General features: G+C 60.3%; 194 protein-coding genes and 5 pseudogenes (1 of these 199 cut by a window edge). 113 read left to right on the forward strand and 86 right to left on the reverse strand.

The features are described 5' to 3' along the window. Positions 1 to 473: 473 nt before the first annotated feature. From ACP7A2_RS00005 to ACP7A2_RS00070, 14 genes are all read right to left on the reverse strand, one after another. Positions 474 to 1,889 (reverse strand): efflux transporter outer membrane subunit, encoded by a 1,416-nt coding sequence (locus ACP7A2_RS00005; protein WP_426132546.1) that lies wholly within the window; start codon positions 1,887 to 1,889, stop codon positions 474 to 476. Next, positions 1,886 to 5,065, reverse strand: coding sequence for an efflux RND transporter permease subunit (locus tag ACP7A2_RS00010; protein WP_426132547.1), 3,180 nt, complete (start codon positions 5,063 to 5,065; stop codon positions 1,886 to 1,888). Before ACP7A2_RS00010 ends, ACP7A2_RS00005 begins: the two co-directional genes overlap by 4 nt. Positions 5,066 to 5,080: 15 nt before the next feature. Continuing rightward, positions 5,081 to 6,322, reverse strand: coding sequence for a multidrug efflux RND transporter periplasmic adaptor subunit MexE (gene mexE / locus ACP7A2_RS00015; protein WP_426132548.1), 1,242 nt, complete (start codon positions 6,320 to 6,322; stop codon positions 5,081 to 5,083). Positions 6,323 to 6,531: 209 nt separating this feature from the next. Beyond that, a complete protein-coding gene (locus tag ACP7A2_RS00020) occupies positions 6,532 to 7,863 on the reverse strand; it encodes a TolC family outer membrane protein (protein ID WP_426132549.1) in 1,332 nt (443 codons plus the stop codon). A gap of 23 nt (positions 7,864 to 7,886) precedes the next feature. Further along, positions 7,887 to 9,404, reverse strand: a complete 1,518-nt coding sequence (locus tag ACP7A2_RS00025) for a DHA2 family efflux MFS transporter permease subunit (RefSeq protein ID WP_426132550.1) — start codon at positions 9,402 to 9,404, stop codon at positions 7,887 to 7,889. Beyond that, entirely contained in the window at positions 9,401 to 10,468 is a 1,068-nt protein-coding gene (locus ACP7A2_RS00030; protein WP_426132551.1) for an HlyD family secretion protein, read from the reverse strand. Before ACP7A2_RS00030 ends, ACP7A2_RS00025 begins: the two co-directional genes overlap by 4 nt. Before the next feature lie 40 nt (positions 10,469 to 10,508). Beyond that, a complete protein-coding gene (locus ACP7A2_RS00035) occupies positions 10,509 to 11,315 on the reverse strand; it encodes a DUF3050 domain-containing protein (protein WP_426132552.1) in 807 nt (268 codons plus the stop codon). Positions 11,316 to 11,375: 60 nt separating this feature from the next. Next, complete coding sequence (locus ACP7A2_RS00040; RefSeq protein ID WP_426132553.1) at positions 11,376 to 12,326, reverse strand: fatty acid desaturase family protein; 951 nt, start codon at positions 12,324 to 12,326, stop codon at positions 11,376 to 11,378. Between the two features lie 10 nt (positions 12,327 to 12,336). Next, entirely contained in the window at positions 12,337 to 13,164 is an 828-nt protein-coding gene (locus ACP7A2_RS00045) for an SDR family NAD(P)-dependent oxidoreductase (protein WP_426132554.1), read from the reverse strand. Continuing rightward, positions 13,161 to 14,303: an acyl-CoA dehydrogenase gene (locus ACP7A2_RS00050; protein WP_426132555.1), complete on the reverse strand. Its 1,143-nt coding sequence runs from the start codon at positions 14,301 to 14,303 to the stop codon at positions 13,161 to 13,163. Before ACP7A2_RS00050 ends, ACP7A2_RS00045 begins: the two co-directional genes overlap by 4 nt. Before the next feature lie 3 nt (positions 14,304 to 14,306). After that, positions 14,307 to 14,750: a type II toxin-antitoxin system RatA family toxin gene (locus ACP7A2_RS00055; protein ID WP_426132556.1), complete on the reverse strand. Its 444-nt coding sequence runs from the start codon at positions 14,748 to 14,750 to the stop codon at positions 14,307 to 14,309. Positions 14,751 to 14,764: 14 nt separating this feature from the next. Then, a complete protein-coding gene (locus ACP7A2_RS00060; RefSeq protein WP_426132557.1) occupies positions 14,765 to 16,024 on the reverse strand; it encodes an aspartate aminotransferase family protein in 1,260 nt (419 codons plus the stop codon). Continuing rightward, on the reverse strand, positions 16,021 to 17,085 hold the full coding sequence (locus tag ACP7A2_RS00065; protein WP_426132558.1) for an SDR family oxidoreductase: 1,065 nt from the start codon (positions 17,083 to 17,085) through the stop codon (positions 16,021 to 16,023). Before ACP7A2_RS00065 ends, ACP7A2_RS00060 begins: the two co-directional genes overlap by 4 nt. A gap of 184 nt (positions 17,086 to 17,269) precedes the next feature. Next, on the reverse strand, positions 17,270 to 17,998 hold the full coding sequence (locus ACP7A2_RS00070; RefSeq protein ID WP_426132559.1) for a helix-turn-helix domain-containing protein: 729 nt from the start codon (positions 17,996 to 17,998) through the stop codon (positions 17,270 to 17,272). A gap of 191 nt (positions 17,999 to 18,189) precedes the next feature. Here ACP7A2_RS00070 and ACP7A2_RS00075 point away from each other — a divergent pair, with 191 nt between their 5' ends. The 5 genes and pseudogenes from ACP7A2_RS00075 to ACP7A2_RS00095 form a co-directional block, all read left to right on the forward strand. Continuing rightward, on the forward strand, positions 18,190 to 19,083 hold the full coding sequence (locus tag ACP7A2_RS00075; protein WP_426132560.1) for a LysR family transcriptional regulator: 894 nt from the start codon (positions 18,190 to 18,192) through the stop codon (positions 19,081 to 19,083). Positions 19,084 to 19,189: 106 nt separating this feature from the next. Continuing rightward, positions 19,190 to 20,200 (forward strand): aldo/keto reductase, encoded by a 1,011-nt coding sequence (locus tag ACP7A2_RS00080; RefSeq protein WP_426132561.1) that lies wholly within the window; start codon positions 19,190 to 19,192, stop codon positions 20,198 to 20,200. Between the two features lie 340 nt (positions 20,201 to 20,540). Further along, positions 20,541 to 22,565 (forward strand): methyl-accepting chemotaxis protein, encoded by a 2,025-nt coding sequence (locus ACP7A2_RS00085; RefSeq protein WP_426132562.1) that lies wholly within the window; start codon positions 20,541 to 20,543, stop codon positions 22,563 to 22,565. 266 nt (positions 22,566 to 22,831) lie between these two features. Next, positions 22,832 to 23,515, forward strand: a pseudogene (locus ACP7A2_RS00090) (PAS domain-containing protein); the annotation flags it as partial. Positions 23,516 to 23,620: 105 nt separating this feature from the next. Continuing rightward, positions 23,621 to 24,055 (forward strand): annotated as a pseudogene (locus ACP7A2_RS00095) (methyl-accepting chemotaxis protein); the annotation flags it as partial. A gap of 41 nt (positions 24,056 to 24,096) precedes the next feature. Here ACP7A2_RS00095 and ACP7A2_RS00100 read toward each other — a convergent pair. After that, the gene (locus ACP7A2_RS00100) at positions 24,097 to 24,699 is read right to left on the reverse strand and encodes a cupin domain-containing protein (RefSeq protein ID WP_426132563.1); all 603 of its coding nucleotides are present in this window, start codon (positions 24,697 to 24,699) and stop codon (positions 24,097 to 24,099) included. 160 nt (positions 24,700 to 24,859) lie between these two features. Between ACP7A2_RS00100 and ACP7A2_RS00105 the strand changes: the two genes are divergently transcribed. The 3 genes from ACP7A2_RS00105 (at position 24,860) to ACP7A2_RS00115 (ending at position 26,768) form a co-directional block, all read left to right on the forward strand. After that, positions 24,860 to 25,555, forward strand: a complete 696-nt coding sequence (locus ACP7A2_RS00105) for a B3/B4 domain-containing protein (RefSeq protein WP_426132564.1) — start codon at positions 24,860 to 24,862, stop codon at positions 25,553 to 25,555. 41 nt (positions 25,556 to 25,596) lie between these two features. Next, a complete protein-coding gene (locus ACP7A2_RS00110; RefSeq protein ID WP_426132565.1) occupies positions 25,597 to 26,007 on the forward strand; it encodes a hypothetical protein in 411 nt (136 codons plus the stop codon). A gap of 287 nt (positions 26,008 to 26,294) precedes the next feature. Continuing rightward, the gene (locus ACP7A2_RS00115; RefSeq protein ID WP_426132566.1) at positions 26,295 to 26,768 is read left to right on the forward strand and encodes a hypothetical protein; all 474 of its coding nucleotides are present in this window, start codon (positions 26,295 to 26,297) and stop codon (positions 26,766 to 26,768) included. Positions 26,769 to 26,870: 102 nt separating this feature from the next. Here the strand turns inward: ACP7A2_RS00115 and ACP7A2_RS00120 are convergent, their stop codons facing one another. Further along, positions 26,871 to 27,785, reverse strand: a complete 915-nt coding sequence (locus ACP7A2_RS00120) for a LysR family transcriptional regulator (RefSeq protein WP_065873157.1) — start codon at positions 27,783 to 27,785, stop codon at positions 26,871 to 26,873. 247 nt (positions 27,786 to 28,032) lie between these two features. On the opposite strand from ACP7A2_RS00120, the gene ACP7A2_RS00125 reads away from it, so the two are divergent. The 4 genes from ACP7A2_RS00125 to pgm all read left to right on the forward strand — a co-directional run bounded on the left by ACP7A2_RS00125 (position 28,033) and on the right by pgm (position 34,363). Continuing rightward, positions 28,033 to 29,055 carry a zinc-dependent alcohol dehydrogenase family protein gene (locus tag ACP7A2_RS00125; RefSeq protein ID WP_426132567.1) on the forward strand — a complete coding sequence of 341 codons (1,023 nt, stop codon included), beginning with the start codon at positions 28,033 to 28,035 and terminating at the stop codon, positions 29,053 to 29,055. Positions 29,056 to 29,773: 718 nt separating this feature from the next. Continuing rightward, positions 29,774 to 31,207: a hypothetical protein gene (locus tag ACP7A2_RS00130; RefSeq protein ID WP_426132568.1), complete on the forward strand. Its 1,434-nt coding sequence runs from the start codon at positions 29,774 to 29,776 to the stop codon at positions 31,205 to 31,207. Continuing rightward, complete coding sequence (locus ACP7A2_RS00135) at positions 31,204 to 32,610, forward strand: PLP-dependent aminotransferase family protein (protein ID WP_426132569.1); 1,407 nt, start codon at positions 31,204 to 31,206, stop codon at positions 32,608 to 32,610. The genes ACP7A2_RS00130 and ACP7A2_RS00135 overlap by 4 nt, the downstream gene beginning before the upstream one ends. A gap of 106 nt (positions 32,611 to 32,716) precedes the next feature. Beyond that, entirely contained in the window at positions 32,717 to 34,363 is a 1,647-nt protein-coding gene (gene pgm / locus ACP7A2_RS00140; RefSeq protein WP_426132570.1) for a phosphoglucomutase (alpha-D-glucose-1,6-bisphosphate-dependent), read from the forward strand. A 132-nt stretch (positions 34,364 to 34,495) separates the two neighbouring features. Here pgm and ACP7A2_RS00145 read toward each other — a convergent pair whose 3' ends face one another. Continuing rightward, complete coding sequence (locus ACP7A2_RS00145) at positions 34,496 to 35,191, reverse strand: pirin family protein (protein ID WP_426132571.1); 696 nt, start codon at positions 35,189 to 35,191, stop codon at positions 34,496 to 34,498. 270 nt (positions 35,192 to 35,461) lie between these two features. On the opposite strand from ACP7A2_RS00145, the gene ACP7A2_RS00150 reads away from it, so the two are divergent. Beyond that, positions 35,462 to 37,858, forward strand: a complete 2,397-nt coding sequence (locus ACP7A2_RS00150) for a UvrD-helicase domain-containing protein (protein ID WP_426132746.1) — start codon at positions 35,462 to 35,464, stop codon at positions 37,856 to 37,858. A gap of 153 nt (positions 37,859 to 38,011) precedes the next feature. On the opposite strand, the gene ACP7A2_RS00155 is transcribed toward ACP7A2_RS00150, so the two are convergent. Continuing rightward, entirely contained in the window at positions 38,012 to 38,266 is a 255-nt protein-coding gene (locus tag ACP7A2_RS00155; protein WP_218174717.1) for a DUF1652 domain-containing protein, read from the reverse strand. Positions 38,267 to 38,537: 271 nt separating this feature from the next. Between ACP7A2_RS00155 and ACP7A2_RS00160 the strand changes: the two genes are divergently transcribed. From ACP7A2_RS00160 to ACP7A2_RS00215, 12 genes are all read left to right on the forward strand, one after another. Next, positions 38,538 to 39,347, forward strand: a complete 810-nt coding sequence (locus ACP7A2_RS00160; RefSeq protein WP_426132572.1) for a helix-turn-helix domain-containing protein — start codon at positions 38,538 to 38,540, stop codon at positions 39,345 to 39,347. A gap of 49 nt (positions 39,348 to 39,396) precedes the next feature. Beyond that, positions 39,397 to 40,803, forward strand: coding sequence for an NAD(P)/FAD-dependent oxidoreductase (locus ACP7A2_RS00165; RefSeq protein ID WP_426132573.1), 1,407 nt, complete (start codon positions 39,397 to 39,399; stop codon positions 40,801 to 40,803). A gap of 26 nt (positions 40,804 to 40,829) precedes the next feature. Continuing rightward, the gene (locus ACP7A2_RS00170) at positions 40,830 to 41,171 is read left to right on the forward strand and encodes a cupin domain-containing protein (RefSeq protein WP_426132574.1); all 342 of its coding nucleotides are present in this window, start codon (positions 40,830 to 40,832) and stop codon (positions 41,169 to 41,171) included. A gap of 60 nt (positions 41,172 to 41,231) precedes the next feature. Further along, a complete protein-coding gene (locus tag ACP7A2_RS00175; RefSeq protein ID WP_426132575.1) occupies positions 41,232 to 42,311 on the forward strand; it encodes a polyamine ABC transporter substrate-binding protein in 1,080 nt (359 codons plus the stop codon). A 678-nt stretch (positions 42,312 to 42,989) separates the two neighbouring features. Further along, the gene (locus ACP7A2_RS00180; protein ID WP_426132576.1) at positions 42,990 to 44,423 is read left to right on the forward strand and encodes a serralysin family metalloprotease; all 1,434 of its coding nucleotides are present in this window, start codon (positions 42,990 to 42,992) and stop codon (positions 44,421 to 44,423) included. Positions 44,424 to 44,471: 48 nt separating this feature from the next. Continuing rightward, positions 44,472 to 44,840: a protease inhibitor Inh/omp19 family protein gene (locus ACP7A2_RS00185; protein ID WP_348057148.1), complete on the forward strand. Its 369-nt coding sequence runs from the start codon at positions 44,472 to 44,474 to the stop codon at positions 44,838 to 44,840. Between the two features lie 103 nt (positions 44,841 to 44,943). Continuing rightward, positions 44,944 to 46,695 carry a type I secretion system permease/ATPase gene (locus tag ACP7A2_RS00190; RefSeq protein WP_426132577.1) on the forward strand — a complete coding sequence of 584 codons (1,752 nt, stop codon included), beginning with the start codon at positions 44,944 to 44,946 and terminating at the stop codon, positions 46,693 to 46,695. Next, positions 46,692 to 47,993, forward strand: a complete 1,302-nt coding sequence (locus ACP7A2_RS00195; protein WP_426132578.1) for an HlyD family type I secretion periplasmic adaptor subunit — start codon at positions 46,692 to 46,694, stop codon at positions 47,991 to 47,993. Before ACP7A2_RS00190 ends, ACP7A2_RS00195 begins: the two co-directional genes overlap by 4 nt. 2 nt (positions 47,994 to 47,995) lie before the next feature. Then, entirely contained in the window at positions 47,996 to 49,330 is a 1,335-nt protein-coding gene (locus tag ACP7A2_RS00200) for a TolC family outer membrane protein (protein ID WP_426132579.1), read from the forward strand. A 30-nt stretch (positions 49,331 to 49,360) separates the two neighbouring features. Next, entirely contained in the window at positions 49,361 to 52,318 is a 2,958-nt protein-coding gene (locus ACP7A2_RS00205; RefSeq protein WP_426132580.1) for an autotransporter domain-containing protein, read from the forward strand. A 72-nt stretch (positions 52,319 to 52,390) separates the two neighbouring features. Next, entirely contained in the window at positions 52,391 to 55,498 is a 3,108-nt protein-coding gene (locus ACP7A2_RS00210; RefSeq protein ID WP_426132581.1) for an autotransporter outer membrane beta-barrel domain-containing protein, read from the forward strand. A gap of 107 nt (positions 55,499 to 55,605) precedes the next feature. Next, complete coding sequence (locus ACP7A2_RS00215; protein WP_426132582.1) at positions 55,606 to 57,036, forward strand: polyurethane esterase; 1,431 nt, start codon at positions 55,606 to 55,608, stop codon at positions 57,034 to 57,036. A gap of 15 nt (positions 57,037 to 57,051) precedes the next feature. Here the strand turns inward: ACP7A2_RS00215 and ACP7A2_RS00220 are convergent, their stop codons facing one another. Continuing rightward, positions 57,052 to 57,306 (reverse strand): hypothetical protein, encoded by a 255-nt coding sequence (locus tag ACP7A2_RS00220; RefSeq protein ID WP_426132583.1) that lies wholly within the window; start codon positions 57,304 to 57,306, stop codon positions 57,052 to 57,054. Between the two features lie 176 nt (positions 57,307 to 57,482). On the opposite strand from ACP7A2_RS00220, the gene ACP7A2_RS00225 reads away from it, so the two are divergent. After that, a complete protein-coding gene (locus tag ACP7A2_RS00225; protein WP_164487936.1) occupies positions 57,483 to 57,647 on the forward strand; it encodes a hypothetical protein in 165 nt (54 codons plus the stop codon). A 254-nt stretch (positions 57,648 to 57,901) separates the two neighbouring features. Here ACP7A2_RS00225 and ACP7A2_RS00230 read toward each other — a convergent pair whose 3' ends face one another. After that, positions 57,902 to 58,126, reverse strand: coding sequence for a YgdI/YgdR family lipoprotein (locus ACP7A2_RS00230; RefSeq protein WP_426132584.1), 225 nt, complete (start codon positions 58,124 to 58,126; stop codon positions 57,902 to 57,904). A gap of 188 nt (positions 58,127 to 58,314) precedes the next feature. Here ACP7A2_RS00230 and ACP7A2_RS00235 point away from each other — a divergent pair, with 188 nt between their 5' ends. The 3 genes from ACP7A2_RS00235 to ACP7A2_RS00245 all read left to right on the forward strand — a co-directional run bounded on the left by ACP7A2_RS00235 (position 58,315) and on the right by ACP7A2_RS00245 (position 63,235). Beyond that, positions 58,315 to 59,961, forward strand: a complete 1,647-nt coding sequence (locus tag ACP7A2_RS00235; RefSeq protein WP_426132585.1) for a VRR-NUC domain-containing protein — start codon at positions 58,315 to 58,317, stop codon at positions 59,959 to 59,961. After that, positions 59,958 to 62,213, forward strand: a complete 2,256-nt coding sequence (locus tag ACP7A2_RS00240) for an ATP-dependent DNA helicase (protein WP_426132586.1) — start codon at positions 59,958 to 59,960, stop codon at positions 62,211 to 62,213. Before ACP7A2_RS00235 ends, ACP7A2_RS00240 begins: the two co-directional genes overlap by 4 nt. 80 nt (positions 62,214 to 62,293) lie before the next feature. Continuing rightward, positions 62,294 to 63,235: an alpha/beta fold hydrolase gene (locus ACP7A2_RS00245; protein ID WP_426132587.1), complete on the forward strand. Its 942-nt coding sequence runs from the start codon at positions 62,294 to 62,296 to the stop codon at positions 63,233 to 63,235. On the opposite strand, the gene ACP7A2_RS00250 is transcribed toward ACP7A2_RS00245, so the two are convergent. Further along, complete coding sequence (locus tag ACP7A2_RS00250) at positions 63,198 to 64,664, reverse strand: sensor histidine kinase (protein WP_426132588.1); 1,467 nt, start codon at positions 64,662 to 64,664, stop codon at positions 63,198 to 63,200. The two genes, ACP7A2_RS00245 and ACP7A2_RS00250, sit on opposite strands and share 38 nt — an antisense overlap. Then, positions 64,661 to 65,371, reverse strand: a complete 711-nt coding sequence (locus ACP7A2_RS00255) for a response regulator transcription factor (RefSeq protein WP_426132589.1) — start codon at positions 65,369 to 65,371, stop codon at positions 64,661 to 64,663. The genes ACP7A2_RS00250 and ACP7A2_RS00255 overlap by 4 nt, the downstream gene beginning before the upstream one ends. A gap of 192 nt (positions 65,372 to 65,563) precedes the next feature. On the opposite strand from ACP7A2_RS00255, the gene msrB reads away from it, so the two are divergent. The 3 genes from msrB (at position 65,564) to msrA (ending at position 68,701) form a co-directional block, all read left to right on the forward strand. Further along, positions 65,564 to 66,064 (forward strand): peptide-methionine (R)-S-oxide reductase MsrB, encoded by a 501-nt coding sequence (gene msrB / locus ACP7A2_RS00260; protein WP_426132590.1) that lies wholly within the window; start codon positions 65,564 to 65,566, stop codon positions 66,062 to 66,064. 35 nt (positions 66,065 to 66,099) lie between these two features. Further along, positions 66,100 to 67,860 carry a cytochrome c biogenesis protein DipZ gene (locus ACP7A2_RS00265; protein ID WP_426132591.1) on the forward strand — a complete coding sequence of 587 codons (1,761 nt, stop codon included), beginning with the start codon at positions 66,100 to 66,102 and terminating at the stop codon, positions 67,858 to 67,860. Positions 67,861 to 68,005: 145 nt separating this feature from the next. Then, positions 68,006 to 68,701, forward strand: coding sequence for a peptide-methionine (S)-S-oxide reductase MsrA (gene msrA / locus ACP7A2_RS00270; RefSeq protein WP_426132592.1), 696 nt, complete (start codon positions 68,006 to 68,008; stop codon positions 68,699 to 68,701). A 55-nt stretch (positions 68,702 to 68,756) separates the two neighbouring features. On the opposite strand, the gene ACP7A2_RS00275 is transcribed toward msrA, so the two are convergent. From ACP7A2_RS00275 to ACP7A2_RS00285, 3 genes are all read right to left on the reverse strand, one after another. Continuing rightward, positions 68,757 to 69,191, reverse strand: a complete 435-nt coding sequence (locus ACP7A2_RS00275) for a nuclear transport factor 2 family protein (protein ID WP_426132593.1) — start codon at positions 69,189 to 69,191, stop codon at positions 68,757 to 68,759. Between the two features lie 108 nt (positions 69,192 to 69,299). Further along, positions 69,300 to 70,250: an alpha-E domain-containing protein gene (locus ACP7A2_RS00280; RefSeq protein ID WP_426132594.1), complete on the reverse strand. Its 951-nt coding sequence runs from the start codon at positions 70,248 to 70,250 to the stop codon at positions 69,300 to 69,302. Between the two features lie 2 nt (positions 70,251 to 70,252). Further along, entirely contained in the window at positions 70,253 to 71,662 is a 1,410-nt protein-coding gene (locus ACP7A2_RS00285; RefSeq protein WP_426132595.1) for a circularly permuted type 2 ATP-grasp protein, read from the reverse strand. Between the two features lie 373 nt (positions 71,663 to 72,035). On the opposite strand from ACP7A2_RS00285, the gene ACP7A2_RS00290 reads away from it, so the two are divergent. The 3 genes from ACP7A2_RS00290 to ACP7A2_RS00300 all read left to right on the forward strand — a co-directional run bounded on the left by ACP7A2_RS00290 (position 72,036) and on the right by ACP7A2_RS00300 (position 73,019). After that, entirely contained in the window at positions 72,036 to 72,581 is a 546-nt protein-coding gene (locus ACP7A2_RS00290; RefSeq protein WP_426132596.1) for a hypothetical protein, read from the forward strand. Positions 72,582 to 72,660: 79 nt separating this feature from the next. Continuing rightward, positions 72,661 to 72,873, forward strand: coding sequence for a hypothetical protein (locus ACP7A2_RS00295; RefSeq protein ID WP_375064320.1), 213 nt, complete (start codon positions 72,661 to 72,663; stop codon positions 72,871 to 72,873). A gap of 11 nt (positions 72,874 to 72,884) precedes the next feature. After that, a complete protein-coding gene (locus tag ACP7A2_RS00300) occupies positions 72,885 to 73,019 on the forward strand; it encodes a hypothetical protein (RefSeq protein WP_014718417.1) in 135 nt (44 codons plus the stop codon). On the opposite strand, the gene ACP7A2_RS00305 is transcribed toward ACP7A2_RS00300, so the two are convergent. Together ACP7A2_RS00305 and ACP7A2_RS00310 are read right to left on the reverse strand one after the other, a co-directional pair. Then, entirely contained in the window at positions 73,010 to 74,362 is a 1,353-nt protein-coding gene (locus ACP7A2_RS00305; RefSeq protein WP_426132597.1) for a cation:proton antiporter, read from the reverse strand. The genes ACP7A2_RS00300 and ACP7A2_RS00305 overlap by 10 nt on opposite strands. A 74-nt stretch (positions 74,363 to 74,436) precedes the next feature. After that, complete coding sequence (locus ACP7A2_RS00310) at positions 74,437 to 75,348, reverse strand: LysR family transcriptional regulator (protein ID WP_426132598.1); 912 nt, start codon at positions 75,346 to 75,348, stop codon at positions 74,437 to 74,439. 113 nt (positions 75,349 to 75,461) lie between these two features. Between ACP7A2_RS00310 and ACP7A2_RS00315 the strand changes: the two genes are divergently transcribed. From ACP7A2_RS00315 to ACP7A2_RS00345, 7 genes are all read left to right on the forward strand, one after another. Beyond that, positions 75,462 to 76,445: an aldo/keto reductase gene (locus ACP7A2_RS00315; RefSeq protein WP_426132599.1), complete on the forward strand. Its 984-nt coding sequence runs from the start codon at positions 75,462 to 75,464 to the stop codon at positions 76,443 to 76,445. A 64-nt stretch (positions 76,446 to 76,509) separates the two neighbouring features. After that, positions 76,510 to 77,265: a CDP-diacylglycerol diphosphatase gene (locus ACP7A2_RS00320; RefSeq protein ID WP_426132600.1), complete on the forward strand. Its 756-nt coding sequence runs from the start codon at positions 76,510 to 76,512 to the stop codon at positions 77,263 to 77,265. Positions 77,266 to 77,677: 412 nt separating this feature from the next. Further along, a complete protein-coding gene (locus ACP7A2_RS00325) occupies positions 77,678 to 79,672 on the forward strand; it encodes an aminotransferase class I/II-fold pyridoxal phosphate-dependent enzyme (protein WP_426132601.1) in 1,995 nt (664 codons plus the stop codon). Positions 79,673 to 79,738: 66 nt separating this feature from the next. Then, positions 79,739 to 80,551 (forward strand): transporter substrate-binding domain-containing protein, encoded by an 813-nt coding sequence (locus ACP7A2_RS00330; protein ID WP_426132747.1) that lies wholly within the window; start codon positions 79,739 to 79,741, stop codon positions 80,549 to 80,551. Continuing rightward, positions 80,551 to 81,255, forward strand: coding sequence for an ABC transporter permease (locus ACP7A2_RS00335; protein WP_426132602.1), 705 nt, complete (start codon positions 80,551 to 80,553; stop codon positions 81,253 to 81,255). The genes ACP7A2_RS00330 and ACP7A2_RS00335 overlap by 1 nt, the downstream gene beginning before the upstream one ends. A gap of 7 nt (positions 81,256 to 81,262) precedes the next feature. After that, complete coding sequence (locus ACP7A2_RS00340) at positions 81,263 to 81,961, forward strand: ABC transporter permease (protein WP_426132603.1); 699 nt, start codon at positions 81,263 to 81,265, stop codon at positions 81,959 to 81,961. Next, positions 81,958 to 82,956, forward strand: a complete 999-nt coding sequence (locus ACP7A2_RS00345; protein ID WP_426132604.1) for a DMT family transporter — start codon at positions 81,958 to 81,960, stop codon at positions 82,954 to 82,956. Before ACP7A2_RS00340 ends, ACP7A2_RS00345 begins: the two co-directional genes overlap by 4 nt. On the opposite strand, the pseudogene ACP7A2_RS00350 reads toward ACP7A2_RS00345, so the two are convergent. Next, a pseudogene (locus ACP7A2_RS00350) lies at positions 82,912 to 83,451 on the reverse strand (TetR/AcrR family transcriptional regulator); the annotation flags it as partial. The gene ACP7A2_RS00345 and the pseudogene ACP7A2_RS00350 overlap by 45 nt on opposite strands. 90 nt (positions 83,452 to 83,541) lie before the next feature. Here ACP7A2_RS00350 and ACP7A2_RS00355 point away from each other — a divergent pair. Together ACP7A2_RS00355 and ACP7A2_RS00360 are read left to right on the forward strand one after the other, a co-directional pair. After that, positions 83,542 to 84,540 (forward strand): succinylglutamate desuccinylase, encoded by a 999-nt coding sequence (locus ACP7A2_RS00355; protein ID WP_426132605.1) that lies wholly within the window; start codon positions 83,542 to 83,544, stop codon positions 84,538 to 84,540. Between the two features lie 352 nt (positions 84,541 to 84,892). Then, positions 84,893 to 85,657: an N-acetylmuramoyl-L-alanine amidase gene (locus ACP7A2_RS00360; RefSeq protein ID WP_426132606.1), complete on the forward strand. Its 765-nt coding sequence runs from the start codon at positions 84,893 to 84,895 to the stop codon at positions 85,655 to 85,657. A gap of 136 nt (positions 85,658 to 85,793) precedes the next feature. On the opposite strand, the gene ACP7A2_RS00365 is transcribed toward ACP7A2_RS00360, so the two are convergent. Genes ACP7A2_RS00365 through ACP7A2_RS00375 form a run of 3 tightly spaced genes read right to left on the reverse strand, consistent with a single transcriptional unit; the run spans position 85,794 to position 88,780 of the window. After that, positions 85,794 to 87,047 (reverse strand): EAL domain-containing response regulator, encoded by a 1,254-nt coding sequence (locus ACP7A2_RS00365; protein WP_426132607.1) that lies wholly within the window; start codon positions 87,045 to 87,047, stop codon positions 85,794 to 85,796. A 9-nt stretch (positions 87,048 to 87,056) separates the two neighbouring features. Next, positions 87,057 to 87,440: a response regulator gene (locus ACP7A2_RS00370; RefSeq protein ID WP_375064329.1), complete on the reverse strand. Its 384-nt coding sequence runs from the start codon at positions 87,438 to 87,440 to the stop codon at positions 87,057 to 87,059. After that, the gene (locus ACP7A2_RS00375; RefSeq protein ID WP_426132608.1) at positions 87,425 to 88,780 is read right to left on the reverse strand and encodes a sensor histidine kinase; all 1,356 of its coding nucleotides are present in this window, start codon (positions 88,778 to 88,780) and stop codon (positions 87,425 to 87,427) included. Before ACP7A2_RS00375 ends, ACP7A2_RS00370 begins: the two co-directional genes overlap by 16 nt. Before the next feature lie 344 nt (positions 88,781 to 89,124). Here ACP7A2_RS00375 and ACP7A2_RS00380 point away from each other — a divergent pair, with 344 nt between their 5' ends. Genes ACP7A2_RS00380 through xylB form a run of 5 tightly spaced genes read left to right on the forward strand, consistent with a single transcriptional unit; the run spans position 89,125 to position 95,087 of the window. Then, complete coding sequence (locus tag ACP7A2_RS00380; protein ID WP_426132609.1) at positions 89,125 to 90,657, forward strand: sugar ABC transporter ATP-binding protein; 1,533 nt, start codon at positions 89,125 to 89,127, stop codon at positions 90,655 to 90,657. Continuing rightward, complete coding sequence (locus ACP7A2_RS00385; RefSeq protein WP_426132610.1) at positions 90,650 to 91,627, forward strand: ABC transporter permease subunit; 978 nt, start codon at positions 90,650 to 90,652, stop codon at positions 91,625 to 91,627. The genes ACP7A2_RS00380 and ACP7A2_RS00385 overlap by 8 nt, the downstream gene beginning before the upstream one ends. A gap of 34 nt (positions 91,628 to 91,661) precedes the next feature. After that, positions 91,662 to 92,594, forward strand: a complete 933-nt coding sequence (locus ACP7A2_RS00390) for an ABC transporter substrate-binding protein (protein ID WP_426132611.1) — start codon at positions 91,662 to 91,664, stop codon at positions 92,592 to 92,594. Between the two features lie 24 nt (positions 92,595 to 92,618). Then, positions 92,619 to 93,611 carry a LacI family DNA-binding transcriptional regulator gene (locus ACP7A2_RS00395; protein WP_426132612.1) on the forward strand — a complete coding sequence of 331 codons (993 nt, stop codon included), beginning with the start codon at positions 92,619 to 92,621 and terminating at the stop codon, positions 93,609 to 93,611. Between the two features lie 15 nt (positions 93,612 to 93,626). Beyond that, on the forward strand, positions 93,627 to 95,087 hold the full coding sequence (xylB, locus tag ACP7A2_RS00400; RefSeq protein ID WP_426132613.1) for a xylulokinase: 1,461 nt from the start codon (positions 93,627 to 93,629) through the stop codon (positions 95,085 to 95,087). Positions 95,088 to 95,309: 222 nt separating this feature from the next. Here xylB and ACP7A2_RS00405 read toward each other — a convergent pair whose 3' ends face one another. Beyond that, on the reverse strand, positions 95,310 to 95,753 hold the full coding sequence (locus tag ACP7A2_RS00405) for an Lrp/AsnC family transcriptional regulator (protein WP_348059703.1): 444 nt from the start codon (positions 95,751 to 95,753) through the stop codon (positions 95,310 to 95,312). Positions 95,754 to 95,862: 109 nt separating this feature from the next. Here ACP7A2_RS00405 and ACP7A2_RS00410 point away from each other — a divergent pair, with 109 nt between their 5' ends. After that, positions 95,863 to 96,768, forward strand: coding sequence for a DMT family transporter (locus tag ACP7A2_RS00410; RefSeq protein ID WP_426132614.1), 906 nt, complete (start codon positions 95,863 to 95,865; stop codon positions 96,766 to 96,768). Here ACP7A2_RS00410 and ACP7A2_RS00415 read toward each other — a convergent pair. The 3 genes from ACP7A2_RS00415 to ACP7A2_RS00425 all read right to left on the reverse strand — a co-directional run bounded on the left by ACP7A2_RS00415 (position 96,746) and on the right by ACP7A2_RS00425 (position 100,727). Further along, complete coding sequence (locus ACP7A2_RS00415; protein ID WP_426132615.1) at positions 96,746 to 98,725, reverse strand: peptidase U32 family protein; 1,980 nt, start codon at positions 98,723 to 98,725, stop codon at positions 96,746 to 96,748. The genes ACP7A2_RS00410 and ACP7A2_RS00415 overlap by 23 nt on opposite strands. A 226-nt stretch (positions 98,726 to 98,951) precedes the next feature. After that, entirely contained in the window at positions 98,952 to 99,332 is a 381-nt protein-coding gene (locus tag ACP7A2_RS00420; protein WP_375064349.1) for a RidA family protein, read from the reverse strand. A 72-nt stretch (positions 99,333 to 99,404) separates the two neighbouring features. Further along, positions 99,405 to 100,727, reverse strand: coding sequence for an OprD family porin (locus ACP7A2_RS00425; RefSeq protein ID WP_348059695.1), 1,323 nt, complete (start codon positions 100,725 to 100,727; stop codon positions 99,405 to 99,407). Between the two features lie 459 nt (positions 100,728 to 101,186). Here ACP7A2_RS00425 and ACP7A2_RS00430 point away from each other — a divergent pair, with 459 nt between their 5' ends. Further along, positions 101,187 to 103,796: a hypothetical protein gene (locus tag ACP7A2_RS00430; RefSeq protein ID WP_426132616.1), complete on the forward strand. Its 2,610-nt coding sequence runs from the start codon at positions 101,187 to 101,189 to the stop codon at positions 103,794 to 103,796. 45 nt (positions 103,797 to 103,841) lie between these two features. Here ACP7A2_RS00430 and fumC read toward each other — a convergent pair whose 3' ends face one another. The 3 genes from fumC to mqo are packed head-to-tail and all read right to left on the reverse strand — an operon-like array spanning position 103,842 to position 108,030. After that, on the reverse strand, positions 103,842 to 105,272 hold the full coding sequence (gene fumC / locus ACP7A2_RS00435; RefSeq protein WP_426132617.1) for a class II fumarate hydratase: 1,431 nt from the start codon (positions 105,270 to 105,272) through the stop codon (positions 103,842 to 103,844). A gap of 3 nt (positions 105,273 to 105,275) precedes the next feature. Next, positions 105,276 to 106,538: a threonine/serine ThrE exporter family protein gene (locus tag ACP7A2_RS00440; protein ID WP_426132618.1), complete on the reverse strand. Its 1,263-nt coding sequence runs from the start codon at positions 106,536 to 106,538 to the stop codon at positions 105,276 to 105,278. Beyond that, on the reverse strand, positions 106,531 to 108,030 hold the full coding sequence (gene mqo / locus ACP7A2_RS00445; RefSeq protein WP_426132619.1) for a malate dehydrogenase (quinone): 1,500 nt from the start codon (positions 108,028 to 108,030) through the stop codon (positions 106,531 to 106,533). Before mqo ends, ACP7A2_RS00440 begins: the two co-directional genes overlap by 8 nt. Before the next feature lie 646 nt (positions 108,031 to 108,676). On the opposite strand from mqo, the gene ACP7A2_RS00450 reads away from it, so the two are divergent. Next, positions 108,677 to 109,846 carry an MFS transporter gene (locus ACP7A2_RS00450; protein ID WP_426132620.1) on the forward strand — a complete coding sequence of 390 codons (1,170 nt, stop codon included), beginning with the start codon at positions 108,677 to 108,679 and terminating at the stop codon, positions 109,844 to 109,846. Between the two features lie 58 nt (positions 109,847 to 109,904). Further along, a complete protein-coding gene (locus ACP7A2_RS00455; protein ID WP_426132621.1) occupies positions 109,905 to 111,005 on the forward strand; it encodes a LacI family DNA-binding transcriptional regulator in 1,101 nt (366 codons plus the stop codon). Between the two features lie 49 nt (positions 111,006 to 111,054). Here the strand turns inward: ACP7A2_RS00455 and ACP7A2_RS00460 are convergent, their stop codons facing one another. The 3 genes from ACP7A2_RS00460 to ACP7A2_RS00470 are packed head-to-tail and all read right to left on the reverse strand — an operon-like array spanning position 111,055 to position 115,148. Further along, positions 111,055 to 112,644 (reverse strand): GMC oxidoreductase, encoded by a 1,590-nt coding sequence (locus tag ACP7A2_RS00460; protein ID WP_426132622.1) that lies wholly within the window; start codon positions 112,642 to 112,644, stop codon positions 111,055 to 111,057. Between the two features lie 18 nt (positions 112,645 to 112,662). After that, positions 112,663 to 114,450, reverse strand: a complete 1,788-nt coding sequence (locus ACP7A2_RS00465; RefSeq protein WP_426132623.1) for a thiamine pyrophosphate-binding protein — start codon at positions 114,448 to 114,450, stop codon at positions 112,663 to 112,665. Then, positions 114,447 to 115,148: a ThuA domain-containing protein gene (locus ACP7A2_RS00470; protein ID WP_426132624.1), complete on the reverse strand. Its 702-nt coding sequence runs from the start codon at positions 115,146 to 115,148 to the stop codon at positions 114,447 to 114,449. Before ACP7A2_RS00470 ends, ACP7A2_RS00465 begins: the two co-directional genes overlap by 4 nt. A gap of 310 nt (positions 115,149 to 115,458) precedes the next feature. Between ACP7A2_RS00470 and hisD the strand changes: the two genes are divergently transcribed. Beyond that, the gene (gene hisD / locus ACP7A2_RS00475) at positions 115,459 to 116,742 is read left to right on the forward strand and encodes a histidinol dehydrogenase (protein ID WP_426132625.1); all 1,284 of its coding nucleotides are present in this window, start codon (positions 115,459 to 115,461) and stop codon (positions 116,740 to 116,742) included. 826 nt (positions 116,743 to 117,568) lie between these two features. Here the strand turns inward: hisD and ACP7A2_RS00480 are convergent. The 4 genes from ACP7A2_RS00480 to ACP7A2_RS00495 all read right to left on the reverse strand — a co-directional run bounded on the left by ACP7A2_RS00480 (position 117,569) and on the right by ACP7A2_RS00495 (position 121,654). Next, positions 117,569 to 118,648, reverse strand: coding sequence for an ABC transporter ATP-binding protein (locus tag ACP7A2_RS00480; RefSeq protein ID WP_426132626.1), 1,080 nt, complete (start codon positions 118,646 to 118,648; stop codon positions 117,569 to 117,571). Positions 118,649 to 118,653: 5 nt separating this feature from the next. After that, positions 118,654 to 119,445, reverse strand: coding sequence for an ABC transporter permease (locus tag ACP7A2_RS00485; protein WP_426132627.1), 792 nt, complete (start codon positions 119,443 to 119,445; stop codon positions 118,654 to 118,656). Positions 119,446 to 119,473: 28 nt separating this feature from the next. Continuing rightward, positions 119,474 to 120,409, reverse strand: a complete 936-nt coding sequence (locus ACP7A2_RS00490; RefSeq protein WP_426132628.1) for an ABC transporter permease — start codon at positions 120,407 to 120,409, stop codon at positions 119,474 to 119,476. Positions 120,410 to 120,493: 84 nt separating this feature from the next. Next, on the reverse strand, positions 120,494 to 121,654 hold the full coding sequence (locus ACP7A2_RS00495; protein WP_426132629.1) for an ABC transporter substrate-binding protein: 1,161 nt from the start codon (positions 121,652 to 121,654) through the stop codon (positions 120,494 to 120,496). 451 nt (positions 121,655 to 122,105) lie between these two features. On the opposite strand from ACP7A2_RS00495, the gene ACP7A2_RS00500 reads away from it, so the two are divergent. Next, a complete protein-coding gene (locus ACP7A2_RS00500; protein ID WP_426132630.1) occupies positions 122,106 to 123,095 on the forward strand; it encodes a thiamine pyrophosphate-dependent enzyme in 990 nt (329 codons plus the stop codon). Here ACP7A2_RS00500 and ACP7A2_RS00505 read toward each other — a convergent pair. Beyond that, complete coding sequence (locus tag ACP7A2_RS00505) at positions 123,086 to 123,952, reverse strand: XRE family transcriptional regulator (protein WP_426132748.1); 867 nt, start codon at positions 123,950 to 123,952, stop codon at positions 123,086 to 123,088. The two genes, ACP7A2_RS00500 and ACP7A2_RS00505, sit on opposite strands and share 10 nt — an antisense overlap. A gap of 487 nt (positions 123,953 to 124,439) precedes the next feature. Here ACP7A2_RS00505 and ACP7A2_RS00510 point away from each other — a divergent pair, with 487 nt between their 5' ends. Genes ACP7A2_RS00510 through ACP7A2_RS00525 form a run of 4 tightly spaced genes read left to right on the forward strand, consistent with a single transcriptional unit; the run spans position 124,440 to position 128,987 of the window. After that, a complete protein-coding gene (locus ACP7A2_RS00510) occupies positions 124,440 to 125,468 on the forward strand; it encodes a glycoside hydrolase family 3 N-terminal domain-containing protein (RefSeq protein ID WP_426132631.1) in 1,029 nt (342 codons plus the stop codon). Then, positions 125,458 to 126,477, forward strand: a complete 1,020-nt coding sequence (locus ACP7A2_RS00515) for a glycoside hydrolase family 3 N-terminal domain-containing protein (protein ID WP_426132632.1) — start codon at positions 125,458 to 125,460, stop codon at positions 126,475 to 126,477. The genes ACP7A2_RS00510 and ACP7A2_RS00515 overlap by 11 nt, the downstream gene beginning before the upstream one ends. A 9-nt stretch (positions 126,478 to 126,486) precedes the next feature. Beyond that, entirely contained in the window at positions 126,487 to 127,356 is an 870-nt protein-coding gene (locus ACP7A2_RS00520; RefSeq protein ID WP_426132633.1) for a sugar phosphate isomerase/epimerase family protein, read from the forward strand. 44 nt (positions 127,357 to 127,400) lie between these two features. Then, positions 127,401 to 128,987, forward strand: coding sequence for a GMC family oxidoreductase (locus tag ACP7A2_RS00525; RefSeq protein ID WP_426132634.1), 1,587 nt, complete (start codon positions 127,401 to 127,403; stop codon positions 128,985 to 128,987). 21 nt (positions 128,988 to 129,008) lie between these two features. Here the strand turns inward: ACP7A2_RS00525 and ACP7A2_RS00530 are convergent, their stop codons facing one another. The 6 genes from ACP7A2_RS00530 to ACP7A2_RS00555 form a co-directional block, all read right to left on the reverse strand. Then, positions 129,009 to 129,188, reverse strand: a complete 180-nt coding sequence (locus ACP7A2_RS00530) for a hypothetical protein (protein WP_426132635.1) — start codon at positions 129,186 to 129,188, stop codon at positions 129,009 to 129,011. Positions 129,189 to 129,407: 219 nt separating this feature from the next. Next, complete coding sequence (locus ACP7A2_RS00535) at positions 129,408 to 130,277, reverse strand: isocitrate lyase/PEP mutase family protein (protein ID WP_375064357.1); 870 nt, start codon at positions 130,275 to 130,277, stop codon at positions 129,408 to 129,410. 139 nt (positions 130,278 to 130,416) lie between these two features. After that, entirely contained in the window at positions 130,417 to 131,403 is a 987-nt protein-coding gene (locus tag ACP7A2_RS00540) for a nucleoside hydrolase (RefSeq protein ID WP_426132636.1), read from the reverse strand. A 15-nt stretch (positions 131,404 to 131,418) separates the two neighbouring features. Further along, positions 131,419 to 132,447, reverse strand: coding sequence for a LacI family DNA-binding transcriptional regulator (locus tag ACP7A2_RS00545; protein ID WP_426132637.1), 1,029 nt, complete (start codon positions 132,445 to 132,447; stop codon positions 131,419 to 131,421). A gap of 185 nt (positions 132,448 to 132,632) precedes the next feature. Then, positions 132,633 to 133,961 (reverse strand): OprD family outer membrane porin, encoded by a 1,329-nt coding sequence (locus ACP7A2_RS00550; RefSeq protein ID WP_426132638.1) that lies wholly within the window; start codon positions 133,959 to 133,961, stop codon positions 132,633 to 132,635. A gap of 126 nt (positions 133,962 to 134,087) precedes the next feature. Then, the gene (locus ACP7A2_RS00555; protein ID WP_426132639.1) at positions 134,088 to 135,482 is read right to left on the reverse strand and encodes an MFS transporter; all 1,395 of its coding nucleotides are present in this window, start codon (positions 135,480 to 135,482) and stop codon (positions 134,088 to 134,090) included. A 442-nt stretch (positions 135,483 to 135,924) separates the two neighbouring features. On the opposite strand from ACP7A2_RS00555, the gene ACP7A2_RS00560 reads away from it, so the two are divergent. Beyond that, positions 135,925 to 136,308 (forward strand): c-type cytochrome, encoded by a 384-nt coding sequence (locus ACP7A2_RS00560; protein WP_426132640.1) that lies wholly within the window; start codon positions 135,925 to 135,927, stop codon positions 136,306 to 136,308. 190 nt (positions 136,309 to 136,498) lie between these two features. Beyond that, positions 136,499 to 137,431 (forward strand): cupin, encoded by a 933-nt coding sequence (locus ACP7A2_RS00565; RefSeq protein ID WP_426132641.1) that lies wholly within the window; start codon positions 136,499 to 136,501, stop codon positions 137,429 to 137,431. 1 nt (position 137,432) lies between these two features. Here ACP7A2_RS00565 and ACP7A2_RS00570 read toward each other — a convergent pair whose 3' ends face one another. After that, the gene (locus tag ACP7A2_RS00570) at positions 137,433 to 138,338 is read right to left on the reverse strand and encodes a LysR family transcriptional regulator (protein WP_426132749.1); all 906 of its coding nucleotides are present in this window, start codon (positions 138,336 to 138,338) and stop codon (positions 137,433 to 137,435) included. Positions 138,339 to 138,491: 153 nt separating this feature from the next. Here ACP7A2_RS00570 and ACP7A2_RS00575 point away from each other — a divergent pair, with 153 nt between their 5' ends. The 3 genes and pseudogenes from ACP7A2_RS00575 to ACP7A2_RS00585 all read left to right on the forward strand — a co-directional run bounded on the left by ACP7A2_RS00575 (position 138,492) and on the right by ACP7A2_RS00585 (position 140,971). Continuing rightward, positions 138,492 to 139,100: a dTMP kinase gene (locus ACP7A2_RS00575; protein WP_426132642.1), complete on the forward strand. Its 609-nt coding sequence runs from the start codon at positions 138,492 to 138,494 to the stop codon at positions 139,098 to 139,100. A gap of 242 nt (positions 139,101 to 139,342) precedes the next feature. Continuing rightward, positions 139,343 to 140,113 (forward strand): annotated as a pseudogene (locus ACP7A2_RS00580) (MCP four helix bundle domain-containing protein); the annotation flags it as partial. Positions 140,114 to 140,242: 129 nt separating this feature from the next. Continuing rightward, positions 140,243 to 140,971, forward strand: a complete 729-nt coding sequence (locus ACP7A2_RS00585; protein ID WP_426132750.1) for a methyl-accepting chemotaxis protein — start codon at positions 140,243 to 140,245, stop codon at positions 140,969 to 140,971. A gap of 103 nt (positions 140,972 to 141,074) precedes the next feature. On the opposite strand, the pseudogene ACP7A2_RS00590 reads toward ACP7A2_RS00585, so the two are convergent. Continuing rightward, positions 141,075 to 141,290, reverse strand: a pseudogene (locus ACP7A2_RS00590) (LysR family transcriptional regulator); the annotation flags it as partial. Here ACP7A2_RS00590 and ACP7A2_RS00595 point away from each other — a divergent pair. Further along, complete coding sequence (locus tag ACP7A2_RS00595; protein ID WP_426132751.1) at positions 141,281 to 141,433, forward strand: heme-binding protein; 153 nt, start codon at positions 141,281 to 141,283, stop codon at positions 141,431 to 141,433. The pseudogene ACP7A2_RS00590 and the gene ACP7A2_RS00595 overlap by 10 nt on opposite strands. Before the next feature lie 75 nt (positions 141,434 to 141,508). Here the strand turns inward: ACP7A2_RS00595 and ACP7A2_RS00600 are convergent, their stop codons facing one another. From ACP7A2_RS00600 to ACP7A2_RS00615, 4 genes are all read right to left on the reverse strand, one after another. Then, complete coding sequence (locus tag ACP7A2_RS00600; protein WP_426132643.1) at positions 141,509 to 142,282, reverse strand: carboxymuconolactone decarboxylase family protein; 774 nt, start codon at positions 142,280 to 142,282, stop codon at positions 141,509 to 141,511. Positions 142,283 to 142,506: 224 nt separating this feature from the next. After that, entirely contained in the window at positions 142,507 to 143,217 is a 711-nt protein-coding gene (locus ACP7A2_RS00605; RefSeq protein ID WP_426132644.1) for an SDR family NAD(P)-dependent oxidoreductase, read from the reverse strand. Between the two features lie 36 nt (positions 143,218 to 143,253). Continuing rightward, a complete protein-coding gene (gene folE, locus ACP7A2_RS00610; RefSeq protein ID WP_426132645.1) occupies positions 143,254 to 143,814 on the reverse strand; it encodes a GTP cyclohydrolase I FolE in 561 nt (186 codons plus the stop codon). Positions 143,815 to 143,874: 60 nt separating this feature from the next. After that, entirely contained in the window at positions 143,875 to 144,339 is a 465-nt protein-coding gene (locus tag ACP7A2_RS00615) for a thiol-disulfide oxidoreductase DCC family protein (RefSeq protein WP_426132646.1), read from the reverse strand. A 196-nt stretch (positions 144,340 to 144,535) separates the two neighbouring features. Here ACP7A2_RS00615 and ACP7A2_RS00620 point away from each other — a divergent pair, with 196 nt between their 5' ends. Then, positions 144,536 to 145,000: a DUF3429 domain-containing protein gene (locus ACP7A2_RS00620; RefSeq protein ID WP_426132647.1), complete on the forward strand. Its 465-nt coding sequence runs from the start codon at positions 144,536 to 144,538 to the stop codon at positions 144,998 to 145,000. Positions 145,001 to 145,128: 128 nt separating this feature from the next. Here the strand turns inward: ACP7A2_RS00620 and ppk2 are convergent, their stop codons facing one another. Continuing rightward, complete coding sequence (ppk2, locus tag ACP7A2_RS00625; protein ID WP_426132648.1) at positions 145,129 to 146,046, reverse strand: polyphosphate kinase 2; 918 nt, start codon at positions 146,044 to 146,046, stop codon at positions 145,129 to 145,131. 189 nt (positions 146,047 to 146,235) lie between these two features. Between ppk2 and pstS the strand changes: the two genes are divergently transcribed. From pstS to ACP7A2_RS00655, 6 genes are all read left to right on the forward strand, one after another. Beyond that, positions 146,236 to 147,267, forward strand: coding sequence for a phosphate ABC transporter substrate-binding protein PstS (gene pstS, locus ACP7A2_RS00630; RefSeq protein WP_426132649.1), 1,032 nt, complete (start codon positions 146,236 to 146,238; stop codon positions 147,265 to 147,267). Between the two features lie 74 nt (positions 147,268 to 147,341). Beyond that, positions 147,342 to 148,307 (forward strand): phosphate ABC transporter permease subunit PstC, encoded by a 966-nt coding sequence (gene pstC, locus ACP7A2_RS00635; RefSeq protein WP_426132650.1) that lies wholly within the window; start codon positions 147,342 to 147,344, stop codon positions 148,305 to 148,307. After that, positions 148,307 to 149,200, forward strand: a complete 894-nt coding sequence (gene pstA / locus ACP7A2_RS00640) for a phosphate ABC transporter permease PstA (RefSeq protein WP_426132651.1) — start codon at positions 148,307 to 148,309, stop codon at positions 149,198 to 149,200. The genes pstC and pstA overlap by 1 nt, the downstream gene beginning before the upstream one ends. Positions 149,201 to 149,276: 76 nt before the next feature. Further along, positions 149,277 to 150,038, forward strand: coding sequence for a phosphate ABC transporter ATP-binding protein PstB (gene pstB, locus ACP7A2_RS00645; protein ID WP_218192528.1), 762 nt, complete (start codon positions 149,277 to 149,279; stop codon positions 150,036 to 150,038). Positions 150,039 to 150,142: 104 nt separating this feature from the next. Beyond that, complete coding sequence (locus tag ACP7A2_RS00650) at positions 150,143 to 150,841, forward strand: hypothetical protein (RefSeq protein ID WP_426132652.1); 699 nt, start codon at positions 150,143 to 150,145, stop codon at positions 150,839 to 150,841. Continuing rightward, complete coding sequence (locus tag ACP7A2_RS00655; RefSeq protein WP_426132653.1) at positions 150,841 to 151,476, forward strand: hypothetical protein; 636 nt, start codon at positions 150,841 to 150,843, stop codon at positions 151,474 to 151,476. The genes ACP7A2_RS00650 and ACP7A2_RS00655 overlap by 1 nt, the downstream gene beginning before the upstream one ends. 28 nt (positions 151,477 to 151,504) lie before the next feature. Here ACP7A2_RS00655 and ACP7A2_RS00660 read toward each other — a convergent pair whose 3' ends face one another. Next, complete coding sequence (locus ACP7A2_RS00660) at positions 151,505 to 152,455, reverse strand: DNA/RNA non-specific endonuclease (protein ID WP_426132654.1); 951 nt, start codon at positions 152,453 to 152,455, stop codon at positions 151,505 to 151,507. A gap of 137 nt (positions 152,456 to 152,592) precedes the next feature. Between ACP7A2_RS00660 and ACP7A2_RS00665 the strand changes: the two genes are divergently transcribed. Further along, positions 152,593 to 153,654 carry a M4 family metallopeptidase gene (locus tag ACP7A2_RS00665; RefSeq protein WP_426132655.1) on the forward strand — a complete coding sequence of 354 codons (1,062 nt, stop codon included), beginning with the start codon at positions 152,593 to 152,595 and terminating at the stop codon, positions 153,652 to 153,654. 28 nt (positions 153,655 to 153,682) lie between these two features. Next, on the forward strand, positions 153,683 to 153,988 hold the full coding sequence (locus ACP7A2_RS00670; protein WP_426132656.1) for a protealysin inhibitor emfourin: 306 nt from the start codon (positions 153,683 to 153,685) through the stop codon (positions 153,986 to 153,988). A gap of 307 nt (positions 153,989 to 154,295) precedes the next feature. Here ACP7A2_RS00670 and ACP7A2_RS00675 read toward each other — a convergent pair whose 3' ends face one another. Beyond that, complete coding sequence (locus ACP7A2_RS00675) at positions 154,296 to 154,625, reverse strand: hypothetical protein (protein WP_426132657.1); 330 nt, start codon at positions 154,623 to 154,625, stop codon at positions 154,296 to 154,298. Between the two features lie 744 nt (positions 154,626 to 155,369). Between ACP7A2_RS00675 and ACP7A2_RS00680 the strand changes: the two genes are divergently transcribed. From ACP7A2_RS00680 to ACP7A2_RS00700, 5 genes are all read left to right on the forward strand, one after another. Next, positions 155,370 to 156,140, forward strand: a complete 771-nt coding sequence (locus ACP7A2_RS00680; protein WP_426132658.1) for an alpha/beta fold hydrolase — start codon at positions 155,370 to 155,372, stop codon at positions 156,138 to 156,140. A 96-nt stretch (positions 156,141 to 156,236) separates the two neighbouring features. Next, a complete protein-coding gene (locus ACP7A2_RS00685; RefSeq protein ID WP_426132659.1) occupies positions 156,237 to 156,926 on the forward strand; it encodes a type 1 glutamine amidotransferase domain-containing protein in 690 nt (229 codons plus the stop codon). An 83-nt stretch (positions 156,927 to 157,009) separates the two neighbouring features. Beyond that, positions 157,010 to 158,479, forward strand: a complete 1,470-nt coding sequence (locus ACP7A2_RS00690) for an NAD-dependent succinate-semialdehyde dehydrogenase (RefSeq protein ID WP_426132660.1) — start codon at positions 157,010 to 157,012, stop codon at positions 158,477 to 158,479. Positions 158,480 to 158,509: 30 nt separating this feature from the next. Continuing rightward, a complete protein-coding gene (locus ACP7A2_RS00695) occupies positions 158,510 to 159,667 on the forward strand; it encodes an alkene reductase (protein WP_426132661.1) in 1,158 nt (385 codons plus the stop codon). Then, the gene (locus ACP7A2_RS00700; RefSeq protein WP_426132662.1) at positions 159,664 to 160,404 is read left to right on the forward strand and encodes an SDR family oxidoreductase; all 741 of its coding nucleotides are present in this window, start codon (positions 159,664 to 159,666) and stop codon (positions 160,402 to 160,404) included. Before ACP7A2_RS00695 ends, ACP7A2_RS00700 begins: the two co-directional genes overlap by 4 nt. Positions 160,405 to 160,604: 200 nt before the next feature. Here ACP7A2_RS00700 and ACP7A2_RS00705 read toward each other — a convergent pair whose 3' ends face one another. Then, positions 160,605 to 161,267 (reverse strand): NAD(P)-dependent oxidoreductase, encoded by a 663-nt coding sequence (locus ACP7A2_RS00705; protein ID WP_426132663.1) that lies wholly within the window; start codon positions 161,265 to 161,267, stop codon positions 160,605 to 160,607. Positions 161,268 to 161,365: 98 nt separating this feature from the next. Between ACP7A2_RS00705 and ACP7A2_RS00710 the strand changes: the two genes are divergently transcribed. Continuing rightward, a complete protein-coding gene (locus tag ACP7A2_RS00710) occupies positions 161,366 to 162,328 on the forward strand; it encodes a LysR family transcriptional regulator (protein WP_426132664.1) in 963 nt (320 codons plus the stop codon). Between the two features lie 23 nt (positions 162,329 to 162,351). Here the strand turns inward: ACP7A2_RS00710 and ACP7A2_RS00715 are convergent, their stop codons facing one another. Together ACP7A2_RS00715 and ACP7A2_RS00720 are read right to left on the reverse strand one after the other, a co-directional pair. Beyond that, on the reverse strand, positions 162,352 to 163,377 hold the full coding sequence (locus ACP7A2_RS00715) for a membrane dipeptidase (RefSeq protein ID WP_426132665.1): 1,026 nt from the start codon (positions 163,375 to 163,377) through the stop codon (positions 162,352 to 162,354). Between the two features lie 29 nt (positions 163,378 to 163,406). After that, positions 163,407 to 164,357 (reverse strand): ornithine cyclodeaminase family protein, encoded by a 951-nt coding sequence (locus tag ACP7A2_RS00720; RefSeq protein WP_426132666.1) that lies wholly within the window; start codon positions 164,355 to 164,357, stop codon positions 163,407 to 163,409. Positions 164,358 to 164,435: 78 nt separating this feature from the next. Here ACP7A2_RS00720 and ACP7A2_RS00725 point away from each other — a divergent pair, with 78 nt between their 5' ends. Continuing rightward, positions 164,436 to 165,176 (forward strand): helix-turn-helix transcriptional regulator, encoded by a 741-nt coding sequence (locus ACP7A2_RS00725; RefSeq protein WP_426132667.1) that lies wholly within the window; start codon positions 164,436 to 164,438, stop codon positions 165,174 to 165,176. 221 nt (positions 165,177 to 165,397) lie between these two features. On the opposite strand, the gene ACP7A2_RS00730 is transcribed toward ACP7A2_RS00725, so the two are convergent. Next, a complete protein-coding gene (locus ACP7A2_RS00730) occupies positions 165,398 to 165,865 on the reverse strand; it encodes an Lrp/AsnC family transcriptional regulator (protein ID WP_426132668.1) in 468 nt (155 codons plus the stop codon). Positions 165,866 to 166,072: 207 nt separating this feature from the next. On the opposite strand from ACP7A2_RS00730, the gene ACP7A2_RS00735 reads away from it, so the two are divergent. Beyond that, on the forward strand, positions 166,073 to 167,458 hold the full coding sequence (locus tag ACP7A2_RS00735; protein WP_426132669.1) for a tryptophanase: 1,386 nt from the start codon (positions 166,073 to 166,075) through the stop codon (positions 167,456 to 167,458). Between the two features lie 60 nt (positions 167,459 to 167,518). On the opposite strand, the gene ACP7A2_RS00740 is transcribed toward ACP7A2_RS00735, so the two are convergent. Further along, entirely contained in the window at positions 167,519 to 168,202 is a 684-nt protein-coding gene (locus ACP7A2_RS00740; RefSeq protein ID WP_426132670.1) for an NAD(P)H-binding protein, read from the reverse strand. After that, on the reverse strand, positions 168,199 to 169,029 hold the full coding sequence (locus ACP7A2_RS00745; RefSeq protein WP_426132671.1) for an inositol monophosphatase family protein: 831 nt from the start codon (positions 169,027 to 169,029) through the stop codon (positions 168,199 to 168,201). Before ACP7A2_RS00745 ends, ACP7A2_RS00740 begins: the two co-directional genes overlap by 4 nt. A 72-nt stretch (positions 169,030 to 169,101) precedes the next feature. On the opposite strand from ACP7A2_RS00745, the gene ACP7A2_RS00750 reads away from it, so the two are divergent. From ACP7A2_RS00750 to ACP7A2_RS00760, 3 genes are all read left to right on the forward strand, one after another. Beyond that, positions 169,102 to 169,734 (forward strand): TetR/AcrR family transcriptional regulator, encoded by a 633-nt coding sequence (locus ACP7A2_RS00750; RefSeq protein ID WP_426132672.1) that lies wholly within the window; start codon positions 169,102 to 169,104, stop codon positions 169,732 to 169,734. 110 nt (positions 169,735 to 169,844) lie between these two features. After that, a complete protein-coding gene (locus ACP7A2_RS00755; RefSeq protein WP_426132673.1) occupies positions 169,845 to 171,053 on the forward strand; it encodes a multidrug effflux MFS transporter in 1,209 nt (402 codons plus the stop codon). 179 nt (positions 171,054 to 171,232) lie between these two features. Continuing rightward, positions 171,233 to 172,090 (forward strand): glucose 1-dehydrogenase, encoded by an 858-nt coding sequence (locus ACP7A2_RS00760; protein ID WP_426132674.1) that lies wholly within the window; start codon positions 171,233 to 171,235, stop codon positions 172,088 to 172,090. A gap of 83 nt (positions 172,091 to 172,173) precedes the next feature. Here the strand turns inward: ACP7A2_RS00760 and ACP7A2_RS00765 are convergent, their stop codons facing one another. Continuing rightward, a complete protein-coding gene (locus tag ACP7A2_RS00765) occupies positions 172,174 to 173,088 on the reverse strand; it encodes a site-specific integrase (RefSeq protein ID WP_426132675.1) in 915 nt (304 codons plus the stop codon). Positions 173,089 to 173,196: 108 nt separating this feature from the next. Continuing rightward, positions 173,197 to 174,015, reverse strand: coding sequence for a M949_RS01915 family surface polysaccharide biosynthesis protein (locus tag ACP7A2_RS00770; protein ID WP_426132676.1), 819 nt, complete (start codon positions 174,013 to 174,015; stop codon positions 173,197 to 173,199). Between the two features lie 470 nt (positions 174,016 to 174,485). On the opposite strand from ACP7A2_RS00770, the gene arnC reads away from it, so the two are divergent. The 12 genes from arnC (at position 174,486) to ACP7A2_RS00830 (ending at position 187,490) form a co-directional block, all read left to right on the forward strand. Then, positions 174,486 to 175,520 (forward strand): undecaprenyl-phosphate 4-deoxy-4-formamido-L-arabinose transferase, encoded by a 1,035-nt coding sequence (gene arnC / locus ACP7A2_RS00775; protein ID WP_426132677.1) that lies wholly within the window; start codon positions 174,486 to 174,488, stop codon positions 175,518 to 175,520. Then, a complete protein-coding gene (gene arnA, locus ACP7A2_RS00780; RefSeq protein ID WP_426132678.1) occupies positions 175,517 to 177,508 on the forward strand; it encodes a bifunctional UDP-4-amino-4-deoxy-L-arabinose formyltransferase/UDP-glucuronic acid oxidase ArnA in 1,992 nt (663 codons plus the stop codon). The genes arnC and arnA overlap by 4 nt, the downstream gene beginning before the upstream one ends. After that, positions 177,508 to 178,392 carry a 4-deoxy-4-formamido-L-arabinose-phosphoundecaprenol deformylase gene (gene arnD / locus ACP7A2_RS00785; RefSeq protein ID WP_426132679.1) on the forward strand — a complete coding sequence of 295 codons (885 nt, stop codon included), beginning with the start codon at positions 177,508 to 177,510 and terminating at the stop codon, positions 178,390 to 178,392. The genes arnA and arnD overlap by 1 nt, the downstream gene beginning before the upstream one ends. Then, positions 178,389 to 180,044 (forward strand): lipid IV(A) 4-amino-4-deoxy-L-arabinosyltransferase, encoded by a 1,656-nt coding sequence (gene arnT / locus ACP7A2_RS00790; protein WP_426132680.1) that lies wholly within the window; start codon positions 178,389 to 178,391, stop codon positions 180,042 to 180,044. The genes arnD and arnT overlap by 4 nt, the downstream gene beginning before the upstream one ends. Continuing rightward, entirely contained in the window at positions 180,041 to 180,388 is a 348-nt protein-coding gene (gene arnE / locus ACP7A2_RS00795; RefSeq protein WP_426132681.1) for a 4-amino-4-deoxy-L-arabinose-phosphoundecaprenol flippase subunit ArnE, read from the forward strand. Before arnT ends, arnE begins: the two co-directional genes overlap by 4 nt. Beyond that, complete coding sequence (gene arnF, locus ACP7A2_RS00800) at positions 180,385 to 180,798, forward strand: 4-amino-4-deoxy-L-arabinose-phosphoundecaprenol flippase subunit ArnF (protein WP_348055172.1); 414 nt, start codon at positions 180,385 to 180,387, stop codon at positions 180,796 to 180,798. Before arnE ends, arnF begins: the two co-directional genes overlap by 4 nt. Next, a complete protein-coding gene (locus ACP7A2_RS00805; protein ID WP_426132682.1) occupies positions 180,795 to 182,174 on the forward strand; it encodes a UDP-glucose dehydrogenase family protein in 1,380 nt (459 codons plus the stop codon). The genes arnF and ACP7A2_RS00805 overlap by 4 nt, the downstream gene beginning before the upstream one ends. A 3-nt stretch (positions 182,175 to 182,177) precedes the next feature. Then, on the forward strand, positions 182,178 to 183,800 hold the full coding sequence (locus ACP7A2_RS00810) for an ArnT family glycosyltransferase (RefSeq protein WP_426132683.1): 1,623 nt from the start codon (positions 182,178 to 182,180) through the stop codon (positions 183,798 to 183,800). A 209-nt stretch (positions 183,801 to 184,009) separates the two neighbouring features. Then, positions 184,010 to 184,225 carry a hypothetical protein gene (locus tag ACP7A2_RS00815; RefSeq protein ID WP_426132684.1) on the forward strand — a complete coding sequence of 72 codons (216 nt, stop codon included), beginning with the start codon at positions 184,010 to 184,012 and terminating at the stop codon, positions 184,223 to 184,225. Positions 184,226 to 184,389: 164 nt separating this feature from the next. After that, complete coding sequence (locus tag ACP7A2_RS00820; RefSeq protein ID WP_426132685.1) at positions 184,390 to 185,100, forward strand: HPP family protein; 711 nt, start codon at positions 184,390 to 184,392, stop codon at positions 185,098 to 185,100. A 131-nt stretch (positions 185,101 to 185,231) separates the two neighbouring features. Further along, positions 185,232 to 186,335 (forward strand): enoyl-CoA hydratase/isomerase family protein, encoded by a 1,104-nt coding sequence (locus ACP7A2_RS00825; RefSeq protein WP_426132686.1) that lies wholly within the window; start codon positions 185,232 to 185,234, stop codon positions 186,333 to 186,335. A gap of 3 nt (positions 186,336 to 186,338) precedes the next feature. Next, positions 186,339 to 187,490 (forward strand): acyl-CoA dehydrogenase family protein, encoded by a 1,152-nt coding sequence (locus ACP7A2_RS00830; RefSeq protein ID WP_426132687.1) that lies wholly within the window; start codon positions 186,339 to 186,341, stop codon positions 187,488 to 187,490. Positions 187,491 to 187,656: 166 nt separating this feature from the next. On the opposite strand, the gene ACP7A2_RS00835 is transcribed toward ACP7A2_RS00830, so the two are convergent. Genes ACP7A2_RS00835 through ACP7A2_RS00855 form a run of 5 tightly spaced genes read right to left on the reverse strand, consistent with a single transcriptional unit; the run spans position 187,657 to position 193,214 of the window. Continuing rightward, positions 187,657 to 188,430 (reverse strand): enoyl-CoA hydratase, encoded by a 774-nt coding sequence (locus tag ACP7A2_RS00835; RefSeq protein ID WP_426132688.1) that lies wholly within the window; start codon positions 188,428 to 188,430, stop codon positions 187,657 to 187,659. An 11-nt stretch (positions 188,431 to 188,441) separates the two neighbouring features. Further along, positions 188,442 to 189,569 (reverse strand): acyl-CoA dehydrogenase, encoded by a 1,128-nt coding sequence (locus ACP7A2_RS00840; protein ID WP_426132689.1) that lies wholly within the window; start codon positions 189,567 to 189,569, stop codon positions 188,442 to 188,444. A 9-nt stretch (positions 189,570 to 189,578) separates the two neighbouring features. Continuing rightward, entirely contained in the window at positions 189,579 to 190,763 is a 1,185-nt protein-coding gene (locus ACP7A2_RS00845; protein ID WP_426132690.1) for an acetyl-CoA C-acyltransferase, read from the reverse strand. A gap of 12 nt (positions 190,764 to 190,775) precedes the next feature. Then, positions 190,776 to 191,543 (reverse strand): SDR family NAD(P)-dependent oxidoreductase, encoded by a 768-nt coding sequence (locus tag ACP7A2_RS00850; protein WP_375064472.1) that lies wholly within the window; start codon positions 191,541 to 191,543, stop codon positions 190,776 to 190,778. Between the two features lie 21 nt (positions 191,544 to 191,564). After that, on the reverse strand, positions 191,565 to 193,214 hold the full coding sequence (locus ACP7A2_RS00855) for an AMP-binding protein (protein ID WP_426132691.1): 1,650 nt from the start codon (positions 193,212 to 193,214) through the stop codon (positions 191,565 to 191,567). Positions 193,215 to 193,560: 346 nt separating this feature from the next. On the opposite strand from ACP7A2_RS00855, the gene ACP7A2_RS00860 reads away from it, so the two are divergent. The 3 genes from ACP7A2_RS00860 to ACP7A2_RS00870 all read left to right on the forward strand — a co-directional run bounded on the left by ACP7A2_RS00860 (position 193,561) and on the right by ACP7A2_RS00870 (position 197,937). Further along, positions 193,561 to 194,619, forward strand: a complete 1,059-nt coding sequence (locus ACP7A2_RS00860; protein WP_426132692.1) for a hypothetical protein — start codon at positions 193,561 to 193,563, stop codon at positions 194,617 to 194,619. Between the two features lie 148 nt (positions 194,620 to 194,767). Next, a complete protein-coding gene (locus ACP7A2_RS00865; RefSeq protein ID WP_426132693.1) occupies positions 194,768 to 196,270 on the forward strand; it encodes an ATPase domain-containing protein in 1,503 nt (500 codons plus the stop codon). A gap of 44 nt (positions 196,271 to 196,314) precedes the next feature. Continuing rightward, positions 196,315 to 197,937 (forward strand): ATP-binding protein, encoded by a 1,623-nt coding sequence (locus tag ACP7A2_RS00870; RefSeq protein ID WP_426132752.1) that lies wholly within the window; start codon positions 196,315 to 196,317, stop codon positions 197,935 to 197,937. A 25-nt stretch (positions 197,938 to 197,962) separates the two neighbouring features. On the opposite strand, the gene ACP7A2_RS00875 is transcribed toward ACP7A2_RS00870, so the two are convergent. The 5 genes from ACP7A2_RS00875 to ACP7A2_RS00895 all read right to left on the reverse strand — a co-directional run bounded on the left by ACP7A2_RS00875 (position 197,963) and on the right by ACP7A2_RS00895 (position 204,530). Next, complete coding sequence (locus ACP7A2_RS00875; protein WP_049713300.1) at positions 197,963 to 198,340, reverse strand: response regulator; 378 nt, start codon at positions 198,338 to 198,340, stop codon at positions 197,963 to 197,965. Between the two features lie 78 nt (positions 198,341 to 198,418). Further along, entirely contained in the window at positions 198,419 to 199,612 is a 1,194-nt protein-coding gene (locus ACP7A2_RS00880) for a hybrid sensor histidine kinase/response regulator (protein WP_426132694.1), read from the reverse strand. Continuing rightward, complete coding sequence (locus ACP7A2_RS00885; RefSeq protein WP_426132695.1) at positions 199,606 to 200,205, reverse strand: chemotaxis protein CheB; 600 nt, start codon at positions 200,203 to 200,205, stop codon at positions 199,606 to 199,608. Before ACP7A2_RS00885 ends, ACP7A2_RS00880 begins: the two co-directional genes overlap by 7 nt. Beyond that, positions 200,202 to 201,032 (reverse strand): CheR family methyltransferase, encoded by an 831-nt coding sequence (locus ACP7A2_RS00890; protein WP_426132696.1) that lies wholly within the window; start codon positions 201,030 to 201,032, stop codon positions 200,202 to 200,204. The genes ACP7A2_RS00885 and ACP7A2_RS00890 overlap by 4 nt, the downstream gene beginning before the upstream one ends. Continuing rightward, positions 201,033 to 204,530: a response regulator gene (locus ACP7A2_RS00895; protein ID WP_426132697.1), complete on the reverse strand. Its 3,498-nt coding sequence runs from the start codon at positions 204,528 to 204,530 to the stop codon at positions 201,033 to 201,035. A 276-nt stretch (positions 204,531 to 204,806) separates the two neighbouring features. Between ACP7A2_RS00895 and ACP7A2_RS00900 the strand changes: the two genes are divergently transcribed. The 3 genes from ACP7A2_RS00900 to ACP7A2_RS00910 all read left to right on the forward strand — a co-directional run bounded on the left by ACP7A2_RS00900 (position 204,807) and on the right by ACP7A2_RS00910 (position 210,815). Continuing rightward, positions 204,807 to 208,610 carry a hypothetical protein gene (locus ACP7A2_RS00900; RefSeq protein WP_426132698.1) on the forward strand — a complete coding sequence of 1,268 codons (3,804 nt, stop codon included), beginning with the start codon at positions 204,807 to 204,809 and terminating at the stop codon, positions 208,608 to 208,610. Between the two features lie 199 nt (positions 208,611 to 208,809). Further along, positions 208,810 to 209,175 (forward strand): response regulator, encoded by a 366-nt coding sequence (locus tag ACP7A2_RS00905; RefSeq protein WP_426132699.1) that lies wholly within the window; start codon positions 208,810 to 208,812, stop codon positions 209,173 to 209,175. Between the two features lie 239 nt (positions 209,176 to 209,414). Beyond that, positions 209,415 to 210,815, forward strand: coding sequence for a DUF1254 domain-containing protein (locus ACP7A2_RS00910; protein WP_426132700.1), 1,401 nt, complete (start codon positions 209,415 to 209,417; stop codon positions 210,813 to 210,815). 66 nt (positions 210,816 to 210,881) lie between these two features. On the opposite strand, the gene ACP7A2_RS00915 is transcribed toward ACP7A2_RS00910, so the two are convergent. Beyond that, the gene (locus tag ACP7A2_RS00915; RefSeq protein ID WP_426132701.1) at positions 210,882 to 211,553 is read right to left on the reverse strand and encodes a DUF3313 domain-containing protein; all 672 of its coding nucleotides are present in this window, start codon (positions 211,551 to 211,553) and stop codon (positions 210,882 to 210,884) included. Between the two features lie 87 nt (positions 211,554 to 211,640). Further along, the gene (locus tag ACP7A2_RS00920) at positions 211,641 to 212,135 is read right to left on the reverse strand and encodes a hypothetical protein (protein WP_426132702.1); all 495 of its coding nucleotides are present in this window, start codon (positions 212,133 to 212,135) and stop codon (positions 211,641 to 211,643) included. 175 nt (positions 212,136 to 212,310) lie between these two features. On the opposite strand from ACP7A2_RS00920, the gene ACP7A2_RS00925 reads away from it, so the two are divergent. Further along, positions 212,311 to 213,003 carry an aspartate/glutamate racemase family protein gene (locus tag ACP7A2_RS00925; RefSeq protein ID WP_426132703.1) on the forward strand — a complete coding sequence of 231 codons (693 nt, stop codon included), beginning with the start codon at positions 212,311 to 212,313 and terminating at the stop codon, positions 213,001 to 213,003. Here ACP7A2_RS00925 and ACP7A2_RS00930 read toward each other — a convergent pair. The 3 genes from ACP7A2_RS00930 to ACP7A2_RS00940 form a co-directional block, all read right to left on the reverse strand. After that, on the reverse strand, positions 213,000 to 213,512 hold the full coding sequence (locus ACP7A2_RS00930) for a GNAT family N-acetyltransferase (protein WP_426132704.1): 513 nt from the start codon (positions 213,510 to 213,512) through the stop codon (positions 213,000 to 213,002). The two genes, ACP7A2_RS00925 and ACP7A2_RS00930, sit on opposite strands and share 4 nt — an antisense overlap. A gap of 49 nt (positions 213,513 to 213,561) precedes the next feature. Next, positions 213,562 to 214,707 (reverse strand): glycerate kinase, encoded by a 1,146-nt coding sequence (locus ACP7A2_RS00935; protein WP_426132705.1) that lies wholly within the window; start codon positions 214,705 to 214,707, stop codon positions 213,562 to 213,564. 91 nt (positions 214,708 to 214,798) lie between these two features. After that, complete coding sequence (locus ACP7A2_RS00940; RefSeq protein ID WP_426132706.1) at positions 214,799 to 215,905, reverse strand: sugar diacid recognition domain-containing protein; 1,107 nt, start codon at positions 215,903 to 215,905, stop codon at positions 214,799 to 214,801. 161 nt (positions 215,906 to 216,066) lie between these two features. Here ACP7A2_RS00940 and ACP7A2_RS00945 point away from each other — a divergent pair, with 161 nt between their 5' ends. The 7 genes from ACP7A2_RS00945 (at position 216,067) to moaE (ending at position 226,183) form a co-directional block, all read left to right on the forward strand. Continuing rightward, positions 216,067 to 217,377, forward strand: a complete 1,311-nt coding sequence (locus tag ACP7A2_RS00945) for an MFS transporter (protein ID WP_426132707.1) — start codon at positions 216,067 to 216,069, stop codon at positions 217,375 to 217,377. 579 nt (positions 217,378 to 217,956) lie between these two features. Continuing rightward, positions 217,957 to 219,081 (forward strand): polysaccharide deacetylase family protein, encoded by a 1,125-nt coding sequence (locus tag ACP7A2_RS00950; protein WP_426132708.1) that lies wholly within the window; start codon positions 217,957 to 217,959, stop codon positions 219,079 to 219,081. 345 nt (positions 219,082 to 219,426) lie between these two features. Then, positions 219,427 to 220,821, forward strand: a complete 1,395-nt coding sequence (locus ACP7A2_RS00955; RefSeq protein WP_426132709.1) for a PhoH family protein — start codon at positions 219,427 to 219,429, stop codon at positions 220,819 to 220,821. Between the two features lie 309 nt (positions 220,822 to 221,130). Further along, positions 221,131 to 224,868, forward strand: a complete 3,738-nt coding sequence (locus ACP7A2_RS00960; RefSeq protein WP_426132710.1) for an autotransporter domain-containing protein — start codon at positions 221,131 to 221,133, stop codon at positions 224,866 to 224,868. A gap of 150 nt (positions 224,869 to 225,018) precedes the next feature. Then, on the forward strand, positions 225,019 to 225,492 hold the full coding sequence (moaC, locus tag ACP7A2_RS00965; protein ID WP_426132711.1) for a cyclic pyranopterin monophosphate synthase MoaC: 474 nt from the start codon (positions 225,019 to 225,021) through the stop codon (positions 225,490 to 225,492). Continuing rightward, positions 225,489 to 225,731 (forward strand): molybdopterin converting factor subunit 1, encoded by a 243-nt coding sequence (gene moaD, locus ACP7A2_RS00970; RefSeq protein ID WP_426132712.1) that lies wholly within the window; start codon positions 225,489 to 225,491, stop codon positions 225,729 to 225,731. Before moaC ends, moaD begins: the two co-directional genes overlap by 4 nt. A 2-nt stretch (positions 225,732 to 225,733) precedes the next feature. Continuing rightward, on the forward strand, positions 225,734 to 226,183 hold the full coding sequence (moaE, locus tag ACP7A2_RS00975; protein ID WP_426132713.1) for a molybdopterin synthase catalytic subunit MoaE: 450 nt from the start codon (positions 225,734 to 225,736) through the stop codon (positions 226,181 to 226,183). A 695-nt stretch (positions 226,184 to 226,878) separates the two neighbouring features. Here moaE and rhlB read toward each other — a convergent pair. Continuing rightward, entirely contained in the window at positions 226,879 to 228,354 is a 1,476-nt protein-coding gene (gene rhlB / locus ACP7A2_RS00980; protein WP_426132753.1) for an ATP-dependent RNA helicase RhlB, read from the reverse strand. Between the two features lie 96 nt (positions 228,355 to 228,450). Further along, on the reverse strand, positions 228,451 to 229,107 hold the full coding sequence (locus tag ACP7A2_RS00985) for an alpha/beta hydrolase (RefSeq protein ID WP_426132714.1): 657 nt from the start codon (positions 229,105 to 229,107) through the stop codon (positions 228,451 to 228,453). Positions 229,108 to 229,453: 346 nt separating this feature from the next. Here ACP7A2_RS00985 and ACP7A2_RS00990 point away from each other — a divergent pair, with 346 nt between their 5' ends. Together ACP7A2_RS00990 and ACP7A2_RS00995 are read left to right on the forward strand one after the other, a co-directional pair. Continuing rightward, positions 229,454 to 230,485 carry an amino acid ABC transporter substrate-binding protein gene (locus ACP7A2_RS00990; RefSeq protein WP_426132715.1) on the forward strand — a complete coding sequence of 344 codons (1,032 nt, stop codon included), beginning with the start codon at positions 229,454 to 229,456 and terminating at the stop codon, positions 230,483 to 230,485. A gap of 72 nt (positions 230,486 to 230,557) precedes the next feature. Then, positions 230,558 to 230,686, forward strand: partial view of an amino acid ABC transporter permease gene (locus tag ACP7A2_RS00995; protein WP_426132716.1) — the 5' end (the start) only. It continues 1,053 nt past the right edge of the window; the window shows 129 of its 1,182 coding nt (coding positions 1-129); its start codon is at positions 230,558 to 230,560; the stop codon falls past the right edge of the window.

Here is a 230,686-nt window from a genome sequence, read left to right on the forward strand (position 1 = left end):
CAGTTCCCACACAATCTGCTTTTGATCCAACCACTCAGGTCGGCTCTCAGGCCGCCGTGCTCTTGCTTTTGATTTTGCTTTTGACTTTGATCTCAGACGCCCCGTTAACCACGCTGGCCGAACGCAGGCTTGAAACCGTGGGTAACCCGGCAGGACGCCGGGTTAGCCGCACTGGGCCAAGGATGGCCCATTGCGGCGGCCCACGGTCCAAAGCCGGAGTGAGGGCACACCGAGCCATAGCGAGGTGCCGAGTGGTGGGGCAAGAGCCCTTTTGGTTACTTTTGGCTGGGCCGGCATTCCGGGCTCTTTTCCAAAAGTGACCCGCCGTAAGGGCGGAACCCATATCAGCCGTAACCGCAGCAACGGATATGCCCCCAGCAAACCAACACACAGGCCAAAAAAAAGCCCCGTGACCGAATGGATCACGGGGCTAAAAATTGGCTGGATGCGACCAACCAAAGGAGCTCTTTACATCACTTACTGCTAGCCACCACCGTGTCCGGCTGCCAGCCGCCACCCAACGCTTTGTAGATGGCCACAATCCCGCGATACAGATCCACTTCCGCCTGAGCCTGTGAATCCTCGGCCGCCAGACGCTCACGTTGGGCATCCAGCAATACCAGGAAGTCCACCGTCCCTTCGCGATAACGAATCGCCGCCAGGTCAGCCGCCGCACGGCTGGATTCACTTTGACGAATCAGCGAGACCAAACGCTGTTGGCGTTTGCCGTAATCACTGAAGGCATTCTCTGATTCTTCCAGTGCCAGCAACACTTGCTGCTCATAGGTCGCCAGCGCGCCGTCGGCCTCGGCATTCGCACCGCGCAACCGCGCACGTACGCTGCCCAGGTCGAACGCAGCCCAGGTAATGCTCGGGCCCAGGGACCAGGCATTCGCCGCTGCCGAACCAATCTGCGAACCCCGCCCGGCGGTAAAGCCAAGGAAGCCGCTGAGGCTCACCCGTGGGAACAGGTCGGCCTTGGCCACGCCGATACGCGCGGTGGCGGCGGCGAGTTTGCGTTCGGCACTGAGAATGTCCGGGCGACGTTGCAGCAGTTGCCCCGGGTCGCCAATCGGCAGCGCCTTGGCAATCGCCGGCAGGGCTTTGGGGCTCAGGTCCACGCTCAGCTTGTCGGGGCGCTGGCCGAGGAGAGTGGCGATGCGGTTACGCTCGCGCACTTGCTCGGCTTGCAGTTGCGGCACGCTGGCTTCAACCGCCGCCAAACGCGCGTCGGCACGTTCCACGTCGAGCTGATCACCCACGCCGGCATCGCGCAGGCTGACGGTGATGGTGCGCGATTCCTGCTGGTTCTTCAGGTTGTCCAGGGCAATGCGTTCGCGCAATTGAGCGCCGCGCAGTTGACCGTAGGCGTCCACCAGCTCGGCAATCATGGTGACTTGCAGTTGGTACAGGTCGGCTTCGGCTACTTGTTGGTCAGCGTCGCTGGCCTCCAGGTTGCGGCGGATACGGCCGAACAAGTCGACTTCCCAAGCCATGTCCAGGCCCAGGTCGTAGCGTTCACTGTTGACGCGCTGGGTGGTCTGGCCGGGAATCTGGCCTTTGCCCACATCGCTGCTGACCCGGCTGGTGACCACCGGCATGATGTCGTTGGCCGCGTCATCACGGATGGCGCGTGCCGCCCGCAGACGGGCAAATGCCACACGCAGGTCACGGTTACCGTCCAACGACTGGGTCACCAACTGGTCGAGGGTAGGGTCGTCGAACTGCTGCCACCAGATGCCTTCGTACTGGGCGTGGTCATAGCTTTTGGTGTCGGCGGCGGCCGTGATATTGGCCGCCTCCAGTTTTTCGGTTTTGTAGTCCGGGCCTACGGCACAGGCGGCGAGCGCCAGTACCAGCAGGCTCGGCAGAAAGACTTTCACGCTCATTGCTGTGTCTCCAGCTTCAAGGCCTTGGCCGCTTTGCGCGCTTCCTGGCGCTCCACATAGCGACGGATCAGTACGTAGAACACAGGCGTCAGCAACAGACCGAAGAAGGTCACCCCGATCATCCCGGAGAACACCGCCACGCCCATGGCATGACGCATCTCGGCACCGGCACCGCTGGACAACACCAGTGGCACCACACCCATGATGAAGGCGAACGAGGTCATCAGGATCGGCCGCAGACGCAGGCGGCAGGCTTCGAGTACCGCAGCGAGCGGGTCCAGGCCTTCCTGCTGTTTATCCTTGGCAAACTCGACGATCAGAATCGCGTTCTTACACGCCAGGCCCACCAGCACGATCAGGCCGATCTGGGTAAAGATGTTGTTGTCGCCGCCCGAGATAATCACCCCGGTAATGGCCGACAGCAGCGTCATCGGTACGATCAGGATCACCGCCAGCGGCAGGCTCCAGCTTTCGTATTGGGCGGCCAGTACCAGGAACGCCAGCAGTACGCAGAGCGGGAACACAAACAGTGCGGTGTTGCCCGAGAGGATTTGCTGATAGGTCAGGTCGGTCCACTCGTAAGTCATGCCGTTGGGCAGTTCGTCTTTCAGCAGTTTTTCAATCGCGACCTGCGCCTGGCCAGAGCTGTAGCCCGGCGCGGCGTTGCCGTTGATTTCAGCGGTGATAAAGCCGTTGTAGTGCATCACGCGGTCCGGGCCCGAGGTGTCGCTGACCTTGATAAAGGTCGCCAGCGGGATCATCTCGCCTTTGTTGTTACGCACTTTCAGCTGGCCAATCTGGTCTTCATCGAGGCGGAACTGCTGCTCGGCCTGCACGTTGACCTGGTAAGTACGGCCAAAGCGGTTGAAGTCGTTGGCATACAACGAACCCAGGTAGATTTGCAGGGTGTCGAAGATGTCGCTGATCGCCACGCCGTGGGTCTTGGCTTTTTCGCGGTCGATGGCCGCATCGACTTGCGGCACGTTGACCGTGTAGCTGGTGAACAGGCCAAACAACTCAGGCGTGGTGCGGCTCTTGGTGATGATGTTCTGCACTTCTTTGTACAGTTCGTCATACCCCAGGTTGCCACGGTCTTCGATTTGCAGGCGGAACCCGCCGATCGTACCCAGGCCCTGTACCGGCGGCGGTGGGAAGATCGCCATGTAGGCTTCCTGGATGTCGCTGTATTTGCCATTCAGCGCACCGGCAATCGCACCGGCCGACAGGCTCGGGTCTTTACGCTCGTCGAACGGCTTGAGGGTCACGAACACGATGCCGCTGTTCGGGCTGTTGGTGAAACCGTTGATCGACAGGCCCGGGAAGGCCACGGCTGCTTCCACACCCGGTTGTTTGAGCGCGATGTCAGACATACGCGTGATCACGTCTTCGGTGCGGTCCAGGCTCGCGGCGTCCGGCAATTGGGCGAAGGCCACCAGGTATTGCTTGTCTTGGGCTGGTACGAAACCGGTTGGCGTGTGAGCAAAACCGAACCAGGTCAGCACCATCAAGCCGGCGTACAGGAACAGCGCGATACCACTGCCGCGAATCACACGGCGTACGGTGCCGACATAACCGTGGCTGGCTTTTTCAAAGAAGCGGTTGAACGGACGGAACAACCAGCCGCCGAAAAGCTTGTCGAGGATTTTGGAGAAGCGGTCCTTCGGCGCGTCATGGCTGCGCAGCAACACCGCAGCCAGGGCTGGCGACAAGGTCAGCGAGTTGAAGGCCGAAATCACCGTCGAAATCGCAATGGTCAAGGCAAACTGCTTGTAGAACTGCCCGGTCAGGCCGCTGATAAAGGCCGCTGGAATGAACACCGCGCACAGCACCAGCGCCGTGGCGATGATCGGGCCGGTCACTTCGCTCATGGCCTTTTCAGTGGCCTGGAACGGTTCAAGCCCCAGTTCGATGTTCCGCTCGACGTTCTCCACCACCACGATGGCGTCATCCACCACAATACCGATGGCCAGTACCAGGCCAAACAGCGACAGCGCGTTAAGCGAGAAGCCAAACAGGTGCATTACCGCAAACGTACCGATCAACGATACCGGCACCGCCACCAACGGAATGATCGAGGCGCGCCACGTTTGCAGGAACAGAATCACTACCAGTACAACGAGAATCAGTGCTTCGAACAGGGTGTGAACCACCGCTTCGATGGAACCACGCACGAAGATGGTGGGGTCATACACGATGCTGTAGTCCATCCCTTGCGGGAAGCTCTTTTTCAGCTCGTCCATCTTGCCGCGCACTTCGTTGGAGATATCGATCGCGTTGGAACCCGGACGCTGGAAGATCGGGATCGCCACCGCCGGCTGGTTGTTCAGCAACGAGCGCAGGGCATATTGGCTGGAACCCAGCTCGATCCGTGCGATGTCTTTGAGGCGCGTGATCTCACCGTTATCGCCTGCGCGAATGACGATGTTCTCGAACTCTTCCTCAGTCACCAAACGGCCCTGAGTGTTTACCGACAACTGGAAGCTGGTGGCACTGGGTGCAGGTTGCGCACCCAGGGCACCGGCGGCGACCTGGCGGTTTTGCTCGCGAATGGCGTTGACCACATCGGTCGCGGTCAGGTTGCGCGAAGCGGTTTTGTTGGGATCCAGCCACACACGCAGCGAGTAGTCGCCCATGCCGAACAGCTGCACGTCACCCACACCGCCCAGGCGTGCCAGCTCATCCTTCACGTTTAGCAAGGCGTAGTTGGACAGGTAAAGCATGTCGTAACGCTGATCCGGGGAGGTCAAGTGCACCACCATGGTCAGGTCTGGCGAGGCCTTGTCCACGGTAATACCGATGCGCGTGACTTCCTCAGGCAGTTTTGGCTGAGTACGCGTCACCCGGTTTTGCACTTGCACCTGCGCGTTGTCCAGGTCGGTGCCCAGGGCGAAGGTGATGGTCAGGGTCAGCTTGCCGTCGGCGGTCGACTGCGAGGACATGTACAGCATGTTCTCGACGCCGGTGATGGCTTGCTCCAGGGGAGCGGCCACGGTTTCACCGATGACTTTGGGGTTGGCGCCGGGGAAGTTGGCACGTACCACAACCGTCGGCGGTACCACTTCCGGGTATTCGCTGATCGGCAATTGGAACAGCGAGATCGCGCCGGCGATCAGGATCAACAGCGACAGCACCGCTGCGAAGATCGGCCGCGAAATGAAGAACTTGGAAAAATTCATCTTGAGTTGTATCCCTTAACCGCGTGGGGCCGCGACAGCTGCGAGCTTGGACGCGGTTTTTTCCGGCGCCACTTGCTCCAGGTTGCTGGCTTCAAGCGCTTGTCGTTGTTGTGCCAAGGCGGCGAGGGTTTCCTTGCTGGCCATCGGGATGGTTTCCGGTGAGACCGGCGACCCCGGACGAATACGCTGCAAGCCCTTCACGACGATGGTGTCGTCCTTGTTCAAGCCGCTGCGCACGATGCGCAGGCCTTCGATCTTCGGCCCCAGTTCGACCGCGCGATAAGCCGGCTTGTCGCCGTCCATCACCAGTACGAACTTCTTGCCCAGGTCGGTGCCGACGGCTTCGTCGTTGATCAGCACGGCAGAGTAGGTGCCGCTGCCAACCAGCTTCAGGCGCGCATACAGGCCAGGGGTGTATTCGCCCTTGCTGTTATCAAACACGGCGCGACCACGAATGGTGCCGGTGGCCGGGTTGACCTGGTTGTCGACGAAGTTCATCTGGCCCAGGTGCGGGTTGCCGGTTTCGTTGGACAGGCCCAGGTACACCGGGGTCGTCGCGCCACGACGGCCTTCACGCGCCAGTTCGGTGTACTTGAGGTACACGCGCTCATCGGCGTCGAAGTAGGCGTAAACCTTGTCAGTGGACACCACGCTGGTCAGCGCGGTGGTATCGGCGGTGACCAAGTTGCCGGCGGTGATCTCGGCACGGCTGACGCGGCCGCTGATCGGCGAGGTCACGCGGGTAAAGCTCAGGTTGAGTTTGGCCAGGTCCAGTTGCGCCTGGATGCCGGCGACAGCGGCGCGGGCTTCCTGGGCGGCGGTGGTGCGCGAGTCGGCCAGCTCGGCGGAGATCGCGTTGCTCTGACGCAGACGCTCGCCACGTTGTGCTTCGTTGTCACTGCGGCTGGCGGCGGCTTTGGTTTGTGCGAGCTGGGCTTCAAGGCGACGCACTTCAGCCTGGAACGGACGCGGGTCAATCTGGAACAGCAGGTCGCCTTTTTTTACCAGGGCGCCTTCGGTGAACGCGACCTGATCGATCTGGCCCGACACGCGCGGACGAATCTGCACGGTTTCCGGGGCTTCGAGGCGACCGGTGAATTCATCCCACTCGTTGACCGGTTGTTCAAGCACCTTGGCCACACTGACTTTTGCAGGGGGCATGGCGGCCGCTTGTTCCGGGCTCTTGCCGCATGCGCTCATCACCACCACGGCCAAAATCGCCAGGGGGAAGCGCAAATGTTTGAGTGACTGTTCCATGAGGTGCATCCGCCAATGTATTTGAGATGGGCGGATCATGCGCGGCGAGGTGCTATGTCACGAATCGAATGAACCAAAGGTAACTATCATTCGGAATGATATAAGCGGCAGATAAGCCCCCCACAATGGGGGTTTCGTTAGGGAGCTATCAATGGCCTTGATGACAAAAGACTGTTGCGCGGGCTGCAAGAGACACCGCGCAGGTTTTATCAATTGAGCAGACGGCTGACTTCCTGCAGCCGCAGGTCGTTCAGATTTCCGGTGGACGCCAACAGGTTCAGTTGCGCCAGCAGAATCGCATAGCGCTGCTGAGCCAAACGCTGCCGGGTGTCGGCGACTTTTTGCTGGGCGTCCAGCACATCGGTATTAATCCGCGAACCGGCCTCGAAGCCGTGGGTCACCGAGGTGAGGTTGACCTGGCTGGATTTCAGCGCCTGTTTGAGGGCCTCGAACTGGCTGATACCGCTGGTGACCTGCAGGTACGCCTGGCGGGCCATCAAGCCGGCACTGCGGCGCGCGTCTTCCAGTTCATCCAACGCTTTGGTCTGCAACGCATGCGCCTCACGCACGCGGCTGCTGGTGCGGCCACCGCCGTAAAGCGGCACGCTCAATTTCACCCCCACCACGGTCTGGGTATAGCGGTTTTCCGGCAACGTGACGTCGTAGACATCGCCGCCCACCGAGGCGAAGCGACCATGGGCGGCGATCAGGTCCAGGGTGGGCAAGTGGCCGGCCTGTTCCTTGTCGATGTCCATTTCTGCCAGGCGTTGGGCAATTTGCGCCTGCTGCACGGCGAGGTTGCCCTGTTGCGCCGTGGTCGCCCAGTCGCCGATGGCGGCGGGCACCGGAGCGCTGAACGGCGGCTCTTTGCCCGACCACGGGCGCGCCTGGGCGGCGGTCAGTTGAGTCAGCGTTTCGGTGGCGATGTCCAGTGCACCACGGGCGGCAATCTGTTCGGCAAACGCCTGGTCGTATTTGGCCTGTATCTGTTCCAGCGCATTCGTGGTGGTGGCGCCGTCGGCCAGCAAGCGGCGGCTGCGGTCCTGGTTTTCGCGCAGGGTCTGCAGCTGTTGCGTGCGGGTGTTCAACAGTTCCTGATTGAGCAGCACGTCAAAGTAGGCGCGGGCCACGCGCAGCATCAAGTCCTGGCGCGCCTGTTCGGTCTGCACCTCACTGGCGCTGATCAGCAGTTTGCTCTGGTCATGGGCGATCACGTTCTGCCAGCGCAGCAGCGGTTGGGTGAGGACCACGGCGTAGGCATTGGTGTTATTGCGGTTGCGGCGGATATCGTTGGACTCGTCGGCATCGACCCAGGCCGCGCCGCCCGTGACGGACAGGTCCGGCAGCAGGTTGGCGCGGCTTTGCGGTTCCTTTTCTGCCGTGGCCAATTGTTGCGCCTGAGCGGCGGCGAACTTCATGTCATGGGTCAGCGCCTTCTGGTACAGCTGGTAAAGGTCGTCCGCCCAAACCTGTGCCGGCAGGCAGAACAGGGCCAGCCAGAACAAGGACGGGTGTTGGAATTTCAGCCCTGAAATACGCAAGGGGGTGTGCTCCACTGAAAAAATTATCGGCTGAGGGTGCTTCTGCGCATCATCAGCACCATGGGAATACCGATGGCCATGACCGCGCCCAACGTGCCGAACAGCATGCTGAAGGCGAGCATTTGCGCTTGTTCACGCGCTTGCAGGTAAGGCATCAAGGCCAGGGCTTGTTGATGGCTGGCAAGGCCCAGGGAGAGAAACAGCGGGTTGGTTTCCACGCCCCCCCAGCCGCCGGCAATCAAGCTCGATTCGGTGACGTGTTCCGAGAGCAGGCGATAGCGCTCCCACGAGAACCGCGTGAGCAGGGTGGCAGCGATTGCGATGCCGACGCTGCCGCCCAACTGGCGCATCAGGTTCAACACGCCCGAGGCGCCGGAGATCAACGTCAGCGGCAAGCGGCGCATCGCCAGGTTGGTCAGTGGCACAAAGATCATGCCCAGGCCCAGGCCACGAATCACCAGCGGCCAGTAAAGCGAGTCGGGGTTGCTGTCGAGGGTGAACTGGGTGTGCAGGAACATCGCATAGCAGTACATGACGATGCCGAGGGTGACGAACACACGCTCGTCGATCTTGTTTTCCTGGGACAGTTTGCCGATGACCAGGGTGCTGATGGCGCTCGCCACCGCGCCGGGGAAAATCACCAGCCCGCTTTGGTAAGCGCTTTGCGCCAGCAGTGTCTGCAAGAATAACGGCACCATGAACAGCGTGCTGTACAGCCCGAACCCCACGCAAAACGCACAGATACACCCCATCAGGAACTCGCGGTTCTGAAACAGCGCGACGTTGACGATCGGGTTGGCGACACGTCGCTCCCACCAGAAGAACCCGACCAAACTGAAACTGCTCAGCAGCAGGCAGGCGACCGTCCAGTTGGACTCCATCCAGTCCCAATGCTCGCCACGTTCCAGCAGGATCTGCAGGCTGCCGACCCCCAGGGCCAGCAGGCAGAAGCCGCTGTAGTCAACGCTGGTGGGTTTGCTTTCGTTGGGCGAATCGCTGATGCACAGCCAGCTGAGTAGCAGCGCCACAGCGCCGATCGGCAGGTTGATCAAGAAGATCCAGTGCCACGACAGGGTGTCGATCAGGTAACCACCGACAGTCGGCCCCAGAGTCGGCCCCATCATCACGCCGACGCCGTACAAGGCCATGCCGCTGCTGACTTTTTCCTTGGGGAACACGTCGTAGATGATCGCCTGGGAAATCCCCAGCAACCCGCCGCCCGCCAGGCCTTGCAGCACGCGAAAGGCCACCAGTTGCCAGAGTTCGGTCGACATTGCGCACCCCAGTGACGCCAGCACGAATACGGCGGTGGACACCAGGTAATACGTGCGCCGGCCGAACCACGCCGACAGCCAGCCGCTGACCGGCAAGATCACCACGTTGGCGACCACGTAGCCGGTGGACACCCACGAAATCTCATCGACCGAGGCGCCGTAAGTGCCCATCAAGCTGGGAATGGCGACGTTGACGATGGTCACGTCGAGCAACTCCATCATCGACACCAGCGTCACGGTGAACGCAATCAGGTACGGCGACCTCATAGCGTTTGGCTGCCGTGCTGCTGTGTGGCGACTTCGACGAACGCGCTCATGCCAGGGCTCAATAACGCCTTGTAGTCATCCGGCACGTCCTTGAGGGCGATGCGCACCTGCACGCGCTGCACCACCTTGGTGAAGTTACCGGTGGCGTTCTCCTGCGGCAGCAAGGAAAACTTCGCCCCGGTGGCCGGAGCCAGGCTTTCGACGACTCCGTTGAAGGCATGCTCGGGAAACGCATCCACGGTGACTTTGGCGGCTTGACCGACGCGCACGCGCCCGACCTGGGTTTCCTTGAAGTTGGCGGTGATCCACAGCGGGTCAGTGGCGATCAGGCTCAACAGCTTTTGGCCGGCGACCACGAACTGGCCAGGCTCCACCTCTTTTTTCGAGACGATACTGCGCACGGGCGCGGTCTGGCGGGCGTCGCGCAGTTTGATTTTGGCCTGTTCCAGTTCGGCTTGGGCCGCCGCGATGCGATAGTCCTGCACCTTCAGCTCGGCCTTGCCTGCCAGGGTACTTTGCGCTGCGGCCTGGGCGTTGCTGCGCGCTGCTTCCTGGGCATGGCTGAGCGCCTCGAAATGCGCCTTGGCCACTTCCAGGTCCTGGGTGCTCAACACACCCTGGGCGGCCAGGCGACGCGCGCGCTGGTAGTCGTTGCGTGCCTGCTCAAGGTTCGCGCTCGATTGCGCCAGAGCCGCCTGCGCCGCCTGGCGCATGGCTATCGCGCCGAGGATCTGGCTGTCCAGCGCCCCCGGGCTGCCACTGCGCCCGGCGGCAGAGAGCAACGCTTGCCATTGCGCCTCACGCTGCTCTACCTGGTACTGATATTCGCTGTCGCGAATCTGGTACAGCAGGTCGCCGCTTTCCACCGTGGTGTTGTCCATCACCGGCACGCTCATCACCACGCCGGACAACTTGGCCCGTACCGGAATGATCACCCCGTCGAGCTCCGCGTTATCGGTGCTCACGTAGGCGCTGGAGTACTGCCAGCGCTGCCAGCCGAGCAACAACAGCCCCCCGACCACGACGCCGCACAGTGTCAGTTTTACAAGCTTGCCTTTGGTCATGTTCCGGTTCCTGTGTTTGCGCGTCACTGTTCAAGCGGGTTCAGAAGCTGTGTTCAGCCTGGCGCACAGGGCGCTGCGCAGTGCGACGAGCTTTTTCCAGGAGGAACTGATTCACGCCGTCCCACAGGTCGATGCGCGAATTGATAGCGGTTTTGGCGCTCTCGACCATGTGCTGGTGTTGCTCGGGGGTGGTGACGATTTCGGCGATGATGCGTTTGGCCGCCGGGCCGTGTTCGTCGCCATCCATTTCGATGTGGCGCTTGAGGTAATAGGTGAGCATCGGCACCTCGGTTTCGCTGACCGACCATTGCGCGAGCAGGCGACCGAACATGTCGGGGATGATGTCTTCACGGCCAAAGAAAAAGTACGCGAGCACCGCCTCGGTGGAGCCGTGCTGCGCGATGTCGAGGGTCTGGCACATGAACACCTTGGCGGCCAGCGGAATCTCGCTGTCATTGAGGGCTTTGGCCAACGGCACCCTGGCCTGGATGGCCGCGAGGAAGCGGCGGAACACGCTGCTGTCGGCGCCGATTTCATCCATGGCGATGAGGTACAGGTCCAGGTGGCTGATAAAACCGCCGTCGGGGTGTTCGTCGGTTTCTTCACCCACCACAATTTCATTGATCAGGCGTGCGGCGGTGATGTGCACCGGCGGCACCCAGGGCAACTCCACGCAGGTGAGGTCGCGCTGGATACGCTTGAGCAACGTCATGAAGTCCCACACGGCAAACACGTGAAACTCCATCAGCGTGCGCACGTCTTCGACGGTACGGATATTGGCGAACAGCGGGTGGCTGAAGAGTTGTTCGCGTTCGACTTCGATGTGGCTATCAATATCAAATGACATAGGTGCTCCTGCGGCCTGAAACGTCAGGCGGGAAATCCATAGGGAAATTAGGCGGTAAGGTCAGTCGTTTACCGTGTCTCCACGGTAAGGGTGGCGGCCGGTGGCGTACTTGAAAGACGCGACGAAGCGCCTTTCCAGCAGGTAGTGCTTGTCGGCGTACCATCCCGAATCCAGCAGTTGACGGTGCACGCGGGGCAGTCGCCAGCACGGCACGGCCGGGTAAAAATGGTGTTCCAGGTGAAAGTTCGAGCCAGCGTGCAGCCAGGTACTCAGGCGCGAGGTGCGTGAGCGGGCAGGTGGCTGCTGCGGGCCGGCACTGAACGCGTGTTCCTGATACGCGTTGACCGCCGACAGCAGAAACGCGACCGCCAGCGTCAGGCCAAACCCCAACAGCAAACCGTCGACCCACACCATGGCGAGCGTGTAGAGGCCGAGCCAGCCGAGCTGGCACGCCAGGTTGCAGCGCGCCAGCCACTGAACTTGCGCCGCGCTCAAGGGCAACGGCGAAGGTTCGTTCAGCGGCCCGAACGCCAGGCGCAGCGTGGCGTGCAGGTAATTGGACGTGGCCGCCAGACGCGACACGGCAATGCGGCTCGCCAGGCTGCGATAGCGTGAAAAGTGCCGGTAGTCCGGGTCCTTCGCGCTGTTGTTGAAGCGATGGTGCTGCCAGTGATCGACGAAGTAGCCGGTCACACAGAACCCCGGCAGCAGCGAACTGGTGAGAATGCCCAGGTAGCAGCTGCGCATCGGGTTTGCGCTCAGGTTGAAGTGAAAGCCTTCATGCCCAAGGATCGCTTGCAGAAACAAGCCATAGCCCGCCAACACCAGCAGCGGCGCGCTCAGCAGCAGCCAGCCGGTGGAGGCGTTGTTGGCCACCCACACAAACAGCGCGAGCGGCAGCACGTAGAGGCTCAAGGCGTAACCGATGACCAGCAGGGACTCGCCCGGCCGGGCCTTGAACAGGGCACGGTCGAGGCGAACCTGCGGCTTGGAGTGAAGTTGACTGGCCATTGGCGGCGCGTTACTCGATCAATTCAGGTTTGAGCGCCAAGTGCCCGCCACGGGTCAACGTGCGCAGGCGCAGAGCGATGAATGCATCGACCACACTCGGCAGGCTGCGCGCGGTGTACATCGCCAGCGTGCCCATGAAGGTCAACCCACGGTTGCGCAGGCCGTCTTTCTGGCAGGCGCGCACCAGGCCGTCAGAGGCAGCGTCGAGTTTTTCTTCCAGGGACAGCAGGGTCTTGTCACCCCACATGAACGTCACCAGGCGCTTGACCGACAGGCCAACCCGCTGGGCCGGCAAATGAATCGCGGTGTCGATAAAACCGGGGTACACCGTGACCACATCGAGCTGCCCGCGGTACTGCATGCGCAGCACGTCGGAATACGCGCTCAGCGCCCGTTTGCTGGCGGCATAGGCGGCCACATACGGTGCATTCACCAGCGCAAACAGCGAGGACACGTTGACCACCTTGCCGCGCTTGCGCAGCAACCCCGGCAAGAACCCGGAGACCAGTTGCCACGGCGCAAACAGGTTCACATCAACCGCCCGCGTGACCTCATCGGTCACCCCGGTTTCACCGCGTTCGAGGGTCAAGGTGCCGGCGTTGTTGATCAGAATGTCGATGTCGCCGAAGTCGGTGCTGATGGCGCCAATCACCTCGGCCAGGGCGCGGCGGTCGCCCAGGTCAACCTGGTAAAACGCATCCAGCAGCTCAGGCGTTTGCGGCGCCAGAATGTCCAGGCCGATCACCGTGGCGCCCTGGCGCTTGAGCTTGCTGGCGGCAGCATGGCCCAGGCCGCGCGCGGAGCCGGTGATAACGATGATTTTTCCAGGCAGGTTCATGGGTGCGCTCCGGCGATGCTGAAGGTTGAGTGGGACAAATAGGTGTCGAGGTTGCTGGCCATGGAGATCTTCGCCGGCGGGTGAAATTGCAGGCCACGGACGGCCATCACCCAGTTCGAACTCTGGTTGCCGGCGATAAACGCCATTCCGCCGAGCATGGCGTGAGCCTGGTCGGAGAGCTGGGTGAGCAGTTGCTCGATGCCGTAGCGCACCAGCAACAGGCGGGCGAGCACGTTTGGCAGGTCGTTAGGGTTACGCTCGATGTCCAGCGCTGCGCCTTCCAGAGCGCTGATTGCCAATTGCAGGTTGGCCGCCAGGTCGACGCGGTGATGGGCGGTCCAGCGTGCGGCGTCGGTCACGGATTCGATCAGGCCGGCGCAGGCACCTGCATAGGACGCGCAGATCAACAGCTCGAACCAGATGAAACCCACGGTTTGCACATCGCCCAACAGGTGTTTGTAGCCGGCGGAAAACAGCATGCGCTCGGGCACAAACACTTCATTGAGGCGCACCTCGATGCTTTCGGCGGCGGCCAGCGCGCTGTTCTGCCAGAACGGCAAGCGGCTGATGCCCGCAGCGTTGGCAGGAATCAACGCGACCATCAGCTCTTCGCCCTCGGGCCCCTGACGGATGTAGCTGGCAGTGAGCAAATCCATCGACTGCCCGAGGCAGCAGGGCTTCTTGCTGCCGCTGAGCAACACGCCTTCCGGGGTGTGCACCGCCTGCATGGCCGAGTCGAGAATACCGGCGCCCGAATGGCCCTCGGCAAATCCCGAGGCCAGCAGCAAGCGGTTTTGCGCGACCGCGGCCAACAACAGGCCCTCGGCGCCTCCACCGTTTTGCGTCAGTGCCAGCAGGCTGGCCACGGAAAACTGGTGCATGGTGCTGGCGACTGCCAGCGACGGCGAGCGCGCACCGAGGGCGATCTGCACATGCACCGCTTCCAGAATGCTGGCGCCCAGCCCACCGGCCGCGCGGCTGACCAGCAGGCCAACCGGGCCGTGCTTTTTGAACAGTGCGATGACTTCACTGTGGGGGCCTTCGCGGTCAGCAAACGCAATGGCCGCCAAGCGCTCGTCAAACTCCGGCGCAGCGCTGTGGAGCAGGGCGCGTGAGCGGTTTAACAATGACAGTGACATGGCTCAGGCCTTCAGGTAGCTCGCCGGAAACAGACCGGTGATGATCGAGTGAATGTTTTCGCGGATGGCCTGCTGGGCCACCGGGTCGAGCATGTCGGCGAGCATCGGCAGGCCCAGGTCAAAGCGCGATTCGAAGGTGATGATCGAGTCCTTGCCGTCGGGCAGCACTTTCCAGGTACCCGAGAAATGGTCCACGTCGCCGGCCATTTGCTCAAAGTGGATTTCGCGGGTTTCGGGGTTGAACGTGTCGCGCTCTTGCCATTTGAGAATGCCGCTGTGGAAGTTGACTTCCCACGAGGTGAACGACACCAGGTCGCTGACCTTGTTGATCGTGATGGTGCGCACCGAGTCGCACAGCTCGACGTAGTTGCTGAAGTCGCTGATCACGGCGAAGACTTGATCAGCGCAGGCATGGGGGATGTGTGCCTGTACATTGACTTGTTGCATGGGGCGGATTCCATTCAAAGGGTAGGGACGGAGGAGGTGAGCGCGCTCGCGAACCCCTCGATCAACCGGGTGCAGTCCTGGGCGGTCAGCAGCGGCGAAGGCGTGAGCCTGATCACTCGGTGATCATTGAGTGAGTGGCACACAATGATGTGCTGTTCGATCAAGGCCATGACCATGTTGGCGGCGATGGAGGCCTCGGTGAATTCGAAGCCCAGCAGCAAGCCCGCGCTGCGAAACTTGACGCGCTCGGCCAAGCCCATTTGCGTGAGCAAGTTGGTGAAGCGGGCGTGCAGTTCCTGGCCCATCAGCCGGGCGCGTTCCACCAGGTTCTCTTGCTGCATGACTTGCAAGGTGGCCTGCACGGCCGCCATCGCCAGCGGGTTGGCGCCGAAGGTGGTGGTGTGCACCGTGGGGTTGCGATTGAACGGCGCGTAGATCGCCGCGCTGGCCACCATTGCACTGACAGGCACGCAGCCGCCGGACAGGCTTTTGCCGACCAGCATGATGTCGGGCACCACCTGTTCCCTGTCGCACGCCCACCAATGGCCGGTGCGGCCCAGGCCCGACTGGATTTCATCAAAAATCAGCACCGCGCCGTAGTAATCACACAGTTCGCGCACGCGGGTCAGGTAACCCGCCGGGGGCAGGATCACACCGGCTTCGGCCTGGACCGGTTCGAGAATCACGCAGGCCTTTTCCGGCGAGGCGCTGAGTTGCTGTTCCAGCGCAGCGCTGTCGCCGAAGGGCACAAAGTCGGTGTCGCCGAGCAGGCCACTGAAGGGCTCGCGGTAGCTGTCGCGACCGGTGACGGAGAGTGCGCCGAGGGTTTTGCCGTGGAAACCGCCGAGGGTCGACAGTGTGCGGCGGCAGCCGTTGAGCCGGGCGAGTTTCAAGCCGGCCTCGGTGGCTTCAGCTCCCGAATTGCAGAAAAATACATAGTCCAGGTTGTCCGGGCAGCACGTTGCCAGAGCGTGTGCGGCCAAGGCTTGTTGCGGGTTGAGCAACAGCTTGCTGGACAGGGCGTTTTGTTGCAGTTGGCGCGTCACGGCTTCCACCACCACCGGGTGGCCATGGCCGAGGAAAAACACGCCGTAGCCACCCACGTCCAGGTACTCGCGGCCCTGGCTGTCATAAATGTAGACGCCACGGCTGGACTGCTCGATCGGCAAGTTCATCAGCGCGGCGAGGCGTGCGTAGCCCGAGTTCACGTGCTGGCGAAAAAACTGATCGATCTGTTCGGCGTCGGGTGCAGGTTCGACGGGACGCCGGTTCATGCCGGGCTCGCTTCTGTCGCGGGTGGCACGGGCTGCTTGAGCATGCGGGTCAGCGCACCTAACTTGGGGGCCAGGTGGTTGAGTGACAGCAGTAATTCACGGCTCACATCCCGTGCGCTGAACGCCTGCTCGCCGAGCAGCTGCGGCAATGAGGTCGGCAGTGGTGTGCGCAGGCAGGCATAGCGGCACAGCTGGTTGGCGCGGCCCAGCGCGGCCTGGATGTTGCCGGACAGCGCTGGCAGGAATACCGGGCGGATCAACCGCTCATAAATATCCGGTGCCATGCAACGTGGCCGGGTGAAGGCTTGCGCCTGGGTTTGCATCGACTGGCACATCAGGTCCAGCAGGCGGGTGAGGTCCAGGGACTGCGGGCCGCTGGTGAGGAAGTAGTCCTCGCCAATCAAGCGCTGGTGCAGCGCATTGGCGATCGCCTGGGCGGCCACGTCCCGAGCGATCAGGTCGACATAACCTGCCGGTGGGCAAGGAATGATCGGCAGCACGCCGGACATCATCAGCCCCATGGTCATGTGAAAACCCTGGAAGTTGGGCATGTGCCCGCTGTCCGAATTGCCGATGATGATGGACGGGCGGAAGATCGACACGTCGATCCCGGACGAGCGCACCAGGGTTTCGGCCTGGCGCTTGGCAACTTCGTACGGCGTTTCAGCCTGCACGCCTTCGTAGTAATCGCACGGATGGGCGAAGGCTGTGCTGACGTGATAAAGCGGCACTTTGGCCTGCTGCACAAACCTCACGATGTTTTCGGTGCCGAGGTAGTTCACCGAAAAAATCTGGTCGATGTCGCCATCCATACGGGTGACTGCAGCGGCGTGGATCACCCAATCCACACGGTTGAGCAGCGCTTCGTAATCAGCGGCGGCCAACCCCAGCCGAGGGCTGCAGATATCGCCCTTGAGCACTTCAACCCCTGGGTGGCGGATGCGGCTTTTGCGCGCCAGGCACACCAGGTGAACGTCCTTGGCCAGGCAGTCGATCAGTGAATCACCGAGTACGCCTGAGCCCCCTGTGAGCAGGACGGTTAATTTTTGCGGTTCTGACATGTAGGATGCTTCCTGCGGACTCATCGAAAGAATTAACGGTGCGTTCCGCCGAATCCCAGGCACAGATGCCCCTGGCGAACACTCTTGTATTCACCTTCAGCCGCGCTGAGGGGCTCTGTGGAGGGAGACGATCAGCACTTAGCGTGTTGGCGAATAAGATGCGATCGATATTGGCGTTTTGATATCAGTGCGTCTTGAATGAAACGCTTGTCTTGCGCAATACCTTGGCTGCGGTGCGGGGCGTCATGCCAATCATGCGGCGCATCATGCGGGCCAGGTGCGCCTGGTCGGAGAAGCCGCCGTCTGCGGCAGCGTCCGACAAGCTGGAACCACCGGCAAGGGATTTGGAAGCGCGTTCGAGTTTGTTCCAGATGATCCATTGGGACAGCGAAACGCCCATCTGGTGGGTCGCCACACAACGCAAGCGCGGGCTGGACAAGCCCACCGCATTGGCGGCGCGGCCAACTGAGCCGGGGCCGTCGCGGTCCAGGCGCAAAATGTTCAAGGCTTTATAGAGGCGTTGGTCGATGGGCGCGGAGATCGCCAGCAGGCGTGCGAGCGCTTCGACGAACTGGGGCAGGGAGGTGGTGCAGCGAAAACATTCCAGCAGTTCATCGCTGGCCAGGGCGATGCCGTTGTCCTGCAGCAGCGCATTGAGTGCGCGGCCCAGCGGGGTGTCAGGGTTGATGTAGACGAAGGCGACCGGATGACAGTCAGGCACTGCACGGTGTTCGACATTGGGGCCGATAATCACGCCCGCCGCGCGAATTAACTGCCCTGGAAGCTCCAGGGTGACCGGGTGATTGACGCCGATGCACAGCTGGATCGCAACATGGGAATGGGCAGTGTTTTGATCCGCACGGCCAATGTAACCGGCCCATGAATCACCGAAGGTAACGTTGCCATCCCACATGTAAGGTCGTCCTGACTCGAAGGGTAAATACTGCGTGTGCAGGTTAGGCCTGCACGGGTTTCGATTCAAGCACCGCACGGCGCCTGCACGTCAAGACCGCGGGATACAGGGCTGAATGCTGCACGCTGCGACACCTTCCCATTGATGTGAGATAGGCTATCGAGCGATCAGTCTATGAATGAGGTTCATAAATGGCGCGTGAAGGTTACGGTGACCTGTTGGCATTTATTGCGGTGGCTCGGGAGCGCAGCTTTACCCGCGCGGCTGCCCAGCTCGGCGTTTCGCAGTCGGCGCTGAGTCATACCATTCGCGCGCTGGAAGCCCGCCTTGGCGTGCGTTTGTTGACCCGAACCACGCGAAGTGTGGCGCCGACCGACGCGGGAGAGCAGCTGTTCAACAAGCTGGCGCCGCGCTTTGAAGAGATTGAGGCGGACCTGGCCGAAGTGGTTGAGTTGCGGGATTCACCTCGCGGCACGGTGCGCATATCGGCGACTGATTACGCTGCAAACGCGGTGCTGTGGCCACGTCTGGCAGCATTCATGCCGCGCTTTCCCGATATCAACATCGAGATCACCACCGACTACGGCCTGACCGATATCGTTGCCGAGCGTTATGACATTGGCGTGCGTTTGGGCAATCAGGTTGCTCAGGACATGGTCGCCGTCAGAATCGGCCCCGACCTGCGCATGGCGATGGTCGCGTCGCCAGCGTATTTGCATGCGCACCCGGCGCCGCAGGAGCCGCAAGACCTGGCGGCGCATAACTGCATCAACCTGAGGCTGCCTACCCATGGAGGTTGCTACCCCTGGGAGCTGGCAAACGGTGAGCGCGAGGTGCAGGTTCGGGTGCAGGGCCAACTCACCTTCAACGGCACGTACCCGATGCTGGCGGCTGCCCTGGATGGCTGTGGCGTGGCTTATCTGCCAGAGGATCTGGTGAAGGAGCACGTTGCCTGCGGCCGTCTTTGTTGGGTGCTGGAGGCATGGTTTCCGACCTTTCCCGGGCTGCACATTTACTACCCGAGCCGGCGGCAGTCGTCACGGGCGCTTAGCCTGGTGGTGGATGCGCTGCGCTACAAGGCGTAGGCCATTCATGAATCAGCCTCATGGCCGTATCCTTTTTTAGCGCCTTAATCACTTAATCGAATGCGGCTAGGATCAATTAGTCTTTTCAACGCCTTTGGGGTGAATGATGAATTACCGTTACCTGGGCCGCAGCGCCCTGAAAGTATCGCCGTTGTGCCTGGGCGCCATGATGTTCGGCGGCGAGACCGATGAAGCGACAAGTCAACGCATCATCGACAAAGCCGGTGCTGCCGGCATCAACTTCATTGACACGGCGGATGCCTACCACGCGGGGCGCTCCGAAGAGGTCGTCGGCCGTGCCATCGCGGCCCAGCGTGACCACTGGGTGGTGGCAACCAAGTTCGGTTATCCGTCGTCGGCCGATGCTGGCCCCAATCAACAGGGGCAGTCGCGTAAATGGATCATCCAGAATGTCGAGGCCAGCCTGAAACGTTTGGGCACCGACTATATCGATATTCTGTATTTCCACCGCACCTTGAGTGATGCGCCGATGGAAGAGGGCTTGCGCGCGATTGACGACCTGATTCGCCAGGGCAAGATCCGCTATTACGGCGCTTCGAATTTCCACGGTTGGAAAATCGCCGAGATGGTGCGGATCGCCGATGCGTTGGGCATTCAGCGGCCGACCGTCAGCCAGCCGTTGTACAACATCGTCAATCGTATTGCCGAGGTCGAGCAATTGCCCGTCGCCGGCAATTACGGCATTGGGGTTGTGCCCTACAGCCCGCTTGCCCGTGGCGTTCTCAGCGGTAAGTACCCAGTGGACGCACCGCCGCCGGCGGATACCAGGGCGGGTCGCGGTGACAAGCGAATCCAGCAGACAGAATGGCGGCCCGAGTCTTTAAAAATTGCCCAGGCCATCGCCCGGCACGCCACCGATCGCGGCACCACTTCAGTGGCCTTTGCCATCGCCTGGGTGCTGAAGAACCCGCTGATCAGCGCGGCAATCGCAGGCCCGCGCACCGAGGCTCACTGGGACAGCTACCTGGACGCGCTAGGGCTGGAACTGGGGCCGGATGACGAAAAACTGGTGGACAGCCTGGTAGTGCCGGGGCATGCATCGACCCACGGTTTCACGGACCCGGGCTACCCGGTCGAAGGTCGCAAAGTAAGCTGAATCGATGGGCGCAGGGTATCGGGATTCAGCAGTTAACGTTCTTGTGTCAATCGGCAGGATAGCGATCACCCACGACCTTCCGCACACCGGCCAGCCAAAGGGTTGGGTGGTGGCGCGGTGACATCACTGCGCTCAAGGCGTTCCAATGTTGTACAAAAATAATTAAATGTACAACTTTTCATAAAGTTCTTAATCTCGATGCCGAAAGGTTACTGAAACGTTTAATTACATAAAACGTGATCAGCCGAATGAGCCAGACAGAGCCAGGCATTCGAGAAATGGAGAGTTCTCAACTAGAAAACCAACGACAAAACGCCCCGTTTCGGGCTGTGAGAACTCCATGAATATCCTTGCTCCTGCCGTACACCTGGCTAACCGATTACGCTTCTCCACGAAATTCGGCGTGCTTGCAATCATCGTCCTGATCCCTCTGGGTCTGCTCGGGACGCGTGTCCTCTATCAGATCAACGAAAGCCTTGGGGTCATTCGCTCGGAACAATTGGGCCAGCGCTATTTATTGGACGTGACGCCTGTACTGCGCTTATCGATGATGCAGCGTGCGCTCACCAACCGCCTGCTCAGCGGTGATAAAACCGCTCAAGCCGATCTGGCGACCAACCAGGTGAAGTTGGAGGACGCTTTTTCGAAACTGACCGCAACTGACCGGCAATACAACACGCAGCTGGAGACCGGTGATCGAGTGCAGCGTCTGCACGACGGTGCACAGCGGTTGATTGGGCTGGCAAAAGCCGATGCCAACCAAGCCGCCATGTTCGACGACTGGAGCGATCAGCTCAACGAGACGTTGAACTTCGTGTACTACGTATCGGCCACGTCCGGCATGGTGCTGGATGAGGATTACGCATCGTTGTTCATGATCGACCAGAGCACCTTGAGGCTGCCGCGCCAAATCAATATCGTCGGCCAATTGCGCGGGCTGGCCAGCGGGCTGCATGACGGGCAAACGTTGAGTGCGGGTACGCGCAGCGTCATCAAGTCGATGCTCAAAAATGAGTTACTCATCCACAAAGAGCTACAGCAAAGCCTGGCACTGTTGCGCCGCAGAGAACCCGCTCTGGCCGATAGTATTCAGGCCCCGATTACCCGTGCTTTTGCCAGCCTCGACAGCTTCCGCGCCGACCTCGAAGTATTAATTGACGCGCCCACCGACGTCATCAGCGGCGTGCAGAACTTGCCAGCCCAGGGCAATGCGGTGGTGGCGCAGTTGTACAAAGCCCAAGACACACTGCAAGACGCACTGTTGAATGCACTTGAAGACCGAGTTCAGGAAAAAACCTCGGAACGGCTATTTATTCTAGGCATGTTTGTCGTTCTAGGCCTGCTGCTGGTGTATGTGTTCAGCGGCATCTACAGCGCCATGCGCCGCACTATCAACGACGTGTTGGTGGCCACCCAACTGATTGCCCAGGGCGACCTGAGCGCTCGCATTCAAGTGCGCGGCAAAGATGAAATGGCCGACGTGGGCAACGGCCTTAACCATATGGTGCAAGCCTTTGGCTCCTCGCTTGCTCAGGTCGAGCGCAGTTCCCAATCGGTCTCCGATGCAGCGCAGCGCATTGGTGTGTCGATTGACCGAGCCAAACGCTCGATGAGCAACCAGCAAAGCGAAACCGAACAAGTTGCCACAGCCATTAACGAGATGACTGCCAGCGTTGCGGACGTGGCGCAAAATACCGAGGGCGCTGCCCACGCCGCCGAGCACGCCAGCCAGTCCTCCAGCGCCGGCCTGGCGAAAATGCAGGAAACCCGCGTGACTATTGAAGCTCTGGCCGACGAGGTTGAGCGCAGCGCGCAAAAGGTTTCGGCGCTTGCGCTACACAGCCAGCAGATAGGTGGCGTTATAGAGGTGATCCGTAACATTGCCGATCAAACCAACTTGCTTGCGTTGAACGCCGCCATTGAGGCCGCCCGCGCCGGTGAGCAGGGTCGAGGTTTTGCGGTGGTCGCGGACGAGGTCAGAACGCTGGCCTCGCGCACACAAACTTCCACCGAAGAGATCCGCCGGATTATCCAGGAACTACAAAGTGCAACGGGTGCTGCGGTCGAGCAAATGAAAGCGGGCAAACTGCGCGCTCAGGCCTGTATTGAGTCTGCCGACCAGGCCTCCACCAGCCTGGACGCAATTAATGAGGGGGTTGAGCAAATTGTCGGCATGAACACGCAAATAGCCAGCGCGGCGGTTCAGCAGCATGCCGTCTCGGAAGATATCAACCGTAATGTGACCGAGATACGCAATGGCAGTGTTGCACTGATGGAGGGCATAGAGGACAACGCCGTAACGGCGCAAGAGCTTTCGCTGCTGGCAGGGGAACTGCGTACTGTCGTTTCGCGTTTCAAACTGTGAGGCGGTACAGGTTACGGTCGGTAGGCCAGAGCCGCGTCAGGTAAACCTGCTTTACTTCTTTTTATGGCGCTCTTCGGAGCACCTTTTCTTATCAAGTTTGCCTTACGTCCGTCGGCTCCCCTTAATTTATAGGGGCAAATGCCGATAGCCTTTCATAACCCAAGAGGCGGTTGTCCATGTTTAATACCAAGCTCAAAAGCCGGCTAATTTCCCAGGAAGCGGAACTCTCGGAGCTACGCCAATTACGCGATGGCCTTGACCGTGAAATGCTCACGCTGACTATCGATTCAACCTTTAAAATCATTGCCTGTAACGACAATTTTGCAGAGGCGTTGGGCTATACCCAGGATCGTCTCATTGGGCGCGCCATGTCGGATATTGTTCCGCATTACGTATCCAAGCTCCCTTGTTTTCACAACTTTCGCGATGCAGTCACTTCCGGAAAATCAATCACGGACGATTACCGGTATTTGCATGCTGATGGCTCCCTGGTGTGGATCCGTGCCCATTGGCAACCTATCGCAGACGCAGGTGGCAGCCTAAGCCACATCACATGCTATGGGGCGAATATTACCTCTCGCCGGGAACAGGCTTCGGAGAACGCGTCATTCATCGATGCATTACTTCGTTCAACCGCGGTCATCGAGTTTGACCTCTCAGGGCACGTACTCAAGGCGAACGATCAGTTCCTGAAAGCGATGGGCTACAACCTGGGGCAAGCGAAAGGCAGCCATCACCGCATCTTCTGCAAGCCAGAAGAAACCGCGTCCCAACGCTACAAGGATTTTTGGCTGACCTTGAACAAGGGTGAGTTTGTCGCGGGTCGATTTGAGCGCGTTGACAGTCGCGGTCAGACCGTATGGCTGGAGGCTACCTACAACCCGGTGTATGACACTGAAGGGACGCTGTGCAAAGTGGTCAAGTTTGCCACGGTAGTGACTGACCAGGTTGCCCGAGAAAAAGAGGTCAGTGATGCAGCCCGAACTGCATTTGAAATCTCCCAGCAGACGGATGTCAGTGCTCAGCACGGAGCAGTCGTCGTAAACGACACGATGCACACCATGCGCAAGATCGCCGTGGATATGCAGGCTGCCTCTGGCGGGGTCGAGGCGCTTGGCAAACAGTCACTGTTGATAAGCTCGATCATTCAGACGATCAGTAGTATTGCTCAACAAACCAACCTGTTGGCCTTGAACGCTGCGATTGAAGCTGCCCGCGCAGGCGAACAGGGCCGAGGCTTCGCCGTCGTCGCGGATGAAGTCAGGCAATTAGCGGGACGCACCAGCAGCGCGACGGAAGAAATTGCCTCTGTCGTCTTGCAGAACCAGAAATTGGTCGATGAAACCGTGGGTGAAATGGCGAACAGTAAGTCCCAGGCAGAACAGGGCCTGGCACTGGCTACGCAGGCAGGCGAAGTTATAGTGGAGATCCAGGATGGCGCTAAAAGAGTCGTCGACGCGGTAGGCAAATTCGCTAATCAGTTAGGTTGAAACGCGACGGGCAAGGCCACTGGCGAACAGTCTGCCAGTGCCTACTGATGCATCTCCGTCACCGACATCGTGAATACCAACCTGGATCTCCCCGCGTTGGAATAAGAATGGGGAACATCGGTTTTGGCCACTGCCGAGCTCCCCGCAGGGATGACCAACTCCGTTTCCCCTACCACGCATCTCAGCGTGCCTTTTTCCACATGAAACAGTTCAAGCGTGCCCTGAGGATGCCCCTGTGAAGCAAAGGATTCTCCTGGGTGCATTTCCCAACGCCACAGCTCGATCATGTCAGGGCCGGACGTTCCAGCCAGAAGGCGCGCCGTTCCTCCCAGCTCGCCGTTCCAGAGCGTGGGGATGTCTTGACTGTTGATGATATGGGCGCAAGGCGCTTCGGTCACATTGACAATGTCTGCAACGGACAAGCCAAGCGCGGCGGCGATTTTGCAAAGGATGCCGATACTGGGGTTCGCCGTGCATTTCTCTATTTCGACGACCATCCCTTTGCTCACGCCGGCGCGTCGGGAAAGCTCATCCAGCGTGATCTTCTGTGCCTTGCGCGCCTGCTTGAGCGTGCGCGCAACGGCCAGGCTGACAGCTTGAGCATCAGCACCAGGGGTAGTCGACAGGCTGGTATTCGTGGTCATTGATGAGGTTCACGCGGCAAAATGTGCCGGGATTCTCAGCCTTTATCAGCCGCTGCGTCAATCGGATCATCCGTTATAGTGGGTAATATTGGTCATTATATTGACTTTTGCGGTCGTCGCTGACTAGCATGAAATGACATTCAGTTTGCTGGAGGTTTTGATGCTGTCCGTACTGCCGTTAATCGATCAAGCCGTTGCCGAGCTGGCCCCGCAGTTCAGGGCCCTGAGCATCGTGGTGCAAGCGGCGCCACTGACCCACCCTGAGGTGGCTCAGGCCGCGCTGGACCGGGCTTGCAAGGCCGTGCAGGAAGGTGGGCCAAGCTGGGGAGAAGCCCATTTGGCCGCATGGGCTGAGACATTTCGAGCGTTCGGGGCCAAGCCGCAGCGCACGCCTTGTTCAGCCGAGGCACTGCGTAAACGGGTGTTACGCGACGGCTGCTTGCCGAGCCTGGATCCCATCGTCGACCTCTACAACGCAATCAGTATTGAGTACGCGATCCCGGTGGGCGGGGAAAATATTGATGCCTATGTGGGCTCTCCACGGCTGGCAATTGCAGATGGCACCGAACCTTTTGACACCATGAAAGAGGGCGCTCCTGCTTTCGAGTATCCAGACGCCGGCGAGGTTGTCTGGCGCGATGACAAGGGAGTGACCTGCCGCCGCTGGAATTGGCGGCAAGGTGTCAGGACCCGTCTTGGTGCTGACGCGACGAACATGTGGTTCATCCTGGAGAGTCTGCCAGCGATGCCGCTTGAAGCCTTGACGGAAGCGGGGGACAAACTGATCGAAGGGTTGCAGCAAATGATGCCAGGCGTGCAGATCGAAAGCTCGCTGATTGGTCCTGGGGGCAACTAGTCGACAGGCCACTGCACAGCTAGACCTGTGGATTTCTAACTATGAAAAATTTTGGATATTACGCAGCGCTGCCAGATTTCATGACCCGCGAAGAGCTTGAAACGGCGTTTTCCGGGTTGTTGGATGAGTTCGACTCTAAAAAAATCGGTAGCGCGGAGCTTGTAAAGTCGTTAGTGCAATTAAGTGATAGGCAGTGGCATACCTATAGTTTGTTAGACAACCGTCTCAGAGAACGAATTGAACATTGCGTGTTGTCTTTATGGAATGGTCATGATCTGGAACAGGCTGAACAGGTTATTAGCATCATGGCGAGCTTGGGGCTTGAGGCGATCAATACGTTCCTGGCCTCTCGCTCGCCTAAAGACGTGTCACCGGAAGTTTTTAATGAGATTTCACTCGCGCTCTCTGAGTTTGGTGACTCCGTAGCAGACCCCTATAGTGGTGTGTCCTGAATTGCGGCGATATGGTTGCGAATAACTGCCTGGGATTTTAAGGAATATCAAGTTTGAAGTCCCTGCTGCCTGGTAGATCGGCGCAACTGACCCCCTACTCAAGGTTGGTCAGGCGCCCGGTAACTACAGGGTGTTCGACTTCACACCGTTTTACGTTCCGGCACGCCATGACGTTGTGCCGGTCATTCAGGTGACTATGCTCGCAACAAGTTGCCAGACGGAGTGATCGGAGTACAATTTTCGTCGGGCAAAAAACCTCCACGAAGCATCAGTGCAGAAGAAACTTCATGAAGATCATTAAGGTTGTAGATTCTGTCAGCTCTACAAAGTACGAGCGTTGGAAAAGCCAATGGGCGGATCAGTCGGAGCTGGATGAGTTTTCTTATATTAGTGATGTTGTTCACCCTGAAGATGCCTTGATGTTTTGTAAGGTTTTATTCCCCGATTTTGTTGTTCACGAATCGGGTGTGTTTCTGGAAAGCAGTTTTACTGTTGAAGCATTCGTGAGTTGGATGGAACCTTGTAATAATGATGTGGTGGCCGTTGAGAAGGTTTTGAATCATCTGCATCTGTATGATGTTTTTGCGGGCTGCGGGAGCAGGGTGGAGGATGCTGTTTATGAACAGCTGTGCAGGATTGTTGCTCAGTCATGGAGGATGCTGTTGCTGAGTAAATTTCCAGAAAAGAAATTTTGTGTGCAAGCGATAGTGTCTGATCAGGAATATGGTCCAGTCGTTACTTTCTCTCAGGTCAGAGAGTAGGTTTTACCTTGCGCACGATCCAAGGCCGCATCGATCAGCACGTAGCGCGGTTACACCGCGGTCATGCGCAATGACCGGGCTGAAGAGCCTGCCCGACGACGCCTAAAGGCTCTCAGGGTCGCCAAAAAACATCTGAATCCGCGACCGCAACCACCGCTCTCCCGGATCGTTGTCCTGCGACCCGCGCCACGCCATGTGCAACTCGAACGAGCGCACGGGCAGCGGCGGGTCTTCAGCGCGCAAACCGCCTGCCGAGGTCAGCGCTTCCGCTGCATAGTCCGGTACGGTGGCGAGGATGTCAGTGCCGGCCAGCAGCGTGCCGAGGCCATTGAACTGCGGCACGGCCAGCACCACGTGGCGCTTGCGGTCGAGTTTTTCCAACTCTTCATCAATAAACCCGCTCAGGTCACCCGCGAAGGACACCAGGGCGTGCGGGCGCGCGCAGAAGTCATCCAGGCTCAATGAACCCGGCACGCTGTCGGCGCGCAGCAGTTTGGGCAGGCTGCGGCGCAATACCTTGCGCTTGGCGTTGGCTGGCAGGTCGGCGGTGTAGCTGACGCCGATGGAGATCTCGCCGGAGGCCAGCAGGCCGGGCATCAGGATGTAGTTGACGCGGCGCACCACCAGCACGATGCCCGGGGACTCGGCGCGCAGGCGTTTGAGTAATTGCGGCAACAGGGCAAACTCGACGTCGTCGGACAGGCCGATACGGAATACCGCGGTGCTGGTGGCCGGGTCGAATTCAGCCGCGCGGCTGACGGCGGTGGAGATCGAGTCCAGTGCCGGGGAGAGCAGGGCGAAGATTTCCACGGCGCGGGCGGACGGTTCCATGCTGCGCCCGGTGCGGACGAACAGCGGGTCATCAAACAACCCACGCAGGCGCGACAGGGCCGCGCTGATGGCTGGCTGGCCAAGGAACAATTTCTCGGCGGCGCGGGTCACACTGCGCTCGTGCATCAAGGTTTCGAATACGATCAAGAGGTTAAGGTCGACACGACGCAGGTCGTTACGGTTCATCTTGTGTCCTGGAAGAGTCAGCAAGCTTGACGAGATCGGCCATGTAAGAACGATGACCAGCATGAATCTTACGGGGAAAGGCTGGTACTCTGCACAAGATAATTGAGTTTTCCTACAACACTTGAGGTCTATTCCTCAGTTGCGGAATCAATGACAGGCATGTCGACTATTAATGGCGACCGGTGGTCTTACCTGGAAAGCCCAGATAGAGTTCATGGCATTAGAGGTTACTTTGACGAGGTTTGCGATGTCCCGCACGATTCGTTTTCACAAGTTTGGTCCGGCCGAGGTGCTCAAGTGCGAAGAGCACGCAGCCGCGCAGCCTGCACCCGGCGAAGTGCAGGTGCGTGTCGATGCGATTGGCATCAGCTGGTACGACATTCTGTGGCGCCAGAACCTGGCGTCCTCCCATGCACGCCTGCCCTCCGGCCTTGGCCATGAGATGGCCGGGGTGGTTATCGCCCTCGGCGACGGCGTGGATGACCTGGCAGTGGGCGATAAAGTGGCCAGTTTTCCGGCCGAGAGCCCTAATGATTACCCGGTGTATGGCGAACAAATCGTCCTGCCCCGTTCGGCCCTGACCCGTTACCCGGATGTCTTGAGCCCGATTCAGGCCAGCGTGCACTACACGCCGCTGTTGATTGCCTACTTTGCCTACATGGACCTGGCGCGGGTCAAACCCGGCCAGTTTGCGTTGGTGACTGACGCCAGCCACTGTGCCGGCCCCTCGTTCGTGCAACTGGGCAAAGCCCTGGGCGTGCGGGTGATTGCGGCTACCAAGGACGCCTCAGAACGCGAGTACCTGCTGTCTCTGGGCGCGGAAAAAGTGATCGTCACCGAAGAACAGGACCTGTTGATGCAAATCAACAAGTTCACCGACAACCGTGGCGTTGACGTGGTGTTCGATGGCTTGGGCGGCCCGCAGATGTCGTTGCTCGGTGACGTGCTGGCACCTCGAGGCAGCCTGGTGCTCTACGGCCTGCAAGGCGGTAACCAGACGCCATTCCCGGCCTGCGCGGCGTTTCAGAAGAATATTCAGTTCTTCGTGCACTGCATTGGTAACTTCACCGGTAAACCCGAACTGGGCATCATCCAGGACCAGGTTGCGATGCAACGTGCCCTGCGTGACATCAATCAACTGACGGCTGATGGCGTGCTGGTGCCGCTGAAAACCACGGTGTTTCCGTTCAACCAGTTCGTCGAGGCGCACCGTTATATGGACGAATGCCCGTGCCGCGAGCGCGTTGCTTTGCAGGTTGAAGCTGTTTGAGATGTAGGAATATTCGCAAACGGACCGTCCAACCCCTTGGCGCATGGGGTAAATGCGCCATTTGGCATGACTTAAACCGTGTGCCACCTCACGCGCACAGTCATTCCTCAATCCTGTAAACGATACCTTCCTCCCAGACGCCGCGCTGAATCCCAGCGCGGCGTTTTTGTGTGCGTGTTATCCGTTCACTGCCTGATATTTATCTGAACTGGTTTTAGGCCAGCTTCTGTATCTGTTAATCATTATTGCAGTCCCGATAATTGGCAGTTCATGTTCATCTCAAGGACTGAGAAATGATTGAGTGCTTGATAGTGCTGCAGGCAATTCCTGCCATTCACAGTGACTGCAATGCACGGCCCCGAGAATACGGGCGCCTTCAGGGCGAGTTTCAACATGCAGGTCGGCGCGGAACACAGCGTCGCGGTTTTTATTTGTCGGAAGGATCTTATTGTTGCCAGTTAAATAGGTGTAGGAAGTTGTCGGAACGCTCCTAGGAAGGCTTTCGCAACTGGCTTTAAGGCCCGTCGCAGAGCCTTCGTGCGCCGTGAGAATCTGGTGTTGGCCAAGTAAGCGGCCAATCTCTTTTTGTTGCGGGATGCTAATGTTGACTTATCGCGACGACACTGCGCCTCAGCGACCTTTCTCACCGCCGTAATACAGCGAGCAAATACTCTCAGCAGTTGCTTGAAACTGATACTTCAACTCAGGTAGTAGAACAATGAGCGCTATTCACGACCAGGCTATGAATTATGTTTACCAGCAAGTTTTGCAACGGTTGGTCGGGCATTTCAATCGGACAGAACGTACTGCACTTCAATTGTTGATCCAGCGCATTGTTGTGGCGGCGGGCGGAATGGAGCAGATGGGCGATTACAAAATACTGGTGGCCCACGGCGGCGGTGAAGTCAGCAGCTACACCCTGGCGCTGCTGCGCGCCGCACAATTGACCATTGCCGCTCGGGCGCCGAGGACATTTCACCTGCGGGTGGCCACGTTGCGCCACGCCAGCATGACCCAAGGCACCCTCGATACACTTCATCGTGGCTACAGCCGGCTGTTTTTCCACGATGATCCGCGTGTCGAGCTGCTGATGGTGGAATATGGCCAGGTGCTGCCTTTCAATCACCAGCGCCCGCCGTCTACTACTGGCCGAGAGACCACGCAGCGCAACAGGCAGATGGTCGGCCACCTGACCTCCGGTGATATTCGCGCAACCCTGTGTAACGACACCTACCTGGCCCTTGGGGATTTTTACCAGCGCGTCACCGCCTGGAACGGCGGGGTGCATGCCGTGGTCAGCGGCGACTCTGTGCGCAAGCAAAGCCAGTTCCTTGCCTGGTTAAAAAAGACCGTCCAGGCCACAGGCGCCGCGGTTACGCAGGTCCGGCCTGCCTCGCTCAATGGGGTGTTCACGCGCATGGATCAATGGAGCGAAGACTTCTACCGTGGCCTGTACGGCGAACACTTCACCCCGAAGGCTGACAGCAGCCCCGGCGGTCACCGGCACTTGGCTTACATCGGGATCGCGGACCTGCTGAAGGGAATCGACCGCAACAACACGCCATTGCTCGCGGAGTTCATGGACTACGCCCCCGACCCGCTGGGCTTTCACTTCAGCCATCCGGCCTTTGCCAACCCGTTGTTGATGGCCCACCTTCGCGGCCTGCAGGCTGAATGCCTGCGAGCGCGGGAGTATGAAGAGGGCGTCGAAGGCTTTCTTTTTCAGGCGTCGACCTACCTGCGCCGGCTGCACCTCCCGGACGACGCGATGACCCAGGCGGTCAGTCGTGAAGGGCGGGCATTGTCGGTGACGCGCGCCCAGGATTTTTTTGGCCTGGATGAAAGCCAGCTGATCTGCCTGTTGTTTTCACCCTTCATTCATCACGGCGAACGGCTGGAAGGCTACTTGCGCCAATGCTGCCCCGGCATGCTGGTGGCACTGCCCGAACTGCACAAGGTGCTGCAGGGCAAGCCGGCCGCCGAGATGCTGCAGCAGTGGCTGACCGACGCCAGTGGATTGCCGTTGCCGTTGCTTCAGCACCTGTACCACACACGGCCGATGAACCTCGACCCGGTGCGTGTCGCCCGTAGTGATCGCGACCCAAGCTCAATGTGCGACGCAGACATGGCCTTCCAGCTGTCCGGACAATGACATCGCGCGGGGCGAGACAGGCAGGTTTCGCCTATCAGGCGGTGTATCGCTACATGATTAACCTTATAAACGAGGTCGGTACGCAGAACCGCGTAAAGCTGCCGTCTTTGCGCCAGTTATCTCAGCGGTTGAACGTATCGATTTCGACCATCCAGTACGCCTATTCGCTGCTGGAAAAAGAGGGGCGGGTGTATTCGGTGGCCAAGTCGGGCTATTACGCGTGGCCCCTCGCCGAGAATCCCGAAGCGTTGCCGAGTGGGGACTTGCTCGAAGGCCTCTACCTGGCCGCTCGCCGACCGGGCATGGTGGTGCTCAGCGGCGATGAACCGGCGTTGCTGGCCTCGCTTGACAGCACCTTGTTGCGGCTGGAGCGGGAGTTGCTTCGCCAGTATCCGCACCCGTCGCAGCCGTGGTCCCAGCCTTGCGGTGTATGGGAGCTGCGGGCAGCGCTGGCGGCGCGCTACACCACCTCACCGACGCAGTGCTGGCACGCCGACGACGTCTATATCGGCGCCGACCTGCGCGGCGTGCTTGAAATGCTGATAGAGGTGCTGGGCCTCAAGGGCGCCTCGGTGATTGTCGAGTCGCCGTGCGACTGGATGATCCTGCGCCTGTTGCAGGATGCCGGGGTGAAAATCATCGAGTTGGAACTGACGGCCGATGGCGGCCTGGACTTAATGCGGCTGGAAAACTTGCTCCGTGACGAACCGGTGCAGGCGTTGCTGCTCTCACCCCTGATCTGCCTGCCATCGGGGGTTGCCCCGCCCGCGTGCAACCCGCTGGAGGTGGCGCAACTGCTCGAGCGTTACGGCTGCTGGTTGCTGGAAAACGACAGCCGCAGTGAGTTGAATTTCAACCCGGCCCACGTCGCGCTGCGCGACCTGGTCAACCCTGAGCGCTTGGTGGTGTTTTCCACCTTCGAGAAAATTCTCGGGCCAGAGGCGCCCCACGGGTATGTGCTGTGCCGGCCCATGAGCAGCCAACTGCAGCGCCAGTTCCTGCTGCGCTCGTTTCGGTTGTCGTCGATTCGCCAGCGCGCCATCGCGCGTCTTTATCACAGCGGGCGAATCGACCAGCACTTGCGTGCCCTGCGCCAACGGCTGGGTGAGCAGGCCGAAACAGTAGGCGAGCGGCTCGACCAGCACCTGGCGGGCCTGGTCAGCTATACCCTGCCCACCGGCGGGGCAACGTTCTGGCTGAAGTCCACCTGCACCGTGGACATGCGCCAGGTATTCCAGCATTTGCTGGCCCAGCAGGTGCTCATAGCGCCCGGTGAACTGTTCAGCATCAGCGGCCTGCATCGCCAGCACTTGCGCGTGAGCCATGGGTTTCAGGGGCAGCCTGAGCTGGACAGGGCACTGGCGGCGGTGGGCGAGGCGCTGCGTCAGGCGCAGTTAGGCTGAGCGTCTGAAATTTCTCTACCTGCTGTAGGATCGATACCGTCGCGCAACAGTCCAACTCTCAGTAAACTGGTTCTTTTTTCCAAATCCTTCTTTTCGAGGTTTATGCATGACAATCAGTCCTTTTGCGGGCAAGCCGGCGCCAGCTCAGTTGCTGGTGGATATCCCGCGACTGGTGACGGCCTATTACACCGGCCAGCCTGATGCAGCGATCTCCACCCAACGCGTGGCCTTTGGTACGTCCGGGCACCGTGGCAGCTCGTTCGAGCTGAGCTTCAACGAATGGCACGTACTCGCCATCAGCCAGGCCATCTGCCTGTACCGTGAAGCCCAAGATATCAACGGGCCATTGTTCGTCGGCCTGGACACCCATGCACTGTCGACACCCGCTGGCGCAAGCGCCCTGGAAGTGCTGGCCGCCAACGGTGTGCACGTGATGCTGGCCGAAGGCGATGAATACACGCCGACCCCGGCGATTTCCCACGCCATCATCTGCTACAACCGTGGCCGTACCAGCGGCCTGGCGGATGGCATTGTCATCACGCCGTCGCACAACCCGCCACAAAGCGGCGGCTACAAGTACAACCCACCCAACGGTGGCCCAGCCGACACCCACGTTACCAAGTGGATCGAAGCCAAGGCCAACGAACTGCTGGCGAACAAGCTGGCCGGGGTCAAGCGCATCACCCATGCCCAGGCGCTCAAGGCAGACACCACCCACCGTCATGACTACCTCAACACTTACGTGGCAGACCTGGGCAATGTGATCGACATGGACATCATCCGCAGCGCTGATCTGCGCCTGGGCGTTGATCCGCTGGGCGGAGCAGGGGTGCGCTACTGGTCGGCCATTGCCGAACATTACCGTTTGAACCTGGACGTGGTGAACACCGAAGTCGACTCCACTTTCCGCTTCATGAGCGTGGATTGGGACGGCCAGATTCGCATGGACCCGTCTTCCAGCTACGCCATGCAAGGGTTGATCGGCCTCAAGGACCGTTACGACGTGGCCTTCGCCTGTGACCCGGACCACGACCGCCACGGCATCGTGACCCCGTCCGGCGGCCTGTTGGCGCCGAACAACTACCTGGCAGTGTCCATCGATTACCTGTTCCAGAACCGCCCGCAATGGCGTGCCGACGCGGCCGTGGGCAAAACCGTGGTCAGCAGCGGTCTGATCGATCGTGTGGCTGCGCGTATCGGTCGTCGCCTGTTTGAAGTGCCGGTTGGCTTCAAATGGTTTGCGGACGGTTTGTTCGAAGGTTCACTGGGCTTTGGCGGTGAAGAAAGCGCCGGTGCCTCGTTCCTGCGTAAAGACGGCAGCGTCTGGAGCACCGACAAGGACGGCCTGATCCCGGCCTTGCTCGCAGCCGAAATGACCTCGCGCAAAGGCCAGGACCCAAGCCAGATCTACCGTGGCCTGACGGATGCCCTGGGCGAGCCGTTCGCCATTCGCGTGGACGCCAAAGCCACACCCGCGCAGAAAGCCTTGCTGGGCAAGCTGTCGCCGGAGCAGGTCACCAACACGCAACTGGCCGGGGAAAGCATCCAGCAAATCCTCAGCCACGCGCCGGGCAACAACCAGGCGATTGGCGGCTTGAAAGTGATGACCGAAAACGGCTGGTTCGCTGCACGGCCTTCCGGTACCGAAGACATCTACAAGATCTACGCCGAGAGCTTTATGGGTGAAGATCACCTCAAGCAACTGGTGGAAGAGGCACAAGTGCTGGTAGACGGCGCAATCAGTGCCAACTGACCCTAAAAACGACGTTTGAAATGTGGGAGCTGGCTTGCCTGCGATAGCATCACCTCGGTCTCACAGACAGACCGTGGTGCCACCCTCGCAGGCAAGTCAGCTCCCACAGTTTGATGGGGGCAAGGCTACAGCTCAGGCCAAATCGACCAACACGATCTCGCTGTCTTCAACCGCCGTCACCCGCAACACGCACTCATCCTCAACCGCCACACCGTCTCGCGCTTGCGCACGCAAGCCATTGACTTCAATCACCCCCGTCGCCGGCACCAAATACGCCCGACGCCCGCTGTCCAGCCGATACTCGACACTTTCCCCGGCTTTCAAATTAGCCGCCACCAGGCGTGCATCTGCCCGAATGCGCAGGCTTTCGCTGTCACCGGCCTTGCCGCTGGCCAGGGTCACAAAACCCTCGCGATCACCTTTTGGAAACGGCTTGGCACCCCAGGAAGGCGGCAACCCGGCTTCATTCGGGATAATCCAGATTTGAAAGATCTCTGTCGGCGTGGCCTCCAGGTTGTACTCACTGTGAGCAATCCCGGTGCCTGCGCTCATCACCTGCACGTCGCCGGCTTCGGTGCGGCCTTTATTGCCCAGGTTATCGGCGTGGCTGATAGCGCCTTTACGCACATAGGTGATGATTTCCATGTCGCGGTGCGGGTGCAGCGGGAAACCGGTGCCGGGCGCGATGATGTCGTCGTTCCACACCCGCAGGTTGCCCCAGTGCATGCGCTTGGGGTCGTGGTACTCGGCGAACGAAAAGTGGTGATGGGCGTCAAGCCAGCCGTGATGGGCGCCGCCCAAGGTGTTGAAAGGTCGAAGTTCAAGCATGATCGTCTCCTGTGGATGGTGACCATGATCCAGCAGTGCAAGATCGATAAAAAGCGTAAAAAATGCCGGTTTACTATCCAGTAATTCGATTGATAAGTGGCGTTTTGACTTTCACTTCATCGCCTAACTGTATGACACGAAAGTAATTGGCTGGAACTTGGCGTCGATTCCGGCGACCATGGCGCATTCGCCAAAACCATCCTCATCGCTGGAGTCCGCGTGTCGCAACACAACTCTGAACTGCCTCCCGAACTGCGCCCCCTTGCAGAAATGCCGCTGTTAAAACGGCTGGCCGCTCGCCTGTTTGGCCACGGTCTGACGCGTTTGCGTGCCCAGCATCGGTTCTCTTGGTTGCATGGTCAGGCTGACGGCTTTCGCAGCGGGCACGAAGCGGGCGTTGAGTATGGCTATCAAGAGGGCAAGGCTGACGGCATCGAAGAAGGCCGGCAGGTCTTGCTGATCCGCGACTTCCGCTCGGACGAGCACCGCGCGCCGGGGGTGGATGACAGCCTGTTCGATGATTGGCGCCTGCCGCTGAGCGCCGACGTGAAAAAGCGCATGAAGGCTGACGTGGCGCGTTTGCTGCCAGCCCATGCCCAGCCCAGCGCCGCGCAATGGAAGATGATCTTCAGCGACACGCCTTCGACCTCAGTCATTGCCGGCGCCGGTGCCGGTAAATCGACCTCGCTGGTACTGCGTATCCTGCTGCTGACCCATTACCTAGGCTTTGAACTCAGCTCGATGACCGTGGTGACCTTCACCCGCGAGTCGCGCAAAGACTTCATCAACAAGCTCATGGAGATTCTCGGCCTGTGGGGCCAACCCCTTGGTTTCAAGGAAGCCCAAGCCGTGGTGCGTACCTTTCACTCGCGGATTCTGCCCATGGTGCGCAGCCTGCCTGGGTTCGAGCGGCTGCAAGCCTTTGAAAACCTCGGCAGCGGTGTGGAAGACGCGGACAGCAACCCGTTCGACCTGCGCATCAGCGATGCTCAGCGCCAACTCATGAATGCCTGCTATCACCGGTTGCATGGCCGCCATGCGCGTTTTCGCGAACTGATCACGCCCCTGGCCCGCCATGGCTTGCAACTCAAGGAGTTGGAGCGCGACCACCCGGACGTACAGAAGCGCATCGCAGTGACCGAACTGGCCGCCAAGCGCGATGAAGAACTGTGCGATGTGATTGAAGACCTGTGGTTGCGCGCCGGTGCCTGGCCGATCAAGGGCATTGAGCCCAGCCGCCAGACCTTCGAAATCAACGGCGCGCAGTTTCACTGCCACGGCTATGTCCCTGAGCTGGATGCCTGGGTGGTCCTGGGCTTCGACCCTCGGGAAAACCCACAGATCAGTCGGCCGAACTCGAAACTGTCGGTGCGCGCAGAGTGGGCTGTCAAACGCACCCTGTTTCAAGCTTTATGTCGTAAGCCATTGATATGGATAGATAGTTACGAGTCATCAAAGCGTCTGTTAAGCAGCCTGGCGGGCGAGGCTGCTGCCGGGCCTGGCTTTGATTACAAGGTTAAAGGCGAGCTGGCGTCGGCGCCGTTGCTGGACAGTTTCGTGATGGCTGCGGGGTTTATTGAAAACCTCGGGCTGGATGTGCCGACGGCTGTTGGCCAAATGAGCTTCGCCAGGGACGACCCGGACCGCTGCTACTTTGAAGCCTTGAGTATTTTCTGGAAGGCGCTGGAGGACCATTTGCTCGACCAGTCGCCGCCGGTCATGACCTACAACCGGATGTTCTCGCTGTTCGGCGAAAACACCCCGGAAAACCTCAAGCTGCTCAGCGACCCGTTGCTGCGGCCAATGTCACACTTGATGATCGATGAATTCCAGGACGTCTCGCCGCAGATCGTCTCGTGGGTTCGCGCCAGCCTGCGTGAAATCCGTAGCCGTGGCCCGGCGATGCACGTGGGCCGTGGGGCGCAGCGGTCATCCCTGCTGTGCGTGGGGGACGACTGGCAGTCGATTTACGGTTGGCGCGGCAGTTCGCCCAAGTACTTCATGGAATTCAACAAGGAGTTCGTGTCGCCGAGCACCACACGCGTGATGCTTAGTGAGAACTATCGCAGTCACCAGCACATCATTGACGCTGCCGAACATATCGTGCGCGCGGCCCCGGCGATTACCGGTAAAAAGGCCAAGGCCAGTGGCGTGCCCAAGGCGTTGGTGCCGGTTACGGTACTGGAGCGGGACGATGCCGCGCTGGGTCGCCAACTCCTGGAGCATTATCAGAAGGGCGATTCGGTATTAATGTTGTATCGAAAAAGTAGCGATAAGCTGTTGATTCAAGAGCATATTCAGTCAGTAGTTAATGTGGATTCAAGCTTGCCGCCACAGTCCCGCAGGTTGAAACAACTGACGTATCACAGTGCCAAGGGGCTGCAGGCGGATGCGGTTTTTCTGCTGGGCGATTGTCAGCACCTCACCAGCTCGCCTTACAAGAATCAGGTCTACCGCATGGCCGGCCTGGGCAACGCCGGCGACAGCGAACCGTACGACACGGCCCAAAAAGACGAAGTGCTGCGCCTGGCCTACGTCGGGATAACCCGGGCCGTGAGCCATTGCTACTGGTATGTGGAAAAGCCGGAAGGTCAGGGCGTGAATGTGCCCAGGGCGTCGGAGCGGGTCGATGGCAAGAAGCCCTTCTTCGATGATCGGCGCCGCTAGAAAGCGAACGCAGTACCCCTGTGGGAGCGGCATTGTGTGGGAGCTGGCTTGCCTGCGATAGCATCAACCGGGTGAGGCTGATACACCGAGGTGCCTGCATCGCAGGCAAGCCAGCTCCCACATTCAGAGAGTTGTCGCCTGACTGATTTGGTATCAGGCCCGCAACGACAGCGGCGGCACAAAACACTCCAGCTCATCTTCCACCGCCTCGATGATCCGCTCTACATCGGCGGCGTTCATCACGGTGGCGCAAGGGATGCCGGCGATGGCAATCAGCGTCTCGCCGCTGGCGCGGTCAAACAGGCGGGCAACCATGCTGCCGGGGGCGTCCATACTCCCCTCGAAGCCCATCGGATGAAAATGCCAGCGCATCAGCTGGCAAGCGTTGGGAAATGTGACTTTATTCATGTTGCCCACCTGTTTCGTTGAGCGCTTCCTTTGGCTCGCGGCAGGGCCAGACCTTCACTGGTCATGGCGTCGACAAGGTTCAAAATAGCACTCGATCCTGCGCCAGAGGTGGGTTTTTTCGCTCCGTTGGGCGGTTCTTTTCCAGTGCCTTGATGTGAGTCATATCCTGAGCAAATTCAGGCAAAAGGCCATTAGTCAGAAGTTCCACTGTGCCATTGAACGCGCCGCTAAAATTCGGCAATCTCAGCCGTTTATTCGCCAAGAGCTGCACATGCCAGACATCGCCCCAGCCGATGATTGCCAAAACACCCAGGCCACCGGCGAGTTGGTCTTGCGTCATCACCTGTGTTGGCGCCATCGCGACCTCGATGGGGTGATGTCCTACTACCATCCCGAGATTCAGTACCACGATTTCTTCCAGAACCGTGTGGTGGGTTACGCCGAACTGCGTGACTACCTGCAAGCCAGCATGCCCCGTGGCGCAGAAGAGGCCATCGAGCACACTGACCGCATTCGCGCCGACGGAGATACCGCGTTTATCCAGTACCGCATCACCCTGCGGGGTGGCCAGGGGCTGGTCTCGTTTCGCACCAGCGAAGCCATCACCGTGCGTGACGGGCTGATCTGGCGGGTCAATGAATACGCATCGCTGGTGCACGAACAGCCGACCCAGACGATGCGCCCAACCGTCAGCCGCCTCGGCCTGTCGCCCCAGCAACTGGGGCACATGGCCAAGGACCTGCAGCAATACTTCGAACTCAAGCAACCCTACCTTGACCCGGAACTCGACCTGCAACGGGTCGCCAAGGAATGTGGCTACAGCCGCAACCAGATTTCCTACCTGTTGAACCAGGTGCTGGGGCAAAGCTTCTATCGTTACGTTAACAGTGCCCGTCTCCAGCATTTGCTGGGGTCACTGGACAAGGCTGCGCCGCCGATCAAAATCGATGATTTAGCTTTTGCGGCCGGTTTCAATTCACTGTCAGCGTTCTACAGCGCGTTTCGCCAGCACACCGGCCAGTCGCCCAAGGCTTACGTCAAACAAATTTCCCTGCGTGCACGCGCGCAAGACAGCCCCTGACCCGGCGCTCTAGGATCCAGCCTATCGAAACAGGGTTGGGGAGCTTGGCATGCCGGCATGGCGCAACATCAGTTTATGGATGGACCAATTGGACGACCCGCTATTGGCGCGGCCGTCCCTGGAACATGACCTGGACGTCAACGTGGCCATTGTCGGCGCCGGTTACACTGGTTTGTGGACGGCTTACTACCTGAAGCGCCAGGCGCCCGAGCTGAACATCGCGATTATCGAAGCACAGACCGCCGGTTTCGGTGCGTCGGGGCGCAATGGCGGCTGGCTGATGGGCAACCTGCTCGGTGAAGACCGCTTGTTGGCCGGCCTCAACCCCGAGCAGCGCCGCGCCTCGTTCGACTTGCTGCACGCCATCCCCGACGAAGTGGCCCAGGTTCTGGCCCGCGAAGGCATCGATTGCGACTACCGCAAGGGCGGCGCGCTGTATTGCGCCGCGCGCTACCCCGAACAGGAAGGCAGCCTGCGCCGTTACCTGGACAAACTCCACGCCCAGGGGCTCACCGAAGACGATTACCGCTGGCTGAGCCCCCAACAGTTGGCCGAGCAAATCCGCATCGCCAAGCCCTATGGCGGTATTTATGCACCCCATGTCGCGACCATTAACCCCGCCAAACTGGTGCGTGGCCTGGCGCGAGTGGTTGAGCGCATGGGCGTGACGATCTACGAAAACAGCCCCGTCACCCAGTGGCAATCCGGCAGTTTGCGCACGGCCAAGGCCAGTGTGCGTGCGGGGTGGGTGGTGCCGGCGGTGGAGGGTTACGCCAACACCTTGCCGCCGCTGGGGCGTTATCAGTTGCCCGTGCAAAGCTTGATCGTCGCCACCGAACCGCTGCCCGCCAGTACCTGGGATGAAATCGGCTTGAGCCACGGCCAGGCCTTTGGCGAAAGCAGCCGCCAGGTCACCTACGGCCAGCGCACCGCAGACAACCGCTTGGTGTTCGGTGCCCGTGGCGGCTATCAGTTCGCCGGTAAATTGCGGCATGACTTCGATCTGACTGACAGCGAAGTGGAGCTGCGTCGCTACCTGTTCGGCGAACTTTTCCCACAGCTCAAGCGGGTAAAGATTACCCATTCCTGGGGCGGCAACCTTGGCATGTCGCGCAATTTCCGACCGCACATGCTCTGCGACCACACAACCGGCATCGCCCTGTCTGGCGGTTATGGCGGGGAGGGCGTGGGCGCCACGCATCTGGGAGGCCGCACCCTGGCAGACCTGATCCTGGGCCTCGACACGCCGCTGACGACGCAGCCATGGGTGATCCGCGAGCGCGGCTTGGACGCGCTCAGGGCCTGGGAGCCCGAGCCATGCCGTTGGCTGGGCTACAACGCGATCATTCGCAGTTTTGTGCATGAAGACCAAGTGTTGGCAAACCCCAACACCGCGCCCTGGCGTCGCAAATTGGCGACGGGCGTAGCCGGGTTCATGGAAGGCTTCATGCATTAATTCGTTTCACTCACACGAGAAGTCCCATGAGCATCACTCACTTTAAAAACGCGCTGAATGCCCACCTGCCGGATTCTTCACCGGTGCTCGTGCCCTTGGGCGAACCGGTCGCCGTGGCATCGACCTTCAGCGTGGAACGCACCGACGGCGTCGAAACCGGCATCTGGGAATGCACGCCAGGCCGTTGGCGTCGGCAGATCAAATCCCAGGAGTTCTGCCACTTCATCAGTGGTCGCTGCACCTTTACCCCCGACAACGGTGAACTCGTCCACATAGAAGCCGGTGATGCACTGATGTTGCCGGCAGACAGCACCGGTATCTGGGATATCCAGGAAACCGTGCGCAAAACCTACGTACTGATTCTGTAACGCTTTGATCCTTGATCGCCTGCCATAAAAACAGCCCTAAAACCGCCAGGAAATCGAACCATGAAAGCCATTGCCCTGTTGCCCTTGATGTTGGTGGCCTCTATCAGCCAGGCCGCCGAGACGGTGAAGATCTACAACTGGTCGGATTACATCGCGCCGGACACCACCAAGAACTTCCAGAAAGAGACCGGCATCGGTTTCACCTATGACGTGTACGACAGCAACGAAACCCTCGACGGCAAGTTGATGACCGGCAAATCCGGCTATGACGTGGTGTTTCCCTCCAACCATTTCATGGCCCGGCAGATTCAAGGCGGCGCGCTGAAAAAACTCGACAAGAGCCAGTTGCCGAACTGGAAAAACCTCAACCCGGTGCTGCTCAAGGCCCTGGAAAACAACGATCCCGGCAACGCCCATGGCTTCCCGTACCTGTGGGGCAGCACGGGCATCGGCTACAACATCGACAAGGTCAAGGCCGTGCTGGGCGACAACGCGCCGGTGGATTCCTGGGACCTGATCTTCAAGCCCGAGCACATGGCCAAGTTGCAGAAATGCGGCGTGGCAATCCTCGATAACGGCCCCGAACTGCTGCCGGCCGCGCTGAATTACCTGGGCTTGCCGCACCACAGCAAAAAGGCCGAGGACTACAAAAAGGCCGAAGACCTGCTGATGAAAGTGCGGCCATACGTGGCGTACTTCCACTCCTCGAAATACACCGCAGACCTGGCCAATGGCGACATTTGCGTCGCCGTCGGTTTCTCCGGCGACATCCTGCAAGCCGAAAGCCGTGCCAGGGAAGCCAAGAATGGCGTGAACATCGGCTACAACATTCCCAAGGAAGGTGCCGCGATCTGGTTTGACATGGTCGCCATGCCCGCCGATGCCCCGGACGAAAAAGCCGGTTACGCCTTCATGAACTACCTGCTGCGCCCGGAAGTGATGGCGAGCATCACCAACTACGTGCACTACGCCAACGGCAACAGCGCAGCCGACAGCCTGGTGGACCCTGCGATCAAGTCGGACACCAAGGTGTACCCGAGCCCGGAAATGATGGGCAAGCTGTTTGCACTGGAGGCGATGCCGTTGAATGTCGACCGTATTCGCACGCGGGTGTGGAACACCATTCGGACCGGCAGATAGGTCTGAGGCAGCGGGGTAAAGCTGTTGTGGTGAGCAGGCTTGTTGTGGCAAGTGGGATTGTTGTGGCGAGCGGGCTTGTCGTGGCGAGCGGGCTTGCCCCGCGTTGGGCTGCGAAGCAGCCCCAATCAGCCTGAGCGCGGTGTATCAAGTTGTACTCTATCGCCTGGTTTCAGGGCCGCTTCGCGCCCCAACGCGGGGCAAGCCCGCTCGCCACGACAGTCCCGCTCACCACAACAAGCTCACTTGCCACAACAAGCCCACTTCCCACAGGTGTCGCATACCCCAAACCAGATGGCACTATGTCCCGGTAATAGGGGGCAAGTTTAATAACTAGTGTAAGTAGTGGCTCTTTAATGTTGCCAATGACACCGTGACAATATATTGGATCCATTATCTAAGTGCGCCATCCGGCAAGGGCGGCTTTAGCGCTATTTAATATTTAAATATCAGTGCGCAGAATTCTCTCGGGCAAACCCAGTAGCCCCCAATAAACATTGCGCGCGACTTCCTCAAGTTGAATCTACGTCACATTTTCAGCACGGAAATATGTGTAGACGAAAGATTTCAAGTTGTGTCAGTTTCGATACGCCTTCAAAAGAGGCGAGTGATAGGACGATCTCGCCCGCGAGGTTCCTATCGATCAAAGACTGATGCACTTGCAAACAAGGAAGTACGTTTATGTCAAAAGTAAAAGACAAAGCTATTGTTTCTGCTGCGCAAGCCAGCACTGCTTACTCGCAAATCGATAGTTTCAGTCACCTGTACGACCGTGGCGGTAACCTCACGGTCAATGGCAAACCGTCCTACACCGTCGACCAGGCAGCGACTCAGCTGCTGCGTGACGGCGCCGCGTATCGGGACGCTGATGGCAACGGCAAGATCGATCTGACCTACACCTTCCTGACCTCGGCGTCCTCGGCCACCATGAACAAACATGGCATCTCCGGGTTCAGCCAGTTCAACACCCAGCAGAAAGCACAGGCCGCACTGGCCATGCAATCCTGGGCGGATGTCGCCAAAGTGACCTTTACCGAAAAGGCCACCGGCGGTGACGGGCACATGACCTTCGGCAACTACAGTGGTGGCCAGGACGGCGCGGCGGCCTTCGCCTACCTGCCCGGCACCGGTGCAGGCTACGACGGCACGTCGTGGTACCTGACCAACAACAGCTACACGCCGAACAAGACCCCGGACCTGAACAACTATGGCCGCCAGACCCTGACCCACGAAATCGGCCACACCCTGGGCCTGGCTCACCCTGGCGACTACAACGCCGGGAATGGCAACCCAACCTACAACGACGCGACCTATGGACAGGACACGCGCGGCTACAGCCTCATGAGTTACTGGAGCGAGAGCAACACCAACCAGAACTTCAGCAAAGGCGGGGTTGAGGCTTACGCTTCCGGCCCGCTGATCGACGACATTGCCGCGATCCAGAAGCTCTACGGTGCCAACTACGCCACCCGCGCCAGCGACACCACCTACGGGTTCAACTCCAACACCGGGCGTGATTTCCTCAGCGCCACCTCCAACGCCGACAAACTGGTGTTCTCGGTGTGGGACGGTGGCGGCAACGACACCCTGGACTTCTCCGGTTTCACCCAGAACCAGAAGATCAACCTCAATGAGACCTCGTTCTCCGACGTTGGCGGCTTGGTGGGCAACGTGTCCATCGCCAAAGGCGTGACCATCGAGAACGCCTTCGGCGGTGCGGGTAACGACCTGATCATCGGCAACAACGCTGCCAACCTGATCAAAGGCGGGGCCGGCAACGACCTCATCTACGGCGGTGGCGGGGCGGACCAACTGTGGGGAGGCGCCGGCAGCGACACCTTCGTGTACGGTGCCAGCTCCGACTCCAAGCCGGGTGCCGCCGACAAGATCTTTGACTTCACCTCGGGTTCGGACAAGATCGACCTGTCCGGTATCACCAAGGGTGCAGGCCTGACCTTCGTCAATGCGTTCACCGGGCATGCCGGCGATGCTGTGCTGAGCTATGCCTCGGGTACCAACCTGGGCACCCTGGCTGTCGACTTCTCGGGTCACGGCGTGGCGGATTTCCTCGTCACTACCGTTGGCCAGGCAGCCGTCAGCGACATCGTGGCGTAATGTAAAACGCGCGGCGCTCCGGCGCCGCGCTCCGGGATGGAGCCCCAAATGCCGCGTTTTTCTCATTTGATCGCCTGTGTCACACAGGTGTTGTTCGTATCGGCAGGAGCCCAAGCAATGGCGAGCAGTCTCGTATTACCCACCACGGCCCAACTGGCCGGGCACTGGGAGTTGAAGCAGCAGGGCCAGGTCTGCGCCCTCGACCTGCTGGAGCAGGCAAATGCCTTGGCCGGCGATGTGGCCTGCGTCGAACAATGGCTGGGCGATAAGCCCCTGACGTGGTCGCCGACCCCGGACGGCATCTGGCTGATGAATGCCGAAGGCAGCGGCATTACCCATCTAAATCGCCAGAAAGAAGGCGAATATAAGGGCCGCACGCCGTCAGGCACAGAAGTTGTACTGCAACGAACACCCTGATTAACAGTTATAACCTTATAACTTGATTTATTAGTTGGCCGTCCCTTATTCAGGGGCCTGGGCAACTATTGCGCGTCATTCGCTTCAAGGAAGACAAAAAGATATGGCGAAGTCCCGTGCCGTTGCGCCCTTATTCAAGGCGTTGGGTGAATACAAGAGCATTTTGATCAGCGTTGGCTGTTTCACGGCATTAATTAACCTGCTGATGCTGGTGCCGTCGATTTACATGCTGCAAGTGTATGACCGTGTGCTGTCCTCCCAGAATGAAACCACCCTGGTGATGTTGACGCTGATGGTCGTGGGCTTCTTTGCCTTTATCGGCACGCTGGAAGTCGTTCGCAGTTTTATCGTGATCCGTATCGGCAGCCAGTTGGAGCGGCGTTTCAACTTGCGCGTGTACAAGGCCGCCTTTGAACGTAATTTGAAAAGTGGTCAAGGGCACGCCGGGCAATCCCTGGGCGACCTGACCCATATCCGCCAATTCATCACCGGCCCGGCGCTGTTCGCGTTTTTCGATGCACCGTGGTTTCCGATCTACCTGTTCGTGATTTTCCTGTTCAACGTGTGGCTCGGGGTGTTGGCCACGGCGGGGGCGGTGCTGTTGATCGCACTGGCGTGCCTCAACGAATACCTGACCAAAAAGCCCCTGGGCGAGGCCAGCGGTTTTTCCCAGCAGTCGACCCAGTTGGCCACCAGCCACCTGCACAACGCCGAGACCATTCAGGCCATGGGCATGCTTGGCGCGCTGCGCACACGCTGGTTTGCCGTGCATTCGCAGTTTCTCGGCTTGCAGAACACGGCGAGTGACACCGGTTCGGTGATCACATCACTGAGCAAGAGCCTGCGCCTGTGCTTGCAGTCTTTGGTGTTGGGCTTGGGCGCCTTTCTGGTGATCAAGGGTGAAATGACCGCCGGGATGATGATTGCCGGCTCCATTCTCATGGGCCGTGTGCTCAGCCCCATCGACCAACTGATTGCCGTATGGAAACAGTGGAGTTCGGCCAAGCTGGCGTACCAGCGGCTTGACGAATTACTGCGCGAATTCCCGCCTGAAGCCGAGCAGATGGCATTGCCGGCGCCACAGGGCCACGTGAGTTTCGAGCAGGTCAGCGCGGGCCCGCCGGGCAAGCGTATGGCGACGTTGCACCAGGTGAGCTTCAACCTCGGCGCGGGCGAAGTGCTCGGCGTGCTGGGCGCCTCGGGCTCGGGCAAATCTACCCTGGCCCGTGTGCTGGTGGGCGTGTGGCCAACACTGGGCGGTACCGTGCGGCTGGACGGCGCCGATATCCATCGCTGGGACCGCGATGACCTCGGCCCGCATATCGGCTATCTGCCCCAGGACATCGAACTGTTCAGCGGCAGCATCGCCGACAACATCGCGCGCTTTCGTGATGCCGACCCTGCGCGGGTCGTGCAGGCGGCGCAACAAGCTGGCGTGCATGAACTGATCCTGCGCCTGCCTCAGGGTTACGACACCGTGCTGGGCGACAACGGCGGCGGCCTGTCGGGCGGCCAGAAACAGCGGGTTGCCCTGGCCCGCGCGCTGTATGGCGGGCCGCGCCTGATCGTGCTGGATGAGCCCAACTCCAACCTCGACACCGTCGGCGAGGCCGCCCTGGCCAGCGCCATCATGCAGATGAAAGCCCAGGGCAGCAGTGTGGTGCTGGTCACCCACCGTTCCTCGGCGTTGGCCCAGGCAGACAAGTTGCTGGTGTTGAACGAAGGCCGTTTGCAGGCGTTCGGGCCAAGCCAGGAAGTGCTGCGCGCGTTGTCCGGGCAACAAGAAGCCCCTCGAGAAAAGGCTGGCGTGAGCCTTAGCCGTCAGTATTCAGCCGGAAGGAATCCAGGCGCATGAGTAGCCTTACTTTTGAACAGCGTGACGCCGGGTTTTTCGTAAAAATGGGCTGGCTGCTGACGATCGTCGGCGCCGGTGGCTTCTTCCTCTGGGCCAGCCTGGCGCCTCTGGACCAGGGCATCCCGGTGCAGGGCACGGTGGTGGTGTCCGGCAAGCGCAAGGCCGTACAAACCTTCAGCCCCGGCGTGGTCAGCCGGATTCTGGTGAAGGAGGGCGAGTTGGTAAAGCAAGGCCAGCCGCTGTTTCGTCTGGACCAGACCCAGAACAAGGCCGACGTGCAGTCCCTGCAAGCCCAGTACCGCATGGCCTGGGCCAGCGTGGCGCGCTGGCAGAGCGAGCGCGACAACCTTTCCAGCATTACCTTTCCCGCTGAGTTGAGCGCCAACCCCGACCCTGCGCTTGCGCTGGTGCTGGAAGGCCAGCGCCAACTGTTCAGCAGCCGCCGCGAAGCCTTTGCCCGTGAACAGGCGGGGATCCGCGCGAACATCGAAGGCGCCACCTCGCAACTGGGTGGCATGCGCCGTGCTCGCAGTGATTTGTCGAATCAGGCCCAATCCCTGCGTGATCAACTGGCCAACCTGCAGCCCTTGGCCGACAACGGCTATATCCCGCGCAACCGCTTGCTCGATTACCAGCGCCAACTGTCCCAGGTGCAGCAGGACCTGGCGCAAAACGCTGGCGAGAGCGGCCGAGTGGAGCAGGGCATTCTGGAATCACGCCTGAAGTTGCAGCAGCACGGCGAGGAGTATCAGAAGGAAGTGCGCAGCCAACTGGCCGACGCGCAACTGCGCAGCCTGACCCTGGAGCAGCAACTCACCTCGGCGGGCTTTGACCTGCAACACAGCGAAATCAACGCACCGGCCGACGGCATTGCAGTCAACCTGGGCGTGCACACCGAAGGCGCCGTGGTGCGTGCCGGTGAAACCCTGCTGGAAATCGTGCCCCAGGGCACGCGCCTGGAAGTTGAAGGGCATCTGCCGGTGCACTTGGTGGACAAGGTCGGCGCTCATTTGCCGGTGGATATCCTGTTTACCGCCTTCAACCAGAGCCGCACCCCACGCGTGCCGGGTGAAGTCAGCCTGATTTCCGCCGACCAGATGCTCGACGAAAAAACCGGCCAGCCTTACTACGTGCTGCGCACCACCGTCAGCGAGGACGCGCTGGCCAAACTCCACGGCCTGGTGATCAAGCCCGGCATGCCCGCCGAGATGTTCGTGCGCACCGGCGAGCGCTCCTTGCTCAATTACCTGTTCAAGCCGCTGCTCGATCGCGCCGGCTCCGCGTTGACCGAGGAATGAGCATGAAGTCAGTGTTCATTTCCCTGCTGTTGGCCTGTGGCAGTGCCCAAGCAGCCATGGGCCCGTTCGATGTGTACGAGCAAGCCTTGCGCAACGATCCGGTGTTTCTGGGCGCCATCAAGGAACGCGACGCGGGCCTGGAAAACCGCACCATCGGCCGCGCCGGGCTGCTGCCCAAGCTGTCGTACAACTACAACAAGGGCCGCAACAATTCCGAAGCGCACCTGCCGGACGGGCGCGGCGGCAGCTATCGCGACGACCGTAACTACAACAGTTACGGCTCGACCTTCAGCCTGCAACAGCCGCTGTTCGACTACGAAGCCTATGCCAACTACCGCAAGGGCGTGGCGCAGGCGCTGTTTGCCGATGAAAGCTTTCGTGACAAGAGCCAGGCGTTGCTGGTGCGGGTGTTGAGCTATTACACCCAGGCGCTGTTTGCGCAGGACCAGATCGACATCGCCCGCGCCAAGAAGAAGGCTTACGAACAGCAATTCCAGCAAAACCAGCACCTGTTCAAGCAGGGCGAGGGCACGCGCACCGACATTCTGGAGGCCGAATCGCGCTATGAACTGGCCACCGCCGAAGAGATTCAGGCGCTGGATGAACAGGACGCGTCCTTGCGGGAATTGGGCGCGTTGATCGGCGTGCAGAGCGTCAACATCAACGACCTCGCGCCGCTGAACCAGAGCTTTGCCGCCTTCACCCTGACCCCGGCCAATTACGACACCTGGCACGAACTGGCGATCAGCAATAACCCGACGCTCGCGTCCCAGCGTCAGGCCGTGGAAATAGCGCGGTATGAAGTCGAGCGCAATCGCTCCGGGCACCTGCCCAAAATCACCGCCTACGCCAGCTCGCGCAAACAGGAGTCGGACAGCGGCAACACCTATAACCAGCGCTACGACACCAACACCATCGGCATCGAAGTCAGCATGGCGCTGTATGCCGGTGGCGGTATCTCAGCCTCCACCCGCCAGGCCAGCCGTGGCATGGAGCAGGCCGAGTACGAGCTGGAAGGCAAGACCCGCGAAACCCTGATCGAGCTGCGTCGCCAATTCAGCGCCTGCCTGTCGGGCGTGAGCAAGCTGCGCGCCTACCAAAAGGCCCTGACCTCCGCCGAAGCGCTGGTGGTGTCGACCAGGCAAAGCATCCTCGGCGGCGAGCGGGTCAACCTCGATGCGCTGAACGCCGAGCAGCAGCTTTACAGCACCCGCCGCGACCTGGCGCAGGCGCGTTACGACTACCTGATGGCCTGGACCAAATTGCACTACTACGCGGGCAACTTGCGCGACACCGAGCTGGCCAAGGTGGACGAGGCTTTTGGCCCAGTGAAATGAGCACCTATAAAAACAATAAGGATGGTTTAAATGATCACCGATTCACCACGCTTCAAACCCTTCACCGCAGGCTCGTTGCTGCTGTTGTCCGTTGCGGCACAGGCGGCTTACACCGAGACCGGTCAGCCGGGTAACCCCGCCAGCTGGCGTTCCGCCGAGTTCCAGAGTGACTGGGGCCTGGGTCGCATGAAGGCAGATGAAGCCTACGCCGCCGGCATCACTGGCAGTGGTGTCAAAATCGGCGCCCTGGATTCGGGCTTTGATCCCACGCACCCGGAAGCCTCCAAAGAGCGTTTTCACGCGGTCACCGCCACTGGCACGTATGTCGACGGCAGTGCTTTCAGCACCACCGGTGCGCTCAACCCGAACAATGACTCCCACGGCACCCACGTCACCGGCACCATGGGCGCGGCGCGCGACGGCGTGGGCATGCATGGCGTGGCCTATAACGCGCAAGTCTATGTGGGCAACACCAACGCCAACGACAGCTTCCTGTTTGGCCCGACCCCGGACCCCAAGTACTTCAAAGCGGTGTACAGCGCCCTAGTGGATTCCGGCGCGCGCGCGATCAACAACAGTTGGGGCAGCCAGCCGCCGAATGTTAGCTACCAGACCCTCGGCGACCTGCACGCGGCCTATGCCCAGCATTACAACCAAGGCACCTGGCTCGACGCGGCAGCGGACGTGGCCAAGGCGGGCGTCATCAACGTATTCAGCGCCGGCAACAGTGGTTACGCCAACGCCAGCGTGCGTTCGGCGCTGCCGTATTTTCAGCCGGAGCTGGAGGGCCACTGGCTCGCCGTGTCGGGGCTGGACAAGGCCAATAACCAGAAATACAACAAGTGCGGCATCGCCAAGTATTGGTGCATTTCCACCCCCGGTGCGCTGATCAACAGCACGGTTCCTGGCGGTGGCTATGGCGTGAAATCCGGCACCTCAATGTCGGCGCCCCATGCTACCGGCGCGTTGGCGCTGGTGATGGAACGCTACCCCTACATGACCAACGAGCAAGCGTTGCAGGTGCTGTTGACCACCGCGACCCAGCTCGACGGCTCGATCACCCAGGCGCCGAATGCCATTGTCGGTTGGGGCGTGCCGGACCTGGGCCGCGCAATGCGCGGGCCGGGGCAATTGCTCGGTGCCATGAACGTGAATCTGGCCGCAGGGCAGGGCGATGTGTGGAGCAATGGCATCACCGATCAGGCCTTGATTCAGCGCCAGGCAGAAGACCGCGCCGAGCACGCCGCGTGGCAGCAAACGCTGATCGACAAAGGTTGGCAAAACGGCGTGGGCGCGGCTGCCAGCCAGCAGGATCAAACCGATTACGCCGTCGGCACGGCGCGTGACTTGGCTGGCGCGAGCCGCGTGTATGAAGGCAGCCTGATCAAATCCGGCGCGGGCAGTTTGGTGTTGAGCGGCGACAGCACCTATCGCGGCGCCACCACGGTTAACGGCGGCTTATTGGCCGTGAACGGCTCGCTGACCTCGGCGGTGACCGTGAACAACAGCGGCACCCTCGGTGGCTCCGGGCGTATTGGCGCGTTATCGGTGAATAACGGCGGCACCGTGGCGCCGGGCAATTCCGTGGGCACCTTGCAGGTGGCGGGCGATGTGAACCTCGGCGCGGGCTCCACCTATGCGGTGGAACTGACGCCCACCAGCAGTGACCGCATTGTTGCAGGCGGCAAGGCTGTTCTGGGCGGCGGGGCGGTGACCCTGGCGCTGGAAAACAGCCCGACCTTGCTCAGCCAAAGCCAGGCCCAAAGCCTGATCGGCCGCCAATACAACATCCTGCAAGCGGCGGGCGGCATTCAGGGGCAGTTCGGGCAAGTGCTGCCTGACTACCTGTTCATCGGCGGTTCGCTCGACTACGCGGCCAATGGCGTGCAGCTCAATGTGGGGCGCAACGACACCCGCTTCGCCAGCGTCGCGGCCAATCGTAACCAGCGCAATGTCGCAGCCGCCGCCGAGCAATTGGGCGCGGGTAATCCGGTGTACGAAAGCGTGCTGCAGTCGGATTCCATCGCCACCGCGCAACAGGGTTTGCAGCAGCTCTCCGGTGAAATCTATCCGGCGATGGGCGCGATGCTGATCAACGACAGCCTGCAGCTGCGCGAAGCCGTGGGCGAACGCCTGCGTCATGTGCCGGTCACCGGTGAAAGCAACCTGTGGCTCAAGGCGCTCGGCGCCTGGGGCAAGGCCGACAGCCGCAACGAAACGGCAGGTTCCACCACCTCCATCGGCGGCCTGTTGGCCGGTGTGGACGGCGCGCTGGACGAGCAAACCCGCGTGGGTGTGGTCGCTGGCTACAGCGACAGCTCACTGAACATGGGCAGCGGCACGCATTCGTCGGCCTCCGTCGACAGCTACCACTTTGGCGCGTACGCCGGGCGTGAACTGGGCGACTGGCGCGTCAGCGTCGGCGGTGCCTACAGCTGGCATCGCGGCGACGTGAAACGTGACCTGCAATACGGCGAAGTCAGCGGCAAGCAAAAAGCCAAACTGGACGCGCGCACGGCGCAGTTGTTTACCGAGGCCGCCTACCGCATTCACCTGCAACCCCTGGCGCTGGAACCGTTCGCCAACCTCGCTTACGTGCACCTGGACAGTGATTCGTTCCAGGAAAAAGGCGATGCCGCCGCGCTGGAACGTGGCAGCGATCGACGTGATGCGCTGCTCAGCACCCTCGGTATGCGCGCGTTGAAAACCCTTCCCTTGAATGACCACCAGCGGCTGGAACTGTCCGGCTCGCTGGGCTGGCAGCACAGCCTGACCGCTGTTGAATCCGAGGAGCACCTGGGGTTTGTCGCGGGCGGGCCGTCGTTTGCCGTGCGCAGTACGCCGTTGCTGCGTGACGCCGCCCTCGTCGGCGTGCAGGCCAGCCTGGCGCTGAGCCCGAGCACCCGGGTGAACCTGGATTACAACGGCCAGTTGGGTGGCCGCGAGAAAACCCAGGGCGTGGGCTTGAGCCTGAACTGGCAGTTCTAAACAACACTGCTTCCACAGTTGGGTGGAGATGATTTTCAAATAAGTGCAATAAGAAAACTAAGGAAGGTCACCGTGAACAAACGCAAGTCAGGGTTAACTATCGCCACTCACACAGGCCCGGGCTACCCGCTCAAGGCTTTGAGCTGCGTGCCATACGGCGCGCTGCTGTGCTGCCTGGCAAGCCTGGGGACCGCCCAGGCCGCACCCTATGTGGAAACCGGAAAACCGGGCGACGCCGCGAGTTGGCGCAGCAACGAGTTCAAGGCCGATTGGGGCCTGGGCGCGGTGCATGCAGACGACGCCTACGCCGCCGGCTACACCGGCAAGGACGTGAAGCTGGGGATCTTCGACCAGCCGGTGTACGCCCAGCACCCGGAATTCGCCAGCCCAAACAAAGTGGTGACAGTGGTCACCGAGGGCATTCGCCAGTACACCGACCCGTACATCCCGGTGAAGGCGGGCGATGCGTTCCGGTATGACGGCACGCCGTCCAAAGACTCCAACGGCAAGTTGGGTAACCACGGCACTCACGTCGGCGGGATTGCCGCCGGTAACCGCGATGGCGGGCCGATGCACGGCGTGGCGTTCAACGCGCAAATCATCACCGCGGAAAACGGCGACCCGGGGCCGGAAGACGGGATCATCCTCGGCAACGACGGCGCGGTGTACAAGGCCGGTTGGGACGGGCTGGTCGCCAACGGCGCGCGGATCATCAACAACAGCTGGGGCATCGGCATCGGCGATCAGTACGCCAAGGGTGGTCGCGATCCGGCCTTCCCGAACTTCACGGTGAATGAAGCGCAGGCCCAGTTCAACGTCATCCGGCCGCTCCTCGGCACCCTCGCCGGCGGTGCTTATCAGGGGGCAATCGATGCGGCGCGCAGTGGCGTGCTGACCATCTTTGCGGCGGGCAACGATTACAACCTGAACAACCCGGATGCGATGTCGGGCCTGGCGTACTTTGTACCGGAGATCGCGCCGAACTGGCTGTCGGTCGCGGCCTTGCAGCAAAACCCGAACACCGCGAGCCCTGATCCCTACGTAATCAGCACGTTCTCTACGCGCTGCGGTTATGCGGCGAGCTTTTGCGTGTCGGCGCCGGGCACCAAGATCTTCAGTTCGATCATCAACGGCACCGACCTGAACAACCTCACCAATGACTGGGCCAACAAGAACGGCACGTCCATGGCCGCGCCCCATGTGGCCGGCGCTGCGGCAGTGCTGATGGAGCGCTTCCCGTACATGAGCGGCGAGCAAATCTCCACGCTGCTCAAAACCACCGCCACTGACCTGGGCGCACCGGGCATCGACGCGCTGTACGGCTGGGGCATGATCAACCTGGGCAAGGCGGTCAACGGGCCGGGAATGTTCGTCACCGCTGAAGACATTCCGGCCGAGTTCCGCATCGACGGTGCGTATGGCAGCGGGCAGTTTGTCGCCGACTTGCCAGGGGTTGGCGCTGTGGTGGACGCCGGCAAGCCGACTCAGCGCCTGTGCACCGACGTGCATTGCGGGCGCGATGTGTGGAGCAATAACATCGCCGGGCATGGCGGCCTGACCAAGCAAGGTATTGGCACGCTGGTGCTGACCGGCACCAACACCTACAGCGGTCCGACGCTGGTCAACCAGGGCTTGCTGGCGATTAACGGGTCGGTCATCTCCGACGTTACCGTCAGCCAGAGTGGCGTGCTGGGCGGCTCCGGGCGCATCGGTTCGCTGAGCGCGAAAAGCGGCGGCACCGTGGCGCCGGGCAACTCCATCGGTACGCTGAATGTGGCGGGCAATGTGACCTTCGACGCGGGCTCGACCTATGCGGTGGAATTGTCGCCGACAAGCAGCGACCGCATCGTCGCGGGCGGTACCGCCACGCTCAACGGCGGCACCGTGACCCTGGCCCTGGAAAACAGCCCGACGCTGTTGACCAATGCCCAGGCGCAGAGCCTGATCGGTCGTCAGTACAGCATCCTGCAAGCAGCGGGCGGGGTGACCGGCAGCTTTGCGGCGGTGGTGCCGAACTACCTGTTTGTGGGGGGCACATTGAACTACGCGCCGACCGGCGTGCAGCTGGATGTGGTGCGCACCAACAGCTTTGCCAGTGTGGCCACCACGCCCAACCAGCGTGCCGTGGCAGCGGCGGCCGACCAGTTGGGCGCAGGTAACGCGGTGTATGAAAGCCTGCTGCTGGCGCCGACGGCGGCCTCGGCCCAAGGGGCCTTCCAGCAACTCTCCGGTGAAGTTTACCCGGCGCTGGAAAGCGCGCTGGTCAACGACAGCCGTTACGTGCGTGAAGCCGTGGGCGAGCGCCTGCGCAATGGCGAGATGGGCGCGAGCAGCCAAACCGTCGACAGCCGTGGCAACGTCTGGGTCAAGGCGTTGGGCGCCTGGGGCAAGACCGATAGCCGCAGCGACACGGCGGGCTACACCACGTCCATCGGCGGCATGCTCGCGGGTGTGGACGGCGCGCTCGACGACTCAACGCGCATCGGTGTCGTGGCGGGTTACAGCGATACGTCGCTGAACATGGGCAGTGACACCCACAGCCGTGCCTCGGTGGACAGCTACCACTTTGGCGCGTACGCCGGCCATGAAATCGGTGCCTTGCGTTTGAGTGGTGGCGCGACCTACAGCTGGCACCGGGGTGACGTAAAACGTGACTTGCAATACGGCGACGTCGCCGGCAAGCAGAAAGCCAAAGTCGACGCGACCAGCACTCAGGTGTTTGGTGAAGCGGCGTACCGCGTGAACCTGCAACCGCTGGCACTGGAACCGTTCGCCAACCTGGCCTACGTGCACCTCAATACCGATGGTTTCACCGAGAAGGGTGATGCTGCCGCGCTCAAAGGCCACGACGATACCCGCGATGTGGTGCTGAGCACCTTGGGTGTGCGCGCGCTGAAAACCTTCAATGTGAATGACCATCAGCAGCTTGAAGTGTCCGGCACCCTGGGCTGGCAGCACAACCTGAGCAGCACCGATTCGGAGCAGCACCTGGCGTTTGCCTCGGGCGGCCCGTCATTTGCGGTGGAAAGTGCGCCGATGGTGCGTGATGCGGCGCTGGTCGGTGCACGGGTGAGCCTGGCGTTGAGCAAAGACGCACGGCTGAACTTTGACTACAACGGTTTGCTCGCAAGCAAGGACAAGGTACACGGGGTGGGGTTGAGCCTCGACTGGGCGTTCTAAAAAAACTGTGTGTGGGAGCTGGCCAGCTCCCACACAAGTCCTGTTCCCAAACAAGCTAATCAGTGTTTTCGCTTTCTCTACAAATCCAACAAAAGAGAGGCACTACCATGGGTATCTTTGACTATAAAAACCTCGGAACCGAGGGCTCGAAAGCATTGTTCGCCGATGCCATGGCGATCACGTTGTATTCCTACCACAACCTGGATAACGGCTTTGCCGTAGGCTATCAGCACAACGGCCTCGGGCTTGGCTTGCCGGCCACGCTGGTGGGTGCGCTGCTCGGCAGTACGGATTCACAAGGTGTGATTCCCGGCATTCCCTGGAACCCCGATTCGGAAAAAGCCGCGCTTGATGCAGTGCACAAAGCCGGATGGACGCCGATCAGCGCCAGCACCCTGGGCTACGCCGGCAAGGTGGATGCGCGGGGGACTTTCTTCGGCGAAAAAGCCGGCTACACCACGGCGCAGGTCGAGGTGCTGGGCAAGTACGACGGTGCGGGCACGTTGCTGGAAATCGGCATCGGCTTTCGCGGTACCTCGGGACCTCGGGAAACCCTGATCAGCGATTCCATCGGCGACCTGATCAGCGACTTGCTCGCGGCCCTGGGACCCAAGGATTACGCGAAAAACTATTCCGGTGAAGCGTTTGGCGGCTTGCTCAAAAACGTCGCTGACTATGCCAGCGCCCACGGCCTGAGCGGCAAGGATGTGGTGGTCAGCGGCCACAGCCTGGGCGGGCTGGCGGTCAACAGCATGGCGGACTTGAGCACCCACAAATGGTCGGGCTTCTACAAGGACGCCAACTACGTGGCCTATGCCTCGCCGACCCAAAGCGCCAGCGACAAGGTGCTGAACATCGGCTACGAGAACGACCCGGTATTCCGCGCGCTGGATGGCTCATCCTTTAATCTGTCGTCGCTGGGTGTGCACGACAAACCCCACGAGTCGACCACCGACAATATCGTCAATTTCAGCGACCACTACGCCTCGACGCTGTGGAATGTGCTGCCGTTTTCCATCGTCAACCTGCCAACCTGGGTCTCGCACTTGCCCACCGGTTATGGTGACGGCATGACGCGGATTCTCGAATCGGGTTTCTACGACCAGATGACCCGTGACTCCACGGTGATCGTCGCCAACCTGTCCGATCCGGCGCGGGGCAACACTTGGGTGCAGGACCTCAACCGCAACGCCGAGCCCCACAAGGGCAACACCTTCATCATCGGCAGCAACGGCAATGACCTGATCCAGGGTGGCAAGGGCGCCGACTTGATCGAAGGCGGCAAGGGCAACGACACGATCCGCGACAACAGTGGGCATAACACCTTTCTGTTCAGCGGCCACTTCGGCAATGACCGCGTGATTGGCTACCAGGCTAGCGACAAGCTGGTGTTCAAGGATGTGGAGGGGAGCACTGCACTGCGTGACCACGCGAAAGTGGTCGGCGCCGATACAGTGCTCACCTTTGGCGCCGACTCGGTGACGCTGGTGGGCGTCGGGCATGGCGGCTTGTGGGCGGATGGCATTTCCATCAGCTGATAAAACACGCAGCCCCTACCAGCCGCGGTGCCAGTACGGTCGGTGGGGGTAGCCATAACCATATCCGTAGACGTGATGCGGGTAGTAATAAGGCCGTGGCGCGTAGCCCCAATGCCCGTAATACACCGGCGGCGGCGGGCCTTGCACCACGACCACCCGTGGCGGCTGGCGAATAATGATGGTGTCTGCAAACGCTGGCGCGCTCGCCAGCGCTGCCAGGGTCAGAGGGATCAGGAAAAGGGCGCGTAGTGCTCGGGGCATGCGTGCCATGGCAGTGGTTCTCCGTTCTGCGCCTTCAGAGATGAAGGCGGCTTGACGGTTAAACGGCGCAGCGCAGGAAATCCTTCGGTAAATAAAACTTCACTGAACAGGGCGACGGATTGCAGCGGCTCGGACGTTCAATCACTAACCGCGAGAGGGTTCGCGCGTCATGTGAGGAGCTGAGTATGTCCCGACTTCGATTATTGCTATGCGCCCTGGTACTGCTGGGGCTTGGTGGATGTGCGGTGTACCCGGCCTACCCAGGCCCGTGCTGTTACCGCCCGTACTACCATTCGTACTATTACCATCCCTACTATCACCCGTATTACCACCCGTACTACCGGTATTAAAAGCCAGCCCAGGTAGAACCGGCGACAAGCCACCCCCCTGTGGCGAGCGGGCTTGCCCCGCGTTGGGCTGCGAAGCAGCCCCAAAACCAGTTGCCGAAGAGTGCCTGACTCACCGCATTCATCCCTTGGGGCTGCTTCGCAGCCCAACGCGGGGCAAGCCCGCTCGCCACAACGAAGGTGTCGGCCTCAACAGGCCAATTCGGCTGCGACTGAGACCCAAAAAAAAGCCCCGCATTTGCGGGGCTTTTTCGTTGTCAGTCTGCTTTGCGTACCGTCGCCACGTCATCGGCCTTGATGCGTAAGTGCTTGCCAGCGATGTCGGTGAATTCGTAAAAGCCATCAGCTGTTTTGGTCTTCGGCGAATCCTTGGTCAAATACTGCGTGCCGTTTTGCAACGTGACCACGGTTTGCGTCGAGCAACCGGCCAATACCAGAAAAGTGAGTGCAACCAGTGGCAGACCCAAATTCTTCATGTTCATAACCCTTACCTTTAACCCTGAATTGTCCTGCAGCCATAGGCCGCAAGCAGCAAATGTTACGTGATCAACCCCCACATCTGATCATTTTTATACAGAAAGTTGCGTGCGCCACTTATCTATTACCGATTGCAACAAGACGGTTGCAACGGCACTCTGTATGCATAACCAGTACTTGAACAGCGCGCGACATGGCCAACCCACTCGACGACCCCCTGTATTACCTGCATAACTTCCGCCAAGTGCTGTCGTGGCTGGGGCAGCGTTATGCCGATTTGCTTGATGCGGACGAATCGCGATTTATTCAGCAATTTGACAGGTTGCCCCAGGCCTCCCAGGCGTTGCTGGTGCGCATGGTGATGCGCAAAGGTGCGCATTTTCGCGCGAGCAAACTCAATTACCTTGAAATTGGCTGCACCCGCACGGCCGCGCTGGCGTTGGTGGAACTGGGTTGGGTCGATGACAGCGGCCTGCTCACGTTTGACGAGCTGTTCACGCTGTTGCAGAAAGGCGAAATTCTCGGGACGTTCAAACCCTGGATTGACCAACCCAAGGGCAAAAAGGCGGATTGGCTGGAGACGCTGGCGACACACTTCCCCGACCGCCGCAGTTTCGCCCAATGGTGCCCGCAGTTGAGTGATGCGCTGTACAGCCTTACCGTGATGGACCTGTGTGACCGACTGCGCCTGATGTTCTTCGGCAACCTTTATCAGGATTGGTCGGAGTTCGTACTGGCTGACCTGGGCATCTACACCTACGAAAAAGTCGAGTTCTGCGCCGAATCCCGTGGCCTGCGTAACCGCGATGACGTGCACGGGTTTCTGTTCCTGCACGGGTGCCAGCAGGCGTATGAGGCGGGTGAAGCGCTGGAGGGCGTGCTGGCGCAAATCGCCACGTTGCACACCGACAACCCCTGGCTGGAAAAACGTCGCGCCAAACTGCTGTTTCAGGTTGGCCAATATTGCGAGCGCAGTGCCGAGCTGGATCTGGCGCAGCAGATTTACCGCCAGTGTGCCTACCCCGGCGCGCGCTCGCGGCTGATCCGCGTGCTGGAACGCCAGGAACACTATGCCCAGGCCATGGCCCTGGCGTGCACCGCGCAACAGGCTCCGGAAAGCGCCGCCGAAGCACAGCATGTGTTGCGCGTGTTGCCCCGCCTGCGGCGTAAGTTGGGTGAACCGGCGCTGCCAAAGACCAAGCCCCGGGAGGTCACGCGCCTGGACCTGGCGCTGGCGATCCCTGAGCCGCTGATGTCGGTGGAATACTGCGTAAAGGCGCACTTGAGTGAGCCGGATGCGCCCGTGCATTACGTCGAAAACGGGCTGATCAATTCACTGTTTGGCCTGCTGTGCTGGGAAGCGATTTTCGCGCCGCTGCCGGGCGCGTTTTTCCACCCGTTCCAGCGCGGGCCGGTGGACCTGCACAGTGAGGATTTCCATCAGCGCCGCGCCGACCTGTTCGCAGCGTGCTTCGAGCAACTGCAGGATGAGCGCTACAAGGCCACCATCCGCCAACGCTATGCGGACAAATGGGGCATCCAGTCGCCCTTCGTGTTCTGGAACCTGTTGGGCGAAGAGTTGCTGGAGCAAGCCCTGGAGTGTCTGCCCGCCGAACACCTGCGCTATTGGTTTGAACGGTTGCTGCTGGATATTCGCGCCAACCGCACCGGCATGCCGGACCTGATCCAGTTCTGGCCCGCGCAAAAAACCTACCGCATGATCGAGGTCAAAGGCCCCGGCGACCGTTTGCAAGACAACCAACTGCGCTGGCTCGAGTTTTGTGGTGAATACCAGATGCCGGTCACCGTGTGTTACGTGCGCTGGGCAGAACCCGCTTGAGTTACAGCGTCGCCGTGCGGGCGCTGTGTGAGTTCACGGCCAAGGTCGGCGACCTCGACCTGCGCTTTACGCCGTCACCCAGCGCCCAGGAAGGCATCGTCGGGCACCGCACGGTCGCGTCCCGGCGCAGCGCGCATTATCAGAACGAGGTGGCCCTGGAAGGTGAGTACCAGCAGCTCAAGGTGCGGGGCAGGGCGGACGGCTACGACCCGGACAGCAACCGCCTGGAGGAAGTGAAAACCTATCGCGGCGACCTCGACGCCCAGCCGGCCAACCACCGCCAATTGCACTGGGCGCAGGTCAAAGTGTACGGCTGGCTGATGTGCCAGAAGCTGGGGCTCAGTGAAATCGACTTGGCGCTGGTGTATTTCGACATCGTCGGCGAGGGTGAAACCTTACTGAACCAGCGCTTTCAGGCTGCGCAGCTCGAACTGTTTTTTAATCAGCAATGCGCGCTGTTTCTCGGCTGGGCCGAGCGCGAAATGCAACACCGCGACGCGCGTAATGCCGCCGCCCAAGGCCTGGCGTTCCCCCATGCCGCGTTTCGCCCCGGCCAGCGTTCTTTGGCCGAAACCGTCTACAAGGCCGTCAGCACCGGCCGCTGCCTGATGGCCCAGGCGCCGACCGGCATCGGCAAAACCGTCGGCACGATTTTCCCGATGCTCAAGGCCCTGGCGCCCCAGCAGTTGGACAAAGTGTTTTTCCTCACTGCCAAGACCCCCGGCCGCAAATTGGCGCTGGATGCCGCCCAAGTGCTGTACGACAGCAGCCCCGAGTTGCCGCTGCGCGTGCTCGAACTCGTCGCACGGGACAAGGCATGCGAACACCTGGATAAAGCCTGCCACGGCGACTCCTGCCCGTTGGCCAAAGGCTTTTACGACCGCCTGCCCGCCGCTCGCACAGCCGCTTCCAGCGTCAGGTTGCTCGACCAGCGCAACCTGCGCGACGTAGCCCTGGCCCATGACGTGTGCCCGTATTACCTGAGCCAGGAAATGGCGCGCTGGAGCGACCTGGTGGTCGCCGACTACAACTACTATTTCGACTTTGGCGCCATGCTGTTCGGCCTCGCCCAGCTCAACGGGTGGCGCGCCGCCGTGCTGGTGGATGAGGCGCATAACCTGGTGGAACGTGCGCGCTCGATGTACAGCGCGAGCCTGGATCAGTATCGTCTCAAGACCCTGCGCGACGCCGCGCCCGAGCCGCTCAAGAAACCCCTGCAACGCTTGAACCGCGAATGGAATGCCCTGCACAAGGACCAGCTCGCGCCGTATCAGGCTTACGCTACTCGGCCGGAAAAACTGCTGCAGGCCTTGAGCCTGTGCGCCAGCGCCATGGGCGATTATTTCAACGACCACCCCGAAGCCCTCAGCGGCGACCTGCAAGCCTTCTATTTCGACGCGCTGCAATTCGTCAAAGTGGCCGAGCTGTTCAATGAACACTTCATCTTTGATATCAGCAAGCGCGAGTTCGGCGGCAAGCGCAGCGCGTCAACCCTGTGCCTGCGCAACGTGGTGCCCGCCGAATTCATCCGCCCCAGGCTGACCGCCGCGCGCAGCAGCGTGCTGTTTTCCGCCACCTTGAGCCCCCGCCATTACTACGCCGACTTGCTCGGCCTGCCGGCCGACACCGCATGGGTGGATGTGGAGTCGCCCTTCAAGGCCGAGCAACTGCAGGTGCGCATCGTCGATGAAATCTCCACGCGTTTTGTGCATCGTCAGGCCTCGCTGGAGCCCATCGTTGAACTGATCGCCCGGCAATTTGCACAACGGCCCGGCAACTACCTGGCGTTTTTCAGCAGCTTCGATTACCTGCAACAGGTGGCGCAATTGATGGCCGAGCGGCACCCGCAGGTGGCGCTGTGGCTGCAATCACGCGGCATGGCCGAGGCCGAGCGCCAGGCCTTTCTCGACCAGTTTACCCAGCACAGCCAGGGCATCGGCTTTGCGGTGCTGGGCGGTGCGTTTGGTGAAGGCATCGACTTGCCCGGCGCTCGCTTGATCGGCGCGTTTATCGCCACCCTGGGATTGCCGCAACTGAACCCGGTGAATGAGCAGATGAAAGCGCGCATGGGCATGATTTTCGGCTCCGGCTACGACTACACCTACCTGTATCCCGGTATTCAAAAAGTCGTGCAGGCGGCGGGCAGGGTGATCCGCAGCCAGCAGGATGAGGGCGTGGTGATGCTGATCGATGACCGCTTTGGCGAGTCGCGCGTGCGCCAGCTATTGCCTCGGTGGTGGGCGGTAGACTGAGTTATTCCTGCCATCAATGATGCTGGCTGCGCCACGCGCAATCCTGCACGCTGCTTGAAACCCTCAGAAAGGCTACGCCCATGAGCCCCTTGAACGAGCAAAAGATTGCCGTCAACGGCATTGAATTGAGTGTCCACATTGCCGGCCCTGAAGACGGTAAACCGATCTGGCTGCTGCATGGTTTTCCTGAATGCTGGCATTCCTGGCGTCAACAGATCCCGGCGCTGGCCGCAGCAGGCTACCGGGTCTTCGCCCCGCAAATGCGGGGTTATGGCCAATCGAGTTCGCCCGCAGCAGTCGCTGACTACGATGTGCTGACCCTGTGCGCCGATATCCAGCAGGCCATGGATTATTTTGGCCATGAACACGTGGTGATGGTCGGCCACGATTGGGGGGCGGTGATCGCCTGGCACTTGGCGTTGCTGGAGCCTGCGCGCGTGATGCGCCTGGTGACGATGTCGGTGCCGTTTGCCGGACGCGCCCGCAGGCCGGTGATTGAAATCATGCGTGAGCTGTACGCCGACCGGTTCAATTACATCCTGTATTTTCAGGAACCCGGTGTGGCCGAGCAAGAGTTGAACGCTGACATCGAGCGCACGTTGCGGCTGTTCATGAGTGATCAGGACGTGTTTTTACAAAAGAAGCCGCCCACCGCCACACTGCTCGAAGGCGTCACCGCGCCGGGGGCGTTGCCGGGTTGGTGCAGCCAGGAGGACCTGGACGTCTATGTGCAAACCTTCGCCGAACATGGCTTTCGCGGCCCGTTGAACTGGTACCGCAACTTCGAGCGCAACTGGCAGCGCAGCGAATTTCTGGCTGGCCGGCAGGTGCTGCAACCCACGCTGTTCCTGATCGGTGACCGTGACCCGGTCGGTGTGTTCGAAGCGCACACCCTCAAACGCATGCCCGACGTGGTGCCTCAACTGGAACGTCATGTATTGGCCAACTGCGGCCACTGGATCCAGAACGAGCAGGCTCAGCAGGTCAACGCGCTGATGCTCGGGTTTCTAGGCAAAAGCTGAACGTTGCGCCATGGCCTGGGCGGTCCACCAACTGGATGCTGCGCCCGTGCAATTGCAGGATGCGGTGCACGATGCGCAGGCCGAGGCCGCCATCGCGGCGCGCGCCGCCAATGGTAAAGGCGCGCAGGAACAAACCTTCGCGCAACTCGGCGTCGATGCCAGGGCCGCTGTCGCTGACCGTTACGGTCACGCCACTGGCTGCGGGTGCGAGGATCACCTCGACTTCACCGTTCATTGGCGTGTGGCGCAAGGCGTTGTCCAGCAGGTTGGTCAGCACCCGTTCAATCAGCCCCAGATCAGCCAGCACCGTCGGCACCTGCGGCGGCAGGGTGGCGGTGAGGGTGATGCCACGGGCTTCGGCGGTCAGTTCGAACTTCTGGAAGATGTCTTGCACCAGGTCCGGCAGCGAGAAGCCTTCGATCACGGGCTGCACAAAACCGTGTTCCAGGCGTACCAGTTCGAGCAATGACTGGGCCAGACCGCCGACCTTGCGGCTTTGGTCCAGGGCGATGCCGAGGTAACGGCGGCGCTCTTGCGGGGTCAGGCTGGCGTCCTTGAGGGACAGGGTTTCCAGGTAACCGTGCAACGAGGCGAGTGGTGTGCGCAGGTCGTGGGAAATATTTGCGACCATCTCCCGGCGTTCCTGGTCCTGATGGGTGATGGCCCGCCATTGTTCGCCCAGGCGGTTTTCCATTTGCACAAAGGCGTGGTCGAGCACGGCGATTTCATCGCTGCTGTCGAGGGCCGGCGTGTGGGGTTGGGCGGGTTTTGGCGCGCCGTTGATGTCGAACTTGCCGACCTTGTCGGTCAACTGGCGCAGCGGCCGGGTGATCCAGGCAAAGGCGATCAGGCCGGCCATCAGGCACAGTAACGCCACCAGGCCAATGGACCACAGGGCGATTTTCAGCGCCATGCCGGTGGCGTCCTTGGCGTCGTATACGTCGTGCGCTTCGCCCAGCAGCACCACGTACAAAAAGCCGGTTTGCTGGCCGTTGGCTTTAAGCGGCGCGGCGCTGAACACCTTGCGCCCATCGACGCTGCGCGGGTCGTCACCGAGAATCGGCAACATGGCGCCGCTCAAGAAGCGCCGGACCGGCGCGAGATCGACCTGGTCACGCAACAAGTGCCCGCTGGGGGCGGCGTTGCCGACCACGCGACCATTGATATCGAGCAGGTACACCTCGACGCTCGGGTTCACCAGCATCAATTGGCTGAACAGGTTGCGCACTGCATCGGGCTTGAGGCCGTCGGCGTCCATCAATTGGGTGTCGCGGGCAATGTGCGCGGCCAGGTCGCGGGACAGGCCTTGCACCACTTCCAGCTCGTGCATGTGGTTGGAGCGTACCTGCAGCCATGCCGAGGTCCCGCTGCAAATCACCAGCAACACCGCGAACACCAGCGACAGGCGTTGGGTCAGGGTCAGTTTCATGGTGGGCTCTCGGCAAACTTGTAGCCACGGCCCCACACCGTGAGGATGCGCGTCGGGTTGGCCGGGTCGGCCTCAACCTTGGCGCGCAGGCGGTTGATGTGGGTGTTCACGGTGTGTTCATACCCTTCGTGGCTGTAGCCCCACACAGCGTTCAGCAGGTCCATGCGTGAAAACACTGTGCCTGGCTGGCGTGCGAAGAAGTACAGCAGGTCGAACTCGCGCGGGGTGAGGTCCAGGCGCTGGCCTTGCAGGGTGACGTCGCGGGTCAGCGGGTTGATGAACAGTTGGCCCAGGTCGAGGCTGCCGGCGTCCATCTTCAGGTTGCGCGCCATGGCGTCGACCCGGCGCAGCAGGGCCTTGACCCGCGCCACCAGCTCCGGCATCGAGAACGGTTTGGCCAGGTAATCGTCAGCGCCCAGCTCCAGGCCGAGGATGCGGTGCAATTCGCTGGAGCGGGCGCTGGTGATGATGATCGGCGTGTAGCGCGTCATGGCGCGGGCGCGACGGCAGATTTCCAGGCCGTCAACGCCCGGCAGCATCAGGTCAAGGATCAGCGCATCCCAGCCGCCTCTCTCAAGCAGGCGCAAACCTTCGTTGCCGTCGGCGCTGTGCACCACTTCAAATTGCTCGTCGCGCAGGTGCAGGCAGATCAAGTCGGCGATGTGCGCATCGTCCTCGACCACCAGGACACGTTTGGGCTGATCCATGTAGAGAAACCTTCACTTGTAGTCTGCGCATTGTGCGGGTTTTGCAGCCGTGTAGTTATCACGAATTGTTTAACTCTGCGTGAGGATTTCGCGACCGCCAAACGCGCAGGATGGGTTATCGCAAGCAGTGAGTTGCTGCTCGCCACAGAAGGTTCGCTGCCAGTCATCCACTTTTGGGTTGAGGAGAAACATATGTACTCACGTCGACAAATACTGCTGGCCGGTGGCGGCCTGGGTGTCGCCGTCCTGGCAGGCGGCTTACTCAAGCAAGTCAACATGATCACCGTAGCCGAAGCCGCCGAAACCTTCGAGGTCACTCACACCGAAGCCGAATGGCGCAGCCTGCTCAGCGCCGAACAATTCGATGTGCTGCGCGAAGAAGGCACCGAACGCCCCTTCACCAGCCCACTCAACGACGAACACCGCACCGGCACTTTCGCCTGCGCCGGTTGCGCGTTGCCGTTGTTTTCCTCGACCACCAAGTTCGACAGTCACACCGGTTGGCCCAGCTTCTGGCAGCCGCTGGCCAACGCCGTCGCCAGCCACACCGACACCTCCTACGGCGTGGTGCGCAAGGAAATCCACTGCCGCCGTTGCGGCGGCCACCAAGGGCACGTGTTTGACGACGGCCCGGCACCCACTGGCCTGCGCTACTGCATGAACGGCGCAGCCATGACGTTTACGGCGGCTTAAGCCGATGAATTTTTATTTGTATAAGGGAAGATCCCATGTGGCTTCTGGTTCTCGCGTATCTGGGCGGCGTGCTGACAATCGTCAGCCCGTGCATCCTGCCTGTTCTGCCTTTTGTCTTCGCTCGCACCGGGCAGCCGTTTATGCGCAGTGGCTTGCCGCTGTTAGCGGGGATGGCGGTGACGTTCGCCCTGGTCGCCTCACTGGCGGCGGTGGGCGGCGGTTGGGTGGTGCAAGTCAATCAGTACGGGCGTTGGCTCGCGTTGCTGTGCGTTGCCCTGTTCGGACTCACGCTGTTGCTGCCGCAACTGTCGGAGCGCCTGACGCGACCGCTGGTAGCCGCCGGCAGTCGCCTGTCGGAAGCCGCCGGGGCCGATGCCAAACCGCGTCCGGGCGCTTCGTTCCTGATCGGCGTGGCCACCGGTTTGCTGTGGGCGCCGTGCGCCGGGCCGATTCTGGGCCTGGTGCTGACCGGCGCCGCGCTGCAGGGCGCCAGCATCGGCACTACCTTGCTGTTGCTGGCCTACGCCGCCGGTGCTGCTACGTCCCTGGCCCTGGCCCTGTTGGTCGGCGGTAAAGTCTTTGGCTTCATGAAAAAATCCCTCGGTGCCGGTGAATGGCTGCGCCGTGGCCTCGGTGCGTTGATGCTGGCCGGTGTGGCGGCCATTGCGCTGGGCCTGGACACGGGCGTGCTGTCACGCTTGTCGACTGCTTCCACGGGTGGCCTGGAACAACGCCTGGTCGACCAGTTGAACGCCAAGCCCGAGCAGAAGGGCGGCGCGATGATGGCCGGTGGCGCGATGATGGCGGCCGCCAACCACGGCGACACGCTGCCGATTGAAGGCGCGTTGCCGCCGCTCGACGGCGCGGTGCAATGGCTCAACAGCCCGCCGCTGACCGCCGAAGCGCTCAAAGGCAAAGTCGTGCTGGTGGATTTCTGGACCTACTCCTGCATCAACTGCCTGCGCACGTTGCCGTACGTCAAAGCCTGGGCCGAGAAGTACCACGATCAAGGCCTGGTTGTGATTGGCGTGCACGCCCCGGAGTTTGCGTTTGAGCGCGACGTCAGCAATGTGACCAAGGCCATGAAAGACCTGGGCATCACCTACCCGGTGGCGATCGACAACAATTACAAAATCTGGCGCGCCTTCAATAACCAGTACTGGCCGGCGCATTACTTCGCCGATGCCAAGGGCCAGATCCGTTACCACCACTTTGGCGAAGGCGATTACGCCGAGTCGGAGCGGGTGATCCAACAACTGCTGCGTGAAGCCGGTGCCAAAAACGTTGCCGGTGGTTTGATCGAAGCCGACGCCAAAGGCGTGCAACAGGCGCCAGACAGCAATGAAGTGCAGTCGCCGGAAACCTACCTGGGCTTTCAGCGCGCCGAGAACTTCGTCACCACCGGCACCCTGGCCACCGACAAGGTGGTGAACTACCCGGCGGCCGGTAAGCTGGCCTTGAACAACTGGACCCTGGAAGGCCAATGGAACGTCGGCGGCCAGCAGGCGAGCCTTGACGGTGCCGGCGGGCGCATCGTCTACCGCTTCCACGCCCGTGACCTGCACCTGGTGCTGGGCCCTGGCGCAGATGGCAAGCCGGTGCGCTTCAAAGTCAGCATCGACGGCCAGGCCCCGGGCGATGCCCACGGCACCGATGTGGCGCCGGACGGCAGCGGCACGGTGACCGAACAGCGCTTGTATCAGTTGGTGCGTCAGCCGGGGGCTGTGCAGGACCGAACCTTCAGTATCGAATTCCTCGACCCGAATGTGGCGGCCTACGCCTTCACCTTCGGCTAACCCGATTTCCTGACCTGACAACCCAATCACTGTGGGAGCTGGCTTGCCTGCGATAGCGGCGGGTCAGCCAGCTTATCGGGTGCTGACACACTGCCATCGCAGGCAAGCCAGCTCCCACAGTCGACCGCGTACTGGAGTGACATTGATGAAACTACTCAAAATTTTGCCCGCTCTTGCCTTCGCTGCTTTCGTCGGCCAAAGCTCGGCGTTCTCTTTCGGTGGCGCCGAAGACGCGGTGATGATCGCACCGCCTGCCATGGACCTGCCCGCCGAGTCCGGCAACCTGCAAACCGCCGTTTTCGCCGGCGGCTGCTTCTGGGGCGTCCAGGGCGTGTTCCAACACGTTCAGGGCGTCAAAAACGCCGTCTCCGGCTACGACGGCGGCGCCGCGAACACCGCCCAATACGAATCCGTCAGCGAGGGCGATACCGGCCACGCCGAATCCGTATCGGTGACCTACGACCCGAAACAAGTCAGCTACGGCAAACTCCTGCAGATCTACTTCTCCGTGGCCCACAACCCCACCGAGCTGAACCGCCAGGGCCCGGACAGCGGCACGCAGTACCGCTCGGAAATCTTCGCGCAGAATGCTGAGCAGCAAAAAGTCGCCCAGGCGTATATCGCGCAGCTGGATGCGGCCAAAGCGTTCGACAAACCGATTGTGACCAAGGTGGAAATGGGCAAGTCGTTCTTCCCGGCGGAGTCCTATCATCAGGATTTTCTGACCGAGAACCCGTCCTACCCGTACATCGTGATCAATGACCTGCCGAAGGTGGCGCAGCTCAAAAAGCTGTTCCCGGACCAATACCGCGCCGAACCGGTCTTGGTGAAAAACCAATAATCACCACAAAACCCAATGTGGGAGCTGGCAAGCCAGCTCCCACATGAGTGCTCCACTAGGCTTGAGATTTGGCTTTGGCCAGGAAAGGCGCCAACCGTCGGCCCATTTCCTCACCCAACGCCTGCAACCCGCTTAAAGGGCGGACCATCACCTCAAACTCGACAATTTGCCCCTGTTCATTGAAGCGGATCATGTCGATGCCCTTCAGTTGCTTTTCACCCACCCGCGCACTGAACTCCAGCACCACGTTAAGCCCGTCAGCACTGGCCAGTTCACGGTGATACGCAAAGTCTTCAAACACGGTGATCACGGTATTGAGGATCATCGACACCACGGGCGCGCCAGGGTAGGGCGTGTGGGCCATGGGCGAGCGGAACACTGCGTCGGGTGCCAGCAGGTCGGGCAGGGATTCAAGATCGCGGTTGGCCAACATTGCGTGCCAACGCTGCAGGGTGTGGGCGGCGGCCGGGGCCAGGTTTAACTCGGACATGGTCTGTACCTGTTCTTATGAGGGGAAGGCGTTTCACCTGCCCAACATAAGAGCGGCACAGAAGAGGGGTCAATCACCCGAACTGACAGATCAGTGACTGCACTGCACTCAGACCATTTCCAGGTACGAGCTTTGAATCGCCCGTGCCAGTTCGCGCACATTGTCGATAAAGTCAGTCAGGCGGCTGTGCAAGCCTTCTTCCAGGATTTCGTCGATACCGGTGTAGCGCAGCCGCGCCTCGAACTCAGCCGCCAGGCGCTGGGCGGTGCGCCCGTAACTGCCGGGCAAGTCTGCAAGGATATGGCTCAGTTCCTCGATGCACGCGTGCAATGAACGCGGCACGTCACTGCGCAACAGCAGCAATTCAGACACGGAGCGCGCATTCAGCGCATTCGGGTACAGCTCGGTATACGCCTCGAACGATGACAACGCGCGGAGCAGGGCGCTCCACTGGTAATAACCACGGGCCGACAAGTCGCTGACTTCTTCCGACTCCTCGCCAAACATCTCATAGCGCGCATCCAGCAAGCGCAAGGTGTTGTCCGCGCGCTCGACAAAGGTGCCCAGGCGAATGAACCGGTAGGCGTCATTGCGCATGATGGTGCCCGAGGTCGCGCCGCGGAACAGGTGCGAGCGCTGCTTGACCCAGTCACAGAAGTGGCTGATGCCATGGCGCCCCAGGCCGCCGGCGGCGATGCTGCGCATTTCCAGCCAGGTGGCGTTGAGGTTTTCCCACATGTCGGCGGTGATACGCCCGCGCACCGCGTGGGCATTGCCGCGGGCGGCGCGCAGGCAGTTGTAGATGCTGGCCGGGTTTTCTTCGTCAAGGGCGAAAAAGTGCAGCATACGCTCGGCGTCCAGTTGCTTGTGGCGTTCGAGGTAGCTATCGAGGGTGCCGCTGCTGAGCAACGACATTGCCAGTTCGTCCAGGCCATCGCTGCGCCCGGCCTGGGGCATCAGCGACAGCGAATAACTGACCTCGAGCATGCGCGCCAGGTTCTCGGCGCGCTCCAGGTAACGGGACATCCAGTACAGATCTGCGGCGGTTCTACTCAACATACTCAGCCCTCCACCACCCAGGTGTCCTTGGTTCCGCCGCCTTGCGACGAGTTCACGATCAACGAGCCTTCCTTCAGCGCTACGCGGGTCAGGCCGCCGGGCACCAGGCGAGTTTCCTTGCCCGAGAGCACGAACGGCCGCAGGTCAATGTGCCGTGGCGCGATGCCGTTTTCGACAAAGGTGGGGCAGGTGGACAGGCTCAGGGTCGGTTGGGCGATATACGCGTGCGGCCGCGCCTTGATGCGCTGGCGAAAGTCCTCGATCTCGGCGGCAGTTGAAGCCGGCCCGACCAGCATGCCGTAGCCGCCGGAGCCCTGGGTTTCCTTGACCACCAGTTCCGGCAGGTGCGCCAGCACGTGGGACAGCTCGTCCGGCTTGCGGCACTGGAAGGTCGGCACGTTTTGCAGCACCGGTTCTTCGTCGAGGTAGAAACGGATCATCTCCGGCACGTACGGGTAAATGGATTTGTCATCCGCCACGCCGGTGCCGATGGCGTTGGCCAGCACCACATTGCCCGCGCAATAGGCGGCCACCAGGCCGGGAACGCCGAGCATCGAATCCTTGTTGAAGGCTTTGGGGTCTAGGAAGGCGTCGTCGATGCGCCGGTAAATCACGTCCACCGGTTTGGGGCCGTCGGTGGTGCGCATGAATACCTTGAGGTCGTGCACAAACAGGTCGGCGCCTTCCACCAGTTCCACGCCCATCTCGCGGGCGAGGAACGCGTGCTCAAAGAACGCGCTGTTGAAGCGGCCCGGCGTCAGCACCACCACGTTGGGGTTGTCGAGGCGGCTGGAGCTTTTCAGGGTTTTGAGCAACAGGTTGGGGTAGTGGTCAACCGGCGCGATGCGCTGTTTGGCGAACACTTCGGGGAACAGGCGCATCATCATCTTGCGGTCTTCGAGCATGTAGCTCACGCCGCTGGGAGTGCGCAGGTTGTCTTCAAGCACGTAGTAAGTGCCGTCGCCGTCGCGCACCAGGTCCACCCCGGAAATATGCGAGTAGATGCCACGGTGCAACTCCAGCCCGACCATCGCCTTCTGGTAACCCTCGTTGCCCAGCACCTGTTCGGCGGGAATGATCCCGGCCTTGATAATGCGCTGGTCGTGGTAGATGTCGGCGAGGAACATGTTCAGCGCGTTCACGCGCTGGACGCAGCCGCGTTCGATCACGGCCCATTCACTGGCGGGGATGCTGCGCGGGATGATGTCGAAGGGGATCAGGCGCTCGGTGTCCTGTTCGTCACCGTAGAGGGTGAAGGTGATCCCGGCCCGGTGGAACAGCAAATCGGCTTCGCGACGCCGTTGGGCCAACAGTTCCGGCGGCGTGTTGGCCAGCCAGCGGGAGAAATCCTGATAGTGCTCACGGCACGCGCCGTCTGCGTCATTCATTTCATCAAAGAAAGATCGAGCCATTCCAGTACCTTGTCAGTGCCCAGCGTTGCATGGGTGGCACTGCCGCTAAAAAAAACGCATTTTTTTATGAGCCCGTAGCGCAGGGTGCCACTGGGCCTGGTCCTTACTTTCTTATGGGGTCGGCTCTGGGTCGGGGGGTAACGAATGCTCCTGAATCCGGGCAGATGAATGGTTAAAGCAATGGTTGTGCCGGAACGGCAGATGAGCTGCCGAAAAAACCTTGTGGCGAGCGAGCTTGCTGTGGTCAGGGGGCTTGCTGTGGCCAGGGGCTCGCCACAGGTGCATGCCGTGTTCCAAATTGGTGCACGAACAAACTGAACTTCACATCCTCCCGTTTCTTCTAACGTGACTCGTTCCCGTATGGAGCACCGTCGTGCCCAGAATCATCTCCCCTGACACCCCCGAGTCGGCCCTGACCGACCACAGCGAGCACACCGCCAAGATTTTCGGCTCGCCCAAGGACCGCCTCGATTTCTATCGCCGCGAGATCCAGTACGAAACCTCCATCCTGGCGAACCGCACCGACGCCTACCTCACCGCTCAGTCGTTCCTGGTCATCGCCTTTGTCTCGGGCATGGGCAATCTCAACCCGGAATGGGGCAAGCTGTTCACCGTAGTGGTGCCGGTAATCCTCGCGGCGCTGGGGATTCTCAGCTCGCTGAACGCCTGGCCGGGCATCCGCGCAGCGTACGACATCATTGATCACTGGCACTTCAAGCAAAGCGAATTGCTGCGCAGTGAGCCTGTCATGGGCATGGCCTATGACGAGTCGCCGCTGTTTTCCGAGGTGGAGTCCTCGCACAAGGGCTACCGCAAGTCCCTGCTGTTTTCAGTGCGCACACCCTGGATTTTCATGGTGTTCTGGGTAGTGCTCGGTGCCTATGCGTTTTATATCCAGGTGGATAACCCAGGCTCGTAAGTGTTTTGAACTTCACGCCACCGCGCGCGACCTTAACCTTACGCAGCACACGTTTTCAGACGCTGCGAAGAGGTGACCCATGAGCACAGACAACGATCCCCAAGTCAGCGGTCGCAACGACCCGGCCATCGACGGCGGCGAGCCGGCCCCCGGTACTGCTGCCGATGCGCCAAAAGACCCGACGCCCGCTCCCGACCCCAAGGCCGAGGAGAACGACTACAGCCCGGACTTCGAGCCTGAGCCTGAGGCCAAGCCGCAAACCGATGCCGATATCGATACCCAAGGCGGTTAGAGGAGACGCACATGTCAAAAGAACTCGATGACGAGCTCAACGACCCTGGCAACGAAGACCCAGGCTCGCTGATGGACGATGCTGAAGTGCCGCTCAATGATCTGGATGAAGCGGCTGACGTCGGTAATACCGAAAATCAGGACTGACCTTTCACCCCGGCGCGTCGTTCATACCAGGCCAGCATGGGCTGGGTACTCAACCCATGAACGACGACGCTCAGGGCAATCACCGACAAGGTAAGGTTCACCGCCACCGCGCTGCTGGTGCCAATCAGCCCGTGGTTAAGTGCGTAAAACAGGTAGTAAATGCTGCCGATCCCACGGATGCCGAACCAGCCCATCAACCCGCGTTGTTGCCGATTGATCAGGCTACCCCAGGGCATGGCGAACACGCTGATCGGGCGAATCACGCAAAACAGCAACGCGGCCACTGCCAAGGCACGCCAATCCCAGTGGCTGGCCAGGACGATCCCCAGCACCGTCACCAGAAACACTTCCATCGAGCGTTCCACCAAACCACCGAATGCGAGCATGTCGCCCATCATCACCCCGGCCGCAATTTGCGTGTCCGCCAGGTGAGCAGTGTCGCCTTGCAGGGCATTTTTCGGCTCGACTTCCAGATGGCCCACCACGGGCAAGGCCAGGTGTTCGGAGGGGATTTCAGCTTTGCCGCTGGACTTGAACTCGGCCTGTCGCAGGCCCAAGCCGGCGGCGAATACCGACAGAAAGCCGTAGCCACCCACGGCCTCGGCGACCACATAGGCCAGGGCAATCAGCGCCAGCGTGAGGTAGTCGTTGGGTGACAACGTGCTGTCGGCATTGGTGATGCGCATCCACAAGGTCACGCGGCCAATGCCCCGGCCCATCCAGTAGCCAATCAATAACCCGGCCGGTACCGCCCACAGCAGGTTTTTCAGGACCCAGCCGCCGAGCCAGTCGCCGTCGAACCCGCCGTGCTGCATAAACAGCAGGGCGAAGATCACAAAGGGGAAGGCAGTGCCATCGTTCAAGCCGGCTTCACCGGACAGGCCAAAGCGCAGCGCGTCGTAGTCCTGCGCGTTGTTGACCTGCACCAGGCCCGCCAGCACCGGGTCGGTGGGCGCAAGCAGCGCGCCCACCAGCAGCGACACACCCCACGACAGTTCAAACAGGTAATGCAGCGCCAGGCAGGTGCCAAGAATGGTCAGCAGCATCACCGGCCCGGCCATGCCAAACGCGATGCGCCAAGTGCGATGGCGCAACGGCAGCCGCAGTTTCAAGCCGCTGACGAACAGCGAAAACAGCACCGCGACTTCGGTCAAGTGCTCCATCCAGCGTGCGGAGTCTTTGATATCCAGGTGCAACAGGTCCACACCGAGCGGGCCGATGGCCACGCCAAGCAGCAGGCACACCGCCGAGGTGGTCACTGGCATCCAGCGCAGGTACGAGGAGGTGAGGGCGAGGGTCAGCAATACGGCGCCGAGTACGGCCATCCATAGAATAAACGTCATCGAGCATGTACCGGGGGCCGTGGTCTATCCGCCTTGGAGGCCAGCCGACGGGCACAGGTTCAATGTGTTTCCATTCATTGCGGGTCGATGGTTTCGCGGCGAATCATGTCGATCAGTTGGCGCAAGCCCGGCTGCGACTGGCGGCGGCTCGGGTAATACATGCACAGCGGCTCGCCGATGCACGCCCAGTCCGGCAACACTTCCACCAGCCGGCCCTCTGCCAGTTCCCGCTGCACGCGGTTGGATAAACAATAGGCAACCCCCACACCCTGCAGCGCGGCATTGACGACGGTTTCAGTGTCAGCCGCGCTGAAGTGGCCCGGCACGTCGAGGCGTTGTTGGCGCGCGCCGTTGCCCAACTCCCACTTGTAGGTGGTCTTGTCGCCCAGGTACATGCGAACACAGGAATGCTGCAGCAAGTCTTTGGGTTCCTGCGGCGTACCCCGGCGGGCGAGATAGGCGGGCGAGGCGACCATGATCCAGCGCAAATCACCGGTGAGCTTTACCGCGACCATGTCCTGGGGCACGGTTGCGCCGTAGCGGATCCCGGCGTCGTAGCCCTCGGCAACGATGTCGATCATCTGGTCTTCGACGATCAGGTCCAGGCGCAATTGCGGGTAGGCGTCGGTGAATTCGCCGAGGATCGGCGCCAGCAGCAACACCGCCGCATCCCGTGGCACGTTCAGGCGCAAGCGGCCGATGGGGGCTTCACGGTGCAGATCAAGGGTGTCGAGGCCGTCCTGGATCGTGGCAAAACCCAGGGCGAGTTTTTCGGCCAGCAGGCTGCCGGCGTCGGTGGGCTCCACGGCGCGGCTGGTGCGGTAGAGCAGTTTCACTCCCAGGCGGGTTTCCAGATTGCGCATGGTGTGGCTCAGTGCCGAGGTGGTCACCCCCAGTTCATGGGCGGCATGGCGAAAGCTGCGACGGCGGATAATTGCCATGAACACATTCAGGTCTGCCAATTCGGAACGATTGAACGCCGCCATTTCAAGCCTCATTTACAGGAGTTCGGTTGAATGGGGCGTTGAGCCCTATTCAACATCGGATGATCTAGAGTAATTGCTTTTGTGGCCAATAGCGTGGGCAGAGGAATTTTTTTATGAGTATCGAGACGATCCGGATTTCCGGCATCCAAAAGGCCGTTTCGCGGATTGCCCTCGGTACCTGGTCCATGGGCGGCCACCTGTGGGGCGGCGCGGATGACGAGCAGTCGATCAAGACCATTCGCCATGCGTTGAACTGCGGCATCAACCTCATCGATACCGCGCCGGTCTACGGCCTCGGGTTGTCCGAAGAACTGATCGGCAGAGCCTTGCGCGGCGTGCGCCACAGTGCGGTGATCGCAACCAAGGCTGGCCTGCAATGGGATGACGGCACCCCGCGCCGCAACGCCACCGCCCAGCATATTCGCAAGGAAGTCGAGGATTCGTTGAAGCGCCTGGAGACTGACTACATCGACCTCTATCAGGTTCACTGGCCCGACCCGTTGGTGGCGCAACAGGAGACCGCCGAGGCCCTTGAGCGCCTGCGCCGCGAAGGCAAAATCCTCGCCGTGGGGGTGAGCAACTATTCCAGTGCGCAGATGGATGAATTCAGCGCACACACGGCGCTCGCCACCGTGCAGCCACCGTACAACCTGTTCGAACGCGCCATCGACACTGACATCCTCCCGTATGCCAGGCAGCACGCGCTGGTGGTGTTGGCGTACGGCCCGCTGTGCCGGGGGCTTTTGACCGGCAGCATGCATTCTGCCACCCGCTTTGCCGGTGACGACGTGCGCAAGCTCGACCCCAAGTTCAAGGCGCCGCGTTTCGAGCAATACCTGGCCGCTGTGGCGGCGCTGGACATGTATGCCCGCGAATGCCACGGCAAGTCGGTCCTGGCGCTGGCGCTGCGCTGGGTGCTGGACCAGGGCCCGACCATCGCCCTGTGGGGCGCGCGCCGGCCGGAGCAATTGAAGGGGTATGAAGAAGCGTTTGGCTGGCACCTGACGTCCGACGATTTGTCGCATATCGACCGTATCGTGGCCAGCACGGTAAAAGATCCGATCGGGCCGGAATTTATGGCCCCCGCAAAACGTTAACCCTTACGACAGGGATGTCGGCAGCAACACAATAAATGACATCCCTGCACGTTGAGGTTTTTGCATGAAGCGCAGTGCCGTATTCACAATCGCTGGTGGTGTGTTCTGTGGGCTGTTGGTGGCCGGCATCTGGAAGTGGCGGGGCAGCCCCGATGCCCTGTGGCACATCGTCAGCCAGCAATGCGTGCCCGGCCAGCAGCAGCGGCAAAACCCCAGCCCTTGCCTGGCGGTGGACCTGGACCGTGGGTACACGCTCTTCAAGGATCAAAAAGGCCCGCTGCATGACCTGTTGATACCGGTGGACAAGGTCAGCGGCATTGAAGACCCGGCCCTCGGCCGGCATTTGCTGCCGCATTACTTCGCCCAGGCCTGGCGGCACCGCAGCGTGTTGTCCGACGGCCTGAAAAAACCGATCCCGGACGCGTTTGTCTCGGTGGCCATCAATTCCCGCTACGGGCGCAGCCAGAACCAGTTGCACGTGCACATCGCCTGCCTGCGCCCGGACGTGTTCAACGCCCTCAGCCAGCAGGCCAATGCCCTCGATACCCAATGGCGCGTGTTGCCGACGCAATTGAAAGGGCACACCTACGCCGCCCGCACGCTTTCGGCGACGGATGCCGACGCGCTCGACCCCTTGGAAATACTGCGTGAATACGTGGATGCTCACGCCGACCTCATGAGCCATTACAGCCTGCTGATGACCCCGCGCGCCGATGGCAGCCTGGTGCTGCTGACCACGCACCTGTCCTTGACCGACCTGAACCTGGGGTCTGCCGGAGAACTGCAGGACTACCGTTGCGACCTGATGACCCCGCTCTAAGCCCCAGCCTTTCAAGGACAAGTATCCGTGGCGAGCGGGCTTGCCCCGCGTTGGGCTGCGAAGCAGCCCCATCACCACCGACCAAGGAGTATCTGACTCACCGCATGCTTCCTTTTCAGGGTCGCTTCGCAACCCAACGCGGGGCAAGCCCGCTCGCCACAAGATACTTATCGCCTGTTCTACCTGACGCTGATTTTTCCAGGGTGAACTCGGATTAAAGTGTGGGAGCGGGCTTGCCCGCGAATACGGCGTGTCAGTCGATAAATTTCATTCACGACCTGTTTGGCCAATAAACGACACCCCCTCAATCTTACCCATTGAACGACTGTTCAGTTTGAACTATGTTGACCGCATCCACTCGATTGCACGCAAACGGGTTCGCGCTTTTTCTTCTTGAACGAGAGGCTCTGGCATGCGGTTTTCCCCCTTCGTCGAACGAATTGCAGGGCAGGGCGTTGCCGCCTGGGACATCCACCATGCGGCCTTCCACGCAGCAAGCCAGGGCGAAGACATCATCATCCTCAGCGTCGGCGATCCTGATTTCGCCACGCCGTCGTTCATCAGCGACGCCGCCGTCAACGCCCTGCGCAGTGGCGACACTCACTACACCGAAATTCCCGGTCGCCCGATGCTGCGCGAGGCGATTGCCGCCCGCTACAGCAAGACGCTGTCACGCCCGCTCAACGCCGCCAACGTCATCACTGTCGCCGGAGCGCAAAACGCCTTGTTCGTCACCTCGCTGTGCCTGTTGCAGGCGGGTGATGAAGTGCTGGTGCTTGACCCGATGTACGTCACCTACGAAGCCACGCTCAAGGCCAGTGGCGCAACACTGGTGCGTGTGCCCTGTTCACCGGAATCGGGCTTTCGCCTCGACGCGCAGTTGCTCGCCGCCGCCATCACGCCGCGCACCCGGGCAATTTTTTTCTCCAACCCGAACAACCCGACCGGCGTGGTGCTAAGCCCCACAGAGCTGCAAGCCATCGCCGAACTGGCCATCGCGCATAACCTGTGGGTGGTGGTGGATGAGGTCTACGAAAGCCTGGTGTTCGACGGCGAATACCACAGCCTCGCCGCGCTGCCGGGCATGGCCGAGCGGTGCATCGTCATCGGCAGTTTGTCCAAGTCCCACGCGATGACCGGCTGGCGGATCGGTTGGATCGTTGCCGCGCCGGAAATGGTCGTGCACGCCGAAACCCTGGTGCTGAGCATGCTCTATGGCTTGCCGGGGTTTGTGATGGAAGCTGCCACGGCGGCGGTGCTTGCCCATGACGATGTGACGGCGGGCATGCGCGACATCTACCGCCGCCGCCGTGATCTGGTGGTGTCCGGACTCAGCACGTGCCCGGGGATCAAGGTACAGGCGCCGCAAGCGGGGATGTTTGTACTGGTGGACGTGCGCGGCACTGGCCTGGGCTCGCTGGATTTTGCCTGGCGGTTGTTCCGCGAAGCCGGGGTTTCCGTATTGGACGCCGCCGCATTCGGTGAGCCGGCCCAGGGCTTTGTGCGGCTCTCCTTCACATTGGGTGAAGACCGGCTGGCCGAAGCCTGCCAACGCATCGCCGGGTTTGTCGCCAAGCTGGCCGGCGAACCCCGTATCGCGGCGGCGCCCAGAATTGAAGCGGTGCAACCCGCCCAAGCCAGGAAAATGATTGAGGTCATCGACCTGCACAAACGCTTCGGCAATATCGAGGTGCTTAAGGGCATCTCCCTGACGGCCCACGAAGGCGAAGTGATCTCGCTGATCGGTGCCAGCGGCTCGGGCAAAAGTACCTTGCTGCGCTGTATCAACATGCTTGAAGTGCCCGACCAGGGCAGCATCCATGTGGATGGCGAAAGCATCAAGCTCAACTATGGCCGCCCCGGTGCGCCGCTGGTGGCGGACGCCAAGCAGCTGGTGCGCATCCGTTCGACCCTGGGCATGGTGTTCCAGAACTTCAACCTGTGGCCCCATCGCACCGTGCTGGAAAACCTCATTGAAGCGCCGATCCAGGTACTGCGCGAAAGCCGTGCCGAGGCCATCGAGCGCGCCGAAGCCTTGCTCGACCGCGTGGGCCTCGCCGCCAAGCGCAACGAGTACCCGGCGTTCCTTTCCGGCGGCCAGCAGCAGCGCGTAGCGATTGCCCGTGCGCTGGCCATGCGTCCCAAAGTCATGTTGTTCGACGAACCCACCTCCGCCCTGGACCCGGAGTTGGTGGGCGAAGTACTGCGGGTGATCCGCTCTCTGGCCGAGGAAGGCCGCACCATGATTCTGGTGACCCATGAAATGGCGTTCGCGAGGGACGTGTCGTCCAAAGTGGCTTTTCTGCACCAAGGCATGATCGAGGAAAGCGGCTCGCCGGACTCGGTGTTTATCGACCCACGCAGTGAACGTTGCCGACAGTTCGTCAACGCGCACCACACTCGCTAACTCCATAAAAAGACGGGGCAAATCATGAAACTGAAAGCATTGGCAAGCCTGTTGGGCTGTGCAGTGATGATGGTGGCCGCAGGTGTTGCGCAGGCTGCAGAAAAACCCATCGTGTTCGCCGTGGCAGCGGAACCCTATCCACCGTTCACCGTAAAAGGCGGCAATGGTGAGTGGTCCGGCTTTGAAGTGGACCTGATCCACAAGCTGTGTGAGGGCATGAAGGCCGAATGCCAGATCAAGGAAGTGGCGTGGGACGGCATCATCCCGTCATTGCTGGCGAAGAAAATCGACGTGATTTTTTCCTCGATGTCAGTCACCGACGAGCGTGAAAAACAGATCGCGTTCAGCCGCGCGTATTACGATTCTTTGCTGGGCGTGGCAGGGCCAAAAGGCAGCGAAGTAGAAATTTCCCCAGCGGGCCTCAAGGGCAAATTGATTGGCGTGCAAATCTCCACCGTCAGCGCCAATTATCTGAAGAAGTACTACGAAAACATTGCTGACCTTAAGTATTACGACACCCAGGAATCGGCCAATGCCGACCTCATCGCCGGGCGCATCGACTACATGATGGCCGACGACACGGCCATCGCCATGATGGTCAAAACCCCGGAAGCCAGCGGCCTGGCGCACATCGCCAGCGTGCCGTATGACCCGATCATCGGCCGTGGCGTCGGCGCCGGGTTGCGCAAGGAAGACACCGCGCTCAAGGCCCGGCTGGACAAAGCCATCGGTGAGCTGTTGGTCAGCAAGGACTTTGACGACCTGTCCCAGCATTACTTCGGCGTGTCCGTCAGCCCGTGCAAGCGCGCTGAAACCCCGGCGTATGTGAGCAAGGTCTGCGACAGCCCGTACCCGCAAATCGCCCAGAAGAGCGAATAATGTTCGAGCTCTTAAGCTTCGGCGAACAAGGGTGGGGCAATGCGCTGCTCAAAGGGTTATGGATGACCCTGCAAATCTCCGCCGGCTCCTTTGCGGTGGGCTTGTTGATCGGCCTGGTGGTGGCCTGCGCCAAACTGAGCGCGCCGCGCCCGATTGCTCTGCTGATGCGCGGCTACACGACGGTGTTTCGCGCGGTGCCCGAATTGCTGCTGATTTTGTTGCTGTATTACGCAGGCTCCATGGGCCTGAACGTGCTGATGCTGTGGCTGGGGTTTGAGCAGGTCAATATCAGCGGGCCGCTGGTGGCGATTCTGGTGTTGGGGCTGGTGCAGGGCGCCTACGCTTCGGAGATTTTTCGCGCGGCGATCCTGGCGATTCCCCACGGCCAGATTGAAGCGGCGCGGGCCTTTGGCTTGAGCGGTTTTGGCCTGTTTCGCCGGGTCACGCTGCCGATCATGGCGCCTTATGCCCTGGCCGGCATGTCGAACCTGTGGATCAACCTGATCAAGGACAGCGCCCTGATCAGCGTGGTCGGCACCAACGAGTTGCTGTACACCGCCAAGCAGGCGGCGGGCTCGACCCGACACTACTTGCTGTTCTACCTCACGGCCGCCGCCCTGTATTACCTGGTGACGCTGGCTTCCAACTACCTGTCCGGGCGCCTGGAGCGACGTATTCGTCGCTGGATGCCGGTTGTCGAGTGAGGGATTCATGCCTGAGTGGATAAGTTATTACGCGGCGCTGATCGCCAAAGGGCTACAGACTACGTTGTCGCTGCTGGCGATCTCGGCGGTGCTCGGTTTTGCCTTGGCGGTGCTGGTGGCATTGGCGCGCTTGTCACGGCGCAAATGGCTGGCCCGCAGTGCGCTGGCGTACACCAGCGTGTTGCGCGGCACGCCGCTGCTGATTCAGATCTACATTTTCTACTACGGCCTGGGCAGCGTGTTCGCGCAGTTTCCGATGATTCGCGGCAGCTTCGTTTGGCCGTTTTTGCGCGATGGTTACTGGTACATCGTGTTCGCTCTGGTGCTGTCAGTGGGCGCCTATGTCGGTGAAGTGATTCGCGGCGGCTTGCTCGCCGTGCCCAAAGGCGAGATGGAAGCTGCCTCCGCGTTTGGCATGACCCAGCGCCAGGCGCTGCTGCGGGTGCGTTTGCCACGGGCGATGCGCCTGTTGCTGCCAACGCTGGCGGGGGAGACGGTGATGCTGCTCAAGTCCACGGCGCTGGCCTCGACCATCGCCGTGGTGGACCTGCTCGGCGCGGCCAACGTGGTGCGCGCGCAAACCTTGCAGATCTATCAGCCGTTGCTGCTGGTGGCCGGTGTTTACCTGTGTTTGACCTTCCTGATTGAAGGCGTGTACACCATCGCCGAACGACGCGGCACGCCGCTGCGCAGGTCAGTCGGATGACCCAGAACCGCGCGTTGCAAGGGGTTGCCCTGTGTTCGCTGGCCTACGCGTTTCTGGCCTTGCAGGACGCTGTGATCAAGTGGCTGGTGGCCGATTATTCGGTGTTTACCATTTTGTTCTGGCGCAGCCTGGTCGTCGTCGGCGCCTGCGTCATTGCCGGGCGCATGGGGCTGTTGCGTCGTGCCTGGACCTCGGTCAACCGCAGGCTGTTGATCATTCGCGGGCTGTTGTCGTTGCTGGCCTGGCTGCTGTATTACACCGCCGCCAGGGACCTGACCCTGGCGGAAATGACCACGCTGTATTTCTCTGCGCCGATCATGGTCACCTTGCTCGCGGCGCTGATCCTCAAGGAGCGCGCCAGCCGTGGCCAGTGGGTCGCGTTGATCATCGGCTTTGTCGGCGTGGTGATTGCCTGCCGCCCGAGCAACATGGTCGACCCGTTGCCCATCGCCCTGACCCTGGCCGCCGCGTTGTGCTGGGCGTTCACCTACATCCAGCTGCGCCAGGTTGACCCGACCAGTACGGTGCTGGAACAGATGGTGATCACCAACGTGGTGTTTGTGGTCTGCATGGCCGTCACCTTGCCGTGGACCCATACCCCGGCGCCGACACCCGCCTGGCTGGGCATGCTGGCGGCGGGGCTGGTGGGGGGCATCGGTCAGTTTTTGTTGTTCGCCAGCTTCCGCCGCGCCACGGCGACGCTGCTCGCGCCGTTCGAATACACCGGGCTGATCTGGGCGTTCATTTTGTCGAGTGTGGTCTGGGGCACGCAGATGGATGGCTCGCTGATCATCGGCGCCGTACTGATCGCGGTGAGCGGCACCCTGGCGATGCTCAGCGCACGTCACCCCGAATCACAACACGTGGTCGGCGCCGAATGCTCCGTGACGCAGCCCTTGAACCCAGCAGCGGCAGATGTGCAGGCCGTTGGCGGGGCTGAAAGTACCGGGGTTGAGGCACCCTTCAAGCCAGAGCCCGTCGAGCATCGCCGATAGGCCGATAGCGGCCAGGTGGCTGTCGTGGATCACCAGGTTTTCGCTGCGGGCCAAATCGTCGAGCAGCGCCTGGATCAGCGCGAGGTAGGCGCGGTAGCTGTTTTCGTGGGACCTGTTTACGTGGGGCGAGTGGCGGATCAGGCTCCAGAACACCACCCACACACCGAGCAGGTCCGGGTCCATGACCCGCGGTGAGAAAGACGCGCTGAGGAATGCATCGAGGCGCGCGGCGGCGCCTTCGACGGGCTCGACCTGCGCCCACAGTGCGGTCGTCAGTTCGTTGGCCAGCTTGTGGTAAGTCTCGGCAATCAAGGCGTCGATGCTGCCGAAATGGTGGTTGAGCAACCCCACGGACACCCCGGCTTCGGCCGCGATGCGCCGCACGGAAATCCCCGCATGGCCGTCGCGCGCGAGGCTGGTGAGGGTGGCGGCAATCAGCAGGTCGCGGCGTTCATCGGGGTCGGCGCGGCGCAGTTTTGGAGTGTCGATGCTCACGGGTATGCCTTGGGTAAAAGTCCAGAGCGTCAAGATTAGTTGAACGTGTGTTCAATCTCTACCGATTAAATCATCAGAGGAGGGCCAGGCATGGCAAAAGACCTTTCGTGGCAAGTGGCAGGCGATGCCGGCAACGTGCTGCACATCGGCGCCTGGCGTTTTGAAGGCGCCGGCAGTGGGCCTTCGGTGCACCTGCAAGCCGGTGTGCACGCGGATGAAATCGCCGGCATGCTGGTGTTGCACCAGTTGCTGCCGCGCTTGCAGGCCTGCAAGGATCAGGGCCGGCTGCGCGGCACTGTCACCGTCGTGCCGCAAGCCAACCCCTTCGGCATCGGCCAGTTTCGCCAGGGTAAATTGCTTGGGCGTTTCCATGAAGCCACTGGCCAAAACTTCAACCGCGCCTTCGACCATTCCCTGGCCATGGAGCGCCCGGCCAGCAACCTCGCACAGTGGCAGAAAAGCCTGGTACAACTGGCCGCCAGCGCCGATCTGGTACTGGACCTGCACACCGACGACGAAGCCTTGCCCTACCTCTATATCCACCGCAGCTTTTGGCCGGAGCAGGGCCTGGCGCTGGCAGCGGCGTTGCAGGTGGACGTGGTGATTGTGTGGGACGAAGGCGGCGACGGTTCCTTTGAAGAAACCATCATCAATCACGGCGCCCCGCGTTTGGCCGCGACCATTGAACTGCGCGGGCAAGCGGACGTGAGTGACGCCCTCGCACAGCAGGACGCCGATGGGTTGTGGGCGTGGCTGTGCGTGAATGGCGTGATTGACGAAGTGGCTGCGATCAGCGAATGGCAGGGCGACGTGGTCGACATGGGTTGCATGGAAACCACGCTTGCACCCTGTGCCGGCGTGCTGGTGTTCGAGAAGGGCCTGGGGGATGAGGTCGAAGAAGGCCAGCGCTTCGCCCGGATTATCCGACGCCCCGGCGACCCCGGCTCTGAAGTGGCCCTGCACGCCGCGCAGACAGGGCGCATGGTCACTCGCCACCGTGAACGCCTGGTAGCCCAGGGTTCGGTGGTGGCCAAATTCACCGGCACGCGACCGTCCGACAGCTATAGCGGCGGCGTGCTGGATCCATAACTCAACGTGAAAGGGCTTCGACGCACTGATGGTCTGCGCATCGTTGCCAGCATTAATGACGCGCCTGAGGCTAACGCTCAATAACTCGGCAAGTGCATGCGCAGAAGCAAGTTTGCGGCTCAAGTTAGCCGGGGAGTGCAGTTATCTCGAAAAAATATAAAGAACTGTTATTCCTGACAGGTGTGGCACCTCAGTCAAACAGATACGTTAGCTAAACGCCGCCTGCCACGCGCCTGCTGCGGATTCAGTTGACGCTTCAGATCGATTGCCGCACCGCTAGCTACCACGGTGGGTTGTGATGATGAGGCCGTCTTCTAACTCACTGTTGCTGGCTTAAATAAAGGGAATTCTTATGTATAAGCTTGACACCACCACCTATCGCGCTGTTAAAGGATTTAACAGTCGAATTCGCTTTCTCTTACTGCATTACACAGCTTGCAATTTGCCAACCGCGGCAGCCGCACTTACTGGAGGCCAAGTGAGCGCGCATTACCTGGTGCCAGACCCTACCGAAAAAACCTACGTTGACGCAGGATTCAAGGGCATGACTATTTTTGGTCTGGTCGACGAAAAGGAACGGGCGTGGCATGCGGGCGTCAGCAGTTGGGCCGGACGCAGTAACCTTAACGACACATCCATTGGCGTCGAGATCGTTAGTTTGGCAGTTGATAATAAAGGGGTATTTACGTTTCCGCCTTATGACCCCGTACAGGTGAATTCAGTGATAGAACTGGCAACAGACATCCTGTCCCGCTACCCCGATATCACCCCCACCCAAGTACTCGGACACAGTGATATTTCAGCGGGAAGGAAATCCGACCCGGGGGCTGAGTTTCCGTGGAAAAAACTGCATGACGCGGGGGTTGGAGCCTGGTACGACGAGGCAACGAAGCAAAATTACGAAATGCGATTTGAAAAGGTCCTGCCAACGAACGTGGATGTCCTGGCTAAAATGAGCCGATACGGGTATGACGTTTCTGGAGCAAGCGTTCAACAAAACTGCACTAATCTGATACGCGCCTTTCAACTTCATTTTCGCCCTAAAAAGTACGATGGCGTTCTGGACGCTGAAACAGCTGCCATTCTTTACGCGCTGGTCGAGAAGTATTTTCCATGAAACGAGCGCGCAGCGTTTGGGTGAAAATGGGCGACCTCAAGGTGGCTGCCCTGTAGCCGGTTCTGGCGCTGATCAGCCGCACCAAACGCTTGAGTGCTGCCCATCGCGGCTTGATCAAAGCCTGCGCGCGCCTGATTCACGGCCCTTTGAGACGCTCCAGTAGCAGGCGTTCCAGGGTTGTGACGGGCAATGGTCGACTGAACAGATAGCCCTGAATCTGATCGCAGCCGGCCTCTTTTAAGAAGGCGAGTTGCTCCTGGGTTTCCACGCCTTCGGCTACCGCTCGCAGGTTGAGGCTGTGGGCCAGTTCGATGATGGTACGGGCAATGGCCGCGTCCTGCGGGTTGGTGGTGACTTCACGAATAAACGCGATATCGATCTTTAGCGTATCGATAGGGAAACGCCGCAGGTACGCCAGGCTTGAATAGCCGGTGCCGAAGTCGTCGATGGAGATTTTCACGCCCATGGCGCGCAGCCGCTGCAGGCTGTCGATGGTGTGCTGAGTGTTTTCCATCAGCGAACCCTCGGTCAGCTCAACCTCCAGCCAATGCGCCTCAACCCCGGTTTGCGCAAGGATGCGCGAGATATCCGAAATCAGGTCGCCCTCGATCAATTGATGGCCGGAGACGTTTACCGAGACTTCAACCGGGCCAATCTCGCCACGCTGCCACTCGGCAATTTGTTCGCACACGGTTTTGATGACCCAGCGGCCCACGGTGACAATCAGCCCGAGGCTCTCCAGTATCGGCACAAACACCGCCGGGGACACCGCGCCGTAGCCTGGGCGCTCCCAGCGCAGCAGGGCTTCAAGGGCACATATCTGGCCGCCCGCCAGTTCAAGTTTGGGCTGGTAATGCACGGTGAAGTCACCCTGGTCAACGGCCAGGCGCAGCGCCGCCTCCAGGTCCTTGCGGGCGAGGTCATGCACGTTCATGCCCGCCACCGCGCCGGTGTTTTGTTGCAGTTGCTGCTCCAGCATCAGGCTGTGGTTTTTCAGTTGATCGCCGCGCGCCTTCAGCCTGAGCAGGTTGCGCACGCGCAGCCATAACTCGACACGCTCCACCGGTTTGCTGAGAAATTCCTCCGCGCCGGTTTCCAGCCCGCTGACACGCGCGCTGGACTCGCTCAGCGCTGAAAGCATGATGATCGGGATGTTCGCCGTGGCTTCATCACTTTTCAGCTGGCTGGCGACTTCGTAGCCGTCCATGCCTGGCATCATGATGTCCAGCAGGATCAGGTCGGGCGGCTGTTGCGCCACCAGCTGCAGGGCTTCTTCGCCGCTGCTCGCAGTCAGGGTCAGGTAGCCCTCATGTTGCAACAAGGTTTCCAATAACTTGCGAACCTGGGGTTCATCATCAACGATTAATAACGTTGCGGGTTGGCTGGCCATGGAGAGGACTCATGTGAGAGGGCTGATGTTCGTTTGCAGCAAGGTGTCGATCACCTGATACAGCTCTTTGTAGCGCAGCGGTTTGATGATGTAGGCATCGCAGCCGGCCAGTCGGGTCTTCTCGCGGTCTTCTTTCATGGCCATCGCAGTCAGGGCAATCACCGGAATGTGCGCGGTCAACGGGTCCTGTTTGAGCAGCAAAGTGGCCGCCAGGCCGTCCATCCCCGGCAGTTGAATGTCCATCAGGATCAGTGCCGGTTGCTTGTCCCGGGCCAGGGTCAGGCCCGTCTCCGCATCCGCTGCCCACAGCACGCTGTGGCCGGCATTGACCAGCAGCAAGCGCGCCAGGCGCATGTTGGCCTCGTTGTCTTCGACGATCAGGATTTCGGCCATGGGGCCTCCGTGAGTGGCGCGCGATGCAGCGGCAACCACACCACGAAGCGCGCGCCCAAACCTTCGCGACTGGCCACGGCAACGCTGCCGCCATGCAGGTCGGTCAGTTGCTTGACCATCGCCAGCCCCAGGCCGGTGCCTTCGAATTTGCGCGCCAGGCTGCTGTCGATCTGGCTGAACGCCTTGAACAGCTTGCCCATGTCATCTTCGGCAATGCCAATGCCCGTGTCGCTGACGCTTAACTCCAGAAAACGCTGGTGCGTACTGGGTTGCAGCGCAAAGCCGTGGGCCGGCCAGTCTCCGGGAATCTGCCCGACCTGCTCGCGGTCCACTTCGCGCACCGCCAGGGTCACGCTGCTGCCGTGTGCGCTGAACTTCACCGCATTCGCCAGCAGGTTGTAGACGATCTGCTTGGTCTTGCGCTGGTCCAGTTCCAGGCTGCCGACATCGTCTGCGTATTCGAGCTTGAGCTGGATGCGTTGCAGGGCGGCCTTTTCGCGCACGATCAACAGGCTGTTGGCCAACAGCCCCGCGAGTTCCACTGGCTCCAGTTCCAGCTCCATCATGCCGGCCTCGACCTTGGACAGGTCGAGAATGTCGTTGATCAGCGACAACAGATGCTGGCCGCTGGTGAAGATGTCGCCAATGTATTCGCGTTGAGTGTCGCTCATGTCGCCGACCAGGCCATCCTTGAGCGCCTCGGAAAACCCGATCACCGCGTTCAGTGGCGTGCGCAGCTCATGGGACATGGTCGCGAGGAATTCCGACTTCATGCGGCTGGCGTGTTCGAGCTCCAGGTTTTTTTCTTCCAGCGCACGTTCGAAGCCTTTGCGCTCGGCTTCTTCCTGTTTGCGCGCGGTGTTGTCGGTGCCGATCAGCAGGTAGCCGATGATCGTGTCATGCCGGTTGCGCAGGGCGGTCACCGAGACCATCGCCGACAACCGACTGCCGTCCTTGCGGATGTAGGTCAGTTCGTAAATGTCTTCGATGCCCCGTGAGGCCTTGAACACCAGCGCTTCGAAGCCTGGGGTGATGGGCGTGTCGAGTTCCAGGCTGAGGGCGTCGGCGCGGGTGATCAGTTCAACAGGGTCGGAAATATCGGCAGGGGTGATGCGGTTGACGACGTCGGCGGCGGCATAGCCGAGCATGCGTTCGGCGCCGACGTTGAAGATTTGAATAACGCCTTTTTCATCGGTCGCAATGCTGGAGAAGTACGCGCTGTTGAAAATCGCGTCTTGCAGGGCACCGGTCTTGAGCAGGGTTTTCTGGCGTTTGAATTCGACTATTTTTTCAGCCCGCGACTGCGGTTCGGGCGGTTGGTCGGTTGAGCGTGTATCCATCGCAAGACATCCGTGCACTTCAGGCCCGCCATCGTCAACAGAGGATGGCGCAGAGCATGCTCACAGAAGGTCGCGCGAGCGCGACGAGGAGGAGATGAGGTCTTTGGACAATAGCAGACATTATGACGTTTTGAGCATTGAAGGTGTCCATCTGCCAGCTTAATCCACGGTCATTTACCATTCCTTGCGTGCAATGACCGATTTTTCCGGCCTTGCGACTTAAACGCATGATGAAACGTTTCATCAGACGATAAACGGCGCACGCAAGCGCTTGCGTAAGGAAATGTAACTGACTAGAGTCGGCGGCACTCGACTACAAAAATAATAATGCCAGGAGCTCATCCATGAGCCTTGAACCCTTGCTTGAGATGCAGGGCATCAGCAAAACCTTCAACGGGTTGCGCGTGCTCAAAAATGTCGGCCTGAAGGTCTACCCAGGTGAAATCCACGCCTTGATGGGTGAGAACGGCGCCGGCAAATCGACCTTGATGAAAATCCTCTCCGGCGCTTACCAGGCCGACCCCGGCGGTGAAATCCGCATTGACGGCCAGCCCGTCGCCACCTTCAATCCCGCCACTGCCAAAGCCCTCGGCATCGCCGTGATCTATCAGGAACTGAGCCTGTGCCCGAACCTGAGCGTGGCCGAAAATATCTATTTGGGCCGTGAACTGCGGCGTGGCTGGACCATCGATCGCAAGGGCATGCAGGCCGGTTGCGAGGAAGTGCTGCAACGCCTGGGTGCTGAATTCAAGCCCGCGACACGGGTCAGCAGCCTCTCGATTGCCGAGCGCCAGTTGGTCGAAATTGCCCGTGCCCTGCATGGTCAGGCCAAAATCCTGGTGATGGACGAGCCGACCACGCCGCTGTCATCGCGCGAAACCGACCGCCTGTTTGCATTGATCAAACAACTGCGCAGCCAGGGCCTGGCGATCATCTACATCAGCCATCGCATGGCCGAGATTTATGAGTTGTCCGACCGGGTTTCAGTGCTGCGCGACGGCCAATACATCGGCGAGCTGACCCGCGATGCGCTGTCGGCCGAAGTGCTGGTGAAAATGATGGTGGGCCGCGACCTCTCCGGTTTCTACAAAAAGGAGCACGCCGCCTACAACCCCGGAAACGTGGTGATGCGCGTGCGTGACATGGCCGACGGCAAGCGCGTGCGCAACTGCAGTTTCGACCTGCACGCCGGTGAAGTGCTGGGTATTGCCGGGTTGGTGGGGGCAGGGCGTACCGAGCTTGCGCGGTTGATTTTTGCTGCCGACCCGCGCACCAGCGGCACCCTTGAAGTGGTCGGCAAGAGCGTTACCCAACTGCGCACCCCGGCGGACGCGATTCGCGCCGGCGTGGTGTACCTCACCGAAGACCGCAAGGCCCAGGGCCTGTTTCTCGACATGAGCGTGGCGGACAACATCAATGTCTGCGCCTGTGTGCCGGACGCACATGCCGGTGGCGTGCTCGACCGTGGCCACGCCTTGCAGCGTTCGACTGACGCGATCAAGTCGCTGTCGATTCGCGTGGCGTCGGGCAAGGTTAACGTCGGCGCATTGTCCGGCGGCAATCAGCAGAAAGTGCTGCTCGCGCGCTTGCTGGAGGTCAAGCCGCACGTGCTGATTCTCGACGAACCCACACGCGGCGTGGACATCGGCTCCAAGTCCGAGATCTACCGCATCATCAATCAACTGGCGCTGGCCGGTGTGGGCATCGTGGTGATTTCCAGCGAGCTGCCGGAAATCATCGGCACCTGCGACCGTGTGCTGATCATGCGTGAAGGCCAGTTGGTCGCCGAAGTCGGCGGGGCGTCCGGCCACGTTATTTCCCAGGAACGTATTATTGACCTCGCCACCGGTGGCGATCAGGTGGTTGCCAATGGCTGAGTTAAATGTTGCAACAGTAGGTAAAGCTGAGCGGGTTCGCGAGTTGATGCGCACGGTCGGCATGCTGCCGGTGCTGATCCTGTTGCTGGTGGGTTTCGCCCTGGCCAGCGAGAACTTCCTGACCGTGCAGAACCTGTCGATCATCACCCAACAGGCCTCGGTCAATGTGGTGCTGGCGGCGGGCATGACCTTCGTAATCCTTACGGCGGGCATCGACCTGTCGGTGGGCGCGATTCTGGCGGCGTCGGCGGTGGTGGCCCTGCAAGCCTCGATGTCGCCGCAATTCGGCATGTTCGGGATTGCCGCCGGCATCGGCTTCGGCCTGTTGCTCGGCCTGGTCAATGGCGGCTTGATCGCCTTCATGCGCCTGCCACCGTTTATCGTCACCCTCGGCGCACTCACCGCCATGCGCGGTCTGGCGCGCTTGCTGGCCGATGACAAAACCGTGTTCAACCCCGATCTGCCGTTCGCGTTTATCGGCAATGATTCTGTGCTCGGCGTGCCCTGGCTGGTGATCATCGCCGTGGCCGTGGTGGCGCTGTCGTGGTTCATCCTGCGCCGCACGGTGATGGGCGTGCAGATCTATTCGGTGGGCGGCAACCCCGAAGCGGCGCGGCTGTCGGGGATCAAGGTGTGGAAAGTGCTGCTGTTCGTCTACGCCATGTCCGGTGCCCTCGCCGGGCTCGGCGCGGTGATGAGCGCATCACGCCTGTTCGCCGCCAACGGCCTGCAACTTGGGCAATCCTACGAGCTGGATGCGATTGCTGCGGTGATCCTCGGCGGCACCAGTTTTACCGGCGGCGTCGGCACCATCGGCGGCACGCTGATTGGCGCGCTGATCATCGCGGTACTCACCAACGGCCTGGTGCTGCTGGGCGTATCGGATATCTGGCAGTACATCATCAAAGGCATCGTGATCATTGGCGCGGTGGCGCTGGATCGTTATCGCCAGTCCGGTGCGCGGACTTGAATTCACTCAAACAACAATCACAAGAGAGACCCGCATGAACGTCAAACGCCTCTTTCCCGTTATCGCCCTGGCTGCCCTGATGTCCCAGGCGGTCGAAGCCCGTGAATTGAAAGCCCTGGGTATCAGCATGGGCTCGCTCGGCAACCCGTACTTCGTGACCCTGGCCGACGGCGCCACGGCCCGCGCCAAGGAGCTGAACCCCAACGTCAAAGTCACCTCGGTGTCGGCGGACTATGACCTGAGCAAGCAGTTCTCGCAGATCGATAACTTCATCTCGTCCAAGGTCGACCTGATCCTGATCAACGCGGTCGACCCTTCGGCCATGGCCTCGGCGATCAAGAAAGCCCGCGACGCCGGTATCGTCGTCGTTGCTGTGGATGTAGACGCCAAAGGCGTGAACGCCACGGTGCAAACCGACAACGTCGAAGCCGGCAAACTGGCCTGCCAGTTCCTGGTGGACAAGCTCTCGGGCAAAGGCAACGTAATCATCCAGAACGGCCCGCAAGTCACCGCCGTCACCGACCGCGTAAAAGGCTGCAAGGCGGCACTGGCCGGTGCGCCGGACATCAAGGTGCTGTCCGATGATCAAGACGGCAAAGGCTCGCGCGAAGGCGGCTTGAACGTGATGCAGGGCTACCTCACACGCTTCCCGAAAATCGACGGCCTGTTTGCGATCAACGACCCGCAAGCCATCGGCAGCGACCTGGCGGCCAAGCAGCTTAAACGCAGCGGCATCATCATTACCTCGGTGGACGGCGCGCCCGACATCGAGAATGCGCTGAAGACCGACACGCAGATTCAGGCCTCCGCCAGCCAGGACCCGTGGGCCATGGCGCAAACGGCCGTGAACGTGGGCAATGACATTCTCAATGACAAAGCCCCGGCCGAAGCGGTGACCCTGCTTGCGCCAAAACTGATCACCCGTGACAACGTCGGCAGCTACAGCGGCTGGTCGAGTAAACGTTGAGTCACTGAAAAAGGGAGCAGCGCTGTGGTCACCACTGAGGACGTGGCAATCCGGGCGGGGGTCTCGACCTCAACGGTGTCGCACGTGCTGAACGGCACCCGCAAAGTCAGCCCGGCCACGGTGCAGGCGGTTCAGCGCGCGATTCAGGAACTGGGTTACATCCCCAACACCCTGGCGCGCTCGCTGGCCCGTTCCAGCACCAGCACGATTGGCGTGGCGATTTCGGCGCTGTCCAACCATTACTTCAGCGAAACCGTGCATGCCATCGAAACCGAATGCGCCAAGCACGGCTACATGATGCTGTTTGTGGACACCCACGACGACCCGGAGCAGGAGCTGCGGGTGGTTACAGCGCTGCATCACCGGCGCGTTGACGGGATTTTACTGGCGCCGTCCACCGGCTCATTGGCCCTGGAGTATTTGCAGGCCAACGAGATGCCGACGGTGCTGGTGGACCGCATGACGAGCGAGCGGTTTGATCAGGTCGGCGTGGAGAATACCCAGTCCACCCAGGCGCTGGTCGCGCATTTGATTGAACACGGGCACCGACGCATCGGTTTTATCGCCGGGCGTGCGGGGCTGGGCACTACCGATGAACGCGTGGCCGGTTATCGCACCGCGCTGCAGGCGGCAGGCCTGGCATTCGACGCGCAGTTGCTGGTCAACGGCGGCTCCAACAGCCAGCCGGCGCGCGTTGCAACCGCACAGCTGTTGGCGTTGCCGTTGCCGCCCACGGCGATCATGGCGGGCAATAACCTGATGACGTTAGGCGCCATGCATGCCCTGCGTGATGCACACATTGAGGTGCCAGGGCAGATGTGCCTGGTCGGCTTTGATGATTTTGACTGGGCGGATTTTTTCGTGCCGCGCCTGACCCTGATCGCCCAGCCGGTCAAGGCGCTGGGCGCTCGCGCGGTGCAGATGTTGTTGCAGCGCATGGCAACGCCAGACGCGCCGACCCAGAGCGTGCGCCTGGCGCCGAACCTGCAACTGCGTAACTCATGTGGCTGTATCTGATTGGAAGACTTGCGTATGAACAGCCCCGTATCCCTTGGCATTGACCTCGGCACTTCTGAACTCAAGACGATCCTGATGGATGCCCGCGGTGCCGTATTGGCTCACGCCGGTGTGCGCTTGAACGTCTCGCGGCGCCAGAGCGGCTGGTCCGAACAAACCCCCGAAGACTGGTGGCAAGCCTGTTTGCAGGCGCTGGACGTGTTGCGCGCCCATGAGGCTTTTGGCCGGGTGGCGTGCATTGGTCTGTCCGGCCAGATGCACGGCGCGGTGCTGCTGGGCGCCGATAATCGTGTGTTGTACCCGGCGATTTTGTGGGATGACTCCCGCGCGGTCGCCGAAGCCGAATGGCTTGGATCAGGCTTTGCCGATGTCACCGGCAGCCTGCCCATGGCGGGCCTGACCGCGCCGAAACTGCTGTGGCTGCAAGCGCATGAGCCTGACGTGTTCAAGGCGATTGATTGCGTGCTGTCGCCCAAGGATTACCTGCGGCTGCGCTTGAGTGGCGAGCGCATCAGCGAGATGTCGGACGCTGCCGGCACGCTGTGGCTGGATGTGGCGCGGCGCGAGTGGTTTACGCCGATGCTGCGTGCCACGGGGCTGACGCCTGCGCAGATGCCGAGGCTGGTAGAAGGCGGCGCGGCCAGTGGCCTGTTAACCGCCACCGGGTTGGGTTTGTCGCCTGAGGTGGTCATCGCGGGCGGTGGTGGCGATAACCCGGTGGCCGCCGTGGGCATCGGCGCGATCAACGCCGGTGACGGTTTTATCACCCTTGGCACCAGCGCTGCGATTGTGGCGATTACCGATCGCGCCGCCGGCAACCCGGCCAGCGCCGTGCACAGTTTTTGCCATGCATTGCCAGACCGCTGGTACACCATGGGCGCCATGCTTGCCGGCGCCAGTTGTTTGCGCTGGGTGACACGGCTCACCGGCACGGCGGATGAACAGACATTGTTGGACCAGGTGCAGGCGCAGCTGCCAATCACCCAACCCGTGCCGCTGGACACGCCGTTGTTTCTGCCGTACCTCGCCGGTGAACGCACGCCGCACAACGATCCCTTGTTGCGCGGCGGCTTTATGAGCCTCGGCCACGACTGCACACCGGCGATGCTCGGGTATGCGGTGATGGAAGGCGTGGGTTTCGGCCTGCTCGACGCCCTGCACGCAGTGCAATCGGCGGGCGCCGACGTAGGGGCTTGCGCCCTGGTTGGCGGCGGAGCGCGCAGTGAATACTGGGCGCAGTTGCTGGCGAATGTCCTGCAACGGGAGATTTTCACGCTGCACGGCAGTGAATTGAGCGCGTGCATTGGCGCGGCGAAGCTGGGGTTTGTATCGATCGGGCAGGGCGCGGAGTTGCTGCAAGCGGGGCTGCCGGTCAAGGCTCGGTACTGGCCGGATGTGACGCAACAGCCAGTGTTGCAAGCGCGGTATCGCAAGTTTCGGGGGTTGTTGGCGGCTGCCGCAGGGCTGCATGACTGAGGCGCTGGCAAGCGGGCTTGTTGTGGCGAGCGGGCTTGCCCCGCGTTGGGCTGCGCAGCGGCCCCAAACCTGACGATGAAATATATCTGGAAAAACGCGGTGACTATTTTGGGGCTGCTGCGCAGCCCAACGCGGGGCAAGCCCGCTCGCCACAACAAGCCCACTTGCCACAACAGGCGCCCACTTGCCACAACAAACCCGCTCGCCACGGTGAGCGGCGGATCACTCATCCGCCAACGGCGGCAACCGGCGCTTTACCGGGGTTTTCTTGACGATGGCGGTGTTGGTTTCGGCGTAGGCATTGAGGCGGTCGAGCAGGGTGTCCAGCTGTTCCATGGTGCGCACATGCAAACGCGCGATGAAGCAGTCCTCGCCGGTGACCTTGTCGCACTCGGTAAACTGCGGGATCGCCTGGATCTGGCGTTCCACTTCCTGCAATTTGCCGGGCAATGGCCGAATGCGCACGATGGCTTGCAGCAGGTAGCCGAAGTGCCTGGGGTCGATGTCGACGGTGTAGTGGGTCAACACGCCGCGCTCTTCAAGGCGGCGCAGGCGTTCGCCGACGCTGGGCGAGGACAGCCCGGTAATGCCTGCCAACGCCTTGAGCGACAAGCGCGAGTCGTCCATCAGGGCGGCGATGAGTTGCCTGTCGATAGTGTCAATCATGCTGTATGCCTAATAAGAAAAGGTATTTGCCGGGTTTTGCCTTTTTTTGTCGCTGGAGCCGGCTGTGTGCAGATTGCCATAATTGGGCCTCACTTGAGGAGCATAAAACGTGGACACATCTATCCGTCGCGGGTCGTGGGAAATGATCGCCGCCATGCTGATCTCGGGCACCATTGGCTGGTTTGTGCTGGTGTCGGGTGTGTCGGTGATCGAAGTGGTGTTCTGGCGTTGCGTAATTGGCGGGCTGACGCTGCTGCTGGTGTGCGCGGTGCTGGGTTACCTGCGGCTGGACCTGTTGACCTGGGCCAGGTTCGGCCTGGCCATGCTCAGCGGCGTGGCCATTGTCGGCAACTGGCTGTTGCTGTTCGAATCCTATTCCCATGCCTCGATTGCTATCAGCACGGCGGTGTACAACGTGCAGCCGTTCATGTTGGTGTTGCTGGCGGCGGTGTTCCTGGGTGAACGGATCACCGTGCAGAAAATGGCCTGGTTGAGCGTCGCGTTCCTGGGCATGTTGGCGATTGTTACCGCCCACAGTCAGGCGCATAGCAGTGGCGAAAATTACCTGGCGGGTATCGCGCTGGCCCTGGGCGCAGCGTTTTTGTACGCGATTGCCGCGCTGATCATCAAGCGCTTGAAGGATGTACCGCCGCATTTGATGGCATTGATCCAGGTGACCACTGGCGCGCTGTTGCTGGCGCCGCTGGTGCCCTGGAACAGCCTGACTGCCTCGACGAATGCCTGGGCGGCGCTGGTCACGCTGGGGGTGGTGCACACCGGTTTGATGTACGTGTTGCTGTATGGCGCGATCCAGAAGTTGCCAACGGCCATCACCGGCGCGCTGTCGTTTATCTACCCCATCGCCGCCATCTTCGTCGACTGGTTTGCCTTCGGCCATCGCCTGGGCTGGCTGCAATGGCTGGGGGTGGCGGCGATTCTGCTGGCGGCGGCCGGGTTGCAGCGGGGCTGGTGGTGGCCCCGCTCCCGGCGGGTTAGTGCGTGCCCTGGAAGATAATATTTTCCGGGTTGAAATGCTCCACAGCGCTGCCCGGCTGCGGCAGCCCGAGGATATGCCCCTTGATCTTGCCGACCACGTGCATTTCGCAAGGCTTGCAGTCGAACTTCAGGGTCAGGACTTCATCGCCGTGGATCAACTGCATCGGCGCCACTTTGGTTTTCACGCCGGTCACGCCCTTGGCCTGTTTCGGGCACAGGTTGAACGAGAAACGCAGGCAGTGCTTGGTGATCATCACGGGCACTTCGCCGGTTTCTTCGTGGGCTTCGAAGGCCGCATCGATCAGCTTCACGCCGTGACGGTGGTAGAAGTCACGCGCTTTCTGGTTGTAGACGTTGGCCAGGAACGACAAGTGCGCTTCCGGGTAAACGGGCGGCGGTGAGGTTTCGGCTTTACGCCCACCACGGGGGTGAGCGGCGACGCGGGCGGCGGTCAGCGCTTCGATCACTTCGCGGCGCAAGGCCTTGAGCTGCGAGTTGGGGATGAAGAACGCTTGCGGTGCATCCAGTGCGATGCCGGTGGCGTGGTACTCGGTGGTACCGAGTTGGCCGAGCAGGTCGCGCAGGGTGTCCAGCGCTTGTTCGGGCTTGTTGGCCACGCCGAACGGGCCGGGCAGGGTGACGCTGGCGCTGATGCCTTCTTCGCTGGTCGCGGTCACGTCCAGGCCTTCTTCACGCAGGCGTACCGCCCAGGACAGGCCAATACGGCGCTCGGCAGAGGTCTTCTGCAAGGCCTGTTGCCAGTTATGGTCCAGGTTGCGGTTCAACGGATGGTTGGGGCGCAATTGATGCAGGCCGGCCGGCATTTCGTTGGGCTCGACGCGGTAGCGGTAGCGCTTCTCGCCGTCTTCCTCGAACTCGCCTTTAGGCTCGGCAATGTTGGCGCGGAAGCCGACGACTTCGCGTTTGACCAACACATTGAGGCCGTCGCCATTGGACAGCGGCTCGTGGGTCACCACTTGCAGGTCGCGCTTGCCGGCTTTTTCCACCACGCCTACCGGCAGGCCGGTAAAGGTCGGAGTGTCAAAGGCGCCGATGTCGATCTTGCGGTCGCTGACAAAGTAGTCGGTGCTGCCCCGGTGAAAGGTTTTTTCCGGGTCCGGCAGGAAGAAATGCGCGGTACGGCCGCTGGAAGCGCGGGCCAGGTCCGGGCGGTCTTCGAGGATTTCGTCGAGGCGCTGGCGGTAATAGGCGGTGATGTTTTTCACATAGCCCATGTCCTTGTAGCGACCTTCGATCTTGAACGAACGCACGCCGGCTTCAACCAGCGCACGCAAGTTGGCGCTCTGGTTGTTGTCTTTCATCGACAGCAGGTGCTTTTCAAAGGCCACGACGCGGCCCTGGTCATCTTTCAACGTGTACGGCAGGCGGCACGCCTGGGAGCAGTCGCCACGGTTGGCGCTGCGGCCATTTTGCGCGTGGGAGATATTGCACTGCCCGGAAAACGCCACGCACAGCGCGCCGTGGATGAAGAACTCGACGGCGGCCTCGGTTTCATCGGCAATCGCGCGGATTTCCTGCAGGTTCAGCTCGCGGGCCAATACCAACTGCGAGAAACCGGCCTGGTCGAGAAATTTTGCGCGGCCCAGGGTGCGAATGTCGGTCTGGGTACTGGCGTGCAGCTCGATGGGCGGAATATCCAGCTCCATCACGCCCAGGTCTTGCACGATCAATGCGTCAACGCCGGCGTCGTACAGCTGATGGATCAGCTTGCGCGCCGGTTCCAGCTCGTTGTCATGCAGGATGGTGTTGATGGTGGTGAACACCCGGGCGTGGTAACGGCGCGCGAATTCCACCAATTGAGCGATATCGCTCACCTCGTTACAGGCGTTATGACGGGCGCCAAAGCTTGGGCCGCCGATGTAGATGGCGTCGGCGCCATGCAAGATAGCCTCGCGCGCGATGGCAACATCACGGGCCGGGCTGAGCAATTCCAGGTGGTGCTTGGGCAAGGACATAGTTTTTTTAGTCAGGCTTGTCACGGTTGAGGCGCGCATTGTAGCTGTGAAATGCCTGACCGGCATCTACCGCAGGGCTGTGGGGCGCAATGCGGCAAGGCAGCGCCGATTCAATGTGGGAGCTGGCTTGCCTGCGATGCGGGCGGCGCGGTCGTTCAGCAACCTTGCGGTGAGGCAATCGCAGGCAAGCCAGCTCCCACAGTTGATCGGCAGTGGTGATGAAAACTCAGGCCTTGGCAGCCATCGCGGTGACTTCCACGCGCATGCCTTCCACGGCCAATGCGGCCACACCCACGGCTGCACGCACCGGCCATGGCTTGGCGAAAAAGCGCTTGTAGACGTCGTTGAACGCGGCGCGATCGGCCATGTCGGTGAGGTAGATGGTCAGGTGCATCACACGGTCCATCGAACTGCCGGCTTTTTCCAGTGCGACTTTCAGCGCCTGCAGGGTGCATTCGCTTTGCAGGGTGATGTCGCCCAGTTCCAGGCTGCCGTCGGCGCGCGTCGGGATTTGGGTAGAGACCAGAATACCGTTGAAGCCGATGACGTCGGAGGAGATCGAGTCGGCATCCGGATCGGGGGTGAAGGACAGGTCGTGGTTGGCCATGGGCGCCTCTTGTTTACAGGAACAGAAAGGCGCCCATGGTCCGCGAAAATCACAGCAGGGGCAAACTGCCGGTCACAGCAGGGTGAACGGGTAGTCGACGATCAATCGCAGCTCATTGAGTTTGCCATCGCCCTGATCGGCGTTCGATGAAATCATGGCGTCACGCACACGGAACGAAAGGTTCTTCGCCGGGCCGCTTTGCAGCACATATTTGGCCTCCACGTCGGTCTCGTGGTGGTCGCCATCGGCGCCATAGTCGCCGACATACGCGCTGTTGGCCGGGGTGTGGGTGCCGTTGATGTCCGAGCCATTGACGTAGCGGGTCATGAAGCTCAAGCCCGGCACGCCGTAGCTCGCCATGTTCAGGTCATAGCGCACGCCCCAGGACTGTTCGCCCGGGCCGTTGAAGTCGCCCCACTGGATCGAGTTGGCCAGCAGCACCGAATCGCCGCCTTCACCCGCGCCGTTGTTGCCGGTGCCGATGTAGTCGAACGGCGTGTCGCCGTGCACTTTCTGGAACGACAGCGTCAGGGTGTGAGCGGCCAGGAACGAGTAGGCCGCCGCCACCGAGTAGGTGGTGTTGTTGATCGCACCGGCCTTGGCGCTGCCGGTGTCGAGGGTGCGGTACAGGTTGCCGTCCAGTGCCAGCGACTGGTCATGGCCCATCGGGATGACGTAGTTGAGGTTGGTGTAGTACTGGCGCCAGATGTCTTCCAGTTCGCCGGCATACACCGTTGCACTCAGGGACGGCGTAAAGGTGTACTTGCCGCCGACGAAACTCGCGCTGTTGGCCGCCACATTGGCGTAGGTCGCGTAGATATCGTGGTCATGGTTGCTGGTCATGCCGCTGTTGGTGCTGGTGAAGTGCCCGGCCTCCAGGTCCAGCCCGGCGATTTCGCTGCTGGTCAGGTCAAAACCGGTGGCGGTCTGCGGCAAAATACGCGTGCCACCGGTGGCGAACACCGGGGCAGTGGGCTGCATGTCACCGAATTTCAGTTGTGTCTTGGAGACCTTGATCTTCACCGCAGCGCCGACGGAGCCGTAGCCATCTTTGGGGTCGCCGTTGCGGTCGGTCGGCAGGTTGCCGGTGTTGTTGTCTTCGTGGGTAGCGTCCAGCTTCATCGCGCCGTAAGCGTAGGCATCCACGCCAAAACCGATGGTGCCCTGGGTGAAGCCCGAGGCGTAGTTGAGCATGGCGCCCTGGGTCCAGTCACGGTTGTCGGCCTTGCCGCTCTGCCGGTCCCGGTCAAAATAGTAATTACGCAACAACCCGGTGACACTGCTGCCTTCAATAAAACCCTTGGAATCCGCCTGGTCGGTGACGGCGTCGGCGAGGGCGACTTGGCTGATACCGGCGCACACCGCCAGTGTTAACAGGCTCCACTGTTTAATCATGTTTTTACTTCCCCGGAATAATTAACGCGCGCACAGAAACACCGCACTTTATTTGGATAATGCATCGGTTTTTTGGGCAGGGTTTTGAAGTGAGGCGTTGCCGTTTTTATTGTAGTCGGCGTGTTTGCCGTGGCTGATTCTAAGCACAGTTTGCGCGGCCTGCAGCCGTGAAATTAATTAAACTCGATTAATTAAACTTCACGTCTTTTAATCGGCCCCCGGTGTAGCGTTGACAGGGTCTTAGCCGCTCTGCTTCGACAAAAACCTTTGGTTTGCCGCCGCAGGCTCTGCGGCGGATTTTTTAAAAAAAGTTAAACTAAGTTAACTAAAAGTTTATCCGTGGCGCTGCTGTCCAGTAGTGGCAGTGTGACTCTACGGATGTCAATTGTTAGCGTGTAACAAGACTGTTGCACTTGCCGTCCAATAATCCTTCTCCCATGCCCAAACAGGAGAAAGGTTATGCAGGTGAAACCGGTCGACAGCACGCCCAAAGCGGGCACCAACCCTAACTGGAATACAGCGGTTTCCAGGGCGGTGGACAATCAGGCCGGTGACAACCGTCTCGGGCCGGATACAAAGCGGCCTCAAGGCGACTTTCGCACCGCGCAGCAGATCATTGATGACAACCCGCTGTTGAAAAACCTGGGTAACCAGAGTGGCGTCAAAGACAAGCTGCGTGAACGCGTGGGCGATTTCGAGCATGACCCGGACGCTGCCTACCGCGCGAGCCGGGTGCTGGAACACATCGAAAAGCTCGACGAAAACGGTAAAACTCCGCTTAAGCGGGCTGAGCTCAACGACGCCGGCAACGGCAAGATCGACGGTTTCACCAAAGGCGGCGACGCACGCCACGGTACCGAAGCCGGGCGCCTGCAGGATTTCGGCAAGTACGGCTGGGACACCCTCAAAGGCGATTTGCCGGTCAGCAAACCCAAGACCCCACCCAAAGGCGATGCCCCGTCCAATCACCTGCCTTTGCCCGGCGAAGGCCGCCCGGTGGGCGACACGCGCAGCGCGCAACAGATCATCGACGACAACCCGTTGTTGAAAAACCTCGGCAACCAGAGTGGCGTAAAAGACGCGCTGCGCGAGCGCGTCGGCGACTTTGAGCACGACCCGGACGCCGCCTGGCGCGCAGCCCAGGTGCTCAATTACGTGGAAAACTACGACGAAACCGGCAAGCACATTGACGGTGGCGATGTGGGCAATGGCCGCATCGACGGCTTCACCAAAAGTGGCGAAGCGCGCCACGGCACGGAAGCGGGGCGCCTGCAGGATTTTGGTAAGTACGGCTACGACAACCTCAAGGGCTTGGACGGCAACAGCGCCGACGACCAGATCAAGGACCTCAACGCCAAGGCCACCGAAGACGCCGTGAAGGCCGCTGGCGGCGACGCCTCCAAGGTTGGCGCCGACTATTTCGTCAGCGGCAACAGCAGCGCCAGCGGCGCGGATAAAACCGCCGCGATCATCCAGCTGTCCACCGGGCTGGCCAACTACAAGGCGGGTGCTGACGCGTTCGCCCATCAGGGGCCAGACGGCGCCAACGAGTGGTCGGGTGACGGCAAGTCGCCGGGCCAGCAACGTGAAGATTTCATCAACGACGTGCAAAGCCGCATCGACAAGCTGAGCAAGGACCCGGACGTCCAGCAGTTCCTCAACACCCAGGGCACCGAGCAACTGCAGAAAATGGTCGCCGCCGACCCGTCACTGAAAGCCGAGATGGAACGCCGCCTGGCAGCGTCCTCCAGCACCGACGCCCTGGAAAGCGCGTTTGCGGTCAAGGGCGCGAGCACCACGGACGCGCTGTCGAGCTTTATCAAATACCCCGACTTTTACGCCCAGGCGCTTGGCAAGCAGCCGGACTACAAGAAAGCCCTGGAAAACGCCCCGCAAGACATCAAGGACAAGGTCAAGGCCGAGTACCAAAACATCACCTCCGGCAAGCAAATGAACGACCTGATCGCCAGCGGCGTGCCGGCGGACAAGGCGGTGATTCAGTCCGGGGTCAACAAAGCGGTTTTCGACGCTGTGCTGGACGACCAAACCGTGCAAGCGGGCAGTTCAAGTTTCAATGACGCCGCCGCCAAGCTGGGCCGCGAAGACTTGCTCAAGGGCCAGTCCATCGACGATTTCTACCGTGGCCTGGGCGTCACCGGCGCCAACGACCCGCGCCTTGAGCAAGTCATCAACGACAACATCGCCGCCTTTACAGCCCCCGGAGAAGCACCGCCAAAGACCGCCGATATCATCAGCGGCATTCGCGCGGTGGAAGACGCCATGCGCGGCGGCGCCAAGTTCGACGACGCGATCAAGAAGGTGCAAAGCACGTGGGGCGGCAAGCTGCCATCCGGGGTGAGTGCGGCGTACAAGGCCGGGGTGATGCACGGCGTGTCCGGCGTGCTGCTGGCGGGCGCCATTGGTACGCGGATCGCCAGCGGCAAGGGCGGCAGTACGGCACAGACCGTGGGCCAGTCGTTTCAGGCGGCCGGCTTGTTCATGGAAGGTGGCGCCAAGTTCGTCCAGGACCAGTTCGACCGCACCAAACAAGGCACTTACAAGTTCGATGCACCAAAATTTGTGAAGGATGTGGAGAACGTCGGCAAGAGCCTCGGCGGTGTTGCGGGTAACGTGCTGGGCTTGGTCACCGGGGCGATTTCTGCAAAGAACTCGGCGCAGAGTGGTGACAAGGTCGCAGCGGGCTTTCAGGGAACGTTTGCGGGCTTGAATGGCTTGTCCGCTGTGGCCGGTGCCGTGGAAGTCGCCACTTACGTGGTGCCGCGCATTACCACCGTCGCAGCCGGTGTGGCCGAGGCGGCGGGTGTGATTGGCGGTGCGGCCGGTGCGTTGGCCGGCGCCGTGGGCGGGATTGCGGCGGTGGGCGGGCTGATCTACGCGATCATTGCCGACATCAAGGCCGACAACGCGCGCAAAAAGCAGCAGGAGGACTGGTACAAGGGGCTGACGGAGCAGCTCAATGGTTTCGGCGTCACGCCGCCGCCACTGGACGTGATTATCGCGCCGAAAAACGGTTATGTGGACGTAGGCAACCCCAGCGCGAACTACTGATCGCGCTTGACCTGTGCCGGCGCCCGGCACAGGTTTTTCACGCCATCAAGCGCCCGCAACCCCTTCACCGACCATGTCGCCCGGCACGATGATGCGCGCGTAATCCTGCTCGCTGACCTTGCCGGATTTCAGCGCCGCCGCCTTCAGGGTCGAGCCCGTCGCCTGGGCGTCTTCGGCAATGTGCGCCGCGTTCTGGTAGCCAATTACCGGCGACAGCGCCGTCACCAGCATCAGGTTGTTGTCCAGGTAACCCTGGATTTTCTCGCGATCAATCTCTGTGCCTTCCACTGAATACGTGCGGAATTTCTCGCAGCCGTCCGCGAGGATGGTCGCCGAGTGCAGGAAGTTATTGATGATGATCGGGCGCATTGCATTCAGCTCGAAGTTGCCCTGGCTGCCGGCGAAGGCAATCGCGGTGTCGTTGCCAATCACCTGGATCGAAATCATCACCATCGCTTCGCATTGGGTCGGGTTGACCTTGCCGGGCATGATCGACGAGCCGGGTTCATTGGCTGGCAGTTGCAGTTCGCCAAAGCCGCAGCGCGGGCCGGAGGCGAGCCAGCGCATATCGTTGGCGATTTTCATCAGTGCCACCGCCGCGCCGCGCAAGGCCGCACTGGCGCGCACCATGGCGTCGAGCGAGCCTTGGGCCATGAATTTGTTTGGCGCCGTGACAAAGGGTTTGCCGGTGATTTCGGCAATTTTCGCCGCGACAGTGGCCGAAAAACCGCTGGGCGCATTCAACCCGGTGCCCACGGCGGTGCCGCCCAGCGCAAGTTCATAGAGGCCTTCACGGCTGTGTTCAATTTCGGCGCTGCAACGGCGAATTTGTGCGGCCCAGCCGCTCCATTCCTGGCCCACCGACAGCGGCGTGGCGTCCTGCAGGTGGGTGCGACCGACCTTGATCACGTCCATCCAGCCCGCGGCCTTTTTCTCGATAGTGTCGGCCAGCCGGCTCAGCTCCGGCACCAGGCGCTCATCGATCAGGTTCACGGCGGCGATGTGCATGGCGGTGGGAAAGCTGTCGTTGGAGGACTGGCCCATGTTTACGTCGTCGTTGGGTCCAACCGGCTGCTGGCTGCCGAGTGTGCCGCCGAGCAACTGGATCGCACGGTTGGACAGCACTTCATTGACGTTCATGTTCGACTGAGTGCCCGAGCCGGTTTGCCACACGTACAGCGGGAAATGCTCGTCGAGCTTTGCGGCGATGGCTTCGTCGGCGGCTTGCACAATGGCGTCGGCTTTCCATTGCGGCAGGCGCCCGGCGGCGGCGTTGACCAGCGCGCAGGCTTTTTTGACCACGCCGTACGCGTGATACACGGCTTTGGGCATGCGGTCATCACCGATGCAAAAGTGCTGCAGCGAGCGCTGGGTTTGCGCGCCCCAGTATTTGTCGGCAGGGACTTCAACGCTGCCCATGCTGTCGAACTCGTTACGTTTGCCGGTGGCATCAAGGCCGATGGGAATGTCCGTCATAACTTACCCCTTCAATAAATGCTCAGATAAATGGCGTTCAGGTCTCACTGCCAGCGCGAGTAACACACCCACGGCGATGGCGGCGCTGACGATCGCCGTGGTGATGGCCAGCGACGTGGTTTGTGCGATCAACACCGCCGGTGAATCAGCGCCGAGGGACATCAACTGCAACGCGCCGATACCGGCGCGAAACCCATAGGAACCGGGGATCAGCGCGACGATGCCGGGAAAGGCAAATGCCACCGGTGGCACTCGAAAACGTGCTGCAGCGATTACCGCCACCAGGCCGGCGGCGAACGCACCGAGCAGCGACGCACAGGCCAGGTCCAGCCCGTATTGCTGAGCCAGCGTGCGAACGCCGTGAGCCGCCATGCCGCAGAGCACGCACACCCACAGCACACGCCAGGGCACATTGAAAAACACCGCGTAACCCAAGGCGGCGGTGGCGGCAAACAGCACGTCCTGGCCCAGCGGCAGTGAGCCCGGCCCGCTGCCCACCGGCAGGCGGTCTCCCGCAGCGGCGCCCGCGATAAACAGCGCAAAGCTGATCACCAACACGGTCAGCGCACCGGTCGCAATGCGTGCAAGGCCACTGCCGGGGTGCCCGCTGACCAGGTCGCGCACGCCGTTGATCAACGGCACACCGGGCACCAGAATCATGCCGGCGGCCGTGAGGCACAGGGCCGGCGAAACACCCGGGCACGCCCGCAGCACCAGGATGCTGCCCAGGCCACTGAGGCACGCGGTCATAAATACCGTCGCCACGCTGTTCAGCGAATACCGGCCCATCAGGCGCCGCAGCACAACGCTGAGCACGCCCGCCACAAACGCCGCCACCACCACGGACCACTGCGCACCGAACAGGCGTGCCAGCGAGGCAGCCGTGATGGCCATGCCCAGGGTCATGACCATCGGGGAGTGCTGCGGTGGCGCGTGTTCCACGGCGTCCAGTTGTGCATCGATCGCCTGGGCCTTCAGCGTACCCAGGCAAATGCCGTCGACGACCTGTTGCAGCGCCATCAGCGTGCCCATGTCCACCGTTGTCCCGCTCAGTGCATGGCCCACCGTGGTCTGGAAATGCGCCTCGCAGCCCACCGTCACCAGCAGCGCCTCGGCCGTGCCCATCACCTGCACCGGGTGGCCCAGGGCACGTGCCAGCTGCGCGAGGATGCGTTGGGTGTGCTGGGTGTCGGCGCCGTAGGTCAGCAGTATTCGCCCGATGCGCGCCGTCATATGGGCCACGCGTTCGAGTGACACCTCAGACATTTTGCAAACCCAGCACCTGCGCGGTATCGGCGCGGGAGGCGCGGCAGGCATCGCCGTCGGTTTTCAGGTCAATGCCATAAGTCGGAATGATTGCCTGCAAACGTGGCAGCCAGGCCTCCGGCGTGAGTTTGTCGGCAAAGCATTTTTGCAGCACTTGCAGCGAGATGTGCGCGGCAGTGGAGGCGCCAGGTGACGCGCCGAGCAAGGCCACGATGGAGTTGTCCTGCGCGGCAATCAGCTCGGTGCCGAACACCAGTTCGCCGCCGCCATGGCCAGTCGGCTTGATGATTTGCACGCGCTGGCCGGCCACGGCTTCTGTCCAATCGGCCTGGGTGGCATTCGGGAAGAACTCTTTGAGCGAGGCGAAGCGTTCATCGGCGGTCTGGGTGACCTGGCTGATCAAGTATTTTTCCAGGTCCCAGCTGTGCACGGCCACGTCCAGCATCGGCGCGAGGTTGGCGGGGCGGATGGACTTGAACAGGTCCAGGTAGGAACCGGACTTGAGGAATTTGCTGGAGAACCCGGCGTACGGGCCGAACAGCATCGAACGTTTGCCGCCAATGATGCGCGTGTCCAGGTGCGGCACCGACATGGGCGGCGAACCGTGGGGGGCCTTGCCATACACCTTGGCCTGATGACACGCCGCGACCTCGGCCACATCACACCGCAGCCAGATGCCGCTGACGGGGAAGCCCGCGTAGCCATGACCCTCGGGAATGCCGGATTTCTGCAACAGCTCGATGGAGGCGCCACCGGCCCCGATAAACACGAATCTGGACTGAGTGATTTGCGTGTTGCCGGTGGCGAGGTCTTTCACTTTCACCCGCCACTGGCCGTCGTCACTGCGGCTCAAGTCGACGACCTGATGCCCATACTGCACGCTGAAATTCGACTGTTTCGCCAGCTCTGCCACCAACAGGTGGGTGAGGGCGCCGTAATCCACATCCGAACCGGTAGCCATGCGCGTGGCGGTGACGATTTCCTTGGGGTCGCGGCCCTCCATGACCAAGGGCGCCCAGCCGGCGATGACGTGCGGGTCTTCGCTGTACTCCATGCCGTGGTAGCAGTGGTGGGCCGACATGGCTTCAAAGCGTTTGCGCAGGAAGTCGCGGTTGTCTTCGCCGGTCACAAAGCTCATGTGCGGGCAGGCATGAATGAACGCCGCAGGGTCGGCAATCGCGCCTTTGCGCACCAGGTACGTCCACAACTGGCGCGAGATATCGAACTGCACATTCACTTCCAGGGCATTGCTGATGTCCACGCTGCCGTCAGGCTTGAGCGGCGTGTAGTTCAGCTCGCAATTGGCCGCGTGGCCAGTGCCGGCGTTGTTCCAGCCATCGGAGCTTTCCTGGGCGCAATCGTGCAAGGACTCATACATCGCGATTTCAAGGCCGGGCTCCAACTCCTTGAGCAGGGTGCCAACGGTCGCACTCATGATGCCGGCACCGATCAGTACCACATCGGCTGTTCGCGTAATCGTTGCTTTGGACATAAGGAATTACCTTCGTTAAAAGAGTTCAGGCTTTGACATCGAAAGCGATGCTGCACTAACGGTGAATACTTTTAAGTTGTGTGCGCGCGAATAAACAGTCAGGGCGAGCGCGCACTGACTATTGATGCGTGATCCTTGATGGCTGGGCTGAAGCGCCCGTTTTCCCTGAGTTCAAGTGAAACAATGTAACGGATTGTATGACAATAGAGTGTTGTTGGAAGTGGCGTCAAGTATATCTGCGCAGACGCTGATCCTATTCAGTGGATATTCAGATCTAATAATCCTGATAAATAAGTCATCCAGCTGACAGAGCATGATATGAACTTAAATTATTGTTTACTTAGTTAAAAAATATTCAATGTTAATCCCCAGTATGCCGGCGTGGAGTACGACGCATGGCACGCGCTTTTATTCCTTCGAGCCGGGGGGCGATGAGTTGATTGCCAGCCTGTTGCCTGGAGACAACGGCTGCGTCAAGGCTGCCCGCGCATCAGCAGCGGGCCGAAGCCTGGAGTTATACGTATAACTCCTGAAAAATAACACTGCCGGCCGATGAGCTGTCAGCGCGAGCAAAACAACAGTTTGGCGCGGCTGAATATTTTGAGTTATACGTATAACTTCAATTAAGCCAGCACAGAGGATTGCCGTGTCGTCTCAAGCCTTGCAACTGCCCAGCAGCACCCCGGATATGGTCGCCTACCGGTTGACCTTCCTGATGTCCGGCCTGTGCATGGGCGCCTGGGCGCCGCTGGTGCCGTATGCCCGCAGCCGCGTCGGCGTGGAGGACGGTGCGTTGGGCCTGTTGCTGCTGTGTCTGGGGCTGGGTTCACTGGTGATGATGCCGCTGGCGGGCATCTTGAATGCGCGCAAGGGTTGCCGCTTTACCATGCACGTGGGCATTGCCCTGGTGCTGCTGACCTTGCCGGTGCTGTGCAGCACGCAGTCGTTCGTCGGTTTGATGCTGGCCCTGACCGTGTTCGGCGCCGGGTGTGGCGCGGTGGATGTGACCATGAACGTGCAGGGCGTGATGGTCGAGCGGGCGACACGGCGCTCGCTGATGTCCGGCTTTCACGGCCTGTTCAGCCTGGGCACGATTGTCAGTGCCGGCGGGATCACTGCCTTGCTCTGGTCTGGCGCCACGCCCTTGGTGGCGAGCGGCGCGGTGATGGCCGCATTGGTCGCTTTTGTGCTGACTTACGGTCGGCAGATGCTGGGGCGCAGTGGCGAAGAAGGCAGCCCGATTTTTGTGCGGCCCACAGGCAAGGTCCTGGTGCTGGGGGTGCTGTGTCTGTTTGCCTTTCTGGCAGAAGGCGCGATTCTGGACTGGAGCGCGGTGTTCCTGACGGAAGTGCGCGGCGTCGAACATTCGATAGCGGGCCTGGGTTATGCCGCGTTTGCCGTCATGATGGCGCTGGGACGCTTGAGTGGTGACCGTATCCTGCAAAAGCTCGGTGCGCGGACAGTCCTGATCGGTGGCGGGCTTATTGTGATGTGCGGCTTTGTGGTGGTGGTGCTCGCGCCCAACTGGCGGGTGAACCTTGTGGGGTTTGCGGTCATCGGCATCGGCCTGGCCAACATTGCCCCGGTGTACCTGTCGCTGGCTGGCGCGCAACGCACGATGCCGGGAGAGCTGGCGATAGCTGCCGCGACGAGCCTGGGTTACCTCGGCATTCTGATGGGCCCTGCGGTGATCGGGCTGTTTGCCCATGCGACGAATTTATCCTGGGCGCTGCTCGCCGTGGCGTCGTTGATGATCGCGATCATGCTCAGTGCCACACGGCTGGTTCCGAAGGTTTCACCGCAACAGGTACACTGAGTGCATTGTTTTTTCACAGACCTCGTCTGAGGTGTTTAAAGAGATCGGGAAACACGCGATGGCAGCCGTATCAATGAAAGACGTCGCACTGGCGGCGGGGGTGTCCCAGCCGGCGGTGTCTTACGCCTACAACCGTCCCTCCAAACTGTCCCCGGCCCAGCGTGAGCACATCCTTGAGGTGGCCGCTTCGCTGGGTTACCCCGGCCCGAATGTGCTGGGGCGCAGCCTGCGTTCGGGCAAGATCGGTGCGATCGGGCTGATGATGATGGACAAGCTGTCACTGGCGTTTGCCGACCCTTGCACCATCGCGATGTTGCGCGGCATCAGTGAAGTGGGCGAGCTGGAAAATGTCGCGCTCACCCTGTTCCCGCTCAACAACAACCGCCTGGTCGGTCGCGCCCAGGCCGCCAGCCACAGCAGCCTGGCCCTGCGTGGCCTGGTGGATGGCCTGATCATCTCGACCTTGCCCGATGACCACCCGGCCGTGTTGGCGGTGGTCAAGCAGAACCTGCCGTTTGTGGTGATCGACTCGCCGCTGGTGGAGAACGCGTTTTTTGTCGGGATCGACGACCGCGCCGCTGCGCGTGCGCAGGTGCAGCATCTGCTCGATCTGGGCCACCGCAAGATCGGCGTGATCATCGACCGCCTCAACCCGGACGGTTATCGCGGCCCCATCGACCGGCAGCGCTTCAAGAGCGCCAGTGAGCGCATTGTGCGCGAGCGCCTGACCGGCTATGTGGAAGCGGCCAATGCCGCCGGCCTGTCGTTTGAGGATTTGTGCGTGATCGAGGCGGGCGGCCTGGACTCGACTTCCGGGCAAACAGCGGCCTTCACCTTGCTGACATCCAATGACGTCACTGCCGTGGTTGCCTGCTCGGACGTGATGGCTATCGCCTGCATGAAAACCGCCCGTGCGCTCAATCGGACTGTGCCGCAGACGCTGTCGGTGATTGGCTTTGACGACATTCCGGAGGCGGTTCAACTGGGCCTGACCACCATCGCCCAGCCAATGGTCGAGAAGGGTGTTTACGCCGCGCGGCTGTTGACCGACCAACTCAACGCGCCGGTTGACGCGCCGTTGGCGCCCGAGCAGAAAATCTTCGCCACCAAGCTGGTGGTGCGCACCTCAACCCAGGCCCTCACGCCGACTGAGGTGTAACCAACCCTGACGAACAGGCGGCAATGTGAACCTCACATCGCCGCCTTTTTTATTCACCGTTTTTGAAGTGTGCCGCTACACGCAAGGCGTTGGCGGCGATGGTCAGCGCCGGGTTAACCGCCGCCGATGAGGGGAAAAACGAGCTGTCCACCACCCACACATTGTCCAGGTCATGCAGCTTGCAGTGGATGTCCAGCACGCTGCTGGCCGGGTCGGTGCCCATCACGGCGGTGCCGCATTGGTGGGAGTTGGTGGCGATACCCATGCGCGCCTTGAGGATCAGCGGGTAGCCGGCTTTGCGCAGCACTGTTCGGGTGTTGTTGACCAGGTCTTCGTGGGCCTTGAGGTTATTGGGCGTCCACTGCACCTTGATCGCCCCGCGAGCCTTGTCATACGTGACGCGGTTTTGCGCCATCGGCAAGTCTTCGGACGTGAGGTACAGGTCGACGCTGTGGTCGGTGAGGTAGCGCGAGACAAACCGTGGCAGCCAGGGACGCATCGCGCTGATCATCGGTTCGCGGATTTTCCCGAGCATCTGCACATTGCCCAGGGGAAACGGGTTCTGCGGGCCGCTGCCGTACCAGTCGTTGATGGCCAGGGTTTTCTGGAAGGTCACCGGGTTCTTGCGCCGTGGGTCCACGGCCAGCATGAAGGTGCTGTTGTGCACCATGTAATTGCGGCCCAGTTGCCCTGAGCTGTTGCCCAGTCCGTCCGGGTGCTGCGGGGTGGCTGACTTGAACAACAGCGCAGCACTGTTCACCGCGCCGCAGGCCAATACGAAGCGTCTGGCACGCAGGGTAATGTCGCGACCGTCCAGTTGGCCGTGGGCCTCGGTGACACGGCGGCCATCGCTGACCAGGCGTTGGACGGTGGTGCGGGTCAGCAGGCGCACACCGCCGAGCAGGGCCGGGCGCAGCGCCGAGACTTCGGCGTCGGCCTTGGCGTCCACCAGGCACGGGTAGCCATCGCAGGTTGAGCACAGTACGCAAGCGCCGCCGTCGCCGTAGTCGACCGCAGCCGGCATCACGAACGGTGTGAGGCCCGACAACCGCAGGCTGTGCGCCAGCGACACCAGCGCAGGATCATGCGCCAGCGCCGGTTGCGGATAGGGGCCGGAACGCCAGGGCTCACTGGGATCAACGCCGGCCTGGCCATGCACGCGGTAGAGTTTTTCGGCTTCGGCGTACCACGGCTCGAACTCGGCGTAGCTGATCGGCCACGCCGGGGAGACGCCTTCGGCATGCCGAATTTCACCGAAGTCCGCCTCGCGAAACCGGGGCAGCATGGCGCCGTAGAATTTGGTGTTGCCGCCGACGTAATAAAACACGCCGGGGGAAAATGCCTGGTTGTGGTGGTCCAGCCACGGTTCGGCGTTGCGGTAACGGCCTTTGCCGAACACCGCTTCAGCGCTCCAATTCTGGATTTCTCGCGGCAGGAAGTCGCCGCGTTCGACGATGACGATATCCAGCCCGCTGTCGCGCAGGGCGTGGGCGAATGTTGAACCGCCCATGCCCGAGCCGATAATCACCACGTCGCAATTGACAGTGCCATCTGCATCAGGTGTCACCACGTCGAGGGCGCGGGGCGCCCTCGGTTGTGGTTTCAGCTCTGCATGATGCGAAATCAATGCATCACTCATGTTGAGCTGCTCCAGCGCTTACAGGTGCTGTTCGGAATTACGGATTTGCCAGTATTCATCCTGGCGCTCGTCGGTAATGTATTCCGGGATCGGGAAGTCCCACCAGCCCGGCACCCACGGGCCTGCAGCGTCGCGGTCGGTGGGCACTTCGATCAGCACCGGCACGTTCAAGTCCAGGGCTTCCTGCAGGATGGGTTCGAGGTCTTCGGGACGCTCGACGCGGTAGGATTTGAGGCCGAAGGCTTCGCCCACCGCCTTGAAATCCGGGCTGTATGGCGTGCCGTCCGGGTGGTTGAACTCGGTGCCGATATGGCGACTGGTCTGCTTGCGCTGACCACCGCGAATCGACATGTAGCCCGCGTTGTTCTGGATCAGGAACACCACCGGAATATTGTTGGTCACGCAGATCGCGATTTCCTGGGAAGTCATCAGGAAGTCGCCGTCACCGAGGATGCACACCACCGGTTGGTTCGGCGCGGCGAGCTTGGCGCCGATGGCCGCCGGCACCGCCCAACCCATCGACGAAAAACCGCCGGAAGTGAGGTGTGTGCGCGGGGTGTACACCGGGAACGTCTGCTTGACCGCGCCCTGAGTGTTGCCCGAGCCGACCACCACGATGGTGTCGCGCGGGAAGATCTTGCGCAGTGCGCCCAGTGGGCGTTGCGAGGTGAACGGAAAGCGCTCTGAGTCACGACGGCCAGCGAGTTTGGTTTCCCATTCCTCCTGATAACCGCGCAGGTCGCTGAGGTAAGCGTCGCGGTCAACGGTTTGACCTTTGAGGCCTTCGACGATTGCGGCCAGCGCGTGCCTGGCGTCGGCGCAGATGCCCACGGTCACCGGGTAGTTCTTGCCGATTTCGTGGGGGTCGATGTCGATGTGGATCAGCTTGGACGGCGGAATCGCAAAGGTCACGCCCTTGGCATAGCTGGACGACGACCAATCGGTAAAACGGCAACCCACAGCGATGATCACGTCTGCAGTGGACGCGACCTTGTTGCCGCACAAGGTGCCGGTCTGGCCGACGCTGCCGGCGAACAACGGGTGGTCTTCGGGGAAGCCGCTTTTGCCGTTCCAGGTGGTCACCACCGGGATTTTCCAGGCTTCGGCCAGGGCCAGAATCTGCGCGCTGGCTTCACCAGTGATCACACCGCCGCCAATCACCAATACCGGGCGCGTGCTCAGTTTCAACTCTTCCACGGCCCGTGCCGTAGCCGCTGGGTCCGGGAAGGATTTGCCGATTGGCGTACGTTCTTCCAGGGCATGCAGGGTCACTTCAGCCGCTTCGGCTTGCACATCCATGGGGATTTCCAGGTGCACAGGGCCAGGGCGGCCGGTGACCATGGCGCTCCAGGCGCGGTGCATCATGAACGGCAGTTCTTCCACGCGCGTGGCGACCCAGTGACGCTTGGTCACTGCTTCGGCGATTTTCGGGAAGTCGTTGTCGGTGTAACGCTCCAGCTCTTGCAGCAAACCGTGGCCACGCATGTGGGTGGGCGGCCCGCCGGTGATCAGCATCAGGCTGGTGGAGTCGGTGAACGCGGTGGCCATGCCGATCACCGTGTTGGCGGCACCTGCGCCGATGGACGTGACCGCCGCCATTGGTTTGCCGCTGACCCGGTAGTAGCCGTCGGCAAGGTGCACCGCACTTTGTTCGTGGAATACCTGGATGAACTTGAGCTTCGAGTCTTCCTCAAGGAAGGCGTCGGTGAGTGTCCAGATACCGTGGCCAGGAATACCGGCGACGTACTCCACGCCATAATTTTTCAGGGTTTGCGCGACGATCTGGCTGCCAGTCAATTTGGTCATGACAGGACTCCTTGGGTTGAAGAAACGGAAGGCTGTGCACGCCCGCGCGTGGCCCAGTTCAGGCCTTGCTTGGTCAGGCGCCGGATATTCGGGTCGGCGAGGTTGCTGGTGTCGTGGCCGATCGAGTGATAGAACACCCGGCCCTGGCCCCACTGGCGTACCCAGGCTACCGGGCTGCGGTGGCCGTTGAGCCAGGGGAACGGGTTGCCGTCAAAGGTGGTTTGCGCCAGCACATGAATGTTCGGGTCGACCTGCATGTAGTACTGCTCGGAGCGCACCTCGAAATCCTCGACGCCTTGTGTCACCTCGTGGTCGCGGTCGATAAAGTTGACCTGATACGGGTGCGGGAAACCTTCGCCCATCGGGTGTTCCAAAAAGGAGCCGCCCAATACCCAGTGGTACTTGAGGCTGGCGCGAAACGCAGCGCCCGCACCGTGCCAACCGACGAGGCCGGTGCCGCTTTCGATGGCTTCGAGCAAGCGGTTTTCCTGGGAGGCGGTGAGGGTTTCGGTGGTGACGGCGTTGTTCCAGCCGATCACGATCAAGTCATAGCCGGTCAAGTCCCTGTCCAGCGTGAAGATGTCGGTGGACTCTTCGACGTCGAACGCCAGCTCCTGGAAAACCGTGCGCGCCCAGGCCGCGATTTCGTAGGGGTAATGGCCGGGCCAGCCACCGAACAGATACAAGACTCGACTCACGGTTGTTCACCTCTTCAGGTTGGGTGTGATTATTAGGTTATACGTATAACCGTCTTTTTAAGCTAACACTCCGCCGAACCAAGTCAATGGTTGCTGAGCGGTTTCTTAGGCGATTTTTTGGGGTTATATAAATTGGTTATACGAATAACGTCAGTTGCCCGGGCGAGTGCTGCAGCGGTGCGTCTGAGCTGCGTCAGGGTGCGTCACCTATAAGCCGCCTGCGAAATTGTCCGGGGCTGGGGGGTAGGAAAAGATGGCGGTGAATGCTGGGGCATGTCGCGTGCCCTCTAGAACCACCTGGAGTCCATTGATGATTCGTTATCTGAAAACAAGTAAACCGGTAGAAGCCCAGGCCGAGATCGCCGCCCAAGTCCGCGAGACGGTTGAGCAAATCATCGCCAACGTCGCGCGCAACGGTGATGCCGCTGTGCGTGAGTATTCAAGCCGGTTTGATCACTGGTCGCCGCTGTCTTTTCGGCTGACCGATGCGCAAATCGCGGCCTGCGTGGCCAGCCTGTCCGAGCAGGAGCTGGGCGATATCACCTTCGCCCAGGCCCAGGTGCGCCGGTTTGCCGAGGTGCAAAAGGCATCAATGCATGATGTGGAAGTCGAAACCTTGCCGGGGGTGATCCTTGGCCACCGCAATATTCCGGTGAACTCGGTGGCTTGCTACATTCCGGGTGGCAAATACCCGTTGCTGGCCTCGGCGCACATGAGCGTACTGACGGCCAAGGTCGCCGGGGTTAAACGCGTGGTGGCCGCCGCGCCGCCGTTCGATGGCAAGCCGCATCCGGCGATCGTCACGGCCATGTACCTGGCGGGTGCCGATGAGATCTATTGCCTGGGCGGTGTGCAGGCGATTGCCGCATTTGCCTTGGGCACCGATACGTTCAAGCCGGTGGATATGATTGTCGGTCCGGGGAATGCGTATGTGGCGGAAGCGAAGCGCCAGTTGTTCGGCAAGATTGGTATCGACCTGATAGCCGGGCCGACGGAGACGCTGGTGATCGCCGATGACAGCAGCGACGTTGAAATCATCGCTGCCGATTTGCTGGGCCAGGCCGAGCACGGTGTGAATTCGCCGGCGGTGTTCCTGACCAATAGCGCGGCCCTGGCGCAAACGCTGCCGGCGGAAATCGAGCGTCAGTTGGCGATTTTGTCTACCGCGCCTGTCGCCTCGGTGGCGTGGCGTGACTACGGCGAAATCATTCTTTGCGACACGGTTGAAGAGTTGGTGCAGGAAGCGGACCGGATTGCTTCCGAGCATGTGCAGGTGATGACCCGTGAGCCGCTGTATTTCCTTGAGCACATGACTAACTACGGTGCGCTGTTTCTGGGGGAGCGCACTAACGTGTCGTATGGCGACAAGGTCATTGGTACCAACCACACGCTGCCTACCACGGGCACGGCGCGGTATACCGGTGGGTTGTGGGTGGGCAAGTTTATCAAGACGTGCACGTATCAGCGTGTGCTGACAGATGAGGCGTCGGTGCTGGTGGGTGAGTATTGCTCGCGGTTGTGTGGGATGGAGGGGTTTGCGGGGCACAAGGAGCAGGCGGATATTCGGATTCGGCGTTACAAGAAGTCTGTTTGAGGGTTTGGTTGGGTTTGAACGGTGGGGGCGGGGTTGTGTGTGAGGGTGGGGTGTCAGTCGCGGGGTTTGGTGGCTGATGTTGCGTCTTCGCGGGCAAGCCCGCTCCCACATTTTTTTGCGGAGTCTGTGGTATCGCGATCTTAAGGTGGGAGCTGGATTGCTTGTGATGGCGGGCTGTCAGTCAGCCCAATCTCACTGCTGCACCGCGATTGAAATGTGGGAGCTGGCTTGCCTGTGATGGCGGGCTGTCAGTGAGCCCATTGTCACTGCTGCACCGCGATCAAAATGTGGGAGCTGGCTTGCCTGCGATAGCGGGCTGTCAGTGAGCCCATTGTCACTGCTGCACCGCGATCAAAATGTGGGAGCTGGCTTGCCTGTGATGGCGGGCTGTCAGTGAGCCCATTGTCACTGCTGCACCGCGATCAAAATGTGGGAGCTGGCTTGCCTGCGATAGCGGTCGGTCGGTGTGCATATCCGTTGCTGTGGTAACGGCTGCTTATGGTTCCGCTCTTACAGCGGGTCACTTTTGGAAGGACCCAAAAGTAACCAAAAGGTCCTCGCCCCACCACTCGGCACCTCGCTGTGGCTCGGTGTGCCCGCACGCAGGCTTGAATCCGTGGGCCGCCGCGATGGGCCATCCTTGGCCCAGCGCGGCTAACCCGGCGTCCTGCCGGGTTACCCACGGATTCAAGCCTGCGTGCGGCCAGCGTGGTTTACGGGGCGCCTGAGATCAAGGTCACAAGCAGGGCAAAAGCAACGGCTTCAGTGCGGTGTTTGAATTCACCAAAAAAAACGCGGGGTCAGATGATGACCCCGCGCTGATTTATCAGGCTGGCATTACGACGAAGCTCTCTGGCTTGCATGTCAGCGCCACATCCGTACCGGGGGGGAGCGCGTGGCTGCCGGGGGTGGGGAGTTGCTGGCATTTGAGGTCGAGTGTGCCGCCGGCAACGGCGACGCGGTAGATGACGCGGTTGCCGATGAAGGAGGTGTCTTTGACTTTGCCGGCGAATGCACCGTCGGTGAGGGGGGCGCCGAGTGCGGGTTGGAGGCCGATGGTTTCGGGGCGGATCGAGACGTTGACCGGGCCGCTGCCGATGCTGGCTTTGGCGCTGTGGGCGTAGCGTCCGAAGGGCAGCTCTACGTAGCCTTCGCGGGTGTCGCCCAGGCCGTAGGTGCCGTTGACGATGTTGGTGTCGCCGAAGAACTTCGCCGCGAACAAGGTGCGGGGCGACCAGTACATTTCCTGCGGGCCGCCGATTTGTTCGATGCCGCCTTTGTTGAGCAGTACCACGCGGTCCGAGAGGATCATCGCCTCGTCCTGGTCGTGGGTGACGTAGACGAAGGTGGTGGAGGTTTCTTCGTGGATGCGTTTGATCTCGTTGAGCATGTGGTGGCGAATCTTCAGGTCGAGGGCCGCCAAGGGTTCGTCGAGCAGCAACACGGCCGGGCGGTTCACCAGTGCGCGTGCGAGGGCTACGCGCTGCGCCTGGCCGCCGCTGAGTTCGGAGATCCAGCGGCTCTTGAAACTTTCCAGTTGCACCAGCTCGAGGGCCTTGGTCACTTCACGCTTGATTTCGTCCCTGGGCTTTTTCTTCAGGCGCAGGCCGAAGGCGACGTTGTCGAACACGTCCAGGTGTGGGAACAGTGCGTATTTCTGGAACACCATGTTCACCGGCCGGTGTTCGGGGGCGAGGGCGGTGGCGTCCTTGCCATCGATCACCACCTTGCCCGTTGTGGGTTCTTCGAAGCCGGCGATGATGCGCATCAGGGTGGTCTTGCCGCAGCCGCTGGGGCCGAGCAAGGTCAGGATTTCGTTACGCTTGACGGTCAAGTCGACCTTGCCCAGGGCGGTCAGGTTGCCGTAGCTCTTGGAGATACCGGTGAGTTCAATGCTGTTGGTCATGGTGATTACTCTGCAGTTTCTGCACGTTCAAGTTCAAGGCGGCGACGGCGCAAGGTCATGACCAGGCCGGCAACGGCGATAATGGCGATGGTCACCACCAGCATGAACACCGAGGCGGCGTTGATGGTGGGGCTGACGGCGCGGCGCATCATCGAAAGAATCATCAGCGGCAGGGTGGTGTCGCTGCCGGTGACAAACACAGTGATCAGGAATTCGTCCATCGACAGTGCCACCGCAAGGATCGCGGCGCCGGCGATGGTCGGGCCGATGATCGGCAGGGTCACCAGCCAGAACGCCTTGAGTGGCGACGCCCCGAGGTCACGCGCCGCCTCTTCGAACGACAGGTCGAAGTACTCCAGGCGCGAGCGCACGGACTCCACGAAAAACGGAAAGGTGAACAGCGTATGGCCAATGATCACCGTCAGCAGCGAACGCGGCAGGCCGATCAACGAGAAGAAGATCACCAGGGCGATCCCGAGAAATAACCCCGGCAAGGCAATCGGGGCAAAGTTCATGAAGGCGAAGACCCGCTTGACCCGGCCCTTCATGCGCATCAGGGCCATAGCCGAAAACGTCCCCAGCAGGGTCGTCAGCGTCGCCGAGCCGAGCGCGACGATGGCGCTGTTGGTGAGGGCGGTCATGAAATCCGAGCTGTTGAACAGCGCTTCGTACCATTGGGTCGAGAAGCCTTCGAACGGAAACGACAGCGAGGGCGATGAGTGAAAGCTGAACAGCGCAATAATCGCGATCGGCGCATAGAGGAACAGCATGTAGGTGTAGGTAAATAGCCTGAGCATGACAAGTGACCTTTTTGATGGGCGGTATTCAGTCGTGATAACGCTTGCCGGGCGCCAGGTTGGCCACTCGCAGCGTCGCCAGCAGCAGCCCGTAGACCAGCATGAATACAATCAGCAGCAGGTAGGCCATCGCCGCGCCCAATGGCCAGTTGCCGACCGAGCGGAACTGGTTGGCGATCACCAGCCCTGTGGTCATGGCGTCCCGGCCGCCGAGCAGTTGCGGGGTGACGTAGTCACTGGCGGCGAGGACGAAGGTGAACATGAACGAGCTGACGATGCTTTTGTGCGCCATGGGCATAATCACCCGCCACAGGATCGTGACCCCGCCAGCGCCGAGGTCGGCAGCCGCCTCCAGGTAGTCACGCTTGATGTCCCGCAGGCCCGAGACCAGCAGCAACAAGGTGAAAGGCAGCATGATGTGCACCAGCGTCAGCACCACGGAAAACTTGCTGAACACCAGCCATTCCATGGGTTGGTCGATCAGCCCGAAGTGCAGCAGGGTCGAGTTGATCACGCCGTTGGTGCCAAGGATCGAACGCCACGCGTAAACCCGCACCAGGTAGCTGGAAAACCACGACACCAACGCCAAATACAGCACCGCGTTGGAACGGGTGCGGTACACGATGTAATACGCCACCGGGGCGCTGATCACGGTCGACAGCAGCGCGGTCCAGAAGCCGTTTTGCAGGGCGATCCACAGCGAATCGTAAAACCCGCTGGCACTCAGCGCGCGCGCGTAGCTGGCCACGGTCGCGGCGGGTTCCATGCTGAAGGTCTTGGCGGTCCAGAAGCTGGCCACCAGCAGCAGCAACGACGGCACCAGGAAGAACACCAGCAAAAACAGCAGTGGTGGTGACGCCAGCCAGTAGCCGCTGAGGGTTCTCTTGTCGACTTTCATGGATCTCCTGGCCGGTGCATCCCCGGTATCGAGGGTGATAGGCTCGCTGTTATTGACTACGGTCATGATGAAATTGCCTGTGCTTTATTCGATAACGGGGTCGCTGTAGCGAATGAGGCACGCGGTGTGCACGCCTCGCAGTTCGCCGCTCTAGAACGAGCCTTTGAAATTTGCCCACTGATCGATCCACTCAGCATAGGTAACGTACTGGGTGGAGTTCAGGGGCGGCTGGCCATAGAGCTTGGACTTCTCGAAAAAGCTGTCCAGGTGGGCGTAGTCGAAGGTCTCACGCAGCTCTGCGGAGAGCAGTGGGATGGCCTTGGGGTTGACCACCCCGGAGAACATGGTGGTCGCCATCCTGGCCTGGGTATCGGCTTCCAGCACCGTGTTGATGAACTCCAGCGCCAGCGGGATATCCTTGGCGGTTTTTGGAATGAACAGGGCATCGCACCACAGCGCCGCGCCTTCTTTGGGCACCGACAGCAGAGTGGTCACGCCGCGCTTGGTGGTTTCGCTCGGCGTGTTGGCGGAGGCGGAGAACACCACGTCGACTTCACCCGACACCAGCAGCGACACCGCATCACCGGAAGAGGCAGCGAACACGCGGCACTGATCGCGATAAGGCTTGAGTTTTTCAAAGGCGTCGTCGAACTCGGCACGGGTCAGGTTGGGGTACTTGTCGCCGTAGCCGGCAATGATCGCGATCAGCGACCAGTTGGAAGTGCCGTCGTCCACGAAGGTCAGCTTGCCCTTGTATTTGGGGTCGAGCAGGTCGCTGTATTGGGTCGGTTTTTTCACGCTCTTCGGGTTGTAGACGATGGTGTTCATGCCCCACAGCAGTGGCACGCCCCATTGCTTGCCATCCCAATACCAGCGGCTGCCCTTGTAGAACAGCGGCAGGGTGTTGTCGGGTGAATAGTTGGGGATTTTCGAGGTGTCGATGGCCTTGAGCAGGCCCATTTCCTTATAGATGATCTCGTAGCCCAGGGCGTACATGGTCAGGTCCAGCTGCACCGGGTCGGAACCGGCCAGCCGCGCGGTGATGTCGTCCTGGTTGCTGGCATAGCTGGAGCGCACGGTGATGCCCTTTTGCTTGCGCCAATCGGCGAGCTCCGCATCGCCGGTTTCGCCCTCCCAGCCGAGTATTTCCAGGTGGCCGCCAGTGGCCGCAAACACGCTCGGCACAAATGAGCCGACGTACAGCCCTGCGGCAGAAGCCGCGGCACCCAGCAGAAACGAGCGTCGTTTCAATGTGATGGCGTTCAGATCAATGCCGGTCAAACCATAACCCGTTTGTTTTTCTTCGTTCATGTCGAGTTCCTGCCTGGGATAGTTGTGTGCAAACGCTGTGAGTACAGTCGTGTAGATCGGCAGTGTTATGGCCAGCATTGTTTCCATGCTGCTGGGAGGGGCTAAGCCTCCACTGTTCCGATTGACTCTTCCTTGGCGGGGCGACACCGGCCTTTTCCACGCTTGCAACCGCGTGTGTTCAGGTGGTTCGCCCAGCGCTTGATAGGCTCGGCTTGTTGTTTTCATGGCTTGAGTATTCGCCGGGCGGGCAGGGCACTCAATTTCGCAGCCCCGGCAAAAGCGACGCACACTGACGCATCTAAGTGACTTAAACGGCGCAGCCCATGCCGTTGTGCGGGCGCCAGAGCGGCTGCGTCACCCTGCGTCTGTTTTGCGCGGTGTGCGAAATTGAGCATAGCGGGCTGCAGGCCAATACTGCGTGGGTGATCCTTGAACCAGGCGCGGTGCATCCATGAAATTCACGGGCAGCCAGATTGTTGCGAAAGCGCTGAAAGCCAACGGTGTCGACTATGTGGCTGGCATGCCGGGCGATGGCGCGTGGGCGCTGGTCGAGTCGTTGTTGGCACCGGGAACGGACATTCCGTTTATTCACGTTATGCAGGAACACAGCGGCGTGCACCTTGCCGACGGGTACTTTCGCGCCTGCGGGCGCCCGATGGCGGTGGTGTTGGCAGGGCCGCTGCGGCGCTCCAAGGCGATGGGCGCGGTCGCTGTCGCGCAGGCACAGGCCTCGGCGCTGCTGGTGATCAGTGGGGTTCACGACGACACCGCGATAATGACCATCGAGCAACTGCCGCAAGCCTTGCGCCAGGCGTTTGAGACGATGCTCAGTGATCGAGCACCGGTCAACCTGGCCATCGATGTCACCGTGCAGGCAGCCACCCTCCAGACGCGCCTGCCTCCTGCCAGCTTGCGGGCCGAACAGCCACCGCTGGTGCCGACCAACATCGCGGTACTGCGTCAGGCGCGGGTGTCGCGGTCGGTACTGGAAGCGGATGCAATTGTGGTGGTGGGCGCCGGCGGCGTTCAGGCCAGGGTCGGCGAGCTGTTTCCCAACCACCACCCGGCCAGCCACCTCGGCGCCGAAACCCTGGGCTGGGCGGTTCCCGCGGCGATTGGCGCCAGGCTTGCCATGCCCGCGCGCCAGGTCGTGTGCGCGGTGGGCAGCGCGGACTTTTTGCAGTCGATGCAAGAGATGGCCGTGTGCGTGATGCACAGCATTCCGGTGGTGTTCCTGGTGTTCAACGGTACCGGTGAATTCAACCTGCCGGACGGCAAACCGTATGCCCCGGACTTTGCCGGCATTGCACGCAATTTCGGCCTGGAGGCTTGGCGGGTCGAACACGCTTCGCACTTCAACCAGACCTTTACCAAGGCGCTCAACAGCACCGGCCCGTCCCTGGTTGAGGTGATGCCGGCTGCGCGCGCGCCTCAGTCCTGACCGCCCCACACGATCGTGGCGTTGTCGCCGGTCATGTACTCGCGCACATCCAGCGGGATCGACAGGTCGCTGGGCAGCACCACGGTGGCGTTGCGCAGGTGGTGCTTGCGGATCTTGCCTTTCTCCACCAACCCCAGCGCCATGCGCGTGGAGAACGGCTGGCGGAAGGATGACGACGCCACGCCCGTCACCAGGCCGTAGAGAAAGCGGATCGGCCGACGGTGCTGCGGGGTGAGGATCGAAAAGGTCATCTCGTTGCGTTGCTTGCCTTCAAAATCGACCATGAACAGGCGGTCGCCGAGCAGCAGGCAAAAGCCGTGGTAGGTGAAGGAATAGCCGATCTTGCCGCTGCCATCGCGCAACGGAAAGCGTTCTATCGTGACGTATTGCACCATGGAGTCGGCGCGATACAGGCAGGTGACGGAGCGCAGTATCCGGCCTTTATAAATAGACGAGTTGTGATAGCGGTAATACACGCCCAGGTAGTCTTCGAGCAGGTCGGCGGATTGCTTGGCCAGTGGCAGGAAATGATTGAATTGCTCCGACCCGCGCAAGTCGGTTGGCAGTTCGTTTTCATAGCCTTCATAGAACTTCTTGAACTCGGCGGGCGGGCGAAACAGGTCTTCGGCCTCCATCATGAAATAGCGCCCGATCTTTTGCAGGATCTTCTGGGACGGCACGTGCTGGCCCACCAGGTACTTGTTGAACTGCTGGCGGTTGACGTCGACCTTGCGGCACATGTCGGCCACCGAACGACAAGACTCCACCAGGGTGCTCAGGTTCTTTTGCACGTTGGCCTGCAAGTCGCTGCGCAGTTGTTGCCGCTCAGGGTGCGAGGTGGCGGTGGCTAACGACAGGGCGGGTAAATCAGCGCGACTGGGCATGGTGATCTCGACGTGTCTGCTTCGGTTATAGCGCCAGTTATTGAAGTTATAGCGCAGTTATCAAATAACTTGCTGCATAACTGCTATAACCACTCAACTGTTTGATTCTTATATTAATTAGTCAAGCATGTTCCATGCCGAGCAGGCGTTATTGCCGGTCACTTTCAGCCGCGCCCAACTGCGTCAGTTTGTAAGCAGTTTCCTTGAATAGCCGGTGCACATGAAGTTGCCTTTTTTTGGGGCGGCCCGTTTTTTTTGCGCATCGTTTGGGTAACGCGCAACGCCGGTCAGTAACACATTCAAACCGTGCGGGTAACACCTCCTGATCGGGGCAAAAGTGCTTCGGTCCGCGTCACCTATCCTCAGGTGTGCGAAATGGAGAAAAACCGCTGGGCGCTGAATACTCGGGGCAGGGCGTTTGCGTTGGCAGACGCAACGATCACGTTATCGAGGACACGCAATGTCAAGTGAACTGCAACGAGCCGCCTATTCGGTTCTGCTTCCGGCCTTTGGCGATTTGCAGCTGGATGACACCGTGCGTCGGTACCTGAGCCGTGGCGGTGTGTCGATTCTGCTCGGTGAAACCCGCGACGAATACGTGGGCCGGGGCATGAGCCCAGCGCGCAGGGCCGCCGAGCGTGCGTCCGACTTTATCAACATCACCCGTGAGGCTGCGGCATTGGCCGGGGCGCCGGTGCTGGTGGCGGTGGACCAAGAGCTGGGCGGGATCGAACGCCTGCATCAACTGGTACCCGCCGTGGCAAGCCGCAGTGAGCTCGCAGACCTTGGGGCGCAGGTGATCGAGACGCGCTGTTTTGAAATGGCCAGCGTGGCCCACAGCCTGGGCGTCAACCTGTTCCTGGCGCCGATTGTGGATGTGGTGACGGGCGCGAACCCATGGTTGCAAAATCGCCATTTGGGCGCTGACCCATTAGAAGTCAGCCGTGTGTCCTGCGCGTTTATCCGTGGGGTTCAGCGTGCGGGTGTGATTGCCACCGCCAAGCATTTTCCAGGGCATTACCTGACCGAGCACGACCCGGCAATTGCCGAAGCCACAGTGCCTGGGCCGTTGGCGTTGCTGACGGATAACCTCGAAGTGTTCAAGCAGGTCATCGCCACGGGTGTTAAAGCCGTGATGCCCGGGCCTGCGGTATTCCCAGCCCTGGACCCTGAGCATTCTGCGTCAACCTCATCAAAGGTTATCGGGTTGCTGCGTGACACCCTCGGCTTTGAAGGCCTGATCATTTCTGACGACCTGGATGCGGTGTCGATCCTGCGGGGCAATAGCGTGCCGGGCACTGCCGTCGCCGCGTTGGTCGCCGGTGCGCATTTGCTGCTGGTGTCGAGTGAATCGGGCCTGGATGAGATTGCCGAGGCGATCGTCAGCGCGGTGCACGAAGGCGTCTTGAACCGCCAAGTGCTGCTGGATGCCGCTGAGAAGGTGCGCACCCTGGCGATCAGCACTCATGGGGCCGCTCATGAGCAGTAATCAGCGCAAGGCGTATGGCGTGCTGTTCCCGGTGGTGCTCGACCTGGACATGACCGACGACGTGCGCCGTTTTCTCGATAATGGTGGGCGCAGCCTGCTGTTTGGCGAGACCGCGGAGGAGTACGTCAGCGGCCTTATGAGCGCCGAACGCCTGCAATCGGAAACCCTGGAAAAATGGCAGCGCTATACCGCTGCGGCCATCGAACTGGGCGGGCCGTTGCTGCTCGCGGCGGATGCGGATATCTCGGCGGTGCATCGCTTGCAAGGCGTTGCGCCGCCGCTGCCCGCACCTGACAAGGCTCGTTCGATGGCGGTTACCGAGCTCGAAGAGGCCTGCTTTCAGGTGGCCTCGGCGGTGCGCGCTGCCGGGGTCAACCTGCTGCTGTCACCCACGGCCGATGTGGTCGGCGGCACCAATGTGTGGCTCGCCGGGCGCACGCTGTCCGATGACGTCCAGCAGGCCGCAACGATGGCTGGCGCCTATGTGCGAGGCGTGCGTCGGGCCGGAGTGGCCAGCACGCTCAAGCATTTTCCGGGGCACCCGGTGTTGCTGCGTCAACCGGCAGTCGAAGAGGCGTCTGTCAGTGAATCCATGGCGCAGCTACGCGGGTATTGGCCTGCATTCCAGGCCGGCATCGACGCCGGTGCCGACGCGGTGATGATGGGGCCGGCGATCTTTGCGGCCTGCACGCCTGCGGTACCGGCGTCGATCTCGCCGGAGCTGATCAGCGTGTTGCGCGAGGAATTGGGGTTCAAGGGCCTGGTGATGACCATCGACCTGGACCATCGCTCTGTCATCGGCCAGCGCTCTCTCGCCGAGGTGGCGGTGGCAGCCCTGAATGCCGGCGCTGACCTGCTGCTGATTTCCGCCAAAGCCTTGCCACAACTGTCGCAAATCGCCGAGGCAATTGCCGACGCCGTGGCCGCAGGGCGTTTGCCCCAGGCGCGCCTGGATGCCGCCGCGCTGGCGGTTGCTCGGCTGGCAGATCGTCTTTCAACAACTCATTAGGAGCGTGCAATGACAACCCTGACCCTGCATTCCACGGTCGCCAAACACTCGACGTTGGCGATGGACATTGATATCGCTAAAACCGTGGGTTTTGACGCGCTGGAGATTAACAGCAGCAAGCTCGAGGGCTATCTTCAGGCCGGTTATTCCGATGCCGAGTTACGCGCATTGCTTGGCTCTGTGCAGGTGCCCGGTATCGGGTACTTGCGCGATATCGAACGCCAGGGTGCCGAGCGCGACGAGCTGTTCAAAGAGGCAGAGCGTCTGTTTCATCTGGCCAACCTGGCCGGTGCCAAGGGTGTTCAAGTACTCACTGGCCCGATCAATGTGCAGGCGGTGCACGATGTTCATCGCACGGGCAGCAGTGCGTATTACACCGGCCTGTTGGGGCAAGACCTGGCCGAGCAGTACCGGCTGACGGCGAACAACCTCGCCGCGCTGGCTGACCTGGCGGCGCACTATGACGTGCTGCTGTACCTCGAAGCCTTGTCGTGGACGCCGTTGAACAGCCTCGCGCACCAGGTGCAACTGATCGAGCGCACTGAGCGCAGTAACGTGAAGATGGTCGTCGATTACTGGCACTGCTTCACCTGCGGCAACACGCCGGAGGATGTCGCCAGGCTCGACAAAAACCTGATCTATGGCGTGCACGTGTGCGACTCGTTGCCCTTTGACGGCGGCATTGCCGATGAAGCGGTGTTGCGCGACGTACCGACCGGCAGCGGGATACTCGACCTGTCTGCGTGGACGGCGGCAGTCAAGGCCACGGGCTACGTGGGCTGGTGGAGCTGCGAGCTGTTCTGCAAAAAACAGCAGCAGCAAAACAGCTACGCCGTGGCAGCCGACTTGCACGCGTTGCTGCGCCGGCTGGTGGGCTGATCCGGCGCTTCACTTTCCGACTACTAAAAATAACCGAGGTCGTCATGGTGGACTACATCGTGATCGGAGGCGGCTCCACAGGCTGCACGGTCGCATCGCGCTTGAGTGAAGAAACGTCTGCATCGGTGGTGGTGTTTGAAGAGGGGCCGCGAGACCGCAGCCCCTATATTCACATTCCCGGCGCGTACTATAAAACTGCCCAGGGGCCGCTGCTCAAGCGCTATGCCTGGGAGCCAACCGAAGATCAGCACCGCAGCGAAACACCCACCATGGTTCAAGCCAGCGTGCTGGGCGGCGGCAGTTCGGTGAACGCGATGATCTACATTCGCGGCGTCCCGGCGGACTACGACGGCTGGGCCGAACAGGGAGCGGCGGGCTGGTCGTACAACGAGGTGTTGCCGTACTTCAAGATGGCCGAGGACAACGAGCGATTTTGCAATGATGCCCATGGCGTGGGCGGGCCGCTGGGGGTGTCGGACCCGATCAATATCCACCCGCTGACCAAGGTCTGGCTGCGCGCGTGCCAGCAGTACGGCTTGCCCTATAACGAAGACTTCAACTCGGGCAAACCCGAAGGCTGCGGGCTCTACCAGATCACCGCCAAAAACGGCTTGCGCAGCAGCGCCGCCGTGGCTTATCTCGGCCCGGCCAGGCGTCGCAAGAACCTGACGGTGAAGACCGGCTGCCGGGTGCTGCGTATTGTGTTGCAGGGTGACAAGGCCGTGGGCGTGGAGTACCTCGAAAATGGCGTGCGCCGGGTGATGCATGCGGGCAAGGAAGTGGTGCTGTGCGCCGGCGCCATCAACTCGCCGCGCTTGCTGATGCTCTCCGGCATCGGCCCCGCCGCCCATCTTGAAAAGCACGGTATTGCGGTGGCCAAGGACCTGCCGGGGGTGGGGCAGAACCTGCAGGACCACATCGAAATCTCGCTGGTCTACGAACTGACCGGGCCTCACAGTTACGACAAGTATAAGAAACCCTGGTGGAAACTGCTGGCGGGCTTTCAGTACGCACTATTCAGGCAAGGCCCGGCCGCCTCCAACCTGATTGAAGGCGGGGCGTTCTGGTGGGGCGACACCACCGCAGCCCATCCGGATATTCAGTACTTCATGGTGGTGGGCGCAGGCATCGAAGAAGGCGTGGATTCAGTGCCGGGAGGCAACGGCTGCACCTTGAACCTGGGGCAGATACGGCCACGTTCCCGGGGTTATGTGGAGTTGTATTCAGCCGACCCGCTGGCGCCGCCGCGCATCGTACCCAACTATTTTTCCGACCCCTATGACATTGAAAGCCTGGTGGACGGTTGCCTGGTGGGCGAGGCAATCATGGCCCAGGCCGCCTTCAAACCTTACGTCGCGAGGCGGCATGTGCCCGACCTTGCCGTGCGCACACGAGCTGCGATGAAGCAGTTTTGCCACGAACAGGCTCACGCCGCGTTGCACCCGGCAGGCACCTGCCGCATGGGCGTTGATGACAGGGCGGTGGTGGGGCCGGATTTGAAAGTGCGGGGTATTGAGGGGCTGCGCGTGGCCGATGCGTCGATCATGCCGACGCTGATCTCGGGCAACCCCAATGCGGTGTGCATCATGATTGGCGAAAAAGCCGCCGATTTGATCAGGCAGGCCCGCTAGGTGCACCGTTTTGGTTCGGCTTCACACACCCAGCAACCACAGCACGACACAGCCACCGAGGGCACACAGCGACAGGGCAATCGCCAGCCGCGCTTGCCATTCAAGGGACAACAGGCTCTCGCTGTGAGGTTGTTCATTTGCATCAAGGGGCTGTACCCGGCTGCTGATGACTTGGCCGGTGGCAAAAAACAAACTGTGCATGGCATGTACCCCTGGGTCGTTTCTGCTCAAGTCGAGGGGCTTGTTGCCCTCTGACTACACAGCAGCAAACGGCATGCCAGCCCATGCCTGGGAGTTTCCCCTGACGTGCGTTATGTGCTCAACGTAACGTTGGGAAATTGATAAATCGAGGCATGTGCAGCGGGGAGAGAGGCCAGCCCTGCAATTGAAGGCATTGCAGGGCGAATACAGAGAGGGGCCTTACTCTTTGACGTCCATGAACTCTTGCGCCCAGGCTACGTAGCTTTCCGGCCGCGTGTAGGTATGCGTCAGCTCTGTAGCACCGAGGTTGTCGGTGCTGTGGGTTAGTTTGCGCTGGGCGCGCAGGCTGTCGTAGGTGGCTTTGATCGACGCAAAGTAGGCGCCATGGCCGGCGACCACGATGCGCACGCCGAGCTTGGCCAGGCGCTCGCTGTCGTTGAGTTTCGGATTGCCGTAGGTCACCAGCATCAGCGGCACGGTGAGGTTTTCGGCGATCTGCTCGAGGTGGTCGAAGTCTTTGACGCCCACCATGCAGATGCCATCGGCGCCGGCCTGTTCGTAGGCCCTGGTTCGCTCAATCACTTCTTCGGTCGGCAACACGCCAGCGTTGGTGCGAGCGATGATCGACAGCTCGGGATCGACACGCGCTTCGAGTGCCGCCTTGACCTTGCCAATGCCTTCTTCAATCGAGATCAGGTCAGTGGATTTGCGGCCAAATTGCGCCGGCAACAACGTGTCTTCAATCGTCAGCGCTGCCACTCCGGCGCGCTCAAGCTCTTCGACGGTGCGCATTACGTTGAGGGCGTTGCCGTAGCCGTGGTCGGCGTCGGCAATAAACGGCAGCTGGGCGACGCGGCCGATGCGGGTGGCCTGCTCAACGAACTCACTCAATGTAATCAGCGCAAAATCCGGGGCTGCGAGTACCTGCAAGGAGGCGACGGAACCACCGAGAATCCCGACTTCAAAGCCCAGGTCGGCGGCGATGCGCGCGGACATGGGGTCAAAGACGGAGGCGGTTTCAACGCAGATGGGCTTTGCAAGCAGTTCACGGAAATTGCGGCGCAATGCTGAGTGAGAGATTTTCGGCATGTTCTTTCCTGGCTCTGGTCATCGTCGAGTGACGATCAATGTCTATTCGTGGTGGCGCGAGGTTACCACGCAGACAGGCCGGGCATTATGACGTTTGAGCATGAGGTATGCGTCAGCTACATGGATCTTCGCTTTACGGTCAGGGCATGGAAGCGCCCAAATACCTTTCTATCAGTGCCAGCAGCCGACCGTTGTCCACGGTTTGCATTACGTTGATCGGGCGGCCGGTGGGCTCCGATATGCCGATATCGAGGCGCAATGGCTGCTTGTAGCGCCAGGTTTTACCGCGTGCGCGGCCTTCGCGCAGCTCCACTTCGGTAAAATAGGCACTGGCCGTGGCAACCTCGGGATCCAGCAGCCAGGCAATCACCAGTGCATCGTGAATCCAGCACCCCGCCAGGCCACGGGTGGTCATCGAGTAGTCGATCCACGGCCGGAAGGTTTCGCAGATAAATTCAGCGAGTGGTGTACCCGGCGCAGCGATGCGATTCAGGTCGGTGTGGGTCATCAGGGTTTGGGTGGTGACGTCCAGTGGCACCAGGGTGATGTTCGCGCCGCTGGTCAGCACCTGGTGGGCGGCTTCGGGGTCGAAGCCGAAGTTGGTGTCCTTGATGTAGTCGTCGAGGGCAAACACGCCGCCCATGATGACGATCTGGCTGACGGCGGTGGCCATGGCGGGGTAGCGTTGCAGCGCTAGCGCAACGTTGGTCAAGGGGCCGATGGCCACGAGGGTGATGTCGCCGGGGTTGGCGCAGATCAGTTGGCCGATTGCGTCTGCCGCGTGCAAGGCGGGTGGCTGAAAGGCTTGCGGGGCGCGTACGTCTTGCCACATATGCGCGAGTTGGCGTTTGTGCACGCTGTTGTCCAGTGCGTCGCGCCACAGGGCGTCGGGTTCTTGCAGTGCCTGGGTGCTGCCTTGTACGACGGGAATCGCGCGGCCGACGCGGGCCATCAGGTCTTTGGCGACGTTGTAGCCCACGGCGCTCGGCGTGTTGCCTGCGACGGTGGTGACCAGTTCAAGGGACAGTTCGGGCGCTGCCAATGCGAGCGCCAGTGCCAGGCCGTCGTCAACATTTGCCCCTGCAATCCCGTTGCCGGGGTCGCAATCAATGATTAAACGCTTCATTTCACCTTCTTGTTTTCAGGCTCGCGGTGTTTTTACCGGCGTGCATCCGCAGGATTCGCCGAGTACCAGGCGATGGGAAAACTCCTGCAACTTCACGTCGCCATCCCAGGCGAGCAGCATGGCAATGGCGGCTTTGGCCATGTCTTTGACGGGCTGGCACACGGTGGTCAATGACGGGGTGCAGAACGCCGAGGCTTCGGTGCCGTTGAAGCACACCAGCGCGATGTCTTCGGGCACCTTGAGGTTGTGTTCCGACAATGCCCGCACGCAGCCGATGGCTTGGGCTTCGTTGGAGCAGAACAGCGCGCGGGGAGGGCGACCGTTGGCCAACATCTGTCGCGTGGCGTCATACCCACCCTGGCGGGTGTAGCTGGCGGGGAAGATCCATTCGGGGTGTTCTTCAAGTGCGGCGTCGGCCAATGCGTCGCGCCAGCCGTTGAGACGGTCCTGGGCGTTGAGCATTTCCGGCTCGCCACTGATGATGCCAATGTCGCGGTAGCCGTGGCTGAGCAGGTGCGCGGTGACTTGCCGGGCTGCGGCGCGCTCGTCCACGCGCAGCATGTTCACGCGCAGTTCGGGGTCGACGCGGTCGAGCATCACAAACGGTGTGCCGCTGGCCTGGATCAGGTCGATATGCGGGTGGCGGTCGACGCTGGTGTAGAACAGGCCGTCGACGCGCTGGCTGAGCAGGCTGTTGATCAGGCTCAGTTCGCGGGTGCGGCAGTCGCCGGAGTCGCCCAGCAGGATCACCAGACCGTTGTCCAGCGCTTCTTGTTGCAGGGCATGAGCAAAGGAGGCGATGAAGGTGTTGGAGATGTTCGGCACGATCAGCCCGTAGGTTTTGGTCTTGCCGGAGGCCAGCGCCTGGGCCACGCCGTTGGGGCGGTAACCGGTGGCTTTGATGGCGTCCAGTACGCGTTGGCGTGTGGCTTTGGCGACGGGCCTGGGGCCGTTGTTGACCACGTAGCTGACGACCGCCACTGAGGTGCCGGCTTCACGGGCGACATCATCGCGGGTGGCGCGGCTTGCGTGTTGTTTGGTCAAAGTGACCTTCCCGTTTAGAGGCGTTTGGCGAGGGGTCTACCCGCGTAGACCCGTGCGTTAAAAAAATAGAAAAGGGCTTGAAGGTGAAGCCTAAAACCGGCTTTTCATAAGCGACATTATCCCTTCGGTTTTATTGCAGTTTGATGACCGGCGATGCGTTTGCGTGATCACCCGCAGCCCTTTTTTCAGAAGATCGCGTAGGTGTAGCTGAAGACCACGCGCGCCTGATCAACCGCGCCGACGTTGGGGATGCCGCTACGGAAGCTGCCTTCGCGCAGGGACGCGCCCAGGCCTTTGAGGGCGCCGCTTTGCACCACGTAGTCGATGCGCGCATCGCGCTCCCATTCCGAGTAGCGCTCGCCACCGGCGGAGCGGATGTTGTCGCCGTGCAAGTAGAGCACCGACGTGGTCAGGCCGGGAATGCCGAGTGCGGCGAAGTCGTAGGAATATTGACCGAAGTTGGTGTTTTCGCCGGCGCGGATGAAGGAGTTGTCCATCACGTCGGTGATCAGGTACACGCTCGCGCCGCCATTGCCTTCGTTGTTGCCGGCGCCGTCGAGCACGCTGCCCTGGTTGAGGTAGACCACGCCGCCTGAGTCAGAGACTTGCTGGCGGCCCAACATGACCGCGTGGCCGCCCAGGGAGTAGGTGAACGCAGCGCTCCAGGTGGTGTTGTCGACTTTGCCGGGGTTGCTGGCGTAGCCGCCGTTGTTGTTGAACACGTAGCCGGGCTGACCGTTCTTGCCTTGAGCGGTGCTGTTGAAGTAGCGCAGATCGGTTTTGAAGCGTGAATTGACGTCGAGCTGGGTGGTATTCAGCAGGCCGAGAAAGGTCTGGTTGTAATAGTCGCTGAGGTTGGCGCGGTACAGCTGCACGGTGGTGTCTTTGTTGAGTTTCCAGTCGGCGCCGGCGTAGGTGAACTTGCTGCCTTCGGTGCCGCCTGCGACGGCGAGCTGAGTGGAGTTGGACGAAGCGCGGCCGGTGGAACGGTCGAGCTGCCCGGCGTTGATGGTCAGGTTGTCGATGTCTTTGGAGGTCATGGTCACGCCTTCAAAGGTTTGCGGCAGCAGGCGACCATCGTTGGCGACGAGGATGGGCAGGTTGGGGGAGAGCGCACCGCCTGCGTGAAACTCGGTTTTGGAGAGGCGCACTTTGGCATTCCCGGCCAGGCGGCTCCAGTTATCGACCGGGCTGCCGTCGGAGCTGACCGGAGCGAGGGAATTCTGGGTGGTGGCATTCGGGTGCTGGGTGCCGCCCGACAGGTTGAACGCCTGCATCGCCTGCAGATCGATGCCAAAGCCTACGGTGCCCTGGGTAAACCCTGACAGGTAGTCGAGCTTGAAACCCTGAGTCAGTTCGTTTTGATCGACGCCGGGGGTGTTCGGGTTATCACTGCGCAGGTAAAACGTGCGCGCTCTGATGGCCGCGCTGCTGTCATCGATAAACCCTGCGGCCAGTGCCTGCTGGGTCAAGGCGGTGGCTGTTATAGCGAGTGCGAGAGTGGATCTTTTCATGACGAAGCTCCTGTCAAATGGCCGTTTTTCAGGCATGGCTTTGCCCGGCTGTGGGTTCACAGTCGTGCGGGTTGACGCCTTCTATGAGGCGTTGGCAGTGCGGGTGTTTACGAAAGGGGAGTGGCGTTAGATGGCATCTTCCACGGCGTTGAGATCGCGCCCTCGGGTTTCCGGGGCGATAAAGGTGGTGAAGAAACCGACGCCGGCCATGGCGGCAAAGTAGGTTGCGATCGGCCACCAGTGCCCCGTCCAGGACAACAGCGCTGCCGCAATTAACGGCGCGGTGCCACCGGAAAGAATCGAGCCGAGTTCCTTGGCCATCGCCAGCTTGGTGTAGCGATTTTTTACGCCGAACATCTCCACGCCCCACGCGGCTTGCACACCGAAGATGCCGAGTGAAGCCAGGCCCATGCCAACCACCATGGTGGCGGTGACGATCATGGGGTCACGGGAGTCGAGCAACATGAACGCCGGGAATGCGTAGAGCATCAGTAACAGGCAGAACCAGCGGTACACCACGCGACGGCCAAAGCGGTCGGACAGCCAGCCGGCGAGCGGGATGATCAGGAAACCAAGAATCGAAGCAATCAATACCGCCTGAGTCGCGACTGACTTGTTTACTGTCAGCACTTTCACCACGTAGCCAACGATAAAGCCCTGAGCCAGGTAGGACGGGCCGTTTTCACCGATGCGCAAACCGACCATGGTCAGGAACGCGCGGCTGCCTTTCCAGAACCCGGCTGAGGGTGCGCTTTGGGGCAGGGCGGCTCTGCTGCTGTCGCGCTGGGCTTGCAGCTCGGCTTTTCGTCGCTCGAACACCGGCGTTTCACGCAGGTTGCGCCGCAGCCACAAAGCGGCCAGCGCGATCAACGAACTGCACAGGAACGGAATGCGCCAGCCCCAGTCCTGCAGGTGCTGTTGATCCATCTGTATGACCGCCAGCCACACCAGTGAGGCCAACAGCGTGCCGCTGTTGGAGCCCAACGCGACGACCGAAGACACCAACCCTCGGCGCCTGGCCGGTGCGAATTCGCCCAGCATCACCGTGCCCGCCGCCAGCTCGGCGCCAGCGCCAAAGCCTTGGGTAAACCGCAGCAGCACCAGGCACGCTGGTGCCCAGATACCGATGGAGGCGTAACTGGGGATCAAGCCGATCAGGGTGGTAGAAGCGCCCATCAGCACCACGGTGTACACCATGACCACTTTGCGGCCCTTGCGGTCGCCCAGCCAGCCAAAGAACAACGCACCGATGGGCCGCGCCACAAAGCCGACCGACCAGGTAGCGAAGGTCGAGAGCAAGGCCATGGCCGGGGTGACGTTAGGGAAAAACACGTCGCCGAAAATCAGCCCGGCCGCCAAGCCATACAGAGCAAAGTCGGCGTATTCCATGGCCGTGCCAAGCCAGCAGGCGAGGGTCGCGCGGTACATCTCTCGGCGCCCGCGCGGTGTTGCCAAACTTTCATCCGCTGCGCCACGGCCTGCATACGCGGCGGGGTGGGCGGTATTTTCTACCGTGGACATCACTGAACTCCTGATCTGAGGATGTGCCGATCACCGCTCGATCCCTGTGTTCCACAGCTATCTACGCGCGTAGATTTCAGTCCTTGAAAAACGGCCCGAAGATGAACCTCAAAGGCCGGTGCTGATATTCGATGGAGCGGTGTTCGATAAGGGGTTGACGTGTTGGCGTCAGGGGAAGGCCCGTGTGGCTGGTCTCCGGCCGGGATTCTAGGCTGGGAAATGTTGCGAGCGGATGACAGGCGTTGAGGCGCGTAAACAGCAAGCGTCAAGTGGCGCTGAATACGTGGGTCTATTTGATTTGCGTCGTTGACAGGTACTGCGGCAAAACCGAAAGTGTCCGGCGCTGAACAGTCAGCGCCGTTTTTCAGCCCCGAAAAAAGATAACCGCTAAAGGAATTAGCATGATCAGCCTTCGCTGTACGTCGACACTGTGATGGGTGTAATGACCCTGAAAACGCCAGGTATGGCAATACTAGGCCTGTTGGCGTTGATGCAAACATCACTGTCCCTGGCGGACGTGAATAATGGCAAAAACCTCTTTGTACAGCGATGCGCCATGTGCCACGGCGCCGACATAAAAGCGTCCGGCCCTCTTGCAGCGAAGAGCAACCCCCCTACGCCGGACCTCACCACGGTTGCGTTTAAAAAACGGCTCAATGATTACCCGGGCGTTATCGTGTCTTCGGTAATCCTTCGCCCCAATGGCAACCTGATTCCGAAAACCCTGCGCGAGAATGGTGTAAAGGTCCCGCCACACGCCTGGACGGTGGATGATTTTCGCGATTTGGATCAGTACATGCGCGGCGTGATAGCCAACACCCGATGACGCTGGGGCGCAGGAAACCCTCTGTTCACGCTTGATACTCCGGCAACCAGAAGCCATCGATTCCCCGTTTGGCATAACTGCTGTGCAGGCCGGGGGCTTAATCCAGTCAGGGGCACTGCCTATAGTGAGTTCACCACCGCAGTCGGTTCCAGGCCGCTGCGGGACACAGCACAAGACTGAGGTGAACCTGATGAACCGTGAATTCCAGCCCGCATTGACCGATAGTCACCAGATAGACGCCGAGTATTTCGAGTACAGCAAAGCGGCCAACCCCATCAGTGCCAACCTGATCCCGCGAATTCCTTACCACAGCTTTCCCGCCTCGCTGTATGACAGCGGCCCCTCTCGCGTCGTACCGCTGGACCTCAGTGAAGCCCTGGGCTGTGAGGGGCCGGCAACGGGACCCGGGCTTTGCGCGAACTTCATGCGTCTTAACGGCGGCGACACGCTCACCCTGCAACCCGACGCGACCTCGCAAGTGTTTTATGTGATCGCCGGGGAGGGCCGTGTCACTCAGGGCGAGCATGAGATTGAATGGTCCAGGGGCTGCTTTATTGCGTTGCCGGGTTTACAGGCGGCGCAGTTCAGCGCCGCCCAGGATGCGCGCCTTTACTATGTGCATGACGAGCCGCTGCTGCGCTATCTGGGAGTCACCGCCAGCACAGATCGCTTCGCCCCGACGCTGTATCCCGCCGAGCTGGCGAACGCGAAGCTGCGTGAGGCGGCTGATGATCCTCGTGCACAGGACCGCAGTCGCATCAGTATCCTGCTGGGCAATCGCCACTTTCCACAGACGCGCACGGTGACTCATGTGCTGTGGGCGATGTATGGGATTTTGCCGCCGGGCTCTGTGCAAAAGCCCCATCGGCATCAATCGATTGCGCTGGATTTCATCATTGATTGCCCGGTGGGGTGTTACTCATTGGTGGGCACCGAGCTTGCGGCAGATGGGCAAATCCGTAACCCGGTGCGCGTCGACTGGTCGCCCGGCCTGGCGTTTGTGACGCCACCGGGTTATTGGCATGCACACTTTAATGAATCCGACACCGAGGCGTTCCTGATCCCTATTCAGGATGCGGGGCTGCAAACTTACCTGCGAGCACTGGATATTCGCTTCAGCTGAGTCATTTCCAATCCGGCGTTTCGCCCAATCGCTCGACGATAAAGTCGATAAAACACCTGACTTTGGAAGACACGATGCGCTTGGGCGGGTAGACAAACCACACGGCAAACTCCCGCTCAACGCTGCGGATGCTCCATGCCGGCAGCCAGACCACCAGGTCGCCGGCCTGGATACTTCGCGCAACCAGCCAGTCCGGCAACAGGGCAAAACCCAAGCCTTGGCGCGCTGCAATCAGCTGCGCGTCCAAGTCATTTATGCGGATACAGCCGGCATGCACGAGCGGTGACACCTGAGGCCCGCAGACGAAAGTGATATCGCCCGCAGCACCGGTACCCAGTACGGCGGGTACACCAGCAAGGTCGGCTGGCGTTACCGGCGGCGGGTGCAGGTTGCAAAAGGCCGGACTGACCACCACGCGGTACTCGCCGTCGCTGAGCTTGCGCGCTTTCAACGTGGAATCGGCCAGCGCGCCAATGCGGATCGCCAGATCGACGCCGGCATGAATCAGGTTGACCTGGGTGTTATCCAGAACCAGTTCGACGCTGATCTGCGGGTAGCGCACCAGAAAGTCGTTCAAGGCCGGAAGAATATGGTGACGGGCAAATGCCGGCGGCAAGTTGAGTTTCAGCACGCCACGAGGGTGCTGGTTCAACGCCGACGTGGCGGCCTTGGCGTGCTCAAGCTCATCCAGCACGCGGCGGGCGTGCACCAGAAACGTCTGGCCACCCTCGGTCAGGTGAAGCGTGCGCGTCGAACGATTGAACAGCGCAATGCCCAGATCCTGTTCGAGGTCTTTCACGTAGCGCGAAACGGTGGAGGCCTTGATGCCAAGGCGATCGGCCGCGCGGGAGAAGTTATTGCCTTCGGCGGCTTCGACGAACGCGGTGAGGGCGGCGAAGTAATCCAGTTGAGACCTCGACAGGGAGCAGGGTGGAAGGCTCGGTTGCATGGGAGAGAGTGGGCGACAGACGCGGGTTTGTCGAATCAGCCACTGATTCAGTTAAAGTGTTCGTCACTGCCTGTTCACCAGGGCTCTCCACTCTCAATCATTACGTGAAGCATGAATCGTCCGCTATTTATTTCTCTGGATGGGCCAAAGGGCACGGGTAAAACCACGCTATTGGAGGCGGTTACCACAGCACTGAGGGCGGACAACAAAAAGGTCATCCGCCTGTGCGAGAAAAAAAGCGACCCCTACCGAAGTGAAACCATGGCCCTGGTGAACACACTCGTCAAAAATCCCTCCCGGGATTTGGAGTGGCAGGTATGCGAACGTCTGGCCGACAGTCGTCACTGGATTTCCCGGCACGTACTCACCAAACAACCCGCCGACAGCATCATCTTGATCGACCGCTGGTACCCCTCAGACGCAGCCTTTCGCCGCACGGTGCCGTTTGCAGAGATTTTGCAGTTAAACAGAGATCGAAACGTGCAAGTGCCGGACCTGCATGTGGGGGTTGTGACCGACCCTGAAATTTCATGGGCGAGGGCAGCGCAACGCCAGCGTGGGCTGGGCAGTACGGTGATCCATCGGCTGGAAGAGCATGTCGCGTGTACCCAGGCGTTCGAGCGCGCGGCTGCGCAACACGGTTGGGTTTTATGCCGTAACGAAGGGACGCTTGAAGAGGCGACGATGCAGGTGGTTTCCGCGATTTATGGGGTTGTTTGAGGCCACGTGCGCTGACGGAGCCGAGGGTCGAGGTGACAAGAATGGCTGGCCCAACTGGCAATCCCGGTTCTCGAGTTTGCACGTGCGGTAGCGCTCCTCGAATCAACAGCGGTCACATTCGGCTACATATTTTTAGCCTGTGAAATCTCGTGTTTATTGGCTGTAGTCCCTGAGGTGACGAACGGCAGGTTCAGACCTGCTCGCAAGCGTCGAGACAGGTAAAAACCGAGAGAGATATTATTATGATATTGCGCAAGCTGAACCTCGCTCCACGCTCGGCGCTATGCTTCGGATTCTTCTGCCTGATGATTATTGCGTTGGGGCTCATCGCCCTCAAGCAGGTGGGAAGTTTGAACGAATCTGAAAAGTTTTTGGAAACCAACGTACTGCCCAGCATATCTTTGCTGGGCACGATCGACAGGGAGTTTATAAGTATTAGAGGCGGCAACGCGCGGTTGCGTAATCCTGTAGAGCCAGCAGAGCGTAAGACTCAAGCGCTTGAGGACGTCAGGAAAGCTCGTGCAAACGTCCAGGAACTTCTGTCGAACCTTCAGACGCACATAGTGACTGTTATGGGAAAACAGATGTTTGGTGAGCTGTCCCAAAGCTATGCCGCTTATCAGCAAGTACAGGATCAGTACCTGTCACTGATTGCTTCCGGCAGCCTGGATGACGCTGTCAAGTTGTCCAACGAAGCAATGAAGCAAACGGCAGATGCCGTAGAGCGTGATATTAAAAAACTCATCGTGCTGAACAATGACAAAGCTAAAAAGGCCGGTGAGGAAGCCTCTCGTATTCACGCCCAGGCACAACTGATTGTGGGTGGCTTTATTTTGGTCAGTACCCTGGCAGCCATTGCTCTGGCTCTCATGTATACCCGTAGTATCACGAGCCCCGTTAGTCAGTCACTGGCCATCGCTGAGCGTATTGCCAAGAACGATCTCAGTGTAGTCATCGACGTGCAGGGGCATGATGAAGTTGCCAGGCTCATGCAGGCGCTGAAGGCGATGCAACAAGGTCTGCGAGGTACGCTTTCCTTGATAACTGATTCGTCCAATCAACTCGCATCGACTTCTGAAGAAATGCATGCCGTCACTGAGGATGCCAATAAAGGCATGCTGCGTCAGAACAACGAAGTGGAGATGGCCGCTACTGCCGTCACCGAGATGAGCGCAGCTGTGGAAGAAGTGGCTAGAAATTCCTCAGCAGCCTCTGAAGCAGCCAATCGATCCAATTCCGCCGCCTTGGCGGGTCGTGCACGCGTAGATGAAACCGTTAAGGCCATCAGCTTGATGGTCGCAAATGTCGAAGACACGTCTTTAGAGGTACAAGGGCTCGCCGTTATGGCAACCGACATCAGCAAGGTTCTGGATGTGATACGCGCGATCGCGGAGCAGACCAACCTTCTTGCCTTGAACGCTGCCATTGAAGCGGCACGTGCCGGTGAGGCCGGTCGAGGCTTCGCAGTAGTGGCGGATGAGGTGAGGGCGTTAGCTCATCGTACGCAGCAATCCACCAGTGAAATTGAGCAGATGATCAGCTCGATTCAGAAAGGAACAGGGGCGGCTGTATCGGCAATGACTCACACCAACGCCCAAGCTCAAAGAACACTTGAAACTGCGCAAGGGGCAGGCAGTGCATTGGTGGAAATCACTGAATCCATTGATAACATCACCGAGCGAAACGTGTTGATCGCTACCGCGTCGGAAGAGCAGGCCCAAGTGGCCAGGGAAGTGGATCGCAGCCTTGTCAGCATTCGAGACTTGTCAAATCAAGCGTCAGAGGGATCCAGTCAGACAGCCATTGCCACCTCTGAACTGACTAAACTTGCGGTCGAGTTGAATCGGCTGGTCAAGCAGTTTCAAATGTAGAACGGCCAGTGTGCGTGCGAGGGAACGGTGTCAGTTGACGGTGCAATACTGCGCAATGAGTCGGCGCGCAAGTTCCCACGCGCCGACGGGGTGATTCCACCACTTAAAGAGAATGAATTTTGGGCCCATTTCTGCCTTGTAGATCTTTGGAGGCACCTTCCAGGTTTTTCCATAAACTACGCATGGTGGGATTTTCATTGGTTAAGGAGCAGTAGGAGCGTATCTCCAGTCGCGTGCTCCACTCGTCACCACCTGCTCTTACCAATTGACCGCGCTGCAGTTCCTCACTCACAGCGCTTTGCGGCAACCATGCTACCGCGGCTGCTTGCAGTTGGGGGAGGGCACCCGCTTGTAGTCGATGGCAAGTTGACGGGTGGGATTGGCATTTCCGGAGGGACCTACGTCCAAGATCAGCACATTGCAGAAGCGGCCCTGAAGGCTGTAGGGTTCGATTGCCCATGAGCTGAGGTAACATTTTCGATAGCACGGCTAATGGCCGAACAGCTCCAATACGTTAGTCGGCTTATCGCAATAAGCTCACAGGCGCGAAGCGAAACTGTCCTTGAGCACTGGCACGGCGGACATCGCCTTCGGCCAGACAACATAGAACGCCAAATGGGTAACCACTTCGGCGGCCTGGGCTTGGCTCAGGCCGTTGTCCATGGCTCGGTTGAGGTGGAACGGCAACTGCGCAACCTGGCCTTGGGCAATAAGCGCCGCCACGGTAACCAGGCTGCGGTCACGGGCACTCAGATTGCTTTGTCGCCAGAGGTCGCCGAACACCACATCATTGGTGTAACGGGCCAGCTCCGGAGCGACCCCACCAACCCCCGCCTCGACTGCGGCTCGTCGTTTTACCTCACTCTCCGGGTCAAGTGTAAGGGGCGTGCCAGCGGGTGGTGAAATCTGATCAGCAGGAATATTGCGTTCACTGAATATCTGCTTTGCGACCCCGACCGCCGACATCGCGTTAGGCCAGCCTGAGTAGAACGCCAGATGAGTGATCAAGGCGCTGATCTCACTGGGCGCCAGACCATTGTCGAGCCCCAGCTTGATGTGCTCTGTGAGTTGCGGGATCTGGCCGCTGGCGATCAGGGCTGACAAGGTGATCAGGCTGCGGTCTCGCGGTATCAGCTCTGCGCGCTTCCAGACTTCGCCGAACAGCAGTTCGGTGGTGTATTTGTAGAGCTGCGGGGTGACTTCAAGCGTGTCGGAAGATGGCTTCGGGTCGGGGCGCGGCAGACCTTGGTCTGCATCCACGGCAGCGGCGAGGAGGAGGGGGGCGAAAGTCATAGCGGTGAGCATTTTCATCGAGCGCTCCAATTGGGATCTGGAGGTGTTCACGGGCCAAATCGGTTACCCGCACACCTGGTCAGTCCATGGTAGGGAACCGAGATCCATTGATTAAGAGGCATAACCTGCATGGCGTCATGAGCCAGCTTCATGAATGCGGCGGATGCTGTGACACATGCTTTAGTGGCGTCGGGCGAGGGTGTTGGAATTCAGCGGTTAACGTTCTATACAAATCTCCCTGTCTACCAAGGAAGGCGTTCTCCGTTATAGGAGAAAAAATTGCCGCTGTCAGCAGGGGTCAAGCGGTCAATCAGGCATAACAGCTCATGTGCCGCAATGCTTGCCGGCCTGGCTTCAGAGGCGCCACGAAAGGGTTGTGACAGGCCCGAAATAACGGTGCCGGGATGAAGGCTCAACACTCGGATCTGAGGCCGCGTTCGTGCCAGTTCGATGGCAGCCGTTTTAATCATCATGTTCAGTGCTGCCTTGGAGGCGCGATAGGAGTACCAGCCGCCCAGGCGGTTATCGCCGATGCTACCCACCTTGGCAGAGAGCATCGCCATCGCGCCACGAGGATCAAGCAATGGCAAAAAATGACGCAGAACCAGCGCAGGCCCGATTGTATTGACTTGAAATAGCGCCTGGAGCGTACCCGCTTCAATAGCGGAGTAACTTTTTTCGGGTTTGATTTCGTCGCGATGGAGCAGGCCGGCAGCATGCAAAATCAACTGGTAGGGGGCTTCTTGAGCTAATTCGGAGGCCGCCCTGGCGATACTGTCGGCGTCCTCTAGATTGAGGTTTGGAGAACTGCTGCGCCCCAGCTGGCGAACAGACGCACACCGTGGATCCTGACTGAGCAACTCACAAAAAGCCGAACCCAGTGCGCCACTGGCGCCAATCACCAAGGCACGATAGCCGTCGCCAAAGGAGTTCATCTTGAAGGCACTATTCATTTAGCCTCACCCACAGTGTGATGCGATTTTTCGGTATTAACCTATTCGCCCTATCAGTTGCAGAAACTCTTGACGAGAAGCGGACGACTCGCGAAAAGCTCCCAGCATCACCGAAGAGGTCATCACTGAATTTTGTTTCTCCACGCCGCGCATCATCATGCACATGTGCTTCGCCTCAACCACCACCGCCACCCCTGCGGCACGGGTGACGTGCTGAATGGCGTCGGCAATCTGTTTTGTAAGGTTCTCCTGTATCTGTAGGCGGCGGGCGAACATGTCCACCACTCTGGCGACCTTCGACAGGCCAAGTACCCTTCCTGTGGGAATGTACGCGACATGCGCCTTACCGATGAAGGGCAGCATGTGATGCTCACACAATGAGTACAGCTCGATGTCGCGCACGATGACCATTTCATCGTTTTGCGATTCGAACAAAGCGCCATTGACCACTTCGTCCAGACTCACCGTGTAGCCATTGCACAGGTACTGCATCGCTTTGGCTGCGCGCTTGGGTGTGTCCAGCAGCCCTTCACGCTCTGGGTTCTCGCCTACGCCCACGAGAATGTCACGGTAATACGCGGCTAATGATGAGTTCATCTTGATTCCTCGCAGCCATGCTGCGCGTTATGGGGCGGCGATCCCTGAAAGCGAACCTTTCTATTTCTGCTTTTTTTCCGACGAGGATTGCTCGTCTGACCCGGGTTTTGACGCCGGCACCGCGCAACGGTTATCGACACAGCGGCGGCCATTATCGGGGTGAGGTAACCACGCCAAATGGGGACGTAAGCGGCAAAAAAGGCGATAACCGACTTCAAGCAGCGGGCGCAATACACTCCACGTCAGTGGCGTTGCCCAAACACCCAGACCGGCGGCTCGCCAGCTCCACAGGGTGGCATCCAGACCGGTTACCCAGCGTCCATCAGGAAAGCGGGCGTGCAGTGAGGATTGCATGTGCTCCAACGTGAACCCGAGCGCCTTGGCGTCGAATGCACGGCTGCTGATGTCCACAAAAAGCAGTCGATCCTTGACGGCATGTCCGCGCAGGAGCTTGATTTCGCGCGCACACAGAGGGCATTCACCGTCGAAGTAGAGCGTCAGCGGCCAGTTCGTTTTGTTGTACATCTACCATGCTCTTGTATAAGGTTTGTACACCATATGCTGAAAGAAACGGACTGACAATGGGCGCTATGCAGTAGCTGCGCGATGGACTCCCGCGCCAAGCTTCGTGAACCGCATGCACCACCTCGCCATCAATCTCTCGCCCAAGCGTGGCTTTTGCGCCTACAGTCTTGAGCGTCGCTCACTGCAAGGAATACAAATGAACGCGTTCCCTTCAACCTCTCTGCCAAAGCATGTCGGGCTGCTGGGTTATGGCGGTTTGTTGCCGTTTATTTTTCTGGCGCTGCTGATCCCATTCTCTCTCGACTATCGGCAGTTGTTTGAGGTCGCGCTTGTTAACTACGGCGCAGTCATCCTGAGCTTCGTCGGCGCCTTGCACTGGGGCTTCGCCATGACCGTGCAAGGCATGAGCGCCAGGCAGGGCAGCGACGTGTTCATCTGGAGTGTCATTCCCGCGCTTATTGGCTGGATTGCCACATTACTGCCAATGCCTTTGGGTTGCGTGCTGTTGGTCTTCGGCTTCGTTGCCCATCTGCGGCAGGACAGGCAGCTATCTCGGGTTATGAGCTTGCCCGCGTGGTATATGCCGATGCGATTACGCCTTACCCTCGTGGCTAGCGTCTGCTTGCTGCTTGCCGCGATAGTTAAGGCCCTGCATTCATGACATCTCGTGTGCCCGGCTCGTTGCCAGTGACTTTGCGATTTCTGACCTGGCCGTAAGCCCGTGTGAATATAGAAAAAGCGCCACTCATGGAGGGGCGCTTTTTTTTTGCGCGCTCAGTTCGGCCCGTATCAATAAACCTGAGGCACGATAAGTTCCGGAGGTGTTGGATTGCGGGAATAGTCCTCCTGCCTGTCGCGTTGCGGCAGTTCGATGACCGGTAGCTCCACTTCTTCATAGGGCATCTGCCCGAGCAGGTGATTGATGCAGTTGAGCCGGGCTTTCTTCTTGTCATCGGCTTGTACCACCCACCACGGCGCTTCGGCGATGTGGGTGCGCTCGAGCATGATTTCCTTGGCCTTTGTATAAGCTTCCCAGCGACGACGCGACTCCAGGTCCATGGGGCTGAGTTTCCACTGTTTGAGCGGATCGTGAATGCGACTAAGAAAGCGCAGATGCTGTTCCTGGTCGGAAATGGAAAACCAATATTTGATCAGCTGGATGCCGGATCGGGCGAGCATGCGCTCGAACTCGGGTACGGAGCGGAAGAACTCCTCGTACTGCCCTTCGTTGCAAAACCCCATGACGTGTTCAACACCTGCACGGTTGTACCAGCTGCGGTCGAACAGCACGATTTCACCGGCCGCCGGCAGATGGGAAACGTAGCGCTGAAAGTACCATTGCGTCTGTTCGCGGTCGTTGGGTGCAGGCAGCGCGGCGACGCGACAGACTCGAGGGTTGAGGCGTTGGGTAATGCGCTTGATGACACCGCCTTTGCCGGCGGCATCCCTCCCTTCAAACAGAATCACGACTTTGTGGCCCGTCTTGCCCACCCAGCTTTGCAGCTTCACCAGTTCGCCTTGCAGGTGGAACAGTTCGCTGAAGTAAATCCTTCGAGCAGCCTTCTCGTCGCTTTCCTCAACGTGCTCATCAAACAGGGTATTGAGGTCATGCCCGTCTTCGCTTAACTCCAGTTCCAATTCTTCGTCACTGTGATCAAGCAGCTCACGGTGGATGCGCTGTATCAAGGCGTCTTCGATTGAGTACATGGGAGGAACTCGCGTCGGGGAGGGGAGTGGCAGAGTGTTAGTTGCAACTTGTTACGAAGTAATTACACGCGCACGCGCTGCTGCGGGGGCGGTAAAAGGGGACAAAAGCGCTTCGCCCCTCAATTTTCATAAAAACGTAACAATCCTATTGCAGAGTGCGGGAGCCCGTTATCACAAGGAGTTTCCTGAATGAAAAGCTTGATAAAGTCTGCTGCACTCGCCGTTGCGGCTTCTCTTTGTGCCAGTTCCATGGCGTTTGCTGAGGAAAGCGTACGTCTGACAGGTTCCGGTGCCAGTTTTCCGGCACCGATCTACCTCACCTGGTTCAAGGATTTCAGCAAGAAAACTGCGGGTGTCACTGTGGATTATCAATCCAAGGGCAGTGGCGCAGGCGTGCAGGACTTCCTGAATAAAACTGTCGATTTCGCCGCCAGTGACTCGGCCATGAAAGATGAAGACATCGCCAAGGTTGCCGAGGGCGTGCAGTTGCTGCCGATGACGGCGGGTGAAATCGTGCTGGCGTTTAACCTTCCGGGCAATCCTAAAGAGCTTAAGTTACCTCGCGACGTTTACTCCAACATCTTCTTGGGCAAGATCACCAAGTGGAACGATCCGCAGATCGTCGCAGCCAACCCGAGCCTGAAACTGCCTGACATGCCGATCACCGTTGTGGTGCGTGCAGACTCCAGCGGTACCACCGCGGTATTCACCAAGCACTTGTCGGCCATCAACCCGGCCTTCCAGAAGGACCTGGGTGAAGGCAACACCGTCAACTGGCCTGCCAGCGACAAATTCATCAAATCGCCGAAAAACGATGGTGTGACCGCCACCGTGCGCCAGACTCCGGGCGCTATCGGCTACATCGAATACGGCTTCGCCAAGCTGGCTAAGGTTGACTTCGCCCAGTTGCAGAACAAGGCCGGCAAGTACGTTGTACCTAACGCCGAAAGTGGTGCCGAGGCTCTGGCAGCAGTGAAAATGCCGGAAAGCCTGGTGGCCTGGCTGCCGGATCCGGACGGTGCCAAGTCCTACCCGATCACTTCCTACACCTGGATGATCTTCCGCAAGGACAACGGCAACCCGGCCAAGGCCAAAGCCATGCGCGAAATGGTTGAATACAGCCTGACCGAGGGGCAGAAAATCGCTGACTCGATGGGTTACATCCCTCTGCCGCAATCGGTTGTCGATCAGGTTCGCAAAGCGTCCGCCAACATCAAGTAACGCTCGTGAGGCCTCTCTCGGTGTACGCGCTCAGCCACGCCGGGGGAGTTTCCCCCCTGTTCCGGAACTAGCCAATGAACTCACCTTTTGTCGTACCGGTTAACCCGGATTCCGCCTGCCAGCCGCCCTCTACAAAGGATTTCCTGGTTGATCGCACCTTCCGTGCGCTTGCGCGAATAGGGGTGGTTCTAATTCTGGCGTTGGTCTTCGCCTTGGTCTTCGAGGTAGGACGCAAAGCCCTTCCAGGCATGGAAAAGCACGGTTTTGACGTGATTTTCGGCAGTGTCTGGGATGTTAATCAAGGCAAGTACGGCATTTTGCCGGCTATTTGGGGCACGCTGTACAGCGCCCTGATCGCATTGCTGATCGCAGGCTTTTTCGGCGTCAGCATGGCGATTTTCCTGACCCAGGATTTCCTGCCGGCGAAGCTGGCAGCTGTGTTTCGTACCATCGTCGAATTACTCGCGGCCATCCCCAGCGTGGTGTATGGCCTGTGGGGCATCTACGTGGTGATCCCGGCGATTCGACCGCTCACTGCGTGGTTGAACAGTGAACTGGGCTGGATACCTTTTTTCGGCACGTCGTTGAGCGGGCCGGGGCTGCTCCCTGCGGCACTGGTACTGGCCATCATGATTCTGCCGACCATCGCCGCCGTATCCCAGGACGCCCTCACCGGCGTACCGATGAAAACCAAGCAGGCCGCCTACGGCATGGGCACCACCCACTGGGAAGCGATTCTCAAGGTGATGGTGCCGTCTGCTGCCACGGGCATTTTCGGCTCCCTGGTCCTTGGCCTTGGCCGCGCGCTGGGTGAAACCATGGCGCTGGCCATGCTGGTGGGTAACGCAAACAACATTTCGCTTTCTCTGTTTGCGCCGGCCAATACGTTGGCGGCCTTGTTGGCGCTGAACTTCCCCGAAGCCGGGCCCAACGAGATCGAGGTGTTGATGTATGCCGCGCTGGTGCTGATGTTCATCACGCTGCTGGTGAACATCATCGGTTCGATGATCCTGCTCTACGCCCAGCGGGGTACCAAATGATGACTAACCTCACCTCTCCTGCAGCCGCCGTCCCCAGCCTGCAGCGCAAGTTCGAAGGCCGCGCCCTGCGTAGCCTGGTGTTGACCACACTGGTCTGGTTTGGCGCGCTGCTGGCCAGCGTGCCGCTGATTTCCGTGCTCTACATGCTGATCACGCGTGGCGGGGCACGGCTGAGCCTGGAGGTATTCACCGAGCTGCCGCCCACTGGTTTCGAGACGGGCGGCGGCTTCGGCAACGCGATGGCAGGCACCTTCGTGATGGTCGGTATCGCGGCCGCGATCGCGGTGCCGGTCGGCATCATGGCCGCCATCTTCCTGGCTGAACTGGGGCCCGACAGCAAGCTGGCAAACGCCGCGCGTTTTGCCGCCAAGATGCTCACGGGCCTGCCGTCCATTCTGGCCGGCGTATTTGCCTACGCCCTGGTTGTCATGACCACCGGTACCTACTCGGCACCGGCAGGTGGCGTGGCACTGGCGGTGCTGATGTTGCCCATCGTCGTGCTGACGGCTGAAGAGTCGATGCGGATGGTGCCCAAGATCATGAAGGACGCCGCCTACGGCATGGGCTGCACGCGCTCGCAGGTCGTCTGGAAAATCATTCTGCCCACCGGCATGCCGGCCATCCTCACGGGCGTGATGCTGGCCGTGGCACGCGCTGCGGGCGAAACAGCGCCGTTGTTGTTTACCGCGCTGTTCAGCAACTACTGGATCTACCACGACGGCAGCCTGGCGGTAATGAATCCGACGGCATCGCTTGCCGTGCTGATTTACAACTTTTCCGGCATGCCCTTCGATAACCAGCTCGAACTCGCCTGGGCAGCTTCGCTGGTGCTGGTGATGATTGTGCTGGTGGTGAACATTGTGAGCCGCATTTTCGGCAAGCCCAAGTATTGAGAACGGGAGCACCTGAACTTTGAACGTATCAACTGCGCAAATAGCTGCTCCGTTTGTCACCCAGGAGCCTGTGGTCATGGACTGCAAGCTCGACAAGATTTTCTACGGCAACTTCATGGCGGTGCGTGATAGCCATGTGCCGATTGAGAAAAACAAGATCACCGGCTTTATCGGTCCTTCCGGCTGCGGCAAAAGTACCGTGTTGCGCAGCCTCAACCGGATGAACGACCTGGTGAAGGGTTTTCGCTTTGAGGGGCATGTGCATTTCCTCGGGCAAGACGTCTATGGCAAGGGCGTAGACCCGGTGGTCGTGCGCCGATATATCGGCATGGTGTTTCAGCAGCCGAACCCGTTCTCGATGAGCATCTTCGACAACGTCGCTTTCGGCCTGCGCCTCAATCGCTACAAAGGCGACCTGGGCGACCGCGTCAAGCACGCCCTGCAAGGCGCCGCGCTATGGGATGAAGTCAAGGACAAGCTCAAGGTCAGTGGCCTGTCACTTTCCGGTGGCCAACAGCAACGGCTGTGTATTGCGCGTGCCATCGCCACCGAACCTGAAGTGCTGTTGCTGGATGAGCCCTGTTCGGCGCTCGACCCGATCGCCACTCGCCGGGTTGAAGAGTTGATGGTCGAGCTGAAGAAGGACTACACCATCGCCCTGGTGACCCATAATATGCAGCAGGCCATTCGCGTGGCTGACACGACTGCCTTTTTCTCGGTGGATATTTCCCAGGGCTCGCGCACCGGCTACCTGGTTGAGATGGGCCCGACCGCTGAGATTTTCGGCAGCCCGCGCGAAAAAATGACCGAGGATTACATCAGCGGCAAATTCAGCTAGTCAACACAGGTCCCATCAAGGCCGTATGCCACCAATGCGGAAAAACAGCGTTGGCTGGCATCCGGTCGTTTTACTTTCTTCTCTACTGTTTCGCAGGGTCGCCAATGTCTGCAACGCGTCGTCTTGATTTACCCGCGATTGAACGCGCACTGCGTAAAGTGCAGGGCCGCTTTGCCGAGCTCAGCCGGGACTTTACCGAGCAGCGTGACCCCTTGACCGACGAGGTGTTGCAGAATGTGCTTGAAGGCTATGCGCTGATTGATGACTACGTCGCACGCGGCGTCGACCTGTTCGACCTTCAGCAACTGAACCTGATGCTGGAGATCAATGCCACCGTGCTCTGCGGCAAGGACCCGGTACGTCGACTGGAATACGCTCAGCACCTGGCGGCTACCGAGGAACACTTCTTCAACAACGTTGAGGGGGGTATAAAGGACTTGTACAACTGGTATTGCGCCTATCGCAGCGAGTCCGTCTGGAAGCGCGCGGCTGGTGTCTATGTGCGCATCCTCAGCAAACCGCAATTGTTCATTGAAGGTAACAACCGCAGCGGGTCGCTTATCGTCAGCTATTTGCTCATGCGTGCAGGCTTGCCGCCGTTTGTGCTGACGCTGGAAAACGCCGAGGGCTACTTCAACCCCTCATCGGTGATACGCAACTCCGCCAAGCATGGTGTAAAGGCTTTGTACGAATTGCCCAAGATCAAGAAAAAATATGCAGCCTTCCTGGAAGAGCAGGCGCCCGATCCCAAGGTGTTTTTCCTGGGCGAAACATCGCTGCCTGCCTATAAGGGATCCCACTGATGAGCCGGTATCCAACCCTGCAGACATGCCAGGTTTACTGCACGCGGGCGTGGCAGGCCATCAAGTCTTGCATGCCGGCACTCCTGTCCACGCGTCCGCGCATCCGTATTTCGTTTGATATCGATGACACCTTGGCGTGTCAGCTCCACCACTGCGCGGTCGAACACAGCTGGCTGCCTGCCTGTGTGCACCGGTGGCTGGGCGAGCCGTTGCGCATGGGCACACGCTCGCTGACCCGCGAGCTAAGGCGCCAGGGCTGCAGTGTGTGGGTCTACACCTCGTCTGGTCGAACACCGTCCTACATCAAGCGTTGGTTGCTGCTGTACGGCATCCGTGTCGACGGCGTGGTCAACAGCGTGCTGCACAACCGCGCCCTGGCGGTGCATGGGTTGTTGAACTCGCCCTCGAAATTTCCGCCGGCATTCGACATCGACTTGCATGTCGATGATTCCGAGGGCGTGCAGCTTGAAGGCCATGATCACGGCTTTCGCGTGGTTGTGGTGAACCCAGAGGATGAGAACTGGGCGCGGAGGGTCCTGGATGCCGTCGCCGAAGTCCGGGCGCAACTTGCCAGGCAGCAACCGCTTAGGCATCCGCAACCGGTACCACGGCGCTCAGAAATTTTCTCCTCCTGACGCTAAAGCGATCCCTTGAACCTGTTGGTCAAAGCCGAATATCTTCGGGCCCCTGGATAAGCGCTTCAATGTGCGTGCCCGTCGCGCGCTCTTCGTTGCTGAACCCGTCATAGTCGGCCAGGTTGGCGAACTGAATGCCGGTCAGTTGTTCGATGTGCAGCACGCTGCGGCGGTAGGTTCTGAGCTGGCCAAACACCAGGTCCAACTGATCCAGCTCGCGGCTTTGGTCGATCATATAGGCGCTGGCGGAAGGTTTTCCGTCATCGCCCAGATAGGCGACCACTTTCCAGAACGCCTTGGGGATTTTGACGCCACGGTAGACACGGTCATCGGCCGCCAGCACCGGGCCGGTAAACACCGTGGCTCGGGCTTTCCAGCGCCGAGTGTTGTCGAGAATGTAGTCCTCGAGTTCCAGCCAGGTCTTCTGGTTGAACGCGCTCATCTGTGGCGAGCAGTTAGTGAAGTGGAAGGTGTCGAGGTTGGCGAGCGTCGCTTCTTCGCCCCAATTGGGGTCTTGTCGGCGCACCAGGTGGCCACGGTCCAGGCCATTACTGGCGTAGAGCTCGTCGCCCACTTGGGCGCTGACTGGCAGGCGGCCGTCGTAGGCCCAGCTATCGTTGCTGCGCGGCACCTCTACCTGCTGACCGCCGTCGATATTGACGCCAACGTAGAGCGCCAGTCGTCGGGAGCGTGACATGGTCACTGAGAAATGCAGGTAGTCGAGCCGTGTGCCTCCCGTGTCCAGCGCTTGTACGTCATCGGCCAGTGCCTCATCCACTGTGGGCCAAGGCACGACGAAGTTGTTGAGGAAATCGTCGGCGTAGCCGTGCCGGTCTTGCAGGTCCTCGGCTGGCGTGACCTTTTTGGTCGCGGCCCTGGCTTCCATCAGCGTCATTGTCGGGCTGGCTGGAATCAAGGGTCGCAGGTCGGCGAGCCGAGGACGGTGCGACAGGTCGACGTTGGCTTTACGTGCAGGCATGCAGGTGCTCCTTGCTGGGCCTTGGATAACACAACTGCAACACAGGTTTATGACATTTGACGTCACGCGCTTACTCGCGGCGACTATCCTGAAGGGGTCGCCTGGATATTCACCAAGAGTCTAAAGGGAGCTGGTCAATGTGTATTCGCCATGGTCGTAATCCGATTTTCTGCCTTATCCCCCCGTATATGCTCGATCAAATCGCGCGCAACGGCGATAAAGCCCAGCGCGACTGTGCGTTACGCACCCGCGCCAAGGACAGCACGTTCCGTTCGTTGCGCATGCTCGCGCTGCCGGCCAAAGGTCCAGCCCACATGGCCCTGGCGATGGCTGCTGCAAAGCGGAGGTCGATCTACAGCGCCGATGGCACCGATAGCCTGCCCGGCAAGCTGATCCGTGGCGAAGGGCAACCCGCCAGCGGTGATGCGGCGGTGGACGAAGCCTATGACGGTTTGGGCGCCACGTTCGACTTTTTCGAGCAGGTATTTGACCGTAACTCCATCGACGATGCCGGCCTGGCGCTGGACGCTACGGTGCACTTTGGCCAGAGCTATAACAATGCGTTCTGGAATTCGACCCAAATGGTCTTTGGTGATGGGGATCAGCAACTGTTCAATCGGTTCACCATTGCACTTGATGTGATTGGCCATGAGTTGGCTCATGGCGTCACCGAGGATGAGGCCAAGCTGATGTATTTCAATCAATCCGGTGCGTTGAATGAGTCGATGTCAGACGTGTTCGGCTCGCTGATCAAGCAATATGCGTTGAAACAAAAGGCAGAGGACGCCGATTGGTTGATCGGCAAGGGGTTGTTTACCAAAAAGATCAAAGGCGTTGCCCTGCGCTCGATGAAAGCGCCCGGTACTGCATTCGACGATAAGCTGTTGGGTAAAGACCCTCAACCCGGGCATATGGATGACTTTGTGCAGACCTATGACGACAATGGCGGGGTGCATATCAATTCCGGCATCCCCAACCATGCGTTCTATCAGGTGGCCACATTGATCGGCGGGTTCGCCTGGGAGCGGGCAGGGCGCATCTGGTACGACGCCCTGCGCGACCCGCGTTTGCGGCCAAACTCGGGGTTTCTGCGGTTTGCGCGGATTACCTACGATATCGCCGGTCGACTTTATGGTGCGAACAAGGATGAGCAGAAGGCGGTCAAGGAAGGCTGGAAAGCGGTGGGCATTGATGTCTGACAACACGCTTTTACAGTGAGGAACAGTGATGCATATCTCGATTTCGGAAAACGGCGGTCCGGCGTTTTTTCCCGGCTTGTCCAAACCCCGCACTGTGGAGGTGGGAAACTTGTCCGAGCAGGACCAGCAGGAATTGCGGCAACTGATAGCGGCTTCAGATTTTTTCCAGTTACCGCAAAGTGCCTTGCCGGCCGCCGCCAATCCCGGCCAAGTGCATTACACCTTGACGGTGGCGGAGGGCGAGCGTCAGCACACGGTCTGCGTGCTGGCGCCGGTGAAGTCGCAGGCACTGGATGGGTTGGTGCAGTGTGTGCGTCGACATATCCGGGGCTAAGGTTTCCAAGGACTCTAGGGCGAGTAAATTTCGAAATTGAAAGTTTTAGAGCGAGGTTGTTCTAAATTTCTGCGAATTAGCCTTAGCCTTGGGCGCAAGCGAATTTCGCAAGGAAGGTCTCGAATTTCCGCATTCGCGAAAGGCTATAGGTTGGTGACGGCGGACAGAGACACCAACGCTTAATACATTACACATGATTTAACATAATATACATTATGCGTACCAAGATGTGCTGAGCTTAAGGGCTCTGGGGACGGATTCAAAATCTGATACACACCTATAACCGCTTCGACACAGACCTCAGCCTCTACTGCTTGCCCGTGATCACATCCAGCATATGGCCGCTGCCTTTGAGATATCCAGTGAGCTCGCCATCGTCTTTTTTAAATGTGATGCCAATACTCTCATCCCCGATTTTTTCCAGGCTGATCGATGCGCGTATGACTTCCTGCGGGTGCGAGACCTCCGCAGGTGATTTGCCATTCTGGATGGAGACTTCATTGACGGTCTGCTCGAACAGATTGCGTTCGGCGTAATACGTCCAAGAGGACTTCTGAATTATCTTCTGCGAGGTGTCCTGATTCCTGACCATCAGGTAGTCCGTTGCCGCGCCGTTTTCATTTGGAATTTCCCTCATCTAGGTTGATGTACCAAACGCCGTACAGATCCTTTCTTTCATAGTGAACAGCTGTGCTGCTGCGTGCTGTTTCGCCAGCCATGACTGCGCCTACTGGAATTGACAATAAAGCTAATAGCAATTGCGGCAGTCTTAAGTTGATATCGTGCTTTTATCGTCAGTCTTTAGTGCTAGGTATCGTCAAGTCAAACGCCTGCCACTGCCCAAGTAGGCATGGCGCAAGCCCATAACCTAGGCGAGGTTACCCACTGAATATGATTTCACTGAGTCCTGATTGCCTATGCTTAAGAGATGGAGTTCAACTTAGGAAGATATCGAGCAAAGATGATCTGATCCTCGGTCATCTGGCGGACTACCCTTCTCCTTTAATAACTATTAAATATAACTCGACTAAATACTCATTTAGTTGAGTTATAACTTATTCGTCTTCATTGAAAGCAAATCACTACCCTCCTCCTTATTCAATTGATTCCAGTGATCTCTGTTGAAAAGTGTCACCTTGCAGGCCGACGCCGGCGGCGTGGGCATTTTCTATGCTCCCACTTTCGCCAGTATCGAAGCGTTATCGGTGTTTCCCTGGCCAATTGCGCAATGGCATCGAATTGAGCGTCGCCATCGCGAAACGAGCGTCTGCTGTGTGCTCAAAAGCGGCGCACAAAAAAACCTTAAAATAACAGTAGACGACTGGTCTATTCGGGCCTAGAGTAGCCACACATTCACCCACCCGACAAAAGGAACACAGCGATGAACACCCGTACCAAGCTGGCTGCACTCATCTCCTCATTGGCGTTCGTCGCCCATGTCGGTATCGCCGCCGCCCAGGACACCGCCGCTAGCGCACCGGCCAAAACCGTGGTGCTGGTTCACGGCGCCTTCGCCGACGGCTCGTCCTGGAACAAAGTGATTCCCCTGTTGCAAAAAGCCGGCTTGAAAGTCGTCGCTGTGCAGAACCCGCTGGACTCCCTGGCCGGTGACGTAGCGTTCACCAATCGCGCTATCAACGATGCCGACGGTTCGGTCGTGCTGGTCGGGCATTCCTGGGGTGGCGCGGTGATCACCGACGCCGGTGCCAACGATAAGGTTCACTCGCTGGTCTACGTCGCCGCCTACGCTCCGGATCAAGGCCAGGCCGTGCTGGATACCGTCAAGAATTACCCGCCAAGCCCAGGCCAGTCGTCCTTCGTCAAGGATGCGGCCGGTTATGTCAAAGTCAGCGACGAAGGCGTCGCCAAGTATTTCGCCGCAGACCTGCCCCACGATGAACAAGTACTGGTCGCCGCCACCCAGGGCGCTCTAAACAGCCGCGCACTGAGCGAGCCGGTGCAGCAGGCGGCTTGGCACAACGTGCCGTCTTTCGCCGTCATTGCAGGTAACGACACGATCATCAACCCGCAACAGCAGCGGGACCAGGCCAAGCGCATGCATGCCGTATCGGTGGAAGTACCCGCGAGCCACGTCGCGATGCTGTCCTATCCGCAACAAGTCGCGGACCTGATCATCAAGGCCGCCAAATAATTTAGTACTGCCTACTTTATAGACGACCAGTCTAATTAATCTACTCAAACATTTGTCGTGATCCCACGACCCCACACTGAAAACAGGACGCTCAACATGAAAATTCTTATGGTACTGACCTCCCACGACACCCTGGGCAACACTGGCCGCAAGACCGGTTTCTGGCTGGAAGAGCTGGCAGCCCCCTACTACGCCTTTCTCGAAGCCAACGCCGACATCGTCCTGGCCTCGCCAAAAGGCGGCCAGCCACCACTGGATCCGAAAAGCAACGAGCCATCGTTCCAGACCGACGTGACCCGCCGCTTCGAGAAAGACGCCGCGGCGACCGCCCAGCTCGCCAACACCGTTCGGCTGGACAGCGTATCCCAGGATGATTTCGACGCCGTGTTCTACCCAGGCGGCCACGGCCCACTGTGGGACCTGGCGGAAGATCCAAAATCGATTCAACTGATCGAAGCATTCCTGGCTGCCGGCAAGCCTGCTGCCCTGGTGTGCCACGCTCCCGGCGTACTGCGCCACGTGAAAAAGCCCGACGGCACTCCGCTGGTCGCTGGCAAAAAAGTTGCTGGTTTCACCAACACCGAGGAAGAAGCGGTCGGCCTGACCAACGTCGTGCCCTTCCTGGTTGAAGACATGCTGATCGCCAATGGCGGCCTGTACTCCAAGGGCGCTGACTGGTCCTCCTACGTCGTCAGCGACGACCTGCTGATTACCGGCCAGAACCCGGGTTCTTCCACCGAAGCCGCTCAGGTCCTGATCGCCAAGCTGAACTCGCTCAACGCCTGAGCCCGCCCCGACGGCACCCCTCTTCGCTGTCCGCAGCCCCAACCGGGACTGCGGTGCCAGCCACTCGATACCCTGGAGACACCATGACCACGTTTAACCTGGAACAGATCAAAGCCGCCGGCTGGCTGAAGGAAGCCAACTACATTGGTGGTCAGTGGGTAGCGGCGGATGACGCCAAGGTCTTCGGCGTCGTTGACCCGGCCACCGAAGCACAGATCGGCCAGATCCCTTGGGTTGGCGCCCCTGAAACCCGCCGCGCCATCGATGCTGCACAGCTGGCGTTTACTACCTGGTCGATGACCACCGCCGCCGAGCGTGCAGGCCTGCTTGGGCGCATGGCGCAGATCGTTCGCGACAACCTCGACATTCTTGCCAGCATGCTCACCCTTGAACAAGGCAAGCCGCTGGCCGAAGCACGTAACGAAATGAAACTGGGCGCCGACTACATCCAGTGGTTTGCCGAAGAAGCACGGCGCATCAACGGCGAGATCATTCAGTCGCCGTGGAAGGATCGCCAAATTCTGGTGACCCGCGAACCCGTCGGCGTAGTCGGTGCAATTTCGCCGTGGAATTTCCCGTTTTCCATGCTCTCGCGCAAAATTGCTCCGGCCCTCGCCGCCGGTTGCACCATCGTTATCAAGCCTTCTGAGTTCACGCCATTTTCCGGTTTGCTGTACGGCGTGCTCGCTCAACAAGCCGGAATCCCCGACGGTGTAGTCAACGTCGTGACCGGTGACGGCGCGGCCGTCGGAGGCGAGTTTTCGTCCAACGCCCTGGTGCGCAAAATCACCTTCACCGGCTCGACCCGTGTGGGCAAGCTGCTCTACAAACAGTCCGCCGACACCATGAAAAAACTCTCCATGGAACTGGGCGGCAACGCACCCACGATTATTTTCGACGATGCCGACATGGACCTCGCTGTGGAAAACGCCGTCGCCGGCAAATTCCGCAACAGCGGCCAAACCTGCGTGTGCACCAACCGCTTCTATGTGCAGGACGGCATCTACGACGAATTTGCCCGCCGCCTGACCGAACGTGTACGCCAGATGAAAGTCGGCAACGGCTTCGATGAAGGTGTTGAGCAAGGCCCGCTGATCAACCAGGCCGCCGTCAGTAAAGTGGAAGCCCACGTTCAAGACGCGCAAGCCAAAGGCGGACGTGTATTGCTCGGCGGCAAGCGTCACGCACTGGGCGCGACCTTCTTCGAGCCGACTGTGATCGCCGACGCCACCTCGGACATGCTCATCGCCCACGAAGAAACCTTCGGCCCGGTAGCCGCACTGTTTCGCTTCAGCACCGAGCAAGAGGCCATCGACGCTGCCAATGCTTCGGAATTTGGCCTCTCGGCGTACTTCTACACCCGCGACCTGGCCCGCACCTTCCGCGTATCCCGTGCCCTGCAAAGCGGCATGGTCGGCATCAACGCCGGCGTGATCACCACCGTGGAAGCCCCGTTCGGCGGGGTCAAGGACAGCGGCATCGGTCGCGAAGGCTCCAGCCACGGCCTTGATGAATACCTGAACCTCAAGTACCTCAGCCTCGGCGGCCTGTAAGCCCGACTGACGCAAAAAAGGAATCCAATCATGCAGCACAGTTCCCTGTTCGAACCGACCACCCTCGGCCCCTTGACGCTGAAAAACCGCATCATCATGCCGCCCCTGACGCGTCAGCGCAGTGGCCAGCCCGGCGATGTACCCACGGCCCTCATGGCCACCTACTACCAGCAACGCGCCAGCGCCGGCTTGATCATCAGCGAAGGCACCCAGATTGAACCACGTGGCAAGGGCTATGCCTGGACACCGGGGATTTACAGCCAGGCGCAAATCAACGGCTGGCGCACGGTTACCGACGCCGTACACGCTGAAGGCGGAGTGATATTCGCGCAACTGTGGCACGTCGGCCGGGTGTCTCACACCGACCTGCAACCGGACAACGCAGCCCCAATCGCGCCCTCGGCGATCCAGGCCCAGAAGGTCAAGGCCTTCATCGAAACCGCTCCGGGTACCGGCACGCTGGTTGAGCCTTCCCTGCCGCGGGAACTGAGCGTGACGGAAATCAAAGCACTGGTGGAACTCTACGCCCAGGCGGCACGCAATGCCCTGAGCGCTGGCTTCGATGGCGTTGAAATCCACTCGGCCAATGGCTATCTGGTCAACCAGTTCATCTCCGCCCACGCCAACCAGCGCACCGATGAATACGGTGGCTCGCTGCACAACCGCCTGCGTTTTCTGCGCGAAGTGGTGCAGGCCGTCAGTGCCGTGGTTGGCCCTGACCGTGTTGGCGTACGGTTTACACCGCTGTTCACCAGCACCGATGAAGACCGCGTGTATATCGGCTTCGTCGAAGAAGATCCGCATCAAACATACATCGAAGCCATCAAGGTGCTGGAAGAGACCGGTATCGCTTACCTGTCGATTGCCGAAGCCGACTGGCCGAATGCCCCGGACCTGCCCGAAACGTTTCGCCGCGAGGTCAGAAGCACCTTCAGCGGCAAAATCATCTATGCCGGCCTGTACACCGCCGAGCGCGGCGCACGCCTTTTACACGCGGGTCTGGCCGACCTGATTGCGTTCGGTCGGCCCTTTATTGCCAACCCCGATCTACCCCAGCGCATCGCCCAGGGCTGGCCGCTGAATGCTTTAAATCCCGCCAACCTGTATGGCGGTGGTGAACAAGGCTTCACGGACTACCCGCTGTACTCCCCTTCTGAATTTAACGAAAAGAAAAAGGTGCTGTCATGAGCCAAGGTATTGAAGGAAAAGTCGTGTTGATCACCGGTGGCAGCACTGGCATCGGCGCCGAAGTGGCCAGGGTGCTCGCCTCCCGAGGCGCCAAGGTGGCCATCGCCGCACGCCGCAAAGACAAACTGGAAGAGGTGGTGGCTGAGATCACCGCGCAATGTGGCATCGCCAAGGGCTACACCCTCGATGTCACAGACAAGCACCAGGTGGAAGCGGTGGTCGCTGCAATAGTCGTGGATTTCGGCAAACTCGATGTACTGATCAACAACGCCGGGCTGATGCCGATTCGGCCGATGTCGGAAGTCAACACCGATGAATGGGACGCGATGATCGACGTCAACCTCAAAGGCACGCTCTACGGCATCGCCGCCGCCCTGCCCCGCTTCCTGGCACAGGAAAGCGGTCACATCATCAACTTGAGCTCAGTGGCCGGGGTTAAAGTGTTTGCGCCCGGCGGTACGGTTTATTCGGGGACCAAGTTCGCCGTCAGCGCCATCTCTGAAGGTCTGCGTCAGGAAGTCGGCGACAAGGTGCGCGTTACCTCCATCGCCCCCGGCGCAGTGGACAGCGACCTCAAGCACAGCACCTCCGGCACGGCCAAAGACACGGTATTGGACTTCTATAAGCAGGCCATTCCCGCTGCTTCGGTCGCGCGGGCCATCGCCTTTGCGATCGAGCAGCCGGACGATGTAGACATCAATGAAATTGTGCTCCGTCCCACCCAGCAAGTGTTTTGAATGAACATTCGGCCCGCTGCTTAACACAGCAGCCGGGCCGAAATGTTGCCCCTGAGCCGCTGTGGTTCAGTGTAGCCGCCAGCGTCTGGGCGCTTGCGGCCATGTCCATCAGGCACACCTGGAGGCATGGGCCAAGCGCCACGATTCCTCCCGGCAGAAACACTGCAGCGCATATCGTGACGGATGGCTGGCAACGTCAGTCATGCCCCACTGGCCACCGTGAATCGTGCGCGGACGTGCTGAGGCCGCTCCAACTCATCAACGATAGCTACCGCCAAATCCTGCACGCTGATGCCCGCAGGTTTATCGCCATCCATCAATAATTGCTCGCCACCGACGCGGTATTGACCGCTGCGCTCACCAGGGGTCAGGAACGCGGCCGGGCTGAGGAACGTCCACTCCAATGCGGTATTCGTGCGCAGTTGCGTCAATGCATCCCGAGCGGCTTGCGCCCCAGGTATCACAGCAGGCGGCACGTGATCGAGAAAATCAGGGGTATCGACCAGTTGGACGCCTGGGCTGACATACAAACTGCCGGCCCCTCCAACCACCAACAGGCGCTTGACCCCGCTGTTACTCACCGCCTGCACTATGGCAGCGCTGCCGCGCATAAAGCTCTGGTACAGATCGGGGTCGCTCCAACCGGGGTTAAACGCAGATACAACAGCATCCTGTCCAGTTAACGCCTTGGTCAACGCGGACTCATTGAGCACATCCACTTGAGCCGTCACGACCTTCACGCCATCGGCTGACGCGTCAACGGGCTTGCGGGATAACGCAAGCACCTCATGGTCACGGCTGAGGAGTTCTGCCAATACCGCAGCGCCGACGAAACCTGTGCTACCGATCAAAGCGATTTTCATGGTGTTTCCATCCGTTGAGTAATGGCAACACGTTACTGTCTTAAAGATCCGTTGATAATCTAGACTTGGCTCATAGGATCATGAAGCCAGGATTAAAGATGAACGATTTCAAGCCCTACGCTATTTTCGCCCAAACGGTTGCATCAGGCTCCATGAGCGCCGCCGCACGTCGACTGGGCATCAGCGCCTCTGCCGTCAGTCAAACCATCCGCGCCCTGGAAAATCAGGCGGGGGTGATCCTCATGAATCGCTCGACTCGCAAGCTGACCCTGACCGAAGCGGGCGAGCGCTGCTACCCCCATTGTTTGCGCTTGCTTGAGGCCGCGAGTGCGGCGGCGGATTCGCTTGTCGTGGCGCGCGATGCGCCGGTTGGAGAGCTACGCATCGCAGCACCGGTGGGCTTCGCCGCGCACCTCGCCCCGGCGCTCGCGCCGGTACTGGAACAAGCGCCGCAACTGCGTCTGCGCCTGCTCGTAGACGATGCAATGATTGACCTGATCGAGACCCGTATCGATATTGCCATCCGCGTAGGCAAGATGGCCGATTCCAACTGGATCGCCCGCCCTCTCACCGGGCTTGACGTTGTGATGTGCGCAGCGCCTCAGTATCTGGAGCGTCATGGCCTGCCTCACACACCGGACGACCTGGCCACGCACACCTGGCTCGCTTCAGTCCAGGAGGTGAACAACACCCAGGGTGCAGACCCGCAAACGGAACAGGCGCCGCAATTGGCGCTTGAACTCAGGACGGTTACAGGCGAGGTCGAGGTTGTCCGGGTCAACGTGAGGGTCACCAGCAATAACCAACCTGCCTTGCAGCAACTGTGCGAGCAAGGCATGGGCATCGCACGTCTTGCCTATGCCGATATCCTGCCGGCGCTTACACGCGGAGCCTTGGTCCGCATCATGCCGCAATGGCACTTCGCGCAGCTGCCGGTGACGGTCGTCACCTCCCGGCGCGACGGCGAACCCGCCAAGGTTCGCCTGGCAGTCAAGGCGCTGCAACGTTACTTTGCTGGACTGCCCAGCGTTAAGTCATTTGCCGACTCTGGGGTGGGCTGACAGAGTCGGCGGGCTTGCCGATTTCACTCGCCGCCGGCATCGCGGTCTGCAACAGGCGATGTTGGCCAAGTGGCTTTTGCAATGCGCATAAAGTTTTCACCGAAGACAGCGTCGACATCCGAGGGTGCGTAACCCAAGCGCGTCAATTGTTGAGCAACCTCACTGAGGGTTTCAGGCTGTAGTTGGGTATGTCCGTTCATCTGCCCATAGTGCTCATGCGGCCACCAGTCGTTCTCGTTTTCCCCTTCCGGCAAATCCTTATGCTCTGGGTGCAACTCGGTATCAAGGCCGATGCCAATGTGGCGTGTGCCGATGCGCTCTGCCAGGTAGTCGATCTGTCGAACGTAAGCGTCGACAGAAGCCGATGGATCACCCAGGAATATGCCCAACCCTGTCAGACCTATCACGCCATCCTGCGCGGCACAGGCGGAAATTTGTTCGTCATCGATTGTTCGCGGGTGGTCAAAAATCGCTTTAACGTTAGTGTGAGAAAAAATCGCAGGGCGCTGGGACGTTTCCATAATCTCAAGGCTTGAGGCTTTGCTGGCGTGCGAGCAGTCGATGATAATTCCAGCGGTGTTAATCGCTTGTACTACCTTGCGACCCAGCGCCGTCAAACCGGTGCCTGCGCCATGGCAACCACCCGCCCAACTGTTGTCGCGGTTGTAGGCCAAGAGCATTTGACGAACCCCCAACGTCGCGTACAGCTCGACCATGGCGGGATCCTTTAGCAGCATATTTGAACCTTCAAGGTCGAAGGACACTGCGAGCTTTTGATGCTTGCGCGCACGGTAGATATCGTCAGTGGTGTTCACCAGTAGAAAGTCATCCTGGTGATGGGTCAGCCAGCTTCTGAACCCCGCGAGCATCTGCACTACGGTTTCAAACGGCGTCATGTCCATGCCAACATTGATCGACACATGGTGGAAGCCAGCGGCCCGGTACCTCATCAGGCTGGACATGTCCTGCCCGGGGATCAGCGGCAAGCATGCGTGTGCTTCCCAGCGAATCGAAGGGGCAGTACTGAATTCCGGTCTCTTGATAGTCATCTCTTTACCGCCCCCACTGTTTGCGATCGCTACTGGTTCGCACACGCTGCTATGGCGCATTTGGCAATCTGAGTGTCCTGCACACCCAAGCCCGTAAGGTCCGCAACGGTGATCTGTCTGTCATCCTGCCGCCCAGGGCGGTCACCGCTCAACACGCTACCGACGGCTACAAGCCTTGCCTTGTCGATCAGTCCCACTTTAATCGCCCCTGCGCTCTCACCGTATTGGCTGCATTGCTCGGCGGAGTCGACAACAATCACATCCGCACGCGCCATCAGGTGTATATCCAGCTCTTGTTTGCCAGGGCCATCTGCACCCAAAGCAGTAATGTGCGTGCCAGGACGAACCCAGTCACTCGCAATGATTGCTTCGCGAGACGGTGTGGCGGTGATAATAAGATTGGAATGGGTCGCAACGTCCTGTGCATAGTGGGTCGTGGCAACCTCAAAGCCCAGCGCTTCTGCGAACTCGCGGTACCGCATCAAGCCTTGCGGGTCGCGTCCGTAAACGGTCAGGCGTCGGCAACCGGTGACTGGCATCAGTTGTTCCAACTGCATCCGGGCCTGATCACCGGCTCCAACCATACCAATGCCCGTAACGGTCGAAGGCGCCATCGCTCGGGCCACGATCTGCCCTGCAAGGGCCGTACGCATTGAGGTCAGCCAGCCGCCATCCTGAAGCAAAGCGACGGGTTTCCCCGTCAAGGCCGAAAAGACCAGCGTCAACCCGTCATTGCTCGATAAACCCTTTGCGGGATTGTCGTAGAAGCCTGCCGAAACTCGGACTGAAAACACCTCATCTCCCGAGATCCAGGCCGACTTCACACAACAGTCACCGTTGTTGGCCGTGAACTGAAGGCTTTGAACCGCAGGTATTTGCACCCGGCCTTGAGCATAGGCAATGAATCCTTCTTCGATCAGCGCAGTGGCCTGCTGAATGTTCAAGGATTTCATGATCTGCGCCTGGGTGTAGAGGTTCATCGAAGGCTCCATCGACTGTTCAAAAACCGCCCCTGCGAGCCCCCAGGCTTCTGGTGGTGGCGCTCTGCCGAGAGGGGTATGTTTTGGCGCTACACTCTTCGCGCTTCAGTAGCGGCGAAAATCAACATAACAGAAAAATACACATTGTCTACGGTGTACAATGTGTATTTAACAAGGCAGGCTTTGAGCGTGAATAAACGACTTGATGATTACGTAAGCGTCGCCCAGGCGATTGCCAAGCTCCTGGATCCGCACGCTGAGGTGATTATCCATGACCTTGCCTCGGGAAAGATTGCGCACATATTCAATGTGTTTTCTCAACGACGGGTCGGCGACAGTTCATTGACCGACATCCATGACGGCGCCTCATTTGATGAAGACGTGTCAGGCCCTTATAGAAAGGTGAATTTTGACCGGCGTCAGCTGCGATCAGTCACGGCCGTACTGCGCGATCCTGAAGGAACCCGAATTGGCCTTTTATGCATTAATTTCGACATCACCATCATGAGCGGAATGGCCGAGATGGCAGCCTCATTCCTGGGTCTTGAAACGACAGTTGAAAAACCCGCCGCTCTGTTCGCTACTGATTTTCAAGAGTCAGCGAACTCCATTATGGATGGATATTTAAAGGCTCGTAACGTGACGCTGGCATCGCTGACGTCGGATGAGATGGTTGGTTTGATCGCACAGATGGATAAGGCCGGCGTCTTCGCGCTTCGTAATGCAACAAACTATATTTGCGAACTGCTTTCTCTCTCCAGGGCGACTGTTTACAAGTACTTAAAACGCGCCAGAGCCGCCACGGTTGAAGGTCTTTAGGGGGAGCGCGCGATGAGTACTGTGGCGATCGGGCTTGCCCCGCGTTGGGTTGCGAAGCAGCCCTAAAACCTGCGGCCGAAGAGTGCCTGACTCACCGCATTCTTCCTTTTTGGGGCTGCTTCGCAACCCAACGCGGGGCAAGCCCGCTCGCCACAACTACAACCACAGCCACAACTACAGCCCTCGCCCGCCAGGCATGGCCGGTAGCCGTTTTCACACCTCTACTCTGGAAGTGGCAAGCCGGATCGCGGTTTTATCTCTTCCAGGCAAACAAGTGACTTCACAAAGTTAACCCCCGGTAACGCCACCAGCCGCTCTGTGAGGAAGATGTTGAGCCCCTCCAGATCACGCGCGATGACCTTAAGCACATAGTCGAAGTCCCCAGTAACCGAATGGCACTCGAGCACGTCGGGCATTCGAGCAAGGGTTTGCCGGAACAGTTTGAGATCCCGCATATGGCCCCGCTCCATGCCGATGTGGACGAAAGCCGTTACGTGCAACCCCAACGCGGCGGGTCGAAGGCGCGCCTCGTATCGGGCGATCACTGCGCCCTCATCCAGGCGCTGGTGGCGTCGACTGCACTGTGCCGGAGAAAGACCAATCGCCGCAGCCAAATCGAGGTTTGAAATTCGGCCGTTCTCTTGAAGAAGGCCAAGGATGCGCACGTCCGTCCGATCCAGTTTTATCATGTGAAATATATTCTCTTCTATGAACGGATCCGTACAACATTCCATCAATTGTCTACCAAAAGTCGAGGTAAATGGAGACTCATTTCAAGATTTATAGCGAATAATTCGATCTGTCTTCACGAGAAAAGACTGCCGCATAGCCAATAAACGCATGGCCTTCCTTGTGAAGCTTTCTTCGACTTTTTCGAACTAAAGATTGGAGTTTTCATGAAGCGAATACCCGAACCCTTCCGAATCAAGACCATCGAGCGAATCGCGATGACGACGCGAGAGCATCGCGAGCACGCATTGCTCCAGGCGGGACTCAACCCGTTCTTGCTGCGCAGCGACGACGTGTACATTGACCTGCTCACCGACAGCGGAAGCGGTGCCATGAGCGATCGCCAATGGAGCGCGATGATGGGCGCCGACGAGGCGTATGCCGGCAGCCGCAGCTACTACCGCCTTGTAGAAACCATCACCAACGTGTTTGGTTACCCCTACCTGGTGCCAGCCCACCAAGGACGCGGCGCCGAGCAAATTCTTTACCCCGAACTCGTCAAGCGGCGCGCCGCCAAACAGCCGGTGTTCCTGTCAAATTTCCATTTTGATACTACCAAGGTGCATATCGAGCTGGCCGGCGCGCGCGCCCTCAACGCACTCAACAAAGAAGCCCTCAATACTCGGGAATACCATGACTGGAAGGGCAACTTCGATCTGGCCGAGCTTGCCCGGCTGATCGAAACCGAAGGCGCTTCGAATGTCGTGGCCATCGTCGCCACAGTGACGTGCAACACCACCGGCGGCCAACCTGTCGCGTTGGCGAACCTGCGGGCGGCTTCGCATATGGCTCGTCAGGCCGGCATTCCCGTGGTGATAGACGCGACCCGTTTCGCAGAGAACGCCTGGTTTATCCGGGAACGCGAACCGGAATACGCGCACTGCAGCATCCCCGAAATTGTGCGCGAGATGATGGCCTGCGCCGACATCGCCGTCATGTCGTCCAAGAAGGACGGCCTGGTCAACATAGGCGGCTTCTGTGCGTTTCGTGATGACGAAGATCTATTTCGGGCCGTTCAGGAACGGTGCGTTGTCCACGAAGGCTTCATCACCTACGGAGGCATGGCGGGCCGCGATATGGAGGCATTGGCAGTCGGCCTCGAAGAGGCGATGGATCCGGACTACCTGAACTACCGCGTCGGCCAGGTCGCCTATCTGGGTGAACGTCTTCGCGCAGAGGGCGTGCCCATCCAATACCCGACTGGCGGCCATGCCGTGTTCGTCGATGCGGCCGCCCTGCTGCCGCACATACCTTCTGAGCAATTTCCCGCGCATGCACTGGCCTGCGAGCTTTACATCGAGTCCGGAGTGCGAGCGGTCGAAATCGGCTCGCTGCTCCTGGGCCGCGATCCGCACACGGGCTTGCAAGAGAAAGCGCCCCTTGAGTCGATGCGGCTGACAATCCCGCGAAGGGTCTACACAAACGACCACATGGACTACGTCGCCGATGCACTGGCCGCTGTGGCCAAGCGCGCGCCTGCCATTCGGGGGCTGGAATTCACCTACGAGCCTGAGCTGCTGCGAAACTTCACCGCACGGTTTCGTTGGGCTTGACGCCACCACGCGCTGTCGATCAAAGCGCGTGCAGCGCTTTGATCGATTGAACCGCTAGAGTCAACCGGCGCCCGCGTTTTTCGAGATTGACGCTAGCCACGCCGGTGCCGGGCCGGCTGTGGCAGTAAACACGTCCCACTGAGAGCTCTCCGGGGCTCCGTCAGCGGCAGCGAGAAGCGCCAAAGCCAGCTCAGAGCGAAAAATGCCCAATTTCATATTCAGCCGATGACTGGGCGGCGTGGCCGCCAGCGGTAGTGTGCCTGCTGGCCCGTCTTTAAGCTTGGGCGCACGAATGATGACATAAGGCATCCCGGACGCTTTCAGCGCGTGTTCCCGCTCGATGATGTTTCGCTGCATCCCGCGCTTCAAGGCATTCAGAATCCACCATACCCACGAGGGTTGATCCGCACCGATGACGGACAACAGAACAAATCGCTTGGCTCCCCCCGCCCGCGCCGCGTTTATCGCATTGATGCACCCTTCATACATCACCGCACGAATAGACTCGCGGGACTGTGTCAGACCATGAATGTCGACGGTGAAAAACACCGCGTCGAAGGGGGCTGCGAGTGCCACGTTCATCCCATCACGGTCTGTCACGTCAGCTGCATAGGGCTCTACGCCCGCCCGCTGTTCAGGCGGATGACGGGAAATGGCAAGCACCCTGTCGCCTCTGTCTGCCAGTAACTGGGTGAGATGGCGCCCCGTTCCACTGCTTGCGCCCACCACTGCGTAATGTTTCATGCACTCTGCTCCACGAGCAAATCTTCCGTTTGGCTGAGGCAATCGACCATTGCCGCGTGCACACCCGGCGCGGCAGCCACGAAATCCTTGCTCTCAAGCGTCCATTTTTCGCCTCGGGAATCAGACACACATCCGCCAGCCTCTTTAACCAACAGAGCGCCCGAGGCGAGGCCGGAGCGAACCTGGCTGAACTGCCAGAACCCGTCGATTTTTCCTGATGCGACGTCGAGCAATTCAAGGGTCGAGGGAACAGACATGCGAACGAGCAACGCATTCGCCAGCAGGCCTTCAACAGAGCTGGCCATGCGGGCGTAAGTGGCGGCGTCCTCACCGGGACGAGCCTGACACGTCCCCACGATAGCGGCGTTCAGGTGCCGCTTCGCGGAAGCAACCAGCGCACGCCCATTCAGATAAGCACCGTTGCCTTCAATGGCACTGTAGGTTTCCCCTGCCAGTGGCACGGTGGCAACCGTGAGCAGCGCCGCGCCGTTGCGAATCAGCGTAGCGGTCACTCCCCAGCCCGCCCGCCCGTGGATATGATTAATATTGCCTTCCACCGGGTCGACAATCCACCAATCCCCAGCCGGCAATACGCCCTCGCCTTCTTCATTCTCCACCCAGCGGCTGCCTGGCAATGCGGCCAACAGCGCCTCGCGCAAAGGATGGATGACAGCCGCATCGTTAGCCGCAATGGCAGTTGAAATGCTCTGAATGTCTGCCGGTCGTGCAGACGCTTTAAAACGCGATAACAGTAGGCTGCCGGCTCGCTCAACCGCCGCGACTACGCGTGATTGCAGAACTGTCAAATCATCAATGGACGTTTTCATGTTGATCGCTATTGGGTTTCAAAGACAATAGAATGCGAGCGAATCCTCACATTCACAACTCGCCTTTACACGATGAAAAAACCACCCTTGCAAACACCCTTAACCCCCCGGAAAACGCCGAGGCAGAGCCGTTCCTCAAGTACGGTTGCGACGATTCTGGAAGCCGCAGCTCACATTCTTGAAACGGCAGGCTTTGACGGTTACTCAACAAACGCCATCGCGCAGTACGCTGGCGTGAGCATTGGATCGCTTTACCAATACTTCCCAAACAAAACGGCAATTACGCGGGCCTTGATAGAAAGAGAAATGGGTTTGCTGATTGATGAGCTCGCTTCCCAGGAAGCCGTCACAGAAGGCACGCAGGCCTTGCAAGGGCTGCTCGAGATTGCCGTGCGGCATCAACTGCGACGACCGGTTCTGGCCCGGATGCTGGATGTCGAAGAGGCGAGGCTCCCCATGCAGGAAGACGTGGACAACGCGGCGACAGCCATTTCGAATATTTTTCAAAACGTACTTCGAGACCTTTCACCTGCGCAAACGCCTGATGATCAATTATGCGGCGACCTGCTCGCCATCATCAAAGGCATCGTTGATGCCGCCGGGCAGAGAGGTGAGCGTGATATGCAATGTTTGCTGCGTCGTGTGGAGTACGCGGTGTATGGCTACATCGACCGGTACAGTCACGACCTCCAACGCACATCCTGATACCTCGGTTGGCCGTTCGGTGCAAATGCACAGGCGTTGCAAACGCCTCCTTGTACCTCATCGGCCCACTCTCTAAGCTGGCCGGTCTTTCGTCGTACCCCGGAATTCCCATGTCTCGAACTATCGCCCACCTCGCCTTGCTGCTGGGGTTGATCACCGCCATCGGCCCATTTGCCATCGACAGCTACCTGCCCGCCTTGCCCACGCTCGGCGCCAGCCTGCACGCCTCGCCGGCTGCGGTGCAGATGAGCCTCACGGTGTTTTTCATGATCATCGGCGTGTGCCAACTGTTCTACGGGCCGATCAGTGATGTCTACGGGCGCAAGCCGCCGATCTATGCCGGGCTGGTGATTTTCGCCGTGGCCAGCGTTGGCTGTGCGTTGGCACCGACCATTGAAGTGCTGATTGGCTTTCGCGCCCTGCAAGCGTTTGGCGCGTGTGCCGGGATGGTGATTCCCCGGGCGATTGTTCGTGACCTGTACACCGGCCATGAAGCAGCGCGGTTGATGGCGCTGTTAATGCTGGTGATGAGCGTGTCACCGATCCTCGCGCCCTTGGCTGGCAGCGTGGTGATCTCGATCTGGAGCTGGCGCGAAGTGTTTGCTGCCCTGGCGATTGTGTCAGTGCTGTGCCTGGTCATGACCGTCGTGCAATTGCCGGAAACCCACCCGGCCGAACGCCGTATAGGCAAGACCCTGGGCTCGGCGATCCTCAGTTACGGCGCGCTGTTACGCGACCCGGTGTTCATCGGTTTGGCGGTGGTCAGCGGCTTTGGGCTGGCGACGTTCTTTGTGTTCATTGGCAGCGCACCGTTCGTGTACATCGAGTATTTCGGCCTGACGCCGACGCAATTCAGCCTGTGCTTTGCCCTGAACGCCGCCTCGTTCTTCACCATGAGCCAACTCACGGCGCGGCTGAGCGCGCGGTATGGCCTGGCGCGGGTGATTCGTCTGTCAGTGATCGCCGTTGCAGCCGTGATGGCGACTCTGGCGACCACCACACTGTGGGGCAATCATCTGGCCCTGATGATGACGCTGCTGTTTATCGGCTTCGGGTTTCTCGGCCTGCTGCTGCCTGCTGCCGGCGTGTTGTCCCTTGAGGACCATGGCGCCGTAGCAGGTTCGGCCTCCGCCTTGTTGGGCGCGATCCAGATGATCACCGCCGCCGTGTCCATGACGCTGGTTGGTGTGTTCGCCGACCACACCCCCGCGCCCATGCTGATCGGCATCGCGCTGTGTGCCATCGCCGCAATGCTGGTCACGCTGTGGACGCTGCGCCGTCTGCCGGCGCATCTGGTGAGCGCCCCGCCCGCCTCCTGATCGCTGCCCAATTCTCTGCGGGTGAGCCTCCAGCACCCGCATTGTGTGACGTCAAACACGCGGCTTTTGCACCGGTTTAAAGCCAACCATTCGTCGGGCCTGACGCGCATCCACTACAACTATCGTCGCCGGCGTCATTACTAAACCCATAGCGCTTATCGAAACCTATGGAGATCGAAATGACTGACTACCCTCGCCCGCCCTTCACCCCACAAGCTCAATCCGTGCCCGGTTCGCAGAAGAAAATGGATCCTTATCCGGACTGCGGCGAGCAAAGTTACAAAGGCTCGGGGCGGTTGGAAGGCAAGATCGCGTTGATCACCGGTGCCGACAGCGGCATTGGCCGCGCGGTCGCCATCGCGTTTGCCCGTGAAGGCGCAGATGTGGCCATCGCGTATCTGGACGAGCATGAAGACGCGCGAGAAACCGCGCGCTGGGTCGAAGAAGCGGGTCGCCAGTGCCTGCTGCTGCCTGGTGATATCGCGCAAAAATCTGTCTGCCAGGCGTTGGTGGACAAGACCGTTGAACAATTTGGCCGTATTGATGTGCTGGTCAATAACGCAGCGTTTCAGATGACCCACGAAACGCTTGAAGAGATTGAAGATGAGGAATGGGTCAAGACGTTTGATATCAACATCACGGCGATGTTTCGCCTCTGCAAGGCAGCCTTGCCGCATATGAAGGCGGGCAGTTCGATCATCAACACCAGTTCGATCAATTCCGACATGCCCAAGCCGACGTTGCTGGCGTATGCGGCGACCAAAGGCGCGATTGCCAATTTCACTGGCGGGTTGGCGCAATTGCTGGGCGATAAAGGCATTCGTGTGAACAGCGTCGCGCCGGGCCCGATCTGGACGCCGTTGATTGTGGCGACCATGACGGATGAGGACGTGGAGACTTTTGGCAGCGAGACGCCGCTCGGTCGCCCGGGGCAGCCGGTAGAGGTGGCGCCGATTTATGTGCTGCTGGCGTCGGATGAAGCGAGCTATATCTCTGGGTCGCGGTACGCGGTTACGGGAGGGAAGCCGATTCTTTAACGCCTTTGGGGTCTGTATGGAGAACCAACTGTGGGAGCTGGCTTGCCTGCGATACAGGCACCTCGGTACATCAGCCTCACCCACTACAAATCAAACCGATCCACTGCCCGCCGCCGCTCGTTATCATCCCGCATGTCATAGCTGGCGGTCGTCTGGATATTAGTGTGATGCGCCAACTTCTGCGCAATCGACAAGTCATGTTCCTCGATCACCCGAGTAATAAACGAGCGACGAAAATCATGGGGCATAATCTTCACCCCCACCTGCTCACCTCGCTGGCGCGCGATGTAGTAGATCGCATGTTTGGTGATCCGCTCGCGGGTGATATGGCTCCCCCGGCGAATCCGATTAAACAAAAACGTGTCGTCCTGCTCCCCCTCCTTCAACTGCTCCCGACGAAACGCCAGCCAATCCTGCAACTTGCCGAATGCCCAGGCCGGGGCGTATTTGATCAACTCTTTGTCACCCTTGCCCGTCACACGCAAGCTGCGCTCGTCGAAGTTGACCTGCGCCAGGTCGAGGTTGACCGACTCCGACTTGCGCATCCCCGACCCATACAAAATGCCGATCACCGCCGCATCCCGCAGGCCCTGGGGGCGTGGGTCCGCCGCACAGGCGTCCATCATTTCGCGGATCAGCGTACGCCGCAGATTACGGCCATTGCCCAGGCGCGTGCCGGGCGCAGCCTTGACCGAGCGCATCTTGAGCAAGTGGTCCTGACTGATCAGGCTCAGGCGCCACGCCTCGTTCATCACCCCGCGCACCGCGTTCACATACAGCGAAGAAGTATTCGGCGCATAGCCGTCCTCGCGCAGTGCGGCGACCAGGGCGATCACGTGTTCGGGCTGCAGCATGTGCCAGTCGATGTCTTCGAGGTTGACGTCTTCAAACCCTAGGCGGTCGGCGGCGTCCTGCAGCACGTAGCGCATGGTCAATTGGCTTGAGGGCGCCAGCCGGGTCAAATAAAGGGTCAGAGGGTTGCGGATAGACTCAGTCAAGGTAGATCAGCCTTTGGATTAAATACCTCAAGCAAACCATTGTTTAATCGAGGTATTTAGTGAATTGGCGAGGGCCGAGTCTAGCGCAGGACCGGCCCTGGCACAAAGTCACTGCGCCGAATCGTCGTCCTCGGTCGGTTCCTGCGCCGCAGGCTGGGTCTGGGACTGGCTCCAGTCGCTGTCCTGCTTTTGCATCAGCGCAAACCAGTGTTGGCGCATAAACGGCAGGTAGCTGTCCGGTGCGTCTTCAAAGTCCTTTTCTTCACGATAACAGCCTGGCAGCGGCAGTTCGGTGCCCTGCTCCTTGTACTGGCTGACCAGCGCTTGCTGCGCGGCCACACTGCAGTCCTTGGGCAGTGGCATGCCACGCAAGGCGCCGGCTTCCTCGTCCCACCAACTCGCGCCAATGCGGTCAACACCGCGCAGGCGGTACTTGCGGGACTTGCCAACGTGCATGATCAGCTTGAATTCATTGGGGCTGACGTCGCTGGTGCAGGTGCGCGAATAGCCCACGGTGGCCTGGGTGATGCCATCGCCGGTCAGGTCGGTGACCTTGGTGGCGGCCATGTCAAAACGCAGCGACGCATCGAACTGGCAATGCTGCACATCGTCGTAGAGCATCCACACACGCTTGGGATGATCGCCGCTCAACAGGTACTGGGCCGCGTAGACAAAGGCCGATTGAGTGCCATCATCGTCCCGCTCGCTGACTTGTTCGGCGAGGACCAGCAGGTTTTTACCCTGATGGTCGTCCCAGGTGTACGCCGCGACCTGTTTGCCGCGCACTTCCACACCTTCCGGCACCTGATCAATGCTGGTCAGTGCTACGCCGTCGTCGGCTCGCACCGTCGTGACACACGCCACCGCCATCAACAATCCCATCAAAGCGGGCCGTATCTGGCCGCGTAAAACCTGCACGCTGTTCATCCGAGTACCCTGGCAAGAGATGGCTTACTTTACCGGCACTTGAAGGCCAATGCAGAGAAGATTGTTGAATAAAATAAGCGAGTGATGGCACTCTCGCAAAATCGCCCGGTTTTGGCCCTGTAACGGTGACCGTTGGCCTGCTAGTTACTTAGCTGAACCCTAGCTGTCTACCTGTCAAATAAACGAGTTTTTCATCAGCCTTTCATATTCGTTCAACATTTTTCCGCTTAATCTCTGCCCCAGGACTTGAGAACAAGCCGCGTGTTCTACGACTAACCTGTTGATTACGCTTTACCTTTCACATTTTTGGTCTTTACTGCGATCAACCTTGGAAGACCATAGCCTGGCTCAGGGACGTCAAATGAACACCGTAAACCCACGTTATATTTAATCAGTGTTACTGAGCTCTCAGCCGCTGATTACTGCTGTTTTCACGCTCCAACCTGCTCTAGCCCCGAGGTCATGAATCTTTGAAACCCTACCCTATTCATTGCGTGTCGATCGTCATCCCGGTCTACAACGAACAAGAGAGCCTGCCTGAATTGCTGCGCCGCACGACGGCAGCCTGCAAGCAACTGGCCTACGAATACGAAATCATCCTGGTGGATGACGGTAGTCGCGACACTTCGGCCCAATTGCTGGAAGACGCCGCCGCTGAAGAAGGCAGCCACGTGGTGGCGGTGATCCTCAACCGCAACTACGGCCAGCATGCCGCGATCATGGCCGGCTTCGAGCAGTGCCGTGGCGAGGTGGTGATTACCCTCGACGCCGACCTGCAAAACCCGCCCGAAGAGATTCCGCGTCTGGTCGAACAAGCCGCCCTGGGCTACGACGTGGTTGCCACCGTACGCAACAACCGCCAGGACTCGGCTTTCCGCCGCTGGCCTTCGCGCCTGATCAACCTGGCCGTGCAACGCTCCACCGGCGTGGCCATGACCGACTACGGCTGCATGCTGCGCGCGTATCGCCGCACCATCGTCGACGCCATGCTCGCCTGCCGCGAACGCAGCACGTTTATCCCGATCCTGGCCAACGGCTTCGCCCGCCACACCACCGAGATTCTGGTGCATCACGCCGAGCGTGAACACGGCGAATCAAAATACAGCGCGATGCGCTTGATCAGCCTGATGTTCGACCTGCTCACCTGCATGACCACCACCCCCCTGCGCCTGCTCAGCATTGTGGGCTTCAGCCTGGCCGCCCTGGGCGTGCTGTTCGCCCTTGCGCTGATCATCCTGCGCCTGGCCTTCGGTGCCGAGTGGGCAGGCGATGGCATGTTCGTGCTGTTCGCGGTGTTGTTCGTGTTCACCGGTGGCCAATTCATTGGCATGGGCCTCTTGGGTGAATACCTGGGCCGCATGTACAGCGATGTGCGGGCTCGCCCACGCTTCTTTATTGAAAAAGTGCTGCGCAACACACCGGCAGCACCGGCTCCAGTCGTCGTCGTTGACGGCCTGGTGTCATCCCACACCTCTACTTCTCCTTCCGATCAGGTTTCGTCATGAATTCAAAAGCTGTTGTCTTCGCTTACCACGATATTGGCTGTGCAGGCATTGAAGCCCTGCTGACTGCCGGCTACGACATTGCTGCCGTGTTCACCCATGCCGACGACCCCAAGGAAAACAATTTCTACGGTTCCGTCGCCCAACTCTGCGCCCGCAACGGCATCCCTGTGCACGCACCGGAAGACGCCAACCACCCGCTGTGGATCGAGCGTATTGCCAAGCTGAACCCGGACTACATCTTCTCCTTCTACTACCGCAACCTGCTGAGCGAGCCGCTGCTGGCCACCGCCCGCAAAGGCGCGTTCAACCTGCACGGTTCGCTGCTGCCTAAATACCGTGGCCGCGCTCCAGCCAACTGGGTACTGGTCAATGGTGAAACCGAAACCGGCGTGACCCTGCACCGCATGGTCAAACGTGCCGATGCCGGCGCTATCCTCGCCCAGCAAAAAGTCATCATCGAGCGTACCGACACCGGCCTTACCCTGCACGCCAAACTGCGTGACGCCGCCGCCAACCTGCTGCGCGACGCCCTGCCGCAACTGGCCGCTGGCAAGCTGAGTGAAACGGCCCAGAACGAAAGCGAAGCCACCTATTTCGGCCGCCGTACTGCCGCCGATGGCAAGCTGGACTGGAAAAAGCCGGCTGAAGAACTGTTCAACCTGGTCCGTGCCGTCACCCAACCGTACCCGGGTGCCTTCTGCGCGGTGGGCGAGCACAAACTGATCGTTTGGCAAGCCGACGTGGTCAAGGGCAACGAAGGCATGGCGCCAGGTCGCGTGATCAGCGTTAACCCGCTGCGCATCGCTTGCGGCGAAGACTCCCTGGTGGTCAAGTTCGGCCAGCGCAACGAGAACGGCCTGTTCCTGGCCGGCCCTGCCCTGGCTGACGAACTCGGCCTGGTCGACGGTTCCGTGCTGCGCGGCGCCGAGTCCGGCCGCAAGCCGCGCCGCACCCGCGTGCTGATCCTGGGCGTGAACGGCTTTATCGGTAACCACCTGTCCGAGCGCCTGCTGCGTGACGACCGTTATGAAATCTACGGCCTGGACATCGGCTCCGACGCCATCGAGCGCCTGCGCAGCCACCCGAACTTCCATTACGTGGAAGGCGACATCAGCATTCACTCCGAGTGGATCGAGTACCACATCAAGAAGTGCGACGTGGTCCTGCCGCTGGTGGCCATCGCCACGCCAATCGAATACACCCGCAACCCGCTGCGCGTGTTCGAACTCGACTTCGAAGAGAACCTGAAACTGGTTCGCTACTGCGTCAAGTACAACAAGCGCGTGATCTTCCCGTCGACCTCCGAAGTCTATGGCATGTGCCAGGACCAGTACTTCGACGAAGACACCTCCAACCTGGTGGTTGGCCCGGTCAACAAGCAGCGCTGGATCTACTCGGTGTCCAAACAACTGCTCGACCGCGTGATCTGGGCCTACGGCGACAAAGGCTTGAAATTCACCCTGTTCCGTCCGTTCAACTGGATGGGCCCGCGCCTCGACCGTCTGGATTCGGCACGTATCGGCAGCTCCCGCGCCATCACCCAGCTGATCCTGAACCTGGTGGAAGGTACGCCGATCCGCCTGTTCGACGGTGGCGAGCAAAAGCGCTGCTTCACCGACATCGCTGACGGCATCGAAGCGCTGGCCCGCATCATTGATAACGACAACGATGTCTGCAACGGCCAGATCATCAACATCGGCAACCCGGAAAACGAAGCCAGCATCCGTCAGTTGGGCGAAGAGCTGCTGCGTCAGTTCGAAGCTCACCCGCTGCGCAGCAACTTCCCTCCGTTCGCCGGTTTCCGCGACGTGGAAAGCAAGGCGTTCTACGGCACCGGTTACCAGGACGTGGCACACCGCAAGCCAAGCATCGAAAACGCCAAGCGCCTGCTGAACTGGGAGCCGACCGTTGAGATGAGCGAAACCATCGGTAACACCCTGGACTTCTTCCTCAAGGAAGCCATGCTCGAAATCGCGGACAAGCGCTGATGCAGGCAGGTCTTCGCATTGACGTCGACACCTACCGTGGCACCCGTGAAGGCGTGCCGCGGTTGCTCGAGTCCCTGGATGAAGCGGGGGTAAAAGCGACGTTCTTCTTCAGCGTTGGGCCGGACAACATGGGGCGCCACTTGTGGCGCCTCATCCGCCCGCAATTTCTGTGGAAGATGCTGCGCTCCAATGCCGTTGGCCTTTATGGCCTGGATATTTTGCTGGCCGGCACTGCCTGGCCGGGCAAACCCATCGGCCGCGACCTGGGGCACTTGATGCGCCAGGCCAAGGCTGCCGGCCATGAAGTGGGCCTGCATGCCTGGGATCACCATGGCTGGCAGGCCAACACCGGGCGCTGGAGCGACGCACAGCTGATCGAGCAGATTCGACGTGGCGTAGACACCTTGAGCGACATCCTCGGTGAGCGTATCGACTGTTCAGCGGCCGCCGGTTGGCGCGCCGATGAACGCGTGGTGCAAGCCAAGCAAGGTTTCAACTTTCGCTACAACAGCGATTGCCGGGGCACCAGCCTGTTCAGGCCGACACTGGCCGATGGCAGCGCGGGCACCCCACAAATTCCGGTGGACCTGCCGACCTTCGACGAAGTCGTCGGGCCGGTGGTGGCTGCCAAAGACTTCAACAGCTTTATTCTTGACCGGTTCAGCGAGTCAAAGCTGAACGTCTACACGATTCACGCAGAAGTGGAAGGGATTCTGATGGCTGAAGATTTTCGCCAGTTGCTTGCCCAGGCCGGGCAGCGCGGCATCGACTTTAAACCCCTGGGCGAGCTGTTGCCCGCGGACGTGACCACCCTGCCCCAGCAACACCTGGTACGTGGCGCGCTGAGCGGCCGCGAGGGTTGGCTCGGAGTGCAGCAGGCATGATTCAGCGTCTGGCATTGCCCCTGCTCCTGCTGGCGTTTGGCGTGTTCTACCTGTTACCGCTGGCCAGTCACGGCTTGTGGATTCCCGATGAGACCCGTTACGCGCAGATCAGCCAGGAAATGCTGCTGACCGGCAAATGGGCCTCGCCGCACTTCATGGGTATTCGCTACTTCGAAAAACCGGCTGCCGGCTACTGGATGATTGCGCTGGGCCAGGCCATCTTCGGCCAGAACCTGTTCGGCGTGCGCTTTGCCTCGGCGCTGAGCACCGGGCTGAGCATTGTGCTGGTGTATCTGGTGTCGCGGCGGCTGTGGAACGACCCGCAAAAAAGCCTGATCAGCACCGTGCTGTACATGAGCTTTGTCAGCGTGGCGTTGCTCGGTGGCTACGCCAACCTCGACCCGCAGTTCACCTTTTGGGTCAACCTGACCGGCGTCGCGTTGTGGTTCTGCTTCGACAGCAACACGCGCGGCGCTCGCCTGTGGTCGTGGGCGCTGCTCGGGTTTGCCTGCGGCATGGGCTTTATGACCAAGGGCTTTCTTGCCTGGCTGCTGCCGGTGCTGATCGCCCTGCCCTACGCCCTCTGGCAGAAACGTTTTCGTGAGTTGCTCGGCTACGGCGTTGTGGCCGTGGTGGTGGCGATTGTCGTCAGCCTGCCGTGGGCGCTGGCTGTGCACCTGCAAGAGCCGGACTACTGGAACTTCTTCTTCTGGCACGAGCATATCCAGCGCTTTGCCGGCGATGACGCCCAGCACGCTGAACCGTTCTGGTTTTACCTGCCGCTGCTGGTCGCGTTCTCACTGCCCTGGATCGCGTTGCTGCCGTCCACGTTCAAGCAGGCCTGGGTAGAGAAACGCCTGCCGAAAACGGCTTTTATTCTGCTGTGGTTGTTGATGCCCCTGGCCTTTTTCAGCCTGGCCAAAGGCAAGCTGCCGTCCTACATCATGCCGTGCCTTCTTCCGCTGGCGTTGTTGATGGGCTCGACCCTGAGCGACAAGCTGACCCAGGGTCGCGATCGCGCCTTGCGCATCAACGGTTGGCTGAACCTGGCGTTCGGCGTGCTGGCGTTGCCGGCGATCAGCTGGTTCCAGTTGAAGCAGCCACTGTATGAGCACGGTCAGGAAACCCCCAGCCTCGTTCTGGTGTTTGTATTCCTGTTCGGCTGGATCATCGCCAACCTGCTGCAAGCCAGCCGCCCGTTACAGCTGTGGGCTGCGCCGGTTGTTGGCAGCTGGCTGCTGGTGGCGTTGGTGCCCGCCGCGCTGCCGCACTCGGTGGTTTACAACAAGATTCCGGATCAGTTCATCATCGATCACCAGCAGGAATTGCAGGCCACTCGCGCCTTGCTCAGTAATGACCTGGGCGCGGCGTCGGCGTTGTCATGGCGCCTGGGGCGCCCGGACATTGCCCTCTACAACACCGTCGGCGAAGTGAAATACGGCATCGCCTACCCGGACACCGCCCACCGCCGGATCGACGTCAACGAAGTCCAGCAATGGATGACCGACGCGCGCAAACAAGGCTCGGTCGGCGTGGTCATGCGGGTCAAGGGCGAAGGCGAAGTTGCCGAGTTGAACCTGCTGCCTCAGGACGGCAAGCGTTATGAACAAGGCAACCTGGTGATCCTGATTTTTCCACAGGTCGCGCAATGATCACGTTGTGCCTCCTGTTAGGTGCGTGCCTGCTCACCTGTATGGGCCAGGTCTCGCAGAAGTTTGCCGTAGAGAGCTGGCGCGATCAGCCGGACGGCCTGGCGCCAAAGCTGCGTTCCCCGTGGCTGTGGTCGGCGCTGATGTGCCTGGGCCTGGGTTTGCTGGTGTGGCTGCTGGTGCTGCAGCGTCTGGAAGTGGGCATTGCCTACCCCATGCTCAGCCTGAATTTTGTACTGGTCACGCTGGTGGCGCGCTTTGTGTTTCATGAACACATCGACGGCCGTCACTGGCTCGGCGTGGCGTTGGTGATCGGCGGTGTGGTCTTGCTGGGGCGGCACGTATGAGCCGCGCGCAAGGGTTTGCCCTGGCGCTGGGCAGTGTCGGCCTGGTCAGCGCCGCCCAGTTGGGCATGCGCTGGAGCATGACGCGCCTGCCGTTGCCCACCGAATGGCTCAACGCGTTCAACAGCAATGCCATCGACCTGGCCGCCCTGGGCGTGGTGGTGCTGGCGATCATCGCCTACGCGCTATCGATGCTCTGCTGGCTCGGCGCACTCAAACAGTTGCCGCTGGGCCGCGCTTACTCGCTGCTCAGCATCAGCTACGCGTTGGTCTACCTGCTGGCTGCGAGCCTGCCGGTGTTCAACGAACATTTTTCGCTTTCAAAAACCCTGGGGGTGGCACTGGTCATCCTCGGAGTACTGGTTATTAACTCTCGTCGTGCTAGCACCACAAGTCCCAGGAATGCCCCATGAAAATCAGTGTATTTGGTAGTGGTTACGTCGGTCTGGTGCAGGCCACTGTATTGGCCGAAGTCGGTCACGATGTTATCTGCATGGACGTAGACAAGAACAAGGTCGAGTCGCTGCAGAAAGGCCATGTGACCATCTTCGAGCCGGGGCTGGCTGCGATGGTCAAGGAAAACCTGGAAAGTGGACGCCTGCACTTCACCTTTGACGAGAAACTCGCCGTTGAGCATGGCGAAGTTCTGTTTATTGCCGTCGGCACACCGTCGGACGAAGACGGTTCGGCTGACCTCAAATACGTGCTGTCAGTGGGCGATGCGGTGTCTCGTCACCGCGTGGCTCCGGTGATTCTGGTGGAAAAATCCACCGTTCCGGTCGGCACCGGCGACACCTTGCGCGCCCACATCGAAAAAAGCCTGCGAGTAGCGGGCCGCCACCTGGAATTCGATATCGTCTCCAACCCCGAATTCCTCAAGGAAGGCTCGGCCGTTGCCGACTGCCGCCGCCCGGACCGCATCATCATCGGCTGCGAGCGCGAAGAAGTGCGTGAAGTGATGCGCGACCTCTACGCGCCGTTCAACCGCAACCACGACCGCATCATCTTCATGGACCTGCGCAGCGCCGAACTGACCAAGTACGCCGCCAACTGCATGCTGGCCACCAAGATCAGCTTTATCAACCAGATCGCCGAGCTGGCCGAGCACCTGGGCGCGGACATCGAAGCCGTGCGCCTGGGCATCGGCGCCGACTCGCGCATCGGTTACCACTTTATCTATCCGGGCTGCGGCTACGGTGGCTCGTGCTTCCCCAAAGACATGCGAGCCCTGATCCACAGCGCCAAGGAAGCAAACTGCAACAGCGACCTGCTGCAAGCGGTGGAAGCCATCAACCAGCGCCAGAAGAGCAAGCTGTTCGAGCGCATCAATGCGTATTTCAAAGGCGACATCAAAGGCAAGACGTTTGCCTTGTGGGGCCTGGCGTTCAAACCCAACACCGACGACATGCGCGACGCGCCAAGCCGCGTGCTGATGGAAGCGCTGTGGGCCGCAGGCGCCAATGTGCGCGCGTTCGACCCTGAAGCCATGCAGGAAACCCAGCGTATCTACGGCGACGAATCTCGCCTGACGCTGCTCGGCACGCCGGAATCTGCGTTGAGCGGCGCTGATGCGCTGATCGTCTGCACCGAATGGCAACAGTTCAAGGCGCCGGATTTCGACCTGATCCATAATCGCCTGAAAAACCCGGTGATCTTTGACGGTCGTAACCTGTACGACGGCGAGCGTCTGGCACGCAAAGGCTTCAAGTACTTCCCAATGGGGCGTGGCGACTCCTGTGAGCTGCCGATTCCTCAGAAAAACTGGGTGCAGCAGGTCAAGGAAGCCTGATAGGTGAACAAAGCGCATCCGCCCGTGCTGAATGCAACGATCCGTCACCAGTCGCTGGGGCTTGGGCTCCTGGCGCTGGTGTTGTTTATCGTCGGTAACTGGCATCAGCAAATCATCGGCTTTGACTCGCGCTTCGTGGTGTTTGCCCAGGAGATGCTGCGCCATGGCCCAAGCTTTTTCCCGACCACCTATGGGCAACCGTATGCCGACTACCTGGCGACTTCGACGCTGCTGACCTGGCTGTTTTCGCTGCCTCTGGGGCAGGTCACCAGCTTCACGGCATGGTTGCCGACGGCCATCGCCTCGGGGTTTATCGTCACGCTGATGTATCGCCTTACGGCGCCCTACTCCACGCGTTGGGGCCTGTTGAGCATCGCGATGCTGTTGCTCAGCAGCACCTTCATCAGCGAAACCCGTGCGGTGTCCCTGGACCAGATGCTCGCGGCGGTGGCGTTGGCGGTGTTTTACCTGGGTTACGCCCATGATCACTTTGGCGCCGCGAAACGCCTGCACTGGCTGTTCCTGCTGCTGATCCTCGGCTTTGCGATCCGTGGGCCGATCGGCCTGGTGATTCCAACCGGTGTGCTGTGCAGTTACTACGCGCTCAACCGGCAGTGGCGACAACTGTTCACCTTCGGCGTGCTGGCACTGGCGCTGCTGGCGGCGTGTGTCGGGCTGTTGCTGCTGCTGGCCAAGCTCAGTGGTGGCGAGGAGTTCATGCAGGACGTGATCCGCATGCAATTCCTGGGGCGCATGGACGGTACCGAAGGCTCCAGCGGCGTGCTGTATTACTTCACCAGTTCGCTGGGCAATTACGCCCTGGGCTACCCGCTGGCGCTGTTGGTACTGCTCGCCATCGCCGCTGGCGGCCGCCGCACGCCGGGCCCGGCCTTGCAGCTGGTGGTGTACTGCGCGGCCGCCGGTTTGCTGGTAATGCTGGGCCTGTCGGTTCCGCAGGCAAAAAAGGCACGCTACATACTGCCAATGTTGCCGATGGCAGCGATCATCGCGGCCTACCCGTTTCAGGTCACTCAAGGGCGACTGTTTGCCCTGTTGCGCGGCTTGATGCTGGGGATCTGGACGGTGTTGCCGGCGCTGTTGGCCATCGGGCTGGTGGTCGCACGGCGGCGCTACCCGGAACAGCTGAGCAGCCTGGGGTTGATCTTCACGGTGCTGGCAGTGCTTCAAGTCCTGGCGCTGGCGGCCCTGCTCAAATCCAGGCTGCGCCCGTTGGCACCGGCGTTCGCTGCAGTGTTGGCGCTGTGGTCGACCTACATCATCGTGGTCGAACCACTGGAGCGCTCGCTGTACGACACGCGCACCTTCACCCTGGCCGTCAAAGCGCAAACACTGCAGCAACCGGCACCCGTGGTGCTGCATGGCTTGGGTAAGGATGCCAAGGCCATCAAGTTCATGGTCAACTTCGATTGCGACAAGGTGCCACTGTTTACGCAGTCCGCCGCCGACCTGGCCCTCTTGCAAGCGCCTGCCTGGCTGGTGATGAGCGCGGACGACTACAACGCGCTGCAAGACCCGCGCTGGCACGCGATCACCCCGACCGTCACTGGGGAGTTCGACAAGAACCCTTATGTGTTGCTGCATTTGGTAAAAGCCCCGTCGCCCTGATGGCACTTACAGCGCGGTTGTAAGAAACGACGCCCACTCTGAAAGGAGTGGGCGTTTTTCGTTATAACTGTCAAGAAAGCACCTACATAGCTATGCGTAATGGCGGGTGCGCTGCGTCTTCCTGTGCCCGGAACCCAAATGTAGACTCGTTCGTCACGCGCACTAACTATGTACCACCGCGTCGACTCCGCTCTATTAAGGACAATGCCGTGCGAGAAGATTTACTACTGATACAGGCACCGACGCTGTATCGACTGATGGCCCTGCGCAATGCGCTGGTGGCATTGAAAGGCCCGCTGGCGGATGACCCCGCACTGCATGAAGGCCTGCATAGACGCCTGTTCGACGAGGACATCGACAGCCTTCAGTCAGAGGAAAGAATCGATGCTTTGCGGGTTCACGTTGAACAGGCGCCATTCGGTTAATTTCATTATTTTTGCATTCAACCTTCATTAATATGCATTTGCGCGACGCCAATGGGGTCGGCACACTGCACGGGTTCCTTCCCGACTGTTGGAACGTTCAAAGGGCTGTCCCGGGCGACCAGGCAGGCCTTTTTTTTGCCCGCTGTTTCAGGACCTTTTCCATCATGCTCGCTCGCCTTTTACCCGCCGCCATCAATACCCGCCCTGCCGAATGGAGCCGCGCCGCCATCGGCATGGCCGTTGGCACGCTGTTCAGCGTGTGGCTGTGTGCCCAAGTGTTTGGCATGGACGTGGCGCTGCATCTGCTCGGACCGCTAGGCGCTTCGGCGGTGTTGTTGTTTGCCGTGTCCTCCGGCGCGCTCGCGCAGCCATGGTCGATCATTGGCAGCTATTTGTGCGCGGGCGTGGTTGCACTGTTGGTTGCGAGGGTGCTTGGCCGGACCTTGGGCAGCGCGTGCCTGGCGGCCGGTATGACGGTGGTGCTGATGTGCTGGCTGCGTTGCCTGCACCCACCGGCCGGTGGCCTTGCCATGACTCTGGTGGTAGCGGACCCGGCGTCCATCGCCCTGGGCTGGCACGAAATGGGTGCGGTGATGCTCGGCGCAGGGGCGCTGGTAGGGTGCGCGCTGGCCTATAACAATGCCACGCGCACGCGTTACCCCAAAGGCGCGGCCGAGTCACCGGCAGTGGTGATGGGCAGTGCGCCGGTGGTTACCGATCCAACGATCACCGCAGCCGATCTGAAGTTGGCCCTGGCTGAGATGGAGCAGTTCTACGACGTGGAGCCGACGGCGTTGGAGCAGTTGATCCACGCGGCTGAAGGCCACGCGCGCCGGCGCAGTATCGGCGAGGTACTGGCCCGGCGCGCCGCCTGACGCGTCCTGCATAAATGCAAAAACGACCTGCATGATTCCGGGTTGTACGGGGCAAATTTGCACTGGTACGATCGCGAGAAGGTTCGTCCGCGAACATCTTGATAAAGAACAATAAAAGCAGGGAGTTAGAGATGACTGCTCAGGTTTCATCCGAAGCAAGCCGTGTCGATGTATTTCAAGGAGAGGTGCTGGCCGAGGTCCGCAACCACATCGGTCACCTCACCCTCAATCGCCCCGTCGGTTTGAATGCACTCACGCTGGACATGGTTCGCAGCCTGACCCGGCACTTGCAGGCCTGGGCGGATGACCCTCAGGTGCACGCCGTGGCCCTGCGTGGGGCCGGCGACAAAGCCTTCTGCGCCGGGGGCGACATTCGTTCGCTGTACGACAGTTTTAAAAACGGCGACACCTTGCACGAAGACTTCTTCGTCGAGGAATACGCACTGGATCTGGTCGTTCACCACTACCGCAAACCCATACTCGCGCTGATGGACGGTTTTGTCCTCGGTGGCGGCATGGGCCTGGTGCAAGGCGCAGACCTGCGTGTGGTGACCGAACGCAGCCGCCTAGCGATGCCGGAAGTGGCCATCGGGTATTTCCCGGACGTGGGCGGCAGCTACTTCCTGCCACGCATTCCCGGCGAGCTGGGCATTTACCTCGGCGTGACCGGCGTGCAGATTCGCGCCGCCGACGCGTTGTACTGCGGCTTGGCGAACTGGTACATCGACAGCGCCAGGCTCGGCGAACTCGACCAGAAGCTCGACCGGCTGCACTGGAGTGAGTCGCCCCTGAAAGATTTGCAAGGTGTACTCGCCAAACTCGCGGTGCAGCAGCTGCCTGACGCGCCGTTGATTGCCCTGCGCTCTGCCATCGACCATTTCTTCGGCTTGCCGGACGTGCCGAGCATTATCGAGCAATTGCAGGAAGTCACCGTCGCCGACAGCCACGAATGGGCGCTGACCACCGTCAGCCTGATGCAAAGCCGCTCGCCGCTGGCCATGGCCGTGACATTGGAAATGCTCCGCCGTGGCCGGCGCCTGCCGCTGGAACAATGCTTTGCGCTCGAACTGCACCTGGACCGCCAATGGTTCGAGCGCGGCGACCTGATCGAAGGCGTGCGCGCGCTGATCATCGACAAGGACAAGGCTCCGCGCTGGAACCCGCCCACGGTTCAGGCGCTGGACCCAGCCCATGTCGAAAGCTTCTTCCATAACTTCAAGCAGAGTGGGAGATAAGCCATGCAAGACCTTGAATACACTGAAGAACAAGTAATGATCCGCGACATGGCTCGCGACTTTGCCCGTGGCGAAATTGCCCCCCACGCCCAAGCCTGGGAAAAGGCCGGCTGGATCGATGACGCGCTGGTCGCCAAGATGGGTGAACTGGGCCTGCTGGGCATGGTGGTGCCGGAGGAATGGGGCGGAACCTATGTCGATTACGTCGCCTACGCCCTGGCGGTTGAAGAAATTTCCGCCGGCGATGGCGCCACCGGCGCACTGATGAGTATCCATAATTCAGTGGGTTGCGGGCCGGTTCTCAACTACGGCACAGCTGCACAAAAGCAAACCTGGCTGGCTGACCTCGCCAGCGGCCAGGCCATCGGGTGTTTCTGCCTGACCGAGCCCCAGGCCGGTTCGGAAGCCCACAACTTGCGCACCCGCGCCGAACTGCGCGACGGCCAGTGGGTGATCAACGGCGCCAAGCAGTTCGTCAGCAACGGCAAGCGCGCCAGGTTGGCCATCGTGTTTGCGGTGACTGACCCGGACTTGGGCAAGAAAGGTATCTCCGCGTTTCTCGTACCCACCGATACGCCTGGTTTCGTGGTAGATCGCACCGAGCACAAAATGGGCATTCGCGCGTCGGACACCTGCGCGGTCACCCTGAACCAGTGCAGCATCCCCGAAGCCAACCTGCTGGGTGAGCGCGGCAAAGGCCTGGCCATCGCCCTGTCCAACCTGGAAGGCGGCCGCATTGGCATTGCGGCTCAGGCGCTGGGCATCGCCCGTGCAGCGTTCGAGGCCGCGTTGGCCTATGCCCGTGACCGCGTGCAGTTCAACAAGGCGATCATCGAACACCAGAGCGTGGCCAACCTGTTGGCCGACATGCAGACCCAACTGAACGCCGCACGCTTGCTTATCCTGCATGCCGCGCGCCTGCGCAGCGCAGGCAAACCGTGCCTGTCGGAGGCGTCACAAGCCAAGCTGTTTGCCTCGGAAATGGCTGAAAAGGTCTGCTCGTCTGCGATGCAGATTCACGGTGGGTATGGGTATCTGGAGGATTACCCGGTGGAGCGCTGCTACCGGGATGCACGGATCACGCAGATTTACGAAGGCACGAGCGAGATTCAGCGGATGGTGATTGCCAGGGAACTGAAGAACTACCAACTCTAACGGGTACGCCACAAAACCAATGTGGGAGCGGGCTTGTGTGGGAGCTGGCTTGCCTGCGATGCTGGCACCTCGGTTTATCTGCTTGACCGAGGTGATCCTATCGCAGGCAAGCCAGCTCCCACACAAGCCAACTCCCACATTTTGATCTTCAGCGTTAGAGGATTACTTACTTATCCTTGAATTCCGGCGCGCGCTTAGCCACGAATGCCGCCATGCCTTCCTTCTGATCCTGGGTCGCAAACGCTGCGTGGAAGACCCGGCGCTCAAAGCGCACGCCTTCGGACAGGCTTACTTCAAACGCGCGGTTCACGCTTTCCTTGACCATCATGCTGATCGGCACTGACTTGCCGGCAATCAGCGCGGCCACTTTCAGCGCTTCTTCCAACAGCTCATCGGCGGGCACGATTCGCGCCACAATCCCGCAACGCTCCGCTTCCACCGCGTCGATAAAACGCCCGGTCAGGCACATTTCCATGGCCTTGGCCTTGCCCACGGCGCGGGTCAGGCGCTGGGTGCCGCCCATGCCTGGCAGTACGCCGAGGTTGATTTCGGGCTGGCCGAATTTGGCGTTGTCACCGGCCAGGATGAAATCGCACATCAACGCCAGCTCACAGCCGCCGCCCAGGGCAAAACCGTTGACGGCGGCAATGATCGGCTTGCGACGGTTGGCCACGCGGTCGCTGTCGCTGAACAGGTCGTCGAGGTAGATCTGCGGGTAGGTCAGCTCGGCCATTTCCTTGATGTCGGCGCCGGCGGCGAAGGCTTTTTTCGAGCCGGTCAGCACGATGCAGCCAATTTCAGGGTTGGCTTCCAGGCCGTCCAGCGCCTGGTTCAACTCGCTGACCAATTGCGCATTCAAGGCGTTCAAGGCTTGCGGGCGATTAAGGGTAATCAACCCGACGCGGCCCTGCACCTCGAGCAAAATAGTCTCGTAACTCATGTTTCGGCTCCTTAAAGATTGCGTGAGATGACCATGCGCTGGATATCGCTGGTGCCTTCGTAAATCTGGCAGACCCGCACATCGCGGTAGATCCGCTCCAGCGGGAAGTCGCTCAGGTAACCGTAACCGCCCAGGGTTTGCAAGGCGGCCGAACAGACTTTCTCGGCCATTTCCGAGGCAAACAGCTTGGCCATGGACGCTTCCACCAGCGCCGGTTTGCCGCTGTCGCGCAGGGCGGCGGCGTAATGCACCATCTGCCGGGCCACGGCGATTTGCGTGGCCATGTCGGCCAGGCGGAAAGCCACGGCCTGATGCTCGATGATTGCCTTGCCGAAGCTTTCGCGTTCGCGGGCATAGTCGCGGGCGGCTTCAAAAGCGGCGCGGGCCATGCCCACCGCTTGCGCAGCAATGCCGACGCGTCCGCCTTCCAGGTTGGCCAGGGCGATCCTGTAGCCCTCACCCTCCTCCCCCAGACGATTGGCAACCGGCAGTTTCACATCCTCGAACAGGATCTGGCAGGTGTCCGACGCGTGCTGACCCAGTTTGTCTTCGACCCGCGCCACGCTGTAGCCGGGCGAGTCGGTGGGCACGATAAACGCGCTGATCCCGCGTTTGCCGGCGGCCGGGTCGGTGACCGCAAACACAATCACGATCCCGGCGTTTTGCCCGGACGTGATGAACTGTTTGCAGCCATTGAGCACGTAATGGTCGCCTTCCAGACGCGCGCGGGTCTTCAGGCCGCTGGCATCCGACCCGGCTTGCGGCTCGGTCAGCGCGAAGGCACCGAGCATGGCGCCGCTGGCCAGGGGCGTGAGGAACTGTTGTTTCTGCGCATCGTTGCCGAAGCTGAGGATCGGTACGCAGCCGACCGAGTTGTGCACGCTCATGATGGTCGAGCAGGCGCCATCGCCGGCCGCGATCTCTTCAAGCGCCATGGCGTAGGCCAGGTAACCCGTGTCGCAACCGCCCCACTGTTCCGGCACCAGCATGCCGAAAAAGCCCAGTTCGGCCATTTCGCCTATCGCTTCCCTGGGAAAGCGATGCTCACGGTCCCATTCGGCGGCGAAGGGTCTCAGGCGCTCCTGGGCAAATTGCCGGGCCGCCTCGCTGATTTGCAGTTGTTCGTCATTTGGCAGCATGGAAACTCCTCAGTACAGGCATTCAACGGCCATGGCCGTGGCTTCACCGCCGCCGATGCAGATGGCCGCGACCCCACGCTTGAGGCCCCTCTGGCGCAGGGCCGAGAGCAAGGTCACCAGGATGCGGGCGCCGGAGGCCCCGATCGGATGCCCCAGCGCGCAGGCGCCACCGTGCACGTTGACCTTCTCGTGGGCGATTTCCAGCTTGCTCATGGTGACCAGGCTGACCACGGCGAAGGCTTCGTTGATCTCGAACAGGTCAACTTCGCCCAGGTTCCAGCCGGTTTTGCTCATCAGCTTGCGAATCGCACCCACCGGCGCCACCGGAAACAGCCCCGGCTCATCCGCAAACGCTGCGTGGCCATGGATCACCGCCAGCGGTTTCAAACCGCGCTTTTGTGCTTCGGACTGACGCATCAGCAGCAGCGCCGCCGCACCGTCGGAAATCGAACTGGAGTTGGCCGCCGTCACCGTGCCGCCTTCGCGGAACGCCGGTTTCAGGCTGGTGATCTTGTCGAGTTTGGCCTTGGGCGGTTGTTCGTCATGCAGGATGGTTTTCTGCTCCTTGCCAGCGGTGACCTGCACCGGCACGATTTCCGCAGCGAAGTTGCCATGGGTGATTGCGTCCTGCGCACGGGCCAGCGAAGCAATGGCGAACGCATCCTGAGCTTCACGGCTGAAACCGTTGTATTGGGCGCAGTCTTCGGCAAAGGTGCCCATCAGGCGGCCCTTGTCATAGGCGTCTTCGAGGCCATCGAGGAACATATGGTCCAACACCTTGCCGTGGCCCATGCGGTAACCGCTGCGCGCACGGTCGAGCAGGTACGGCGCGTTGGACATGCTTTCCATGCCACCGGCGATGACCACATCGACACTGCCGGCCAGCAGCGAATCATGGGCCAGGATGGCGGCTTCCATGCCCGAGCCGCACATTTTGTTGAGGGTGGTGCAGCGGGTGCCTTTGTCCAGCCCGGCGCCCAACGCCGCCTGACGCGCAGGCGCCTGGCCCAAACCGGCGGGCAGCACGCAGCCAAACAACACTTCATCCACGGCATCGGTGGCGATACCGGCCCGCTCGACGGCGGCGCGAATCGCAGCCGCGCCCAATTGCGGCGCGGTCAGCCCTTTGAGGTCGCCCTGAAAACCGCCCATGGGCGTGCGTACGGCGCTGACGATAACGATGGGATCGTTCATGGGAAATGCTCCTTACTTGGCCGCCATGCGCAAGGCGCCGTCGAGACGGATCACCTCGCCATTGAGCATGCTGTTTTCGATGATGTGGCGCACCAGGGCGGCGTATTCGGCAGGTTTGCCCAGGCGCGGCGGGAATGGCACGCCGGCGGCCAGGGAGTCGCGCACCTCCGGGGTCATGCCGGCCATCATCGGCGTCTCGAAAATGCCGGGAGCGATGGTCATGACCCGAATGCCGAAGCGCGCCAGTTCGCGGGCGGCGGGCAAGGTCAGGCTGGCAATCGCGCCTTTGGAGGCGGCATACGCTGCCTGGCCGATTTGCCCGTCGAAAGCCGCCACCGAGGCGGTGTTGATGATCACGCCGCGCTCGCCGTCGGCATTCGCCTCAGTGTCGGCAATGGCCGCAGCGGCCAGGCGCAGCAGGTTGAAGCTGCCGATCAGGTTGACGTTGATCACCTGGGCAAAGCTGGCCAAGCCATGGGGGCCATTCTTGCCGAGGATTTTCTCGCCACGCACCACGCCGGCGCAGTTGACCAGCCCGTGCAAACCGCCAAAGGCGGCGACGGTGGCCTGCACCGCGGCTTCAGCGGCGGCCTCCTGGCTGATATCTGCCACGGCGCTGCGCGCATTGTCGCCGAGCTGTTGTGCTTTGGCCGCGACGGCGTCGGCGTTCAGGTCCACCAGCATGACCTTGGCACCGGCAGCCACGAGCATTTCAGCGGTGGCCGCGCCGAGGCCCGAAGCGCCGCCGCTGACCAGGAATACCTTGTTTTCAATCTGCATCATTGTTTCCTTAAAAGTGGGTTACGCCAACGCAGCCTGGGCCTTGGCGATTTCCTGATTACGCAAAATAAAGCGTTGCAGCTTGCCGCTCGGGGTCTTGGGCAAGTCGCTGACAAATTCGATTTCTCGCGGGTAGGCATGCGCGGCCAGGCGCTTGCGCACATGCAGGCGCAGTTCTTCGGCCAACTCGGGGGTCGCGCGGTATTGCGCATTGATCACTACAAAGGCTTTCACCAGTTCGGTGCGCTCCGGGCAGGGTTTGCCAACCACCGCAGCCTCAACCACGGCCGGGTGTTCGACCAGGGCGCTTTCCACGTCGAACGGGCCCACGCGGTAGCCGGAGGTGGTGATCACATCATCACTGCGCCCGACAAAGCTGATGCTGCCGTTGGGGTTCAGCTCCACGGTGTCGCCACTGAGGTAGTACTTGCCCACAAAAGCTTTGGTTTTCACGCCGTCGTAGCCGGCGAACCAGCACATCGGCGATTGCTCGCGGTCGATCGCCAGAATGCCGGGCTGGCCGGCGGGTAATTCCTGATGGTTGTCGTCCAGTACCACAATGCGATGGCCCGGCGAGGCAAAACCGGCCGAGCCGACGTGCACCGGGTGGTCCAGGCCATGGTGATTACACAGCACCATGCCCAGTTCGGTCTGGCCGTAGTGATCGTGAATGGTCACGCCCAGGTTATCCGCGAACCAGCGAATCACTTCCGGGTTCAACGGCTCGCCGGCGCTGCTCACAATGCGCAACTTGCCCTTGATCGAGCCCGCGAACTGTTCGCCGCCGGCAATCAGCAAGCGGTAGGCGGTCGGTGAGCCAGTGAGGTTGGTGATCCCGTACTTGTTGATGACCCGGCAGGTGCTTTCGAGGGTAAACGGGCCATCGTAGAAGGTAATCGGATGGCCCATGGACAACGGCCCGGTCACGCCAAAATAGATGCCGTAGGCCCAACCCGGGTCGGCGACGTTCCAGAAGGCGTCCTCGGGGCGCAGGTCCACGGCGTCACGGGTGTAACTCTGAAATGCAACGATGGCCTTGAGCGGCACCGACAGCGCTTTCGACGGGCCAGTGGTGCCAGAGGTGAACATCAGCAAAAACGGATCTTCCGCGCCCAGCAACACCGGCTCGCAGACGTTGGAATAGTTGGGCAGTTCGGCCCAGAAACTGAAGTCACCGCGCACAATGCCTTCGCCCCTGGCGCCAGCCACCGTCACAATCGTCGGGCAGCCTTCCACCTCTGCCAGCTTGGGCCGGTTCACCGCATCGGTGACCACCAGCGCGGCGCCGGAACTGTTCAGGCGATGTTCGATAGCCTTGGGGCCGAACGCGGTGAATAAAGGCTGATAGACCGCACCGATGCGCCAAGTGGCGAATACCACCACCAGTAACTCAGCGGTACGGGGCAACAGGCCAGCGACCTTGTCTCCGCGCTTGACGCCCTGGGCCAGCAGGAAATTGGCGAAGCGTGAGGCCTGGTCCTGCAATTCGGTAAAGGTCGACGTGGCGCTGCGCCCGTCCTTGCCTTCCCAGAACAACGCGATGCGCCCAGGCAGCGCGTGGCGGTCACAGCATTCCACACAGGCATTCAGCGCCTGCAGGTTTCCGGCCAATGCGGCGTCAACGGTGTGCTGGTAATCAAACTCGGTGGTGGCAGCCAAATACTCACGCATCGCTACAAATCCTTCTGTATTTTTATTTTCAGGACGTAAACCCCGCAAATAGTCGCTCTAGAGCGGCGCAGCGACAATGGTCAAAGCCTTCAACCTCGCTGACTGGTTTGGCCAATCATTGATCGCGCTACCTCCTCGGCATCCTGTTTCCCCTCAAGGGCTCGAGATGATCAGTGAGGTGCGTTCGCTGATTCGCAAATGACCTCAAAGACCCGTTTGGCTTCGGCGAAACTGACCTGCCGCCCTCCCTGAAGCCGGTGGATTAGGTGCTGAAGTGATGCGGGTTTGACACTCGCGATGGTCTGACCGAAGCTGATCGCTTTGCGATAAGTTTTTGGACGCCTGCATGTCAAAGTCACGCCGTAACGCCATCGTCGGCCTGTGCGCCCTGCTGTTGATTGTGTCGGTCACCTGGTTTTTTGCCCGCACCACTCCGGTGGTTGTGCCGCCCGCCATTGCCCATGGCTACGCCAAAGCGCTGAGGCAAGCGCATAACGGTGAGCCGGGGGCTGCGCGCGTGCTGTATCAGCAATTGGGCCGGCCAGACCTGTCCCCTCAGCGCCGCGCCGCGCTGCATGTTGAACTCCCCAACTACCCAAGCCCTCAGGCACTGAAGCTCGCCGATAAAGACCTGGCCGACCCGTCGCCACTGGTGCGCGAAGCCGCGATTCACAGCATTGTCGGGCTGGTGCCTACTGGCCAGCGTACGTTGCTGCTCGGGCCAGCGCTGGACGACCCCGAGCAGGAGGTGCGTTTTGCCGCGGCCAACGCGTTGCTGGGCCTGTCGCCGGATACCCTGGGCTTGTATTTTGGCCCCTTGCAGCAAGTGCTCGACGAGTTCGTAAAGGAGATCAAGGCCGAGCCCGAGTCTGCTGAAAACTGGATTCAACTGGCACGCCTCTACATCCACAGCGCCTTGTTGCCGGACGCGCAAAACGCCCTGGAACAGGCGATACGCTTGCAGCCGGACAACCTGCAGGCCGTGGTTGCGCAAATCGAGTTGCTGGACAAGCAAGGCAAGACCGAAGAATCCCGTCAGTTATTGGCGCGGCAACTGGCGGCGCATCCGGAGTCGGCGTATCTGCAACATGCCTTGGGCATGTGGCTGCTGCACCATGGCGAGCGCCCTTATGCGCTGCTCGGCCTGTCAAAGGCGGTGGAGCTGGAACCGGACAATCAGGATTACCGCTACGACCTGGCGACCACTCTGCACGCCCAGCAAGAACTGGAAGCCGCCCAGCGCCAGCTGGAGGAAATCGTCCAGCGCAATCCGGCCAACCGCAAGGCGCGTGTGTTGTTGGTCAATTACTGGAAAGAAAGTGGGCAATTGCAGAACGTTCAAGTGTTGCTGGCGCAACTTGAGCAGCAGAACCCGGATGATCCGGCGCTGCAACAAGGGCTTTAGGCCCCACGGACGTGGCGTGAAGCTCGCGCCCGCCGTTGCAGGTACAAATTCCAAATCCGTTGAACCGCCGCATCACGCCACGGTCAAGAGAATATGGCGGGCTCGAACGGGCGCGCAACTCTACACGTATGTGACCTGAGGGCACTTCTTGTCTACATCCAATGCGTTATTAAGCGAAAAAGCGGCCACTGGCATTGTCGGTCTTGATGACATTCTTGCTGGCGGACTGTCTCGCAGCCATTTGTTCCTGCTTGAAGGTGAGCCCGGTACCGGCAAAACCACCGTCGCCCTGCACTTTCTTCAGGACGGCGCCAAGCGCGGCGAGCGTTCTCTCTACATCACCCTGTCGGAAACCGAGCGCGAACTGCGCCAGGGTGCCAAATCCCACGGTTGGGACCTGGATGACAACATTCACATCTTTGAGCTGACGCCGCCTGAGAGCATCCTCAACGCTGAACACCAGCAAAGCCTGCTGTATTCGTCCGACCTTGAGCTGGGCGAAGCGACGCGGCAGATCTTTGAAGTCGTGGAGCGCGTCAAGCCCACTCGTGTGGTGCTCGACAGCCTCTCCGAAATTCGCCTGCTGGCCCAAAGTTCGCTGCGCTACCGCCGGCAAATCCTGGCGATCAAGCATTACTTCGTGCGCTACGACGCCACTGTGCTTCTGCTCGACGACCTGACGACCGAAGCCCTCGACAAAACCGTCCACAGTGTCGCTCACGGGGTCATCCGCCTCGAAGAGTTGACGCCGGTCTACGGTGCCGAGCGACGTCGCGTACGCGTGGTCAAATACCGCGGGCAAAAATACCGTGGCGGTTTTCACGATTTCACCATTGCAACCGATGGTATCCACGTCTTCCCACGCCTGGTCGCAGCAGAGCATCGCGCCGGTTATGTGCGTGAAACGCTGCCCAGCGGTATCCATGAGCTGGACGCGTTGCTGGGCGGCGGTATCGAAACCGGCTCCAGTACGTTGATTCTCGGCCCTGCGGGCACCGGTAAATCGCTGATTTCGATCCTCTTTGCCGCTGCAGCCGTTGCGCGTGGCGAGAAAGCCGCACTGTTTATCTTCGATGAAGAGCTGGGCCTGCTGTTTGAGCGCATGCGCCAGTTGAACATTGATCTCAATGCGATGCAGGCGACCGGAAACCTGTATATCGAGCAAGTCGACGCCGCTGAATTGTCCCCTGGCGAGTTCTCTCATCGGGTGCGCCGCGCAGTGGACGAACAGGGCATCAAAACCGTGGTGATCGACAGCGTCAACGGCTTCCAGGCGGCCATGCCGGAAGAAAACTCGCTGATCCTGCACATGCACGAATTGCTGCTGTATTTGAACCGGCGTGGCGCTGCGACGTTTATGACCGTTGCCCAGCACGGGTTGGTCGGCGACATGGCAGCACCCGTCGACCTGACCTACCTGGCGGATACCGTGGTGCTGTTGCGCTACTTCGAAGCGCTCGGCAAGGTACGTCGTGCTATTTCCGTGATTAAAAAACGCACGGGCACCCACGAGTCAACCATTCGTGAATACGTCATCGGCACCGGCGGTATGGTCATCGGCGAGCCGCTGGAAGGGTTCCAGGGCGTGTTGCGCGGCGTTCCGACTTACATGGGTGCCGGTGCCCCACTGCTTAAGGAACACGGGGAGTGAATGTGCTGTTCCCTACGTCCGAGCGAGCCATTATTCTTGCCCCCATGGGCCGAGATGGTGCCCTCGCATTAATGATGCTCAAAGAGGCAGGTTACGGCGGGATCGTTACGGGTAACCTGCCACTGCTGTGTGAGGCGCTGGAACAAGGCGCCGGTATGCTGATCATTGCAGTTGAAGCGCTGCGCGGTGTCGAGCTTGACCCGCTGCTGGAGTGGCTGCGTGAGCAACCGGCCTGGTCCGACATGCCCATCGTGTTGATGACCCACCACGGTGGCAAAGAGCAAACCGGCTCATCCAGGCTCAGCGGCTTGCTGGGCAATGTCACCTTCCTGGAACGGCCTTTCCACCCGAGCACCTTGATCAGTCTTGTGAGTACCGCCGTGCGCGGTCGCCGACGCCAGTATGAGGCGCGCGACCGTCTGATTGACTTGAGTGAGAGCGAACTGCGCCTGCAGCGCACGCTTGAGACGCTGGAGCAACAGGTAGAAGAACGCACAGCGCAACTGCGTGCCAATGAAGAGGCGTTGCGCCAGTCGCAAAAAATGGAAGCGGTTGGCCAACTCACCGGCGGCATCGCCCACGACTTCAACAATATGCTCACCGGCATCATCGGTAGCCTGGAGTTGCTGCGCAGGCGCGTGGCGCGTGGTCGCCTGGACGATCTCGACGGCTTGATCGACTTGGGCGTCACCTCGGCAAACCGCGCTGCTGGCCTGACCCATCGCTTGCTGGCGTTTTCCCGCCGTCAGTCGTTGGACTCAAAGCCTGTGGAGATCAACCGGTTAGTCAGCTCGATGAATGAATTGCTGCAGCGCAGCATCAATGAAAGCATCGTCCTGGAAATGCGCCTTTCAGAGCAGCTCTGGACCGCCGAAGCCGACCCCAATCAGCTCGAAAGTGCCCTGCTCAACCTAGTGCTCAATGCCCGTGACGCGATGCCCAGCGGTGGCAAGTTGGTGGTAGAAACCTCCAATCGGCATCTGGACAGCGTGTTCACAGCGGCCTACGGCACGCTGCCTCCCGGCGATTATGTAGAGCTGAGCATCAGCGACAACGGCTGCGGGATTCCTGCGAACGTGATTGATCGCGTGTTCGATCCGTTTTTCACCACCAAGCCGATTGGTCAGGGCACGGGCCTTGGCTTGTCGATGATCTACGGCTTCGCCCGGCAATCCCGTGGGCATGTGACGATTCACAGCAAAGTCGACGAAGGCACAACGGTCAGCCTGTTTTTGCCGCGTTTTGTGGGCGACGTGCTCATAGAAGAGTCCGCCAACCCTGCGATGCTGCCCTTTGCCAATGCGGGCGAAACCATCCTGATCGTCGAGGACGATCCGGCGGTCAGGGTGTTGGTCAGCGCGGTGTTGAAGGAATTGGGTTACGCGTACGTTGAAGCAGGCGACGCCAATGCGGCCGTGCCGATCATCGAGTCCGATCAGCGCATTGACCTGATGATCAGCGACGTGGGCCTGCCGGGCATGAACGGTCGGCAACTGGCGGAGATCGGTCGGCAGATACGCCCTGGCCTCAAGGTGCTGTTCATCACCGGCTACGCCGAGCACGCGGCGGTTCGCGGTGGTTTCCTCGACCCTGGCATGCAACTGATCACCAAGCCATTCACGTTCGACCTGTTGACGGAAAAAGTTCGGGAAATGATCAGGGATTAGGGCTGCCTCGCAGCCCTTCGGCGCTTCAGGCCAACAGGCGCTGGATATGCTCTTGCAGCGTGTCCAGGTCAAACGGCTTGGCCAGGATCGGCGCGTTGCGCGTGATCGGGCTGTTGCAGTCGAGAATTTCCTGCGGGTAACCGCTGATAAAGATGACTTTCAATTCCGGTCGCAGCTTCATCGCCGGCTCAGCGATCTGCACCCCGGAAATCCCGCCCGGCAGGCGGTAGTCGGTGACCATCAGGTCCAGGTGCGGCTTGGTCGCGAGAATTTCGAACGCCTGCTCCCCATCGATCGCCTTCAAGACCCGATAGCCCAGCCCGGCCAGGTATTCACCCAACACAAACATAATCGATTCGTCGTCCTCGACGATCAGTACAACGTCTTGCGCATCTTCACTCATGGGAAGCCTTTGTCCGGTCAATTGCTGCAGTTACGACCATGGGGTCACGCAGAGGTTGCGTCGGGCTGACGATTGATTTCATGCCCGTGCCTCAAGCGGCAGGCACACCCGGAACAAGGCGCCCTCGCCTATCTGGCTCTCGACTTCGATGGTGCCGCCATGGGCCGCCACGATCTGTTCGGAGATGAACAACCCAAGCCCCAGGCCTGCCGACACATGGCTGGCGGACACGCGTTCGAACTGCTGAAAAATACGCTTCTGGTTTTCTGCGCTGATACCGATGCCACGGTCACGCACTTCAACCCGCGCCTCGCCATGCTCGGTGTAGACGCGCACGCTCACCGGGCTCTTGGCGCCGTAGCGAAGGGCGTTGGTCAGCAGGTTGGTGATCACTTGCTCAATGCGGAATTCGTCCCAATGGCCCACTACGGCCTCTTCGGCGATTAACTGCATGGAGCAATTGGCCGCCGCTACTTGCGGGGCGAAGTTCTCTACCAGGTTGCGCACCAACTGCGTCAGGTCACAGCGCGCAGGGCGAATCGACAGCTTGCCGGTGCGAATGCGTGACACGTCGAGCATGTCTTCGATCAGGCGGATCAGGCTTTGAATCTGGCGTTCATCGCGGTCGACCATCGCGTGCATCTTGTCCAGCGTAAACGCAGCGGCGTTGTCGCGGGCCAGGTGCATTTTGCGCAGCTGGGTCTCCAGGATCAGGCCGTTAAGGGGCGTACGCACCTCGTGGGCGACGATCGACATAAAGTCATCACGCATGCGCACCGCCTGCTCAAGCTCCGCCTGAGTGGACTGCAGGCGCGTCAGCAGCAGTTCCTGCTCGCGGCGGCTGCGCTCCAGGGCTTCGAGTTGCAGCTTCATCGCCTTGCTCTGGCGGTACAGGTCGACGAATACATTGACCTTGCTCTTCACCGCATGGATATCCAGCGGCTTGTGCAGGAAGTCCACGGCGCCGCTTTCGTAGCCCTTGAACGCGTAGTTGAGTTCGCGGCCGGCGGCGCTGACAAACACAATCGGGATGTTTTTGGTTTTTTCGGTGCCGCGCATCAGCTCAGCCAGCTCGAAACCGTTCATGCCGGGCATCTGCACGTCGAGAATCGCCATGGCGAACTCATGTTCCAGCAACAGCGACAGCGCCTCGTCGGCGCTCAAGGCCTTGTAGACCTGTCGATCTTCGCGCTTGATCAGCGCTTCAAGGGCCAGCAGGTTTTCCGGCAGATCGTCGACGATCAGCAGTTTGGCCTGGACAGTACTTAGCATGGGGAATTTTCCAGGGAAGCCAGCAATGAACCAATGTGGCTCAGAGTGAGAATATGATCAGGTGTGTGCAGGGCCAGGGCCGCCAGGGGCATCACAGCGATGCGTGCTTCCTTGGGGTCCTGAACCACGGTGATGCCGCCCGATTGTTTGACATGGGCCAACCCGTTCGCCCCGTCCTGATTGGCGCCGGTCAACAGGATCGCGAGCAAGCCCCGGCCATAGGCGTCGGCGGCGGAGGCAAACAGGTAATCGATGGCGGGACGCGAATGGTGCACACGGTCTTCCTGGCTCAGGGACAAGCTGCGATCCTGTTCCACCGACAGGTGATAACCCGGCCCGGCGAAGTACAGCGTGCCCGCTTCGATCACTTCCTTATCCCGCGCTTCCTTCACCGGAACGCGCAGGCGCCGCGCAAACACTTCAGCCAGCTGGCTGCGACGCTCATCCGGCAGGTGCAGTACCGCAATGACCGGCAAGGCGAAATCCGCAGGCAGGTCACCAAAAATAGTCAGCAACGCTTCTACGCCGCCGGCAGATGCGCCGACAACGATGGCTTCAATCCCCAGAATGGGGGTGGCGGGCGCGTCGTTCATGATTTGCGGTAGATCCGTTCCTGTTTGACCAAGGGTTCGAATTGTTTGCTGTAGGCGGAAAAGTCCAGGGTTTCTCTGCTGCCCAGCACCAGGAAGCCGCGGTGACACAGCGACTCATGAAACAACCCAAACGCACGATCCTGCAATTTTTTATTGAAGTAAATCAGTACGTTACGGCATGAAATTAATTGAGTTTCTGAGAATACACTATCCGTCGCCAGGCTGTGATCGGCGAACGTCACGTTTTCACGCAGCGTCTTGTCGAAGATCGCGTAATCGTAAGCTGCGGTGTAGTAGTCGGCAAATGAACGTTGCCCGCCCGCCTGCTGATAATTGGCCGTGTAGGCGCGCACATTTTCCAGGGAAAAGATGCCCTGCTTGGCTTTATCCAGTGAGGTCGGGTTGATGTCCGTCGCGTAGATGATCGTGCGGTCCAGCAAACCCTCTTCGCGCAGCAGGATGGCCATGGAGTACACCTCCTCCCCCGTGCTGCAACCGGCGATCCAGATCTTGATCGACGGGTAGGTTTTGAGCAGCGGCACCACTTCCCGGCGGATCGCCAGAAAGTGCGAGGGGTCGCGAAACATCTCGCTCACCGGAATCGTCAGGAATTGCAGCAACTGCATAAATGCGGCCGGGTCGTGCAGCACCCGATCCTGCAGCGCCGAAATGGTCGCGCAGTCGAACTGACGCAGCGCGTGAGCCACGCGCCGCTTGACCGACGCACCGGAGTAGTCGCGAAAGTCGTAGCTGTATTTGAGGTAAATCGCCTCGATCAACAGGCGCAGCTCGATGTCGCTACTTTTGTCCAAAAAACTTTGCTCCACTTAAATGCGTTCCATCTTTGGCAGCCATACGCGAATCAGCGAGAACAAGCGATCCAGGTCGATCGGCTTGGCCAGGTAATCGTTGGAGCCCGCCGCGAGGCAGCGTTCCTGGTCGTCCTTCATGGCTTTGGCCGTGACCGCGATAATCGGCAGCTTTTTCCAGCGCGGGTCCTGGCGGATCAAGGTGGTGGCCTCGTAACCGTCCATTTCCGGCATCATCACGTCCATCAGCACCAGATCGATATCGTCGACTTCATTGAGTTTGTCGATGGCTTCACGGCCATTACGCCCGATCACCACCACCGCGCCTTTGTGTTCCAGGGCGCTGGTCAGGGCGAAGATGTTGCGCACATCGTCGTCCACCAGCAGGATTTTGCGCCCCTCGAAGACCTTGTCGCGGCTGCGTGCAGTCTTGAGCATCTTCTGGCGGTCATGGGACAGCTGGGATTCGACTTTGTGCAGAAAGAGTGTGACCTCGTCCAGCAGGCGCTCCGGCGAGCGCGCACCCTTGATGATGATCGAGCGCGAATACTTGCGCAGCTCGGCCTCTTCGTCGCGGGTCAGGTTGCGCCCGGTGTAGACGATCACCGGCGGGAACGAGCAGATATCCTCGGTGGCCATGCGCTTGAGCAGCTCGTTACCGAGCATGTCCGGCAGCTTGAGGTCGATGATCATGCAGTCATAAACGTTAGTGCGCAGCAGGTCGAGCGCCGCCTGGGCGTAGCCGACGTCGGTGATCTCGATGTCATCGTCGCCGATCAGGCGGGCAATGCTGTCGCGTTGCAGGTCATCGTCTTCCACCAGCAGCACGCGCTTGACCTTTTGGGTCAGCTTGGCTTCCAGGCGCGCAAACACGTCCTTGAGCTCTTCGCGGGTGGTGGGTTTTACCGCATAACCGATGGCGCCCATGTGCATGGCGGCTTCTACGCGGTCTTCCACGGAAATCACATGCACGGGAATGTGGCGGGTGTTGGCGTGTTCCTTGAGGCGTTGCAGCACGGTCAGGCCGGAATGGTCGGGCAGGCGCATGTCCAGCAGGATCGCGTCGGGAATGTATTCTTCGGCCAGGCTGTAGCCCTCGTCGGCGCCATGGGCCACCAGGCAGTGGTAGCCCAACTCATGGGCCAGGTCGAACAGGATTCGCGCGAAGTTCGGCTCGTCCTCCACCACCAGAATGCAACGGTTGGTGAACGGCGCCTTGTCACGGTCGTCGGCAAAACGAGGGATGTGTTTGGCGTCGGCCACCGGCAGCGGCGACACCACGATCGGCTTGGGTGCCGGTGCGACAACCACCTGACGCGGTTGCTCGATGGGCGCCGCGTCTTCCACGCGCTCCACGTAGTGCTCCGGGATCACCAGGGTAAATACGCTGCCCTTGCCCGGCTCGCTGGTCACGCTGATGTAACCGCCGAGCAAGGCGGCCAGGTCGCGGGAAATCGACAGGCCCAAGCCGGTGCCGCCGTAGCGGCGGTTGGTGGTGCCATCGGCCTGGCGGAAGGCTTCGAAGATGCTTTCCTGCTGGTCCGGCGCAATGCCGATGCCGGAGTCGCGCACGGTGAAGGCAATGCCCTCCCCCGAGGCGCACGCCACCGACAGGCTCACTTCGCCCTGTTCGGTGAACTTGATCGCGTTGGACAGCAGGTTCTTGAGAATCTGTTCCAGGCGCTGGCGGTCGGTAAACAGCATGATCGGCGCATCGCTCTGCACCTGGACCTGAAAGCCCAGCTTGCGATCGGCCGCCAGTGGCTCGAACATGCCACGCAGGCCGTCGACCAGGCGCGCGACGCTGGAGTTTTCCGGGCGCATCTCCAGCTTGCCGGCTTCGACCTTGGAAATGTCCAGAATATCGTTGATCAGGTTGAGCAAGTCATTGCCCGCCGAATAGATCGACTCGGCAAACTTGACCTGCTCGGCGCTGAGGTTTTCCTGGGGGTTTTCGGCGAGTAACTTGGCCAGGATCAGCGAGCTGTTGAGCGGCGTGCGCAACTCATGGGACATGTTGGCGAGGAATTCGGATTTGTACTTGCTGGAGCGCTGCAGCTCGTCAGCGCGATCTTCCAGCTCAAGTTGAACCCTGTTCAGCTCGACGTTCTTGCGGTCCATGGCGTCGCGTTGCGCGGCCAGGGTCTCGGTCTGTTCGGCGAGCTGCTCGTTGGTTTGCTCAAGTTCTGCCTGTTGGGTTTCCAGATGGGCCTGGGATTCCTTAAGGATGCGCGACTGTTCTTCGAGCTCTTCGTTGGCGGTCTTGAGTTCTTCCTGCTGCACTTGCAGCTCTTCGTTGAGCTGCTGGGTCTCGGCCAGTACTTCTTGCAAGCGCTGGCGATAACGCGCGGCTTCGATGGAGGTGCCGATATTGCCGGCGATCAGCTCCAGCAGCTCCACGTCACGCTCTTGCAGAGGGCGCAAAAAGCCCAGCTCGATCACGCCATTCACGCGCCCGTCGTCGCTGGTGGGCATGACCAACACACTGCGCGTCGAACCATCGCCCAGGCCAGAGCTGACCTTGAAGTAATCCACCGGCACATCGTCCAGGCGAATCAGGCGATCGAGCTGGGCGGCCTGCCCAACGATGCCTTCGTCGCTGTAGATCGACTGTTCCTTTTGCTCCTGTTCCCGTGAGAAGCCATAGGTTGCAATGCGCTTCAAACCGCCGTGCTCTTCACGCACGTACAGCGCCGCCACTGCCGACCCCATGTATTGGGCGAAGAACTGCAAAATATTGCGACCCAGCAACTTCAAGGTCAGTTGCCCCAGCACTTGTTCGGCCAGTTCTGTCTGGCCGTTACGCAGCCAGGCTTGCTGTTCCAGGCGCATGGCTATCTTGCGTTGCGACGCGAGGTTTGCGCTGTAACTGTCTGCCAGTGAAACAAGATTTCTACGACCCGAGTAAGCGAGGAAGCCGCTCAAACCGAGCACGAACGCCAGGTACAGGGTGACGCTGAATACCGTGGTCTTGGTGACTTCCTCATTCCGGGTAATCCGGAACTGCTGCTCCATCGCCACCGCGTCATCGTATTCCTTGCGAATTTCATCCGTCAGGCGCTTGCCGCGCCCGGCCTTGACCGCGCTGCGGTAATCGCCGGATTCACGCTGCATGTCAATCATCGACTGGGCGTACTTGTTCCATTCGGTCTGCAGGGCTTCCAGGCGCTTGAGGCGGTCCACTTGCTGGGGGTTATCTGCCACCAGCTCCTGCAAATTGCGCAAGTCGGCAATGATCCGCGGCTTGGCCACTTCATAGGGGTCGAGGAAATGCTCGTCGCCGGTGATCAGGAAGCCGCGCATGCCGGTTTCCAGGTCCACCGTCAGCTTGGATGACTCATTGAGGTTATTGATGACGCGGTCGGTGTGCTCCACCCACTGAATCACTGACAACAGGTAGGTGATCAATACGACAAAGAACACCGCGCTAAGCACGCCGACGCTTAATGGCAGGGCCACGTTTCGGGTCAGGAGTTTACGGAAGCTCTTTTCATCGACAGACGACGCGGGAGTCATGGGCATGCCTTGGCCAGGTGCGGAAAAAGGGGGAGTTTGCCCGAAGACAAGGGGCCAGGGCTATGTTTCAGCGTCGAATTTCTGCAAAAACCTACAGAGCACGCGTGGATCTCGCGCGGATTCGGGCCGGTTTCGTCAGCTCATTTACACAGTTCAAAACAATTGCCCTACACGGCCAGGGAACGACGGTGACGCGTTCGTTCACTCAAAAACGCGCCTCATGAACACGGAAGATCTTTTGGAGGGCGTCATTTTTGACCCATTCAGGTAAGCCCAATGAGCATGACCACCGTTGCACGGCACACAATAAACACCCCCCAGCACGCAAGCGCTGCGGACCCTGCGATCACGCAAGGCGCCACCCATCCGGCTGCAACCGCCCTCTCCCAGAGCCCTGCGTCAACGGTTCAGGCGCCAACCGTTACCCCTTTGCAAAAACTGCTGGCCGATAAGCACACCATTAAGGATGTGGCTTTGCGGCTACAGGGCATTGTGGGTTGGGTTGATAGCAACTTCTCAACCTGGCTGACCAAAACCCGCGTGTACGCACACCCGGATTCGACGTATGCCTTGTCGGGAGTCACCTTCCCGAATATAGCGACCGTTATCGCCGACCTCGGTTATAAATTGCCGAGCACCGACGAGGAGGTCAAAACCCTCGCCCATGCGCTGGAGCAAAAAGCCGACCAGCATCCATTGGGAAATTTCGGCGGTGGGCTTTCCTGGCCGGTTCCGTTATCGCACGCGGACCTGGTGAAAATGCAGGCATTTCTGGCCTCCGACGAGAGCGGGACCAAGGGCCAGAAAGGTTACTTGCTCGATAGCCGTTCGATCCCGGCAAGCGACCTGCAAAACCCCGCCCAGGCGCTGCAAAAAATCCTTGAAAATCCTCGGACCCTGGCGCTGGGGCAAGCGCTGCAACGCCACATGGGCGGTGTATCCACCGACACCAGCGCGTATGACTATGTACTTGCTCTGCTTCACTACAAGACCGATCCGGAGTCCTGGACCGCACCCGAACGCAACAAAATTGCCAACTTTGATCTGTCACATCCCGATAACTGGGGCCTGCCTCCCCACCAGATCGCGGCAAAGCTCGGCAATTACCTGATCACCGAAAAGCGCTGCAGCCCTGCCCTTTCCAGACTGGTGAGTTACCTGCTCCTGGCCCGCACTGCACCGCAGTTTCTGATCAAAGACATGCCCGAAAGCATCACAGTCGGCAGCCAGGCCTGGGTCAACCTGTCAATTGCTGCCGCGACGGTCGAAGCGCAGCGCCCAGGTGCGGTCGCCAACATGACCTTCGCCCAGGTCATGAGTTATTCAACGACCACCGAAGGTCAATCGGACGCCGTTGCAACTGCGCAAAGAAACGCGTTGGTGGACTGGGCCGTAGCCAATGGCGTCGTTCAAAAAAGCACAGATGACGCCTACACCGGTGAGCAACTCGACACCATCAGAACCGCCTTCAATCAGCAACTGAACGATCGGCTGTCCGCGTCGCAGGCCATGGACAAGGCCATACCGACCCGAAAAGAGATCGCCCTGGAAAAACTCAAGGAGCGATTTGGCGACCTGGGAGCGCTGTTCGAAGAAAAACTGCTGGGTACTGATCAGTATGGTGGGGAGCCTGAGCAAGTCGGCCTGAGCGGGCTGCATTCGCTGCTGGACATCGCCATGATGGACTTGCCGAATTCGAGGCCGTTTACGTCGAGTGACTCACGCATTCCGTTGGCAGAATTGAACAGCAACCGCACATTTGGCGTAACCCAGGCATTCGACCAGCAGTTCGCAAGCGCGATCGAGGATAAAAAAGCCGCTGTTAACACAACAGTCAGGCACTTGATATCGCAGCTTCCACTGGAGGATCGAAAAAACTTTGAACATGGAAAAATAAGTTTCTTCCAGGAAAGCTCCTACCAATTGGGCGCAGGCTTCTGGGGCTCAACACCCGGTCCGAAACAACCGCAGCTTTTGGCCAACATTGAGCGAGAGGGCAAGACGTACGCCTACGAAATCAATTTCAACACTGGCACGATTAAACCGGTCAACGTTCAGCGGGCTAAACAGCAGGAAGCTCGCCAGGCGGCGTGGGTAGACCAGACCGTAAAGTTCGAGCCTGCGGGCAGTTCACCCAATCTCGAACGTGAATCCCCTTCGAGCGAATCCCCTATAAACAGCTTCAGCAGCAGTCGATCCGCTGACGTTGCCGACGTTTTTATTGCGCACCTGGAGCTCGATGACCCGGACATTAAAGAACAGGCCCGAGGGCAGACGACACTGGACGAGCTGAACGGTGGGCCCAAGCCACTGAGTGATTTCCTGCTGAACCTGATTCCGCTGCGGTCAGCCATCGTCAATTTTCAAAAAGGCAACTACGGCGAAGGGGTATTCGATCTTTCGCTGGATGTGTTCGGGTTCCTCACCGCTGGCGCTGCAACGGCAGGAAAACTGGTCAAGATAGGCAGCAGTTCACTCTCTACCGGAGCCAAGGCACTAAAGACTGCCAAAGTAATTGGCGCCGCCACCATCGGCGTACTCAACCCCGTAAGCGGCTTGGGCGATGTGGCCGCTGCAGGCGGCAAGTTACTGAGCAAAGGCGCTGGTTATCTCCTGAGCAAAGGCAGCGAAATCGTCAACAAACTAAAGGGTGCGACCGGCAGTTATGACCTGCTCAAGGCCGCCAGCAAAAGTAATGGTGTCACGGCGACGGGCACTTACACGCTGGCAGAGCAAACCCTGGAAACCGGTGCGGTGTTTCGTGAAGGACAATGGTATGGCTTCGACCCCATTGGCAATCGCCCGTATGGCCCTCCTCTCAAGGGCTTCACCCCCAGGGTCGTTGCGCTTGAAGGTGAGATCCGAACCTTCACTGATACCTGGCTTGGCAAGATGATCGGTTCCGTGCTGGCACCTCCGGCGGTAAACCCGAACTTTCGCAGCGATTTCATCGAGGCGGTAAAGACAGCGAAAGCTACCGATAAAGCCGCCTATATACGCGGCAGCAACAGCGGGAAGCCGGAGCAGATTTATGGCTACTCCAGCGCGCTTAAACCCGATGATTTGAAGCGTCTGGCGGTGGCAGAGCGTCGTACACCGCAGGAGCTGGGTGCCCTTGTACGTCGTATCGATGAGCTTGACGCTCTACCCGCTCGACTCAACACCACACGGCAAACCGCGAAAATTGTCGATCCCGAAGGCTTCCGAAGAGGATATGCCAAGGGGAAGCCCGACGAGATCGCCGGCTTCTCGGAAACACTCACCAATTATCAACTGGCAGAATTGGCAGTCGTTCGTGGGCGTACACCCGAAGAAGTGGGTCGTTTGATCAAATATCTCGAAACCCGAAGAATTTGGATAAGCCTGGAAAACTATCAAGCATTCACAACCGACCTTGGGCGTGTGGGCGTCAAAATAGAATCGTGTCCGCAAGGCTTTTATCTGAGCCAGGTTGCGCTGCTTTCAGAAGGTGAATGCGCGGCGCTGTCCAACGTAATGGCTGCTGCGACCAAACATGGAAAACAGCAAACATTTTTGTCTAACCTGCATACCTCCCTGACCCCGACGCTCAGCCCTGCAGAGATTGCCGAGCTGCGTAAAATCGACCCGGCCAAGGCCGTTATCGAGCAACGTCGCGCAACCAGCGTTGCCAAGTTCCACGATCAGTTAGACAGCTACCAGGAAATACTCGGGAAGAGATTCCATCACGGTATGCAAGAAAGGCAGGTTCCTTACACCACCATCATCTCGGAACTGGCAAGTGCCAGAATTTCAAAAACGCTGCTGATCAATGGTCCGGGCCACGGTATTACCGCTGGCGTCGTTATTAATGGCGGTAAAAAAGAGTGGTTCTATTTTGACCCCAACTTCGGTAAAGCGACGTTCAGCACCGAGGCGGCAATGAGTGCTTCCCTGGAGAAAGCCCTGAAGTCGGGCCGAACCAAAAGCCTGCTGAATCATTACGGCAACAACCCCGCCGCGCCGGAATACAAAATTTCGGTGTTTGACGAAGTGGAGTTGAACAATTCGGTTAAGGCAGCACCCGGTGCCGTCACCGACTTGTTCATGACCGAGTTGTAACTCGGCCAACGCCCGTAAGCCGCTGATTATCCATAGCGGCGACGGGCAACAGCCAACGCCCTACCCTCCACGGGACATTTCCCGCCTTTGCCCTCACAATGCGCCAACCAACGGAACTTGCCGTGATTGGCGCGACTCATTAGAGAGTGGCCTTTCAACCGTTAAAGGCCAGTCCTTTCCTTATATCGAGAGCCTTCTTATGTCCGCGTCCAACTCCACCATCCTTGTAGTCGAAGACGATGCCATCGTGCGCATGCTGATCGTCGATGTACTCGAAGAGCTGGAGTTCACAGTGGTTGAAGCGGCAGATGCCGAATCGGCCCTGGAAATGGTTAAAAAAGAAGACCAGGTGATCGACCTGATGATGACCGACGTCGGCCTGCCGGACATGGACGGCAAACAATTGGCAACCAAAGTGCGCGAGCTGCGCCCCGCCCTGCCGATTCTGTTCGCCAGCGGCTACGCCGAAAGCGTCGAAATGCCGGAAGGCATGCAAATGATCGCCAAACCCTTCTCCATTGACCAACTGCGTGACAAGGTCAAATCCATGCTGCCTACCGCCTGAAAACCGCGACGGTTTCCGCGCGAACCGGTTGACGGGTGCAGGCTGCTCGCAAGTCTCGATTTAACGGATGGCTTCAAAGTCGGTGTGTATTGTCGTGAGAAATTGGCAGTAACGTCGTTCGGGTGTGCCTCAGTTCAGGTTGTTTGCAGGGATTAACGTGACGTTCGGCCAATAAAGCTGGAAACTCAGCGCTTTGATCCCCACGCCCGTTAAAACGACCCCTGGAAGGACGCAACAACATGATTGGAAAACCGACGCGCCTGCTGTTGGCGAGCCTCTCGATACTCATGAGTACCGGCGCCTGGGCCGACTTCACGGCGACCCCCGCCGAAGCCCGCGCCATCGCCAAGGAAGCCTACCTGTACGGCTACCCGGTCGTGGCGATGTACAAGACGCTCTACACCCAGGCCGTTGACAAAGGCGGTGCCAACTTCAAGGCGCCATTCAACCACATTGGCAACACCGCCCAAGTGTTCACGCCCAAGGACACCGCGTTCGTCACCCCCAACTCCGACACGCCCTACTCCTTCGTCTGGATGGACCTGCGCAAAGAGCCGCTGGTGTTGACCCTGCCCAAAATCGAAGACAACCGTTACTACTCGGTGCAGTTGATCGACCTCTACACGCAGAACTTCGCCTACCTCGGCACCCGCAGCACCGGCAATAATGGCGGCCACTACATGATCGCCGGCCCGGACTGGAAAGGTCAGCAGCCGGTTGACGTCGACCGTGTGGTCTACAGCGAAAGCAATATCGCCTACGCCCTCTACCGCACGCAGTTGTTCGACGAAAAGGACCTGACCAAGGTCAAGCAAATCCAGAATGGCTACAAAGTGCAGCCCTTGAGCAGCTACGTGAAGCAACCGGCGCCGGCCAAAGTGCCAAAGATCGAATGGCCCAAGCCCATGGCTACCATGACCGAAGGCCCGCAACTGTTTCGCTACCTGAACTTCATGCTGGCGTTTGCCGCGCCCCAGGACAGCGAAAAAGACGTGCTGGCGCGCTTCGCCAAGATTGGCATCGCCCCTGGCGCGCCGTTCAAGGTCAAGGAGCTGACGGCTGAACAACGCAAGGCCCTGGAAGACGGCATCGCCGACGCCCGCGCCGAGTTTGCCGCGTTCAAGAAAGACAAGATCGACACCCAGCAAGTGTCCAGTGGTGAGCTGTTCGGCAGCCGTGATCGCCTGAAAAACAACTACCTGTACCGCTACGCCGGTGCCGACCTGGGGATTTTCGGCAATTCCACCGATGAAGCGCTGTACCTGAGCTACTACGTCGACAGCGAAGGCAAGCCGGCCAACGGTGCCCGCCACAGCTACACCGTGCATTTCGACAAGGGCCAACTGCCGCCTGCCGAGGCGTTCTGGTCGCTGACCATGTACGACGCCAAAACCAAGCAGCTGGTACCCAACCTCAAGAAACGTTACCTGATCAATTCGCGGATGCTGCCAGACCTCAAGCTGGACGCCGACGGCGGTTTGACCCTGGCGTTGCAGCACCACGAGCCACCTAAAGCCGAACAGAGCAACTGGTTGCCCGCTCCGCCCCGTCCGTTTTATGCCGTGCTGCGTATTTACCTGCCCAAGCCTGAGGCCATCAACGGTCAATGGAAGCTGCCACCGTTGACACCGCTCAAGTAATATCGCGCGCCCGCTTGCAGAAGCGGGCGCACACCCCGGCCCTTCAGGCTGAGGGTTAATAACCGTTTATTTGCCTTTGAGTTTGATATACGACTGGTGCAGGTCTGATGCCCAGCCATCCATCACGCCCTTTACGTCATCGGCCTTCATCACTTGGGACTCGTTGGACAGCGGCTTGCCGGTGCCTTTGCGCACCACTTGCGCGATCACCTTGCCAGTGGCGCCGTCGAGAAACTGCGCTTCGGTACCCAGCATCGTCTCCTGATCACGAATGCCGGCGCCGGTACTCACCGCCGCCGCGACCAGAGCCACGGGCACGTATTCGTAGGGCTTGAGGCTTTCGGTCTTGCTGCCGACGGCGGTGATCGCCGCACGCACCACGATCACACCCGGCCCCGGGGCGTTGGCCAGCGGTAATGACTTGACCAGCTCGCGCTTGAGCGCCTGGTTGTAATAGGTGTTGATGCCGTTGAGCGTGCTCGCCGGTATTTTCGACGTCGCCTGGGGTTTGGGGTAGAACTGCGTCGGCTCGACGAACACCGCGTTATAGCTGGAAAGCTTGAGGTCAGGATCGACCCAGCGCATGACCTCGGCGCCCGAAGGTGACTTGGCTTGCTTGAGCTGGCTGTAATCCGAGAGGAAACCGGAGTATTCGTCCGGTTGGGTCACGTTGCTGGCACAGCCTGCCATTGCAAGTGAAGCAACCCACAGCGTGCTTATCATCAGGCCTGATTTCATCATTGAACTCCTTGGCGATAACCGTCGAAACCACTGAACTGTAGGTATAGCCAACTCTCGGAAACTCGCCGTTATTTCAAGCGACGCTCAGCCGCGCTCGCGGGGGATCAGGCTTTGCAGCTGCGACGCCAGGAAGTTGGCGTTAAAGGTGAAGGTGTCCGGGTCTTTCAGGCCGTTGGTCTTTTTCCACAGCCAGTCGTTTTTATCCGCCGGCAGTACCAGTGAAACGCTGCCATGGCGCGCAGCCGTCAGGCCTATCACCGACACGGAAATAAAGCCGCCCACGCCCATCACCTCCGGCACGAACTCGACGCTCTTGCCGGTGATCTGCACGATGAGTTTTTCGGTTTTGAACGTCGACGTCTCCGAGGGGACGCTGGCGTTGCTAGCGACGTAGGCTTCGCGGTGCACTTCGAGCAAACCTGCGCTCTTGACCGGCTCCAGCCACTGTTCAATCTGCCCGAACAACTCGCCAAGCTTTTGCGCCCAGCGCGCTGATTGCACCTCGAACTGCTGTTTTTTATGCGCTTCGCTGTCGGCGTAATGACGAAGCATCTCGCCCAGTTGCTGTACATCGTCCATTGCAGGAATCCTTTGGGTGAGTCAGTTTGCGAGCCTTGATCATGGCAGATGCAGCGGTTCACTGTGGGATTAACACCGATCCGCCAACTGCACCGCTCATTTGGCGGGCAACTGCGTATGACTAATCGACGGCCGATGGGTAAGGTGAAACTACATTCCTTGTCCGGAGCAACGCTTGCGCACCATCGGCCTAATCGGCGGCATGAGCTGGGAGTCCAGCGCCGAGTATTACCGCATCATCAACCAGTGCGTGCGCGATCAGCTCGGCCCGCTGCGCTCGGCGCAGCTGTTGATGTACAGCGTGGACTTCGGCCCGGTGGAACAGGCCCAGCACGAAGGGCGTTGGGATGACACCGCGCTGATCCTCGAAGATGCCGCGCGCCGCCTGCAAGCCGGCGGCGCCGAGTGCGTGGTGCTGTGTACCAACACCATGCATTTGGTGGCGCCGCGTATCGAGGCGGCGGTGTCGATTCCGTTTCTGCATATTGCTGATGCGGCCGCGTTGGCGGCGGTGGAAGCCGGAACGCTGACGGTCGGCCTGCTCGGCACGGCATTTACCATGGAACAGGACTTTCTCAAATCGCGTCTGGCGGCCCAGGGCTTGACCGTGCTGATACCCGACGCGGACGAGCGCCAGGCTGTGCACCGGATTATCTACGAGGAGTTGTGTGTGGGCGTGATCAGCGCGGCGTCGCGCCAGGTCTATCAGCGCGTGATTGAGTCGCTCGCGGCGCAAGGCGCCCAGGCGATTATTCTGGGTTGTACGGAGATCAGCTTGCTGATAAAGCCGGAACACAGCCCGTTGCCGTTGCTGGACACCACCGAGCTGCATGCGCGCGCTGCGGTGGCGTTTGCCTTGGCGGACTAGGCGGATTTGCGCAGGCGCGCCATGCTCAGGGTGTCGACATACTGGCCGTCACGCACGGCGTAATCGCGCAGCCGGCCTTCAATCTCGAAGCCGAATTTGCGGTACAGCTGTTGCGCGGCTTCGTTGTCGGCGTACACAGTGAGTTCGACGCGGTGCAGGTTCATCCAGTTGTCGGCCACCTCCAGCGCGGCCGTCAGCAAGCGTGACCCGACACCCTTGCCCTGCCAGGCGGGTAAAACGCCCATGCCGAACGAACCGACATGGCTCTGGCGCACGCGCAGGTACTGTTCCAGGCCCAACTGGCCGATCACCTCACCGCCGTGCAGCGCCACGAGTTGCAGGCGCCGTTCGTTGTCCATCACCAGGCGGTTGCGCCACATTTCCACTGACTGAAAAGGCATTTGCAGCACCTGACGGCACACGGCGGGTTCGTTGTAGAGCGCAGCCACGCCTTCCAGGTGGGCCTCGGTAAAGCGCTGGATCACGATAGGCGTTTCAGGTGTGTGCATGGTGCTTCATCCTTTGAAAAGCAGCTGGCCGACCAGTGTAGAGGCGGCTCTACTGGCGGCGCAACGTCGCCACTCGCCATACCCGCGCAATATCTGCCGCGCGCTCACGCAGCAGACGCGGTGCCTCGGCGCAGGCCTGCTCAAGTGTTGTCGGGCCAGCGGGCAAGGCAAACGCGGCGTCCACACCATGGGCGTACATCTGCTCGTAGCCATCGCCTAATGTGCCCGCAATCACAATGACGGGTACGGCCTGTTGTTGAGCGATTCGCGCCACACCGAAGGGCGTTTTGCCGCGCAGGGTTTGGGCGTCAAAACGGCCTTCGCCGGTGATGACCAGGTCGGCGCCACGGATGGCTGCCTCCAGGCCGACCAGCTCGGCGACCACCTCCACCCCGGCGCGGAACTGCGCGCCCAGAAAAGCCTTGGCGGCAAAACCCAAGCCACCGGCGGCGCCGCTGCCGGGCTCGTCGCGTACATCCTTGGGGAGCACCTTGGCGCAGCGGTCGGCGAAGTGGCCGAGGGCTGCGTCCAGCTGTTGCACTTGCTCGGGATTGGCACCTTTTTGCGGGCCGAAAATGGCGGATGCGCCGTGCGGCCCGCAGAGCGGGTTGTTCACGTCGGCCGCGATTTCAACCCGCACGCACGCCAGACGCGGGTCGAGCGTGTCCAGGCTGATACGCGCCAGACGGGCCAAGGCCAGGCCGCCCGGTGGCAAGGGCTGGTCTTGGCTGTCGAACAGTTGCACGCCCAGGGCCTGCATGGCGCCGGCGCCACCGTCGTTGGTCGCGCTGCCGCCAATCGCCAGGATCACGCGCTCGGCGCCCAGGTCCAGTGCGGCGCGAATCAACTCGCCGGTGCCAAAGGTTGTGCTGGAGCACGCATCGCGATCGCCCGGCGGCACCAGCTGCAGGCCGCTGGCTTCGGCCATTTCGATAATGGCGGTGCGGCTGTCGGCCAACCAGCCCCAGCGCGCGTCAACCGTGCCGCCCAATGGCCCTTGAACGGTTTGGCGACGCAGTTCGCCGTTGCAGGCCGCAAGCACCGCATCCACCGTGCCTTCACCGCCATCCGCCATCGGGCACTGGATCAGCTCGGCATCCGGCCACACCTGGGCCAGGCCTTCGGCAATGGCCTGGGCGACGCCTTCGGCACTCAGGCTGTCCTTGAACGAGTCGGGGGCGATGATGATTTTCATGGGCGTTCTCCGTTTTTTATAAGGCCCATGCTGCCAGTTGGCTCGGGGAATGACGCCGGTCCGATGCACAAGTACGCGTGAGGTTTGTTGTTCATTCCGACAACGCCTGGGGCAACAGCTGTACGCCGAGGTAGAGCGCGAGCATGCCGTCCAGGGTCAGCGGGTCGACGCCGCTGAGTTCGGCGATGCGCTCCATGCGGTAACGCAGGCTGTTGCGGTGAATACCCAGCGCATCGGCGCACGCCTGGCTTTGGCCGTCGTGTTCACACCAACTGCGCAGGGTCGCGAGCAGTTGGCCGTTGGTGTCCTTGACCAGCACTTTGCGCAGCGGGTTGAGCAATTCATCGAGGGCGTCGTCGTTGCGATGGCGCCACAGCATCACGGGCAGGCGGTATCGGTTGAGGGTCAGCAGCCGCGACTGCGGGAGGATATCGCGACCGTAAGCCAGCAAGTCACCCACGCGGCGGTAACAACGGCGCAACCCGGCCAGGCCATCGGCTTGCCCACCGACAGCCACGCGCAGGATGTTCCAGCCCAGGCCCTGAAGTTTCTCCAGCAACCGGGGATTGTCCACCTGCACCGCCGCGGGCCTGCACCACAGCAGGGAAAACTGCGCGGAGCTCACGCACCAGCTGTCCGGGTAACGACTGGTGAGCCAGGCGCTTAACGCATCCGCCGACTGGCCCACGCCCAATTCAAACAGATACGGCGTGCGCGCCAGTTGTGGCTTGAGGCCCAACTGCTGTGCTTCATCGACCAAGCGGGGTGAGTCGCCGCTCTCGGCCAGCAACAGGGCCAGGAGGTCGTCGCAACGCTGGCGCCGCCATTGCTGCTCGGCTTGCTGATGGCGGTGGCTGACGAGCATTTCGGCGGTCATGCGCACCAGTTCGGCATAAGTGCGCAACAGCTCGGGTTCGCCAGTAATGCCCAGCACGCCGATCAGGCGCTGGTCGTGCATCAGCGGCAGGTTGATGCCAGGCTGCACACCCTTGAGGTGCTTGGCGGTCTGACCGTCGATTTCCACCACGCGCCCGTTGGCCAGCACCAATTGCGCACCCTCGTGGCGGGTGTTGATGCGCTCGGGCTCGCCACTGCCAAGGATCAGCCCCTGACTGTCCATGACGTTGACGTTATAGGGCAGGATGGCCATGGTGCGATCGACAATATCCTGCGCCAGGTCATGATCCAGCTCGAACATGGGGCTAACTTCCTTAAACGCATGGGTTGTTCATCGGCACAGCGCAATTGTTGCTTCACTGTGCGCAAGCACAAAGACAGCGCCCCGCATGGTGGCCGAGACTCATCTGGCGATAGACGTTACCCTCGCATCGCAAAAAATCATAATAAAGAGAGACTCCCATGTCCCAGAGCGCCGCTGCCACACTGGCCACCGATGACGATAAAAACGCCATCTACAAGCGCATTACCCTGCGCCTGATCCCCTTCATCTTCATCTGCTACCTGTTCAACTACCTCGACCGGGTAAACGTTGGCTTTGCCAAGTTGCAGATGCTCGATGCCTTGAAATTCAGTGAAACCGTCTACGGCCTCGGTGCCGGGATTTTCTTCATCGGCTACGTGCTGTGCGGCGTGCCGAGCAACCTGGCACTGACCAAATTCGGCCCACGGCGCTGGATTGCGCTGATGATGATCGTGTGGGGCACTTTGTCCACCTGCCTGTTGTTTGTGACCACGCCGACGCATTTCTACGGCTTGCGCCTGCTGACCGGCGCCGCCGAAGCCGGCTTCTTCCCGGGCGTGGTGCTGTACCTCTCGCAGTGGTTCCCGACCTTCCGCCGTGGGCGAATCATGGCGTTGTTCATGTCGGCGATCCCGGTATCCGGTTTGCTCGGCAGCCCGTTTTCCGGCTGGATCCTCAACCACTTCGCCGCCGGCCAACACGGCCTCGCGGGCTGGCAGTGGATGTTCCTGCTGCAAGGCATCCCGACCGTGATCCTCGGCGCCCTCGCCTACTTCCTGCTCAGCGACAGCTTTGCCCACGCCAAGTGGCTCAAACCCCACGAGCGCGCGGTGCTGGAAGCTGACCAGGCGACCGACCTGGCCAACAAACCGAAAACCAACACCGACTCCCTCGCCGAAGTATTCAAAAACCCGGCGATCTGGGCGTTTGGCCTGATCTACTTCTGTATCCAGAGCGGTGTGTACGCGATCAACTTCTGGCTGCCATCGATCATCAAAAACCTCGGGTTCAGCGATAACCTGGTGATCGGCTGGCTCAGTGCAATCCCTTACCTGCTGGCGGCGGTATTCATGCTGCTGGTAGGCCGCTCGGCGGACCTGCACAAAGAACGTCGCTGGCACCTGGTGGTGCCGATGCTGATGGGCGCCATTGGCTTGGTGATTGCGGTGAATTTTGCTACTACGCCAGCGATTGCGATCCTTGGGCTGACCATAGCCACCATGGGCGCGCTGACCGGCTTGCCGATGTTCTGGCCAGTGCCCACCGCCATGCTCAGCGCAGGCGCCGCGGCCGGTGGGTTGGCACTGATCAACTCCATGGGCCAAATGGCGGGGTTCCTGAGCCCGTATATTGTCGGGTTCGTGAAGGACGCCACAGGGTCAACGGATATCGCGTTGTACTTGCTGGCAGCGGTGATTGTTGCAGGGAGTGTTCTGGCTTTACGAATGACCCGGACTTTGAAGGCGTAGCAGGGATCTGTTCCAGCCAAAAAGTGGCACAGCGTGGAATCTGGCTTTTGTGGGAGCTGGCTTGCCTGCGACGGCATCTACTCGGTTTGCCTGATGTACCGAGGTGCCTGCATCGCAGGCAAGCCAGCTCCCACAGTTGATATGCATTTTGTCTGGGAGAACGCAATCTGCTCTGGAAAAAACAGCGCCTTTGATTCAACCACTCAGGTCGGCTACCAGGCCGCCGTGCTTTAGATTTTGATCTTGATCTCAGGCGCCCGTTAACCACGATGGCCGCACGCAGGCTTGAATCCGTGGGTAACCCGGCAGGACGCCGGGTTAGCCGCGCTGGGCCAAGGATGGCCCATCGCGGCGGCCCACGGATTCAAGCCGGAGTGCGGGCATGCCGAGCCTAAGCGAGGCACCGAGTGGTGGGGCGAAGACCTTTTGGTTACTTTTGGGGCGTTTGCCAAAAGTGACCCGCTGTAAGAGCGGAACCCTAAGCGGCCGTGACCGCAGCAACGGATATACACACCAACCTAATAGCCCCCCGCCCCGATCAGCTATAGTGCCCGACGACTTTGGAAAGGGAGACCCTAGGTGCGAATTGCACTCCTACTATCAGCCTGCCTACTCAGCCTGACCGCGCAAGCGGCGCCGGTAGATGTAGCCAGCCTCGACCGCGGCACCTGGCCCGAAAAACTCAGCAGCCCAGCGCTGTTCGACGTCGCCTCACGCGCCGAAATCCTGATGTTCGCCCACAGCCTCCTGGCCAGCGAAAACCAGGACGAAGCCGCGCTCAAGCAGCGTTTGGGCCTGAAAATCATCAACCTGGCCTCCATCGACGACCTGCGCCGCCAGCTCTGGCAACGCCTGCTGGAAAACTACACCGCCGCCCAACAAAGCTGCGAAGAAGACGCCTCCTTCTGCTTCCTGGTCGAAAGCATGGACGACCTGCGCGAACAAGCCGGCAAGTTCCAGATCAGCGACAACTCCTTCTATATAGGTTGGGCCGCCCCCAGCCATGCCTTCCATGAACGCTACCTCGACGAACTGCTGCGCAAAGCCGCGCTGTTCCCACAGATCAGCAGCGAAATCGCACGCTTTGGCGACCACGAGCGCAATGGCGATGACTTCAAGGACCGCATGTTCCTGCTGACCTTCGACGGCGGCCCGGCGCCGGTCAGCGGTAATACCGACTGGCTCACCGACTACCTGCGCAAACAAAAGATGAACGCGACTTTCTTCGTCCTCGGCAGCAGCCTGCAAACGCGCGTCGAACGCAGTTCTGCCGCCGACGTGCAGACGCTGTACCAAGGCCAGTGTGTGGGCACTCAGGGCTGGCAATACCGTTCCCACAGCCATTGGGTCGACTGGCAAAGCTCGATCACCCGCAGCGCATCGCTGGCGCAGAACCTGATGCCGGAAAACTACGTGCCGCTGTTTCGCCCGCCGTATGGCCAGCGCCGCGCGGACAGTCAGGGCTTCTTTCAGTCCCAGGGTTTACAGGTGGCGTTGTGGGACATCGACTCCCAGGACGAGCCCGGCAAACTCAAGGCTGACGAGTCTGAGGAGCGCGTGCTGACACTGATGTTGCTGTGGCGCAAAGGGGTGATTGTGTTTCATGACACCCAGGACAAGGCGCGGGTAGCATTGCCGATTCTGATGCAGGCAACGGCGCAAAGCGGGCTGGGTTGGCAGGACTGTCGGGAAGCCTTTCGCTAAAAGACCAAGTGCCCGGCCCTGTTGGGGATGAGGAGGTTGCGGGGTGGTTTTTTGCGACATTTCGATACAGGCGGACTTCCGACTTTAACGGGGTCTATGGCACGCGGCTAGTGCTATTCGTCATCCTGAAAAATAAACTTCAAAAAAGCGTCAAAGTGCTATTTCCTGTCATGGGTTTTGCGGTATTACGAAGTCAGATCGCCGAAACCTGCAACACAGGTGGCGTCTTCCAAGACTCCTCATGTGAGCATGCACTTGACGTCCCTCAGGTGCGTTCGGTGGTCGAATCGAGGCGCAGCACCGCCCAGGTATTGCGTCGACTGGCTCCCACAAAGGTGACCGAGTATGGATGATCATGGACGTACCCCTTCTTCCGACCAGCCAATCCTTTATGTGCTTGATACCAACGTATTGATCCACGATCCAAACGCACTGCTTAACTTCGAAGAACACCACGTCGCCATCCCGATGATCGTGCTTGAGGAGCTCGACAAACTCAAAAGCGGGCCCCACAGCGTTGCCGCCGAATGCCGCCAGGCCATCCGCCTGATCGACAAGACCCTGGGCGAAGCCTCGCCCGAGGACGTTGAAGTCGGCGTGCCGATCCAGCGTGGCAAAAGCGGGCCGAAGGGCTTGCTGTCGATTCTGATGAACAAACGCAGCGAGCCCAACAGCCTGCTGCCGGAACACCTCAACGACAACAAAATCATCAACCAATTGATCGACCTGCATGCGCGCGACAAGGACCTGCGCCTGGTGCTGGTGACCAAAGACATCAATATGCGCCTCAAGGCACGAGCATGTGGGATCGCTGCCGAGGACTACAGTACCGACCAGTTGGTCGACGATGTGTCGATGCTGTCGCGGGGTTATCACACGGTGACCGGCTCGTTCTGGGACCTTGTGAGCAAAGTCGAAACCCGTCAGGACCATGGCCGCACCTGGCACCAGGTGCAGTTGATCGACAACCTGCCGGCGGTGCACATCAATGAATTCATCATCGACGAACAGGGTTTTGTGGGCTGGATCAAAGAGATTCAGGTCGACAAGCTGCTGATCCTCGACCTGCATCAGGAGCCTCTGTTGCACCAGGAAGCCTGGGGCCTGAAACCGCGTGATATCTACCAGAGCCTGGCGCTGTATGCGCTGCTCGATCCGGACATCCACCTGGTCAACCTGACCGGCGCCGCAGGCTCGGGGAAAACCATCCTCGCCCTGGCTGCCGCCATCGAACAGACCATGGTCACCAAGCGCTATCGCCGCATCATTGCCACCCGCAGCGTGCAGGGCCTGGACCAGGAAATCGGTTTCCTGCCCGGCACCGAAGCGGAAAAAATGGAGCCGTGGCTGGGGGCGATCACCGACAACCTCGAAGCCTTGCACATGGATGACGAAAACACCCATGGCAGCGTCGATTACATCCTCAGCAAAGTGCCGTTGCAGTTCAAATCCCTCAACTACATCCGGGGTCGCAGCTTCCAGCAAAGCCTGATTTTGATCGACGAATGCCAGAACCTCACGCCGCACCAGATGAAAACCATCATCACTCGTGCGGGCGCCGGTTCCAAAGTGGTGTGCCTGGGCAACCTGGCACAGATCGACACCCCTTACCTGTCCGCGACCAGCTCCGGGCTGACCTACCTGACAGAACGCTTCAAAGACTTCCCGAACGGCGTGCACATTGCGCTGCAAGGGGTACCGCGTTCGATCCTGGCCGAATACGCCGAGTCCCATTTGTAAACACTCATGCTGTAGTTGGTGGCTAAATGCCACGAACCACCCCGGATTTTTCACGAAATCCGGGGTTTTTGTTGTGGGCGACATTTGCCTTCGTTAATGCGCCGTGGGTGCTTGTGGGTTTTGTATTTATTTTGTTACATTTTTTGTTGCTGTAAAAACAACAACAAATCAGCGTCACTCCGTCGGCATACATTTCCTTGATCTGACGACGTTTGAAGACCCCTTGGGGTTTTCCGCATGACCCTGCCTATTACAAAAAGCCCGATACATCGCTCATTGACGACGCACTTATCCAAAGGGAAAGGAAGAATGGACGTAGCAGGTAATGGCTTCACTTTGTCTGAAAAACGCAAGCGCGCCATAGGCTCCAAATCGATACCCCTCACACCCATCGCACTCGGCCTGGCGCTATGGCTGGGCCAGGGCTGCATGGCGTGGGCCGACGACGCCAACCCCTACACCTCACAAGTGCTGGAGTCGGCCTTCAGGAAAGCCGTCGCATCCTTTGGTCCAAACACCGACGTGTACAAAAACCTGCGGTTTGCCTATGCGGATATTGTCGATCTTGCGGCCAAGGATTTTGCTGCCCAGTCCGGAAAATTCGATTCGGCGCTCAAGCAAAACTACGAGCTGCAACCGGAAAACCTGACCATCAGCGCCATGCTCGGCGATACCCGGCGCCCGCTGGATTACGCCTCACGCCTGGATTACTACCGCAGCCGTCTGTTCAGCAACAACGGCCGCTACACCACCAACATTCTCGATTTCTCCAAGGCGATTCTGGCCAACTTGCCGGCCGCCAAGCCGTATACCTATGTGGAACCGGGCGTCAGCAGCAACCTGAGCGGGCAACTGAACGCCGGCCAATCCTGGGCGGCCGCCACCCGTGACTGGAACGCCAACGCGCAAACCTGGAAAACCCCGGAAGCCCAGGTCAACTCCGGCCTGGACCGCACCCACGCGTATTACGCCTATGCCCTGGGCATGACCGGCAAAGGCGTGAATGTGGGTGTGCTCGACTCGGGCATCCTCACCGAACATGTCGAGTTCCAGGGCAAGAACGCTCAGGGCCAGGACCGCGTGCAAGCGGTGACGTCCACCGGTGAGTACTATGCGACCCACCCGCGCTATATCCAGGACACCCCGGATGGCGAGTTTCAAAAGGGCGAGCACTTCAGCATTTCCGGTGAGTACGACCCGATCATCAACGACGGTCACGGCACCGAAATGTCCGGCGTGCTGGGCGCCAGTCGCGACGGTACCGGCATGCACGGCATCGCTTTTGATGCGAACATTTTTGTCGCCAATACCGGCGGTACCGATAACAACCGTTTCCAGGGCTCCAACGACCTCGACTACAACGCGTTCATGGCCAGCTACAACGCGCTGGCGGCAAAGAATGTGTCGATCGTCAACCAGAGCTGGGGGCAGAACTCGCGCAATGACGTGGAAAACCACTTTGGCAATGTCGGCGACAGCGCCGCCGACAACCTGCGCGACATGACCGCCGCCTATCGCCCGTTCTGGGACAAGGCTCACGCCGGGCAAAAAACCTGGATGGACGCGATGGCCGACGCCGCACGGCAAAACACGTTCATCCAGATCATCTCGGCGGGCAACGACAGCCACGGCGCCAACCCGGACACCAACGCCAACCTGCCGTTTTTCAAGCCGGATATTGAAGGCAAATTTCTCTCGATTACCGGTTACGACGAGACCAGCGCGCAGGTCTATAACCGCTGCGGCACGTCGAAATGGTGGTGCGTGATGGGCGTGTCAGGTATTCCGTCCACCGGGCCCGAGGGTGAAATTATCCCCAACGCCAACGGCACCTCGGCGGCTGCGCCGAGTGTCTCCGGGGCTCTGGCGCTGGTAATTCAGCGCTTCCCGTACATGACTGCCAGCCAGGCGCGGGATGTGTTGCTGACCACCTCCAGCCTGCAAGCGCCGGACGGTCCTGATACCCCGGTTGGCGACCTCACCGGTGGCCGCACCTATGACAACCTGCAACCGGTACACGATGCCGCGCCGGGCACGCCGCAAGTGCCCGGCGTGGTCAGTGGCTGGGGCTTGCCGAACCTGCAAAAAGCCATGCAGGGGCCGGGGCAGTTTCTCGGTTCGGTGGCGGTGGCATTGCCGGGCGGAACTCGCGACATCTGGGCCAACCCGATTTCCGATGAAGCCATTCGCGCCCGCCGTGTAGAAGACGCCGCCGAGCAGGCGACCTGGGCCGCGACTAAACAGCAAAAAGGCTGGCTCAACGGCTTACCGGCGAATGCGTCGGCCGATGACCAGTTCGACTACGAGATCGGCCATGCGCGGGAGCAGGCGACCCTTACGCGCGGCCAGGATTTACTCACTGGCAACACCTATGTCGGCAGCCTGGCCAAGTCGGGTGACGGCGAACTGGTGCTGGAAGGCCAGAACACCTATTCCGGCAGCACCTGGGTACGCGGCGGCATGCTGTCAGTGGACGGCACGTTGACCTCCGCCGTGACCGTGGATGGCAGCGCGGTGGGCACGCGCAATGCGGACAATGGCGTGGTGACCACACTCGGCGGCACGTTGGCCGGCACGGGCACGGTGGCTAACGTGACCGTCAACACCGGTGGCCGCGTGGCGCCGGGGCATTCGATCGGTACGCTGCGCACGGGCGACGTGACGTTCAATCCGGGTTCGGTGTATGCGGTCGAAGTCGGCCCCAATGGGCGCAGCGACCAGATCCAGAGCAGCGGCGTTGCCACCCTCAACGGTGGCGTGGTGACCGTGTCCCTGGAAAACAGCCCCAATCTGTTGTCTGCCACCGAGGCTCGTAGCCTGCTGGGCCAGCCGTTCAACATCCTGACGGCGAGCCAGGGCATCAATGGTCAGTTTGCGGCGATCTCGCCGAATTACCTGTTCATCGGCGCGCAGCTCACCTATCAGCCGAATCAGCTGACCCTGGCGGTGGCGCGCAACCAGACGACGTTTGCCAGCATCGCGCAAACCCGCAATGAACGCGCGGTGGCAACGGCGGCCGAGTCACTGGGCGCGGGCAGTCCGGTGTACGAAGGCCTGCTGGCATCCGACTCGGCAGCGCAGGCGCGGGACGCGTTCAAGCAGTTGTCGGGGCAAGTGCACTCGGACGTGGCGGCGGCGCAAATGGCCGACAGCCGCTACATTCGTGAAGCGGTCAACGGTCGCCTGCAACAGGCTCAGGCGCTGGATTCCAGCGCGCAGATCCAGAGCAGCGACAATGGCGGCTGGGTGCAACTGCTGGGCGGTCGCGATAACGTCAGCGGTGACAACAACGCCAGCGGTTACTCCTCGTCCACCAGCGGCGTGCTGTTGGGGCTGGACACCGAAGTCGGCGACGGCTGGCGCTTGGGCGCAGCCACCGGCTACACCCAGAGCCACCTGAATGGCGACGCCTCGGCCTCGGCGGACAGCGACAACTATCATCTGTCGATCTACGGCGGCAAGCGCTTCGACGCCATCGCCCTGCGCGTGGGCGGTGCCACCACCTGGCATCGTCTGGACACCTCGCGACGCGTGGCTTACGCCAACCAGTCGGACTACGACAAGGCTGACTACAGCGCGCGTACCGATCAGGTGTTTGCCGAAATCGGTTACACCCAATGGAACCTGTTCGAACCCTTTGCCAACCTGACGTACCTGAACCATCAGAGCGACTCGTTCAAAGAGAAGGGCGGCGCGGCTGCGTTGCACGCCAGCCAGCAAAGCCAGGATGCGACGCTCTCGACGTTGGGCCTGCGCGCGCATACCCAGGTGCCGATCAGCTCAACCTCGGCGGTGACCTTGCGCGGCGAGCTGGGCTGGGAACATCAGTTCGGCGATACCGATCGTGAAGCCTCGCTGAAGTTTGCCGGCAGTGACACCGCGTTTGCCGTAAACAGCGTGCCGGTGGCGCGCGATGGCGCGGTGATCAAGGCCAGTGCGCAAATGGCGTTGACCAAAGACACGCTGGTGTCGTTGAACTACAGCGGTTTGCTGTCGAACCGGGGTAACAACAACGGGATCAATGCCGGATTTACCTTCCGCTTCTGACACCCGCTGCTGTCGATAACCTGTGGCGAGGGAGCAAGCTCCCTCGCCACATTTACACTGTTTTTCGCTTAACGGGCTCATGGGATAAACAGGCATGCGTAAATTTGACTCACGGGTTTACAATTGCCGCTCCTGATCAGGAGTATCCCTGTGCTGACTCATCTCGATTCCCAAGGTCGCGCCCACATGGTCGACGTCACCGAAAAAGCCGTGACGTTCCGTGAAGCCGTGGCCGAAGCGCGGGTGCGCATGTTGCCCGAGACCCTGAAAATGATTGTCGACGGCGCCCATCCCAAGGGCGACGTGTTTGCCGTGGCCCGCATTGCCGGGATCCAGGCGGCGAAAAAAACCAGCGATTTGATTCCCCTGTGCCACCCGCTGATGCTTACCGGCGTCAAGGTCGAGCTGAGTGCCGATGGCGGGGACGCGGTGCATATCCTGGCGCGCTGCAAGCTCAGCGGGCAGACCGGCGTGGAGATGGAAGCACTGACCGCGGCCAGCGTCGCGGCGCTGACGATTTACGATATGTGCAAGGCGGTAGATCGTGGCATGACCATCGAAAGCATTCGCCTGCTGGAAAAGCTCGGCGGTAAAAGCGGGCATTTCAAGGCGGACCAGGCATGAGCATCAATGTAGTGTTTTTTGCGCGTTACGCCGAAGCGGTGGGTTTGGATTCGCTGGAGATGGAGGGGGATTTCGCCACCGTCGATGCAGTGCGTCTGGCGCTGGCCGATGACCCCGAGTTTGCAGTGCTCAATGAGACCAGCTTGATGTGCGCCCGCAATGAGGAACTCTGTGGCCTTGATCAACCGGTGCAGGCCGGTGATGAAGTGGCGTTCTTTCCGCCAGTGACCGGAGGCTGACGGTGGCCATTCGGGTGCAGGCTCAGGCATTTGATCCGGGCGTTGAGCTGAACGCCATGCACGCAGCGAATGTCGGCGTGGGCGCGGTGGTGAGTTTTGTCGGGTATGTGCGTGATTTCAACGACGGGCTGGACGTGACGGGGATGTTTCTGGAGCACTATCCGGGCATGACTGAGAAGGCCCTGGCGAAGATTGTCGTTGAGGCTGAGCAGCGCTGGCCGTTGCTTAAGCTGGAAGTGTTGCACCGCATCGGCGCGCTGGAACCGGGTGAGCCGATTGTGTTTGTGGGCGTTGCCAGTGCGCATCGCCAGGCGGCGTTTGATGCGTGCGCGTTTGTGATGGACTACCTGAAGACACGGGCGCCGTTTTGGAAGAAGGAACACACCAGCGAAGGGCCGCGTTGGGTGGAGGGGCGGGGCAGCGACCAGGCGGCGGCGGATCGTTGGAAGTGAGGTTTGTTGGGGCATATCCGTTGCTGGGGTAACGGGGGGTTATGGTTCTGCTTCTTACAGCGGGTCACTTTTTGAAGCGCGCATAAAGTAACCAAAAACGCTCCCACGTCTGAGAATCGACCTGAGTGGTTGGATCAAAAGCAGATTGTGTGGGAATTGGCTTTTCTGTGGGAGCTGGCTTGCCTGCGATGGCATCTACTGGGTGTGCCTGATGTACCGAGGTGTCTGCATCGCAGGCAAGCCAGCTCCCACAGGTGGATCTCCATTTGGTCTGAAAAATCGCGATCTGCTCTAGAAAAAAACAGCGCTTTTGATTCAACCACTCAGGTCGGCTACTAGGCCGCCGTGCTTTAGATTTTGATCTTGCTTTTGATCTCAGGCGCCCCGTTAACCACGATGGCCGCACGCAGGCTTGAATCCGTGGGTAACCCGGCAGGACGCCGGGTTAGCCGCGCTGGGCCAAGGATGGCCCATCGCGGCGGCCCACGGATTCAAGCCGGAGTGCGGGCATGCCGAGCCTAGGCGAGGCACCGAGTGGTGGGGCGAGGACCTTTTGGTTACTTTTGGGTCCTTCCAAAAGTGACCCGCTGTAAGAGCGGAACCAATCTCAGCCTTCACTCAAACAACGGATATGTACTCAACCCAAAACCCAACCACCCACACAAGCCAGCACCCACATTTTTACTGCATCCAGCCTAAGGGCGCTTACGCTCCACAGCCCGCAACAGATGCGTCGGCGGCGTTTCGCAGCTGATCTTGCGCCCCAGCAGCGTCTCGATCGACGGCAACTGGTACGAGTCATCCTCACCGGCAAAGCTGATCGACACACCCGCAGCGCCCGCACGGCCGGTGCGGCCAATGCGGTGTACGTAGTCGTCCGGCACTTCCGGCAGGGTGAAGTTGATCACGTGGCTGATGCCGTCGATGTGAATCCCGCGACCGGCCACGTCGGTGGCCACCAGCACGCGAATCTTGCCTTCGCGGAACCCTTCGAGCGTCTTGATGCGCTTGTGCTGCGGCACATCGCCCGACAGTTGCGCGGCGTTTACGCCATCGCGCACCAGGCGTTCTTCGATGCGGCGCACTTCGTCCTTGCGGTTGGCAAAGACCATGACGCGCTCCCAACCGTTGTCGTTGATCAGGTTGTAAAGCAGCTTGTATTTGTCGGCACCGGCCACCGCGTAGATGTGTTGCTCAACGTTTTCGCTGGCGACGTTAAGCGCTTCGATCTCGACGATGGACGGGTCGGTTGTCCACTGCTTGGCGAGGTTCATCACGTCTTCGGTGAAGGTCGCGGAGAACAGCAGGGTCTGGCGCTCGTTTTTCGGCGGGGTCTGGCGAATGATCTGGCGTACTTGCGGGATAAACCCCATGTCGAGCATGCGGTCGGCTTCGTCCAGCACCATCACTTCGACCATGTCCAGGTGCACGTCGCCACGCTGGTTGAAGTCGAGCAAGCGGCCCGGCGTTGCAACCAGAATGTCGCAATGGCGCGCTTCGAGGTGCTTGAGCTGCTTGTCGAAGTCCATGCCGCCCACGAACGTCATGACGTTGAGGCCGGTGTACTTGGTCAGGTCGGCGGCGTCCTTGGCGATCTGCACCACCAGCTCCCGAGTCGGGGCGATGATCAGTGCGCGCGGCTCGCCCATGTAGCGTTCTTTGGGCGGCGGCGTCTCGAGCAACTGGGTGATGATCGAGATCAGGAACGCGGCGGTCTTGCCGGTGCCGGTTTGCGCGCGGCCAATGGCGTCTTTGCCCGCCAGGGTGAAGCCCAGCACTTGCGCCTGGATCGGCGTGCAGTATGGGAAGCCCAGGTCCTGGATGGCGTGCATCAATTCCGGGGACAGTTTGAAATCGTGGAAGCGGGTTTTACCTTCCTGCGGCTCGACGGCGAAGTCTTCGAGTTTCCACGGGATAACCGGCGGTTTCGGTGCGCGTTCACGGCGAACTGCTTTCGGCGCAGGAGCAGGCGCTGGCGCTTCCTCGGCAGGGGTGGCCTGTTCAGACAGTGTCACCGACGGCTTTTTCTCAGAAGCGACAGGTACGATCCGGTCGGGCTGTTTGCCGTCATTGCGGCGGCTGGCAGTAGGGACAGGAGCACTGGGAACAGGCGCGAGCGGCTCAGCCTCGCTTTTGCCAAACATCTTCTTAAGTGCTTTGAGCACGGTGATCTCATTAATTGATTAAGGAATGTACGCCGGCCAGTGTAATGCAAGAATCGGGCGCGGCGTAGTGCGTCTGTCATGTGGCTACATAATGTGCGGCAATCAGCCCAGGCGAGCGGTCAACCAGTCACCTATGTCGCGTATCTCCTCGGGTAACACTTCGTGACCCATTGGGTATTCCTGCCATGTCACGGTGACACCACGGGTCTTCAAATGCTCATAGGCACTGCGGCCCATCGCGTTCTGCACCACGTCGTCGAACTGGCCGTGCAGGCACAAGGCAGGAATGCGCTGCTGACTGGCGGACAATTCCAGCTCATCGCCAAACGTCGGCGCGTAAGTGGAGAGGGCAATTACGCCACCCAGTGGGCCCTGCCATTTAAGGAAGGCGGTGTGAAACACCACCGCGCCACCCTGGGAAAAACCCGCCAGAAAAACCCGCGAGGCGTCTATTCCGGTTCTCTTCTGATCTTCGATCAAATCGGTAACGGTATTTGACGAGATTTCCAACTCTTCCAGGCTGATGGAACGGGCCGGGCTCATGGCCTTGATGTCGTACCAGCTGGGCATCTCATAGCCGCCGTTGATCGTCACCGGGCGGGTCGGCGCCTGGGGCAAAACGAAGCGGGTTGTCAGCAAGGTTTCCTGCAGTGCCTCAGCCACCGGCAAAAAGTCGTAGCGATCGGCACCCAGGCCATGCAGCCAGATAACGCAGGCGTCTGCGGGCTTGGCGGGCTGAAGAATCAAGGGTTCGGTCATGTCTGCTCCATATAAGTGCGTGCGCTCCGATTGGGTGCGTCGGAACGGTGCGCAATGCGTTGATCTGTTAAGAGAATGTCGCAACGTTGAATCTTTTTCTATTGACCATGGGCTGAAACGACTCAGCCAGCACTCTGGTACGGGGCTTGCTATGTGTAGGTCGATGTCAGAACTATCCCAGGACGGTAACACTATCAGTGACTGCCGCTTGTGGGATAGCAACTGGAATTACTGCGACGACTTCATGCCGCTTGACCTAAAAAAAGCCAACACAGGTCGATATCGCCTCATAAGGGTGCGCTGAGGTTCTAGCTCCGACACAACAAGAGCAAAACTGGAGGTTTGAATGAAGGTATTGAAATCCACCCTGGCCATCGTGTCTGCGGCGGCTGTACTGGGTGTGAGCGGTTTCGCCCAAGCTGGCGCCACCCTGGACGCCGTGCAGAAGAAAGGCTTTGTGCAATGTGGCGTGAGTGACGGCCTGCCGGGTTTCTCGGTACCCGATGCCAGCGGCAAGATCCTGGGGATCGACGCTGACGTGTGCCGCGCTGTGGCTGCTGCCGTTTTCGGCGACGCGACCAAAGTTAAATTCAGCCAGTTGAATGCCAAGGAGCGTTTCACCGCGCTTCAGTCCGGCGAAGTCGACATTCTGTCTCGTAACACCACCATGACCAGCTCTCGCGATGCCGGCATGGGCCTGAAATTCCCGGGCTTCATCACCTACTACGACGGTGTTGGCTTCCTGGTAAACAACAAGCTGGGTGTTAAAAGTGCCAAGGAACTGGACGGTGCAACCATCTGCATCCAGGCCGGTACGACCACTGAGCTGAACGTGTCGGACTACTTCCGCGCCAACAACCTCAAATACACCCCAATCACCTTCGACACCTCCGATGAAAGCGCCAAGTCGCTGGAATCCGGTCGTTGCGACGTGCTGACCTCCGACAAGTCCCAACTCTACGCACAGCGCAGCAAGCTGGCCTCGCCGAAGGACTACGTGGTTCTGCCGGAAACCATTTCCAAAGAACCGCTGGGCCCAGTCGTACGTAATGGCGACGACGAGTGGCTGGCCATCGTGCGCTGGGTTGGCTACGCCATGCTCAACGCTGAAGAAGCCGGTATCACCTCGAAAAACGTCGAAGCTGAAGCCAAGTCCACCAAGAACCCGGACGTTGCGCGTCTGCTCGGTGCTGACGGCGAATACGGCAAAGACCTGAAAGTGAAGAAAGACTGGGTCGTACAGATCGTCAAGCAGGTGGGCAACTACGGCGAAGTCTTCGAGAAAAACCTCGGCAAGACTACCCCGCTGGAAATCGACCGTGGCCTGAACGCACTGTGGACCAACGGCGGCATTCAATACGCTCCCCCAGTACGCTGATCGTTGATGGTTCTGTCACCCGGCGGGCCAACCGCCGGGTGATGTTCTGTTCCATTTTTCCCGGGGCACTTCATGCAAAATCAAATCGGCGCACCAAAGCAGAAGCTCAGCTTCAGCGATCCCAAAGTGCGTGCGTGGCTCTTCCAAATCATCACGATTGTGGCGGTGGTCTCGCTGGGCTGGTACCTCTTCAACAATACC

Origin of the sequence: Pseudomonas sp. PWP3-1b2, from assembly GCF_049896045.1 — a bacterium.
Lineage (GTDB): Bacteria > Pseudomonadota > Gammaproteobacteria > Pseudomonadales > Pseudomonadaceae > Aquipseudomonas > Aquipseudomonas antarctica_B.

Bases quoted from the DNA above. Each gene is read 5' to 3' on its own strand.
- ACP7A2_RS00990 (WP_426132715.1), top strand. From the start codon at position 229,454: ATGAAGGTATTGAAATCCACCCTGGCCATCGTGTCTGCGGCGGCTGTA.
- ACP7A2_RS00385 (WP_426132610.1), top strand. From the start codon at position 90,650: ATGGCTGAGTTAAATGTTGCAACAGTAGGTAAAGCTGAGCGGGTTCGC.
- ACP7A2_RS00110 (WP_426132565.1), top strand. From the start codon at position 25,597: ATGAAAAATTTTGGATATTACGCAGCGCTGCCAGATTTCATGACCCGC.
- ACP7A2_RS00655 (WP_426132653.1), top strand. From the start codon at position 150,841: ATGAGCCGGTATCCAACCCTGCAGACATGCCAGGTTTACTGCACGCGG.
- ACP7A2_RS00920 (WP_426132702.1), bottom strand. From the start codon at position 212,135: ATGGACGATGTACAGCAACTGGGCGAGATGCTTCGTCATTACGCCGAC.
- ACP7A2_RS00465 (WP_426132623.1), bottom strand. From the start codon at position 114,450: ATGACCAAATTGACTGGCAGCCAGATCGTCGCGCAAACCCTGAAAAAT.
- ACP7A2_RS00420 (WP_375064349.1), bottom strand. From the start codon at position 99,332: ATGGCCAACCACGACCTGTCCTTCACCCCCGATCCGGATGCCGACTCG.
- ACP7A2_RS00225 (WP_164487936.1), top strand. From the start codon at position 57,483: ATGTCCCGACTTCGATTATTGCTATGCGCCCTGGTACTGCTGGGGCTT.
- pstB (WP_218192528.1), top strand. From the start codon at position 149,277: ATGGACTGCAAGCTCGACAAGATTTTCTACGGCAACTTCATGGCGGTG.
- ACP7A2_RS00540 (WP_426132636.1), bottom strand. From the start codon at position 131,403: ATGAAGCGTTTAATCATTGATTGCGACCCCGGCAACGGGATTGCAGGG.
- ACP7A2_RS00685 (WP_426132659.1), top strand. From the start codon at position 156,237: ATGAAAATTCTTATGGTACTGACCTCCCACGACACCCTGGGCAACACT.
- pstA (WP_426132651.1), top strand. From the start codon at position 148,307: ATGACTAACCTCACCTCTCCTGCAGCCGCCGTCCCCAGCCTGCAGCGC.
- ACP7A2_RS00180 (WP_426132576.1), top strand. From the start codon at position 42,990: ATGTCAAAAGTAAAAGACAAAGCTATTGTTTCTGCTGCGCAAGCCAGC.
- ACP7A2_RS00010 (WP_426132547.1), bottom strand. From the start codon at position 5,065: ATGAATTTTTCCAAGTTCTTCATTTCGCGGCCGATCTTCGCAGCGGTG.
- ACP7A2_RS00205 (WP_426132580.1), top strand. From the start codon at position 49,361: ATGATCACCGATTCACCACGCTTCAAACCCTTCACCGCAGGCTCGTTG.
- ACP7A2_RS00345 (WP_426132604.1), top strand. From the start codon at position 81,958: ATGACCCAGAACCGCGCGTTGCAAGGGGTTGCCCTGTGTTCGCTGGCC.
- ACP7A2_RS00675 (WP_426132657.1), bottom strand. From the start codon at position 154,625: ATGAGGGAAATTCCAAATGAAAACGGCGCGGCAACGGACTACCTGATG.
- ACP7A2_RS00440 (WP_426132618.1), bottom strand. From the start codon at position 106,538: ATGTCTGAGGTGTCACTCGAACGCGTGGCCCATATGACGGCGCGCATC.
- ACP7A2_RS00040 (WP_426132553.1), bottom strand. From the start codon at position 12,326: ATGGCCAGTCAACTTCACTCCAAGCCGCAGGTTCGCCTCGACCGTGCC.
- ACP7A2_RS00025 (WP_426132550.1), bottom strand. From the start codon at position 9,404: ATGAGGTCGCCGTACCTGATTGCGTTCACCGTGACGCTGGTGTCGATG.
- ppk2 (WP_426132648.1), bottom strand. From the start codon at position 146,046: ATGTACTCAATCGAAGACGCCTTGATACAGCGCATCCACCGTGAGCTG.
- ACP7A2_RS00100 (WP_426132563.1), bottom strand. From the start codon at position 24,699: ATGACCACGAATACCAGCCTGTCGACTACCCCTGGTGCTGATGCTCAA.
- ACP7A2_RS00735 (WP_426132669.1), top strand. From the start codon at position 166,073: ATGAAGCGAATACCCGAACCCTTCCGAATCAAGACCATCGAGCGAATC.
- ACP7A2_RS00080 (WP_426132561.1), top strand. From the start codon at position 19,190: ATGAATTACCGTTACCTGGGCCGCAGCGCCCTGAAAGTATCGCCGTTG.
- ACP7A2_RS00940 (WP_426132706.1), bottom strand. From the start codon at position 215,905: ATGTTCGAGCTGGATCATGACCTGGCGCAGGATATTGTCGATCGCACC.
- ACP7A2_RS00500 (WP_426132630.1), top strand. From the start codon at position 122,106: ATGAAATTCACGGGCAGCCAGATTGTTGCGAAAGCGCTGAAAGCCAAC.
- ACP7A2_RS00535 (WP_375064357.1), bottom strand. From the start codon at position 130,277: ATGCCGAAAATCTCTCACTCAGCATTGCGCCGCAATTTCCGTGAACTG.
- fumC (WP_426132617.1), bottom strand. From the start codon at position 105,272: ATGACGGACATTCCCATCGGCCTTGATGCCACCGGCAAACGTAACGAG.
- ACP7A2_RS00055 (WP_426132556.1), bottom strand. From the start codon at position 14,750: ATGCAACAAGTCAATGTACAGGCACACATCCCCCATGCCTGCGCTGAT.
- mqo (WP_426132619.1), bottom strand. From the start codon at position 108,030: ATGTCCAAAGCAACGATTACGCGAACAGCCGATGTGGTACTGATCGGT.
- ACP7A2_RS00895 (WP_426132697.1), bottom strand. From the start codon at position 204,530: ATGACTCCCGCGTCGTCTGTCGATGAAAAGAGCTTCCGTAAACTCCTG.
- ACP7A2_RS00310 (WP_426132598.1), bottom strand. From the start codon at position 75,348: ATGGCGGCGTTCAATCGTTCCGAATTGGCAGACCTGAATGTGTTCATG.
- ACP7A2_RS00030 (WP_426132551.1), bottom strand. From the start codon at position 10,468: ATGACCAAAGGCAAGCTTGTAAAACTGACACTGTGCGGCGTCGTGGTC.
- ACP7A2_RS00520 (WP_426132633.1), top strand. From the start codon at position 126,487: ATGACAACCCTGACCCTGCATTCCACGGTCGCCAAACACTCGACGTTG.
- ACP7A2_RS00255 (WP_426132589.1), bottom strand. From the start codon at position 65,371: ATGGATCAGCCCAAACGTGTCCTGGTGGTCGAGGACGATGCGCACATC.
- ACP7A2_RS00670 (WP_426132656.1), top strand. From the start codon at position 153,683: ATGCATATCTCGATTTCGGAAAACGGCGGTCCGGCGTTTTTTCCCGGC.
- ACP7A2_RS00380 (WP_426132609.1), top strand. From the start codon at position 89,125: ATGAGCCTTGAACCCTTGCTTGAGATGCAGGGCATCAGCAAAACCTTC.
- ACP7A2_RS00325 (WP_426132601.1), top strand. From the start codon at position 77,678: ATGCGGTTTTCCCCCTTCGTCGAACGAATTGCAGGGCAGGGCGTTGCC.
- ACP7A2_RS00740 (WP_426132670.1), bottom strand. From the start codon at position 168,202: ATGAAACATTACGCAGTGGTGGGCGCAAGCAGTGGAACGGGGCGCCAT.
- ACP7A2_RS00880 (WP_426132694.1), bottom strand. From the start codon at position 199,612: ATGCTAAGTACTGTCCAGGCCAAACTGCTGATCGTCGACGATCTGCCG.
- ACP7A2_RS00415 (WP_426132615.1), bottom strand. From the start codon at position 98,725: ATGTCCTTGCCCAAGCACCACCTGGAATTGCTCAGCCCGGCCCGTGAT.
- ACP7A2_RS00190 (WP_426132577.1), top strand. From the start codon at position 44,944: ATGGCGAAGTCCCGTGCCGTTGCGCCCTTATTCAAGGCGTTGGGTGAA.
- ACP7A2_RS00935 (WP_426132705.1), bottom strand. From the start codon at position 214,707: ATGAAAATCATCATCGCCCCCGACTCGTTCAAGGACAGCCTGAGTGCC.
- moaD (WP_426132712.1), top strand. From the start codon at position 225,489: ATGAGCATCAATGTAGTGTTTTTTGCGCGTTACGCCGAAGCGGTGGGT.
- ACP7A2_RS00565 (WP_426132641.1), top strand. From the start codon at position 136,499: ATGAACCGTGAATTCCAGCCCGCATTGACCGATAGTCACCAGATAGAC.
- xylB (WP_426132613.1), top strand. From the start codon at position 93,627: ATGAACAGCCCCGTATCCCTTGGCATTGACCTCGGCACTTCTGAACTC.
- ACP7A2_RS00910 (WP_426132700.1), top strand. From the start codon at position 209,415: ATGATTGGAAAACCGACGCGCCTGCTGTTGGCGAGCCTCTCGATACTC.
- ACP7A2_RS00715 (WP_426132665.1), bottom strand. From the start codon at position 163,377: ATGACTATCAAGAGACCGGAATTCAGTACTGCCCCTTCGATTCGCTGG.
- pstC (WP_426132650.1), top strand. From the start codon at position 147,342: ATGAACTCACCTTTTGTCGTACCGGTTAACCCGGATTCCGCCTGCCAG.
- ACP7A2_RS00200 (WP_426132579.1), top strand. From the start codon at position 47,996: ATGAAGTCAGTGTTCATTTCCCTGCTGTTGGCCTGTGGCAGTGCCCAA.
- ACP7A2_RS00840 (WP_426132689.1), bottom strand. From the start codon at position 189,569: ATGCTGCCAAATGACGAACAACTGCAAATCAGCGAGGCGGCCCGGCAA.
- ACP7A2_RS00125 (WP_426132567.1), top strand. From the start codon at position 28,033: ATGTCCCGCACGATTCGTTTTCACAAGTTTGGTCCGGCCGAGGTGCTC.
- ACP7A2_RS00750 (WP_426132672.1), top strand. From the start codon at position 169,102: ATGAAAAAACCACCCTTGCAAACACCCTTAACCCCCCGGAAAACGCCG.
- msrB (WP_426132590.1), top strand. From the start codon at position 65,564: ATGTACTCACGTCGACAAATACTGCTGGCCGGTGGCGGCCTGGGTGTC.
- ACP7A2_RS00860 (WP_426132692.1), top strand. From the start codon at position 193,561: ATGTCAAAGTCACGCCGTAACGCCATCGTCGGCCTGTGCGCCCTGCTG.
- ACP7A2_RS00485 (WP_426132627.1), bottom strand. From the start codon at position 119,445: ATGCTCAGGCTATTTACCTACACCTACATGCTGTTCCTCTATGCGCCG.
- pstS (WP_426132649.1), top strand. From the start codon at position 146,236: ATGAAAAGCTTGATAAAGTCTGCTGCACTCGCCGTTGCGGCTTCTCTT.
- arnT (WP_426132680.1), top strand. From the start codon at position 178,389: ATGATTCAGCGTCTGGCATTGCCCCTGCTCCTGCTGGCGTTTGGCGTG.
- ACP7A2_RS00135 (WP_426132569.1), top strand. From the start codon at position 31,204: ATGACATCGCGCGGGGCGAGACAGGCAGGTTTCGCCTATCAGGCGGTG.
- ACP7A2_RS00660 (WP_426132654.1), bottom strand. From the start codon at position 152,455: ATGCCTGCACGTAAAGCCAACGTCGACCTGTCGCACCGTCCTCGGCTC.
- pgm (WP_426132570.1), top strand. From the start codon at position 32,717: ATGACAATCAGTCCTTTTGCGGGCAAGCCGGCGCCAGCTCAGTTGCTG.
- ACP7A2_RS00915 (WP_426132701.1), bottom strand. From the start codon at position 211,553: ATGAAATCAGGCCTGATGATAAGCACGCTGTGGGTTGCTTCACTTGCA.
- ACP7A2_RS00280 (WP_426132594.1), bottom strand. From the start codon at position 70,250: ATGTTGAGTAGAACCGCCGCAGATCTGTACTGGATGTCCCGTTACCTG.
- ACP7A2_RS00320 (WP_426132600.1), top strand. From the start codon at position 76,510: ATGAAGCGCAGTGCCGTATTCACAATCGCTGGTGGTGTGTTCTGTGGG.
- ACP7A2_RS00490 (WP_426132628.1), bottom strand. From the start codon at position 120,409: ATGACCGTAGTCAATAACAGCGAGCCTATCACCCTCGATACCGGGGAT.
- ACP7A2_RS00665 (WP_426132655.1), top strand. From the start codon at position 152,593: ATGTGTATTCGCCATGGTCGTAATCCGATTTTCTGCCTTATCCCCCCG.
- ACP7A2_RS00195 (WP_426132578.1), top strand. From the start codon at position 46,692: ATGAGTAGCCTTACTTTTGAACAGCGTGACGCCGGGTTTTTCGTAAAA.
- ACP7A2_RS00930 (WP_426132704.1), bottom strand. From the start codon at position 213,512: ATGCACACACCTGAAACGCCTATCGTGATCCAGCGCTTTACCGAGGCC.
- ACP7A2_RS00300 (WP_014718417.1), top strand. From the start codon at position 72,885: ATGTCAAAAGAACTCGATGACGAGCTCAACGACCCTGGCAACGAAGAC.
- ACP7A2_RS00885 (WP_426132695.1), bottom strand. From the start codon at position 200,205: ATGAACGACGCGCCCGCCACCCCCATTCTGGGGATTGAAGCCATCGTT.
- ACP7A2_RS00690 (WP_426132660.1), top strand. From the start codon at position 157,010: ATGACCACGTTTAACCTGGAACAGATCAAAGCCGCCGGCTGGCTGAAG.
- ACP7A2_RS00820 (WP_426132685.1), top strand. From the start codon at position 184,390: ATGCTCGCTCGCCTTTTACCCGCCGCCATCAATACCCGCCCTGCCGAA.
- ACP7A2_RS00455 (WP_426132621.1), top strand. From the start codon at position 109,905: ATGGCAGCCGTATCAATGAAAGACGTCGCACTGGCGGCGGGGGTGTCC.
- ACP7A2_RS00430 (WP_426132616.1), top strand. From the start codon at position 101,187: ATGCAGGTGAAACCGGTCGACAGCACGCCCAAAGCGGGCACCAACCCT.
- ACP7A2_RS00725 (WP_426132667.1), top strand. From the start codon at position 164,436: ATGTTTTGGCGCTACACTCTTCGCGCTTCAGTAGCGGCGAAAATCAAC.
- ACP7A2_RS00045 (WP_426132554.1), bottom strand. From the start codon at position 13,164: ATGAACCTGCCTGGAAAAATCATCGTTATCACCGGCTCCGCGCGCGGC.
- ACP7A2_RS00150 (WP_426132746.1), top strand. From the start codon at position 35,462: ATGCCGCTGTTAAAACGGCTGGCCGCTCGCCTGTTTGGCCACGGTCTG.
- ACP7A2_RS00120 (WP_065873157.1), bottom strand. From the start codon at position 27,785: ATGAACCGTAACGACCTGCGTCGTGTCGACCTTAACCTCTTGATCGTA.
- ACP7A2_RS00155 (WP_218174717.1), bottom strand. From the start codon at position 38,266: ATGAATAAAGTCACATTTCCCAACGCTTGCCAGCTGATGCGCTGGCAT.
- ACP7A2_RS00875 (WP_049713300.1), bottom strand. From the start codon at position 198,340: ATGAGTGAAGATGCGCAAGACGTTGTACTGATCGTCGAGGACGACGAA.
- ACP7A2_RS00550 (WP_426132638.1), bottom strand. From the start codon at position 133,961: ATGAAAAGATCCACTCTCGCACTCGCTATAACAGCCACCGCCTTGACC.
- ACP7A2_RS00145 (WP_426132571.1), bottom strand. From the start codon at position 35,191: ATGCTTGAACTTCGACCTTTCAACACCTTGGGCGGCGCCCATCACGGC.
- ACP7A2_RS00755 (WP_426132673.1), top strand. From the start codon at position 169,845: ATGTCTCGAACTATCGCCCACCTCGCCTTGCTGCTGGGGTTGATCACC.
- ACP7A2_RS00945 (WP_426132707.1), top strand. From the start codon at position 216,067: ATGTCCCAGAGCGCCGCTGCCACACTGGCCACCGATGACGATAAAAAC.
- ACP7A2_RS00365 (WP_426132607.1), bottom strand. From the start codon at position 87,047: ATGGCCAGCCAACCCGCAACGTTATTAATCGTTGATGATGAACCCCAG.
- ACP7A2_RS00085 (WP_426132562.1), top strand. From the start codon at position 20,541: ATGAATATCCTTGCTCCTGCCGTACACCTGGCTAACCGATTACGCTTC.
- ACP7A2_RS00705 (WP_426132663.1), bottom strand. From the start codon at position 161,267: ATGAAAATCGCTTTGATCGGTAGCACAGGTTTCGTCGGCGCTGCGGTA.
- ACP7A2_RS00585 (WP_426132750.1), top strand. From the start codon at position 140,243: ATGGCCGCTACTGCCGTCACCGAGATGAGCGCAGCTGTGGAAGAAGTG.
- ACP7A2_RS00175 (WP_426132575.1), top strand. From the start codon at position 41,232: ATGAAAGCCATTGCCCTGTTGCCCTTGATGTTGGTGGCCTCTATCAGC.
- ACP7A2_RS00745 (WP_426132671.1), bottom strand. From the start codon at position 169,029: ATGAAAACGTCCATTGATGATTTGACAGTTCTGCAATCACGCGTAGTC.
- ACP7A2_RS00510 (WP_426132631.1), top strand. From the start codon at position 124,440: ATGTCAAGTGAACTGCAACGAGCCGCCTATTCGGTTCTGCTTCCGGCC.
- ACP7A2_RS00615 (WP_426132646.1), bottom strand. From the start codon at position 144,339: ATGTACAACAAAACGAACTGGCCGCTGACGCTCTACTTCGACGGTGAA.
- ACP7A2_RS00905 (WP_426132699.1), top strand. From the start codon at position 208,810: ATGTCCGCGTCCAACTCCACCATCCTTGTAGTCGAAGACGATGCCATC.
- folE (WP_426132645.1), bottom strand. From the start codon at position 143,814: ATGAACTCATCATTAGCCGCGTATTACCGTGACATTCTCGTGGGCGTA.
- ACP7A2_RS00605 (WP_426132644.1), bottom strand. From the start codon at position 143,217: ATGAATAGTGCCTTCAAGATGAACTCCTTTGGCGACGGCTATCGTGCC.
- ACP7A2_RS00230 (WP_426132584.1), bottom strand. From the start codon at position 58,126: ATGAACATGAAGAATTTGGGTCTGCCACTGGTTGCACTCACTTTTCTG.
- ACP7A2_RS00235 (WP_426132585.1), top strand. From the start codon at position 58,315: ATGGCCAACCCACTCGACGACCCCCTGTATTACCTGCATAACTTCCGC.
- ACP7A2_RS00710 (WP_426132664.1), top strand. From the start codon at position 161,366: ATGAACGATTTCAAGCCCTACGCTATTTTCGCCCAAACGGTTGCATCA.
- arnD (WP_426132679.1), top strand. From the start codon at position 177,508: ATGCAGGCAGGTCTTCGCATTGACGTCGACACCTACCGTGGCACCCGT.
- ACP7A2_RS00955 (WP_426132709.1), top strand. From the start codon at position 219,427: ATGGATGATCATGGACGTACCCCTTCTTCCGACCAGCCAATCCTTTAT.
- ACP7A2_RS00700 (WP_426132662.1), top strand. From the start codon at position 159,664: ATGAGCCAAGGTATTGAAGGAAAAGTCGTGTTGATCACCGGTGGCAGC.
- ACP7A2_RS00340 (WP_426132603.1), top strand. From the start codon at position 81,263: ATGCCTGAGTGGATAAGTTATTACGCGGCGCTGATCGCCAAAGGGCTA.
- ACP7A2_RS00130 (WP_426132568.1), top strand. From the start codon at position 29,774: ATGAGCGCTATTCACGACCAGGCTATGAATTATGTTTACCAGCAAGTT.
- ACP7A2_RS00845 (WP_426132690.1), bottom strand. From the start codon at position 190,763: ATGAACGATCCCATCGTTATCGTCAGCGCCGTACGCACGCCCATGGGC.
- ACP7A2_RS00305 (WP_426132597.1), bottom strand. From the start codon at position 74,362: ATGACGTTTATTCTATGGATGGCCGTACTCGGCGCCGTATTGCTGACC.
- ACP7A2_RS00215 (WP_426132582.1), top strand. From the start codon at position 55,606: ATGGGTATCTTTGACTATAAAAACCTCGGAACCGAGGGCTCGAAAGCA.
- ACP7A2_RS00165 (WP_426132573.1), top strand. From the start codon at position 39,397: ATGCCGGCATGGCGCAACATCAGTTTATGGATGGACCAATTGGACGAC.
- hisD (WP_426132625.1), top strand. From the start codon at position 115,459: ATGATTCGTTATCTGAAAACAAGTAAACCGGTAGAAGCCCAGGCCGAG.
- ACP7A2_RS00160 (WP_426132572.1), top strand. From the start codon at position 38,538: ATGCCAGACATCGCCCCAGCCGATGATTGCCAAAACACCCAGGCCACC.
- ACP7A2_RS00530 (WP_426132635.1), bottom strand. From the start codon at position 129,188: ATGCACAGTTTGTTTTTTGCCACCGGCCAAGTCATCAGCAGCCGGGTA.
- ACP7A2_RS00115 (WP_426132566.1), top strand. From the start codon at position 26,295: ATGAAGATCATTAAGGTTGTAGATTCTGTCAGCTCTACAAAGTACGAG.
- ACP7A2_RS00170 (WP_426132574.1), top strand. From the start codon at position 40,830: ATGAGCATCACTCACTTTAAAAACGCGCTGAATGCCCACCTGCCGGAT.
- ACP7A2_RS00555 (WP_426132639.1), bottom strand. From the start codon at position 135,482: ATGTCCACGGTAGAAAATACCGCCCACCCCGCCGCGTATGCAGGCCGT.
- ACP7A2_RS00960 (WP_426132710.1), top strand. From the start codon at position 221,131: ATGGACGTAGCAGGTAATGGCTTCACTTTGTCTGAAAAACGCAAGCGC.
- arnA (WP_426132678.1), top strand. From the start codon at position 175,517: ATGAATTCAAAAGCTGTTGTCTTCGCTTACCACGATATTGGCTGTGCA.
- ACP7A2_RS00425 (WP_348059695.1), bottom strand. From the start codon at position 100,727: ATGATTAAACAGTGGAGCCTGTTAACACTGGCGGTGTGCGCCGGTATC.
- ACP7A2_RS00335 (WP_426132602.1), top strand. From the start codon at position 80,551: ATGTTCGAGCTCTTAAGCTTCGGCGAACAAGGGTGGGGCAATGCGCTG.
- ACP7A2_RS00770 (WP_426132676.1), bottom strand. From the start codon at position 174,015: ATGAACAGCGTGCAGGTTTTACGCGGCCAGATACGGCCCGCTTTGATG.
- ACP7A2_RS00680 (WP_426132658.1), top strand. From the start codon at position 155,370: ATGAACACCCGTACCAAGCTGGCTGCACTCATCTCCTCATTGGCGTTC.
- ACP7A2_RS00035 (WP_426132552.1), bottom strand. From the start codon at position 11,315: ATGTCATTTGATATTGATAGCCACATCGAAGTCGAACGCGAACAACTC.
- ACP7A2_RS00900 (WP_426132698.1), top strand. From the start codon at position 204,807: ATGAGCATGACCACCGTTGCACGGCACACAATAAACACCCCCCAGCAC.
- ACP7A2_RS00070 (WP_426132559.1), bottom strand. From the start codon at position 17,998: ATGTGGGATGGCAACGTTACCTTCGGTGATTCATGGGCCGGTTACATT.
- ACP7A2_RS00650 (WP_426132652.1), top strand. From the start codon at position 150,143: ATGTCTGCAACGCGTCGTCTTGATTTACCCGCGATTGAACGCGCACTG.
- ACP7A2_RS00330 (WP_426132747.1), top strand. From the start codon at position 79,739: ATGATGGTGGCCGCAGGTGTTGCGCAGGCTGCAGAAAAACCCATCGTG.
- ACP7A2_RS00985 (WP_426132714.1), bottom strand. From the start codon at position 229,107: ATGACCGAACCCTTGATTCTTCAGCCCGCCAAGCCCGCAGACGCCTGC.
- ACP7A2_RS00220 (WP_426132583.1), bottom strand. From the start codon at position 57,306: ATGGCACGCATGCCCCGAGCACTACGCGCCCTTTTCCTGATCCCTCTG.
- ACP7A2_RS00525 (WP_426132634.1), top strand. From the start codon at position 127,401: ATGGTGGACTACATCGTGATCGGAGGCGGCTCCACAGGCTGCACGGTC.
- ACP7A2_RS00185 (WP_348057148.1), top strand. From the start codon at position 44,472: ATGCCGCGTTTTTCTCATTTGATCGCCTGTGTCACACAGGTGTTGTTC.
- ACP7A2_RS00600 (WP_426132643.1), bottom strand. From the start codon at position 142,282: ATGAAAATGCTCACCGCTATGACTTTCGCCCCCCTCCTCCTCGCCGCT.
- ACP7A2_RS00245 (WP_426132587.1), top strand. From the start codon at position 62,294: ATGAGCCCCTTGAACGAGCAAAAGATTGCCGTCAACGGCATTGAATTG.
- ACP7A2_RS00695 (WP_426132661.1), top strand. From the start codon at position 158,510: ATGCAGCACAGTTCCCTGTTCGAACCGACCACCCTCGGCCCCTTGACG.
- msrA (WP_426132592.1), top strand. From the start codon at position 68,006: ATGAAACTACTCAAAATTTTGCCCGCTCTTGCCTTCGCTGCTTTCGTC.
- ACP7A2_RS00515 (WP_426132632.1), top strand. From the start codon at position 125,458: ATGAGCAGTAATCAGCGCAAGGCGTATGGCGTGCTGTTCCCGGTGGTG.
- ACP7A2_RS00460 (WP_426132622.1), bottom strand. From the start codon at position 112,644: ATGAGTGATGCATTGATTTCGCATCATGCAGAGCTGAAACCACAACCG.
- ACP7A2_RS00390 (WP_426132611.1), top strand. From the start codon at position 91,662: ATGAACGTCAAACGCCTCTTTCCCGTTATCGCCCTGGCTGCCCTGATG.
- ACP7A2_RS00620 (WP_426132647.1), top strand. From the start codon at position 144,536: ATGAACGCGTTCCCTTCAACCTCTCTGCCAAAGCATGTCGGGCTGCTG.
- ACP7A2_RS00060 (WP_426132557.1), bottom strand. From the start codon at position 16,024: ATGAACCGGCGTCCCGTCGAACCTGCACCCGACGCCGAACAGATCGAT.
- ACP7A2_RS00065 (WP_426132558.1), bottom strand. From the start codon at position 17,085: ATGTCAGAACCGCAAAAATTAACCGTCCTGCTCACAGGGGGCTCAGGC.
- arnF (WP_348055172.1), top strand. From the start codon at position 180,385: ATGAGCCGCGCGCAAGGGTTTGCCCTGGCGCTGGGCAGTGTCGGCCTG.
- ACP7A2_RS00830 (WP_426132687.1), top strand. From the start codon at position 186,339: ATGCAAGACCTTGAATACACTGAAGAACAAGTAATGATCCGCGACATG.
- ACP7A2_RS00285 (WP_426132595.1), bottom strand. From the start codon at position 71,662: ATGGCTCGATCTTTCTTTGATGAAATGAATGACGCAGACGGCGCGTGC.
- ACP7A2_RS00835 (WP_426132688.1), bottom strand. From the start codon at position 188,430: ATGAGTTACGAGACTATTTTGCTCGAGGTGCAGGGCCGCGTCGGGTTG.
- ACP7A2_RS00275 (WP_426132593.1), bottom strand. From the start codon at position 69,191: ATGTCCGAGTTAAACCTGGCCCCGGCCGCCGCCCACACCCTGCAGCGT.
- ACP7A2_RS00105 (WP_426132564.1), top strand. From the start codon at position 24,860: ATGCTGTCCGTACTGCCGTTAATCGATCAAGCCGTTGCCGAGCTGGCC.
- arnE (WP_426132681.1), top strand. From the start codon at position 180,041: ATGATCACGTTGTGCCTCCTGTTAGGTGCGTGCCTGCTCACCTGTATG.
- ACP7A2_RS00560 (WP_426132640.1), top strand. From the start codon at position 135,925: ATGACCCTGAAAACGCCAGGTATGGCAATACTAGGCCTGTTGGCGTTG.
- ACP7A2_RS00405 (WP_348059703.1), bottom strand. From the start codon at position 95,753: ATGATTGACACTATCGACAGGCAACTCATCGCCGCCCTGATGGACGAC.
- ACP7A2_RS00595 (WP_426132751.1), top strand. From the start codon at position 141,281: ATGCTACCGCGGCTGCTTGCAGTTGGGGGAGGGCACCCGCTTGTAGTC.
- ACP7A2_RS00850 (WP_375064472.1), bottom strand. From the start codon at position 191,543: ATGCAGATTGAAAACAAGGTATTCCTGGTCAGCGGCGGCGCTTCGGGC.
- ACP7A2_RS00315 (WP_426132599.1), top strand. From the start codon at position 75,462: ATGAGTATCGAGACGATCCGGATTTCCGGCATCCAAAAGGCCGTTTCG.
- ACP7A2_RS00480 (WP_426132626.1), bottom strand. From the start codon at position 118,648: ATGACCAACAGCATTGAACTCACCGGTATCTCCAAGAGCTACGGCAAC.
- ACP7A2_RS00855 (WP_426132691.1), bottom strand. From the start codon at position 193,214: ATGCGTGAGTATTTGGCTGCCACCACCGAGTTTGATTACCAGCACACC.
- ACP7A2_RS00265 (WP_426132591.1), top strand. From the start codon at position 66,100: ATGTGGCTTCTGGTTCTCGCGTATCTGGGCGGCGTGCTGACAATCGTC.
- ACP7A2_RS00375 (WP_426132608.1), bottom strand. From the start codon at position 88,780: ATGGATACACGCTCAACCGACCAACCGCCCGAACCGCAGTCGCGGGCT.
- ACP7A2_RS00050 (WP_426132555.1), bottom strand. From the start codon at position 14,303: ATGTCACTGTCATTGTTAAACCGCTCACGCGCCCTGCTCCACAGCGCT.
- ACP7A2_RS00805 (WP_426132682.1), top strand. From the start codon at position 180,795: ATGAAAATCAGTGTATTTGGTAGTGGTTACGTCGGTCTGGTGCAGGCC.
- ACP7A2_RS00075 (WP_426132560.1), top strand. From the start codon at position 18,190: ATGGCGCGTGAAGGTTACGGTGACCTGTTGGCATTTATTGCGGTGGCT.
- ACP7A2_RS00760 (WP_426132674.1), top strand. From the start codon at position 171,233: ATGACTGACTACCCTCGCCCGCCCTTCACCCCACAAGCTCAATCCGTG.
- ACP7A2_RS00355 (WP_426132605.1), top strand. From the start codon at position 83,542: ATGGCAAAAGACCTTTCGTGGCAAGTGGCAGGCGATGCCGGCAACGTG.
- ACP7A2_RS00730 (WP_426132668.1), bottom strand. From the start codon at position 165,865: ATGATAAAACTGGATCGGACGGACGTGCGCATCCTTGGCCTTCTTCAA.
- ACP7A2_RS00250 (WP_426132588.1), bottom strand. From the start codon at position 64,664: ATGAAACTGACCCTGACCCAACGCCTGTCGCTGGTGTTCGCGGTGTTG.
- ACP7A2_RS00720 (WP_426132666.1), bottom strand. From the start codon at position 164,357: ATGAACCTCTACACCCAGGCGCAGATCATGAAATCCTTGAACATTCAG.
- ACP7A2_RS00495 (WP_426132629.1), bottom strand. From the start codon at position 121,654: ATGAACGAAGAAAAACAAACGGGTTATGGTTTGACCGGCATTGATCTG.
- ACP7A2_RS00005 (WP_426132546.1), bottom strand. From the start codon at position 1,889: ATGAGCGTGAAAGTCTTTCTGCCGAGCCTGCTGGTACTGGCGCTCGCC.
- mexE (WP_426132548.1), bottom strand. From the start codon at position 6,322: ATGGAACAGTCACTCAAACATTTGCGCTTCCCCCTGGCGATTTTGGCC.
- ACP7A2_RS00575 (WP_426132642.1), top strand. From the start codon at position 138,492: ATGAATCGTCCGCTATTTATTTCTCTGGATGGGCCAAAGGGCACGGGT.
- ACP7A2_RS00295 (WP_375064320.1), top strand. From the start codon at position 72,661: ATGAGCACAGACAACGATCCCCAAGTCAGCGGTCGCAACGACCCGGCC.
- ACP7A2_RS00870 (WP_426132752.1), top strand. From the start codon at position 196,315: ATGGGCCGAGATGGTGCCCTCGCATTAATGATGCTCAAAGAGGCAGGT.
- ACP7A2_RS00825 (WP_426132686.1), top strand. From the start codon at position 185,232: ATGACTGCTCAGGTTTCATCCGAAGCAAGCCGTGTCGATGTATTTCAA.
- ACP7A2_RS00360 (WP_426132606.1), top strand. From the start codon at position 84,893: ATGTATAAGCTTGACACCACCACCTATCGCGCTGTTAAAGGATTTAAC.
- ACP7A2_RS00370 (WP_375064329.1), bottom strand. From the start codon at position 87,440: ATGGCCGAAATCCTGATCGTCGAAGACAACGAGGCCAACATGCGCCTG.